Source organism: Pseudomonas sp. DWP3-1-2 (assembly GCF_049896285.1).
Classification (GTDB): domain Bacteria; phylum Pseudomonadota; class Gammaproteobacteria; order Pseudomonadales; family Pseudomonadaceae; genus Aquipseudomonas.
Genome location: NZ_JAFCTZ010000008.1, coordinates 1 through 215,084 on the forward strand (window position 1 = coordinate 1; position 215,084 = coordinate 215,084).

Consider the following 215,084-nt stretch of genomic DNA (forward strand, 5'->3'; position numbering starts at 1 on the left):
GCACGGCGAAGAACACCACCTCACCCACGGTGCGCGCAAGACCCAGGTCCTGGCGGACGATTCATTGACCGTTGCAGGCAACCAGCACATCAGCGCGGCGAATCATCTGGTGAGTGCGGTGGGGCAGGTCCACCTGTGCGCGAAAATGCACGTCGTCATTGATGCTGGCCTGACCGCGACCCTCAAGGCGGGCGGGCAGTGGATCAGCATCACCCCGGCCGGAATTTTCAGCAGCGTGCCAATCCTGCCGGGTGGCATGCCCACGCCGGGTATGCCTGCGGTGCCGGGGTTGCCCATGGCTTTGGTGCAACAAACACCGTCTTCCGGCTTCGCCTCTTCACCGCTCATTGCTGAAGGCAGCAGCGAGGCCTTGCCTGCGTTGCTGGTGGGGGACGTTCCGGTTGTCGAGCTATGCCAGAAACCCCCAGGCAAGACGCCCATGGAGTGCCCGTTGCAAAACTGTCCCTGCGCACGCGCATTGGGTGCGGGAGGTGGCGAATGAGTGCGTGGATATTGCTGGAGCGTACAGGCGTTTTACTGCCCAATCTTTATCGTCACATTGAACTTCCCGAAATAGCACGGCTGTTCGATTCGACCCGGCTTGCAGCCTTTGACGAGCAGAGCCCTTTGTTGGTCAAGCACGCTGGCTCAAAGCTTGTATCCGCAATTCAGCAGGCTCCGCTGCAGTGGCCGGGAGTCATTTTGCACAGCGAGCATGGCCGGGCAGCGGTACTGGCTCATCTACGCCAGATCCTGTTCGTCAACTTCGAGCAGACCCGTCAAGGCGTGCTGCGTTATTCCAATACCTCCACCGCGAGTTATTTCTTCCCGGCCTGTTCAGCCACCGAACTGAAGTTCTGGTTGGGGCCGCTGAATCACCTGAGTTGGTATGGCGGCACCTGGCGGGATAAGGCAACCGGACAACTGCGCTGGCACGAGATCGAAAACGCAGCCGCCAACGATTGGGCTGAGCCGACATTCGCCCACCTGCCAACGCTGAGCAGCACTCAGCAACAAGCGCTGGAGCGCCAGCAAAAGGAACATTTCCTTTATCAATGGTGGCTCAAACACCCGCAGGTGGAGTTCGCCCACGGCTGGGACTGGCTGAGCGAGGGCATGGACTTGCACTTCACCCAGCCCGCGACCCTGAACGGCTATCTGGCGTTGCGTTCGCGCTATCCAACACACCCTCTCCCGGGTTCCTTGCCGCAAGGCACCGAGGCGCAGCGCCTTGAGCAGTTGCAATCGCACCTGCAACAACTTTCCACCGGACAGGAGTCCTGACATGCCCTCTACCGTAGGTGCCCTGAGCCGTGGGCCGTGCTGCGAAGTCAATAAACTCATCGTCCAGGTGGTGGGCACGGATCACCCCCCGACGCAGCGGTTGGCGTTCTACGACAAACACAGCAACAGGCGACAGGACACCGCGACCGCTCAGGGATGCCCCGAAACCGTGACCGCCTTCATGTGTGCGCCCAGCACACTGCACGTATGGGACTGGACCGGCGAGCCTGAGCATCGCCTCATGCTGGAGGTGGAGGCAGAGCAGGGCAGGCCGATTCTGTTGCCGCTGCCCGAGACTCGCATCACACCACGACAACTGGATCAGCAGTGGGATCAGATCGTTCCGGTGCTGCCCTTTGTCGCGCTGCCCGGCGTGAATAGCGCTCACGATCACGGCACGCCCGTCCTGTGCCGTGCCGGTTTCATCTATGTCTTTATCGACGGTCAGTTGTGGCGCGAACTGGAGGTCCGGGTGACCGATGCACGGACCACCTATCACGACATAGAACTGGAGAGGTTTCGGGTCGGCAAGGCGTACGCCGAAGAGTCGCGCCTCCCTACCGGCAAGGCGCTGGACGATATCTGGCTGCCATCCAGCTGGAATGACCGGCCGGTAGACGTTCAGATCTGCTTTAGTGAAGTTCAGCTGAACGCCCCTCGCTTACAGCGTCTGGAAAGCGATGCGGCCATGCGCCGTCAACGGTGTCAAAACCCGGACCTGCGGGTGTCTGTCGAACGCTCCAAAAAGACCTTTGCCAACAAACCCGATGGCATGGCCATGCTCGAGGCCTTCAGTGCTTTCGACATGTATGACTCACACAACCCGATGGACGCCACCAGGGCCCATGTCACCTGGTTGAATCTCGGCAAAGCTGCTTTCCCGCTGTCGGTACCGGCACCGCAACGGGCCCGGCAACCCGGTTTTGAATGGATGCTTGATCAGCCGGCAGGTTACTTGTGTGATCTGGGCGGGGAGTTTCTGGCGAACGCTTTCGCCGCTGCAAAGGCTCATGTTCGCAAGTGCGAAACAGGCACTGCACCTTATGTTGTGGCGCGTCTGGAAACGGGAGCCTGGGCGCAGTGCCTTGAATACGTTGTTGATCCAGACAATCAAAGCGAGCCGCGGCTGTGGGAGTCTCAACCGCCTGCTGCTGATGTGCTGGAAATCGCCCGGTCACGCTCACTTTACGGCGTGATGCTGCACGATACCCAGTACCGCTTGCGGCATCTCAATACCCGAATTCAGGAACAACGCTACCTGCTGGAACTGTGCGGCCAGCGGGCGCAACGCTACCCCCATCACGGCAGTGCCTTGCTGGTGCAGCAGTTTATCGTTCCGCAAACCATTGGCGGCAAGACAAACCCGATGCATCAAAAGCTCGACGTGCTGACCGAGAAAGGTCGGCTGGACATCAATCGCTTCACTGCCAGCAGCGAGTGCGCCCAGCTGTGGCGACAGATGGAAATGAGCCAGTCATTGCTCAGCGAATGCCTGCAACTGCGCCACACCGAGCAATGCCTGGTCGATCACCTGAGTCTGGATGAGTTCAAATACGCGGCGGCTTTCCATTTCCTCAGTCAACTGTTCACCACCCTGGTGCAGGGGCCGGCAACCTGCGACCCTTTGGCCGCCAGTGGCGACATCTCCGACGCCATGACGAGCCTGAGCCTTTACAGCCCCGAGGCCAGCGTCGGTCAGCAGTGGTTCTCCAGGGTCGTCAATGATCCGCAGCATCCGCTACATCGCATGCTCTGGCCGGATACGGAGCAACAGGATCTGGACGCGCCTTATCAACCGCCAGCCAGCCCCGATGTTAACGAAGGAGATGGCCTGTTCCGGGCGACGGAGCTGGCCAGGACCGAACAGGACGCCGTTTTTCCTGCCGCTGCCTATTCCACGATTGATGCGGTGTTTCTGGCAAGTTTGCTCGAAAAGGGGGCCCTGACAAGTACGCTGACAATCGGCGGGAAGGCGGGCACGGCGGCCATGGTCGCCGCCAATGAAAACCTGCAAGGCGCCATTGAGGCCGCTGAGCGGGCCGTGCATGGCGCGCAGCATATTGCGCTTCAAGGACCCACCGCGAAAGCGTGGCGTTTGAGCGAAGCACTGCAACGTCGCAGTCTCGCCCAACTGCGCGCCATACTGCCGCAGACGTTTGGCGACATGCACTTTCTGTCTCGAGCCGATGCCCAGAAAAAGAACTACTACGTGTTCGGTCTGGACGACATGCCCCGGCACGTCGGGCGTTCAGCTCAGGTCTACGGGGTGTATCGCGATCGACACGGCGTCATGAAAACCCCCGCTGAATCCTATGGCTACACCCGCCCACCCCCGGACTTACCGCCTGAGCGAATCGTCCTCGGCATCCCCCGAAACCACCGTACTGTCATGGCGGTCAGTCGGGTCAACCAACGGTTCAATGAGGCCTGGCATCAAGAAGTGGCCATGCGTGCGGCGGACAGCACTGAAAAGCTCACTGGATTGGAAAACGCAATCAAGCTGCGGGACTCATTGCGAGACAGTAAGGTTTTTTGGGGGCTGGATTCGGTGCCGATTGCCGGAATTATTGTGGCGTTGGAGGTTATTAATCTGTTGAACGAGTTGGAGAACTCGGGACAGTACACGCGAGAAAAATCTAAGGATAGAGTAGAGGCAGGTTTGTATGGAGCGGGCCTCGATTTAGTAATCGCGATGGAAGCGCTAACGGTCAAGATTGCGGGCACTAAATCGATTTTGGCTGCTGGTCGCAAAACGATATTTACCATTCCCGAAGCATTCGCAGAGCGAACGCTAGGTCCAATTAGTGAGCATTTTATTAAGGAGTACAGCACTCGATTATTCGGCCAGATTATCGCTGGTTCGACCTTCGTTGGGCTAAACCTCTACGACGCTTGGTATACCTACAAATGGAGCGATGACGCTTATATCGGTCATTTGATAATGGCATCCGGGGGCTTGGTTGGTACCTTGAGCAGTTTTACTATTAGTGGCGGCAGTACATTTCTAGGGTTGGGGCCTGCTGGCTGGGCCTCGCTGCTTCTGATAGTCACTGGCGCTGGAGTGGCGTATTGGCTAAGCAGCAAACCCATCGAGGACTGGTTAAAAAAGGGGCCGTTTGGAGATGATCCACACAATGCCGCGCCACACCTGCAAGAGCCAGAAATTGCCTTCTACTACTTGGTCAGCCAGTTCGCAAATATCCGTATTGGCATTGATCGCAATCCGGAATATGTGCCAGACGGCATGCTCGATTTTCGCGCTACAGTGCCTTTTGAGGTGCGTGATGCCAATACCCGGATTCGAATTGAAAGCAATATACCCGGGTTAGTGAGAACCTTTGTGGGTGTATCTGTATCTTTCGTCCTGAACAGAACGGAGAGTTTTTACGACGGCTATAGCGGGCAAACGCATGAGAGTACTTCTCTAACGCCTGTTCAACCCATCGCTCATCGAGTGTGGCCGAACGTATTGGAGTTGTTTCTTAAAACGCCGCCCTCTTACGATTCTGAACCGGCAGCAAATCTCCCGGCCATCTATTACCACTGGCAGGTTCGCGCTCAGCTTTCGCTGTATGACGGTCATCGCACCTGGGTCTTTCCGGCACCTCCACCCAAGGATCCGACACCGTTTGGACCGACCTATGCCAAACCGGATTTCAAAAACATCGGGAATTTGTTCTGGGCCGATGAAGACAAGAACGGTATGAGCAATACGAAATGAACGCTGAAAAGGAGGTTTACTATGCAGCCACATCTTATCGCTCGGACCGCATTCCCAATCAGTTGCCTTCCACTGAGCGTTCCTGGCTAAAGCGTTTTGGTAAAAAACGCTTGCCGTGGGGGCAGCCGCAAAACGTTGCACCGGATGATTTTTTGCGTGAGCGTGCACCGGAGAAATTGCGTTTTCAGGAGGGGATGCGAGTAGAACGTGAGGGTAAACTTGCGTTAGGGACGTACGTCCCCGCACCTTACGAACATGTAGATTTTCATGATCGCCATGACCATGAACGGTTCAGGTTTTCACTATGGTCAACTCGATCACAATTTTGGATTTATCTCACCATGTTTGGCAAAGGATTCTTTCTGGTCGGAATACTTCCCGCGCTATTTACCTGGTTTGCACGATTATATAGGTCTGATAAGTCATGGGCGTACGAAACTGTTGATATTTTCCAAGGTTTTTTTTCATGGATATTGGGTATACCTCTTATCTGTTGGGCAATAGGTTCCCTCGTCATCCACAAATTCCCCAAACTCTGGGTCAAACCCTCCCGAGGCCCCATCTGGGAATTCAATCGCCGCACCGGTCTGGTCACGCTGTTCGATTACAACAACAACGGTGAATACAAAAAGAACGGCACCATCGGTGAATTGACTGCGCCGTTCTATGAATTTGATGCCTATCTCGAATCAGGGCCGGACAGGCAGGGTTCGATGAATCATGTGTTGTGCCTTGCCCATCGTTATCGGGACATCGTGATCAATTTCTCGTCGTTGGTAAACGTCGACACCCGTTGGCAGATGCCTTGCGCGTTGTGGGACTTCCTGCAGAACTACATGGACACCAGCCGGCCGCTGCCGGATTTGCCGCGCTATGAAGAGTTCCGGCACCTCGATCCCACCACCGCCGCCCACGACCTGAAAACCGGCCGTAATCCGCGCTTCTGGATCGACATGGACGACGAAACCTACAAACAGCAACTGAGCCAGTTGCTGGATAACATCGACAACATCGACACCTTCCAGCGCCCGCACCTGATGGCGCGGCATGTGCGGTATGTGGATTGAAATGATGAGTTTTAACGACAGCAGCACGCCTTATTACACAACCACATCTTATCGCCCGGATCGCATTCCCAATCAGTTGCCTTCCACTGAGCGTTCCTGGCTAAAGCGTTTTGGTAAAAAACGCTTGCCGTGGGGCAGAGCAAAAGAAGTTGCACCTGACGCGTTTATGCGGCGACGCTCGCCAAGTAACCTGCGGTTTCGCGAGCAAATGCGAAAAGAGCGTGAGGAAAAAAAAGCGGATGGAACCTTTGTTCCGGCGCCTTATGAACATGTAGATTTTCATGGTCGTCATGACCATGAACGGTTCAGGTTTTCACTATGGTCAACTCGATCACAATTTTGGATTTACCTCGCCATGTTTGGCAAAGGATCCTTTCTGGTCGGAATACTTCCAGCGTTATTTACCTGGTTTGCGCGATTATATAGGTCTGATAAGTCATGGGCGTACGAAACTATTGATATTTTTCAAGGTTTTTTCTCATGGATATTGGGTATACCTCTTATCTGTTGGGCAATAGGTTCCCTCGTCATCCACAAATTCCCCAAACTCTGGGTCAAACCCTCCCGAGGCCCCATCTGGGAACTCAATCGTCGCACCGGTCTGGTCACGCTGTTCGATTACAACAACGGTGAATACAAAAAGAACGGCACCATCGGAGAGCTAACTGCGCCGTTCTATGAATTTGATGCCTATCTCGAATCCGGGCCGGACAGGCAGGGTTCGATGAATCATGTGTTGTGCATTGCCCATCGTTATCGGGACATCGTGATCAATTTCTCGTCGTTGGTAAACGTCGACACCCGTTGGCAGATGCCCTGCGCGTTGTGGGATTTCCTGCAGAACTACATGGACACCAGCCGCCCGCTGCCAGATTTGCCGCGCTATGAAGAGTTTCGCCATCTAGACCCGACCACCGCGGCCCACGACCTGAAAACCGGGCGTAACCCGCGTTACTGGATCGACATGGACGACGAAACCTACAAACAGCAGCTAAACCAGTTGCTGGATAACATCGACAATATCGACACCTTCCAGCGCCCGAACCTGATGGCGCGGCATGTGCGATATGTGGATTGAAATGATGAGTCTAAGAAATCTTCGCTTAATTGAACGATGGGGGCGGTTTGAAGATATTCACAGTTCTGTGGGTCTATTTTTGCTATTTATCGCTATCAGCGCAGTGTTTTTCTGGGTTGCGGGTGAGCCTTGTCAAGGCGCTTTCTATTAGGGTCAGCTAGAACTGGAAGCGGCGAGTTACGATATTCGGGCTTTACCCAATCCCCGAATTTAAATGTAGGTCTGATGCGACTGCTGCGCGCCGAGCAAAACGGTGCTCCCCTCCAGAACCAATCCCCATGCGTTGAAAGGCAAGGCAGCGGGGCGCCCGTGGATGATCAGCCATTGAAAAATGCAGCGGGCGCGCAAGGCTAAATGCGACGTCTTGGCCCCGCGCCTCTCATGACAATCGACGTCAGGTCGTGGGTGCCTGTATTGGCACGCGGCCATAGATATCGGTGAACCGTACGATGTCGTCTTCGCCCAGGTATTCGCCGCTTTGCACTTCGATCATCACCAGGTCGATCACGCCCGGGTTGACCAGACGATGGGTATGGCCTGGTTTTATGAAGGTCGATTCATTGGTGTCGAGCATGAACTCGGCGTCGTTATTGGTGACCTTGGCCATGCCGCTGACGACAATCCAGTGCTCGCTGCGATGGTGATGCATCTGCAAGGACAGTGAAGCTTGCGGGCGAACCACGATGCGTTTGATTTTGAAGCGTTTGCCTTCTTCAAGGACGGTGTAGGTGCCCCACGGACGGGTGACGGTGCGATGCAGACGATAGGCGTCGTGGCCCTGACGCTTGAGCTCCTGAGCAATGATTTTCACTTCCTGGCTGCGCTTGCCGTCGGCGATCAGCAGCGCATCCGGGGTGTCAATGACGATCAAATCATCCAGCCCGATCCCCCCCACCAGACGGGTGGGTGAGTCGATGTAACAGTTGGTCACGTCATGCAGCACCGTCTGACCGTTGCACTGGTTACCCAGCCGGTCGGCCGGCGTGAGTTCGCGCAACGCCTGCCAGGACCCGATATCGCTCCACCCCAATTGGCAGGGAATGACTGCAACCTTGTCAGAGCGCTCCATCAGCGCGTAGTCGATGGAAATGTCCGGCGCAAGGGCAAAGGTAGAGCTGTCCAGCTCCAGTTGCAGCTCATTGTTGCCTTCTTTGCTGGAACTCTGCTCCAGACAGGCTGCGACTGCGGCCAGTACCTGCGGTGCATGTTCTTCGAGTTCCCGCAGCAGTGTGTCGGCGCGCATGCAGAACATGCCGGCGTTCCATAAATGCAGGCCGCCGTCCAGATAGTGCTGGGCCGTGGCGGCATCCGGTTTTTCAACAAAACGGGCGACCTGATAGCCGTGGTCATTCAACGCCTGGCCTTTTTCGATGTAACCAAAGCCGGTTTCGACCTTGTCCGGCAAGATGCCGAAGGTCACCAGCCAGCCTTGATCGGCCAGTTCTCGTGCCCGCTGGACCGCTGCGGAAAAGGCCGCTACATCGGCAATCAAGTGATCGGCCGGCAGAATCAACAGTTGGGCGTCTGCGCCGTACAGTCGGGCGACATGCAACGCCGCGGCAGCCACCGCCGGTGCCGTATTGCGCCCGAAGGGTTCAAGAACGAAGTCCAGCTTGACGCGGTTTTTGTTCAGTTGCCGATAGTCATCCACCGTTCGGAAATACACTTCTCGATTGGTGACGGTCAGCAATCGATCGACATCCGGCAGCCCGACGGCCCGCATGAAGGTTTTTTGAAGCAGGCTTTCGCCATCCGGAAGACGCATGAACGGCTTGGGCATGGCCTCCCGGGAGACCGGCCAGAGCCGGGTGCCGGCGCCGCCGGCGATGATGCAAGGGATGAGGGTGCTCATCAATAGGCCTCACAAGTGAACGCATTGCAGGGACAGTGCGCGATAAAGGTTAATGTGGAGCCCGGCAGACCCGTTTTTATCAGGCTCAACAAAGAATTCCGTGCGCTGATGTATTCAGTAACGTTGGTGCGTCAATAAAGTGTTCAAATTATGGATATCAAAAAATATAGTCAGCTTTTTGGCTTTTGCGCGTTATGGGCGGTAGCCATTTGTCGGATTCAGACGCCGTCTGCGGTTGCCTCTGTATCAATGAAATACCAGGGGGATTGGGGTAATGGCGCTGGAGTGGCAGACAGAAATGTTCTGCAATCGGCAAAATATCCAAAGAAGAAAAGGTCTTTCTTCGTCGAACGAGGTCAACATCTTGCGCATTGGACCCAGAGGGGAGGGAGCATTAATGACAGGTCACAGAGCAATTTTAATCCTGCATGGCAAGCAGGCACTCAACGAAGACGTGCGCTCGGCCGTTGCGCAAAAGCGTGACGAGGGTTGGCAGATTGATGTGCGCCTCACCTGGGAAGGCGGCGACGCGCAACGGTTGGTCACTGAGGCATTGGCTGCAGGACACACTCAAGTCATTGCTGGCGGCGGTGACGGCACATTGCGGGACATTGCCGAGGCGCTGGCATTGGCTGAAACCGACGCCGAACTCACGATCATGCCGCTGGGCACCGCCAACGATTTTGCGCGGGCGGCGGGTGTGCCACTGGAGCCCAAGGAGGCGCTTGATCTATTGGACGTGCCTGCACGCCCGATTGATTTGGGGGAGGTCGATGGCAGAGTGTTTCTCAATATGGCGACCGGCGGTTTCGGCAGCCAGGTGACGGCCAACACGTCAGAAGACTTGAAGAAAGTCCTGGGCGGTGCGGCTTATCTGTTCACGGGCCTGACGCGCTTCAGTGAGTTGAGTACCGCTTATGGCGAGTTGAATGGTCCGGATTTTCATTGGCGTGGCGACTTGCTGGCACTGGGCATTGGCAATGGCCGACAAGCCGGTGGCGGGCATTTGCTGTGTCCGACCGCCTTCGCGGATGACGGCTTGCTCGACATCAGCATCCTGCCTGCGCCCCAGGAACTGGTCAGTACGCTCAGAGGGCTGCTGGAAGGCGGTTTGGGTATCGACAATATGTTCATCCGGGCGCGCTTGCCCTGGGTGGAGCTGAAGTCGGCGCAAGGGCTGGATATCAATCTGGACGGTGAGCCTCTGAAAGGGGAAAACCTGCGATTTTCGGCGCGTCCCGGAGCGCTCCATGTGCATCTACCCGCTCACTCGGAGCTGTTCACGGCAAACCACACAATCAGTCGTCCTGACTGATTTCCTGCTTGAACAGAGGCCAACGCACGTTAATGGCTAATGCTGCGTTCGCCACTGTTGGCTGGCCTTGAAGGTTGGCCTCCATTGGCCAGGGTGCCGACTCCCATGGCAGAGGCGAAATCTTCTACTAATGTGCGCTGCTCGCTATCGTCGAGCAATAGCAGTCCATTGCTCGGATCTATCAACTCAAGTTGCCAGGCAAGCAACGCGAAGCAGTCTTGAAGGACCTGCAAAGAGTTGCCGGGCAAAAGCGTATCGCGCAAGGCCGTGTCCAGGACCGCGAGCAATTGCCGGGTAAAATTCGCGATGCATTCCACCGAAGCGGTGTCGGCGAGATTGCCCAGTTTGTGCAAGCTGTCCATCAGGCATTCAACGGCGTCCTGATCGTTGTCGATCAATCCCAGGTGTGACAGGCATTCTTGCGAACGGCTCAGGAGCGCCTGGGATTCGCTGAAAAAATCGGGATGTCGGTCTTTCCATTCAAGGCCGTTCAGCATACTGGCTCTCCACGTTTCATGGCTGGCGACTGTCTCTCGCTTTCGGCGTGAGGCTGCCAGTTAAAGTGGATTTTGAATGGAAGTCTGTAGGCTTATTCTGAAAATTTCAAAATGCGGGGCAGGCAAGGGGGCTGCTTTCTTCAGGGCGCGAAAAACCGCTATCGGATAGTGCTAATGTGACATCATGCTACTGGCATGTCATTGCGATTAAGGTCTTGCTCACCTCCGCCGATAACAGGTTTAGCGGACTCACTGTGACCCACGCTTCTGGAGCTATACATGGCTGGCATTCTCGACTCGGTAGATCAACGCACACAGCTGGTGGGCGAGAACCGCCTGGAAATTCTCATGTTTCGCCTGGCGGGCCGACAGTTATTCGCCATTAACGTGTTCAAGGTCCAGGAAGTGTTGCAGTTGCCCAAGCTGACCCTGATGCCTCAGCGCCATGCGTTCGTCTGTGGCGTGGTCAACCTGCGCGGCCAGACATTGCCGGTGATCGATCTTTCCCAGGCCATCGGCATGCGTCCGTTGGTACCGGGGCCCGCCAGCACGATCATCGTCACTGAATACAATCGCTCGGTTCAGGCATTTCTGGTCGGTGGCGTAGACCGCATCGTCAACATGAACTGGGAGGCCATCCTGCCGCCGCCGACCAGCGCCGGACGCCAGCATTACCTCACGGCGATCAGCAAGGTCGATGACCAGCTGGTGGAAATCATCGACGTCGAAAAAGTCCTGGCCGAGATCGTGCCTTACAACGCGAAAGTGTCCCGGGAGAAGCTCGAAGATCCGATTCTTGAGCGCGCCCGTGGCCGGGAAATTCTGCTGGTCGATGACTCCAAGGTGGCGCTCAGTCAACTGCGCGACACCCTGTCCCAACTGGGCGTGAAGCTGCATGTGGCCAGCGACGGCCTCAAAGCGTTGAACATGCTCAAGGCTTGGGCCGACAGCGGCGAGGTGATGACCGACAAACTGCTGATGATCTTTACCGATGCCGAGATGCCGGAAATGGACGGCTATCGTCTGACCACTGAGATTCGCAATGACCCTCGACTGCGCGAGTTGTATGTCGTGCTGCACACGTCCCTTTCGGGCAGCTTCAACGAATCCATGGTGAAAAAGGTCGGCTGTGACAATTTCCTGTCCAAGTTTCAGCCGGACAAGCTGGTGGATGTCGTGCGCGAACGACTGACCATGCTCCACGGCTGATTCTGGTCTGCCTGAGTCTGGGTCGAGAAAGATCCACGCAGGCCGTTTTAAGATGCCGGGTCTCTTGCAGGTCGTATAAGCTGGTGGCTTCGAGAGCCTTCGCTTATCACCTGCCAGACAAGGATCAAGTCATGCTGCATCTCAGCGCCCTTTATCAATTCCCCCTCAAATCCTGCAAGGCCCAGGTGCTGCGGCAAGCGTCGTTTGACGAACTGGGGATGGCGGGGGATCGACGCTGGATGCTGGTGGAAGAGAGCAGCGGTCGCTTTCTGACCCAGCGCGCCTTGCCCCACATGTCGCAGCTTTCAGTGCTCTGGAACGCCAGCGGCGGCGTCACCTTGTCGGCGCCTGGTTATGCCCCCCTCGATGTCCCGCTGCCCGAAAATACTGAGGCCGTTTTGCGCGGTGTCACGCTTTGGCGCGATACCTTGCGCGTGCCGGACGCAGGTGACGAGGCGGCTCGGTGGGTCAGCGAGTTCATCGGTAAAGCGGTCCGAATGGTGTATGTGCCTGCCGATCGCGCCCGGTGGCTGCCCAGCGGCTACGGCACGATCGATGACAAAGTCGGCTTTGCCGACGGCTTTCCACTGCTGTTGATTGGCCAGGCGTCTCTGGACGATTTGTCCGCCCGAATCGGCCGCCCGCAAGAGATGCTGCGATTTCGCCCGAACCTTGTTATCGAGGGCGCTGAAGCCTTTGCGGAAGATGGCTGGAAACGCATTCGAATCGGCGACATCGAATTCCGCCTGCTCAAAGGCTGCACCCGGTGCATTCTCACCACCATCGACCCGGCCACCGGAGAACGCAACGCCGACCGCGAACCCTTGACCACGCTCAAAACGTATCGCGAGCGTGAAGGGGACGTGTGGTTTGGTCAGAACATGGTCAGCGATGGGCGTGGGGTGATTGAGGTGGGTATGCCAGTGGAAGTGTTGGAGTGACAGGCTCAGTCCCCGATTTCTGAATGGAGAAAGGGCCCGTTGGAGCGAGGTTTGCCTGCGAATCAGGCGCCTCGGTGTGCCAGTCCTACCGCGTTATCCTTCTTCGTGGGCAAGCTTCCAACAGGGTCGTTCACTCACAAGTCATCGAAAAACCGTTCGTGCCAATCCACTAGCGGCTGTGGCGAATTGAGTTTTTGTCCGTAGATCACCGAATAAGACAACACGTTCTGCACATACTGACGGGTTTCATCGAACGGGATACTCTCTACCCATACGTCGAAGGCCAGATGGTTGGCACCCTTGAGCCACTGACGAACGCGGCCGGCACCTGCGTTGTACGCCGCCGAAGCCAGCACTCGATTACCGTTGAACTGGCTGTGCACCTGGCTCAGGTACGCCGCGCCCAGCTGAATGTTGGTGTCCGGGTCCAGCACTTGCTGTGGCGAAGCCAGCGGAATACTGAATTTGCGCGCCGTTTCCTTCGCTGTGGCAGGCATCAGTTGCATCAGGCCACTGGCGCCGACGCCTGAACGTGCGTCATCCATGAACGCGCTTTCCTGGCGCGTAATGGCGAACACCCAGCTCGAATGCAGTCCGCGAACCTGGGCCTCGCGCACCAGTGTCTCGCGGTGGGCCATGGGGAAGCGGATATCAAGGTCGTCCCAATACTTGGCCTGACTGATCGTGCGAATGGCCGGGAAATACCACTTCAGGTCGTAAGCCAGTTTTGCCTGAGCAACCATTTCATCACGGTCGAACGAGCGGCTGACGTGATACCACTCACGACGACCGTCGACAATTTGCCCGCGGGCATGAAACTCCAGCGCCCTGCGTACGCCGGGTGTGTTACGCACTTTGGTGATGAGCGCCTGGCTGAGCAGCAGTGGCTTGTTATTGAGATGGTAGGCGCTCTGCGTCCGGTCAGCCGCAAGGAAACCGTAGAAATCGCGCTCTTTCGACACGCCTTTGTAAAGTCCGGCAATCAACGGGCTGCCAGGCTGGGCGAGCTCCAGAGAGCGGGCTTCCCAATAACGCCAGCGATTGGTATCAGCCAGATCCTTGGGAAGACGGCGGGTCAGCTCGTAGGCGTCTTCCCAGCGGCCAAGACGCAGCAGCAAGCGCAGACGCCATTCAGTCACGGTGTTGTCACGCAGCTCAGGGTCGTATTTGGTCATGACCTCCAGCGCGCGGCCGTCATAACGGCGGGCAAGGGTCAAGCCGATTGCCTTGGCAATCTCCACTTGCTCTTCACGGGAGAAGTGCATGGTGGTGGCGTAGCCGTCGAGCATTTCCAGGGCTTGCTGCGGGTCTTTTTTCGCGAGCCGCCGCAGCCCCAGTCCGACCACATCGGACATGGCCTCATCGACCGGTGCGAACTGGCCTGGGTTGTTGAGCATTTCCGGCTTGTTGGCAACGGCGAGCAGCAATTTGCCTTGGGGGGCAAGGCTGTTGAGGCTGTTGACCAGCGTGGTGGCCAGACTGGTATTGCCTGCGGTCGCCGCCAGTTTGGCGCGTTGCCAGCGTTTCTGTTCCGGCAACTGACCGTCAGCCGCCCATTGCGCGAAGAAGCCGTCGCAGGCTTGCGGCAGGGTCTTGCCGGTCATCCACAGTTTTTCAGCGTTGGCATAACCCTCTGCTTTTTTGCCGTGGCCCAGCAAATACTGGCCATACAGGCAGTCGAGCTCGACGAAGTTCATCTTCGGGTCGTAGTACTTGACGAAGGGCTGCCAGTCGCCACGCTCGGCCAGCCAGCGCAGCCACTTCAATTTCATCCAGTTGGCCTGGGGCAAATCGCCGTGCTCGGCCAGAAATTTTTCGATTTCCGGGTTACTGGCCGTTTTGAGACGGGCGGTCAGCTCGTCATAAGCCAGATACGGTTCCAGCGGATAGTCGGCCAGGGCAGAGGCATACATCCGGTAAGGCCCCGTGTCGCCCTTGGCCAATGCGCGCTTGGCCTCATCGTAATATTGGCGTTGCTGACCAAGATCTGCGGCGTAAGCGTTCTGGGCCACTGTGGCCGAGAGGATGAGGCAGGAAAAAAGACCAAACAAGCGACTGCGCATGAGACTTCCGAGCAGATGAATCGTGAAAAGTGACACTAGCTTAGCCTTTTGCCAGCTCCGGGTGAAAGCACTCCCGATGCGCCTGTCGCACTTGGACATAAATGAACGCTATATAAGAAGGCGCTGACTTGGACGGTCCCCGGCGGGTCGTCACTGAAAGCCGACATAGGCCCGTTATCTCAGGTAGAATGCGCCCCCAGTTTTTGGAGAAGCTCATGACCCTGCTCAAATTCACCGATGTGTCCCTTGCTTTCGGCGCCATGCCGTTGTTGGACAAGGTGTCCTGGCAAATTGCCCGTGGTGAGCGGGTGTGCATCATCGGCCGAAACGGTACCGGCAAATCCAGCATGCTCAAGCTGGTCAAAGGCGTGCAGAAGCCCGATGACGGTGCTGTCTGGCGTGCGCCGGGCCTCAAGATAGGCGAACTGCCCCAGGAATTGCCGGTGGCCGACGAGCGGACTGTGTTCGACGTTGTTGCCGAAGGCCTGGATGGCGTGGGCGCCTTGCTTGCCCAATACCATCATCTGGCACAGAACTGCGTGACCGAGGAAGACCTCGACAAGCTGATGCACGTGCAGCAAGACCTCGAAGCCCGTGACGGCTGGCGTCTGCAGCAGTTGGTGGACAGCACCTTGAGCCGCTTGCAGTTGCCGGCCGACAAGACCCTGGCCGAGTTGTCCGGCGGCTGGCGTCGCCGTGTGCTGCTGGCTCAGGCTCTGGTTTCCGAGCCGGACCTGCTGCTGCTCGACGAGCCCACCAACCACCTGGATATCGGTGCCATCGCCTGGCTCGAAGAAGCCCTGATGGGTTTTCAAGGCGCAGTGCTGTTTATCACGCACGACCGTTCTTTCCTGCAGAATCTGGCGACCCGTATTCTCGAACTGGATCGCGGCGGCCTGATCGACTGGAACGGCGATTACGCCAGCTTCCTGGTCCACAAGGAAGCCATGCTGGCGGCGGAAGAAACCGCCAATGCGCTGTTCGACAAGCGTCTGGCCCAGGAAGAAGTCTGGATTCGCCAGGGCATCAAAGCCCGTCGCACCCGTAACGAAGGTCGTGTGCGTGCCCTTAAAGAGTTGCGCGTAGAGCGCAGCGAGCGCCGTGAACGCACCGGCAAGGCCAACATCCAGCTTGATACGGCCGACAAATCCGGTAAGCAGGTCATGGTCCTGGATAACGTCAGCTTCGCTCACCCGGGCGGCCCGATGCTCATCAAGGATTTCTCCATGGTGCTGCAGCGCGAAGACCGTATCGGTCTGTTGGGCGCCAACGGTACCGGCAAGACCACCTTGCTCAAGCTGATGCTGGATAACCTGCAACCGACCAACGGTTCGGTGGAGGTGGGTACACGCCTGGACGTGGCCTACTTCGATCAGTTGCGTCATCAGCTGGATCTGGAAAAAACCGTTATCGACAACGTCGCCGAGGGGCGCGATTTCATCGATATCGACGGTCAGAGCCGTCACGTGTTGAGTTACCTGGGCGATTTCCTCTTCAGCCCGCAGCGTGCCCGCACGCCAGTCAAGGCATTGTCCGGCGGTGAGCGAGCGCGTCTGTTGCTGGCCAAGCTGTTCAGCAAACCCGCCAACCTGCTGGTGCTCGATGAGCCAACCAACGATCTGGACGTCGAAACCCTTGAACTGTTGGAAGAAGTGCTGCTGACGTTCAAAGGCACGGTACTGATGGTCAGTCACGACCGGGCATTCCTCGACAACGTCGTCACCAGCACCCTGGTGTTCGAAGGCGAAGGCAAGGTCCGTGAGTACGTCGGTGGCTATCAGGACTGGTTGCGCCAGGGCGGGTCCCCGCGTCTGCTGGGCGTGACGGATACCAAGTCCGGCAAGGCTGAACTGGCCACTGCTGTAGTCGAGGCCGCTCCGGTTGCCGCCAAAGAGATGCCGGTGGCCAAGAAGAAGCTCAGCTACAAGTTGCAACGTGAGCTGGAAGCGCTGCCTCAGCAAATCGACGAAGTTGAAGCGCAAATGGCTGCCTTGAGCGCCGAAATGGCCGAGCCGGGTTTCTATCAGCGTCCTGCCGAGCAGACCGCTGCAGTGATGGCCCAGCTGGAAAACCATCAGGCTCAACTGGACGGTTTACTGGAACGTTGGGCTGAACTGGACGCCTGATTGCGTTTGGCGATGAAAAAAGCCCGGATCAGTGATCCGGGCTTTTTGCTGACGGTCGTTGGCGTGGAGCTGGCAATTATTCCGGTTTTTTCAGCCGTACTGCCAGCACGTCGCAGGGCGCGCCGTGCAGCACATCATTGGCGGTAGAGCCCAGCAGCAGCGCCAGGCCATGGCGGCCGTGGCTGCCGATGACGATCAGGTCGCACTTTTCCTTGGTGGCCAGTTGGTGAATTTCCTGGCGCGGTTGCCCGTATACAAGATGGGCGTCGCCAAAACGCGTGGCGGGATACTGTGCCCTGAGTGCTGCCAGTTTTTCTTTGGCCTGGTCGAACTGCTGTTGCTGGAGCTGGGAAAGATCCATTGGAACGTCGCCGCCGAAGGCCATGGCCATAGGCTCTACGATGTGAACCAGCGAAAATGTTGCGCCGTTACGATCCGCAATTTCACGCGCGCGGTCCATGACCGCGTTGCATTCCTCGGTCAGATCGACGGCTGCCAGTACGTGTTTATATTCATGACTCATGCGGGAATCCTCCAGAGGTTTGCGATGGCATCAGTATGGCGGGTTAATGTCTCGCTGGGCAGACCCTTGTTTTTAACTGCAGTGCGAATCAAAAGGCAGCAAGAAATATGACGGTCTGGATAATCCTGTCAATCGTTGGCGTGATGCTCAGCCCGCTGGTCTGGCTGCGGCCTTCGCGTCAGCAAAGCGGCAAGATGGCGCTGCGCATGGAGGCGCGACGCATGGGGCTGGGTATGCAGCTGGCACCTCAGGAATGGCCGCACTGGCTGCCCAAGGAGCCACCCAGCCCTTGCGCGCAGTATCACCGCCCGCGTCGGCTGGAGAACGCAGCGACCTGGGTCTATTGGCAGACCGAAGCGGGGGTCTGGCTCAATCGCTGGCGCGAGCCGTGCGAGGATGAACGGCTTTTGACGCAGTTCAACACGCTTCCTGCGGATGTATTCAAGGTCGAGGCCGATCAGCAGATGATCGCCCTGTATTGGGCCGAGCGGGGCGAAGCAGAAGTATTGCAGCGTATTGCCGCGGTGCTCAAGGCTCTGGCGTGATGCACCTGAGGTAAGTTCCGGGCATTAAAAAGCCCGACAACAACATCGGGCTGGGGTTGGCCAGGCAGGCCGATAATCTGTAGCGCTTACGGTGCAATGCCGAAAGTCGCGAGTCAAAGCGCCTGGCTCAATCTGAAAGATCCAGCGCCTCATGGGGTGCGCTGAATGTAGACCCTCTGCTCTGTTTTGTCGCGATTTCTTCGCTTTTTTTTCACCTGTGATCATCTACGGTGCAAAAAGTCGTCCAGGGTTTGTGGCGGTTTATGCGCGATAAACAGAATGAATGCCCAGCCATCATGCCTGCCTGCCGGGGCAGGCACCCGGCGAAGGTACCGATCATTTCCCGCGTTTATGGGCATTTAGCCGAATTGACAATCATACGGATTTGGCAGATGGTAGGCGCACCCAAATCAAACGGGCGTATGAATTGAGCGTTTGGTCGTCAGATCGCTCTTACAAAATCCCGGTTACTACACCGGCGGGTGTGCCTGGTGATTTGGCGCTTCATCGACGGCGACGTCGTAGTCACGCCAGAACCAGCGTCCGGTGTGTATTGTTCAGCTTCCATATCGTGGAGATCAGTTGATGATTTACGAAGGTAAAGCCATCACGGTTAAGGCTCTTGAGAGTGGCATCGTCGAATTGAATTTCGATCTCAAGGGTGAGTCCGTCAACAAGTTCAACCGTCTCACCCTCAACGACCTGCGTCAGGCCGTAGACACCATCAAGGCTGATGGGTCGATCAAGGGCGTGATCGTCACCAGCGGCAAAGACGTGTTCATCGTCGGCGCTGACATCACCGAATTCGTCGACAATTTCAAGTTGCCGGACGCCGAGCTTCTGGCGGGCAATCTTGAAGCCAACCGGATTTTCAGCGATTTCGAAGATCTCGGGGTTCCGACTGTAGCGGTCATCAATGGCATCGCGTTGGGCGGTGGCCTGGAAATGTGCCTGGCGGCTGACTATCGCGTCATGTCCGCTGACGCAAAAATCGGCCTGCCCGAAGTCAAGCTCGGCCTTTACCCTGGTTTCGGCGGCACTGTTCGTCTGCCGCGCATCATCGGTGCCGATAACGCCATCGAGTGGATTGCTTCCGGTAAAGAGAACCGTGCTGAAGACGCGCTGAAAGTAGGCGCTGTCGACGCTGTGGTCGCTCCGGAAAAACTGCGTGACGCCGCCCTGGATCTGATCGCTCGCGTCATTGCCGGCGAATTCGATTACAAAGCCAAGCGCCAGCCGAAGCTGGACAAGCTCAAGCTCAACGCCATTGAGCAGATGATGGCATTCGAAACCGCCAAAGGTTTTGTCGCCGGTCAAGCGGGCCCGAACTATCCGGCGCCGGTTGAAGCCATCAAGACCATCCAGAAGGCCGCGAACTTCGGTCGTGACAAGGCCCTGGAAATCGAAGCCGCCGGTTTCGTGAAAATGGCCAAGACCTCTGCCGCGCAGAGCCTGATTGGTCTGTTCCTGAACGATCAGGAACTGAAAAAGAAAGCCAAGATCTACGACGAAGTTGCCAAGGAAGTGAAGCAGGCCGCCGTGTTGGGCGCCGGTATCATGGGCGGTGGCATCGCGTATCAGTCGGCGGTCAAAGGCACGCCGATCCTGATGAAAGACATTCGCGAAGACGCCATTCAACTGGGTCTGAACGAAGCGTCCAAACTGCTGGGCAACCGCGTCGAGAAAGGCCGTCTGACGGCGCCGAAAATGGCTGAAGCGCTCAATGCGATTCGCCCTACGCTGTCGTATGGCGATTTCGGTACCGTGGATCTGGTGGTTGAAGCGGTCGTCGAGAACCCCAAGGTCAAGCAAGCGGTATTGGCCGAAGTCGAGTCCCAAGTGGGCGAAGACACCATTCTGGCGTCCAACACCTCGACGATTTCCATCAGCCTGTTGGCCAAGGCCCTCAAGCGTCCGGAAAACTTCGTGGGCATGCACTTCTTCAACCCCGTGCACATGATGCCGCTGGTTGAAGTGATTCGTGGCGAGAAGTCCAGCGAAGCGGCCATCGCGACCACCGTCGCCTACGCCAAGAAAATGGGCAAGAACCCGATTGTGGTCAACGACTGCCCGGGCTTTCTGGTCAACCGCGTGCTGTTCCCGTACTTCGGCGGTTTCGCCAAGCTGGTGAGCGCTGGCGTGGACTTCGTGCGTATCGACAAGGTCATGGAAAAGTTCGGTTGGCCAATGGGCCCTGCGTACTTGATGGACGTAGTGGGTATCGACACGGGCCACCACGGTCGTGACGTCATGGCCGAAGGCTTCCCTGATCGCATGAAAGACGACCGTCGCTCTGCCGTGGACGCGCTTTATGAGGCCAAACGCCTGGGCCAGAAGAACGGCAAAGGTTTCTACGCCTACGAGATGGACAAGAAGGGCAAGCCGAAGAAAGTCACCGATGCGGCTGTGCTTGAAGTCCTCAAGCCGGTTATCTACGAACAGCGCGAAGTGTCTGACGAGGACATCATCAACTGGATGATGATCCCGCTGTGCCTGGAAACCGTGCGTTGCCTGGAAGACGGCATCGTCGATACCGCCGCTGAAGCCGATATGGGCTTGATCTACGGCATCGGCTTCCCTCCGTTCCGTGGCGGTGCGTTGCGTTATATCGACTCGATCGGCGTCGCTGAATTCGTCGCCCTGGCTGACCAATATGCTGACTTGGGCGCCTTGTACCACCCGACTGCGAAGCTGCGTGAGATGGCCAAAAACGGCCAGAGCTTCTTCGGTTAAGCGCCTTTGAGGAGTGAATGTATGAGTTTGAATCCAAGAGACGTCGTGATTGTCGACTTCGGTCGCACCCCGATGGGCCGTTCCAAGGGCGGCATGCACCGCAACACCCGCGCTGAAGACATGTCGGCGCACTTGATCAGCAAGCTGCTGGAACGCAACAGCAAGGTTGACCCGGCTGAAGTCGAAGACGTCATCTGGGGCTGCGTGAACCAGACCCTGGAGCAGGGCTGGAACATCGCCCGCATGGCGTCGTTGCTGACCCAGATCCCGCACACGTCGGCGGCGCAAACCGTGAGCCGCCTGTGCGGATCGTCCATGAGCGCGCTGCACACTGCCGCGCAGGCGATCATGACCGGTAACGGCGATGTATTTGTCGTGGGCGGTGTTGAACACATGGGCCACGTCAGCATGATGCACGGCGTCGATCCTAACCCGCACATGTCTCTTTATGCCGCCAAGGCATCGGGCATGATGGGCCTGACAGCGGAAATGCTGGGCAAGATGCACGGCATTACCCGTGAACAGCAGGATGCGTTTGGCGTGCGTTCGCACCAGTTGGCCCACAAGGCAACGCTGGAAGGGAAATTCAAGGACGAAATCATCCCGATGCAAGGGTATGACGAGAACGGTTTCCTGAAGGTCTTCGACTACGACGAGACTATTCGTCCAGAGACGACCCTGGAAAGCCTCGCGGCCTTGAAGCCGGCTTTCAACCCAAAAGGCGGAACTGTGACGGCGGGCACATCCTCGCAGATCACTGATGGCGCATCATGCATGATCGTCATGTCTGCCCAACGTGCCCAGGATCTTGGTATCCAGCCGATGGCAGTCATTCGCTCCATGGCGGTGGCCGGCGTTGACCCGGCAATCATGGGCTACGGGCCGGTGCCGGCCACCCAGAAAGCCTTGAAGCGTGCGGGCCTTGGCATCTCCGATATCGACTTCTTCGAGCTCAACGAAGCTTTCGCCGCACAGGCCCTGCCAGTGCTGAAAGATTTGAAAGTGCTCGACAAGATGAACGAGAAGGTTAACCTGCACGGCGGTGCTATCGCTCTGGGTCACCCATTCGGGTGCTCCGGTGCGCGTATCTCCGGCACTTTGCTCAACGTCATGAAGCAGAATGGCGGCAGCCTCGGCGTTGCTACCATGTGCATCGGGCTGGGGCAGGGTATTGCTACGGTCTTCGAGCGCGTCTGATTCGTCAGGGTGACTCAAGCCGGGGCCTGGTGCCCCGGCTTTTGTATTTTGGCAAAAGCGGTTTTATAGAATTGTTTTCCAATGTGTCTTGTGAGGACGGCAACATGAAGTTACAGCCAGGGCTCTACCGCCACTACAAAGGCCCCGAGTACCGCGTTTTCAGTGTTGCCAGGCACTCCGAGACCGAGGAAGAAGTGGTGTTTTACCAAGCGTTGTACGGCGATTACGGTCTGTGGGTACGGCCTCTGGATATGTTTCTGGAGTCCGTCGAGGTTGACGGTGAACAGGTGCCGCGCTTTGCTTTGGTTCAGGCCGAACCGAGCCTCTTTACCCGGCCGTGAATCGTGACTGAGCACAACCCCGTGCTTGACCTCGTGTTGTAGCCACTATATATAGCGGGGCCTCGACAGGTTCCGACCGTCTTTCATTTTCAGTATTCAGGAATTTTCTGATCCATGGGCAAATCGCTGGTCATCGTGGAATCCCCGGCTAAGGCCAAGACCATCAACAAGTATTTGGGCAACCAGTACGTGGTGAAGTCGAGTATCGGCCATATCCGAGACCTGCCCACCAGTGGTTCGGCTAGCGCCAGCAAAGACCCGGCTGCCAAGCGCGGCAAGGCCGCCGCAGGTGACGGGCCGGTGCTGACGCCCAAGGAAAAGGCCAAGCGTCAATTGGTCTCGCGCATGGGCGTCGACCCGGACCATGGCTGGAAAGCCAAGTACGAAATCCTTCCTGGTAAGGAGAAGGTGATCGAAGAGCTGCGTCGGCTCGCCAAAGATGCTGACACTATCTATCTCGCAACCGACTTGGACCGCGAGGGGGAAGCCATTGCCTGGCACCTGCGCGAAGCCATTGGTGGGGATGACAGCCGCTACAAGCGCGTGGTGTTCAACGAAATCACCAAGAAAGCGATCCAGGAAGCATTCTCCAAGCCGGGCGAACTCGATATTGATCGAGTGAACGCGCAACAGGCGCGGCGCTTTCTCGACCGGGTCGTGGGCTACATGGTATCGCCACTGCTCTGGCAGAAGGTCGCCCGTGGTCTGTCTGCCGGACGCGTGCAATCGGTTGCCGTGAAACTGGTCGTCGAACGCGAACGCGAGATTCGGGCGTTCAACCCCGAAGAGTACTGGGAAATCCACGCTGACCTGGGAACCGCTAAAGGCGCCAACGTGCGCTTCGAGGTGGCCCGGGAGAACGGCGAAGCCTTCAAGCCGCTGAACGAAGCTCAGGCCATGGCCGCGCTGGAGAAGCTCAAGGCGTCGGCCTACAGCATCGTCAAGCGTGAAGACAAGCCGACCAGCAGCAAACCTTCAGCGCCTTTCATTACCTCGACGCTGCAACAGGCGGCCAGTAACCGTCTGGGCTTTGGCGTGAAGAAAACCATGATGATGGCGCAGCGCTTGTATGAAGCGGGCCACATCACTTACATGCGTACTGACTCCACCAACTTGTCCGCTGATGCGGTGAGCATGGCGCGTGATTACATCGAAACCGAGTTCGGCAAGAAGTATCTGCCGGAATCGCCGAACGTCTACAGCAGTAAAGAGGGCGCTCAGGAGGCTCACGAAGCGATTCGTCCTTCTGACGTGAATACCCACCCGAGCAAGCTGACGGGCATGGAGCGCGACGCTGAGCGCCTGTACGAGCTGATCTGGCGTCAGTTCGTGGCGTGCCAGATGCCGCCTGCGCAATACCTGTCCACCACCGTCAGTGTTGCGGCCGGTACTTTCGAGTTGCGCGCCAAGGGCCGCATTCTGAAGTTCGACGGTTACACGCGTGTTCTGCCGCAAATGACCAAGCCGGGTGACGACGACGTGTTGCCGGACATGGCTCAGGGCGACAGCCTGAAGCTGGTCAAGCTCGACCCGACTCAGCATTTCACCAAGCCGCCTGCGCGTTACTCGGAAGCGAGCCTGGTTAAAGAGATGGAAAAACGGGGTATCGGCCGTCCTTCGACCTATGCCGCGATCATCTCGACCATTCAGGACCGTGGGTATGTCGCGCTGCATAACCGTCGTTTCTACTCGGAAAAGATGGGCGATATCGTCACCGAGCGTTTGTCCGAAAGCTTCTCGAATCTGATGGACTACGGCTTCACGGCCGGTATGGAAGAAAATCTCGATGACGTCGCTCAGGGTGAGCGCGACTGGAAGAACGTGCTCGACGAGTTCTATGGCGATTTCAGGAAAAAACTGGAAGTCGCTGAAGCACCTGACGGCGGCATGCGCTCCAACGAACCCGTAATGACCGACATTCCCTGCAAGGTGTGTGGGCGTCCGATGCAGATTCGTACAGCGTCTACAGGTGTGTTTCTCGGTTGCTCCGGCTACAGCCTGCCGCCGAAAGAGCGCTGCAAGGCTACCGTCAACCTGACGCCGGGCGATGAAATCGCCGACGACGACGAAGGTGAGTCGGAGTCTCGCGTATTGCGCGGCAAGCACCGTTGCCATATCTGTAACACAGCGATGGATGCTTATCTGCTGGACGAGAAGCACAAGCTGCACATCTGCGGCAATAACCCGGATTGCACAGGCTTTGAGGTGGAAGAGGGGACTTATCGCATCAAGGGCTATGAAGGTCCGAGCCTGGAATGCGACAAGTGTGGCAGCGAGATGCAGCTCAAGACCGGCCGCTTCGGCAAGTTCTTCGGTTGCACCAACGCCGAGTGCAAGAACACCCGCAAGCTGCTTAAAAGCGGTGATGCTGCGCCGCCGAAGATGGACCCGGTGAAGATGCCGGAGCTCAAGTGCGATAAGGTCGACGATACCTATATCCTGCGTGACGGGGCTTCCGGCTTGTTTCTGGCGGCCAGTCAGTTCCCGAAAAACCGCGAAACCCGTGCACCCCTGGTCATGGAGATCGCGCCGCACAAGGACGAAATCGATCCGAAGTACCACTTCCTGTGTGAAGCACCGAAGAAAGATCCGGACGGGCGTCCTGCCGTGATTCGTTACAGCCGCAAAACCAAAGAGCAATATGTACAGACCGAAGTGGAAGGCAAGCCTACGGGCTGGCGCGCGTTCTACGATGGCAAGGCCTGGAAAGTCGAAGACAAGCGTTGATGCATTGACAGGAGTTGCTCTCTTGAGCAACTCGCGTTAACGAACGCGAACCCTCGCTGTGCTGGCCGCAGCGAGGGTTTTTTGCAATTCGACAGTGCCCGTTCTATTCAATTGTCAGGGAGGGTGCCGCCATGGCCCATGAACTCTATACCCGCACCAATCAGAAGATCTATTTCGCTGGCCTTGCACTTGAAGCTATGAGCAAGGCGCAGGAAGGTCGGGCGATGAATTCCCAGGCGCTGGTGCAGGCCGAGCGCGAATCCGCACTGTTCCATCTGTATGGCGCGCTGCTGGGTTTGTGTCATGAGATTGCAGGCTTCTACCGCTTGCCACAGGCCAATGTACCCCGGGCCGAGATGCTGTTGACTGAGCAAGTGCTGGATGCGATCGCAATTCCTGAGCTGGCGGAGTTGATTGAACTGGCTCAGCATCGGGAAACCTGGCTGGCCCAGTTGCTGGCTGCCTACAACGCGCTGTTTCAGCCGCCTAAAGCTCCCAAGAAATTGAAAGGTGATGTAACGCAGCCACTCATCGTTGCGGTCAATCTGGACGACGAACCGGTGCAGGAGCTGGGCCGCGAAGAGCTAGAGAGCTGGCGTCAACAGCTCAAGGGTTTGGCCATTCGCTTTCGGGAAGGGCTTAGCGAGTGCTAATGCGCAGTGATAGATGGGCTAGGGCCTGAGTCGACTGGCTGCTACAATGTCGGCCTTTCGTGGAGTATTGCTTGATGCCTACATCTTTTTTGGAAATTGTCGAACTGCCTGACGGTCGTATCGAGCTTCGTCGCGCAGAAGACGAGGGTTCATTAGTGACCCTGAACTTCTCCGAGGATGCCAAGGCGTTCCTGCAGGGCCAACATGTTGAAGTCGCCAAGGCGATGCTGAGCGTAGGTGTGCAAATGGCCGGGCGCATGGCAGAAGGCGAGCTGGAAAAAGACGCCGGTCCACGCGTCCTCCATTAAACCCGCTTCAGCCAAGGCGAATATTCAAGCTTTGCGCATCTCCAGTCCTTGCCGCGCCTATCAGTTGCTGACGCGCCGCTGCATTGATCGGATTGATCCAGCTTACGACCGTGTGGCTACGCCCTAGGCGCAGGGCCTCTCGCGTCAATTCAAGTGCACTTTGTGTGCCTCGTGGTTGCAGCAACAAAATACGTTCGCGATTGAGCCCGGCATCCCGTAGCCACGTTTGCGTCAGGCTGGCGGGCGGTGCAATCAGCGTCAACCAGCGGGCGTCCTTGTCCTCGCTGAGTTCACGAAGAATCGGGGCCAGAAGACTCAGGCAGTTCCCGGCAGCGCCGCGCAATGACAATTCGCTAAAGACTTCTGGCTCAATGTTCCAGGTTGTTTCTACCGGAACCTTGAGCATCGGGGCGATAGGCTGCGCCATGAACGCCTCGAACAGAGGCAGTTGCGCATGCGGTGTTTGGGTGGACTGCATAATGTCTCCTTAACGGCGGATCACGCCGACGCTTAAGCCTTCGATAACCAGATCCTGATCTTTGAGGTTCACTTCGATCGGCGCGAAATCCGGGTTTTCAGCGATCAACCAGACCTTGCTGCCGTCACGCTTGAACCGTTTTACGGTCACTTCATCGCCGATCCGAGCCACGACGATCTGGCCATTGCGGGCTTCGCGCGTCGTATGCACGGCGATCAGATCGCCATCGAGAATGCCGACGTCTTTCATGCTCATGCCGTGCACCCTCAACAGGTAATCGGCACTGGGATGGAAAAACGCAGGGTTGATGTTGCAGGATTCTTCAATGTGCTGCTGGGCCAGGATCGGCGCGCCGGCCGCGACCCGGCCGATGATCGGCAGGCTGCTTTCGTCGGTTTTTGCCTCGAACCCGGGAATACGTATCCCTCGGGAGGCGCCGGGTGTCATTTCAATCGCACCTTTACGAGCAAGGGCCTTTAGATGTTCTTCCGCGGCATTGGGTGACTTGAAGCCCAATTCCTGGGCGATTTCCGCACGGGTAGGCGGATAACCGTTGTCTTCAAGACATCGTTTGATGAAACCCAGGATCTCTGCCTGGCGTGGCGTCAGCTTAATCATGTTGAGCGCTCTGTCTTTTTATACAGTGACTGGGATTATATACAGTGATTGCGTCTTGGCAATCTTCCTTTTTGTTTTCTCTGCCGGACGGCGAGCGGCAGGGCTGCTCCGGGTTCGCCGACCAGTGTCAGCAAATGGCTACAGAAGCCGTCTTGTATGATTAAATACGTGACCGGCCAGCCAGAAAACGAACGGTCAGACTTGACAAGTAACCCGTATGATACGTATGTTTCAAACAAGTGTTTGTCAGGCAGGAAACCATGGCCCAGTCGGAAACAGTTGAACGCATTCTGGATGCTGCCGAGCAGTTATTCGCGGAAAAAGGTTTTGCCGAAACCTCGTTACGGCTCATCACCAGCAAGGCCTCGGTCAATCTGGCTGCGGTGAATTATCACTTTGGCTCCAAGAAAGCGCTGATCCAGGCTGTTTTCTCGCGCTTTTTAGGGCCCTTCTGCATCAGCCTCGACCGTGAGCTTGAGCGCCGTCAGGCCAAACCGGACAGCAAGCCCACCCTTGAAGAGCTGCTGGAAATTCTCGTCGAGCAGGCGCTTGTCGTTCAACCGCGCAGCGGTAATGATCTGTCGATTTTCATGCGGCTGCTGGGCCTGGCTTTCAGTCAGAGCCAGGGCCACCTGCGGCGTTATCTGGAAGACATGTACGGCAAGGTGTTCCGCCGCTACATGACACTGGTGAATGAAGCCGCGCCGCGTATTCCGCCCATCGAATTGTTCTGGCGCGTGCACTTCATGCTGGGGGCTGCGGCGTTCAGCATGTCCGGTATCAAGGCGCTGCGAGCCATAGCCGAAACCGACTTCGGGGTGAATACCTCTATCGAACAGGTCATGCGCCTCATGGTGCCGTTTCTGGCGGCTGGCATGCGTGCCGAAACCGGTGTAAGCGACCCTGCCATGATCTCGGCGCAGCTCAAGCCCCGCGTCAAAAGCAGCGTCAGCGCTCCTGTGGCCGCCAAAGCCTGACCGCTCGCGCATTGCGCCCGACCCGATGATCAAGCACCATTGCCCGGATTGGATATAGGCAATGGTGTTTTCATATGAGTTATGGCCTGCAAGGCTCTTTGATGGTGGACGTCGCCGGTACCTGGTTGACCGCTGAAGACCGCCAGTTCCTGCGCCAGCCCGAAGTGGGCGGCCTGATCATTTTTGCCCGCAACATTGAGCACCCCCGTCAGGTTCGGGAGCTGAGCGCGGCGATCCGCGCTGTTCGCCCGGATCTGTTGTTGGCCGTGGATCAAGAAGGTGGGCGCGTTCAGCGTTTGCGCCAGGGTTTTGTGCGCCTGCCAGCCATGCGTGCGATTGCCGATAACCCGAACGCAGAAGTCCTTGCCGAGCACTGCGGCTGGTTAATGGCCACTGAGGTGTTGGCTGTGGGCCTGGACCTCAGCTTTGCGCCGGTACTGGATCTGGATTATCAGCGCAGTGCAGTGGTGGGCAGTCGTGCGTTCGAAGGTGATCCAGAACGTGCAGCGCTGCTGGCCGGGGCCTTCATTCGGGGTATGAATGCGGCGGGCATGGCAGCTACCGGCAAGCATTTTCCCGGTCACGGCTGGGCCGAGGCCGATTCCCATGTGGCCATCCCTACCGACGAGCGCAGCCTCGAACAGATCCGCGCCAATGACCTGGTGCCATTTGCACGCTTGAGCAAGCAATTGGCGGCGGTGATGCCGGCGCATGTGATTTACCCGCACGTCGATCCGCAGCCCGCAGGGTTTTCCCGGCGCTGGTTGCAGGACATTCTGCGCGGTGAGCTGCAATTTGACGGGGTGATCTTCAGCGACGACTTGTCCATGGCCGGTGCCCATGTGGTCGGTGATGCGGCCAGTCGTATCGAAGCGGCATTGAGTGCTGGCTGCGATATGGGACTGGTCTGCAACGACCGGGCTGCCGCCGAGCTGGCGTTGACGGCGGCACAGCGCCTCAAGGTCAAACCGTCATCGCGTATTGCCCGGATGCGAGGCCAGGCTTACGCCAGCACCGAATACCGCCAACACCCGCGCTGGCTGACGGCGCTCGAGGCGCTGCGAGCGGCGCAACTGATCGACTAAGGATGACTCATGACTGTTTACGCAATTATCGGCGGCACTGGCCTCACGCAATTGGAGGGGCTGAACATTCGTCAGTCTCTGCCCATGAACACACCTTACGGTGCACCTTCCGGCGATATTCAGATCGGTGACTATGCCGGTCGGGAAGTGATGTTTCTGGCGCGTCACGGGCATCCGCACCGTTTGCCGCCCCATCAGGTGAATTACCGGGCCAATATCTGGGCGCTGAAACAGGCGGGCGCGCAGGCGATATTGGCGGTCAATGCAGTGGGCGGGATTCATCCTGCCATGGGCACTGGGCACTTCTGTGTGCCTCATGATCTGGTGGACTACACCAGTGGTCGCCAGCACACCTATTTCGCTGACGACCTGGAGCAGGTCACTCACATCGATTTCAGCTACCCGTACAGCGAAGCCCTGCGGGCACGGTTGATTGCCGCGCTGGAGGCCGAAGGGTGCGAGTTCAGTGGGCGAGGGGTTTATGCCTGCACTCAAGGGCCACGCCTGGAAACAGTGGCCGAGATTGTGCGACTGGAACGTGATGGCTGCGATATCGTGGGGATGACCGGGATGCCGGAAGCGGCGCTGGCCCGTGAGCTGGAGCTGGAATACGCCTGTCTGGCGTTGGTGGTGAACCCGGCCGCCGGCAAGTCTTCGGCGGTGATTACCATGGCCGAGATCGAACAGGCATTGCATGACGGCATGGGTAAAGTGAAAGCGACGCTGGCCCGGGTTTTGGGGGCGGTTTGATACGAGACGCCTGGCGCGAGGTTTGGCCCCGAGCCGGTATCCAGCCCGACTCGGGTATCGCCTGACCTGACGCCTTCGCGGGCAAGCCTCGCTCCAACGCACTGTCATCGGCAGCGTTTGAAGCGCAGAGGCCCTACGGCTAGACGTCAATCTCAGTGGGAGCGAGGCTTGCCCGCGAATAGGCCGGTACATTCACCGGTTTCTTCGGACCTGAACATTGCCTTCGCGGCCGAGCCTCCAACAGCGTATACGCGCGGGCGAGGCTTGCTCAGCGCTTGACCTTTTTCGCCGGTAACGGCAGCGGTGCAAACAGCGCAGCGATGTCTTCGCTTTGCAGCTTCCAGTCGCCGGTCATGCGACCATCGAGAACGCCTGCCGCCAGGGCTGATTTTTCCTGTTGCAGGCGCTGGATTTTCTCTTCGACGGTGCCTCGGGCAATCATTTTGTAGACGAACACCGGCTTGTCCTGACCAATGCGATAGGCGCGGTCGGTGGCCTGGTTTTCGGCTGCAGGGTTCCACCATGGGTCGTAATGGATCACGGTATCAGCCGCCGTCAGGTTCAGACCTGTGCCGCCCGCTTTGAGGCTGATCAGGAAAATCGGCAATTTGCCGGCCTGGAAGGCTTGTACGGGGGTGCGTCGGTCTCGGGTCGCGCCCGTGAGCAACGCATATTCGATGCCTCGGTGTTTGAGCTCGGCTTCGATCAGCGTCAGCATCGAGGTGAATTGTGAGAACAGCAAAATCTTGCGGCCTTCAGCCAGCAGCTCTTCGAACATTTCCATCAAGCTGTGTAACTTGGCAGAACTGCTCTGACGGGTGCTCGCTTGCTCGCTGTTGACCAGACGCAGGTCGCAACACACCTGGCGCAATTTGAGCAGTGCTTCGAGGATGATGATCTGGCTGCGCGCCACGCCCTTGCGGGTGATTTCGTCGCGCACTTTCTTGTCCATGGCCAGGCGCACGGTTTCGTACACGTCCCGCTGGGCGTCGTTGAGTTCGACCCAATGGATGATTTCGGTCTTAGGCGGCAGTTCGGTAGCCACTTGCTCTTTGGTGCGTCGCAGCAGGAACGGTTTGATTCGTGCGTTCAAATGCTGCAGGCGGTCCATGTTGCCGTGTTTCTCGATGGGGTTGCGGTAGTTGCTGTTGAATTCCTTGCTGCTGCCCAGCCAGCCCGGCATCAGAAAGTGGAACAGCGACCACAGCTCGCCCAAGTGGTTTTCCAGTGGCGTGCCGCTCAGGCACAGACGCTGCCGGGCGTTCAGTTCCCGGGCGGCCTGGGCGGCTTTGCTGTTGGGGTTCTTGATGTACTGCGCTTCATCAAGGATCAACGTATGCAGCGGCTGTTTGGCGAGTACTTCTACGTCCCGTGGCAGCAGGGCGTAGGTAGTCAGGATCAGGTCGTAATCCTGTAGATTGGCAAAGTCCTGCGAACGGTTGGCGCCGTACAACGCCAGCACTTTAAGCTGCGGGGTGAAGTTTTCGGCTTCGTCCATCCAGTTAGGGATCAGGCTGGTGGGCATCACCGCCAGCGCCGGACGGTCCAGGCGACCCGCCTGTTTCTCCATCAGCAAGTGGGCGAGGGTTTGCAGGGTTTTGCCCAGGCCCATGTCGTCGGCCAGCACGCCACCGACTTCCAGTTCCCGCAGCGATTGCATCCAGCTCAGGCCTTCGAGCTGATAGGGGCGTAAGGTCGCGTTCAGGCCGTCGGGCAGTACGACCGGTGCGTCCTTGATATTGGCCAGACGGTCGGCGAACCGACGCAGACGATCGCCACCTTGCCAGCTCAACGGCAAGTCTTCGAGTTCGCCAAGGCGTGTGGCATCGGCGTTGTTCATGCGCAGCGCATTGTTACCTTCGTCGCGCCAGTAGAAGTCGCCGAGGGTCGCCAACACCGGTTTGAGTCGGCCATAAGGCAAGGCGATCTGGATCGGGCCGCCGCCACGCTGGGTGAAATGGTTGATCTGCACCAGCAACTGCTCATCGTCGGCGCGTTTGGCGATGCCCGCTGCGCTCATCAATTCCGGATGGGTACGGATCAGATTGATCAGGATCGGCAACAGGCTCAAGCGCTCGCCATTGACGATGATGCCCAGCTCCAGATCGAACCAGTCGCGTTCGGCTTCTTCTTCGATGACCGCGTACCAGTCATCGACGGGGGTTACGTCGAAGGCGAATTCATCGGTGATCTCGATATCCCAGCCCTGCTCCTCAAGGCGGGGCAGGTCCTTGAGCACGAAATTCAGCCAGGCCTTGTCGTTGGGCAGTTCGAACATGTCTCCGGCCGTCTCCGGCAGCGCCTTGCTTTGTCGGGTGGCGACCCGAAAGCCCATGTCCTGCAAGACCTGACGCTGTTGACGCTCCAGCTCGCCCTGGCGTCGGATGCGCAGGGTTTCAGTTTCATGGTGTTCAAGGATGTCGCTTTTCTGGTTAACCAGATCGCTACCCAATGAGCTGACCAGAATGCTGACATTCGCTGTACCCGTGGCGAAATGCTTGCCATAGCCGAACGCCAGGGCGGCGCGGTGCTGGATGTGGCGTTGCATGCGGCCGTTACGGGGTTCGTAGGCGCTGAACTCGATACTGGCCAGAATCAGTCTTGGCTTGGGCTTGAGGGTGTCGATCAGGCGTTCCGGCAGCGCTGGCTTCGTCTCGACCCGAGGTGGAGTCTCCCGTCGGGATTCATTCAGTACCGCCAGAATCGATGGCTGATTCTTCGGGTTTTCGAGGTAATACAAGGCCGCAGCGCAGTGTTTGCAGTTTTCCCGTACCGGGCAGGTGCATTTACAGATCAGTGTGTTTTTGAATCGGCCCGGATCCTTGAACATCAGCGTCTGGTGATAGACCTCCAGCCCGGAGCCGCGGCATGTGGTGCGCACCAGATCAGGGTTGAGTTCCTCAAGCGTGATGCGTTGTTGCAGGGCATAGCTCAGCCCCCGCTCAAGAGTCTTGTCGGTAAAGTTGTCTGCCCACGCCAAAGCGAGGACTTTTTCGAGATTGGACGACACAGTTCAGGACAGCCTACGCCGCAGCGATGCTCAAAAGGGCAAGGAACGCGGCTCGCGCTCCTTGATGGTTACAGGGGTGCAATCTTGATCAGCATGGCCAGACTTCCGTAATCCATGTAGATCAATTCTCCATTTTTTACCCGGGTTGTCTGTTTCATGCGCTCACTGCTGATCAGCACGCCATGGGTGTCGAGCTGGTTGACCCAGAAGTCCGCAGCAATGTCGGTAAAGCGCGCAATCGCGATGCTGAGGGTGCCTTCGATAGGAAAGTGCCCGAGCTGTTCCTTCCCGCTGCTGATCGCCATTTTGCCGGGTTCGGCGCTGATATCCTGACTCCATGCACGATGCAGCAGGACCTCATACGTGCCACTGGCTTGCAACTTGGCGGCCAGATCGTTCAGGGCGACGCTGCGCTCGTTCTGCGCATCGATCTTCTGTGCGCCCGCTGCCCAACCCTCGGGTGCCAACTGACGCGTTGCGGCGGGTTCGCCCAACTGACGAAACAGGATCATCTCGACCTGATGACTGCCATCGGCAAAGGCGGTTGGAGCAACCAGCGCCAGCAGCAGGAGGAGTGAGCGAAACACACGCATGGATGAATCCTTCAAACAGTTTTCGGGGTCAGGCGCTCGAACAGCGCTTCTATTGTGTTGAAACGCTCTTCCGGGCGTTCCATGGGCACCATGAATTTGAACAGTGTGGCGCCTTCGAATTTGTAACGGTTGGGTTGCCCCTGAATCAGCTTGATCAACGTCAGCGGGTCCACGGGTGTGTCGGCCGCGAACTCGATGCGTCCGCCTTGCGGCCCGCCATCGACTTTCTTGATGCCCAGTTGCTCGGCCTGCAATTTGAGCAGGGTGATGCGCACCAGGTTCTTGGTTGGCTCAGGCAACAGGCCGAAGCGGTCGATCATTTCCACTTGCAGGTCCTTGAGACTGTCCTCGTCGGCGGCATTGGCGATGCGCTTGTAGAGGATCAGTCGCGTATGGACGTCCGGCAGATAGGCTTCGGGTATCAACGCCGGCAGACGCAGGTTGATTTCCGGGCCGCCACCCAGTGGCTGGTCCAGGTTCGGCTGCTCACCCTTGCGGATCGACTTGACTGCGCGTTCGAGCATTTCCATGTACAGCGTGAAACCGACGGCCTGAATCTGGCCGCTCTGGCCGTCGCCCAGCAGTTCACCCGCGCCGCGGATTTCAAGGTCGTTGGTGGCCAGCACGAAACCGGCCCCCAGGTCCTGGGTGTTGGCGATGGCTTCCAGGCGCTTTTCGGCGTCCGGGGTGATCTGTTTGCGCGGCGGCGTCAGCAGGTAAGCATACGCCTGGTGGTGGCTACGACCTACGCGGCCACGCAACTGATGCAGCTGTGCCAGACCGAATTTGTCGGCGCGTTCAATGATGATGGTGTTGGCGCTGGGAACGTCGATGCCGGTTTCGATGATGGTCGAGGCAATCAGCACGTTGAAACGCTTGTGATAGAAGTCGCTCATCACTTGTTCAAGATCGCGTTCGCGCATCTGGCCGTGGCCGATGCCGATACGGGCTTCCGGCACCAGCTCAGCGAGGTCGGCGGCGCACTTTTCGATGGTTTTCACATCGTTGTGCAGGTAATAGACCTGACCGCCACGCAGCAACTCACGCAGCAAGGCTTCCTTGACCGTGGGCTTGTTCTGCTCCATGACAAAGGTGCGCACTGACAGGCGTCGCGCCGGTGGCGTGGCGATGATCGACAGGTCACGCATGCCCGAGACCGCCATGTTCAGCGTGCGCGGAATAGGGGTCGCGGTCAGCGTCAGGATATCCACTTCGCTGCGCAGAGCCTTGAGCTGTTCCTTCTGGCGCACCCCGAAGCGGTGTTCTTCGTCGATGATCACCAGGCCGAGGTTCTTGATCTTGACGTCGTCCTGGAGCAGCTTGTGGGTGCCGATGACGATATCGATCTTGCCTTCGGCCAGGTCGGCCACGGCGGCGTTGACCTCTTTGGTCGATTTGAAGCGGCTCATGACCTCCACGGTCACCGGCCAGTCGGCGAAGCGGTCGCGGAAGCTGTTGTAGTGCTGTTGGGCGAGGAGGGTGGTCGGCACCAGGATGGCGACCTGACGTCCACCGTGAACGGCAATGAACGCTGCGCGCATCGCCACTTCGGTCTTGCCGAAACCCACGTCGCCGCAGACCAGACGATCCATGGGTTTGGGCGCGAGCATGTCGGCGCGTACCGCATCAATGGTGGTTTGCTGGTCGGGCGTTTCTTCGAAGGGGAAGCCGGCGCTGAAGGTCGCGTAGTCGGCTTTCGGGTCCTCGAACGCATAACCTTCGCGCGCTGCACGGCGGGCATAGATGTCGAGCAACTCGGCGGCCACGTCGCGAACCTGTTCCGCAGCCTTGCGCTTGGCCTTCTGCCAGGTTTCCGAACCCAGACGGTGCAGCGGCGCCAAGGCGTCATCGTTGCCGGTGTAACGGGCAATCAAGTGCAGGTTGGCCACCGGGACGTACAGCTTGGCGTCCTCGGCATAAGCCAGCATCAGAAATTCCGCGACCTGATTTTCAACTTCCAGCGTGGCCAGCCCAAGGTAGCGTCCGACGCCGTGGTCGATATGCACCACCGGCGCGCCTTCGCGCAGCTCGGTCAGGTTTTTGATGACCGCATCGTTGTTGCCGCCGTCGTTACGCTTCTCCCGGCGGCGACGCTGCATGACGCGCTGACCGAACAACGGGCTTTCGGCGATCAGCGCCAGGGCCGGTTGTTCGAGCATCAGGCCCTCGTCCAGCGGCGCAATGGTGATCGACAGGCGTTCCTTGCTCTGGACGAAGTCATTCCAGCTGTCCACGGTTTTCGGGCGCAGCTTCAGACGTTCCAGCAGCTCCAGCAAGACTTCCCGGCGTCCGGCGGATTCGGCGGTAAACAGCACCCGGCCGGGGAATTCCTCAAGAAAGTTCGACAGCGCTGCCAATGGCTGGTTGGCCTTGGCTTCGATGGCCAGGTCGGGCAATACCTGCGCCGGGAATCGCTCGCGACCGGCACCGGCATCGACATCCTGTTGGCTCGCCACCACTCGCGGCCAGTTTTTAAGACGGGCGAAGCAGTCTTCCACCGGCAGAAACAATTCCGCTGGCGGCAATAAAGGACGTTCCGGGTCGACACGCCGCTCTTCATAGCGGCCGCGGACGTCGTTCCAGAAATTTTCCGCCGCCTGCTCAATACCCGGCAGCGAGAACACTTGAGTGTCTTGGGGCAAGTAGTCGAACAGGGTCGAGGTTTCTTCAAAGAACAGCGGCAGGTAGTACTCGATACCGGCTGGCGTGATGCCGCTGCTCAAGTCCTGGAAGATCGGGCAGCGTCGGAAATCCACGTCGAAGCGTTCGCGAAAGCGCGCCTTGAAGCGTGTGACTTCCTCTTTTTGCAGCGGGAATTCCCGGGCGGGAAGCAGGCGAACCGACTCCACCTTGTCGATGGAGCGCTGATTTTCCGGGTCGAAGGTACGCAGCGTCTCGATTTCGTCGTCGAACAGGTCGATCCGGTACGGCAGTTTGCTGCCCATCGGGAACAAGTCGATGAGGTTGCCGCGCACGGTGAATTCGCCGTGCTCGTACACCGTATCTACATAGCGGTAGCCGCTGGCCTCAAGCCGCGTACGCATGACTTCGATATCGAGCTTTTGGCCGATGTCCAGCACCAGGCTGCTGCCCAGCAGGAATTTGGTGGGTGCCAGGCGATGTAGGGCCGTGGTGATAGGCACTACCAAAACGCCATGTTCCAGCTCAGGCAAACGATAGAGACTGGCAATACGCTGGGAAATGATGTCCTGGTGCGGCGAGAACAAATCGTAGGGCAGCGTCTCCCAATCCGGAAAGTGCAGGACCGGAAGGCTCGGCGCGAAGAACTTCAGCTCCTGCTCCAGCCGCTCGGCGCTCTGGCTGTCGGCGGTCAAAAGCAGGGTGAAGCGCTTGGCGGCGCTGGCGGCCTCGGCAATGGCCAGGCTCAGGGCGGCACCGGGAAGATTGCCCCAGTGTTGTTTGCCTGCAACGGCAGGAAGATGCGGTAGGCGCAGAACGGGCACGGAAGATAGAGCTCCAAGCGTTGCGACGGGGCGGCGATTGTAACTAACGCAGGTAGCGGTTGTCTGTTTTACGCGCGCCGGAAAAATGTAGTGCCGTGCAATCTGATCGCCGTGCATTGCTCATAAACAAAGGCGGCGGCATAATGTAGCCCCTTTTTTCAGCCCCTACATGTGGAAGGTTCCCGTGACTCAGAAGCCCGACCAGTGTCTTGGTGAATGGATTGATCGTGAAGCCCTGGCAGAAGCGATGATCCCGCTAATCGGACAGCTATACCGCAATAACAACGTGGTGAGCTCGATCTATGGCCGCAGTCTGATCAACCGTTCAGTGATCGCGATACTCAAAGCCCATCGCTTTGCCCGTCATCGCCAGTCCGATGCGAGTGAGTTGTCCGTACACGAGACTTTCCCGCTCATCAAGGCGATGAGCGAGCTTAAACTGGGTGCCGCTTCGGTGGATCTGGGCAAGCTGGCCGTGAAGTTCAAAACCGAAGGCAACGGCCGAACGGCCGAGCAGTTCGTGCGTGAAGAGTTGGCCGATGTGGTGGGTCAGCAGAACTCGAACCCGCGCAAAGGCACTGATGTCGTGCTGTACGGTTTTGGTCGGATCGGTCGCCTGCTGGCGCGGATCCTGATCGAGAAGACCGGTGGTGGCGACGGCTTGCGCCTGCGTGCAATCGTCGTGCGCAAAGGTGCCGACAACGATCTGGTCAAGCGTGCCAGCCTGTTGCGTCGCGACTCGGTGCACGGTCCGTTCGATGGCACCATCACCATCGACGAAGCCAACAACACCATTACGGCCAACGGCAACCTGATCCAGGTTATCTACGCCAAGAACCCGACCGAGGTGGATTACACCCAGTACGGCATCCATAACGCGTTGCTGGTGGACAACACCGGTGTATGGCGTGATGCCGAAGGTCTGGGGCAGCACCTTTCCTGCTCTGGCGTCGATCGTGTGGTTCTGACTGCGCCGGGCAAAGGCAAGCTGAAGAACATCGTGCATGGCATCAACCACGGCGAAATCACGGCTGATGACAAGATTGTCTCCGCGGCTTCCTGCACCACGAACGCCATCGTGCCGGTGCTGAAAGCCGTGAACGACAAGTTCGGCATCGTCAACGGTCACGTCGAAACGGTTCACTCGTACACCAACGACCAGAACCTGATCGACAACTTCCACAAAGGCGATCGCCGTGGTCGTAGCGCTGCATTGAACATGGTCATCACCGAAACCGGTGCCGCCACCGCTGCCGCCAAGGCGCTGCCTGAACTGGCCGGCAAGCTGACCGGCAACGCGATTCGTGTCCCCACGCCGAACGTGTCCATGGCCATTCTCAACCTCAACCTTGAGAAGCCCACGACCCGCGAAGAAATCAACGAGTACCTGCGCTACATGGCGCTGCATTCGGACCTGCACAAGCAGATCGACTTCGTCAATTCCCAGGAAGTGGTTTCCACCGACTTCGTGGGCTCGCGCCACGCCGGTGTTGTGGATGCTGAAGCGACCATCGCCAACGATAACCGTGTTGTCCTGTACGTCTGGTACGACAACGAGTTCGGTTACAGCTGTCAGGTGGTTCGTGTGATGGAAGACATGGCGGGCGTCAACCCACCGGCTTTTCCGAAGTAAGACGTAGAACGGTTTTAGCCGGGAGACTGTTTTCCGGCTAACAATCGCTCCTGCAAAAAAAACGCCCCGACCGGGTTTCTGGTCGGGGCGTTTTTTTTGGACTCAAGCAAACCTTGGGGCAAGACCTGTGGGAGCGAATTTATTCGCGAAGGCTTTGTTCCAGGCACCGACTTTGTATCGGCTGTACTGGCCTCTTCGCGGATAAATCCGCTCCCACGTAAAACCTCTCCGTCAGATTATCCCGCCACCGCGCCCACCGGCGCCTCCAGCTTCTGCCCACCCTTGCGGAACAACACCAGGGTTGCTGTCAGGCCAAGGATTGCCGCACCGGTCAACCAGATACCCGGTGCCGCCTTGTTATCCAGAACATGAATCAGGTACGTACAAGCGGCCGGGGTGAAGCCGCCGAAGGTGGCTGTCGCCAGGCTGTAGGCCAGGGAGAAGCCAGTGGTGCGCACGGCGACCGGCATGATTTCGGTCAGCGCCACGACCATCGCGCCGTTGTACGAGCCATAAAGGAATGACAGCCACAACTCGACCATCAGCAGATTGCCGAAGCTTGGGTTTGCCACCAGCCACGACAGGGCAGGGTAGGCCGTGGCAATCGCCAGAACCGTTGCGCTGATCAACAGTGGCTTGCGGCCAATGCGGTCAGAGAATGCACCCATCACGGGAAGCCAGATGAAGTTCGAGATCCCGACACACACGGTGACCAGCAAGCTGTCCAGGTCGGACAGCTGCAGTTCGTTCTTGCCGAACGTCGGGGTGTAGGCCGTGATCAGGTAGAACGAAACGGTGGTCATGACCACCAGTGCCATGCCGCCGATGACCAACCCGAAATTCTGCCCGATGGAGCGCACCACTTCGCTCAGGCTAGGGTGATGAGTGCGGGCCTGGAATTCCGGGGTTTCTTCCATCGAGCGACGGATCACGAAAATGACCGGCACAATCAGGCAGCCGATCAGGAACGGCACACGCCAGCCCCATTCGCCCATTTGCTCAGGATTGAGCCAATGATTCAGGCCCACGCCCAGCAATCCGGCGAATACCACGGCGGCCTGTTGGCTGGCGGACTGCCAACTGACGAAAAAGCCCTTGCGGCCGGGGGTTGAAATTTCCGCCAGGTAGACAGAAACACCGCCCAATTCCACGCCGGCGGAAAAGCCCTGCAGCAAACGACCAAGCAGAACCAGCAGCGGCGCCGCGACGCCCAGGGTTGCATAACCCGGCACACAGGCAATCAGCACAGTGCCCATCGCCATCATTGCCAGGGTGACGACCAGCCCTTTTTTGCGGCCGTGACGGTCGATATAGGCGCCGAGGAAGATGGCGCCCAGCGGACGCATGAGAAAGCCGGCACCAAAGGTGGCCAGGGATAACATCAGGGATGCGAAGGCGCTGTCGGCCGGGAAGAAGGTCTTGGCAATGGCCGTGGCGTAAAAGCCGTAGACCATGAAGTCGAACATTTCAAGAAAGTTGCCGCTGACAACGCGAAAAATCGCCTTGCCTTTGGAGGTAGTGGAGGCCATTGGAATTACTCGCTTAGGCTTTTAATCTAGGGGATCCGTTATATTTATGTCCTGTTTGCACCGGCCAAGCCTCCTGCCTGCACGCGAAGCATTTTGTAACAATATGTGTAAAGTCGACCAATGACAACCTTAGGGCCTTGGTCATCGTCGTCAATGGTCGCGTTGAGCGGGTCTTAAGCAGTGTCGGACAGCAGCTTAAAATGCACGCTGTTGACGCTTGATCCCCCTATCGTTTTATTGAACAGGACTGTCTTTTGAATCCGACAAGGCTGGGTTGGCTACGGGTATGTGTCTTCTTGCTTTTATCCGGGGGCATCGCTGGCTGTGATTCAGGCCCAACGCTGGAAACGTTTGGCGGGCCGACCATGGGCAGCAGCTATTCGGTCAGTTATGTGCGCCGGGCGGATCAACCGGGTGTGCAAGGGGTGCAGCCTGAAGTGGAGGCGATACTGGCTGAAGTGGATCAGCAGATGTCCACCTGGCGCAGCGACTCCGACATCGAACGCTTCAATGCCTTGCCTGCCCATAGTTGCCGGGTGATGCCGGAACCGGTTCTGCAACTGGTCCGCGTGGGCGAACAGTTGTTCCGGGCCAGCGAAGGGCGTTACGACCTGACGGTCGAGCCCTTGCTGAACCTGTGGGGGTTTGGTCCCCAGTCCCGTGTGGAGCACGTGCCAAGCGCTGATCAACTGGCTCGGGCGCGGCTCCTTGTCGGCCAACAGCATTTACGCATCGAGGGGCAGCGCTTGTGCAAGGATGCAGCGGTGCAGATCGACTTCAGCAGCATCGCTGCCGGTTACGCCGTCGAACGGATCGGCGCTCGGCTGCAGGCCTTGGGTATTGACGATTATCTCGTCCAGGCGACGGGCGAACTCAAAGCCGTGGGCAAGAAAGCCGACGGCTCTCCATGGCGCATTGCCCTTGAAGAACCCCGGGACGATCAGCAGGTCGCGCAGCGCGTTATCGCCCTGAATGGCTACGGGGTTTCCACCTCCGGGGACTACCGCAATTACTACCTTCGCGAGGGGCATCGTTATTCCCATACTCTGGATGCGTTGACCGGGGCGCCTGTGGAGCACGCCCTGGCATCGGTCACCGTTATTCATCCATCAACGCTTATGGCCGATGGCCTCTCGACGGTGTTGCTGATTCTCGGCCCGGAACGGGGCTGGGATTACGCCGAACAGCACGATATCGCCGCTTTTTTTGTGATTCGTGACGGCAAGCGTTTTATCATTCGCAGCAATCGCGCATTCGAAGGGCTGTCTGGAGATTGATGTAGTGCTGACAAAATTGGCTTACGACGCGACCAAGGGTTAATGTTCCCCGCTTCGGCACAGGTTTAGACTGCGCCCCGAGTTTCGATCCTTCATGTCGCTGGCCGCGATGTGATTTAGCCGGAGTTGCCAGAGTGGCAGCTCGGCCTGTTCTAAGGAGTACGCATGGCTGTCTACAACTACGACGTAGTGGTACTGGGTTCCGGCCCTGCTGGAGAAGGCGCGGCGATGAACGCCGCCAAGGCGGGGCGCAAGGTTGCGATGGTCGATAGCCGTCGGCAGGTCGGCGGCAATTGCACTCACCTGGGCACCATCCCGTCCAAGGCATTGCGTCACTCGGTCAAGCAAATCATCCACTTCAACACCAACCCGATGTTCCGGGCCATTGGCGAGCCGCGCTGGTTTTCGTTTCCTGATGTGTTGAAAAACGCAGAAATCGTCATTGCCAAGCAAGTGTCCTCGCGTACCGGTTACTACGCACGTAACCGGGTGGATGTGTTCTTCGGGACGGGGAGTTTTGCTGACGAACGCAGCGTCGATGTGGTGTGTCCCAATGGCGTGGTTGAAAAACTGGTCGCCAATCAGATCATCATCGCCACTGGCTCGCGGCCTTATCGCCCGGCGGATATCGACTTTTCCCACAAGCGTATCTACGACAGCGACACCATCCTCAGTCTGGGTCATACCCCACGCAAGCTGATCATCTACGGTGCCGGTGTTATTGGCTGCGAATACGCCTCGATTTTCAGCGGTCTCGGCGTGCTGGTTGAACTGGTGGATAACCGCGATCAACTGCTGAGTTTCCTGGATTCGGAAATTTCCCAGGCGTTGAGTTATCACTTCAGCAACAACAACGTCATGGTTCGCCACAACGAAGAGTATGAAAAGGTCGAAGGCCTGGACAACGGCGTGATCCTGCACCTTAAATCCGGCAAAAAAATCAAGGCCGACGCTTTGCTGTGGTGTAACGGCCGTACCGGCAATACCGACAAGCTGGGCCTGGAAAACGTGGGCATCAAAGCCAACGGCCGTGGTCAGATTGAGGTGGATGAAAACTATCGCACCAGCGTGCAGAACATTTATGGTGCGGGCGACGTCATCGGCTGGCCGAGCCTGGCCAGTGCCGCTTACGATCAGGGCCGTTCAGCCGCTGGCAGCGTGGTGGATAATGGCAGTTGGCGTTATGTGAATGATGTTCCCACCGGGATCTACACCATCCCGGAGATCAGCTCCATCGGCAAGAACGAACAGGAGCTGACCCAGGCCAAGGTGCCTTACGAGGTGGGCAAGGCATTCTTCAAAGGCATGGCCCGGGCGCAGATTTCCGGCGAGCGGGTGGGCATGCTGAAAATTCTGTTCCACCGCGAAACACTCGAGGTGCTGGGCGTACATTGCTTCGGTGACCAGGCGTCCGAGATCGTGCACATTGGCCAGGCCATCATGAACCAGCCCGGCGAAGCCAACACCATGAAGTACTTCGTCAACACCACGTTCAACTACCCGACCATGGCCGAAGCCTATCGGGTCGCTGCTTACGATGGCCTCAACCGGCTTTTTTAAGCGACTCCGGCCGGTGGCCTGAGCCGGCCGGGGAGACCGATTTCAGTAATTCCCGAGCGTGGCGCTGGCCAAACCGGGAAAGTCTGTAATCAGGCTGTCTACGCCGAAGTCCGCGAGCCTGCGCATCAGCGCGGGTTCGTTGACTGTCCAGACCGACACGTGCAAACCCTGATTCTGGGCTTTCTTCAGCCGTTCGGGAGTGCACAACGTCCAGTTCAACGCCAGAATCTCGCAGCCGTAGCTTTGCGCGACCTTCAACGGGTCCAGCCAGGCATATTCGGCCACCAGCCCGCGAGCGATATCCGGCGTCAAATCCATTGCCGCACGCAGCACTTCCCTTGAGCTCGACGTGATGGTGATCCTGTCCAGCAAGCCATGCTGTTGCGCAAGCTCGCGAATCGCCAGCACGGTGGTGGCGGCGCGGGTGCGCGACGCGCTTTTGACTTCCAGCTGCCAGTGTTCGAAGTCGCACTTTTCGAACAGCTCTTCCAGTCGCGGAATCGGGCAGGCATTGACCCAGCCGGGGCCGCCTTTGCGTGCGTCGTAGGTGATCAGGTCGGCGGCCAGATGTTCGTTGACCTTGCCTCGCCGGTCCGTGGTGCGTTTGAGGGTGGGGTCATGGATAACCATCAACTCCCCGTCGCGGGACAAATGCAGGTCCAGTTCGCAACGACGGACGCCATGCTTGAGGCACTCCTGGAAACTGGTCAGGGTGTTTTCCGGTGCTTCGCCTTTGGCGCCGCGGTGGCCATAAATAAGGGTCACGTTTACTCCTGGTGGCCTTCAAGGCGTCGTTCGGGGTGTGCATTGGAAGCTTGTCATTGTTCATCGTTGGCCGGGCGGCGCCCGTGAGCGGCAAAAAAAAAATGTGCAGTCGCTCACGGATACCCCTGGCAACGAAAAGGCGTTCCTTATTCAGGCGCTTGCTTCTCCAGTGCCTGGCGTCTCTGCTGGGCTTGTCGTTGCAAAATGTATCGCGCCAACAGTTGTCGTTGTGAGTCGGGCAGCTCGACAAACTCGGTGCCGATGTCGAACTGACCATCTGCCAAGGTATCGCAGTGGGTGACTTTGGCCAGCATCATCAGCGCCGAAGCCTGCGGCATGAGCACCATTTTGATCGACAGGTGTGCATCCAGGGCATACGCCTGGGGCGAATGAAACTGCACGCCGCCCTCGGAAATGATCACGTGCTGCGGCGCGCCCAGCTTGCCCAGCGCAGTCTGGGCAACCACTTGCCCCAGCAGATCGATACGCTTGCTCAAGGACTTGAGCAAGCTGCTCAGGACCCGATCACGCTCGTCCAGCTGGCGCAGCAAGTGCTGGGATTCAAACTCGTTGATATGCAGTTCGCTGAGCAGCTCGAACAGTACCGAGGTCTCGCGCATGGCATTGCGTTCAGTCGTATCGGTGCTGGACAGCAGGTTAATTTCCAGTGCGACGCTGTCTTCGATACGGTAGTATTCGCGGCGTTCTTCTTCATCTAATGTCGACATGGCGAATCCATGGTAGCTGCGGTTGTCAGAGTCAATGCTCAGAGTGTTTCGAGTGTAAGGCTGCACGCCAAGACCCGCCACAAGGACGTTCCCATTCCTCCGAACAAGTCCCTAAATGTTCAGACCTCTTTTTGTATTCATCGGCACGCGTTATACCCGTGCAAAACGCCGTAACCATTTCGTCTCCTTCATTTCGCTGACTTCCATGATCGGGCTCGCCCTGGGCGTCGTGGTGATGATAGTCGTGTTATCGGTCATGAATGGTTTCGATCATGAGATGCGCACCCGCGTGCTGGGGATGGTGCCTCACGCCACCATCGAGTCCGGCGAGCCCATCAGTGACTGGAAGTCGCTGGCCGACAAGGTCAAGCGTAACCCGCAGGTGCTGGCCGTTGCGCCCTTCACCCAGATGCAGGGGCTGCTGACCCACAACGGCAACGTGCAGAAAGTCCTGCTCAATGCCATCGATCCGGCCCAGGAACGCAACGTTTCGATCATTGACAAGTTCATGACGCAGGGCAAGCTCGACGATTTGTCTCCCGGCAGCTTCGGCATCGTCATCGGTGACAAGGCGGCGACCAAGCTGGGGGCGAAAATGGGCGACAAGCTGACGTTCGTTGCCCCTGAGGTCACCGTGACGCCGGCCGGTATGTTTCCGCGCATGAAACGCTTCACGGTCGTCGGCATTTTCCATGTCGGTGCCGGCGAGCTGGACGGTTACCTGGGCCTCACCAATCTTGACGATATTGCCCGGCTGCATCGCTGGAAACCGGATCAGGTGCAGGGTCTGCGCTTGAAGTTCGATGACCTGTTCCAGGCTCCGCGCACCTCTTACCAAATCGCTCAAGCCCTTGGCGAGCAGACGTATTACGCCCGCGACTGGACCCGCACCCACGGCAATCTGTATCAGGCGATCCGTATGGAAAAAGCCATGATCGGCCTGCTGCTGTTGCTGATCGTCGCGGTCGCGGCGTTCAACATCATTTCCACGCTGGTCATGGTGGTCAATGACAAACGAGGCGATATCGCCATTCTGCGCACCCTGGGCTCCACGCCGGGGCAGATCATGGCGATTTTCATGGTGCAGGGCACGGTGATCGGGGTGGTCGGGACCTTTATTGGCGCCGTGGTCGGCATCATCGCCGCGCTGAATGTCAGCGCTGCTGTCTCCGGCCTCGAAAGCCTGATCGGCCACAAGTTTCTCAGTGCCGACGTGTACTTCATTGACTATCTGCCATCACAGCTGATGGTTGAAGATGTGGTGCTGGTCTGCGGCGCCGCATTGATCCTGAGTTTTCTCGCCACCCTGTATCCGGCCTGGCGCGCAGCGCGTACCCAGCCGGCGGAGGCGTTACGTTATGAGTGAGTCGGGCATGAGTGATAAAGCAGTATTGAGTTGCCGTAACCTGGGCAAATCCTATGAGGAAGGCCCGGAATCGGTGGTGGTTCTGGCCAACCTTCAGCTTGAGCTGTTTCCGGGCGAGCGCGTGGCGATCGTGGGCAGTTCGGGTTCGGGCAAGAGCACCTTGCTGAACCTGCTGGGCGGGCTGGACACGCCGTCCCAGGGCAGTGTATGGCTGGCTGGTGAAGAGCTGTCGGCGCTGGGCGAAAAAGCCCGCGGCCTGCTGCGCAATCGCTCTCTGGGTTTTGTGTATCAGTTTCACCACCTGTTGCCGGAGTTCACCGCCCTGGAAAACGTCTGCATGCCGCTCCTGATCGGCAAGACGGCGATCCCGGAAGCGCGCCAACGCGCCACGGCGCTGCTGGAGCGTGTGGGGCTGGGGCACCGCTTGCAGCACAAACCGTCGGAGTTGTCCGGTGGCGAGCGCCAGCGTGTCGCGATTGCCCGTGCGCTGGTCAATCAGCCTGGGCTGGTGATGCTCGACGAGCCCACCGGCAACCTGGATCATCACACCGCACAAGGCATTCAGGATCTGATGCTCGAACTGAGCACGTCCTCGCGCACCGCGTTCCTGGTGGTCACCCACGACATGAGCCTGGCTCGACAGATGGATCGGGTGCTGCGTCTGGAAAACGGCCATTTGGTAGCCGCCTGATTGCACAACCCGGCGCAGGTGATCGCGCAGGGATCGTCTTTTTCTGCGGTATTTTCACGGTGTTATTCAAATGTTCCGACCGTTATCGATTTTCATAGGCGCGCGCTACACCCGTGCCAAACGCCGCAACCACTTTATCTCGTTCATTTCCATGACCTCGATGATCGGGCTGGCGCTGGGCGTGCTGGCCATGATCGTCGTGCTGTCGGTGATGAACGGCTTCCAGCGGGAAATGAGCTCGCGGATTCTCGGCATGGTGCCCCATGCGGTTATCGCGGGCGTGACGCCGCTGGATGACTGGAAACCCGCCGCCGCCGCCGCCCTGAAGAACCCTGAAGTGACGGCGGCCGTCCCCTTCACCGAAATGGACGGCATGCTGTCCTATAAAGGCTCGATGCAGCCCATCCAGATCAGCGGCGTTGATCCTGCGCTAGAGCATGAAGTCTCGATCGTTGCCCAGCACATCGTGCAGGGCAAACTTGAAGACCTGAAAGCCGGGGAATTCGGTGTGGTGCTCGGCGAACTCACGGCGCGGCGTTTTCGCCTGAATGTCGGCGATAAATTGACCCTGATCGTGCCGGAAGTCAGCAGCGCGCCCGGCGGCATTACCCCGCGCCTGCAACGCCTGACCGTGGTGGGTGTATTCAAGGTGGGGGCCGAGCTTGATGGCTCCATGGCGCTGATCAACGTTGCCGACGCGGCGCAAATACAACACTGGCAGCCCAATCAGGTGCAAGGCGTGCGTCTGGCCCTCAAAGACCTGTACGCCGCGCCACACGTCTCGACTCAGATCGCCACCAGTCTGGGCAGCGATTACCGGGCCGATGACTGGACGCACACCCAGGGCAGCCTGTTCAGCGCGATGAAGATGGAAAAAACCATGATCGGTCTGCTGTTGCTGATGATCGTGGCCGTGGCCGCCTTCAACATCATCGCCACGCTGATCATGGTGGTGAACGACAAGGGCGCGGACATCGCGATCCTGCGTACCATCGGCGCTACGCCGCGGCAGATCATGGCGATCTTCGTGGTGCAGGGCACGGTGATCGGTATTGTCGGCACGTTGATCGGCGGTGTGCTGGGCGTCATCGCCGCCATTAATGTCAGCAGTCTGGTGGGCTGGCTGGAGCGGGTCAGCGGCCAGCATATCTTCAGTTCCGATGTGTACTTCATCAACAGCCTGCCTTCTGAGCTGCAAGGTGGCGATGTCCTGCTGATTTGCAGTGCCGGTTTCATCCTCAGCTTCCTGGCGACGGTTTACCCGGCCTGGCGTGCGGCGCAGATCCAGCCGGCCCATGCGTTGCGCTATGAGTGATCTGCGGGGCTAGACACGTCTACTTTTTGTAGGCGCGAATTGTGGGAGCGAATGTATTCGCGAATGCGGTTATTCAGTCGATGACGATGTCGGCCGTGCCAACCTCTTCGCGGATAAATCCGCTCCCACACTGGTTTTACACGGTGTATTGATTCGGCAGCTCAATGACAAACCGTGTCAAACCTTCCCCGGATTCGCAGCGAATCGTTCCGCCATGGGCCTGGATGATCGAGCGTGTGATCGCCAGGCCTAGCCCGGCATGTTCGTGGCTCTCCCGGCGAGCCGGGTCGGCGCGGTAGAACCGGTCGAACAGCCGGGGCAGGATTTCGGGGGCGATGGTCGCGCCGCTGTTTTCGATGCTGATCGTGACCTTGTGTTGCCTACTGCCCAAGCTCACCGTTACCTCGCCACCTGCGGGGGTGAAGCGCAGGGCGTTATCCAGCAGATTGGAGAAAACCCGGCGCAACATCGTGCGGTCGCCGTCGAGGCCGGCCTGGCCTTCACAACGCAGATTGACTTGGGCGTCTTCGGCCAGCGGTGCGAAGAATTCCAGCACCGTGTCGGCTTCCTCTCGCAGGTCCAGGCGTTCTCGTACCGGGGTGATCAGGCCATGTTCTGCCTTGGCCAGATAGAGCATGTCGTTGACCATCTGCGCCATGCCTTGCAACTCTTCCAGATTACCCAGCAACGCCTCGCGATAATCTTCCCGCGAGCGCTCCCGGGTCAGTATGACCTGGGTGTGCGTCAGGAGATTGGACAGCGGCGTGCGCAGCTCATGGGCGATGTCGGCGGAAAAAGCCGAGAGTCGCTGGAAAGCGTCATCGAGCCTTTCAAGCATGGCGTTGAAGGCTTGCGTCAGGTCTGCCAGTTCGCTGGGCATTTGCGCTTCGGGCAGGCGGGTGGTGAGGGAGCTGGCCGATACGCTGGCGGCGATTTGGCTCATCTGGCGAAGTGGGCGCAGTCCACTCCGCGCAGCCCAGGCTCCCAACAGCGCTGTGGCCAACGCAGACAGCCCAATGGTCAGCCAGATCAGTCGCTGCATGCGCTGCAGGAAGTGCTGGTGGTGAGTGATGTCCAGCATCAGCGTCAGTTGTGCAGACTCAGTCGAGTGTTCGACCAGAGGAGCGTGATAAAGGCGATAGGCCGTCCGGGTATCACTCTGGGTATGCAATGTCTCATGGCCTTCGGATTGCGCTGGCGGCAGGCTTGAGTTATCGAACCAGACTGCTCCATCGGAACCACTGACCCGCAAGGCGAGATCGGGCTGGCGGCTCAGTTCAAGGCGCAGTTCACCTTCGCGAGCGAGTAATGCTTCACGAGTTGAAACACCCTGCAATACGTTGCGCAGTGGCGGCAGTTTGCTGTCGAGGAGTTGCTGGTCCAGTTCCATGAAGTGGGTTTCACTGGCACGATTAAATAGCACGCCAGCGGTCAGGGAGACGACGGTGGTGCAGGCCGCAAACAACAAGGCCAGACGGCTGGCCAGCGAGATTCGTCGAATCACGACGGGCGCTCTTCCAGCACGTAGCCCATGCCTCGCACCGTATGGATCAACTTGTCGGGAAAGTCGTCATCGACCTTCAGTCGCAAGCGACGTATCGCCACTTCGATCACATTGGTGTCGCTGTCAAAATTCATGTCCCATACTTGGGATGCAATCAGTGATTTGGGCAGCACTTCGCCTTGCCGGCGCATCAGCAATTCCAGCAAGGCAAACTCCTTGGCTGTCAGGTCAATGCGCTTACCGTCCCGCTCCACCCGTCGGCGCAGCAGGTCCAGGCGCAGGTCGGCCAGTTGCAGACAGGTTTCCTGAGCCGCGTTACCGCCACGTCGCAGCAGGGTTCGAACCCTGGCCAGCAGCTCGGAGAAGGCAAACGGCTTGATCAGATAGTCGTCTGCACCCAGTTCCAGGCCTTTGACCCGATCTTCTACCGCATCGCGCGCGGTCAGGAACAGCACCGGCGTTTCCAGACCGGCACTGCGCATGGCCTGGAGAATCTGCCAGCCGCTGCGGCCCGGCAGCATCACATCGAGAATCAACAGCGCGTAATCGCCGGTCAACGCCAGGTGCTGGCCAGTGGTGCCGTCAGCCACCAGTTCAGTGCTGAAGCCCGCTTCGCTCAAGCCTTGGCGCAGGTAATGACCGGTTTTCGGTTGATCTTCGACGATCAGTAGTTTCATGAGTGACTCACAAGCGTGACGAGGCTGCTTTATAGCGCGGGTGGGCGGCATGAGCGTCAACCTGACAGATTTGTAATCTTGTTGTCAGCTCGCCGCCAGCGCCCGGCTTTTAATGTGTGACCATCGATTGTCGCTTATTTGGAGACACCTATGCGTTCCCTCGCTCGCCTCACGCTGGTGGTTGTACTGTTGAGTGCCAGTCAGCCATTGCTTGCATCGCCAGCGTCTTCTGTTGACTTCGGACACGCTGCGCCGAAGGCCAGCGCCACCCGTACCGTAGAGCTGACGTTGGGCGATATGTTTTTCGAGCCCAAAAACGTGCAGGTCAAGGCGGGCGAGACGGTGCGTTTCGTGCTGGTGAACAAAGGGCAATTGCTGCATGAGTTCAATTTAGGTGATGCGGCGATGCACGCGCATCATCAGCAGGACATGCTCAAGATGCAGGAAAGCGGTCTGTTGATGCCCACTGGCATGAACCATGGCGGGATGGCCCATGGCATGGACCACGGCAAGATGGCGATGCGGCATGATGACCCCAACAGTGTGCTTATCGGGCCGGGTAAAACCGCCGAATTGACCTGGACGTTCACCAAGGCTCGTGATCTTGAGTTTGCGTGCAATATCCCCGGCCACTATCAGGCCGGGATGGTCGGTAAGCTGACGATTACCGAGTAGGCGCTGAAAACCGGGCGCAAAGTCTATAAACTGCCCGGTCTAATCCGTCCGCTACATGTGATTCAGGTACCGCCATGCATCCCGCCGCCGAACACTCCCCGCTGGGCAAGTCCAGTGAATACATCGCCACCTATACGCCGTCTCTGTTGTTTCCTATTCCTCGCGCTGCGAAATGGGCCGAGCTGGGGCTGACCGCGCAGACGTTGCCGTATCAGGGTGTCGACTTCTGGAACTGCTACGAATTGTCCTGGCTGCTGCCTTCCGGCAAGCCGGTGGTGGCGATTGCCGAGTTCAGTATTCCGGCCGATTCACCCAATATCATTGAGTCCAAGTCCTTCAAGTTGTACCTGAACTCGCTGAATCAGACGCCGTTTGCGGATCGCGCCGCGCTGGTGGCGACCCTTGAAAAGGATCTGTCGGCCGCAGCGGGCAAGCCGGTGGGCGTGCGCATTCGCAGCCTGGCCGATATCGAGGGTGAAGGCGTTGCCGTGATGCCGGGCAGTTGCATCGATGAACTGGACGTGACGATTCACAGCTACGACCGACCGCAACCTGAGCTGTTGCGCTGCGACGATTCGCGGGTGGTGGAGGAGGCGGTGCACAGTCACTTGCTCAAATCCAATTGCCCCGTCACCAGCCAGCCGGACTGGGGCAGTGTCGCGGTTCACTACCGGGGTGCGGCGCTGGATCACGCAAGCCTGTTGGCTTACATCGTCAGCTTCAGGCAGCACTCGGATTTTCATGAGCAGTGTGTCGAGAGGATCTTTCTTGATCTTCAGCGCTTGCTCAAGCCAGAAAAACTGACCGTCTATGCGCGTTACGTGCGCCGTGGCGGGCTGGATATCAACCCCTATCGCAGCACCGAAGCCGTCAGCTTCGAGAATGGCCGCCTCGCTCGGCAATAGATCATCGGTCGAGCGGGCCGCGGCTCGCTGACTGTCCAGCATCCTGTGGGCGCGAGCTGATTCCCACAGGATCGCGTCCTGTCAGATCCCGATATTGCCCAATGTCACCACGATGTTGCGCAAGGTGCCAGCGATGCCGGGGTGTTCGAGCTCGAAACGCTCTACGGCGAGGTTGACGCCATCCGCAAGACTGGAATCCTGAGTGACCGTTTCCAGTTCAATCTGCGATTCGATCTGCTGCATCAGAAGGTGCAGGTTTTCGCGTTCGCTCTCGGACAGCGGCGGGTTCTGCTCCAGTTGCTCGCGCAGGGTATTGAGTTGTTCTTGCAGTTCGCGGGCAGGCATGACGTGCTCCTTCATTGATAAGTCTGTCCCATGGACCTCGTCGCCGGGCGAAAGGTCCTCGATGACTATAAGACTAATCCACTACGGTGCAGTCTGCATGATGTTGATCAAGCCAATGCGCAGCCGCTCAGGGCTTTTCGCCTTTGCTGCGGCGCAATGCGATGTCGGCTAGGCAGGATTCGAGCTCTCCCAGGTGATCGATCACAGAATGCACGCCCAGCGCGTACAGTTGCAGCGTCGCCTGGCCACGGCGGTACTCGCGCTCGGCATTGTTCAGGGCTTGCCACTGCGCCTGTGACAACCCGCACAGGGAGCCACAGGACGCGAGGCCGATGGTCCATAGCCCCGCGTTGAGGCCCGATTGCAGCAGTTTGGGTTCGCCGCTGACCACTACGCTGCCTTCGAGTTGACTGACCCCCAGTGCCATGAGTGCCTGCCAGCAGGCGTGCGGCGCCGGCCAGGGTGTCGATGCCCTCGGGGCGGGAACGATCAATGAAGGCAGCGAGCGGGCAAGCAACAGGCTGATGGACTCGGGCAACTCATCCAGCCAGGCGCAGGGCACACCTTGCGTGTTCAGGCTTTGCAGAGCGGGCAGAGCACCTGCTGTGGCCTGACCCTGCTCGCTGTCGATCAACTTTTTTGACGCTTGCGCGCCGAAATCCACCAGGCAGCCGCTGAGGCCAAACAACACGGCCGTGAAGGCGGGCAGGGGAGTATTGACCGGCGCAAGCATGGTGATCTCTCTGAAATACCGAGAAACGCTACTGGCCTTTTGTGACAGCTAGATGAACGTCTGATGATGGTGTTTAAAAACTTTTGCCGCTCTGACGGCTTTGCCTGTCAGTGACCCTGCCTTATTTAGTCGATATGGCTTTATACTGCCCGCCTTGATGATGTGGGGGCGTAGCGCCCGCTTGATTACTTTACTAGGAGTGTCAGCTATGCCCGTGACCGGTGCAGGCTTTTTTGATCGTCTGGCTCAGTTGTGTATTTGCGCCGGTGTTGCACTGGTTCCGATGGCCGCCCAGGCTGCCGACGATGACCCGTGGGAAAGCGTCAACCGTGTGGTCTTCCGCTTCAACGACACGATTGATACCTATGCCTTGAAGCCGATTGCACAAGGTTATCAATACATAACCCCGCAGTTTGTCGAAGATGGCGTGCATAACTTCTTCAACAATATCGGCGACGTGCGCAACCTGGCCAACAACGTCCTGCAGGCCAAACCTGCTCATGCCGGCGTTGACACGGCTCGACTGATTTTCAATACCACGTTCGGCCTGCTGGGTTTCATTGATGTCGGTACGAAAATGGGCCTGCAGCGCAGCGATGAAGACTTCGGTCAGACACTCGGCTACTGGGGTGTAGGAAGCGGCCCGTATGTGATGCTGCCGTTACTCGGCCCAAGCACTGTGCGCGACACTGTCGCCATGTACCCGGACACTTACACTTCCGCTTACCACTACGTGGATCACGTGCCGACCCGCAACACGGCCCGGGCCGTGAACATCGTCGATGCCCGCGCGAGCCTGTTGTCGGCCGAGCGCATGATCACGGGCGACAAGTACACCTTTATCCGCAATGCGTATTTGCAAAATCGCGAGTTCAAGGTGAAGGACGGCCAGGTCAAAGACGATTTCTGATTGCCCTGATGTGATCGAACAGGTTTGATTGAACAAAGGCGACCGAGGTCGCCTTTTTCTTTTCAAAATGTGAGTCAGTTCCGCTGAAGATCAGCTCATGGAGATGATAGTCAGTCCCAGTTTCTGACCGCCGTCTTCCATGTCTGTCAGCCAGACCACTTCTGTTTCCGCCTCAAGCCCCTTGAGCGCGGTATGTTCGGAATCAATCCTTACGCTGAGCTTGTCACCGACCTGAAAGGTGCGCGGGGCCTGCACCTGCATGCCGGAGCTAGACAAATCAATGCACACTGCTGGAATGATCTGGCCGGCATACAGCAAGCTGATGTCGGTATCTACACGCATGCGGATGTAATCACGCTTTTCGTCGTAGTCTCGACCATTTGTAGTCATGGTTTGTCCTTCACTTTCGTTGCTTATTTGCCTGTTCTTATAACTCTGCGCGATTTGCGATGTAAAGACGCAATGCGACCGCTGACGCACGCTTGAAACGCCCGGCGGATGGGAGTACCGTCTGCGCCTTGAAGGGCACCTCTGAAACGCCAAGCCAGGGCCAAAAGTCGCGGCGCGCTGTCAGAGAGGCTAGAAGCGAATCCAGTAAGCTGACCCGTACACCCGGTCGTTTACGCCAACCTAATCTGGCGCCGTTTGCCCACATGCAAAAAACCAGTGCCACGCTGCTGATAATCGATGACGACGAAGTGGTGCGAGCCAGTCTGGCTGCCTATCTTGAGGACAGTGGCTTCAGCGTTCTGCAAGCCGGCAATGGCTTGCAGGGCATCGAACTGTTCGAGAAGGAAACGCCTGATCTGGTGATCTGCGACTTGCGCATGCCTCAGATGGGCGGGCTCGAACTGATTCGCCAGGTAACCAGCCTTTCTCCCGAAACGCCGGTCATCGTCGTTTCCGGCGCCGGTGTCATGAATGACGCGGTCGAAGCGCTGCGCCTGGGTGCCGCCGATTATCTGATCAAGCCGCTGCAAGACCTCGCCGTGCTGGAGCACTCGGTACGGCGCGCCCTTGACCGTGCTCGTTTGCTGCAGGAAAACCAGGTCTATCGGCAACAGCTGGAAACGGCCAATCGCGAGCTGGAAGCCAGCCTTCATCTGTTGCAGGAAGACCAGGATGCCGGTCGTCAGGTGCAGATGAACATGTTGCCGATCAGTCCCTGGGCCATTGATGAATTCAAGTTTGCCCACGAAATCATTCCGTCGCTGTATCTGTCGGGAGATTTCGTCGATTACTTTCGCGTCGATGAGCGTCGGGTTGCGTTCTATCTGGCGGACGTTTCCGGGCATGGCGCTTCTTCGGCGTTCATTACCGTGCTGTTGAAGTTCATGACCACGCGCCTGTTGTTCGAGTCCAAACGCGGCGGCACCCTGCCAGAGTTCAAGCCTTCGGACGTGTTGGGTCATATCAACCGGGGTTTGATCAGCTGCAAGCTGGGCAAGCATGTCACCATGGTGGGCGGCGTGATCAACGAGGACACCGGGAAGCTGACCTATGCCGTGGGCGGCCATTTGCCACTGCCTGTGCTGTATTCGCCGGGTGAGGCGCGGTACTTGGGCGGGCGTGGTTTGCCGGTAGGTCTGTTCAATGAAGCGACTTATCAGGACCATGAAGTGGACCTGCCGGATTCCTTCAGCCTGACCCTGCTGTCAGATGGCATTCTGGACCTCTTGCCGGGTGATACACTCAAAGAGAAAGAAGCCGCGCTACCCGAAATGGTAAAAGCGGCGGGCGGCAGCCTGGATGGTCTGCGTCAGATTTTTGGATTGGCCACGCTAGGGGAGATGCCGGATGATATCGCCTTGTTAGTGCTGAGCAGGAACCTTGAATGAGTACCGGTAGAATCCAGTTCGCCGAGCAGGACGGCACCTTTGTCCTGAAGTTCGTTGGGGAAGTACGTCTGACCCTGTGTTCGGCGTTGGATGCGACGATTGAAAGAATCTTCACGGCGCTGAATTTTTCGGCAGTCGTCATTGATTTGACCGAAACCCGCAGCATCGACAGTACAACCCTTGGCTTGTTGGCCAAGTTGTCCATCTTGTCTCGTCAGAAAGTCGGCTTGTTGCCAACGGTGGTGACCACCCACGAAGACATCACCCGGCTTTTGCAGTCGATGGGTTTCGATCAGGTGTTCAATATTGTCGACCGTCCGATTCCGCGGCCTGAATGCCTGACGGACTTGCCCTCTCAGGATCAGTGCGAAGAGGTGGTCAAGGCCAAGGTGCTGGAAGCGCACAAGATCCTCATGGGTCTCAACGATTCCAATCGTGAAGCGTTCCACGACCTGGTCAACGCGCTGGAGCGTCACTAGCCACCCACAACGGGTAGGCAGCAAAAAGGGCGACACCCGTGAGGGTGTCGCCCTTTTGTGTTTTCAGACCTTGGCTGAGAGCAGCTTTTCGAGCTTCTCCTGGTCGCGAGCGAACTGACGAATACCTTCAGCCAGTTTCTCCGTGGCCATGGCATCTTCGTTGGAGGCCCAGCGGAACTGGCTTTCAGTCAGGGTTTGACGCGGCTCTCCGGCATTGCCCGGTGACAGCTTGCGTGCCAGGGAGCCATTGTCTTCTGCCAGTTTTTGCAGGAGTTCAGTACTGATGGTCAGGCGGTCGCAACCTGCCAACTCTTCGATCTGGCTGATATTCCGGAAGCTGGCACCCATGACCACGGTTTTGTAATCGTTGGATTTGTAATAGTTGTAGATGCGGGTTACCGACTGTACACCCGGATCCTCGGCACCCACGTAGTCCCGGCCTTCAGCTTTCTTGTACCAGTCGTAGATACGGCCCACGAATGGGGAAATCAGGAACACGCCAGCGTCGGCGCAGGCCTGGGCCTGGGCGAAGGAGAACAGCAGCGTCAGGTTGCACTGAATGCCTTTCTTCTCCAGCACTTCGGCAGCACGGATGCCTTCCCAGGTTGATGCCAGCTTGATCAGGATACGATCGGTGCCAATGCCGGCCTTGTCGTACAGGCTCACCAGATGTTCGGCGCGTTCGATACAGGCTTTGGTGTCGAAGGACAGGCGGGCATCGACTTCAGTGGAGACGCGCCCCGGCACAACCTTGAGAATTTCCTGGCCGATGGCGACGGAGAAGCGGTCGCTCGCTACGTTGATATCGCCGTTGCTGCCGCTGAACGCTTCTTTCAGGCGGGCTGCGTTGCTGTCGCTTGAGGCGGCCTTGAGCAGTAGGGAAGGGTTGGTCGTGGCATCGACCGGCTTGAGCTTTTCAATGGCACCGAAATCGCCGGTGTCGGCAACAACCGTGGTGAACGCTTTGAGTTGATCCAGCTTGGAAGTCATGAGTGTGCTCTGTCCTGTGCGGTTGGATGACATTACCCGAGCATCGGCGACCCCTCAAGCGAGCTGTGCGAAAACGGCTGCGCTCCATAGGCGGCGTCACCGCTGCTGCGGGCCCTTGTTGAGAGCAAGACGTCAATGCGCGAGAGTTCGACGAGTCGATTCTGCTGGTTTTGAGCCCCGGCGGGGCTGCTTGTTCCCGGTGATTTGCGAAACCCGGACTGCTGGCGTCAGGTGGTTCCCCCGGCCAGGGGCTTCTCTTGATAGACTTGCAGCCTTTCGCCACGCCGACTCGAGACACGTAGAGCTAATGTCCCACACAATCGCTGTTCAAAAGAATTCCGCCTCTACGCTATCCCGTCGCTTTTCTGTTGCCCCGATGATGGACTGGACTGACCGCCACTGCCGGTTTTTCCTGCGTCTGTTGTCGAAACATGCCTTGTTGTACACCGAAATGGTGACCACCGGTGCGTTGCTCAACGGCGATCACGAGCGTTTTTTGCGTCATGACGAGGCCGAGCATCCCTTGGCCCTGCAGTTGGGCGGCAGCGTTCCCGCCGATCTGGCCGCCTGTGCCTGCCTGGCCGAGGACGCCGGTTACGACGAGGTGAACCTGAACGTGGGTTGCCCCAGTGACCGGGTACAGAACAACATGATCGGCGCCTGTCTGATGGCTCACCCGCAGTTGGTGGCCGATTGCGTGAAGGCCATGCAGGACAGGGTTTCGATACCGGTCACGGTCAAGCACCGCATTGGTATCAACGGCCGGGACAGTTATGCGCAGTTGTGCGACTTTGTCGGGACCGTCCGGGACGCTGGATGCGAAAGCTTTACCGTGCATGCGCGGATCGCGATTCTGGAAGGGCTTTCGCCAAAGGAAAATCGCGATATTCCGCCGTTGCGGTATGACGTCGTCGCGCAGTTGAAAGCCGACTTTCCCGAGCTGGAAATCGTACTCAACGGCGGTATCAAGACTCTTGAGGACTGTCAGGAGCACTTGCAGATTTTCGATGGCGTGATGCTGGGGCGCGAGGCGTATCACAACCCCTATATTCTGGCTCAAGTCGATCAGCAGCTATTCGGCAGCCAGGCACCGGTGATTTCCCGGGCTGAAGCGTTGGCGGCCTTACGCCCCTACATCGCGGCGCATATCGCCAGCGGTGGGTCGATGCATCACATCACCCGGCATGTGCTGGGGTTGGGGCAGGGCTTCCCCGGCGCCCGGCGCTTTCGCCAGTTGCTGTCGGTGGATATTCACAAGGCCGAACACCCGTTGGCGCTATTGGATCAGGCGGCACAGCTGTTGGAAGGTCGATAGTGTTTTGGCGCCTGAGCCGTTCAGGTGTAGACGCCATCCGCCACTCAAGTCATTCCGTTGGGTCCGTCCAGCACCTGGCGCACCTTGCGCGCCAACGCCAGGGGCATACAGGGCTTGGCAATGACGTCGAATTCCGATCCGCCGATGTCCGTCCTTTCAATCGAGTTTTCCGCGTAACCCGTGGTCAGCAGCACCTTGATTTTGGGCAGGCGTCTTCTCACCTCTCTGGCCAACATTACGCCATTCATGCCGCCGGGCATGATCAGGTCAGTGAACAGCAAATCGTAAGATGAGCCGGCGTCGAACTTTCTCAGCGCCTCCCGAGCATTGAGGGCGATGTCGGTGGCATAGCCCAAATCCTCAAGCACCATTTTCGACAGCTCAGCCACGTCCGGGCGGTCTTCGACGATGAGAATGCGCTCATAGCCCGTGCGACCTTGAGGCCGGTGCGGTGCGTCGGTCGGGGTGATACCGGCTTCGTCCATGGGGAAGTGCAGCTTGATCGTAGTGCCTATGCCTTCTTCGGTGTAAATGTGCGCGGCGCCACCGGATTGCCTGGCGAACCCATAAACCATGGATAACCCCAGCCCTGAGCCTTCCTCCTTGGTCGTGAAGAAAGGATCCATGGCGCGGTCGCGAATGCCAAGAGGCATGCCAATGCCGTTGTCGGTCACCGAAATGCGCACATAGCAGCCCGGCAATAACCCGTCGTGAGGCATAACCGCAACGTCGTCAATTCTGACATTGCGCGTTTCGATGAGGATTCGAGGGTTCTCCCGTCCCGCCAACGCATCTTTGGCATTGATGACAATATTCAGCAGCGCCATCTCGGCCTGGGTGGGATCGATTCGGCAGTTTTTCAGGTCTGGATCCAGATCCATTTCAATCTGCACTTCTGACCCAAAGGGGGGCTCAGCCAGGATATGGCTGTGGGTGACCAACGTGTTGAGGTTCAGGACCCGGCCATCCAGCTTCTGCTTTCTGGAGAAGGCCAGCAGTTGCTTGGTCAGCGTGCTGGCTTTCTCTACGGCGGCCTTGGTGTGGTGGATACTGCGATTCACGCGATTGCGATCAATCTCGGGCTTTTCCACGGCCGAGCCAATCAGGTCGATGTAGCCGCCCATGACTTGCAACAGGTTGTTGAAGTCGTGAGCGATGCCTCCGGTCAATTGGCCGAGCGCTTCCATCTTTTGTGCCTGACGCAGGGCTTCTTCTGCATCACGTCGACGGCTGATATCCAGTTGTGAGGCAAAGAAGTACACCAGTTCGCCATCGTCGTTGTAGATAGGCGAAATAAACAGGGCATTCCAGAATGAAGAGCCGTCCTTGCGGTAGTTGAGGATTTCGGTGGACAGGTCGGTGCGCTCGGCAATCGCTGTCTTGATCGCGTCGACCGTCGCGCGATCCGTTTCAGGACCTTGCAGGAGTCGGCAGTTGGAGCCGATGATTTCGGCGGCGGTGTAGCCGGTCATTTGCAGAAAGGCGCTGTTGGCAAAAATGATCGGATTATCGGAGCTGTGGGGATCCGTCACGATCATCGGCATGCGTGTGGTTTCCACCGCAGCGAAGAAAATGTTCTTGCCAGGGGGGGAAATGTCACCAGAGGAAGCGTTATCGACGCGAGATGGTCTGTCCGGCACTGCGCTGTCTCCGGTCTGATTGAATAGATCCCGATACCCTGACGGGACGAGGCGGTGTCTTAATGAGTGTTTTTAAGCCATGGATTGTCTCGTTCGAATGGTTTTGTGGATTGAAGTTCCGTGCAGTTGATTGAGTCCGATGCCAATGGTGTGCATGATCCTGTTCTGCTTTTTGACATGGGTTCGACAGGAGTCCGTTTGCCATGAATACCCACCCCAATTCCCTCGTTCGTCATCTGCATCCCGCCAGCATCACGGAGCCTTGGGCGCGGGAGTTCGCCGAGGCCATTGAAGTGCCGGTGAACGCCCGCCAACTGGTGCTTAGCGGTGTCGGCCCGCAGGTCATCGATTCAACCGCCCCGGCCGGCTCTGTGCAGGCGTACGGTGACACGGCGGCTCAGACCCTGAGCGTTATCCGGCAGATCGAAGCAACCCTGGCCCGCCATGGTTACGAGTTGGGTGACATTGTCAGCATGCAGGCGTTGCTTGTGGCGGATCCGTTATCGGACGGCGTTGCGGATTTCGAAGGGTTTTCTGGCGTCTACAATCAGTATTTCGGTACGCCTGCGCAGCCGAATGTGCCCGCGAGGACGCGGGCGCAGGTTATCCGACTGGTTCCGCCGGGGTGGCTGGTGGAAATAACGGTGACGGCCACGAAGGTCGACCGTCCTGTGATCTAGGCTCTGTAGGAAAAGTGGCTGCGCTCGGTGATGCTGCGTTAAAAACAGGCTCGGAATGCTCATTTACAGCCAGTAGACTCCGCTTCCTCACCTGTTTTTGCCTTGCCTGACCTTCGCTCGCCGACTTTTCGTACTAGAGCCTCGGGTTTCACCTCGGCGCTTGCGCCGCAGAGCAACCGACCGGCAACACAAAGCAAACATGCAGGCTGGCCCGGTTATCCGTGCCTGCCGGTTTTGACAAAAATCAGCTATTTGCATTTCTCCCGGTCACACTTTTTTAATCAGGAAGCAGCACGCTCTTCGCTGCGATGGGCGTGCTTTTCGAAGTGTGGAGGTGGCTTCTGTCCGGTTCAGGGCGGTTAATGCTCATTGCATCTCCTTTCTGGCGGCGGACGAACTGGCGCGCCAGTGCGGTGCCACGCTGGATCTGGTGCACGCTTACGATCTTTCCTACGTCTACTCCACAGAAGGCGGCATGGGTTACGCCACCAGGCTGGGTGATGAATTATATCGGGCCGAGCAGCAGGCTTTTAACGCGTTGGCAGACAGTTTCGGGGTTGCCGAAAAGCATCGCCATTTCATCTCGGGAACACCGTCCAAAGTGATCAACGACTTTGCCGTCGCCGAGCATGTTGATGTGATCGTCATGGGCAGGGTCAACCGACATGGCTTGAACAAGTTGCTGGGCAGTACGACTGAACAGGTGATCGATCACATGCCCAGCAGTGTGCTGGTGATCAAGTCCGAGGCGCCGTAAAGGGCTTGATAAACCCTGATGCTCAGGCCAGCAGCAGGTGATTTTCAACCCGCGTGACACCGGCTGCCGACCAGGCCGTGCGCTCCGCTGCCTTGCGCTCGGCCCACGAATGCACATGCCCCTTAAGTGTTACCGTTCTGTCATCGACAGTGACGCAGATGTGGGTGGCGTCGACTTCAACGTTGCGCACCAGAGCGCTTTCAATCAGGGTTTGCGTGTCATCGGGATTGATGCGGGGTTTGATGTCCAGAAAGTTATTGATCCCCGTGACACCGGTCAGCTTGCGGATCGCGCCCTGTGCCGCTTCTTTCTGATATTGCCAGTCCACCTCGCCTTCCAGCGTCACCCAGCCACTCTGCACTTTGACCTGTATGCGATCTGCGGGGAGTGACTCATTCCATTGGATGAGTTCCAGGCAGCGTGAAGCGATGACGTCGTCATCCAGGCAGATCGTCCCGGGGAGGCGCACCTGAAGCTCTTCGGCCACGCCCCGCACACCTTTGACGCTCTTGACTGCTCTTTCGGCGGCTATTTTTTCCGCGTAGCTGCGAACATGGCCAGTCAAGGTGGCGACGCCGTTTTCAACCGCTACACCAATGGCGGCTGCATCGATATGAGGTCGAAATTCCAGCTCATCGAGAATGTCCCGGCGCAGGGTCAAATCGCTCATGTTCATCAATCTCCATCGGTTGTGCCTGCCCAAGAGGCAAACGAGACGTCACAGCGCCAGTAGACACCGTTGGGCCGAGGAGAGTATTGAGTTTTATCAAGGGACCGGCCTTGAGGATGGCGACCCGGTGCGTTTGGTCCCGACCATTGGTCTGGTAAGGGGCACTCTGCCGGGGGGCGGGCTTCCCATGATCATGGCCCAGACGTCTCTGGGCGTTTGACCTGAGGTGCCCATGACTACGCAGCAGCATGATCCTGAAAATGATCCGGGCTTCGATCCTGATTCGCCCGACCTTGGCGACCCGCAAATTGACCCGATAGGCCCGGCCAAGGCGCCCGATGACGGGCAGGACGTGGATTCGCAAAAGCGCGTGGACGATGATCAATACCCGCCCTACGACGATAAATAAGCCGCCATCAGCTGACTCAGACTACGGCTTCACGTGCGTAACTTGATCGCGCTGTCACTGTTCAGGCGCTTGATTTGTTCCCCCGACATTGGACGGCAGAAGAAGAAACCCTGCGCCTCATCGCAGCCGTAACTTCTGACCATGTCCATGCATTGGAAAGTTTCGATGCCCTCGGCGACAGTGCGATACCCCAGCTCATGGGCCAGCTTGAAAATGGATTGGGCAATAATGCGATTGCGCGGCTTGTTCTCCAGGTCAGTGATGATGGACTTGTCCAGCTTGATGACATTGGCCGGGATTTCATGCAGGTAGGCAAAATTGCTGTAGCCGGTGCCGAAGTCGTCGATGGCGACATCGACACCCAAGGCGCGAATGTCTGACAACTGGACCAGCACGTGGCTGCTCGCGCGTATCCATTCGCCTTCGGTGATTTCTACCTCGACCCTCTGGGGGGCGATGGAATGCTGTTCGCAACTGGCTCGCAGCGCGCCTGCAATGTCGATGGATTGAAAGTCCAGTGCCGACAGATTCAGCGAGACTTTTGCTTCTTTGTCTTCCCATTCGGCCGCAGCCGCCAGCGCATGCTCAATCACCCAGCGGGTAACGGTGCTGATTTGTCCTGAACGCTCGATCAACGGGATGAATTCGGTGGGTGAGACCGGGCCCAGGGTGCTGTGATTCCAGCGCAGCAGTGCTTCTGCGCTCACCTGGCGGCCATCCTCCAGGCGAAAACGGGGTTGATACACCAGATAGAACTCGCCATTGGACAATGCAGCGGCTACATCGCCGCTCAACATATGCGCGCGCCGGTTGGCGCAGTCCTCGGTTTCGTCCCAGACCGCCCAGCCTTTGTCGTTCCGCTCTGCGGCTTCAACGGCGAGACGTGCGTTGCGCAGCAGGTCGCCAATGGACTGGCTGCCTTCCTGGCAGCAGGCAATGCCCAGGCGCGTGGCCGGCAATGCGGAAATCGAATCCTCGGCGCAGGGCTCACAGATCAGCGTGATCAGCGTCTGAATCAACGCGCACCTTTGCGCCGGGTTCGCAGACAGCAGCACGCAGCAGTGACGTTCGCTGATGTGATAAACCGTCACCGGGGTTTGCAGCGCATGTTCCAGACGGCCGGCGATGTCTTGGGCGCGCATTTGCAAGGGGTTTGCGGCGCTGAGTGAGTCCGGTTCTGTCTCGTACTGGCTGTCGACGATTTCGATCAGCGCCAGCAGGCGCGCCGGGAACTGCGCATTGCACCACGATTGCTGATGGTCGGCGAGAAACTGACGCAGGTTCGGCAATCCCGAGACCGGATTGCGGGTGAGTACCATCTGCCGTTGTTCAATCTGGGAAATAACCATCTCTGCCAGATCCTTCAACACCTGGATTTCAGCGTGGTTCAGTTGATGGGGCAACTTATCGATGATGCACAGGCTACCCAATCCAATGCCTTCGCGGGTCAACAAGGGAGCGCCGGCGTAAAAGCGAATGCCGTCCTGAGCGGTCACCAGTTCGTTCGTGGCAAAGCGCACATCTTCGCAGGCATTGACGACTTGCATGACGCCTTGCTGGCGCAGCGTGTGTGCGCAAAAGGATTGGCTGATGGGCGTTTCACTGGGCGCGAACCCAACACGGGCGGGGAACCATTGCCGATCTTCCTCCACCAGGGAAACCAGCACTGTCGGGACATCGAAATACGCGGAGGCAAGGCGGCAGATGCGATCAAAATTCTCGTTATTGGCCGTCTCCAGCCACTGCAGGGCCCGTACCGCGGCCAGGCGTTGTTGCTCCTTTTCTAGGGTTTGGTGCATGGGGTATCTCGGCGGACGGTCAGAGGTCATTCGGGTGAGGCAATATGCCATCATTTCGAGAGTGACATACAACACCGATAGGTTTTGTGACCACGATCAGTCCCTGCTGATTGTATCGTCGCTGCCATCCATTACTTTAGGCGGTATCGGCCGGCCCCGATTCAGGTGGCCGGCCGCAGTGCTTTTTCTCCCGTTGTCGGAGGTAGCCCTAACCCCCGTCCGTATCAATGTCTGCATCCTTGCCTTGGGTGGGTTGCGGGTTGCGTTGATCAGCCGGTTTTTCCTCTGGCTCGTAGTCTGGAGTAAAGGTGTTACCGCCCGATTCCTGGGTTTGTTCCAGTTGCGTATCGGGTTGTCCCACGGGCTGTTCTTGAGTCTGTGAACCCGTGTTCGGGTATTGCTCACCCTGGCCCGGTTCGTTGTCAGGGTTTTGCGGGTCGATGGCGGGGTCGTTGCGGTCAACGGGTGTCTGGCTTTGATCGGTCATCGTCGTGTCCTCTCTATTCTCAGGCTATCAATTTCCAGCCTTTCAAGAATTCGAGGGTGACGGGGCACGGTCGTTCGATGAGTTTTGAGACCGACCGTCCGTTGCGGGAGGTGAATCAGCGGTCACGGTGTGCGCCGTTGACCGGCATACGGCTACCCAGGCGGTAGCGTGAGGAGGGATGGGTCAGGCGGACGAATGTCACGATCTTGCCGTTGCTCCAGGTGCGTCGCATCAAGACCAGGCAAGGTTCCAGGCTGTCGATCTGCATGTAGCGGCTTTCGTCAGCGCTGGGATGGCTGGCTTCGACGATGTGTTCCATTTCATCCGGACGGATGGCTTGCAACAGATAGCGGGCAGGCTGGAGTTGCTCACCGAATGACTGCTTGAGGAAGTCCGGAACCAGCTCCGGATTAACGTAACGGTCTTCCAGTTGCACCGGCACGCCTTCTTCGCAATGCACGCAGAGCAGATGAAACACTGAGGTGCCGGTTGCCAGCGACAGGGCTGCCGCAGTGGACATCGATGCGGCTTCCCGACCCAGATGCAGCACCTCACAGCTATAGCGATGCCCGCGGGCGATGATTTCGTCAGCGATGTTGGTGATGCGCAGAAGGTTCGATTGCGGCTTGCTTTGGGCCACGAACGTGCCGACCCCGGAGACCCGCACCAGTTGGCCTTCTTCCGCTAGTTCACGCAGTGCACGGTTGACCGTCATGCGCGACATGCCGAGTGTCTGCACAAGCTGGTTTTCCGAAGGAATCAAGTCACCGGGTTTCCATTCGCCACCGCTGAGCTTGCCCTGGACGTAGTCCTTGGCGCGCTGATAAAGGGCTTGAGGGGCCGGGGGGCTCATCACAGGCTCACGAGGGTCATACGCGGCAGACCTCTTCGGTGTTGCGCGGTGGTCGGCGGGCTGAAAGTCCGCCGACCACGTGGCACTCAAGCGTACAGGCGTTCAAATGGCAGCCAGCGGGTGAATGCACCGTTTTCGACCCAGGCGCGTGCGGCGGCGATGTCCGGAGCGAAGTAACGGTCTTCATCGTAATGGGCGACTTCACTGCGGATCATGGCCAGCACTTCACTGAGTTTTTCCGACGTGCGCAGCGGCGCATGCAGGTCAACACCTTGAGCTGCGCCGAGCAATTCGATGCCCACCACTGCGCTGCTGTTGCCGGCCATGTCCAGCAAACGGCGCGCCGCAAACGTGGCCATGGACACGTGATCCTCCTGATTGGCGGAAGTGGGCAGGCTGTCCACAGACGCCGGGTGGGCGAGGGTCTTGTTTTCCGACGCCAGTGCCGCAGCGGTCACCTGAGCAATCATGAAGCCGGAATTCAAGCCGCCTTCCTTGACCAGAAACGCCGGCAAGCCGGAGAGGGCAGGGTCCACCAGTTGTGCGATGCGGCGCTCGGACAGCGCGCCGATTTCCGAAATGGCCAGGGCTAGCACGTCAGAGGCCATGGCCACCGGTTCAGCGTGGAAATTACCGCCCGACAGCACGTCGCCGTCGGCGCTGAATACCAGGGGGTTGTCCGACACGGCGTTGGCTTCGCGCAGGAACACGCCAGCGGCGAACCGCATGTGATCCAGGCAAGCGCCCATCACCTGTGGCTGGCAACGCAGGGAGTAAGGGTCCTGCACGCGGCCGCAATCGACGTGGGAGTCACGAATCTCGCTTTTCGCCAGCAATTCACGGTACAGCGCCGCCACGTCGATTTGCCCCGGCTGGCCGCGAACAGCCTGGATGCGAGGGTCAAAGGGCACGTCCGAGCCCTTGAGGGCGTCAACGCTGAGGCTGCCGGCAACCACGGCAGCGGTGAACAGCTTCTCGGTGGCGAACAGACCACGCAAGGCCAGGGCGGTGGACACCTGCGTGCCGTTGATCAGCGCCAGACCTTCTTTCGGGCCGAGGACCATGGGTTCCAGGCCCGCCAGCGCCAGGCCTTCCACCGCGTCCATTTCACGGCCTTGATGACGCACGCGACCTACGCCGATCAGCACCGCTGACATGTGCGCCAGTGGTGCCAGGTCGCCGGATGCGCCCACCGAACCCTGGGACGGAATGCAGGGATAAACCCTGGCGGCGTACAACGCACTGATGGCCTCGATCACCTCCCAGCGAATCCCGGAAAAGCCCCGTGCCAGGGAGCCGACCTTGAGGGCCATGATCAAGGCGACGCTGGCGTCGTCCAGCAACGGGCCGGTTCCGGTGCAGTGCGAAAGCAGCAAATTGCGCTGCAGCCTGGCCAGAGAATCGGTAGGGATCGAGGTGCGGGCCAGCAGGCCGAAACCGGTATTGATGCCGTACACCGTACGGTTATTGGCAATGATTTCGTTGACGGTGCGGGTGCTGGCATCGACCACTTCCCGGGCATCAGGGTCCAGCTCGAACGGCGCTTGCTGCTGGTAGATGGCACGCAGCTGATCGAGATTGAATTGGCCGGGCTTGAGAAGAAGAGGTGCTGGCATGGCGAGTGTTCCTGCTTTTGATTATTCGGGTGGATGCTGACGACTGCGAGTTGATCCTGACAGTTCGCTGTAGGTCACATCATCCTGTATATACAGGTAAGGCAAAAGCCGGGCCAGTTCGACTCGCTCCCCGGAATTCATGGCCTTGGCGACAACGCAGCCGCCAGGATGGTCAGGCGGTGTCACCGAAAGTTGCACCATCCGTGCGCCTCATGCCCAGTGGTGGGGCGCCTGGAAACGCCGAATAGCCGTGGGGATTTCGACAATAATCCCGCCTTTTTCAACCCGAGACGATGCTCGCTGAATCGCCAGCATCGTGGTCGCAAGCGGCATTTTCACCTGTATATACCGCCAACGGCTTTCTCAGGCGTCATGACCCGGACCTGTCTGCCCCGGCCCGAATTCATTACGGCGTGGCGCCACTACAGCGCGGTGGTCGATCCCTGCGACCTGGGGGTGGAGCCGACCATCAGCCTGTATCCGCCCGTGGCGGCGGGAGATGACATCCTCAAGCGGATCGATGATTCGATGGCGTATCGGAAGAAGGGGTAGAAAGCAGTGGGACGCAGGGGCTGCGGGCGCGAGCAAGCGCGCTTACAGCCCCCGGGATGACGCGGGTCAGCGTCTCCAGAACGAATGCATTCAGATCACCTGAATGATCGCCTTGCAGACGGTGTCAATGTTGTTCTGGTTCAGTGCTGCCACGCAGATGCGTCCGGTGTCCAGCGCATAGATGCCGAACTCGTTACGCAGACGGTGTACCTGTTCGGTGGTCAGGCCGGAGTAGGAGAACATGCCGCTCTGGCGACTGACGAAACTGAAGTCCTGACCTGCCGGGTTGTTCGCCAGACGCTCGACCATCGCCACACGCATGCCGCGAATACGCAGGCGCATCTCGGCCAGTTCTTCTTCCCACATCGCCCGCAATTCCGGGCTGTTGAGTACGGCGGCAACGATGATCGCGCCGTGAGTCGGCGGGTTGGAGTAGTTGGTGCGGATCACGCGCTTGACCTGGGACAGAACCCGGGACGTTTCTTCCTTGGACTCGGTGATGATCGACAGCGCGCCAACGCGTTCGCCATACAGCGAGAATGATTTGGAGAACGAACTGGACGCAAAGAACGTCAGGCCCGAGTCAGCGAACAGGCGTACCGCCACGGCGTCTTCATCGATGCCTTGACCGAAACCCTGGTAAGCCATGTCGAGGAACGGTACGTGGCCCTTGGCCTTGACCACTTTCAGGACGTTTTTCCAGTCTTCTGGCGTCAGTTCAACGCCGGTCGGGTTATGGCAGCAGGCGTGCAGCACCACGATCGACCCGGACGGCAGCTTCTCGAGGTCTTCGAGCATGCCGGAACGGTTCACGTCGTGGCTGGTCGCATCGTAGTAGCGATAGGTTTGAACCGGGAAACCGGCGGTCTCGAACAGCGCCCGATGGTTCTCCCAGCTTGGATCGCTGATGGCCACCACTGCGTTGGGCAGCAATTGCTTGAGGAAGTCCGCGCCGATTTTCAGCGCGCCGGTGCCGCCAACCGCCTGGGTGGTCAGCACCCGACCGGAAGCGATCAATGGCGAATCCGCGCCAAACAGCAGCTTCTGCACCGCCAGATCGTAGGCGGCGATGCCGTCGATTGGCAGGTAACCCCGGGGTGCGTGCTGAGCCACGCGAATATTCTCGGCTTCGGCAACGGCGCGCAGAAGGGGAATTCGACCTTCTTCGTTGCAATAAACGCCCACGCCAAGGTTGACCTTGGTGGTGCGGGTGTCGGCGTTGAATGCTTCGTTGAGGCCCAGGATAGGATCGCGTGGTGCCATTTCGACAGCGGAGAACAGGCTCATTTTTGCGGCGGCTCTGAGTGGGAAGTGAGGGGATGCCGCTCTGGCCCGAATGCGCCAGAGCGGTGCACAAACGGGGAGCTAGTATAGAGGCCATCGCTGGCCGGGGCGACAGCCGAGGCGGCGTTTTTTCAGGGTTTTTACAGTTATTTTAAAACCGCTGGTCAAATCGCCAGCAACCGGAAGGCTTATGAAGGGTGGGGCGGGTTGAAAGGTGGCACTGTCGACTCCACTTGTAGTCCCACTACTTATTATTTTGTACGACTGATCCTCTGAAGGATCAGCCGTGGCGGTTCTTTCGTTTTTGCAGGTCGCTTTGCAGGAACGCTCACAGAGGTGCGTTATGTCCGAGTTTCAGCTCGTCACCCGTTTTGAGCCTGCTGGGGATCAGCCGGAAGCCATTCGCCTGATGGTCGAAGGGATCGAAGCCGGGCTGGCGCACCAGACATTGCTGGGCGTGACCGGCTCGGGCAAGACGTTCAGCATTGCCAACGTCATCGCTCAGGTGCAGCGCCCGACACTGGTGCTGGCGCCGAACAAGACCCTGGCCGCCCAGTTGTACGGGGAGTTCAAGGCGTTCTTTCCCAACAACGCCGTGGAGTATTTCGTCTCTTATTACGATTACTACCAGCCCGAAGCCTATGTGCCGTCCTCGGACACCTTTATCGAGAAGGACGCCTCGATCAACGATCACATCGAACAGATGCGGCTGTCGGCAACCAAGGCCCTGCTTGAGCGCAAGGACGCCATTATCGTGACCACGGTTTCCTGCATTTACGGCCTGGGCAGCCCGGAAACCTACCTGCGCATGGTGCTGCATGTGGACCGGGGCGACAAACTCGATCAGCGTGCCTTGCTGCGTCGGCTGGCGGACCTGCAGTACACCCGCAACGACATGGACTTTGCCCGCGCGACCTTTCGGGTGCGCGGCGATGTCATTGATATCTACCCGGCAGAATCAGACCTGGAAGCGATCCGCATCGAATTGTTTGACGATGAGGTCGAGAGCCTGTCGGCGTTCGATCCGCTGACCGGCGAAGTGATCCGCAAGTTGCCGCGCTTTACCTTCTACCCGAAGAGCCACTACGTCACACCTCGGGAAACCCTGGTGGACGCGATGGAGGGCATCAAGGTCGAGTTGCAGGAGCGGCTGGAATACCTGCGCAGCCAAAACAAGCTGGTGGAAGCCCAGCGCCTGGAGCAGCGCACCCGTTTCGATCTGGAGATGATCCTCGAGTTGGGCTACTGCAACGGCATCGAAAACTACTCCCGCTACCTGTCGGGTCGCCCATCCGGCGCGCCGCCGCCAACGCTTTATGATTATTTGCCGGCCGACGCCTTGCTGGTGATCGACGAGTCCCACGTCAGCGTGCCCCAGGTGGGCGCCATGTATAAAGGCGATCGCTCGCGCAAAGAAACACTGGTGGAATACGGCTTCCGCCTGCCATCGGCGCTGGATAACCGCCCCATGCGTTTCGATGAGTGGGAAGCCGTCAGCCCGCAGACCATTTTTGTGTCCGCGACCCCCGGCAATTACGAAGCGGAGCACGCGGGTCGAATCATCGAGCAGGTGGTGCGCCCCACGGGTCTGGTGGACCCCCAGATTGAAATCCGCCCGGCGCTGACCCAAGTGGACGACTTGCTGTCCGAGATCGGCAAACGCGTGGCGCTGGAGGAGCGAGTGCTGGTCACGACGCTGACCAAGCGCATGTCCGAGGACTTGACGGACTACTTGGCTGACCATGGCGTGCGGGTGCGTTATTTGCACTCGGACATCGACACGGTAGAGCGGGTGGAGATCATTCGGGATTTGCGTCTGGGCACCTTCGATGTGCTGGTGGGGATCAACCTGCTGCGCGAAGGTCTGGATATGCCTGAAGTCTCGCTGGTGGCGATTCTTGATGCCGACAAAGAGGGCTTCCTGCGCTCTGAGCGCTCCCTGATCCAGACCATCGGCCGGGCGGCGCGTAACCTCAATGGTCGAGCGATTCTGTATGCCGACCGCATCACCGGCTCCATGGAGCGGGCCATCGGCGAAACCGAACGCCGTCGCGACAAGCAGATTGCCTACAACCTTGAGCACGGCATTACGCCCAAGGGCGTGTTCAAGGACGTGGCCGATATCATGGAAGGCGCTACCGTGCCCGGTTCGCGCAGCAAAAAGCGCAAAGGCATGGCCAAGGCCGCCGAAGAAAACGCCAAATACGAAAACGAACTGCGGTCACCCAGCGAGATCACCAAGCGCATTCGTCAGTTGGAAGAGAAGATGTACCAACTGGCCCGAGACCTGGAGTTCGAGGCGGCGGCACAAATGCGCGATGAGATCGGCAAGCTCAGGGAGCGACTGCTCACGGTTTGAGGGCTGGATTTGCGCAAACCTGTTGGAGCGAGGCTTGCCCGCGAAGAACGATAACGCAATGGGTCTGGCCCACCGAGTGGCCTGATTCGCGGGCAAGTCGGAACACCGCCCGCTCGCTCCAACGGAGTTAACGCCGCTGGAGCCCAAACCCCCGCGCCTGTTAACATTCGCCGCTTGATTGACCTATCGGGATTTTCCATGACCACCGTTCGTACCCGCATCGCGCCATCGCCCACCGGCGACCCCCACGTTGGCACGGCTTACATCGCGCTGTTCAACTATTGCTTCGCCAAGCAGCACGGTGGCGAATTCATCCTGCGTATCGAAGACACCGATCAGTTGCGTTCGACCCGCGAGTCCGAACAGCAGATCTTCGACGCCTTGCGCTGGCTGGGTATCGAATGGAGCGAAGGTCCTGATGTCGGCGGCCCTCATGGTCCCTATCGCCAGAGCGAGCGGGGCGAGATCTACCAGAAGTACGCTCAGCAACTGGTTGAACTGGGTCATGCCTTCCCGTGCTTCTGCACCGCCGAAGAACTGGACCAGATGCGCGCCGAGCAAATGGCCAAGGGCGAAACCCCGCGTTATGACGGTCGTGCGTTGCTGCTTTCCAAAGAAGAAGTCGCCCGTCGTCTGGCGGCTGGCGAACCCCACGTCATCCGCATGAAAGTGCCAAGCGAAGGCGTCTGCGTGGTGCCGGACATGCTGCGTGGCGAAGTGGAGATCCCGTGGGATCGCATGGACATGCAAGTGCTGATGAAGACCGACGGCCTGCCGACCTACTTTCTGGCCAACGTCGTTGACGATCATCTGATGGGCATCACCCACGTGCTGCGTGGTGAAGAATGGCTGCCATCGGCACCCAAGCTGATTCTGCTTTACGAATACTTCGGCTGGGAAAAGCCGCAACTGTGCTACATGCCGCTGCTGCGTAACCCGGACAAGAGCAAGCTCTCCAAGCGCAAGAACCCGACCTCGGTGACGTTCTACGAACGCATGGGCTTCATGCCGGAGGCGATGCTCAACTATCTGGGTCGCATGGGCTGGTCGATGCCGGACGAGCGCGAGAAATTCTCGTTGCAGGAAATGGTCGAGCATTTCGATCTGTCCCGGGTTTCCCTGGGCGGTCCGATCTTCGATATCGAAAAACTGTCGTGGCTCAACGGCCAGTGGCTGCGCGAATTACCGGTGGAAGCGTTCGCCAGCCGCGTGCAGAACTGGGCGCTGAATCCTGCGTACATGATGAAAATCGCGCCTCACGTGCAGGGCAGGGTAGAGACCTTCAGCCAGATCGCGCCATTGGCTGGCTTCTTCTTCGCCGGTGGCGTGACCCCGGATGCGAAACTCTTTGAGCACAAGAAGCTGTCCAGTGATCAGGTGCGTCAGGTCATGCAACTGATCCTCTGGAAGCTCGAATCCTTGCGTCAGTGGGAGAAGGAACCGATCACTGCCTGTATTCAAGCCGTGGTGGAGCATCTGGAGCTCAAATTGCGCGATGCCATGCCGTTGATGTTCGCGGCAATCACGGGGCAGGCCAACTCGGTGTCCGTGACCGATGCGATGGAAATCCTCGGCCCTGATCTGACGCGCTTCCGCTTGCGCCAGGCCATCGACCTGCTGGGTGGCGTGTCCAAGAAAGAAAACAAGGAATGGGAAAAGCTGCTGGGCACCATTGCCTGAGCATCGGCGTAGCGATGGCCATTGCGTGAACCCGCTGGGTTGCGCGGTGGCCTCAAGCCTCCCGGTTTCATGGGGGGCAATGGTAAGTGGTTGTAATGCCGACAGAAAATATTGGAAATTGTTGAAAATAAGTTTGACAGCCTCCCGTCCCACGCTTAATATGCGCCCCGTCCACAACGTGGGGCTTTAGCTCAGCTGGGAGAGCGCCTGCATGGCATGCAGGAGGTCAGCGGTTCGATCCCGCTAAGCTCCACCAATTTAGAGTTTCAAGGCGCAGCTTCACTGCCTTGAAGCAAGGTACGATTTCCGGTTCCAGCACCGGTCATGTACTGAAGGTTTTGTCCCCTTCGTCTAGTGGCCTAGGACACCGCCCTTTCACGGCGGTAACAGGGGTTCGAGTCCCCTAGGGGACGCCATTTTCAAGAAGCACGCCGCAAGGTTTGCTCCGCCGCGAGGCGATAAATCCGGGGCTTTAGCTCAGCTGGGAGAGCGCCTGCATGGCATGCAGGAGGTCAGCGGTTCGATCCCGCTAAGCTCCACCAATTTACAAGGTTCAAGGTTCAGCCACACTGACCTTGAGTCGATCAAGTCTGACTTGATCACTTGCAGAAGGTTTTGCGTCCCCTTCGTCTAGTGGCCTAGGACACCGCCCTTTCACGGCGGTAACAGGGGTTCGAGTCCCCTAGGGGACGCCACGATTTCTCGCTCTGCGAGACCAAGGGTCATTCGATTATTGAATGGCCCTTTTGTTTTTCTGCTGCTTTATTTTCTTTCCTGTGATCAATCGCCCTCGTCAAGCCTCCCAAGCCTCAGTTCGTGCCCTGCTGGTCGTCGCGTCCTCTGTGACCTGACGCATGGGGTGAATCTCGTCCGACTTTGGTTACACTGGCGCGCTGATGAAGGTTATCGACAGCCGCCGGAAAAGGGAGGGAGCATGGTTTGGGATAGGGCGACACCGTTTGTCATCGACCTCAATGTATCGAACGAGGATATCGATGGTCTGGGCCACGCCAATAACGCGGTCTATGTCACCTGGCTGGAACGCTGCGCCTGGCGCCACTCGCAACAGTTAGGGCTGGACCTGACCGAGTATCGGCGTCTTGACCGGGCCATGGCTGTGGTCCGCCATGAAATCGACTACCTGGCCAGCGCCTATGAAGATGATGAGCTTGAGCTGGCCACCTGGATCGTCGACTGGGATCGCCGTCTGAAAATGACTCGCCGTTTCCAGTTACGACGCCCTGGCGACGGACTGACACTGCTGCGGGCCCAGACCACCTTTGTCTGTATCGAACTGTCCAGTGGCAAGCCCAAGCGCATGCCTGCAGAATTCATCGAAGGTTATGGTCCGGCGCTGGTTTCCAACACCGTCGACGCGCCGTAAACTGCCTGACTTTTTTCGAGTGTGACCCATGCAAATTGCCCTGGCACCCATGGAGGGATTGGTTGACGACATCCTGCGCGACGCGCTGACGAAGGTCGGCGGTATCGACTGGTGCGTCACCGAATTCATACGGGTGTCCGAGCGTTTGATGCCAGCCCATTACTTCTACAAATACGCCTCCGAATTTCACAAGGGCGCAAAGACTGACGCCGGAACGCCGCTGCGTTTACAACTGCTGGGTTCCGACCCGGTCTGCCTGGCTGAAAACGCAGCCTTTGCCTGCGAGCTCGGTGCGCCGGTGATCGACCTCAACTTTGGCTGCCCGGCCAAGACCGTGAACCGTTCACGGGGCGGGGCGGTGCTGCTCAAGGAACCGGAGCTGCTGCACGCGATTCTCGAACACGTGCGCCGCGCGGTGCCCAAGGCCACACCGGTCACCGCCAAGATGCGCCTGGGCTTCGACAGCACGGACCTGGCGCTGGACTGCGCTCGTGCTCTGGCCGATGGTGGGGCCGAGCAAATCGTTGTTCATGCGCGCACCAAGGTCGATGGCTACAAGCCCCCGGCCCATTGGGAGTGGATCGCGCGGATTCAGGATGTGGTCAAGATTCCCGTGGTCGCCAACGGTGAAATCTGGACCGTGGACGACTGGCGACGTTGCCGTGAAATCTGTGGCGCGCGGGACATCATGATTGGTCGCGGGTTGGTGGCGCGTCCCGATCTGGCCCGGCAGATCGCCGCCGCGCAGGCGGGGGAAGAAGTCGTGCCCATGACGTGGGATGAGCTGCAACCCATGTTGCGGGTGTTCTGGCAGCACTGCGTGAAGAAAATGACCCTCATCCAGGCGCCGGGTCGGCTGAAACAATGGCTGGCGTTGCTGACCAAAAGCTACCCCGAAGCGACGGTGCTGTTCGATGCTCTGCGGCGTGAAACGGATTGCGAGCGCATCGGGCGCTTGCTTGGCGCGGAAGCCGACGAACGGTCAGAAAAAATCTGAAAATACCCTCTTGAAAAGCGAATGGCCGACTCTAGTTTGGGGATTACGCGATGCCGGATTCGGGTCGCGGATTTACCACTCGCTGATAACAGGAGAATGATCATGACGACAGCATTTTCTTTAGCACCACTGTTCCGCAGTTCCGTGGGCTTTGATCGTTTCAACGATCTGTTTGAGTCGGCTGCCCGTAACGACAGCGCCAGCGGCTACCCACCTTACAACGTCGAGAAGCTGGCCGAAGACAACTACCGCATCGTCATCGCGGTGGCTGGGTTCCAGGAAGCAGAACTCGACCTTCAGGTGGAAAAAGGCGTGCTGACCGTTGCTGGCGCAAAGCGCGACAACGGTGCGCAAAAGCAGGAACAGAGCAACGTGACGTATCTGCATCAAGGCATCGCAGAGCGTGCGTTCAAACTGTCCTTCCGTCTGGCCGATCACATCGAGGTTCGCAACGCAGGGCTGGCTAACGGCCTGCTGACCATCGACCTGCTGCGGCAGATTCCTGAAGAAGCCAAGGCCAAACGCATTCCCATTAATGGGCAGCAAGTCTTGGAAAACCAGGATGGACAAGCTAAGTAGTTAATGATGCTGCAACCGGGAAGGCGCCTTATGGGCGCCTTTCCTGTTTCTCAGTCATGAGATTATGAAGCCTGCCCATCCAGCAACCCCATGAACGCCCGGGCCGCATTCGACAGCGTGCGTTCAGTGTGCAGGATGTAGCCTAACTGGCGGCTGAGCTGGATGCCGGGCAGGGGAATGCGCGCCACCTGTTCGTCCAGCATGGTTCGTGGCAGCACGCTCCAGGCCAGCCCAATGGACACCATCATTTTGATCGTCTCCAGGTAGTTGGTGCTCATGGCGATATCGGGTTTGAGCCCCTGGGCCTCGCAAAGTCCGCTGACGATGTGGTGGGTGAACGTGTTGTTGCCGGGGAATACCGCCGGGTAGCGAACAATGTTTTCCAGGGTCATCGGGCCGCTGTTGGTCAGCGGGTGCTCCGGGGCTGCGACAAAGTCCAGCGGGTCGTCCCAGACCGGCACGGCCTTGATCAGGTGGTGAGGCTCAGGCGCGAGCGTGATAACGGCCAGTTCGGCGCGACCATGGAGAATTTCTTCATAGGCCACTTCCGAGTCGAGGAACTGAATGTCCAGCGCAACCTGTGGGTATAGACGCGTGAACTCTCTCAGCAACGTTGGAAGTCGATGCAGGCCAATGTGATGGCTGGTCGCAAGTGTCAGGCGCCCGGTGACCTCGCCGGTCAGATTGGTCAGCGCCCGGCGCGTGTCTTCCAGTACATCAAGAATCTGATAAGCCCTGGGCAGCAAAGCTCTTCCCGCTTCTGTCAAGCTGACTTCACGGCCCAAGCGATCAAACAGGCGCACCTTCAGTTGCTGCTCCAGACCTGCGATGCGCTTGCTGATGGCTGGCTGGGTCAAGTGCAACCGATCCCCTGCACCCGAAAAGCTACCGGTTTCGGCGATGGCAATAAACGCGTTGAGGTTGGCCAGATCCATTGTCAGATTCCAGTTGGTTATCCAAAGCATGAAAAATATGAATTGGAGTTATTTAAGCATATTCCATAGCATGTCCGCACAAGCTAAAGGGTCATCGAGTCGATTGCCCAAAGCATAGAAATAAGCTGATGAGGAACCATTGATGGCCGGTAGAACGCTGTACGACAAGCTCTGGGAAGCCCACGAAGTCAAAAGAAGGGACGATGGATCGTCGTTGATTTACATCGACCGTCACATCATCCACGAAGTGACCTCGCCGCAGGCCTTCGAGGGGTTGCGTCTGGCCGGTCGCAAGCCGTGGCGTATTGATGCCAACATTGCCACCCCGGACCATAACGTTCCGACGACGCCTGAGCGCAAGGGTGGCATCGACGCCATTGCCGATCAGGTGTCCCGTCTGCAGGTTCAGACCCTGGACGACAACTGCGATGAATACGGCATCACCGAATTCAAGATGAACGACGTGCGTCAGGGCATCGTTCACGTGATCGGCCCGGAGCAGGGTGCGACGTTGCCGGGCATGACCGTGGTGTGTGGTGACTCCCACACCTCGACCCATGGCGCATTTGGCGCGCTGGCCCATGGCATCGGCACCTCGGAGGTTGAGCACGTGCTCGCCACCCAGTGCCTGGTCGCCAAGAAAATGAAAAACATGCGGGTGTCGGTAGAAGGCAAGCTGCCGTTTGGCGTGACGGCCAAAGACATCGTGCTGGCGGTGATCGGCAAGATCGGCACAGCGGGCGGCAATGGCCATGCCATGGAGTTCGCTGGCAGCGCGATTCGCGATCTGTCGGTAGAAGGCCGCATGACCATCTGCAACATGTCCATCGAAGCCGGTGCGCGGGTTGGCCTTGTGGCGACCGACGAAAAAACCATCGCTTACGTCAAGGGCCGTCCTTTCGCCCCTAAAGGCGAGCAGTGGGACATGGCGGTCGAAGCCTGGAAGGATCTGGTGTCCGACGCCGACGCGCATTTCGATACTGTCGTGACCCTCGATGCGGCGCAGATCAAACCGCAAGTCAGCTGGGGCACTTCCCCGGAAATGGTGCTTGCCGTCGATCAGAACGTGCCGGACCCGGCCAAGGAAGCGGATCTGGTCAAGCGCGACTCCATTGAGCGCGCCCTGAAGTACATGGGCCTCAAGGCCAATCAGGCAATCACGGATATCCAGCTGGATCGGGTGTTTATCGGTTCCTGCACCAACTCGCGTATCGAAGACTTGCGCGCTGCGGCGGACATCGCCAAAGGCCGTAAAGTCGCTTCGACCATCAAGCAGGCGATCGTGGTGCCGGGCTCCGGTCTGGTCAAGGCTCAGGCCGAGAAGGAAGGTCTGGACAAGATTTTCATCGAGGCCGGTTTTGAATGGCGCGAACCTGGCTGCTCCATGTGTCTGGCCATGAACCCGGATCGACTGGAAAGCGGTGAGCACTGTGCGTCCACCTCGAATCGCAACTTCGAAGGTCGTCAGGGGGCCGGTGGACGTACTCACCTGGTCAGCCCTGCGATGGCTGCTGCGGCTGCCGTGAACGGTCGTTTCGTTGATGTTCGTGACTTGATCCAGCACTAAGGAGCCCAGTATGAAAGCCTTTACTCAGCACACCGGCCTGGTCGCTCCTCTGGATCGTGCCAACGTCGATACCGACCAGATCATCCCCAAGCAGTTTTTGAAGTCCATCAAGCGTACCGGCTTCGGCCCGAACCTGTTCGATGAATGGCGTTACCTGGATGTCGGGCAGCCGTATCAGGACAACTCCAGGCGTCCGCTTAACCCGGATTTCGTGCTCAACGACGCCCGTTATCAAGGCGCCAGCGTATTGCTGGCCCGGGAAAACTTCGGCTGCGGTTCCAGCCGTGAACACGCGCCGTGGGCGCTGGAAGAGTATGGCTTCTGCGCCATCATCGCGCCGAGCTTTGCTGACATTTTCTTCAACAACAGCTTCAAGAACGGCCTGTTGCCGATCATCCTCGACGAAGCCGATGTGGACGCGTTGTTCCAGCAGGTGGAAGCCAAGCCTGGCTATCAGTTGAGCATTGACCTGGCCTCGCAGACCGTGACCCGCCCGGATGGCAAGGTCTTGAGCTTCGAGATCGATGCATTCCGCAAGCATTGCCTGCTGGAAGGGCTGGATGATATCGGGCTGACGCTCAAGGACGGGGACGCAATCGCCACGTTCGAGAGCAAGCACCGCGCCAGCCAGCCGTGGTTGTTTCGCGGCTGATAAAGCGACATAACCGTTGGAGCGAGTGGGCGACATTCCGACTTGCCCGCGAATTGATCGATCAGGCGATATCATCCTCTCCTGATCCATTGCCTTCGCGGGCAAGCCTCCCTCCAACAGGGATTATTCAGATGTTCCTTGGAGAACGCCTCATGACCAGCACCGCACACACTCAAGTCGTACAACGTCAATTCGGTGAACAGGCCGCCGCCTATCTGAGCAGTGCCGTGCACGCTCGGGGCGCTGAATTTGCGCTGCTACAGGCCGAAGTAGCGGGCCACAGCGCAGCCCGGGTGCTGGATCTGGGTTGCGGTGCCGGGCATGTGAGCTTTCATGTCGCCCCGGCGGTTGGTGAAGTGGTAGCGTATGACCTTTCGCAGCAGATGCTGGATGTGGTGGCCGCTGCGGCGCAGGATCGCGGTTTGCACAATTTACGCACCGTTTGCGGTGCGGCCGAGCGCCTGCCCTTTGAGGACGGTGAGTTCGATTTCGTGTTCAGTCGGTACTCAGCGCACCACTGGAGCGATCTGGGGTTGGCGTTGCGGGAAGTGCGTCGCGTACTGAAGCCGGGCGGAGTGGCGGCGTTTATCGATGTCATGTCGCCGGGCAGTCCGCTGCTGGACACCTACCTGCAAAGTGTCGAAGTGCTGCGCGATACCAGTCACGTGCGCGATTACTCGGCTGGCGAATGGTTGCGTCAGGTCAGCGAGGCCGGTTTGTTCACCCGCAGTCACAGTCGCCAGCGCCTGCATCTGGAATACAGCTCGTGGGTCGAGCGCATGCGCACCCCGCAAGCCCTTTGCGTGGCGATCAAGGCCCTGCAGCAGGCCATGGGTGACGAAGTGCGCGAGTATTTCGAGATTACGGCTGACGGCTCGTTCAGCACCGATGTGTTGGTGTTGTGGGCAGAACGCTAGTTTTCATAGCGGTGCTGATGTGCAGCGCCGTCACAAAAAAAGTTTGAGGGTGTTATGAGCAAGCAGATTCTGATTCTCCCAGGTGATGGCATCGGCCCGGAAATCATGACCGAAGCGGTCAAGGTGCTGGAGCTGGCCAACGACAAGTATCAACTGGGCTTCGAACTCAGCCACGACGTCATCGGTGGCGCGGCCATCGACAAGCATGGTGTGCCGCTGGCCGACGAGACGCTGGCGCGGGCCCGTGCTGCGGATGCTGTACTCCTCGGCGCGGTGGGCGGCCCGAAATGGGACACCATCGAGCGTGACATCCGCCCGGAGCGCGGTCTGCTGAAGATCCGTGCTCAGTTGGGCCTGTTCGGCAACCTGCGTCCGGCCATCCTCTATCCGCAACTGGCTGAGGCGTCCAGCCTCAAGGCTGAAATCGTTGCCGGTCTGGATATTCTGATCGTCCGGGAATTGACCGGCGGGATCTATTTTGGCGCGCCACGGGGCACTCGCGAGTTGGAAAACGGCGAGCGTCAGGCCTATGACACGCTGCCGTACAGCGAAAGCGAAATCCGTCGGATCGCCCGCGTCGGTTTCGACATGGCCCGTGTGCGCGGCAAGAAGCTGTGCTCGGTGGACAAGGCCAACGTATTGGCTTCCAGCCAGTTGTGGCGCGAAGTGGTGGAGCAGGTGGCCAAGGATTATCCGGACGTCGAGCTGAGCCACATGTATGTGGACAACGCCGCCATGCAACTGGTGCGCGCGCCGAAGCAGTTCGACGTGATCGTCACCGACAATATGTTCGGCGATATCCTGTCCGATGAAGCCTCGATGCTCACCGGCTCCATTGGCATGTTGCCGTCGGCCTCTCTGGACGCCAACAACAAGGGCATGTACGAGCCGTGTCACGGGTCTGCCCCGGACATCGCCGGGCAGGGTATTGCCAACCCGTTGGCGACTATTCTGTCGGTTTCCATGATGCTGCGTTACAGCTTCAATCAGACCGTTGCCGCCGATGCCATCGAGAAGGCCGTGAGTGTGGTGCTGGATCAAGGCCTGCGCACCGGCGACATCTGGTCGGCGGGTAATGCCAAAGTCGGTACGCAGGAAATGGGCGACGCCGTAGTCGCCGCGCTGCGCAATCTGTAATATCTCGGGCCCGCTGCCACTTTCACATGAAAGCAGCGGCCCACTTTTTGTAAAAGGTGTAGTTGCGATGAAACGTGTAGGTCTGATCGGATGGCGCGGGATGGTCGGTTCCGTGCTCATGCAGCGCATGCTGGAAGAGCAGGATTTTGATCTGATCGAGCCAGTGTTCTTCACCACCTCCAATGTCGGTGGCCAAGGCCCTGCCGTGGGCAAGGATGTTGCGCCGCTCAAGGATGCCTACAGCATCGATGAGCTGAAAACCCTTGACGTGATTCTGACCTGCCAGGGCGGCGACTACACCAATGAGGTGTTCCCCAAGCTGCGCGAGGCCGGTTGGCAGGGCTACTGGATCGACGCTGCCTCCAGCCTGCGCATGCAGGACGACGCCGTCATCGTACTGGACCCGGTGAACCGCAAGGTTATCGACCAGCAGCTCGACGCGGGCACCAGGAATTACATTGGCGGCAACTGCACGGTCAGCCTGATGCTGATGGGCCTGGGTGGCCTGTTCGAAGCCGGTCTGGTGGAGTGGATGAACGCCATGACGTATCAGGCCGCTTCCGGGGCCGGTGCGCAGAACATGCGTGAGCTGATCAAGCAGATGGGCGCTACTCACGCGGCAGTCGCCGATGAGTTGGCCAACCCGGCCAGCGCCATTCTGGACATTGATCGCAAGGTGGCTGACGCCATGCGCGGCGATGCCTTCCCGACGGAAAACTTCGGCGTGCCATTGGCTGGCAGTCTGATTCCCTGGATCGACAAGGAATTGCCGAACGGTCAGAGCCGTGAAGAGTGGAAGGGGCAGGCGGAGACCAACAAGATTCTGGGTCGTTTCAAAAGCCCGATTCCGGTCGATGGCATCTGCGTGCGTATCGGCTCCATGCGCTGCCACAGCCAGGCGCTGACCATCAAACTGAACAAAGATGTGCCCATCGCCGACATCGAAGGTCTGATCAGCCAGCACAACCCTTGGGTCAAGCTGGTGCCAAACCATCGTGAGGCCAGCATCCAGGAACTCAGCCCTACGGCCGTGACCGGCACCATGAGCATTCCGGTAGGTCGTTTGCGCAAGCTGAACATGGGTTCGCAATACCTGGGCGCGTTCACAGTGGGCGACCAGTTGCTGTGGGGCGCGGCTGAGCCGTTGCGTCGCATGCTGCGGATCCTGCTTGAGCGTTGATCCGCGCATAACACCAAAAAAACCCCTCGCTTGAGGGGTTTTTTTTTGCCCGTGCGTCAGGACGCCGTCTCCCGAGGCTTCGGCGGGGCGTCGTGATCGCGGGTCGCCTTGCGGCCCCAGAGCTTGCCCAGTTCGATACCGGGTAATTCGATGTAGCGATAGGTCAGTACAGAAACCGCCAGCACCATGATCAGCTCGATGACAATGAGCGCATTGTCCAGTGCGACGCTGCCGGTAGCGATGTACCGCACCAGTTCGCCAGCTTCCCGTCCGGGCAGATCGATCAGCAGCGGCTGGCCGGTCACTTTCCCCAGCAGCATCAGGCTCATCAGCAACACCAGAATGACGAATGTATGGGTCATGTAGATCGAGAACGACAGCATGCCCGCCCATTTGAACAGTGACGTGCGCAGCAACAGTGAAAGCCAGCCGGCCTCGAATGAAAACACCGCAATGACCGCGCAAAACAGCAAGCTCAGGGAGATGTTCTGGGACGCACCGCTGTAGGTGACCGCCAGATACACCGTCAACAGGCTGACGACCTCAAGCCCGGTGGCGAGCGGGAGACTGATGTGCAAATCCCTGAACCTTGCGTAAAGCCGGTATGTCAATGCACCGGTAAAGAAACAACTCAGCCCGACCAGGGCACCCTCGGGAAACAACACATTATTGAAATACAGCGCGAGAAACGCCAGCGCCGCAATGGCTGCGAACGCCGTGCGCTGGATCCCAGGCAATGCTGCGACCACCAGCGCGAAAATCAGATAGAGGTAAAACTCGACACTGATACTCCATGACGGGAAGTTGAACGACATCTGGTTAAAGCCCGACCACCAGGATTGCAGCAGCAGCAGATTAGGCAGGATTTCTTCCGGAGCCTTCGCGCCCGTGAAGCTGCCGACGCCAAAGCTGATGCCTTTGTTTTCGGCCACCCGCTTCAAGCATTCCAAGCCCAGGGCGATCAGCAGCATGGCCAGATGCAAAGGGTAAAGCCGGCAGATCCGCGCAATTACGAAGCGCTTGAGCTGCGCCAAGTTGTCCAGCCGGTCGGCGTAGATGTGGTAAAGCACAAACCCGCTGAGCACGAAGAAAAAATTAACCAGGTAATTGGCGTGCTTGAAGAACGCCAGTTCGGTGAAGCTTCGCAGGGCGTGGGAGTGATGCAGCACCACAGCGAGGGCGCACAGCCCGCGAAAGCTGTCGAGCACGAGAAATCGCTTCATAGCACGGATGTCCTTGAAGAGGAGGAGGGCGAACGGCAATGGGCAGCGGAGGCGAGGGCGCGAAAAAGCGTAGGCTCAGCAGATCTTCAACGGACCTTATAGTCAGATGACAGGCACGTTACCACTCTCGACACGGGCGTCGACGGCGTGATGGCATTTGGCTGAATGGCCATCAGTATGCGACATCCTTCCAATCTAACGCCAGCCTGAATTGCGCTTAATTCATCCCTAAATATGGGACGTGAAATTACATATTGAGATTTGTTGGGTGATCGGCTTATAGTCGCAGCGCACTCACTGCTCAAAAAATAATAGGTGAAGCGATGCAGGCGCAATTGATCGCGCTCGATTGGGGGACCACCTCACTTCGTGCTTATCGACTCGGCGAACACGGTCGGGTTCTGGAACAGCGCTCCTTGAGCGCGGGCATCATGCAATTGCCCGGCACGCCGCGATTGATCGCGGGCGTGATGTGCAGCAATGGTTTTGAACTGGCTTTTGATGAGGCGTGCGGCGACTGGCTTGATGCGCAGCCGGAGCTGCCGGTGATTGCCTGCGGCATGGTCGGCAGCGCCCAGGGCTGGCGCGAGGCGGCTTATCAGGAAACGCCTGCCAGTGTCGTCGCCCTCAGCTCGGCGCTGCAAAGCGTGCGCAGTCAGCGCGGCGTGCTCATCCATATCATTCCGGGCGTTCTGCAGCGTTCGACATTGCCCAATGTCATGCGTGGCGAAGAGACCCAGGTGCTCGGCGTTCTCTCGGCACTTCCCGCAGCAGAAGCCCGCCAGCCGTTGCTGATCGGCTTGCCCGGCAGTCACTCGAAATGGGTTCAGGCTGTTGACGGCTGCATCGTTCATTTCGACACCTTCATGACCGGTGAGGTCTTCGCCGCATTGAGCGCACACACGATTCTCGGCCGCACCATGCAGCGTAGCGAGGGCTTCGATGAGGCCGCGTTCGATCGGGGTGTGGCCGTGGCGCGTTCTGCTGACGGCGCGGCGGGGCCGCTGTCGACCATCTTCAGTTGCCGCACCCTCGGCTTGACCGGGCAGCTCACCCCGACGGCACAGTCCGATTACCTGTCCGGCCTGTTGATCGGTCATGAACTGGGGACCCTGGCCACCTTGCAACGCAGCCTTCATGACGCGTTACCGCCCGTCATCCTGATCGGTAGCGAACCGTTGTGCATGCGGTATGGCCGTGGGCTGGCGGCCAGTGGATTTCATCACGTGACGGTCGCCGAACAGGCCACCGAGCGCGGTTTATGGCAAGTGGCGGTCAAGGCCGGCTTGCTTGTTCCTACTCAAGCAGAGGTTTGAAATGCTCAAGCAAGCGTTGGTCCAGAATGGTCTGATCGCCATCCTTCGCGGTTTGCGTCCCGAGGAAGCGCCGGCCATTGGCGATGTGTTGTACCTGGCCGGTTTCCGGGTGATCGAAGTGCCGCTCAACTCGCCACAGCCGTACGACAGCATCCGCTTGTTGCGTCAAAGCCTGCCTGCTGATTGTTTGATCGGCGCTGGCACGGTGTTGACGCCCGAGCAGGTCGAGCTGGTCAAGGAGGCGGGCGGCCAGGTGATCGTCATGCCTCACAGCGATCCCAAAGTCTTGCGCGCGGCCAAAGCCGCCGGGCTGTTCCTGTCGCCGGGTGTTGCGACGCCCACCGAAGCCTTTGCGGCGCTGGCCGAAGGTGCGGACGTGCTCAAGTTGTTTCCTGCCGAGCAGATGAGTCCGGCAGTGGTCAAGGCATGGCTCGCGGTGCTTCCGGCCGGTACGGCGCTGATCCCGGTAGGAGGCATTACGCCTGACAACATGAAAGTGTTCCTCGATGCCGGCGTAAAAGGCTTCGGACTGGGCTCAGGCTTGTTCAAGCCAGGCATGAGCGCATCGGATGTGGCCGAGCGTGCGAAGGCTTACGTCACGGCCTGGACGCAACTGACTGCCGCCCGTTAAGCGCAGCGTCCATTGAACTGATTGGCGCAGCAGACGCCACTTCAAAACAAGAGAAATCGCACCCATGAAAATCACCAAACTCACGACTTTTATCGTTCCACCACGCTGGTGTTTCCTGAAAATCGAAACCGATCAGGGTATTACCGGTTGGGGTGAACCTGTAGTGGAAGGCCGCGCCCACACCGTCGCGGCGGCTGTGGAAGAACTCTCGGATTATCTGATCGGCAAAGACCCACGCAACATCGAAGACATCTGGACGGTGCTGTACCGCGGCGGCTTTTATCGTGGCGGCGCGGTGCACATGAGCGCGTTGGCGGGTATTGATCAGGCGCTCTGGGACATCAAGGGCAAGCATCTGGGTGTGTCGGTCAGCGATCTGTTGGGCGGTCAGGTGCGGGACAAGATTCGCGTCTATTCATGGATCGGTGGCGATCGGCCTGCCGATACCGCCCGTGCAGCGAAAGAAGCCGTCGAGCGCGGCTTCACCGCAGTGAAGATGAATGGCACCGAAGAGCTGCAGTTTCTCGACACGTTCGACAAGGTCGATCTGGCCCTGGCGAATGTCGCCGCCGTGCGCGATGCGGTCGGCCCGAACGTCGGTATTGGTGTGGATTTCCATGGCCGTGTGCACAAGCCCATGGCCAAGGTGCTGATGAAAGAGCTGGACCCGTACAAGCTGATGTTCATTGAAGAACCGGTGCTCAGTGAAAACTACGAAGCCCTCAAAGAGCTGGCCCCCTTGACCAGCACCCCGATTGCTCTCGGCGAGCGGCTGTTCTCCCGCTGGGACTTCAAGCGTGTGCTCAGCGAAGGGTATGTCGACATCATTCAGCCCGATGCGTCCCACGCCGGGGGCATCACTGAAACCCGCAAGATTGCCAATATGGCCGAAGCCTACGACGTGGCTCTGGCGCTGCATTGCCCTCTGGGCCCGATTGCCCTGGCGGCGTGCCTGCAACTGGATGCGGTTTGCTACAACGCGTTCATTCAGGAGCAAAGCCTCGGGATTCACTACAACGAAAGCAACGACCTGCTGGATTACATCAAGAATCCCGAGGTGTTCGACTACGACAAAGGCATGGTGAAGATCCCCAACGGCCCCGGGCTAGGCATCGAGATCAATGAGGAATACGTCAAGGAACGCGCCGCCATCGGTCACCGCTGGCGCAACCCGATCTGGCGTCATGCCGACGGCAGTTTTGCGGAGTGGTGATCGCTGACTAGTCGTTGGAGCGAGCGGGCGGCGTTCCGACTTGCCCGCGAACCGATTTCAGGCAAAAGCTTTACTACCTGATCCGACGCCTTCGCGGGCAAGCCTCCAACAGAATTCCCTACCGACCTCAATAAACATAAAAAGAGGCACTTCCATGCAAACCCGAATCCTTGAAGGAGCGGCTTCGCTAGCTACGCCGAGCCGCAAACGCTACTTCATCATGGTGCTGCTGTTCATCACCGTGGTGATCAACTATCTGGACCGCAGTAACCTGTCGATTGCCGCGCCAGCCCTGACCAGCGAACTGGGCATTGATCCGATTCATGTCGGGCTGATTTTCTCGGCGTTCGGCTGGACTTATGCCGCCATGCAGCTACCCGGTGGCTGGCTGGTCGACCGGGTTCCGCCGCGTATTTTGTACACCGTGGCACTGCTGCTCTGGTCCATTGCGACCATCATGCTGGGCTTCGCCGCCAGCTTCATCGCGCTGTTCGTGCTGCGCATGGCGGTCGGCGCGCTGGAAGCCCCGGCGTACCCTATCAACAGTCGCGTGGTCACCACCTGGTTCCCGGAGCGTGAGCGCGCCACGGCGATTGGCTTCTACACGTCGGGGCAATTTGTCGGGCTGGCGTTTTTGACGCCGGTGCTGGCCTGGCTGCAAGCCACCTACGGCTGGCACATGGTGTTCGTCAGCACGGGCGCTGTGGGCGTGGTCTGGGCGGCGATCTGGTATCTAGTGTATCGCGAGCCGCGAGACTTCAAAGGCGTCAACGAGGCAGAAATTCAGCTGATTCGCGACGGTGGCGGGCTGGTGGATATTCAGGCCGACACCGAGAAGAACAAGCGCGGTTTCAGTTGGCTGGACCTGGGGATCGTGCTCAGCAAGCGCAAGCTGTGGGGCATTTACCTGGGGCAGTTTTGTCTTAACTCGACGTTGTGGTTCTTCCTGACGTGGTTCCCGACTTACCTCGTGAAATACCGCGGCATGGATTTCATCAAGTCCGGCCTGCTGGCCTCGCTGCCGTTTCTCGCCGCGTTCGTGGGCGTGCTCTGCTCCGGGTTCTTCTCCGACTGGCTGATCCGCCGGGGTCATACGGTAGGGTTTGCGCGCAAACTGCCGATCATTGCCGGTTTGTTGATTTCCACCTCGATTATCGGTGCCAATTTCGTTGATTCGACACCGCTGGTGATCGCGTTCCTGGCGTTGGCGTTTTTCGGCAACGGGTTGGCCTCCATCACTTGGTCACTGGTCTCGACCCTGGCTCCGGCGCGGCTGCTGGGGTTGACCGGCGGGACATTCAACTTCATCGGTAACCTGTCGGCCATTGCCACACCCATCGTGATCGGTTTTCTGGTGTCCGGAGATTCCTTCGCACCGGCAATCACCTATATCGCTGTGCTGGCACTGATCGGGGCTTTGTCGTACATCCTGCTGGTGGGCAAGGTCGAACGCATCGAGATTTGATCACTGGCATGCACAAGGGCTGGCGACGATAATGCCGCCAGCTCTTTGATTCTATAAGGCCTGACATGCAGCCCGTTTCCGACAATTCTGCAAACAACAGCGCCATAAAAGACCCGGCGCCCACCGGCACCCAAACCCTGTTGCGTGGGTTGGGCGTTGTGCAGGCCGTGGCGGGTGGCGCTCGTGATCTCAAGGAAATCGCCCGCCAGATCGGCACCACCCGCAGCACAACCCATCGTTTGGTGAGTTGTCTGGTGGAGGAACGCTACCTGCGGGTGTTGCCACAAGTGGGCTATCTGCTGGGCCCCAAGCTGATTGAACTGGGTTTCCAGGCCCGAGAAGAAGTGCCGCTGGCCATGCTGGCGCGGCCTTATCTGGATGAGCTTTCAGAATTGACGGGTGACACCGTGCACCTGGCGGTTCGCGATGACGACGAAGTCCTGTACCTGCACAAGAATCCGGGACGCAACGGCCCTGAAATGCGCTCGCGGGTGGGCCACCGGATGCCGTTGTTTCGCACCGGCGTCGGCAAGGCATTATTGCTGGACAGCCCTGAATCGGAATGGCAACGCCTGTATGACGTCAGCCTGCCAGTGGGTGGCAAGAATCCACTCTGGCCGACCCATCAGGAGCAGTCATGGGAGGAGTTGCGTCAGCGTATGCATGAGTACGTGCGAGGTGGTTACGCGTTCGACCTGGAAGACAACGAACCCTCCATCCGCTGCGTGGCTGCACCGATCCGTGACGCCAGCAAGCAGATCATCGCGGGGATCAGCATTGCCAGCACCGTGCCTTACATGCCGTTGGAAAAAATGGCCGAGTTGATTCCGCTGATCAAGGGCGTGGCCGCGAGGCTTTCGGCTGAGCTGGGCGGTTGAACAGGTAAGCGCGCTTGCCCGCGATGGCGTTTGACGTCATCGCAGGCCAGCAGGCTCCTGCGCCGGGTGCTGTTTAAGCTTTCAGCGTGGCCATATCAATCACGAAGCGATACTTCACATCGCCTTTGACGACGCGCTCGAATGCCGCGTTGATGTTCTGGATATCCAGCATTTCGATGTCACAGGTGATGCCGTGTTCAGCGCAGAAATCCAGGACTTCCTGAGTTTCAGCCATGCCGCCAATCATCGAACCTGCCAGAACCCGACGCTTCATGACCAGATTGACCCCATGCACGGGAGGATTGATCGGCTCGATCAGGCCCACCAGGATATGCACGCCGTCAAAGCGCAGGGTTTCGAGGTAGGGGTTCAGGTCGTGCTGCACGGGAATGGTGTCCAGCAAGAAGTCAAAGTGACCCGCTGCAGCCTTCATCTGTGCATCGTCAGTGGACACGATCACATGATCGGCACCCTGGCGGCGACCTTCCTCGGCCTTGCTGGCCGAGCGCGTGAAAAGGGTGACTTCAGCGCCCATGGCCTTGGCGAACTTGATCCCCATATGGCCCAGGCCGCCCATGCCCAGTACGCCGACTTTATGCCCAGCCTTGACGCCGAAATGCTTGAGCGGCGAATAGGTGGTGATGCCCGCGCACAGAATGGGTGCTGCGCTGGCCAGGTCGAGTTTTTCAGGGATGCTGACGACAAAACGGTCGCTGACCACGATGCTGTTGGAGTAGCCACCCATGGTCAGGGAGCCGTCGATGCGATCCTTGGAGGCGTAAGTCTGGGTCGGGCCTTCCAGGCAATACTGCTCCAGATCGGCTTTACAGGCTTCACAGGTGCGGCACGAATCCACCATGCAGCCAACACCGACCATCTGGCCAACCTTGAACGTGCTGACGTCAGAGCCTACAGCGGTGACTTTGCCGACAATCTCGTGGCCGGGCATCAGCGGGTAGGACGCGAAGCCCCATTCGTTGCGTGCCTGGTGGATGTCGGAGTGACAAACGCCGCAGTAGAGAATTTCAATCGCGACGTCATCAGGACGAGGGCTGCGACGTTCGAAATTCATGGGGGCGAGCGGAGCGGTGGCCGATTGGGCGGCATAGCCGATGGCTTTGATCATGGATGAACCTCACAAAATGTTAGCGGGTAGGTATGGAACCATTGTCCAGCTGTGCAGCCCTGCCGGCCATGGTCATTCCTGCGCGATTCATGCCTATTACTCCGGAAGTTGCCCGGCTCTCATCTGTTAAGGATAGATATCTGCGATGATGCAGGTGTCTAATCCTCTGTCCGGTGTCTCATGTCATTGCCCCACCATTCCGATGCCAATGCCGTCCTTGTCGCGCTGATCAAGCCGTTGGCGACGCGCCCTGGCTTTGTGCCGACGCTATTGCCGGAGGTAAAAGTGGTCTCGATGCACAGCTATGTTGCCAGCAGCCCGCAAATCTACGAACCGAGCCTGATGATCATTGCTCAAGGGGGCAAACTGGCCAGCCTGGGTTCGCGCACGCTTGACTATGGGGCCGGGCATTATCTGGTGCAGGCCCTTTCCGTGCCGTTCATGTGCGAAACCTTTGCGACACCCCAGGCGCCGTTGTTCGGCGTATCGGTGGCGATAGATCGGGTCATGTTGAGCGAGCTGGTGCAAGCCATGGGCACGACGCCCGACCTGGTTGTCGAGGCCCAGACGCCGGAGTCCATGACATCTGCGGTTCTGGATGCGTCCATGCGCGAAAGCGTGGAGCGGCTGTTGCGCTGCCTGCATGACCCGCAGGATTGTCAGGTGCTGGGCCAGTCACGACTGCGTGAAGTGTTGTATGCCGCGTTGCGTGGCCCTCAGGCCGGTGTGCTGCGGGCATTGGTGGCCCAGCAGAGCCATTTCGCCCGAGTCGCCGCCTCCCTGGCGTATCTGCACAGTCATTACGACGAGCCGCTGAACGTCGACACGCTGGCGCGTCAGGCGAACATGAGCGCTTCCACGTTTCACGAGTACTTCAAGCGCAGTACGTTGCTGTCGCCGGTGCAGTATCTCAAGCGCCTGCGTTTGCTCAAGGCCCAACAGATGCTGATCACGGAAGGCCTGGGTGTCGCACAGGTCGCCCACCGGGTCGGTTATCAAAGCACGTCGCAGTTCAGTCGCGAATACAAACGCTACTTTAATCGTAGCCCGGGCGAAGAGGGCATCACCCTGCGGATTCCTGCCTGAAGCTCACAAAAAAGCCCCCGAAGGGGCTTTTATACAGCAACTGATGTGTTTACATATTGGGGTAAGTCGGGCCGCCGCTGCCTTCAGGTGCTACCCAGGTGATGTTCTGGGAAGGGTCCTTGATGTCGCAGGTTTTGCAGTGCACGCAGTTCTGGGCGTTGATCTGGAAACGCTTCTCGCCGTCCTCCTGGGTGACCACCTCGTAGACGCCCGCCGGGCAATAACGCTGGGCCGGCTCGTCGTACAAAGGCAGGTTGGTGCCAATCGGGATGCTCGGATCGGTCAGCTTCAAGTGGCAGGGTTGTTCTTCTTCATGGTTGGTACCGGAGATGAACACCGAGCTGAGCTTGTCGAAACTGAGCTTGCCGTCGGGTTTCGGGTAATCGATTTTCTTCGAGTCCGCCGCCAGCTTCAGGCAGGCGAAATCCGGTTTGGTGTCGTGCAGTGTGAACGGCAGCTTGCCAGCGAAGAGGTTTTGATCAACGAAATTGAACGCACCACCCATGATCGTGCCGTACTTGTGCAAAGCAGGGCCAAAATTGCGGCTGGCGAACAGTTCTTCATACAGCCAGCTGGACTTGAACGACGCTACGTAGGCGTGCAGCTCGTCGCCACCTTCCTTGCCCGCCAGCAGCGCTTCGGCCACCGAATCAGCGGCGAGCATGCCGGATTTCATGGCGGTATGACTGCCCTTGATCTTGGCGAAGTTCAACGTGCCCAGATCACAGCCAATCAGTGCGCCGCCCGGGAACACCATCTTCGGCAGCGAATTCAGGCCGCCTTTGCAGATGGCACGTGCGCCGTAGCTGACGCGCTTGCCGCCTTCCAGGTACTGCTTGATTACCGGGTGATGCTTGTAGCGCTGGAATTCGTCGAACGGCGACAGGTACGGGTTGTTGTAGGACAGGTCGATAATCAGACCCACAACCACCTGATTGTTCTCCAGGTGATAAAGGAAGGAACCGCCCATGTTATCGTCATCCAGCGGCCAGCCAGCGGTGTGCACCACCAGACCTTGCTCGTGCTTTGCCGGATCGACTTCCCAGATTTCCTTGAGGCCAATGCCGTAATGCTGGGCATCGGCTTCGGTGTCGAGGTTGAAGCGCTTGATCAACTGCTTGCCGATATGACCACGGCAGCCTTCGGCGAACAGCGTGTATTTACCGCGCAGTTCCATGCCGGGGGTGAAGTAGCCTTCCTTGGGATGGCCTTCACGGTCCACGCCCAGATCACCGGTGATGATCCCGCGGACGACGCCGTTCTCGTCAAAGAGTGCTTCCTGAGCGGCGAAGCCCGGATAGATTTCCACGCCCAGGTTTTCAGCCTGCTGAGCCAGCCAGCGGCACAGGTTGCCCAGGGAAATAATGTAGTTGCCACTGTTGTGCATGGTCTTGGGCACAAAGAAATCCGGGACCTTCACCGAGTTTTCCGCACTGCGCAGGACATAGATGTCATCGCGCTTGACCGGAGTGTTCAGCGGTGCACCCAGTTCCTTCCAGTCGGGGAAGAGTTCGTTCAGCGCACGGGGTTCGAAAACCGCGCCTGAAAGGATGTGTGCGCCAACCTCGGAGCCTTTTTCGACCACGCAGACGCTGATTTCCTGGCCCGCTTCGGCGGCCTTCTGCTTCAGACGGCATGCGGCAGAAAGCCCGGCCGGGCCGGCGCCGACGATGACTACGTCGAATTCCATAAATTCGCGTTCCACAGGCTATCTCCTACTCAAGGCTCATCAGTATTTTTTTATAGACAGCGTACAAACCGACGTGCGGAGGCATTCACTGCCTGCCCGTCTTCAAATGCGGCGCATTATATCTACACCACCCGGCAGGTCCAATACAAACGTTTGTTTGAATTATCCGCAAGCCAGATAAATCATGGTCGCGCGGCTCATCACTGGCAGTTTTGTCGTATTGACCGGAAAACACGTTGCGGTCAAGATACGGGCGGTTTGCACGTGTCGTGGTCGAATCCACCGCTTGCCTTCGCCGCCAGGAGGCGCTGCGAGCAAGGCGGGGGCGGTCATTGCGCGGTGCGCAGTTTACACACCCCTAAGCGCCAGAAGTACGGCGAGGGGCGTTTATCCCTGATTTCGGTGGTTTTGGTTTGTGAACCCACCCTTCGGTCTTTACGAATAGCGCTGCATCCCGGCGCATTCGAGAATGCTTTTGCTGCCAGTCCCAGGCTTGCCCTGGCGACTTTCTTTTCACCGGAGAGAAACGAGGAATCCATGAAGGTTCTTGTAGCTGTCAAACGAGTGGTCGACTACAACGTCAAGGTTCGCGTCAAAGCGGACAACTCCGGCGTCGATCTCGCGAACGTCAAAATGTCGATGAACCCCTTCTGCGAAATTGCAGTGGAAGAGGCTGTACGCCTGAAGGAAAAAGGTGTCGCGACCGAGATCGTCGTCGTTTCCATCGGCCCGACCACCGCTCAGGAGCAACTGCGTACCGCTTTGGCACTGGGTGCCGATCGCGCCATCCTCGTTGAATGCGCTGACGAACTGAACTCCCTGGCCGTCGCCAAGCTGCTCAACGCAGTGGTCGCCAAGGAACAGCCACAGTTGGTGATCCTGGGCAAGCAAGCCATCGACAGCGATAACAACCAGACCGGCCAGATGCTGGCTGCGTTGAGCGGTTATGGTCAGGGCACCTTCGCTTCGAAAGTCGAAGTCAGTGGCGACAAGGTTGCGGTCACCCGTGAAATCGACGGCGGCGCGCAGACTGTTTCCCTGAACCTGCCAGCCATCGTGACCACTGACCTGCGTCTGAACGAGCCGCGTTATGCGTCGCTGCCCAACATCATGAAGGCCAAGAAGAAACCACTGGAGGTCCTGACTCCGGACGCTCTGGGTGTTTCCACGGCTTCCACGACCAAAATCCTCAAGGTTGAAGCACCGGCTGCACGCAGCGCGGGCATCAAGGTCAAGTCGGTGGCTGAACTGGTCGAGAAACTGAAAAACGAAGCGAAGGTAATCTAAACATGACTATCTTGGTAATCGCGGAGCACGACAATGCGACGCTGGCTCCGGCCACGTTGAACACCGTCGCTGCCGCGCAGAAAATCGGCGGCGACATCCATGTACTGGTTGCTGGCGCAAGCGTCGGTGCGGTAGCTGAAGCCGTCGCCAAGGTGGCCGGTGTGGCAAAAGTGCTGGTCGCGGACAACGCGGCCTATGCCCACCAGTTGCCGGAAAACGTCGCGCCGCTGGTGGCGGAGCTGGGTGCGGGTTACAGCCACATTCTTGCGGCGGCCACTTCCAATGGCAAAAACATCCTCCCGCGTGTTGCTGCGCAACTGGATGTTGACCAGATTTCCGAGATCATCTCGGTGGAATCCGCTGACACCTTCAAGCGTCCGATCTATGCCGGTAACGCTATTGCGACGGTTCAGTCTTCTGCCAGCGTGAAGGTCATCACCGTTCGCGCCACCGGTTTCGACCCGGTCGCGGCTGATGGCGGCTCGGCTGCCATTGAGGCGGTTTCGGCTGCTCACGATGCAGGCATTTCGAGCTTTGTCGGCGAAGAGCTGGCCAAGTCCGATCGTCCTGAGCTGACTGCGGCGAAAATCGTCGTTTCCGGTGGTCGCGGCATGCAGAATGGCGAGAACTTCAAGCACCTGTACGCGCTGGCGGACAAGCTGGGCGCAGCTGTCGGCGCTTCGCGTGCAGCCGTGGACGCCGGTTTTGTGCCGAACGACATGCAGGTCGGTCAAACCGGCAAGATCGTCGCGCCTCAGCTGTACATCGCCGTGGGTATCTCTGGCGCGATCCAGCATCTGGCCGGCATGAAAGACTCCAAAGTGATCGTTGCGATCAACAAGGACGAAGAAGCGCCGATCTTCCAGGTGGCCGATTACGGTCTGGTGGCGGATCTGTTCGAAGCGATCCCTGAGCTGGAGAAGCTGGTTTAATCCAGTCGGTTCACTTATAAAGAGACCCGTTTGTTTCGGGCTGTACGGCACGTAGGCTTATTGGCTGGGTGCTGACAGTCCGATCAGACGGGTTTTTTATTGAATTTTGAAAAGGACGTTCCCATGGGTCGGCCCAAGCGCGTGTTTTCTTCGCTTTTACTGGGGCTGCTGCTTGGCCCGAGCCTGACCTTCGCCGCAGGAAAATGTGAGCGTCTGATTGCCACCGGCAGCCCGGATGCGCCGCCGTTCCTCTGGCGAGACCCACAGGACCCGAAACATTTGATTGGGGCAAATGCGGATCTGCTGAAGCATGCCGCCACCGAGTTGGGTTTGAAGGTGGAGTTGCTGTATGCCGGCAGACGCAGCCAGGCTTTAGAGGAAGTGCGCAGTGGACGCATGGACTTGCTGGTGGACGCGCCATTGAGCGTGGCAGAGCTGGAGTCGCTGGACTACGTGCACCCGCCGGTCACCTATAACGACATCATGATCTGGAATCGACGCGATCAGGCGCAGCCGTTCAACGCCCTGGCCGACCTCGTTGGGCATCAGGGCGCGGTTTCGGAGCGCATACGGCTGACCTCGCCATTCAATTTGGCCGTCAAGGAACGCTTGGGTGTCGAGCGACTGCCCGGTCTTACCGAGGCGTTTCAAAAACTGATGCTGGGGCAGGTGGATTACGTCCTGGCCGGTCACTATGCGGGGATGGCCATGGTTCAGACCCTGGGCTTGTCTCAGGATCTGATTGCCCAGCCGACGCCCGTGGACAAGCCGGGCTTGTACCTTGCGCTTTCTTTCAATTCGGCCTGCAACGATTCATGGCTGCGCGGACAGCTGGCGAAAAAGATGACAGAATCAGCCGCCTCCGGCCTGTCGAGCGAAGCAGTGGTGCGCAATCAGGAACTCTGGAAAGCGCAATTGCTGCAGCCGGCCAGCGTCAGCGCCCCAAACAAGTAGGAATGGTTTTGTGAGTATTCGCCCATTATTTGCCGCTGTGGTGTTCGTCGCCCTGGCTGGCTGCGCCAGCGATCCGGCGCCCATTGAACAAGTGAAACTGACTGAAAAAGCGGTTGAGCAAGCCAGAGACGTCGGGGCTACCGACGAGCAGCCTGAGCTGCAAATGGCGGAAAAAAAGCTCGCGCAAGTCCGTATCGACATGGCCAATCAGTCCTACAAGCAGGCACGCATGCAGGCCGAGCAATCGGAGCTGGATGCGCGCCTGGCCGAGGCCAGGGTTCTGACAGCCAAGAGCCAGGAGCAGATCAACCAATTGAACACTCGCCTCAATCGTTTGCGTAAGCAGTTGGGAGAGAGTCAATGAGCCGTCTGTCACGTGCAGTGAGTCTTGGTGTGTTGTTGGGCGCGGCGGGGCTTTACGGTTGCGCGGGTCACTCGGACAGTGGGCAGGCGCTGCAGCAAGCCAACGCCGATTACCAGAAGGTTCGCGAAGACACCGATGTGTTGCGCAGCGCCCCCAAGGATGTGATCCGGGCGGGTGAGCTACTGGGACGTGCCGAACGGCTTTCCAGTTATGTGGGCAGCGGTGATGACGTGGCGCACTATGCTTACCTCAGCAGCCGCTACAGCGAAATCGCCCGTGAACACAGCACGCTGCTGCTGAATCAGGAGCGTCTGGCCAAGATGGAGATGGATCGCCAGCGCCTGCAATTGGCGTTGCGTGAAGCCAAACTCGCCAGTGCGCAACAGCAGGGCAAATGGCTCGAGGACCAGATCGTCAGCCTCGCCACGACCCAGACCGAGAGAGGGCTGGTGATGACGCTGGGCGACGTGCTGTTCGATACCGGGCATGCGGAGCTGAAAAGCTCGGCCAATCGGACAGTGCTCAAAGTCGTGCAATTCCTCTTGCTCAATCCGCAGCGGGTTGTGCGTATCGAAGGGTATGCCGATAACACCGGTGACGAGCAGTCCAATCTACAGCTCTCCAAGGACCGCGCTCAGGCGGTTGCGGATGTGCTGACGGACCTGGGCGTTGATGAAAAGCGCATTGAAGTCCAGGGTTACGGCGATCAATATCCCGTCGAAGTGAATGCCTCCGAGCGGGGCAGGGCACTTAACCGTCGTGTAGAAATCGTTTTTTCGGATGCAAACGGCCGTCTAGGCGCAGCTCGCTAAAAAATAAACCCAGGCCTCATGCCGATGCCTGGGTTTCTTGTCCTGATAGGCGTTTTGATTGGCCGGTATAGCCGGTCATTTTTTTAATCAATCACCATAGGGCTGGCGGATCAGCGAACTGTCCCAGTACACTTCCAAACTGTTCTGGTGACTCACCGATTTATTACCCTGGATAACATACGTCGCCGGCAGTATCGAGGCCGCTTGATGACCAATCTTCTGCTTTACCAAAGAATCGCTCAGCAGTTGGCCGAGGACATTCGTCGGGGTGTCTATCAGCCCGGCGAGCGTGTTCCATCGGTGCGCAAAATGAGCTCGCAGCTCAATGTCAGTCATGCGACTGTGCTGCAAGCCTATGCGAATCTGGAAGATCAGGGGTTGATTCGTGCGCGGCCGCAGTCGGGCTATTACGTTCACCAGACGCCCGCGCTAACCGCTCCAACGCCCGACATCGCCCGCGTAGAGCGACCGGGCCTGGTGACGCGCAGCAGCATTATTCAGCAGGTATTGGTGGAGTCGCGTCGCGAAGGCGTGTTTCCCCTGGGTGCCGCCGTGCCGCACGTCGACTATTTGCCGGTCCGCGCCCTGCACCAACAGATCGCGAAGGTCACTCGCTTTCATAGCCCGCGGGCCTTCAGTTACATGTTCAGCCCCGGGTTCGAGCCGTTGCGCCGACAGGTAGCCATTCGCATGCGGGATGCGGGTGTTGTGGTCGATCCATCGGAAGTGGTCATTACCCACGGTTGTGTCGATGCGCTGCAGATGTCCTTGCGGGTGCTGACGCGGCCGGGTGATCTGATTGCCGCCGAGTCACCCACTTATTATGGGTTGTTGCAGCTGGCTGATCTTCTGGGCCTCAAAGTGATTGAAATCCCCAGCGATCCAGCCACGGGAATCAGTCTGGAAGCCTTGCAACTGGCGGCCAATCAGTGGTCCATCAAAGCGTTGGTCCTGACCTCGCGTTTGAGCAACCCCTTGGGCGGGACCATCCCTGAAGATCGACAAAAGCATCTGCTGCGCCTGGCGTCGGATTTCGATATTCAGATTGTCGAAGACGATATTTATGGCGAGCTGATGTTCGAGCAGGGCCGGACCAAGTCCCTGAAAGCGTTTGATCGGTTGGGGCGGGTCATTTACTGCTCCAGCTTCTCCAAGACGCTGTCGCCGGGGGTGCGTATTGGCTGGATGATTGCTGGCAAATATCAGTCTGAAATTCAACGTCTTCAGACCTTCAGCACTCATTCGGCGTGCAGTGTCACGCAAATGGGGGTTGCTGCGTACCTTGAAAATGGCGGTTATGACCGTCATCTACGATTTATTCGTCTTGAATACCGCAAAAATCTCAGCGCCTTTCAGCTTGCGGTGCAGCAGTTTTTCCCCGAAGGCACGCAAATGAGTCGTCCAACCGGTGGATTTATCCTCTGGGTCAGCCTGCCTGGGCGAGTGAATACTCAGGACTTGCATGTGCGGGCGCTGGAGCAGGGAATCAGCATCGCGCCAGGGCTGATCTTCAGCAATACAGAGCAGTTCAATCACTGCATACGCCTGAACTGTGGTGTTCCGTGGAATCGAGAGGCGGAGCGCGCGTTGATGACGTTAGGCATGTTGGCAAAACAACTGTGTCAGGAAGCTGTCGAACCCTATTGACGCGGTAGACAAGGCTAAAGCCTGCGCCGGCGTCTGTGATAATGGCTATTCGAATCTCTGGTGTGTGAGCAGCATGCCAGAGGCCAGCATATGATTTTTCTACCTTGGCTGTTTCTGCCTATGAAAGTTTTTCGCTGTGCCGGATTGATGATCATTTTTCTGCTAAGCGCCTGCGACGCTCAGGATGCGGCGGCGCCGAAGCCGAAAGTCTCTGCCGAAGTAAGCGCCCCGGTTCCGACCGTCGCTCCAGTTGTCGTGGCTAAACCCCCGACGAGCGCCTCGGTCACGGCGACCGTTTCGCCGACGGATCCATCCCGGCCACCTGTTCATGAGCTGGTGCCCAATGTGCCGGTTGTGCCGGTGGTTGTCAGCAAAGGCGGCCTGTCTACTTCCGTCAAAAAGTCTGGGAATGCGGACTCTGGGCTGCCCAAGGACGACAATGCCAAGGCACCGGCGTCCAAAACGCCGATCCTGAAGACCAAAGCCGAATCCACGCTGACGATCAAGCGCGAGGGGGCGGGCAAGAAAACGGTGGCGCAGAAAAAAGAAGTCACCAGGGACACCAAGCTGAATTCACCCAAGCTGGATCTGAGTCTCCCTCCTGAGCTGGTCAAGCAAATGACGCCCCCGAAAAACGTGATCACGGCGACCCGCAAACCGGTCCTGCCACAAATGTTTGGCGACAAGGATGGGGCTTCAGGTGGCGGGCCCTTCGAGCTTAACGGACGTCTGCTGAGCAATGAAATGCAGTTGCAGATGCGTAATGACAACCGCCGTGACGTAGAGGGCGCGGCGCTGGACTTCAAATTCAAGCAGTAATGGTGACCCAAGTGGCGGCGGGGAATGCCTGACGCGTAGCCATTTCAAACAGTTGTTTCAGCGGTTACTATCTGCTCGTCAACTTTGCAAAGTGTAAGAGTCATGGAATGCCGTTCTGGTTGTGGTGCCTGCTGTATCGCTCCGTCCATTAGTTCTCCCATTCCGGGCATGCCGAACGGCAAGCCCGCCGGGGAACGCTGCCTGCATTTATCGATCGAATCGCTTTGTGGGTTGTTCGGCAAGCCAGAGCGACCTGCAGTGTGCGGCCAGTTCAAGGCTCAGGCGGATGTCTGTGGTGTAGACCAGGCTGACGCCATCCGCATCATCACGTGGTGGGAGCAGGCCACAGCAGTTGCTTGAAATACCCGTTTCGAAAAAATTGATTTATCGAATGTCCGACAATAAGGAATACAACATGGCTTCGCTGCACCGCATGGCGTTCATCTTTGGGTTTACGGTCCTGATATCAGTCGCTGCTCAGGCTGAAGACTGGCAAGTCGCCAAAGATGAAAACGGGATCAAGATCTCTTTGAGTGAGGTGGCTGGCTCCAAATACAAGGCTTATCGCGGCGAAACCGTGATCAATGCCAGTATTGCGAAGCTGCGCAGTCTGCAGGAAGACGTTGTTGGCGCCTGCGCGTGGGTTCATGAATGCAAGTCGCAGAAGTTGCTCAAGCATGAGGGCAACAAGGCCTGGACCTACACTCAATTCAATACGCCCTGGCCGGTCACTGCCCGGGATTCTGTGCTTGAAGTGACCACGGAGCAGGGCGCTGATGGCAGCCTGACGCGCAAGCTTGAAGGGCAGCCCAAGTACATACCCGAGGAGAACGGTTTTGTACGTGTCACCCAGGTCGAAGGCTTTTGGAAGTTCGTGCCGCTGAGTGCTGACCGGACGCAGGTTACCTATCAGGTTCACACCGAGCCTGGCGGAAGCGTGCCGTCCTGGCTGGCTAACAAGTTCGTGGTGGATGCGCCGTTCAATACCTTGATGGCTCTGAAGGCACGGGCGGAAAAGTAAAGTCCGGTTCGATTCGCTGTAATGCAAAAAGGGCTGCCAATGGCAGCCCTTTTTTACGTGCGATATAAGCTTACTCGCGTTCTTCGAGAGGCACGATGTCGCGGGAAACATGACCGGTGTACAGCTGGCGTGGACGGCCGATTTTGTACGGGCTCGACAGCATCTCTTTCCAGTGTGAAATCCAGCCGACGGTCCGCGCCAGAGCGAAGATCACGGTGAACATGCTGGTGGGAATGCCAATCGCCTTGAGGATGATGCCCGAATAGAAATCGACGTTCGGATACAGCGAGCGCTCGATGAAGTACGGATCGGTCAGGGCAATCTCTTCCAGACGCATCGCCAGTTCAAGCTGCGGGTCATTGGTAATGCCCAGTTCCTTGAGGACTTCGTCGCAGGTCTGTTTCATTACGGTGGCGCGAGGGTCGCGGTTCTTGTAAACGCGGTGACCAAAGCCCATCAGCTTGAACGGATCGTTCTTGTCCTTGGCCTTGGCGATGAATTTGTCGATGTTCGAGACATCGCCAATCTCGTCGAGCATGGCCAGCACTGCTTCGTTGGCGCCGCCATGCGCAGGACCCCAGAGCGCTGCGATACCTGCTGCGATGCAGGCAAACGGGTTTGCGCCAGAAGAGCCTGCCATCCGAACGGTGGACGTCGAGGCGTTCTGCTCATGATCGGCGTGCAGGATGAAAATCTTATCCATCGCCTTGGCCAGTACCGGGCTGATCGGTTTGATCTCGCACGGGGTGTTGAACATCATGTGCAGGAAGTTTTCCGCGTAGCTCAGGTCATTGCGCGGGTACATCATGGGCTGGCCCATGGAGTACTTGTAAACCATGGCTGCCAGGGTAGGCATTTTCGCAATCAGCCGGATGGCCGAAATTTCACGGTGCTGTGGATTATTGATATCCAGAGAGTCGTGATAGAACGCCGAGAGGGCGCCGACTACGCCGCACATGACGGCCATAGGGTGGGCGTCGCGCCGGAAGCCGTTGAAGAATGTCTTCAACTGCTCGTGAACCATGGTGTGGTTTTTCACGATAACAACGAACTGGGCCTTCTGCTCGGCGGTTGGCATTTCGCCATTGAGCAACAGGTAGCAGGTTTCCAGGTAGTCGGACTGCTCGGCAAGCTGCTCGATCGGATAGCCCCGATGCAGCAGGATGCCGTTGTCACCATCGATATAGGTGATTTTCGACTCGCAAGAGGCGGTCGACATGAAACCAGGGTCAAATGTGAAGCGGCCGGTGGCGGTTAGACCGCGTACGTCGATTACATCGGGACCTACGGTGCCGGTCAGAATGGGCAGCTCGACGGGGGCTGCGCCCTCGATGATCAACTGCGCTTTTTTGTCAGCCATGTGGCCTCCTATTTATGCTTCAAATCATCAGACAGACCCCCCACGCAGGGCCCGCACCACTATAGTGAGATAAATTCTAAAGTCAATTTGCCTAAAGTCGTGTTCCAGAAGGCTTACAGCCGCACTTTTCCTCGAAAATGTCTGCCGTTTACGCCTTTTATCCTGCTAAAGCAATCCGCTATTAGGGGTAGGTCTTCGCGTTGTCATTAGCGCCCTAACTGTCTATACTCGGCGTCCGACCGCCAGGGGTTTTAGGGCCTGTTTGCTGGGGGTCGTCACTTCCTGGGTAGTGGGTACCTGACCAGTGCACTTCCCAACAACTTGCCCTGATTGTTAGGGGCTCTTCAGTGTGAAAAAAGCCGTGAATAGCCAACGACCTGTAAACCTAGATCTAAGGACCATCAAACTCCCAGTCACTGCTTACACGTCCATTCTTCACCGTGTCTCGGGTGTCATCCTCTTCGTGGGTATTGCCATCATGCTTTATGCATTGGGCAAATCCCTGGGTTCCGAGGAAGGCTTCGAGCAGGTAAAGGCGTGTATGAACAGCGTGCTAGCCAAGCTAGTGGTCTGGGGCCTGCTCTCCGCTCTGCTGTATCACCTGGTGGCGGGTGTTCGTCACCTGGTCATGGACATGGGTGTCGGTGAGACGCTGGAAGGCGGCAAGCTGGGCTCGAAAATCGTTATCGCCGTGTCTGCGGTGCTGATCGTTCTGGCGGGAGTTTGGATATGGTAACCAACGTCACTAACCTGTCGCGTTCGGGCCTCTATGACTGGATGGCGCAGCGCGTATCTGCGGTCGTGCTCGCGGCTTATTTCATTTTCCTGATCGGATACATCGTGCTGCACCCCGGTCTGGGCTATGCCGACTGGCATGGTCTGTTCTCGCATAACGGAATGCGTATCTTCAGTCTGCTGGCTCTCGTTGCCCTGGGCGCTCACGCCTGGGTCGGCATGTGGACCATTGCGACCGACTACCTGACGCCAATGGCGTTCGGCAAGTCCTCGACTGCGATTCGTTTCCTTTTCCAGGCGGTCTGCGGCGTTGCGATGTTCGCTTACTTCGTCTGGGGTGTGCAGATTCTTTGGGGTATCTGATCCATGGCTAACATTAATACGCTTTCTTTTGACGCCATCATCATTGGTGGCGGCGGTGCTGGCATGCGTGCGGCATTGCAGCTGGCACAAGGTGGTCACAAGACCGCCGTGGTCACCAAGGTTTTCCCGACTCGTTCCCACACCGTTTCTGCCCAGGGTGGCATCACCTGCGCAATCGCCTCGGCAGATCCGAACGATGACTGGCGCTGGCACATGTACGATACCGTCAAGGGTTCCGACTACATCGGTGACCAGGACGCGATCGAATACATGTGTTCTGTCGGCCCTGAAGCTGTTTTCGAACTCGAGCACATGGGGCTTCCTTTCTCCCGTACCGAACAGGGCCGCATTTACCAGCGTCCGTTTGGTGGCCAGTCCAAGGACTTCGGCAAGGGCGGGCAGGCTGCACGTACGTGCGCGGCGGCTGACCGTACCGGTCACGCGCTGCTGCACACCCTGTATCAGGCCAACCTGAAAGCCGGCACCGTATTCCTCAACGAATACTATGCCGTGGATCTGGTGAAGAATCAGGACGGCGTGTTCGTCGGCATCATCGCCATCTGCATCGAAACTGGCGAAACCTCCTACATTCGTGCCAACGCAACGGTACTGGCAACCGGTGGCGCCGGCCGCATCTACTCCTCCACCACCAACGCCCTGATCAACACCGGCGACGGCGTTGGCATGGCATTGCGTGCAGGTGTACCGGTTCAGGACATCGAAATGTGGCAGTTCCACCCGACCGGTATTGCCGGTGCAGGTGTATTGGTCACTGAAGGTTGCCGTGGCGAAGGCGGATACCTGATCAACAAGCACGGCGAGCGTTTCATGGAGCGTTATGCTCCGAACGCCAAGGACCTTGCAGGTCGTGACGTCGTTGCGCGTTCCATGGTCAAGGAAATCATTGCCGGCAACGGCTGTGGCCCTGATGGCGACCACGTCATGCTCAAGCTTGATCACCTGGGCGAAGAAGTGCTGCACAGCCGTCTGCCAGGGATCATGGAACTGTCCAAGACCTTCGCACACGTCGATCCGGCCGTTGCGCCGATCCCGGTTGTGCCGACCTGCCACTACATGATGGGCGGCGTTGCCACCAACATTCATGGTCAGGCGATCACTCAGGACGCCACCGGCGCCGATCAGATCATTCCGGGTCTGTTCGCTGTCGGCGAAGTGGCTTGCGTATCGGTTCACGGTGCCAACCGTCTGGGCGGCAACTCGCTGCTCGATCTGGTTGTGTTCGGTCGCGCTGCCGGTATCCATCTGGAACAGAGCCTGCGTGAAGGCGTTGATTACCGTCGTGCTACTGAAACCGACGTTGACGTCGCCCTTCAGCGTCTGGCCAGCCTCAATGCCCGCGAAACCGGCGAAGACGTGGCTTCCCTGCGCAAAGAGCTGCAAAGCTGCATGCAGAACTACTTCGGTGTATTCCGTACCGGCGAATACATGCAGAAGGGCATCGCCCAGCTGTCGGACCTGCGTGAACGTATCTCCAAGGTCAAGATCAACGACAAGAGCCAGGCGTTCAACACGGCCCGAATCGAAGCGCTTGAGCTGCAAAACCTGCTGGAAGTGGCCGAAGCAACGGCGATTGCCGCCGAAGTTCGTAAAGAGTCCCGCGGTGCTCACGCCCGTGAAGACTTCGAAGATCGCGACGATCAGAACTGGCTGTGCCACACCCTGTACTTCCCGGGTGAAAAACGCGTAGCCAAACGTGCCGTGAACTTCTCGCCGAAGACTGTTCCGACTTTTGAACCCATGATTCGGACTTACTAAGGGTGGCTGATATGTTGCAAGTCAGTGTTTATCGCTACAACCCGGATCAGGACGCCGCGCCGTTCATGCAGGAATTCCAGGTCGATACCCATGGTAAAGACATCATGGTCCTGGACGTGCTGGCCCTGATCAAAGAGCAGGACGAAGGCTTTTCCTATCGCCGCTCCTGCCGCGAAGGCGTCTGCGGTTCCGATGGCATGAATATCAACGGCAAGAACGGCCTGGCATGCATCACGCCGCTGTCCGCCGTGGTCAAGAACAACAAGCTGGTGGTGCGTCCACTGCCGGGCTTGCCTGTGATTCGTGACCTGGTCGTCGATATGAGCATCTTCTACAAGCAGTACGAGAAGGTTAAGCCTTATCTGCTCAACGACACTCCGGCTCCGGCCATCGAGCGTCTGCAGTCCCCGGAAGAGCGTGAGAAGCTGGACGGTCTGTACGAGTGCATCCTGTGCGCTTGCTGCTCCACTTCCTGCCCGTCCTTCTGGTGGAACCCTGACAAGTTCCTCGGTCCGGCCGCATTGCTGCAAGCCTATCGTTTCCTGGCTGACAGCCGTGACAACCAGACTGCCGAGCGTCTGGCGGCACTGGACGATCCGTTCAGCGTGTTCCGCTGCCGCGGGATCATGAACTGCGTCAACGTTTGTCCGAAGGGCCTTAACCCAACCAAGGCTATCGGTCACGTGCGCAACATGCTTCTGCAGAACGGTGTCTGATTCGATTGCTGTACCGTAAACCGCTGTAAAACGTTTGACCCAGATTGGCTGCGGCGCAGGCTTCAACCGGCGCCGTAGTTTTAACCTGAGCAGTAGCTTATAAGGCTGCGGCTCTTATTTTGAAGAAATGAGACCAGCAGGGGCATCCGGGCTGGTACCCGGACTATCTGCGTGATCCTTAGTGACTTGATACAGTCGCTGCACATGACTATCTCAGGTTTGCTGTGGTGTCTTCGCCGGTGGTGTCCCCTTACCGAGGGTGACCAAGCATGCAAGAAAGCGTGATGCAGCGCATGTGGAACAGTGCCCACCTATCCGGTGGTAACGCTGCCTATGTGGAAGAGCTCTATGAGCTCTACCTGCACGACCCGAACGCTGTGCCAGAAGAGTGGCGCACCTACTTTCAGAAGTTGCCCGCTGACGGCAGCACTGCCACCGATGTATCGCATTCGACGATCCGCGATCATTTTGTGTTGCTGGCCAAAAACCAGCGCCGCGCTCAGCCGGTTTCCGCCGCAAGCGTGAGCAGCGAACATGAAAAGAAGCAGGTCGAAGTACTGCGACTTATCCAGGCTTACCGTATGCGTGGCCATCAGGCAGCCCAGCTCGATCCGCTGGGCCTGTGGCAACGTCCTGCGCCAGCCGATCTGTCGATCAATCATTACGGCCTGACCAACGCTGATCTGGATACCACTTTCCGTGCCGGTGACTTGTTCATTGGCAAAGAGGAAGCGAGCCTACGCGAAATTCACGAGACGTTGCAGCAGACATATTGCCGCACCATCGGTTCTGAATTCACGCACATCGTGGATTCCGAGCAGCGCAACTGGTTCATGCAGCGTCTGGAGAGTGTTCGCGGCCGTCCCGAGTTTTCCGCCGACATCAAGAGCCACCTGCTTGAGCGCGTGACCGCTGCTGAAGGTCTGGAAAAGTACCTGGGCACCAAATACCCGGGCACCAAGCGTTTCGGCCTTGAGGGTGGCGAAAGCCTGATCCCGATGCTGGACGAGCTGATCCAGCGTTCCGGCTCCTATGGCACCAAGGAAATCGTGATCGGCATGGCCCACCGTGGCCGTCTGAACGTCCTGGTCAACACCTTCGGCAAGAACCCGCGCGACCTGTTCGACGAGTTCGAAGGCAAGAAAAAAGTCGAGCTGGGTTCCGGTGACGTTAAATATCACCAGGGCTTCTCGTCGAACGTCATGACCGCCGGTGGCGAAGTTCACCTGGCCATGGCGTTCAACCCGTCCCACCTGGAGATCGTTTCCCCGGTGGTCGAGGGTTCGGTACGTGCCCGCCAGGATCGTCGTAATGATCCACACGGTGACAAGGTTCTGCCCATTTCCCTCCACGGTGATGCTGCTTTTGCAGGGCAGGGCGTGGTCATGGAAACCTTCCAGATGTCGCAGACTCGCGGCTTCAAGACGGGCGGCACCATCCACATCGTCATCAACAACCAGGTGGGTTTTACCATCAGCAACCCGTTGGACTCGCGCTCCACCGAGTACGCGACTGACGTTGCCAAGATGATTCAGGCACCGATTCTCCATGTAAATGGTGATGACCCTGAAGCCGTGGTGTTCGTGACCCAACTGGCGATCGACTATCGCATGCAGTTCAAGCGTGACGTGGTGATCGACCTGGTCTGCTACCGTCGTCGCGGTCACAACGAAGCGGATGAGCCTAGCGGCACCCAGCCGTTGATGTACCAGCAAATCGCCAAACAGCGCACGACCCGTGAGTTGTATGCCGAAAGCCTGATCAAGGCCGGTGTACTCGATGACGCCCGTGTACAGGCGAAGATCGATGACTACCGTAATGCGCTGGACAACGGTCTGCATGTTGTAAAAAGCCTGGTCAAAGAGCCGAACAAAGAGTTGTTCGTGGACTGGCGTCCCTACCTGGGCCATGCCTGGACTGCGCGTCATGACACCCGCTTTGATCTGAAAACCCTGCAGGAGCTGTCTGCCAAGCTCATGGAGCTGCCGGAAGGCTTCGTGGTTCAGCGTCAGGTGCAGAAGATCTACGAAGACCGTCAGAAGATGCAAGCCGGCGGCCTGCCGATCAACTGGGGTTACGCCGAAACCATGGCGTACGCGACCCTGGCGTTCGAAGGTCACCCGATTCGCATGACCGGTCAGGACATCGGCCGCGGTACGTTCTCGCACCGTCATGCCGTGCTGCATAACCAGAAAGACTCGTCGACCTATATCCCGCTGCAGAACCTGTACGCCGGTCAGCCGCGTTTCGATCTGTATGACTCTTTCCTGTCGGAAGAAGCCGTACTTGCCTTTGAATATGGCTACTCGACGACCGAGCCTAATGCTCTGGTCATCTGGGAAGCCCAGTTCGGCGACTTCGCCAACGGTGCGCAGGTTGTTGTTGACCAGTTCATCACCAGCGGCGAGCACAAATGGGGTCGTCTGTGCGGTCTGACCATGCTGCTGCCTCACGGCTACGAAGGCCAGGGGCCGGAGCACTCCTCTGCGCGCCTTGAGCGTTACCTGCAATTGTGCGCCGAGCACAATATTCAGGTTTGCGTACCGACTACTCCAGCTCAGATCTACCACTTGCTGCGCCGTCAGGTGATTCGTCCACTGCGCAAGCCGCTGGTCGTACTGACTCCAAAGTCGTTGCTGCGCCACAAGCTGGCCGTGTCGACCCTGGAAGATCTGGCCGAAGGCTCGTTCCAGACCGTTATCCCGGAAATCGATACCCTCGATGCCGCCAAGGTGACGCGTCTGATCATGTGCAGCGGCAAGGTTTATTACGACCTGCTTGAAAAGCGTCGTGCCGAAGGGCGCGAAGACACCGTTATCGTGCGTCTCGAGCAGCTGTATCCGTTCCCTGAAGACGACCTGATGGAAACGCTCGCGCCTTACACCAATCTGCAGAATGCAGTGTGGTGTCAGGAAGAGCCGATGAATCAGGGCGCCTGGTACAGCAGCCAGCATCATCTGCGCCGCAGCGTGGGCAATCACAAACGCAGCCTCGTGCTCGAGTATGCCGGTCGTGATGCCTCTGCAGCGCCAGCTTGCGGCTACGCTTCGATGCACGCTGAGCAGCAGGAAAAACTGCTCAAAGATGCCTTCACTGTTTAACGCCTTCGCGCATTAGAAACCGAATTAAGGAATTACAGATAATGGCTATCGAGATCAAAGCCCCCTCTTTCCCGGAATCCGTTGCCGACGGCACCATTTCCAAATGGCACAAGCAACCGGGCGAGGCGGTAAAACGTGACGAGCTGCTGGTCGACATCGAGACCGACAAGGTCGTGCTCGAAGTGTTGGCCGAAGCCGACGGCGTGCTGGCATCGATCGTGAAAGGCGAGGGTGACACTGTCCTGTCCAACGAACTGATCGCAACGCTGGATGCTGGCGGTACTGCGTCGGCCGCCCCGGCAGCTGCCGCTGCACCGGCTGCAGCACCCGCCCAGTCTGCCGCTCCGGCGGCGGGTGGTGACGAAGATTCCATCGCTGCACCGGCCGCCCGCAAGCTGGCCGAAGAAAACGCCATCAACCTGGCCAGCGTCAAGGGCACAGGCAAAGACGGTCGCATCACCAAGGAAGACGTGGTTGCCGCAGTAGAAGCGAAGAAATCCGCACCTGCTGCTGCACCGGCTGCCAAGCCTGCCGCCGCAGTTGCTGCTCCTGTGCTCGCCACTGGCGACCGCGTCGAGAAGCGTGTGCCGATGACCCGCGTTCGTGCCACCGTGGCCAAGCGTCTGGTTGAAGCCCAGTCCAACATGGCGATGCTGACGACGTTCAACGAAGTCGACATGACCGAAGTCATGGCGCTGCGTTCGAAGTACAAGGATCTGTTCGAGAAGTCCCACAACGGCGTACGCCTGGGCTTCATGTCGTTCTTCGTCAAGGCTGCCACCGAAGCGCTGAAACGCTTCCCGGCTGTCAACGCTTCCATTGACGGTTCCGACATTGTGTATCACGGCTATGCCGACGTGGGCGTTGCTGTTTCCAGCGACCGTGGTCTGGTGGTTCCTGTCCTGCGTAACGCAGAACAGATGAGCCTGGCCGAAATCGAAGGCGGCATAGCTGCTTTCGGTAAAAAAGCCCGTGACGGCAAGCTGTCCATGGAAGAGATGATTGGTGGTACCTTCACCATCACCAACGGTGGTACTTTCGGTTCGATGATGTCGACCCCGATCGTTAACCCGCCGCAAGCAGCTATCCTGGGCATGCACAACATTCTGCAACGTCCAATGGCAATCAACGGTCAGGTAGTCATCCGTCCGATGATGTATCTGGCGCTGTCCTACGATCACCGTTTGATCGATGGTAAAGAAGCCGTGACGTTCCTGGTGACCATCAAGAACCTGCTGGAAGATCCGGCTCGTCTGCTGCTGGATATTTGATGAAGCAGCCCCGAGCCGCATGCCAGACGCTGCAAGGCAGTCTGGCGGGCAGCTCGGGTTTTGCAATCTCCATCTAATTAACAGGCTGCACGCTTTTCTGTAATACATCGCAGATCAGCATGCAGCGTGTGGCTTGAAGCTCGCAGCTAAAGAGGAACTCTTTTTTATGTCCCAGAAATTCGACGTGGTAGTGATTGGCGCTGGCCCTGGCGGTTATGTTGCCGCTATCAAGGCCGCGCAACTTGGTCTCAAGACTGCCTGCATCGAGAAATATCAGGACAAGGAGGGCAAACTGGCCCTCGGCGGTACTTGCCTGAACGTAGGGTGCATTCCGTCCAAGGCGCTGCTGGATAGCTCCTGGAAGTTCTACGAAGCCAAGAATGGCTTCGCTGTCCACGGCATCTCGACCTCCGAAGTGTCCATGGACGTTCCAGCCATGGTGGGTCGCAAGTCGACCATCGTCAAAGGCCTGACGGGCGGCGTTGCCAGCCTGTTCAAAGCCAACGGCGTGACCACGCTGCAAGGCCACGGCAAACTGCTGGCCGGCAAGAAAGTCGAGCTGACCGGCGCTGACGGCACCGTTGAAATCATCGAAGCGGATCACGTGATCCTGGCTTCGGGCTCGCGTCCGATCGACATCCCGCCAGCTCCGGTTGACCACAAAGTCATCGTTGACTCCACGGGCGCCCTGGAATTCCAGGCTGTCCCTGAGCGTCTGTGCGTGATTGGTGCCGGTGTGATCGGCCTGGAACTGGGTTCGGTGTGGGCCCGTCTGGGTGCCAAGGTTACCGTTCTGGAAGCACTGGACAAGTTCCTGCCTGCCGCTGATGAAGCGGTTTCCAAAGAAGCGATGAAGACCTTCACCAAGCAGGGTCTGGACATCAAGCTGGGCGCTCGCGTTACCGGTTCCAAGGTCAATGGCGACGAAGCTGTCGTGACCTACACCGATGCTGCTGGCGAACAGAACATCACGTTTGATCGCGTGATTGTGGCTGTCGGCCGTCGTCCGGTCACCACCGATCTGCTGGCCGCGGACAGCGGCGTGGACCTGGATGAGCGCGGTTTCATCTACGTTGACGACTTCTGCACTACCAGCGTTCCAGGTGTTTATGCCATCGGTGACGTGGTTCGTGGTCTGATGTTGGCCCACAAAGCGTCGGAAGAAGGCATCATGGTTGTCGAGCGCATCAAGGGCCACAAGGCTCAGATGAACTACAATCTGATTCCTTCGGTTATCTACACGCACCCGGAAATCGCCTGGGTGGGCAAAACCGAGCAGACCTTGAAGGCTGAAGGCGTTGAAGTTAACGTCGGCACGTTCCCGTTCGCAGCCAGTGGCCGCGCAATGGCAGCCAATGATACGGGCGGTTTTGTGAAGGTTATCGCTGATGCCAAGACTGATCGCGTAGTCGGCGTTCATGTCATTGGTCCAGGTGCTGCCGAACTGGTACAGCAGGGCGCGATCGCGATGGAATTCGGCAGCAGTGCTGAAGACATCGGCATGATGGTCTTCTCCCATCCGACGCTGTCCGAAGCATTGCATGAAGCAGCTCTGGCCGTGAATGGCGGTGCCATCCACATCCAGAACCGCAAAAAACGCTAAGACAATAAGAGAAACCACGACGGACTGCCCGTCGTGAGCCTTGCGAGCAAGACTCACCGCGGAATGTCCGCCGGACTCGACCTCTGAGGTGTCCCCGGATACACATCGAACCCCAACCGGTTCGAGGTGTTCAACGGGCCCGGGAGTAGCGGTCACAGGTGGTGCGGCACGCCAGACGTGCAGCACCGAATGCGCAGTACCTAACGAAGACGGTAATAAGCATGAATCTTCACGAGTATCAGGGTAAGCAGCTGTTCGCTGAATACGGCCTGCCAGTATCCAAAGGTTACGCAGTAGACACCCCGGAAGCAGCAGCAGAAGCTTGCGATAAAATTGGCGGCACTGAATGGGTTGTCAAAGCCCAGGTTCACGCCGGTGGTCGCGGTAAAGCGGGCGGCGTGAAGCTGGTTCGCAGCAAAGAAGACGCGGCAGCGTTCGCACAGCAATGGCTGGGCAAGCGTCTGGTGACTTACCAGACCGACGCCAACGGTCAGCCAGTGACCAAGATCCTGGTTGAGTCCTGCACCGACATCGCTAAAGAGCTGTATCTCGGCGCTGTAGTGGATCGTTCGAGCCGTCGCATCGTGTTCATGGCTTCCACCGAAGGTGGCGTGGACATCGAGAAGATCGCTCACGACACTCCTGAGAAGATTCTTAAAGCCACTATCGATCCACTGGTTGGCGCTCAGCCATTCCAGGGTCGCGAGCTGGCATTCCAGTTGGGTCTGGAAGGCAAGCAGGTTACTCAGTTCGCCAAGATCTTCACCGGTCTGGCCAAGCTGTTCCAGGACCACGACCTGGCCCTGCTGGAAGTGAACCCGCTGGTTATCAAGGCTGACGGCGATCTGCACTGCCTGGACGCCAAGATCAACATCGACGCCAACGCCATGTACCGTCAGCCAAAGCTGAAGGCTTTCCACGATCCATCGCAAGATGATCCACGTGAAGCCCACGCTGCCAAGTTCGAACTGAACTACGTGGCGCTGGAAGGTAACATCGGTTGCATGGTCAACGGTGCTGGCCTGGCCATGGGTACCATGGACATCGTCAACCTGCATGGCGGCAAACCTGCCAACTTCCTCGACGTTGGCGGCGGCGCAACCAAAGAGCGCGTGACAGAAGCGTTCAAGATCATTCTGTCGGACAGCAATGTCGCGGCCGTACTGGTCAACATCTTCGGCGGCATCGTTCGTTGCGACATGATTGCCGAAGGCATCATCGGTGCAGTGAAAGAAGTCGGCGTGAAAATCCCGGTTGTTGTTCGCCTTGAAGGCAACAACGCTGAACTGGGCGCTAAAGTACTGGCAGAAAGCGGTTTGAACATCATCGCTGCTACCAGCCTGACCGACGCTGCTCAACAAGTTGTCAAAGCTGCGGAGGGCAAGTAATGAGCGTCCTGATCAATAAAGACACCAAGGTAATCTGCCAGGGCTTCACCGGTTCGCAGGGTACTTTCCACTCCGAACAAGCCATTGCCTACGGCACCAAAATGGTTGGCGGCGTGACTCCAGGCAAAGGCGGCACCACGCACCTGAACCTGCCAGTGTTCAACACTGTGAAAGAAGCGGTAGAAACCACTGGCGCCACCGCCAGCGTTATCTACGTTCCGGCTCCTTTCTGCAAGGATTCCATCCTTGAAGCAGCATTCGCCGGCATCAAACTGATCGTGTGCATCACCGAAGGCATTCCTACCCTGGACATGCTCGATGCCAAGGTCAAGTGCGACGAGTTGGGCGTGGTCCTGATCGGGCCTAACTGCCCAGGCGTGATCACTCCGGGCGAGTGCAAGATCGGCATCATGCCAGGTCACATTCACTTGCCAGGCAAGGTAGGCATCGTGTCGCGTTCCGGCACCCTGACTTACGAAGCTGTTAAGCAGACCACTGACGCCGGTTTCGGTCAGTCGACTTGCGTCGGCATCGGTGGTGACCCGATTCCTGGTTCCAACTTCATCGATATCCTGAAGTTGTTCCAGGAAGACCCGAAGACCGAAGCGATCGTCATGATTGGTGAGATCGGCGGTTCGGCTGAAGAAGAAGCGGCTGCCTACATCAAGGCACACGTGACCAAGCCGGTTGTTTCCTACATCGCTGGTGTGACTGCCCCTGCGGGCAAGCGCATGGGCCATGCGGGCGCAATCATCTCCGGCGGCAAAGGTACTGCAGACGAGAAGTTCGCAGCACTGGAAGACGCTGGCGTGAAAACCGTGCGTTCCCTGGCAGACATCGGCAAGGCTTTGGCTGAGCTGACTGGCTGGGCGATCAAATAAGCCTTTGCTTATCTGATTGAGTCATCCACAAAGGCCACCTTCGGGTGGCCTTTGTGCGTCTGGGCAACAGCGCCCATCGATAACGTGTTGGAGCGAGGCTGGCCCGCGAAGGCGTTCGGTCGGTCGATGCTAATGCCCGCAGAGAAACCGATTCGCCGGCAAGCTCCGTTCCAGCGGATGGACTTACGTCCTTAAAAGGTGCGTTCATCGCTCAATTCGCCCTCTATCAGTGCAAAAGACGCGCAAATTCGTTAGGCTAGCCGCCATTTTGTGCCCGGTGGCTCTCACAAGGAGCCGGGGCGCAGTCAGGGTCGGTCTTAAAAGGGCTGGCAGCATTTCCCCTATCCGTCGGGAAATCCCTCTATCAATTCCGATTCTGTAGTGTGGTTTCCTAATGAAAGTGTTGAAAGGTCAGGACATCCTGGCGCTCGGTTTTATGACGTTCGCCCTGTTCGTCGGGGCTGGCAATATCATCTTTCCTCCTATCGTCGGTTTGCAGGCCGGTCCCCATGTGTGGATGGCGGCTTTGGGTTTCCTGGTCACCGCAGTAGGTCTGCCGGTGGTCACGGTCATCGCTCTGGCGAAGGTCGGAGGTGCCATGGATGCATTGAGCAGTCCGATTGGCAAGGTGGCGGGCGGCATACTCGCTGCGGTGTGCTATCTGGCGGTGGGGCCATTGTTTGCGACCCCGCGCACGGCGACGGTCTCGTTTGAAGTCGGTCTGGCTCCGCTGACAGGGGACAGCGCCACGGCCTTGTTCCTGTACAGCCTGGTGTACTTCGCGGTCGTATTCTGGGTTTCGCTGTATCCGGGGCGTCTGCTGGATACCGTAGGGCGCTTTCTTGCGCCGCTGAAAATCATCGCTCTGGCAGTACTGGGCATTGCGGCTTTTGTATTACCCGTTGGCGATATCGGGGTTGCCGAGCCTGCGTATGCCGCAGCGCCGTTTTCCCAAGGCTTTATCAACGGCTATTTGACCATGGACACGCTGGGTGCGCTGGTCTTCGGCATCGTGATCGTCAACGCCATTCGGTCTCGTGGTGTCGAGTCACCGGCCTTGATTACCCGTTACGCGATCATTGCCGGTCTGATTGCCGGAGTGGGGTTGGCGCTGGTCTACATCAGTCTGTTCCGGCTGGGTTCCGGGAGTCATGCGGTGGCGGCGGGGGCGAGTAACGGTGCGGCCGTGCTGCATGCCTATGTGCAACACACCTTCGGCTCGCTGGGCAGTGGTTTCCTGGCTGTGCTTATTTCTCTGGCGTGTCTGGTTACGGCCGTGGGCCTGACCTGCGCGTGCGCCGAGTACTTCAGTCAGGTGTTGTCGTTGTCCTACAAGACGCTGGTATTGTTGTTGGCGCTGTTCTCGTTGCTGGTCTCGAACCTGGGCTTGACCAAGCTGATTCTGTTCTCGATCCCGGTGCTCACGGCGATTTACCCGCCGTGCATCGTGCTCGTGGCGTTGAGTTTCTGCAAAGACTTCTGGCACTCCCACAGCCGTATCGTGGCACCGGTCATGCTGGTGGCGGCGGTGTTCGGCGTCATTGATGCCATAAAAGGTGCAGGTTTCACGAGCAGCATGCCCCACGTGCTGGCTGACCTGCCGCTGAGTGATCAGGGACTGGCCTGGCTGGTGCCGTCTTTGATAATGCTGGTAATTGCGTTCGTCATTGACCGAGCGCTTGGCAAACGCAGCGAGGCGCTGGCCTGACAGACGCCTTGAACGCCGAGGGTGCTTCAGATAGCGATGTGATTGCTGTCAGCCAAAACGAATAAAGCCCGCAATTGCGGGCTTTATTGTCTGAAAACGTCTCAGCTTTACTTGGTCGTGGTGGGCGCCGGGGCCTGACCATTGGCTTCTTGCGCGCGCTGTTGAGCGGCTTCTGCATTTTTCTGTGCAGCTTCCTGGCTTTCTTTGGCTGCGTCGTTCACTTTGTCCTGAGCCTTTTCCATCGACTCCTGGGATTCCTGTGCAGCTTTGTTGGCATCTTGCTGGGTGTCTTCGGATTTCTTGTCACAGGCTGCAAGGCCCAAAGTGGCAGAAAGCATCAGGGCATAGGCTAAAGATTTACGCATGGGGTGTTTCTCCTTATTGAATATCTACGAGCCTTCGAGCGTCGGCCTTTTCATTAAGTTCCGGTGGCGACCCAGATAGATTGTGTTTGTGTATCAAGGGCTTCGCGGTGGAGGTTGCGCGATCCCAGGCGATTTGCAGCAGCGGCCCGGAAAAATGAAACCCCGAGGGCAGCAAAACCGGCGTTTTTGAGCCTGCCAAACGTTTTCTTGCAGATCATGCTGAATGCCTCGCCTCTGGGTGGTGCTTCGTCAGAGTCGACACAAATGGCATGACGCAGACACGGCCTTATTCCGAGAAAATCATTGGCGATCCGCACCGTCGGACCCTTCAGGGCGTACCGCAGAGGTCGCGGGGGCGTGATGCCTCGATCCTGACCGCGGTCTTGGGGGCATTTCAAGATCGAAGAATCATCGAACCTGTATTCAAGCCCTTGAAATCTCTGACCCAGCCCCCACTTTGATGACTACCCGCCGCCCGACACTGACGCAAATCGTGTCTGGCAGCTTCGCCATCTGATTGGAGTTTGATGACCATGAGTGTGGAAACTCAAAAGGAAACCCTGGGCTTCCAGACCGAGGTGAAGCAACTGCTGCACCTCATGATCCATTCGCTGTATTCCAACAAGGAAATTTTCCTTCGCGAATTGATCTCGAACGCCTCTGACGCCGTAGATAAACTTCGCTTCGAAGCCCTGTCCCAGCCGGACCTGCTTGAAGGCGGCGCGGAGCTGAAAATCCGTGTGAGCTTCGACAAGGACGCGAAAACCGTCACGCTTGAAGACAACGGTATCGGCATGAGCCGGGAAGATGTGATCACCCATTTGGGTACCATCGCCAAATCCGGCACTGCAGACTTCATGAAGAATCTTTCTGGCGATCAGAAAAAGGATTCACACCTGATCGGTCAGTTCGGCGTGGGCTTCTACTCGGCCTTCATCGTGGCTGATCACGTTGAAGTGTTCAGCCGCCGTGCAGGTCTGCCAGCCAGCGAAGGCGTGCATTGGGCTTCGAAGGGTGAAGGCGAGTTTGAAGTGGCCACCGTCGAAAAAGCCGAGCGTGGCACGCGTATCGTCCTGCACCTGAAAAACGGTGAAGACGAGTTCGCTGACGGCTACCGTCTGCGCAACATCATCAAGAAATACTCCGACCACATTGCCTTGCCGATCGAGCTGCCTAAAGAGCAGGCCGCGGCCGAAGGTGAAGAAGCACCGGCCGTTGAATGGGAAACCGTCAACCGTGCCAGCGCGCTCTGGACCCGTCCGCGTACCGAAGTCAAGGACGAGGAGTATCAGGAGTTCTACAAGCATGTCGCCCATGACTTCGAGAACCCCCTGAGCTGGAGCCACAACAAGGTCGAAGGCAAGCTGGAATACACTTCGCTGCTTTACGTGCCGGCCCGCGCTCCGTTCGACCTGTATCAGCGCGAAGCGCCACGTGGTCTGAAACTGTATGTGCAGCGCGTATTCGTCATGGATCAGGCCGAGTCGTTCCTGCCCCTGTACATGCGCTTCATCAAGGGTGTGGTCGATTCCAATGACCTGTCCCTGAACGTGTCCCGGGAAATCCTGCAGAAAGACCCGATCATCGACTCGATGAAATCGGCTCTGACCAAGCGCGTACTGGACATGCTGGAAAAGCTGGCGAAAAACGAGCCTGAGCAATACAAGGGTTTCTGGAAGAACTTCGGTCAGGTCATGAAAGAAGGCCCGGCAGAAGATTTCGCCAACAAAGAGAAGATCGCTGGCCTGCTGCGTTTTGCCTCGACTCACGAAGATGGCGGCGAGCAGATCGTTTCCCTGGCCGAATACCTGGCTCGCGCCAAGGAAGGTCAGGACAAGATTTACTACCTGACCGGCGAAACCTACGCACAAGTCAAAAACAGCCCGCACCTGGAAGTCTTCCGCAAGAAAGGCATCGAAGTGCTGCTGCTGACAGACCGCATCGATGAGTGGCTGATGAGCTACCTCAGCGATTTCGACGGCAAGGGTTTTGTCGACGTGGCACGTGGCGATCTGGATCTGGGCAAGCTTGATTCCGAAGAAGACAAGAAAGCTCAGGAAGAAATCGCCAAGGATAAGGAAGGTCTTATCGAGCGTCTCAAAGCTGCGCTGGGTGAGTCTGTCAGTGAAGTGCGGGTCTCCCACCGTCTGACCGATTCGCCAGCCATCCTGGCCATTGGCGAGGCGGATCTGGGGCTGCAGATGCGGCAGATCCTGGAAGCGAGCGGTCAGAAGGTTCCGGATTCGAAGCCGATTTTCGAATTCAACCCGGCCCACCCGCTGATCGGTAAGCTGGACGCCGAGCAGAGCGAAGAGCGCTTTGGCGATTTGTCGCACATTTTGTTCGATCAGGCTGCACTGGCCGCAGGCGACAGCCTGAAAGATCCGGCTGCTTATGTGCGCAGGCTGAACAAGCTGTTGGTTGAGCTGTCGGTTTAATTCGACGTGTTACAGAAACCCGCTTCGGCGGGTTTTCTGATTGTGGTCCTTGCGTTTTCTTTCAATGATTGAGGAGTCAGCGATGAGCAGCAACGTTACTGTCAGTCCCGTGGTCTATCAGATCGACGGTCAGCCCTACGAAAGCCGTCTGGTATTCGACTCCGGCGACGCGTCGTCGCGTCCGGGTCTGCTGATGGCGCCTAACTGGATGGGTGTCAGTGAAGGGGCCGAAAAAATTGCCCAGTCCGTGGCTGAGCAAGGTTATGTGGTGCTGCTGGTGGACCTGTACGGGCAGGGCACGCGTCCACAAAACAACGATGAAGCGGGTGCCGCGATGATGCCCCTCAAGAATGATCGTGCCGAGTTGCGCAAGCGCATGCAGGCCGCTCTGGAGCAACTGCTGAGCCAGACAGACGCGCCGGTGGATGCTGACAGAGTCGCCACCTTCGGTTTTTGCTTTGGCGGCTGCTGCTCACTGGAACTGGCTCGTACCGGCGCTAACCTCAAAGCCGCTGTGTCGTTCCACGGCACACTGGACACGCCTGACCCGGCTGATGCGAAGCATATCAAGGGCTCTGTGCTGGTCCTGCACGGTGCGTCCGATCCTTTGGTGCCCAAAGAGCAGTTGCCAGCATTCGAGGACGAGATGAATGCCGCAGGCGTGGATTGGCAGTTGACCAGCTACGGCGGCGCGGTGCATTCGTTTACCGATCCCCTTGCTCAGACTCCCGGCATGATGATGTACGACGCCAAGACGGCTAAGCGTGCGTTCGCGTCGATGCACAACCTGTTGGATGAAGTGTTCAAGGAGTGATCGGCTTCGCCTTGGCGCCGCAGTGCCGTTGACGAATCGGTAGTGCGGCTTCGAGGAGGATCGGTAGGAGCCAATCCTTCTCAGGGCAACTCGATTCTCCCGATTTCCCCTGGCACCGTCGGCCAGTCTCCAGCCGCCCAGCGTGTGCGTGCCTGTTCGATCAATGCCGGATCGCTGGCGACGAAGTTCCAGTTCATGCGGCGTGGCGCGTCCAGTGGCGCGCCGCCGATCAGCACGGCATGGCATTCACCTTCGGCACACAGATTCACTTCCTGACCTGACTCCGGCACCACCAGCGTGCGGGGTTCTACCGTTTCGCCATCGACAGAGGCCTCTCCACTGATCACGTACAGCGCACGCTCCGCATGTTCCGTGGGTATCAGCAGCGTTGTGGCCGTCTGCATGTGCAGTTCGGCGTAAAGCGTGGGTGACAGCACCGGTACCGGTGAGGTCAGGCAAAACCCATTGCCTGCAATCATGCAGATACGCACGCCCATTTCGTCGCTGACCGGCAGGCTGTCTGCCAGGTGATGGCTGTAATGCCCGTCGCCCGATTCGAAGGCTTTGGGCGAAGCCAGCCAGACTTGCAGGCCATGCATCCTTGAGCCTTTCGCCATCAGGTCGTCCGGTGTGCGCTCGATGTGAGCGATGGCGGCACCTGAGGTCATCCAGCTGACCTCGCCCGGGCTTACATGCTGGACGCTCCCCAGGCTGTCCTTATGCAACAGACGCCCTTCGAACAGGTAGGTGAGGGTCGACAGGCCAATGTGCGGGTGCTGGCGGATGTCCATGCCGGTTCCCGGCCCATAGTCAGTCTCCAGCATGTGATCGAAAAACACGAAAGGGCCGACACTGCGGCATTTGGCGGATGGCAGCGGGCGCAAAATGGGCTGGCCTTCAACGTCTTCGGCGCGGGGTTTGATCGTGAGCATCGGGGGTTCGTCTCTGCGGTCAGGTGGTCAGGCCAGGGTGGTTTCGATACTGATTTCGGCGCGGGTCATCAACTTGTGAACCGGGCAACGGTCGGCGATGCGATGCAGCAGCGTACGCTGTTCGTCGCTGAGCGCGCCCTCAAGGGTCATTTGAACGTTCAGGTGGTACTTGCCTTGTCTTTCCTCGCTGTCGTCGTGTGAGACGTCAACGCTGATCCCGGTCAGGGGTATGTTGTGCTGTTGCGCGTAGAGCTTGAGGGTCAGCGTCTTGCACGCCGCCAGCGCAGCGTCGAAATAATCATGGGGGGAGGGTGCGGAGTCTTCACCACCCAGGTCGGTGGGTAGGTCAGTGAACAGTTCGTGTCGTTCGTTGATAGCGATTTTGTGACGAAATCCGTCTGGAGCGAGGGAACTGACAATGACAGACATGGAAACCTCGTGCAGTGGGAAAAGAAAATATCCTACCTGCCTGGGCTCAAGACAGTCATAAAAAAAGCGCCTCGAGAGGCGCCTTTATGACAGCTGCGAATCAGGGCAGATTACTTGCCCGTCCAGCGCTTCATGACCAGCGTAGCGTTCGTGCCGCCAAAGCCGAAGCTGTTGCTCATGACCTGGTCGATCTTGGTATCTTCCCGGGTCTTGAGCAGGATCGGCATGTCGGCTACGACCGGATCCAGTTCGTCGATGTTGGCGGAACCGGCAATGAAGTTGCCTTCCATCATCAGCATGCAGTAGATCGCCTCGTGGACACCGGCGGCGCCCAGGGAGTGACCGGACAGGCTTTTGGTCGAGCTGATGGCGGGGGCATTGGAACCGAATACTTCACGAACGCCTTCCATCTCTTTCGCGTCACCGACCGGGGTCGATGTGCCGTGAGTGTTGATGTAGTCGATCGGGCCTTCAACGGTGGACAGCGCCATCTGCATGCAGCGGATGGCACCTTCGCCGCTTGGAGCAACCATGTCATAGCCGTCTGAAGTCGCACCGTAACCCACGATTTCAGCGTAGATCCTGGCGCCACGGGCCAGGGCGTGTTCCAGTTCTTCGACCACGACCATGCCGCCGCCGCCAGCGATAACAAAACCGTCACGGTTCTTGTCATAGGCGCGGGAGGCTTTTTCCGGAGTCTCGTTGTACTGGCTGGACAGCGCGCCCATGGCGTCGAACAGGAACGACTGGCTCCAGTGTTCTTCTTCGCCACCGCCGGCAAAAACGATGTCCTGCTTGCCCATCTGGATCTGTTCCATGGCGTTGCCGATGCAGTGAGCACTGGTGGCGCAGGCAGATGCGATGGAATAGTTCAGGCCCTTGATCTTGAATGGAGTCGCCAGGCAGGCCGAAACCGTGCTGCTCATGGTCCGGGTCACGCGGTACGGGCCCACGCGCTTGACGCCTTTTTCGCGCAGGATATCCAGCGCTTCCATCTGATTGAGCGTAGAGGCACCACCACTGCCGGCGATCAGGCCGGTGCGTGGATTGGAGACTTGCTCTTCGGTCAGGCCAGAATCGGTGATGGCGTCTTTCATTGCCAGGTAGGCATAAGCTGCCGCGTGGCCGACGAAACGATAGATCTTGCGATCGATCAGTTCTTCGAGGTTGAGGTCAATGGAGCCGGAAACCTGGCTACGCAGACCCATTTCGGCATATTCCGGATTGAAACGGATGCCAGGGCGGCTTGCACGCAGGTTGGCGGAGACGGTCTCTTTGTCATTGCCCAAGCACGAAACGATGCCCAGACCAGTGATAACGACGCGGCGCATGCGGATAACCCTTAGAAGTTGTCAGTGGAGGTGAAAACGCCGACCCGAAGGCCTTCGGCGGTGTAGATCTCGCGACCGTCGACAGTGACCGAACCATCAGCGATGGCCAGGTTCAGCTTGCCTTTGAGGACACGTTTGATCTGGATGTTATAGGTGACTGTCTTTGCGGTTGGCAGAACCTGGCCGAAGAACTTCACTTCGCCCGAGCCCAGTGCGCGGCCACGGCCTGGCAGACCCTGCCAGCCCAGGAAGAAGCCGACGAGCTGCCACATGGCATCAAGGCCCAGGCAGCCCGGCATTACCGGGTCGCCTTCGAAGTGGCACGCGAAGAACCACAGATCCGGATTGATATCCAGCTCGGCGACCAACTCACCTTTGCCGTACTTGCCACCACCTTCGCTGATGTGGGTGATGCGATCAACCATCAGCATATTGGGGGCGGGCAGTTGCGCATTACCTGGGCCGAACAGCTCGCCGCGACTGCAGCGCAGCAGGTCTTCCCGGGTGAAGGCGTTTTGTTTGGTCATGCGAGCTCCTCAATAATCTTGTGCGGCAGGGGGGGGCGCCATTTGCCCCAGAATCAAGTCCTGGCCGGCTGACTCGCCAGTACTCTGCCGGCAGCCTACTCATAGACTATTGCGTTGTAGTGAAAGTCACAGCACAAGGGAAATGAAAGCACACTTGTGCACTGAAATGTATAAGCCGACCGACATGCAGGGTCGATACGGGCACCAAGACTGCCGCAATTTAGCATTTATCGCCAGTCACAGATGTCCGAAACGACAGCCAGCGCTGCAAAACCTGCTGTAAATCAGTACGTTTGAACGGCTTGGCGAGGTAATCGTTCATTCCCGCTTGCAAACAAGCGTCACGATCACCCTGCAACGCGTTGGCCGTCAGGGCGATGATGGGGACATTTTCCAGTCCTGGAAGCTGACGAATGTGCCGGGTTGCTTCATAACCGTCCATGACCGGCAGTCGGCAATCCATGAAAATCGCCGCGTATTTGCTGCTGCCGGCCATGCTGACGGCCTGGGCACCATCGGTGGCGACATTCACTTGCAGACCGAGGCTGTGCAGCATGGCCTGCACCACCGTGCAATTGACCTCGTTGTCCTCCACCAGCAACACGCAACGGTCCTGGCCGTCGTCGTCTTCCAGACCCTCCAGGGCGCCGACTGGAGCGGCAATGTCGGCCGGCACCCGTGTCAACGCCAGTTCAAGCGTGAATGTCGAGCCTAGCCCTTCCTCACTCCGGGCGCTGAGCACGCCGCCCATGCGCTCGGCCAGTGTTCGCGCAATCGGCAGGCCCAGGCCGGTGCCGCCGTAACGCCTGGAGATCGTGCTGTCGGCTTGCTGGAACGCATCGAACATGGATTCCAGGCGATCTGCCGAAATGCCAATGCCACTGTCACTGACGACGCAAGTGAACTGAATCCGGTGCTCATCCGGCTCCGTATACGTGGCGCGTATACACACACCGCCGCTTTCAGTGAATTTCAAGGCGTTGCCAATCAGATTGACCAGGATCTGGCGCAGACGTGTCGGGTCGCCGGACACCGTGCAGGCTTGCAGCCCGTCTTGCAGTTCAAGTTCCAGCGCCAGCCCTCGTTGCTGGGCATTGTGCTGAAACGCGTGGGTCGAAGACGTCAGGACCTCGGCAAGATTGAACGCGATGTTCTCCATCTGCAGGGCATTACGTTCAATGCGCGAGAAGTCGAGGATGTCATTGATGACCTTGAGCAAGTGCTCGGTGGACTCGGTGGCCAGCGCGGAGTATTCGGCCTGCTCCTCGGTCATGTGTGTGGTTTCAAGCAACTGCAACATGCCCAGCACCCCATTCATGGGGGTGCGCAGCTCATGGCTCATCATCGCCAGAAAGTCGGATTTGGCCCGGTTGGCACGCTCGGCTTCTTCCCTTGCCTGAATCAGTTGGTCGATGGATTGCTGTTGCTCCTGGCTGGCTTTCTCCAGATTGAAGGCAAGGTTGTTGATGTGCCGCGCCAGATCACCCAGCTCCGCGTCGTCGGGCACCGGCAGTGGGGTTTTGTAGTCCCCTTGTTGAATGGCCTTGACCGCGTCGCCCATGTCACTGATGGGTTGCGACAGGTTGGACGCGAGGCGGCGCGCGAGCAGGAAGGTGAAGAGCAGGGCGAACAGCGCCAGCACTCCCGCCTTGAGGAGGATTTCCTGCTGGCGCTGGCTGAACGCATCATTGGACATGCCTACCAGCACGCGGCCCAGATAATCTTCCACAGGCTTGGCGGCCTCGACCCGTGCCCCGAGAAAATCATTGCCCAGCTTGATCCGCTGGGAGCGAATCGGCGCCTGGAAAATTTCCACCTGCTTGGGGTTTCCGCCATTTCTACCGGGCTGCTCCACAAAGACCAGCACGTTGTTCGCGCTGTCCTGTACTTCGACAAAACGTACATGAGGCGTGGACAACGTGGCCTGCATCAGACCTCTGAGCACGTCGTCGTTGCCGACAATAACGCCGTATTCCGAGGCCGGGGCCAGTTGGTTGGCGATCAACTGACCGGTGTGGTTGACCTCTTGACGAAGGTCCTGGATGCGCACGAATGTGAAGAAGCTGATCAACAGAAGGGTCAACAACAGGGCTGGCCCCAGGGCGATCATCTGGGTGCGGGTATTGATGTCCCATTGGCGCGGCTTGTTCATGGCCATTGTTCCGCATCATTCAGACTCGCCGTCACTGCTGAGTCATTGATCGGGGCTATGCCGAGCGAGCGCGCCACCTGGGCGTTGCTCACCACCTTGAAGTGCCGTGGATACAGTGCCCGTGGCCAACTGTCGGGCGGTGTATCCAGCAGTGCGTCAAGGGTGTTGAGCCAGTCGAGCTGATCGCTATAGGTGCTGGCCAGGCTGCCAGCCTTGACGAAACCGGCGTTAGGGCCGAGCAGCGCCAGTTGACGTGCAAAGCTGCTGAGCAGCAGGTTTTTCGCTGTCCTGGCGTTATACAACTCCACATCATCAAGGCCCAGCAACACATCGCTGCGGTTCAATAATGAATGCAGGGGGCGGTGATCGGCAGCGGGGCGCCAGGGCTGAGACACGATTTTCAAGCCCAGGGGCGCGGCGGCGTGGCGCAGTTCCTTGAGCAGGAACTGGCTGTCGCTGTCAAAAAGCACGCCTACTTCTCTGGCTTGCGGCAGTAGTTGCCTGATCAGCTTGAGTTGCCGCGAGACGGGTGGGTCGCTCCAGAGCAGGCTCAGGTTGGGCGGGCGTTTTTCAGCCAGACGCCGGTGAGCCTGGATGCGGCTGATGCGCAGTACCAGGGTGGCCGGGCCCTGGCTGTCCAGCAGGCGCCAATCCAGGCTGCCCGCGTCGAGCAGGATCAGCCGTGTAGCTTCCGGGATTCTTCCGGGTTCGGTCAGTTGGCCGGTAAGGATGAAGCGCACGCTGTCGTCGGGCCGACGTCGCGCCAGATCGCTGACGAAGGCCTGGACCACAGGACTGTCTTCGGTAGCCGTCAGCAGGATGTCGGCTGCGCCCGCCGTGCTTGCCAACAGCAAGCCTGTGACAAGGCTGACCAATCGTCTGAAAGCCAGGTTCAACGCTGTTTCCATACTCATCACGCCCGGTGATCCCTATCTGTCAGCGAAGTGTTTCAGTCGCTCGTCGTTGCCATGATTTCACTGATAGTCGCGCATGGTACCCGAGAAGTGCCTTATTTCCATGGGGCGTGCGCCCGGTTGATGAACGGGCGAGGCAATCAGTGCCGGGATCAAGTGGTGCCATGGCGTCGTTTGCCGCTGGCCGACATCGCCACGCTCCGTATAATGCCGACATCGCCAAATCAGATGGCTCTAGATGGATGCTTTTATGACCACACAGCAACCAGTCGCGGTTCTTGGTGGCGGCAGTTTCGGTACGGCCATTGCCAACCTGTTGGCAGAAAACGGCCGTCAGGTCCGGCAATGGATGCGCGATCCCGAGCAGGCCGAGGCGATTCGTGTCAACCGTGAGAACCCTCGCTATCTCAAGGGCATCAAGGTTCGCCCTGAAGTCGAACCGACCACAGACCTGGCTGCCACGCTTGAGGGCAGCGAACTGGTTTTCGTGGCGCTGCCTTCCAGCGCCTTGCGTTCGGTGCTGGTGCCGCATGTGCAGCGGCTGGACGGCAAAATGCTGGTCAGTCTGACCAAGGGCATCGAGGCGCATACCTTCAAACTGATGAGCCAGATACTCGAGGAAATCGCGCCGCTAGCTCGTATCGGCGTGCTTTCCGGGCCGAATCTGGCGCGGGAAATCGCCGAGCATGCCCTCACTGCCACGGTCGTGGCCAGTGAAGATGAGGCGCTCTGCCAGCAGGTGCAAGCGGCATTGCACGGCCGCACATTTCGGGTGTATGCCAGCGCTGATCGCTTTGGCGTAGAGTTGGGCGGTGCGCTCAAGAATGTCTATGCGATTATCTCCGGCATGGCCGTTGCGCTGGAGATGGGTGAAAACACCAAGAGCATGCTGATTACCCGAGCGCTGGCGGAAATGACCCGTTTCGCGGTCAATCAGGGTGCCAACCCCATGACGTTCCTGGGGCTTGCGGGCGTCGGGGATTTGATCGTGACGTGCTCATCGCCCAAGAGCCGCAACTACCAGGTCGGTTTCGCCCTGGGGCAGGGGTTGAGTCTCGATGAAGCGGTCAACCGCCTTGGCGAAGTGGCCGAAGGGGTCAACACCCTCAAGGTGCTCAAGGCCAAGGCAGACGAGTTGCAGGTCTATATGCCGCTGGTTGCGGGACTTCACGCTATCCTTTTCGAGGGTCGCACCCTGAAACAGGTGATTGAGCAACTGATGCGCGCCGAGCCCAAGACCGATGTCGACTTCATTTCCACGACGGGCTTCAATTGAATACCTAATTTTGCGGGGAAAATGTCTTGAACGATTCGAAACTTCAGCAACGTGAGTCGATTTTGCTGCGCATCCTCTGGATGGTGCTGTTCGTGCTGGTCTGGCAGGTCGCCGAGTTGGTTCTGGCAGGCGTGGTGCTGGTGCAGTTGTGCTACCGGCTAATATACGGCGCACCCAGTGGCAGCCTGATGAACTTCGGCGACAGCCTGAGCCAGTATCTGGCCCAGATCGGGCGCTTCGGCACGTTCCACAGCGATCAGAAGCCTTGGCCGTTTACCGATTGGCCCACCCCTCGCGCGCCAGAAGGTGAAGCACCCCACAGCGTTCCTCCCGCTGCGCATCCGGTGCGGGACGAGGAACCGAAGTTATGAAGGTCTGGATCCTGCGCCACGGTGAAGCACAGGCGCAGGCGCGCAGCGATGCCGAACGTGAATTGACCCGTCATGGCCGCGAACAAGTGCTGCAAAGCGCAGCGCACCTGATGGGTAAACCTGTGCTGCGTATCCTTGCCAGCCCTTATGTGCGGACCCGGCAGACCGCCGAGCTGGTCAGGGAGGCCCTGGGTTTGACTGAGCCGGTAGTCCTCACGCCGTGGCTTACGCCAGACAGCGATCCCCGCCAGGTGTTGACTCACCTTATGCAAGACCATGCCGACGGCGATGTCCTGCTGGTCAGCCACCAACCCCTGGTGGGCACGTTGATCGGGCTGGCCGTTCACGGCAACACTCAACATGCCCAGCCCATGAACACGGCAAGTCTGGCGCAACTGTCCGGGGATTTCCCGCTGGCCGGGGCCATGGCGCTGGACAGCGTTCAGCATGTCTGACGCGGCTATATCGTATCGATACCTGCCAGACACCGCCAAACGCGCGTCGGGAGGCTGGACGCAGCCTCTGGACGTTGGGTTTTTCCCGAAAATCTGACGTTTCCCGCAGCCTGTCACTGACCCGCACCGTTCCTCCGTTTTATTGACACGCCCCATCAGGCGAATGCCTGGTCGACTACGCTTGCTCAATAAAAATAAGGAACAGGACCCATGACGACTGCAATCAGTCTGCCCTTGAGCCGTTTCTACGATCGTGAGGATCGTCATCCTGACAAATGTTTTCTGGTCCAGCCTATGGCCGGAGGGCAGGTCGAGAAACTGAGCTGGTCCGAAGTCGGTGATCAGGCCCGTCGCGTCGCGCACTGGTTGCGTCGTCAAGGCCTTCGCCGTGGAAGCGCCATCGCGATTATTTCCGACAATTGCGCCCATTGGATGATGACCGACCTGGCGATCTGGATGGCCGGACACGTTTCGGTGCCGCTGTCTCCCGACCTGGGTGCTGACGCGGTCGCCCGAGTGCTGAAGCATTCAGAGGTGGCGCTGGTGTTCGTCGGTAAACTGGACGATTGGGCCAGGATGAGTGTCGGTGTCAGCCCCGGGGTGCCGACAGTGGCGATGCCCTTGCACCCTGAGGGGACGTTCGATTTTTGCTGGAACGAGCTGCAAGCCTGGTCACCCATCAAGGACAATCCCATCGGGCACCATGATCAACTGGCGACGATTATCTACACTTCGGGTACCACCGGGCTGCCCAAGGGTGTCATGCACAGTTTTGGCTCCCTGGCATTCGCGGCCACCCACGGCGCTGCCGTCCTGGGGCTGGGAGAGCGGGACCGGCTGCTGTCCTGCCTGCCGCTTTGTTGCATGGCCGAGCGCATGTTCGTGCAGATAATGTCGATCTATACGGGGCAGACGGTATTTTTCGCTGACAGCCCGCAGACCTTCATGGTCGACCTGAGGCGGGTGCGTCCTACGGCGCTGTTGGGTGTGCCACGGATCTGGAGCCAGTTGCAGGCGGTTGTCTACACGAAGATTCCCACCGCGCGGCTTGAGAGGTTTCTGCGTTTCCCACTGCTGAGCGCGCTGGTCGGGTACAGGATCCGCAGGCAGCTTGGGCTGGATGCTCTGCGGGTGGCGCTGTGTGGCGCTGCGCCGATCCCGGACAGCCTGCTGGACTGGTACCGGCAGGTGGGGGTCGACATCTTGCCGGTGTACGGCTTGACCGAAAACGGCGGCTATTCGCACATCGGTCGAGCGGGCCAGCGAAAAGGCGGGTGGATCGGCCAGCCTTGCCCGCAGGTGGACGTGCGAATCGCTGAAGACGGCGAAGTGCTGCTGCGCAGTGGGGCGACCATGGCGGGCTACTTCAACGACCCGCTCAAGACTGCCGAAGCCTTGACCGTCGATGGCTTTCTGCATACGGGGGATAAGGGGGAACAGGATGAGCACGGCAATCTGCGTCTGACCGGGCGACTGACGGACATCACCCAACCCGGCAACGACCAACGTGTCGCGCCGCTGCCTGTTGAGCACCTGACGGCGGCCTCGGCCCGTGTCGAACAGGTCTGTGTGCGGGGGGCCCGCTACCGGTCATTCCACTCAGGATGAAGGTGCTCGCATCACGTTGACCGAGAGCCCGGACGCCCTGTCCGAACGGGGCGGATAAACAGCAGCGCTTGCGCAAGCGGGCCGTGGTGAAAGATAGTTGCGGCGTCGAGAACGGCTTGCTGGTCCCTGTATTGGAGATCAAGTGCGCTGTGGTCCAAGGGGTCTGCGGTAACCGCTTCCAGGAATAGAGCGAGTCTTTGCAAGCTGTGTTGTGGCAAGAATGATTGAACGAATTCCGGCGTTCGTCCCCACGAGCGCTCAATAAAAAGGATTGAACATGAGTCTGTGGCGCGAAACACCGAATATCGAAAAACTCAATGCCATGAACAAAAACACCATTCTCGAAGGGCTGGATATACGTTTCGAGTCCTTCACCGACGACTCTTTGACCGCCAGCATGGTGGTTGACCATCGCACCCATCAACCTTATGGCTTGCTGCACGGCGGCGCCTCGGTGGTACTGGCGGAGTCCGTCGGCTCGACGGCCAGCTATTTGTGCATCGACACTCGCCAGTATTTTTGTGTGGGCCTGGAAGTCAACGCCAACCATTTGCGTGGCCTGCGCAGCGGGCGGGTAACGGCCGTGGCGCGTGCGGTCCATATCGGGCGCACGACGCACGTGTGGGACATCCGCCTGACCAGTGACGAAGGCAAGACCAGTTGCATCTCCCGCCTGACCATTGCCGTTGTGCCGCTGGGACAGGAACCGCCCGGCCGTTAATCAATCCGATGCCGTGGGTATGCCGCGTCATGGCCGGAGTGTCATCTTCGATGGCGCTTCCAGTCATTGCGGTAGATTTTCAGTCATGCCCACAATTGCATCCTGATTCAGCCTTCGGGATGCGCCCCATGTCGCAACAGGTATTTTTCGCCCACGCCAACGGGTTCCCTTCGGCCACTTACGGCAAACTGTTTGCCGCGCTGGCGCCGGATTTTGCCGTCACCCACCTGGAACAGCATGCCCATGACCCGCGTTTTCCCGTGGACGACAACTGGCTGAATCTGGTCGACGAACTGATCCATCACCTGCGCGAACAGCCCGAGCCGGTCTGGGGTGTCGGGCATTCTCTGGGCGGTGTGCTGCACTTTCATGCGGCGTTGCGCTGTCCCGAGTTGTATCGCGGTGTGGTCATGCTGGATTCGCCGGTATTGACGCTGGCCGATCAGTGGATGATTCGTGCGGCCAAACGCTTTGGTTTCATTGACCGCATTACCCCGGCCGGCCGCACGCTGGGCCGTCGCGAAGCTTTTGCCGATCTGGAAGCGGCCCGACGCTATTTTGCAGGCAAGACGCTGTTCCAGCGGTTTGATCCGGAGTGCTTCGACGCTTACCTGCAACACGGGTTGCAGGTCGACGGCGAGCAACTGCGCCTGCGCTTTGACCCCGCGACGGAGATCAGCATTTACCGCAGCGTTCCCCATACCAGCCCCGGTCGCTCCCGTCAGCTCAAGGTGCCGTTGGCGATGGTGCGCGGCGAGCACAGTCGAGTAGTGATGCGTCACCATGCGAGTTCGGTGCGACGCATCCCCCAAGGTGAATACCTGTCCATGCCCGGTGGCCATATGTTCCCCCTGGAACAGCCTGAGGCCACCGCGAAACTGCTCAAGACCCTGTTTGCGCGCTGGGCGGCGCGGGATAAGGAGCGGGCCAGCGCATGAACCTGCCGGTAGAAGAAGTCCGCTTGAGCCTGCCGCATATCGAACTGGCCGCGCACCTGTTCGGTCCCGAAGATGGCCAGCCGGTTATCGCCTTGCACGGCTGGCTGGACAACGCCAACAGCTTCGCCCGGTTGGCGCCCAGGCTCGAAGGCTTGCGCATCCTTGCCCTGGATATGGCCGGTCACGGCCACTCCGATCATCGCCCGCCGGGCGCCGGCTATTCATTGCCCGACTATGCCCATGATGTGGTGCAGGTTGCAGAGCAACTGGGGTGGCAGCGGTTCTCGCTGTTGGGGCATTCATTGGGGGCGATCGTTTCCGTGTTTCTGGCCGCAGCGCTGCCCGAGCGGGTCAGTCGTCTGGCCCTTGTCGATGGCCTGATCCCGCCCACCGGCGACGTTGAAAATGCCCCGGCGCAGTTGGGCAAATCACTGCTCGCGCAACTGAAACTGAGCGCCAAGCGCAAACCGGTCTATCCCGATCTGGAACACGCGATACGTGCGCGTATGAAAGGCGTCGTTGCTGTCAGTCATGGGGCGGCCGAGCTGCTGGCCCAGCGTGGCCTGATGCCGGTGCCGGGCGGATACACCTGGCGCAGTGACAACCGTCTGACCCTGCCCTCGGCCGTGCGCATCACCCGTGAACAGGCGTTGGCGTTCGTCGCCGCCATCCGCTGCCCGACGCACTTGATCGTTGCGCAGGAGGGCATACTGGCGCAGAGCAAGGCGCTGCTGGCGTCGTTGCCTTTTCAAGTGACGAACCTGCCGGGTGGCCATCATCTGCACTTGAATGACGACGCGGGTGCCGCTCTTGTAGCAGACTGTTTCAATAGGTTCTTCACCGCTCCTTGACTTGCGCCAGGCAACTGTCGAGGCTGGGCGTGTTGAAACAGGAGCTAAATCAATGGATGTCCGCACCGTTTTACCGGATCGCTTGTCTGGCAAACCTGCCCGTTTCCGTCAATTGCCCTTGCCTCAATGAGGGCTGTCATGAGGTTTGCCCGTGCGCTCGGATTCGCTTTTTATGGGTCGGCATTCAGTCTGAGCGTTTGGGCCGCTGATGTGCCGGGCAGTCGTGATCTTGAACTCGTGCCGCGTCTTACGGACGCCGAAATTGTCGATTACCGTCCCGTCTCCGAGCTCGAGCGGATCTATCCCATGGGCTCGATCCGCAAAATCAGCGGTCAGCTGCGTTTCGACGGCCAGGTCAGCGCCCGGGGCAATGTCACAGGTGTGACTTACCAGATGCCCGCCGAACGCACGTCAGACGAAGCCTTTACGGCCGCTCGTGAAGCCCTGCAAGCCCAGGGCGCAGAGCTGCTGTTCTGGTGCCAGGCGCGTGATTGCGGTGAAAGCAGCCTGTGGGCCAATGAAGTGTTCGGCAATGCAAAGCTCTACGGGGCCGATGAGCAGCAGGCCTATCTGCTGTTGCGTCTGCCGGAGCCGAAAAGTGACACGCTGGTGGCCTTGTACAGCATCACCCGAGGCAATCGACGCGCTTACCTGCATGTCGAGCAATTTGATGCCGCCGCCCCCTTGGGCGAACTGTTGCCGACCTCGGCGACGCTGCTGCGCCAACTCAAGAGTACCGGGAAACTGGCCCTGCCACGGCTGGTCGGCGCGCCAACAGACGTTTGGGTGACGCTGGTATCAAGAGGGTTGAACCTGGACAGCTCGCTGCGGGTGACCCTTGCCGGCACCGATGCTGAAGCCTGGCGTCAGGCATTGATCGCCAAGGGCGTGCGCGCAGCGCGTCTGGAAGCCGCCGGTGGCGATAAAGCGGGCTTGTTCATCGACGTCATTCGCTGATGAAACAGCTAAAACACGCACTGAACAGGCTTTAATACACGGCGAACGCTGACGCGTTCAGCGTTCGCCGTTATGCTCTGCGTCTCTGACCTTCTTTTACTGGATAAACCATGTTCAATAACGATCGCCTGCTGGTGCAGATTCTGCTCCTGGCGCTGCTCGGTGCCTGCGTCTGGGTGATGGCACCGTTTTGGTCGGCGTTGTTCTGGGGGGCGGTATTGGCATTTGCCAGTTGGCCACTGATGCGTTTGATGACCCGCTGGTTCAAGGGGCGTGAATCACTCGCAGCAGCGGTCCTGACCTTGGGCTGGATACTGCTGGTGGCAGCGCCGCTGGTGTGGCTGGGCTTCAATCTGGCGGATCACGTGCGTGACGCCACGGGTCTTATCAAGGATCTTCAGGTGGACGGTTTGCCAAACCCTCCCGCCTGGCTGGCCGGGGTTCCGTTCGTAGGGGAGCGGCTGGTAGCGTTCTGGAACACCATCGACCAGCAGGGCGCGGCGATGATCACCACGCTGCGGCCTTATCTGGGGCAGGTGGGCAACTGGTTGCTGGCGCGCAGCGCGCAGATCGGCGGCGGGATTCTGGAGTTGATCCTGAGCCTGGTCTTTGTGTTTTTCTTTTATCGCGACGGGCCTCGGTTGGCCGCGTTTGTGCTCAGCCTGCTGGAGCGCCTGATTGGCGAACGTGCCGAGTATTACCTGGAACTGGTGGCCGGCACGGTGCAGCGCGTGGTTAACGGTGTGATCGGGACCGCCGCGGCGCAGGCAGTACTGGCGCTGATCGGCTTCCTGATTGCGGGGGTGCCGGGGGCGCTGGTACTGGGCGTCATGACGTTCATGTTCAGCCTGATCCCCATGGGGCCGCCGTTGATCTGGATTCCGGCCACCGCATGGCTGGCATGGAATGGCGACTACGGGATGGCTATTTTTCTCGGCGTCTGGGGCACGTTCATCATCAGTGGCGTGGACAACGTGCTCAAGCCTTACTTGATCAGCCGCGGCGGCAATCTGCCTTTGGTGGTCGTGCTGCTGGGGGTCTTCGGGGGCTTGCTGGCGTTTGGTTTTATCGGCCTGTTCATCGGTCCGACGTTGCTGGCGGTGGCTTACAGTCTGGTGACTGACTGGGTACGGGGCGATCCGACGATCAAGCGCTAGGTGTCTTTTTGGCGCTGAGCTTACTGAGTTGCCAGGCTGTGGCATAAGCTCAGTCAGCCGTTGCATAAGCCTGGAAATCGAATCGCGAGCGGGGGGGATTGCCACTCCGGTGGTTCTGGTCTCTACGGCTGCTTCTAAAACAAAGGGCTACTTTGTCATGGCAAAGCAGGCCCGTTTGGCTCTTTCGCTTTTATTGCGATTTCGCAGACGCCGCTGAACGCGCGTCGGGAGGCTGAGCGCAGGTGTCGTGGGGTGGGGCGACCGGCATGGATGCCGGTCGAGCGCCGTTGGGCCATGGATGGCCCGTCGGCGCGTACCCACACCACGGCACCGGAGCGAAGGAACCCCTGCGAAGCAGGGGCCGGACGTCAGCGCAAACGGTTTTCGTCTATTTTGCCACGACAAAATGGACCCGGCCGTCAGGACGGAACCTCAAGACGCAGCAATGAAAATGTTGTTGTTGCCATGCGACTCCAAGCGCGCCACCCATATGGATCGTCGCCTCGGCGATGCCTACTGCAGCTATAAAATCGCGGTTGCCCGCCAATGTGTCAGGAGGGACGATGCAGCCTCAACGCATACGAGGCTGCAATCACGTCACATCACGCCGCGACGTTGAGGTATTTGCCGACCGGCTTGCTACCCTCGGTGTCATAACGCTCGCTCAACGCCGCGACCATCCTGCTCAACGCCTGATCTGCTGCGGTGTTGTTCGTGTTGTCTGTCTGGCTGTTGTCGTTGGGCGACAGGGCGGCCATCAGTTCATCCACGCTGACACTGTCGTCACTGTCTGAATCCAGCGCACTGAATAACGAGCTGGCGTTGGTCGCGCTGGTGCCTGTGGTACTGGCGTCGCTCGACGTGCCGCGGGCCGCATCCAGTGCACTGGTCAGTTCGGTGGCGCTGATGCCGCCATTGCCGTCTGTATCCAGTGCGCTCATCAGTTGGGCGCTGGTGTCTTCTGCTGACGGAGGCGGTGGTGGCTGCTGGGTTTGCAGGCTGGCGGTCAGTTCGTCGAGGCTGACGGTGCCGTCTTCGTTGGTGTCCAGTGCGTCGAACACCTGGGAGCTGTCAGCGCTGCTGCCGGAACTGGTCAGGCCGGTAGTCAGCTCCTCGCTGCTGATCGTGCCGTCTTCATCACTGTCCAGAGCGCTCAGCAAACTTTCAGCAACGTCGGTGGCCGGCTCGCTCGGAGGCGATGGGGGTGCCATCGCCGCCAGTTCGTCCGCATCAAGGCTGTCATCGTCATTGCTGTCCAGCTCGCTGAAGGCCTTGCTCAGACTGACGGTAATCCCGTCCTTGCTGTCTGAGGACGAGGCGGATGAACTCAACTCGTCTTTGCTGATACTCCCGTCGCCGTCGGTATCAAGCTTGGCCAGTAGCTGCTCCTGGAATTTCTTGCTGCTCGCGCTCGAGGTTGCACTCGTGCTGGTATAGCTCGAATAACTATTACTGACGCCACTGATCATCGGACGAACTCCCATCAGGTTGGTTTGGGCCGATGGCGGTGCACCGGCTTATGCAGACTCATGGGAGCTATTGTCGAAGGTATGTAAACTTTGTATCGCCATGGATACACGGATCGGGTCAGAGGCGCGGCAGCTTCAGGATCACGGTCAAGCCGCCGCCGGGGGTTTCTCCAAGGGTCAGATCGCCCCCCATACGCCGAGCCGCATCCCGGGCGATGGTCATGCCCATGCCGACGCCCCCGGAGTTGCGGTTGCGGGAGCCTTCCAGGCGAAAGAAGGGTTCGAATACCGCTTCATAGTGTTCTACCGCAATGCCCGGTCCGCTATCGCTTACGGCAATAAGCACGTGATCGTTCAGGTCCTGAATGTCGACTCGGGCGTGCCCGGCATAGCGCAAGGCATTGTCGATCAGGTTATTGATGCAGGAGCGCACGGCCATAGGCTGGATTTTCAGCGGACTGCAGGCGCCGGTGCACTGCACGTCGTCGCCGTTGTCCTGGGCGTTCTCCGTGAGGGATTCAATCAGCGCGTGAAGGTCGAACAGTTGCAGGTCCTCGCTGTTGCGCTGCTCGTTGAGGTAGGTCAGGGTGGCGTCGAGCATGCCGATCATGTCATTGAGGTCCTGGCTCATTTGTGCATGGAGTTTGGGCTCATCGATCTGCTCGACCCGAAGTTTCAGCCGTGACAGCGGCGTGCGCAGATCGTGGGAAACGGCCGCCAGCATGCGTCCGCGCTGCTGCACCTGCTCCCGGATGCGCGCCTGCATCAAATTGAATGTTTGCGCTGCCTGACGAGCCTCCAGCGGCCCGCAGATTTCCACCGGCGGGCTGTCGAGGTTTTCGCTGAGGCGCTCGGCGGCCTCGCTCAGTCGCTGGATCGGACGACTCAACGCCTTGGCGCCATACCACGCGGCGATGACCAGCGTGATCATCTGAAAAAACAGTGGCACGACAGGGCCGCCAAAGAGTGAGCGTTTTGGTGGTGGCGTGTGTGGGGCAGGTCGCTCACCTGCCGCGCCAGGGCCGTGTTCCTGAGCGCTGGTTGCACCGGGTGGGGGCGGGGGAGGTGCACCCGGGAAGCCGTACATCGCGAACCATATGATCGCCAGCAAGTGTGCCAACAGAATAGCCACCAGCGCCCCGCTGAACAGGCGAGCGAACAGGGTATCGGCAGAGCGGATCAACCTATATCCCTGGCGTCGAACAGATAACCTTCGCCGCGCACTGTTTTGATCAATTGCGGGTTCTTGGGATCGTCGCCCAGCTTCTGACGCAGGCGTGACACGAGCAAGTCGATGCTGCGATCAAAGGCTTCGATGGAGCGCCCCCTGGCGGCGTCGAGCAATTGCTCACGGCTCAGCACCCGGCGCGGACGCTCCAGAAACACCCTCAGCAAGCGAAATTCGGCATTGGACAGCGGCACCACCAGCCCATCGGCGGCGGTCAACTGGCGTAGCACGCTGTTCAAGCGCCAGGCGTCGAAGCGCACGGTGGAGTGCTGATCGTTGCGGTCGTCGCGCACCCGGCGCAGCACGGTTTGAATGCGCGCCACCAGTTCCCGGGGTTCGAAGGGTTTGGCCATGTAATCGTCCGCGCCCAGCTCCAGGCCGATAATCCGGTCGGTGGGTTCGCAGCGAGCGGTGAGCATCAGGATCGGGATGTCCGAAGTGCCGCGCAGCCAGCGGCACAGCGACAGGCCATCTTCGCCCGGCAGCATCAGGTCCAGCACGATCACGTCGAAGGTCTCTTCTTCCAGCGCCTGACGCATCTCGTTGCCATCGGTCACACCCCGGCACTGGATGTTGAAGCGCGCCAGGTAGTCGCACAACAGCTCACGAATCGGTACATCGTCGTCGACGATCAGGGCGCGGGTGTTCCAGCGCTGATCCGAAACCGTGGCATTGTCTACAGGAGTGTCAGAGGTTGATTGCATGTGCGACTGCCGCCTGGTGATGCCGCCATCACTGGCCGCTATTGAAGATCAACGCCCCCATGCTACTTCGCCGGGAGGCGCGGCGGAAGGGTGGCGTGAGTGGGTGTCGGGGGAATGTCGTGAATGTATCGTGGTTGGTACACAGGCTCATGTCAGATTGTTATTACAACAAAATAACCCTTTGCTCAATGGCCTTCATCAAAGCGGCTCTGAGGGAGTTAACCCCGAATTTGCGGCGGATGTTACACATGTGAAAGTTGACCGTTGCTTCCGAGCGGCCCTGGATGCGGGATATCTCCCAAGCGGATTTACCTCGGGCAGCCCATTCCAGCACCTCGTGCTCCTTGGCTGTCAGCTGGACCATCAAGGTATCGCTTCTCGGTCCCGGCTGCCACGACGTCTCCTCTATACGGTCATATTTGCGATTGGCCTGGTTCATCCCGAACTCCTTGTTCTGTAGAGGCACTCCGTTACGTTAATCCTTCTTGGTTGTGACGAAACCTGTCAGAAATGACAGCAGGCCAAGTGCTAGCTCTTTTTTTACGCCTTCTTTACGCCCCGCATCCTCCCTCGATCTCGTTCCTTTACACCCTTGCTGCCGACAATGGCTCACACGCGGCAATCGCCGCAGCGACGGAGTATTTCAATGAGCGTTCTGGACGGGATATCACTGCTGTTGGCGGCAGGGCTGTTCATTTTCTTGTTGGTTGCGCTGTTACGCGCAGGCCGGAATTAGGAGCAAGCATGCACAGTTATGACTATCTATTGATCCTGGCCTTCCTGGCGCTGGTGCTGCTGCCCGCGCCGTTGCTGGGGCGTTTCTACTATCGGGTGGCTGAAGGCGAACGAACCTGGCTGACGCCCGTGCTGCGACCGGTGGAAAACCTCTGCTATCGCCTTTCAGGTGTCGATCCAGCAGTGGAGCAGAGCTGGAAGACTTACCTGCTGGCGCTACTGGCCTTCAACCTGATGGGGTTCATCCTGTTGTTCGCCTTGTTGCTGGGGCAGGGCGCGCTTCCCCTCAATCCGCAACATTTGCCGGGGATGGAATGGTCGCTGGCCTTCAATACGGCCATGAGTTTCGTCACCAACACCAACTGGCAAAGCTACAGCGGCGAAGCGTCGTTGAGCTATCTGAGCCAGATGGCAGGGCTGACGGTGCAGAACTTTGTCAGTGCCGCCACGGGGATTGCCGTGTTGCTGGCGTTCTGTCGCGGCATCAGTCGGCGTTCGACGCACAACCTCGGTAATTTCTGGGCTGACATGACCCGCGTCACCCTCTACGGCCTGCTACCGCTGTGCATCGTGCTGGCGTTGTTCCTGGTCTGGCAGGGCGTACCACAGAGTTTCTCCCATTACATCGATGCGGTAACCCTGCAAGGCACCGATCAAAGCCTGCCCATGGGGCCGGCGGCCAGCCAGATTGCCATCAAGCAATTGGGCACCAACGGCGGTGGCTTCTTCGGGGTCAACTCGGCGCACCCGTTCGAGAACCCGACGGCGTGGAGCAACCTGTTCGAGCTGGTGTCGATTCTGCTGATTCCGGCGGCGCTGGTGTTCACCTTCGGCCATTACGTCAAAGACTTGCGCCAGAGCCGGGCCATCGTGGCCTGCATGTTGGTCCTGCTGTTGATCGGCGGCGCGGTGTCACTGTGGGCCGAGTACCAGCCGAATCCGGCCCTGAACGTCGCGAACGTGGAACAGACTGCGCCCATGGAAGGTAAGGAAAGTCGCTTTGGCACCACCGCGACCGTGCTATGGGCAACCGCCACCACCGCAGCGTCCAACGGCTCGGTGAACGGCATGCACGACAGCCTTAACCCGCTGAGCGGCATGGTTGCCCTGGCCAACATGATGGTCGGCGAAGTGATCTTCGGTGGCGTCGGCGTGGGCTTGAACGGCATGTTGCTCAATGTGTTGATCGCAGTGTTCCTCGCGGGTCTGATGATCGGCCGCACGCCGGAATACCTGGGCAAAAAGTTGCAGGCCGTTGAGGTCAAGCTGTTGGTCGCCACGCTGCTGGTCATGCCGGTCGGCGTGCTGGTGCTGGGCGCAGTGGCGGCCAGTCTGCCGGGGCCGCTGGCGTCGGTGAGCAATCCTGGCCCCCATGGGTTCAGTCAGTTGCTGTACGCCTACACCTCGGCAACGGCCAACAACGGTTCGGCGTTTGGGGGCTTCGGCGCCAATACGGTCTTCCATAACCTGATGCTCGGCCTGGCGATGTTCATTGGCCGCTTCGGCTACATCCTCCCGGTCATGGCCCTGGCTGGCAGCCTGGCCATGAAGAAAACCGCCCCCTTGAGCGTGAACAGCTTTCCGACCCATGGGCCGCTGTTTGTCACCTTGCTGACCGTGACCATTCTGCTGGTCGGTGGCCTGACCTTTCTGCCGACCCTGGCCTTGGGGCCGATTGCTGAACACTTGAGTTCAGGCTTCTGAGGAATTGACGATGAATATGCACACTCGCGCAGCAAAAACCGCTGAACCCCAGGTGGCCAAGGAACCGGCCAAGACCCACGTTTCGGCACTGTGGCGTCCCGCCCTGATACAGGCCTTCGTAAAACTCGACCCACGCCAGTTGGTGCGCTCCCCGGTAATGCTGGTGGTGGAACTCACGGCCATCCTGACCACGGTGCTGTGCGTCATCCCGGATCCGGCGGTGCCGACGTCCGTCGCGGTGCAAATTGCCCTGTGGCTGTGGTTCACCGTGTTGTTCGCCAACTTCGCCGAAGCCTTGGCCGAAGGTCGTGGCAAGGCCCGGGCCGACAGCCTCAAGGCGGGCAGCGAAGGGCTGAAGGCCCGACGTCGTGACGAGGCGGGCGCGTTCAGCATGGTCAACGCCAGCACCCTGCGCAAAGGCGATGTGGTGCGCGTCGAAGCCGGGGAAATGATCCCTGGTGATGGCGAGGTCATCGAGGGTATCGCCGCCGTCAACGAGGCGGCGATTACCGGGGAATCCGCGCCAGTGATTCGCGAGTCCGGTGGTGACCGTTCGGCGGTGACCGGTAACACGCGGCTGGTTTCCGACTGGCTGCTGATACGCATCAGCGCCAACCCCGGCGAATCGACCCTGGACCGGATGATCGCGCTGGTGGAAGGTGCCAAACGCCAGAAAACCCCCAACGAAGTCGCCCTGGATATCCTGCTCATCGGCCTGACCCTGATCTTCCTGCTGGTGGTGGTCACGTTGCAGCCGTTCGCCCACTTTGCCGGTGGCAGCCTGCCGCTGGTGTTTCTGGTGGCGCTGCTGGTGACGTTGATCCCCACCACCATTGGCGGGCTGCTCTCGGCTATCGGTATTGCCGGCATGGATCGCCTGGTGCGCCTGAACGTGATCGCCAAATCCGGTCGTGCCGTGGAAGCCGCAGGCGATGTGCATGTGCTGTTGCTGGACAAGACCGGCACCATCACCTTTGGCAACCGTCGTTGCACCGCGTTGCATGCCGCCCCCGGTGTTACCGCCAAAGAACTGGGTGAGGGCGCGTTGCTGGCGTCGCTGGCGGACGATACGGCTGAAGGCAAATCCATTGTCGAATACCTGCGCAACCAGCTCCCGATACAAGAGCCACAGCCTGCCGACCTGACCGCCGTGCCGTTCAGCGCCGAGACACGCTTGTCCGGGGTGGACTATCAGGCGCGGCTGTATCGCAAAGGTGCGGTGGATTCACTGCTGGCGTTCGTCGACATGCAGCGCAACGACGTGCCCACAGCGCTGGCGCGGGAAATCGAAGCGATTGCCAAGACCGGTGGCACGCCGCTGCTGGTGTGCGTTGACAAGAAACTGTTGGGCGTCATTCACCTCAAGGACGTGGTCAAGCCGGGTATCCGCGAGCGTTTCGCCGAACTGCGCAAGCTGGGCATTCGTACCGTCATGGTCACTGGCGACAACCCGTTGACCGCTGCGGCCATTGCCGCCGAAGCAGGCGTCGATGACGTGCTGGCCGAGGCCACGCCGGAGAAAAAGCTGGAGCGCATTCGGGCGGAGCAGAACGACGGTCGGCTGGTTGCCATGTGCGGCGACGGTGCCAACGATGCGCCAGCCCTGGCTCAGGCCGACGTGGGCATGGCGATGAACGACGGCACGCAGGCGGCGCGGGAGGCGGCCAATATGGTCGACCTGGACAGCGACCCCACCAAGCTACTGGACGTGGTGCAGATCGGCAAGGAATTGCTGGTCACTCGCGGCGCGTTGACCACGTTCTCCATCGCCAACGATATCGCCAAATATTTTGCGATTCTGCCTGCGCTGTTCGCGGCGATTTACCCGCAACTCGGGGTGCTGAACATCATGCGTCTGGCCAGTCCGCAGAGCGCGATCCTGTCGGCCATCGTGTTCAACGCACTGATCATCGTCGTGCTCATCCCCCTGGCCCTGCGCGGTGTGCGCGTCCAGGCCGCCAGCGCCGCACAACTGCTGCGTCGGAACCTGCTGATCTATGGGCTGGGCGGGATTGTGGTGCCGTTCGTGGGGATCAAGCTGATCGATATGTTGCTGGTGGGATTGGGGCTGGTTTGATGCCCTTAACGTTCTTTCTGTAGGAGCGAGCTTGCTCGCGATCCGGTCGGTCAGTCGACGAAAACATTGCCTGGCGTGACGCTGTCGTGAGCCTGGCGGGTCGTCGCCAAGGTCGCTCCTTCAGAACCTTTTATCCAGATTTGAGTTATGAGGAATGCATCATGTCCACATTTTTGCGCCCGGCCCTGAGCCTGATCGTTCTAATGACCGTTATCACCGGCGTCGCTTATCCATTGGCGGTGACGGGCATTGCCCAGGTCGCCTTCCCCGATCAGGCCAACGGCAGCCTGATTTACGATGCCGCCGGCAAGGTGCGAGGTTCGCAGTTGATTGCCCAGGCGTTTACCGGGGATGAGTGGTTCCATTCCCGTCCATCGGCCGGGGCGTTCGCCACCGTGGCCAGTGGCGCGAGTAACCTGGCGCCCAGCAACCCGGCGCTGGCGGCCAGAGTGACCGAGGACGCTGGCAAGGAGGCTGTGCAAGGGCAAGGCCCGGTGCCCTTGGCGCTGTTGACCACCTCCGGCAGCGGCCTTGATCCGCATCTGCCGCCCTCGGCCGTGGCTTATCAAGTCGCCCGAGTCGCCGCCGCCCGGCAGTTGCCGGTGGAAAAAGTGCAGGGCCTGATCGAAGCCAACACCTACCGGCCACTGATCGGCCCGCCGGTGGTGAACGTATTGAGCTTGAATCAGGCCTTGAATGAGTTACCGTCTGCGCAACGAAATGCCCAGCTTTGAGTGAGCAACCGCCCCATGAGTGATGCCAGTCGTGCCGACGCGCTATTAGCCGATATGCCCAGCAATGGGCGTGGGCGGCTCAAAGTGTTCCTGGGGGCCGCGCCGGGGGTGGGCAAAACCTACGCCATGCTGCAGGCCGCCCATACCCAGATGCGTCAGGGCGTGAATGTGCTGGCAGGTGTCGTGGAAACCCACGGCCGGAGTGAAACCGAAGCGTTGCTGAGCGGATTGCCGCAACAGCCGCCACTGCGTGTGCAATACCGTGGCGTGACACTGGAAGAAATGGACCTTGATGGCGTGCTTGCCCTCAAGCCCAAACTGGTGCTGGTGGATGAGCTGGCCCACAGCAATGCTCCTGGCAGTCGCCACGCCAAACGCTGGCAGGACATTCAGGAGCTGCTCGCGGCTGGCATCGACGTGTACACCACGGTCAATGTTCAGCACATGGAAAGCCTCAACGATCAGGTACGGGGCATCACCGGCGTGCAGGTCCGCGAGACGCTGCCGGACTGGGTCTTGCAGGAAGCCTACGAGCTGGTGCTGATCGACTTGCCACCCCGGGAGCTGCTTGAGCGTCTGCGTGACGGCAAGGTGTACGTGCCCGAGCAGGCGCGTGCGGCCATTGACGCGTTTTTCACTCAGACCAACCTGACGGCGTTGCGTGAGCTGGCGATGCAGACTGCGGCCGCGCAGGTCGACAACGACCTGACTCAGGGGTATCGGCAAATGGGGCAGGACGCCCCGGCCGTGCGGGGGCGGTTGTTGGTGGGGATAGACGGCGGGGTGCATGCCGAGCGTCTGGTGCGTCACGCCAGTCGCGTTGCTCAGCGACGCCATCTGCCTTGGAGTCTGGTGCACGTGGATGAAGGTCGACCTCTGGACGAACAGGCCCGCACGCGCTTGCAAAGTGCTCAGCAACTGGCCGAACGTCTGGGGGGCGAAGTGGTGGTGTTGCGCGCCGGTGAAGTGGCCAGAACCCTGATCCAGCATGCCGCCGAACGCCGCGCCAGCCTGATCCTGGTGGGGCAGTCCCGGCCCCGTTTGCGACGCCGATTGTTCGGCGGTGGCGTGGCGGCGCGGCTGCTGCGCGAGGCCCATGGGCTGGAAATCAGCGTGCTCGACAGCGAGCCGTTGCCGGATCAGCCCCGGACACGCTCCTGGGCACCGATCATCTGGTTCGACTACGGCCTGGCGTTGCTGGCCACGCTGCTGGCCACGACCCTGGCCTGGGCGGTGGCCGGTGTGTTGGCGTTGCCCAATATCTCGCTGGTGTTCCTCGCGGCGGTATTGCTGGTGGCGGTGCGCAGCAGCTTGGGCCCCGCGCTGGCGTGCGCGGCGTTGTCGTTTCTGGCCTACGATTTTCTGTTCATCCCGCCACATTTTTCCCTGAGTATCCAGCGCGAAGAAGACGTGCTGACCCTGCTGTTCTTTCTGTTAATGTCGGCCCTGACCGGCAACCTCGCCGCTCGCCAGCGTCGACAGTTGCAGGCCCTGCGCGATACGCAGGAGGAAACCAGCGAACTGCTGGAACTGTCGCGCAAACTGACGGCGGCCACGGATCGCCAGGCGGTGATCAGTGCCGCCAACCAGCACCTCAATGGCTGGCGTGAGCTGCAGGTCTGCCTGATCGAGCGCGATGATCAAGGCCACTGGAAAATGACCAGCGACACGCACCTACAATTGTCCGCGCCCGAGCGTGCAGCGGCGGACTGGGCCTGGCAGCACGATCAAGCCGCAGGCCACGGCACTGGCACCCTGCCTTCAAGCCGCTGGTGGTGGTGGCCGTTGTCCGGGGAGCAGGGGCCGTTGGCGTTGCTGGGTGTTTGCCCTCGTGAGGGGCAGCCGTTCACGGCCCAGCGCCGTCGTTTGCTGACCGCCCTCAGCCAGCCGCTGGCTCAGGCCCTGGCGCGGGCGCAATTGGCACAAGACCTGGAAGCGGCGCGTTTGCACGGCGAAACCGAGCAACTGCGCAGCGCCTTGCTGGCATCCGTTTCCCACGATCTGCGCACACCCCTGACGGCCATGCGCGGCAGCATCGACAGCCTGTTGTCGTTGGGTGAAGCCATTCCTCTGGCCGATCGCCGGGAATTGCTGGAGGGCACGCGGGACGAAGCCGAGCGACTGGATCGCTATATCCAGAATCTGCTGGACATGACCCGCCTCGGACACGGCGCGCTGAAGCTGGCGCGTGATTGGGTGTCCCCCGGCGATATCGTCGGCAGCGCGCTCAATCGCCTGCGTGTCGTACTCGCGCCCCTGCAAGTCAGCACCCAGGTGCCCGCTGACCTGCCGTTGCTCTACGTGCACGGCGCGTTGATCGAACAGGCGCTGGTCAATGTGCTGGAAAATGCCGCACGCTTCTCGCCCGTCAACGGGCGATTGCAACTGGCGGCGGGTGTCTGCGGCAGTGAGCTGTTTTTCTCGGTCAGTGATGAAGGCCCGGGGATCCCGGAAGACGAGCGTGCGAAGATTTTCGACATGTTCTATACCGCCGCCCGTGGTGATCGCGGCGGGCAGGGCACTGGCCTGGGTCTGGCGATCTGCCAAGGCATGGTGGGCGCCCATGGCGGGCGGATCAGTGTCGGGGAGGGTATCGAGGGTCATGGCACGTGCATCACCTTGCACTTGCCGCTTCAGGCGCAACCGGAGGCGGAAATGGAGTCGCCGTCTGGTAGTCTTGTCACCATTGCGCCCATCGAATAGCCAAGGCACTCATGAGTCAGACCGCAACCATTCTGGTAATCGACGACGAACCGCAGATTCGCAAATTCCTGCGCATCAGCCTGGCGTCACAGGGCTATAAAGTCATCGAGGCAGGTACCGGTGCCGACGGATTGAGCCAGGCCGCCTTGTGCAAACCGGATTTGCTGGTTCTGGATCTCGGTTTGCCGGACATGGACGGGCAGCAGGTGCTGCGCGAGTTCCGCGAGTGGTCCGTCGCGCCGGTGTTGGTGCTCTCGGTGCGCGCCAGCGAGGCGCAGAAAGTCGAAGCGCTGGACGGCGGCGCCAATGACTACGTGACCAAACCGTTCGGTATTCAGGAATTTCTCGCCCGCATCCGCGCCTTGCTGCGTCAGGCGCCCAGCGGTGAGCCACAGACTGCCGCGCTGGTGTTCGGGCCGTTGACCGTGGACCTGGCCTATCGCCGGGTGTTGCTCGATGGCGTGGAGGTGGGCCTGACGCGCAAGGAGTACGCTGTGCTGGCGCAACTGGCGCGGCATCCGGGACGTGTCATCACCCAGCAGCAATTGCTCAAGGATATCTGGGGCCCGACGCACACTGAAAACACCCATTACCTGCGTATTGTCGTGGGCCATCTGCGCCAGAAACTGGGCGATGATCCCACCGCGCCGAGGTTTATCGTGACCGAGGCGGGGGTCGGGTATCGGTTGCGGGAGGTTTGAGCGAGCCCGAACGCCGCTCGCTCCACCCACGTATACACGCGGGCGTGTCTTGGGCGGATAACTGACGGCGGGATGATAATCCGTTGGAGCGTGGCTTGCCCGCGAAGGCGATATCTCTGACGCAAGATCTGTTCACGGGCCCGACGCTTTCGCGGGCAAGTCGGAACGCCGCTCGCCCGCTCCAACAACTGCAGTTATTTTTTATGCTGCGCCTCATACCGGTCCAGCGTATCGCTGGCGATCTCCCGGCCCAGGGCGATCAGTTCCGGTGCCTTGTAGAACTCGAAAAACCGGCACACCCGCTTGGGCACATTGATCAGAATGTCCGGGGGGTAGCCGGCGATCTTGTATTGGGCCAGTGAAGTCTGCATCACTTCAAAACTCTGGTTGATGAGGTCCAGCAGCGAGGCTGGCCCGACGTTATCGACGATCACCGAGCCGGTCGCGGATTTCGGTGCGCTCTCGCTTTGCGGGGCCGCCGCCGGTTGTTGACCTTGGGGGTCGGCAGAGCTTTCGCCCAGCCACGGATTGCCGATGTGTGCCGCGCGGGGTTTGAGGCTGTCTTGCTCCAGACGCAACACGTCGCCGCCCGTGGTATCCAGCTTGCGACGGAAGGGCAGGTGCGAGCCCAACGAGTTGATCAGGCTGTCGAAACGCTTTTTTACCGCCGGGGGGCGCTCGATGACCGGCAACTGGTAGTTCCCCTGATTGGTGGAGTTCAGGTTCACGGCGACGATCAGATCACAGTGGCTGGACACCACCGGCACAATGGGCAGTGGGTTGAGCAAGCCGCCATCCACCAGCATGCGCCCGCCCTGCATGACTGGCGTGAACAGGCTGGGAATGGCCGCCGAAGCCCGCATCGCCTGATGCAGGCAACCTTCCTGAAACCAGATTTCCTGCTGATTGGTCAGGTCAGTGGCCACGGCCGTATAGGGAATGCGCAGGTCTTCGATATTGATTTCACCGACGATTTCCCGGATCTGGCCAAACACCTTCTCGCCACGGATGGCCCCGAGCCGGAAACTGACGTCCACCAGGCGCAACACATCCAGGTAATCCAGGCTCTCGATCCAGTCGCGGTACTGTGGCAGCTTGCCTGCCGCGTAAATCCCGCCGACCACCGAGCCCATGGAGCAGCCGGCGATGCAGGCGATGTCATAACCGCGGCGCTCCAGTTCTTCGATGACGCCAATGTGTGCGTAACCGCGTGCTCCCCCTGAGCCGAGTACCAAAGCGATGCGTTTTTTCATGGGGCGGGCTCCTGAGAATGGCACACGATACGCGCAAACCCACATGATCCTGCTTCACAGGCGCCCTGTGAAGACGTGTCGGATGCAAAAAACAGTTACTCTTGCCGCCCGGTCACGGCACTTTTAAATGCCAGGACCGTCCAAGTCGCACATTCGAATCTTATTTGCCGAGGTAACACCGATGAAAGCCTGGATCTGCCTGCCATTATTAGCTCTGGTTTTAACAGGTTGCGCCGGCAAGACCGGCTATCGCGACAGCTGCGCCACGCAGCTGGATTCAGCCTGGCACGAACTGGACCTGGCCAAGGCCGAAGGTTTTGCGGGTACTGTCAGCTACTCCAAAGCCCTGTCGTTGCTGACCGGCGCGAAGACCCAGCAACAGTTTGAAGCCTTCGAAGGCTGCACCAGCAAAGCCGAGAAAGCGCGCTTCTACATTCGTGAGTCCCGCGCCGGGCGATAAACCCCGTCAACCCCATCGCTGCCTCGCGTTGCTCGTGAGCGTCTACAACTCTTCGCCAATCAGGTGCCTGTGTAGGAGCGCTCGGAGGTCACGACGGCCGCGAAGCGGTGTCTCTGTCGAACCGCTATCGCTGCCTCGCGTTGCTCGTGAGCTCCTACAGCTCTTCGCCAATCAGGTGTTGGTGTAGGAGCGCTCGGAGGTTACGACGGCCGCGAAGCGGTGTCTCTGTCGAACCGCTATCGCTGCCTCGCGTTGCTCGTGAGCGCCTACAACTCTTCGCCAATCAGGTGTTGGTGTAGGAACGCTCGGAGGTTACGACGGCCGCGAAGCGGTGTCTCTGTCGAACCGCTATCGCTGCCTCGCGTTGCTCGCGAGGCAGCGATAGTTGACTTTCCTGCTTCCCCCCTCCAGCCTTTTACCTCCCCGCTCTGGCGAAACAACCTACGCTGACCTTAAAGTGGCTGTATGCCTTGCGTGTGCGAGCCAATGGGTCAGAGGCAGTCGCCTGGAGAGTGTTTTCTATGGGCAGGAAACTTGATGAATGCCTCAACGCCATCAATGAGGTGGTGCTGGGCAAGGAACCGCAAGTTCGATTGGCCATGACGTGCCTGCTGGCCGGTGGTCATCTGTTGATCGAGGATTTGCCCGGCATGGGCAAGACCACGCTCAGTCACACGCTGGCCAAAGTCCTGGGCTTGAGCTTTCAGCGTATTCAGTTCACCTCCGACCTGTTGCCCGGCGATATCCTCGGCACCTCGGTATTTGATCGCGACACCGGGCAGTTCACCTTTCATCCGGGGCCGATTTTCGCGGAGCTGGTGCTGGCGGACGAGATCAATCGCGCCACCCCCAAAAGTCAAAGCGCCTTGCTCGAAGCCATGGAAGAGGGGCAGGTGACCATTGAAGGCGCCACGCGGCTATTGCCCGATCCATTCTTCGTGATTGCTACCCAGAACCCTTTCAGTCAGGGTGGCACCTTTGCGTTGCCTGAATCGCAACTGGATCGTTTCCTGATGCGTCTTTCCCTGGGCTATCCCGCCAAATCGGCAGAGAAAGCCTTACTCATGGGTGAGTCACGACGGGATCTGCTGCCGCGTCTGCAACCGCTTCTCAACCATGCCGAACTGGCGTTGCTGCAAGCCCAGGTCAGGCAAGTGCGGGCCAGTGATGCGTTGGTGGATTATGTCTTGCGTCTGGTGGACGCTACCCGCAGCCAGCCGCAATTCGCTTATGGGCTTTCTCCCCGAGCCAGTCTGGCGATTCTCTCGGCGGCCCGGGCCTGGGCGCTGTTGGCCGGGCGCGACTATGTCATTCCTGAAGACGTGCAGGCGATTCTGCCCGGCGTTGTCGGCCACCGACTGCGCGAGCGAGCCGAACCTGCCGGGCATGGCAGTGGGGCATTGGTTCAGTGGCTATTGCGCGAGGTGCCGGTGCTTTGATCGAACAGCTCACCTCGATCTGGCAACGCTGGCTGTCCCGGCGAATTCCTCCGGCGCCCCGCGTCACCCTTGATCACCGCCGCATTTTCATCATGCCGACGCGCACGGGGGCCACCTTTGCGCTGGTGTTGGTATTGATGCTGCTGGTCGCGATCAATTACCAGAACAGCCTGGCTTATGGCCTCACGTTTCTGCTGATGTCCGTGGGCGTGCTGGGGATTTTGCACACCTATCGCAACGTCAGTGGGCTGATGCTCAGCGCCGGTGTGGCGCGTTCGGTGTTTGTCGGTGAGGCGGTGCCGTTGCGGTTGCGCCTGGACAGCGCTGGACGCCCCCGCCAGGCCATTGCCGTGGGTTGGGACGTCAGTCAGTTGCAGCAGGTGGATGTCACGGCTGACGGCCGTATAGAGATGGATCTGACGTTACCCGCTGAGCATCGGGGCTGGTTGCGGGCGCCGCGTTTGCGGGTCCAGAGCGTATTCCCGTTGAGCCTGCTGCGGGCCTGGAGTTGGCTGGACCTTGAGCAGACCGCGTTGATTTACCCCCGGCCCGTTGCCGGTGCAATACCGCTGCTCAAAGGAACTCACCCGCAGGTCGACGACGAGGGCGAGGCGACCCAGCGGCCAGGGGTGGACGACTATCATGGCCTGCGGCCTTATCAACCCGGCGACAACCGACGCCGCATGCACTGGAAGGCCTGGTCCCGTGGGCAAGGGCTGTTGATCAAGGACTTCAGCGACCTGAGCGGCCACGACCTGTGTCTGGATTTCATGGCAATGGGCGGTGATATCGAGGATCGCCTGTCGCGTCTGTGCTACTGGGTCGTGCTCCTGTCCCAGCGGCAGCAACCCTTTGCCCTGCGGTTGCCGGGTTTCCTCGCGGCGATGGACAGCGGTGAGGTGCATCGCGAAACCTGCCTGCGCGCTCTGGCCCTTTACGGTAACCGCCCATGAGCGCCGATCCGGCCCTCAGCCAACCCATCCCTCGGGGCAGCCTGACATGGCTGATGGTGGCTCAGGCCCTGGTGATCGTCCCGTTCATCACCCATGTGCCCTGGTCGATCCTGGTTCTCTGGCTGGTATGCACCCTGTGGCGCATTCAGATTTCCCGCATGCGCGTGCGCATTCCCGGCACCTGGATCAAGTCTGGCTTGCTGGTGGGCACGGCGGGCGGGGTGTATCTGGCCCGGGGCAGTCTGGTGGGGCTGGACGCTGGCGCGGCGCTGCTGATTGCCGCCTTCGTCCTGAAAATGCTGGAAATGCAAACCCGCCGCGATGCACTGGTGCTGATTTTTCTGGGGTTTTTCTGTGTCGTGGTGGGCTATTTATTTGAAGACAATCTGCTCTGGGCAGCGTTTACCCTGCTGCCGGTGAGCACGCTGTTGGCAGCCTTGATAGGTTTGCAGCAGACCGATACGCCGGCCAAGCCTGCCGGCAGCTTCAAGCTGGCCCTCGCGTTATTGCTGCAGGCCGTGCCGTTGATGCTGGTGCTGTTTTTGTTTTTCCCTCGACTGGAGCCGCTGTGGTCGTTGCCGCAACCCGGTAACAAGGCGTTGACCGGGCTGTCCGACAGCATGGCACCCGGGGATATCGCGCAACTGAGCAAGTCGGCGGCGCTGGTGTTTCGCGCCAGTTTCGAAGGCGCGATACCGGCGCGCAATCAACTGTACTGGCGATCATTGACCCTTGAACAGTTCGACGGTCGGCGCTGGTCCCAGGCAGCGCGGGCGCAGACGGTGCAACTGGCGCAGTGGCAGAAACAGGGTGACGCGCTGCGCTACAGCATCGTCATGGAGCCCAGCGGACGCCCGTGGCTGTCGACCCTGGACGTGGGCCAGACCGACCTGCCGGATGTGCGGCAGATGAGTGATTTCCGTCTGCAACGTCGTCGGCCGGTGGAACAGTCGCTCTTGTACAGCGTCAGTTCCTGGCCGGAAGCGATCCGGGACGGGCAGTTCAGCGAAAACATCCAGCGTCAGGACGTGCAACTCCCGCCCAAGGGCAACCCCCAGGCTCGGCAGTGGGCCAATGACCTGCTGCGTAACCATCCACGACCTGATGCGCTGGTAGACGCCGTGCTGGCTTACTTTCGAACCGAATCTTTTCACTACACCCTCAAGCCGCCCACTCTGGGGCCGGAAAACATCGACAGTTTCCTGTTCGACAGTCGCCGTGGGTTTTGCGCCCATTACGCCGGGGCCATGACGTTCGTGCTGCGCGCAGCGGGCATTCCCGCACGGGTGGTGGCCGGTTATCAGGGCGGCGAGCTGAACCCGGAAGGCAATTACCTGACAGTGCGCCAGTTCGACGCTCACGCGTGGGTGGAATACTGGCAACCGGGGAGTGGCTGGCGCAGCGTCGACCCAACCGCCGCGGTGGCGCCGCAACGTATCGAGCAGGGCCTTGAACAGGCGCTGGCGGCCGACGAGGTCTTTCTCGATGACTCGCCGATGTCAGCGCTGCGCTATCGCAATGTGCCCTGGATCAACGCCCTGCGCCTGAGCTGGGATAATTTGAACTACGGCTGGCAACGTTGGGTCCTTGGTTATCAGGGGCAACAACAGTTGCAAGTGCTCGACCGCTGGTTTTCGGGCCTGCAGGCCCCTGCGTTTATCGGCGCTGCGGGGGCCGCGCTGGTGGTGATCGCATTGTGGATATTCAAACCCTGGCAGCGCGAAAGCGATTCACAATTGCGGGTGTTCAATGCCTTTGAGCGCCTGCTGGCGCGTCGCGGCCTGCGCCGCCTGCCCGGCGAAGGGGTGGAGGCGTTTGCACGTCGTGCCGGGCTGTTTTTCCCTGAGCAAGCCGAGTGGATCGACGCCTTTACCGAGGAGTTTCAGGCGCAACGCTACGCGGGCCGTCGGGCTTCATCCGCACAATTGCGCCGACGATTGAAGCAACTGCGACGTCGTTTGCCCTGGCGCCTTTCGGCCGCCAAAGGCATCAATCAGTAATCAAAAAGGATCACGACATGTCATCGATGGTTAATCATCTGGTCGCGGAGATACTGACCCTCGACATCAAGCTGCTTGCCAGCCATGCGCGACTCTCGGCAGCCACCGACAGCGAAGCATTGCACGACCTGCGCACCACGGTGCGTCGATTGCGCAGCTTGCTGCGTCCGTTGCGCGGGCTGTCGGGTGTCGAGCAGTTGGAAGAAGCGGCCAAGGCGGTAGGCCAGTTGACCACGCCCCTGCGGGACATGGAGGTGCTGGCCGCGTACCTGACGGAACACGGCATGACCGAAGCGGCGCGCTGGCGCACCGAGGAGGTCAGCCGGGCTTATGGGCAGGTGGCGCAATCTGCGGAACTCAATCGATTGTTTGGCATGCTGGATCAGTTTCCGGGTTTTATCCGCGTTCAGCAGCGTCAGCATCTGTTGCGCGGGCTGCGCCAAAGCATCGAAAAAACCATGGACAAGCAATGGAAGAAACTCAGCAAAGCCATGGCCGATCCGGCCCATGATCGCCATCAACTGCGCTTGCTGATCAAACGGGTCCGCTACGCCGCCGAAGCCTACCCGCAACTGAGCCATCAATCGGCCAGGACCCAGGCCCGTCTGAAGGCCGCTCAAGGCGCATTGGGCGACTGGCATGACCATCTGCAATGGCTCACTCAGGCCGGGCAGCAACAGGATCTGGCGCCGTGCATCGCCGGTTGGCATCTGGGCATCGTGCGTGCCGAGAAAAAAGCCGACGAGGCGCTAAAACGGTTAGGCAAGGCGTGCTTTGCCCTTTGAGCCTGAGCGTCTGGACATCACGTTCGGCAATCTGGCCGCTGAAATGGCGGATATAAACCCTGCGGGTTGATCTTCTGCTGGTTAAGATCGTCGCAGGTTTCCAGATATTTCACAGTGGCGGTGTGCATGAACTTTTCCGAATTGCTCCATGCGGTCAACGATAATCCGCTCTCGGTCACGATTCCGGCTGAATGGGCGCAAGGGCGGGCGTGTTTTGGCGGGTTGATGGCCGCGTTGCAATATGAAGCCATGCGCGCCCAGGTCCCGGATCACAGGCCGGTGCGTTCTTTGGCGATCACCTTCGTGGGGCCACCGGAGCCGGGTGTGCCGATTGCCTTCGAGGTGCAAGTCCTGCGCGAAGGCAAGGCTGTCAGCCAGGTACTGGGGCGCGCCATGCAAAACGGTCAGGTCATGACCTTGATGCAAGGCAGCTTCGGTGCCCCCCGGGAGTCCAGCATTTCAGTCCAGGCCGATCCGGCACCCGAGTTCAAACCCCTTGAAGCCTGCGTGCAGTTTCCTTTTATCAGCGGCCTTATGCCTGAGTACCTGCGCTTCATGGATTTGCGCTGGGGGTTGGGCGGTATGCCCTACAGCAATACCCCTTCGCCCGCCATCGGGGGTTATGTGCGCTTTCGCGAGATAGAAGAGGGGAGGCTTACCGAGGCTCATCTGCTGGCACTGGTCGACACGTGGCCGCCTGCGTTGCTGCCGCACTTGAGCAAGCCCGCGCCGGGCAGTTCGCTGACCTGGACCATCGAGTTCGTCCAGCCCATGCCGGAACTGAGCACCCACGACTGGTGCCTGTATCGGGCCGTGATCGAACACGCCCGGGATGGATACGGTCACACCGCCGCCATGCTCTGGTCGCCTGCCGGGGAACTGGTGGCGATCAGTCGCCAGACGGTGACGGTGTTCGGTTAAGCCGCCCCGCGACGGCAGTCAGCGCGCGGGGCAGATACCGTTGCGGTGCATTATCGGCGATGCCGTTCTTTCCAGGCTCGCCACCAGCCGCCGCTCAGGACGAAACGCGGAAAGGTGATCAATTGCTCCACCAGCAAGCGTTGGATGGCATCCGCACGGTCGCTGAAGGGTTCAGGTTGCAGGGCTTCCAGTGAATGCCCGTGGCGCTGGATCCCCAGGGCTGCAATCAGGCCGATCACGCCGATCGCCAAGGCAGAAAAGCTAAGGGAGAACAGGCCGTTGAGGATCAGCAGCGCAGCGAGGACAAACAACGGCACTGCGATCAGATGCAGAACAAGGTTGGTCGGATGACGGTGGTTGTCGGCGTAGCCGCGCCATTGCCATGTCGGGAGATTGGGAAGTCGCTTGCCCATCACTGCTGTCCTCTTCACTGCATCAATTCGATACATCAAGAGTAGGCCTGACTCGCCATGGCAGCGAATCAAGCCTGACTATCAGTGCCATAGCGCCGCTTGCCTTCAGAGCTTGAGCTGACCGATAGCCTTGTTCAACTCACCGGCCAGCGTCGCCAGCTCGCCGCTGGTGGTGGCCGAATCCACGGTCTGATTGACCGTGCGTTCGGTCACGTCACGGATGCTCACCACGGCCCGGTTCATCTCTTCAGCCACCTGGCTCTGTTGTTGGGCTGCGACCGCGATCTGGGTGTTGCTCTCGCGCATTTGTGCGACAGCGCCCGCAATGGCGGCCAGGGCGTCACCGGCTTCCTGAGCCTGTTGCACGCACTCGTCGGCCTTGAACGAGCTGTCCTGCATGAAATCCACCGCATCCCGAGTACCGGCCTGCAAAGCGGAAACCATGGTGGTGATTTCATCGGTGGACGTCTGTACGCGCTTGGCCAGATTGCGCACTTCATCGGCGACCACCGCGAAGCCGCGACCCATTTCACCGGCCCGAGCGGCCTCGATGGCGGCGTTGAGGGCCAGCAGGTTGGTCTGCTCGGCAATACTGTGAATCACGCTGACCACACCATTGATTTTCTGGCTGTCTTCGGCAAGCCGCTGGATCATCTCGGCCGTTTGCGCCACGCCCGTGGACAATCCGGCGATGGACTGCTGCACGCGATCGACAACCGCCTTGCCGCCGCCCGCCAGTGTGTCGGCGGTCTGCGACTGGTCGCGGGTGGTCCCGGCGTGTTGAGCAATGTGGAACACCGTCGCGGACATTTCGTTGATTGCCGTGGCAACCTGATCGGTTTCACTCTGTTGACCGAGCATGCCGTGGCGCACGTCATTCATGCCGGCGGCCAGATGCGCAGCGCCCTTGTCCAGGCGTGCTGCCGTCTGGGCAACGGTGGTCACCACGCGCTGATACCCGCCTTGCATCGCATTGAAGGCCTTGGCCATCTGGCCCACTTCATCCTCGCCAACAAGGGGCACGCGGGCAGACAGATCGCCGCTTTTCTCCACATGGAGCATGACGTCCTTGAGGGTATTGAGCTGGCTGAGCAGAAAGCGGATCAGCAATTGGGAGGCGCACAGCATGGCCAGCATCAGGATAAATACAGCGACGGCGTAATTGACGAAGCGAGCTTCGAACACTTGAATCACGCTGGGGGCGAAGGCCAGTACCGCCACGCGCTGCCCGTCGGGGCGAGCGATGACCTGGGCGCCGATCAGGGTGTTTTCATCCGTGGACGGGGTCAGGCTCAGTTCGACCCAGCCGTTGCCGCTGGCCAGTTGCGGTAGCGACTGGTCCTTGTATTTCGGTGTTTGACCCTGGGGGAAGACCAATACATCGGAAGCGGCGGGGATGGATTGTGCTCCCGGCCACGCGCCTAACAGTCGGGCCTGTGCCTGGGCGGACTGGCGTGCGCCGTCCACGCGAGCCTCTTGTTCCAGTTGCAAGGCATACACGACCAACAACAGGGTGGTAATGAAGGCGACCGCATTGACGGCCCAGAACTTGTACTTCAGCGAAAGATTGCTAAGCCAGGTGCCCATAAGAGGTCTTCTTTTGTTAATCGTGGGTAGACGTGCGGCAAGGTGCCACCATGATGAATCCAATCATTAAAGAATACGTTGATGTGGGTCAAGCAAACATTCGGGGTCATTGCTTTAAAGTTCGGGCAAGTTGAAGAATGCCTGCGCGCAACGACGCGTGTGCGCCGCCAGATCTTCGTGAGTCTCGCCCCGATGCAGCGCCACTTCGCGTAGCACTTCGGGCAGATACGCCGGCTCATTACGGCCGTTCTTCGGTTTGGGGCGCAAGGTGCGCGGCAGCAGGTACGGCGCATCACTTTCAAGCATCAAACGGCCCCGAGGTATGTCGCGCACCAAAGGATGCAGATGCGTGCCCCGGCGTTCGTCGCAGATCCAGCCCGTGATGCCAATGTGCAAGTCCAGATCAAGGTAGCTGAACAAGGCGCGCTGCTCACCGGTAAAACAGTGCACGACAGCTGCGGGCAGGCGATCGCGGTAGTCACGCAGAATCTCCAGCAGACGCTGGTTCGCGTCACGTTCGTGGAGAAACACCGGCATTTGCAACTCCACCGCCAGCGCCAGATGCGCCTCCAGCACCTTTTCCTGTTGCGGGCGCGGGGAGAAATCGCGGTTGAAGTCCAGTCCGCATTCGCCTACGGCCCGGACCCGTTTTTCGTTGAGCAGGGCACGCAACTGTTGTTCGGTATCGCCGGTCCAATCGCTGGCTGAATGGGGGTGGATACCCGCAGTGCTGAACAAGTGCAGGGCCTTTTCATCCAGCTCATGACACAACTGCAAAGCCTGTTCGCTGCCTTCTACGCTGGTGCCGGTGACCACCAGTTGGCGCACACCTGCCTCGTAGGCACGGTCGAGAACCGCCTGTCGTTGCGAGGCGAAGCTGGAATTTGTCAGATTGACGCCGATGTCGATGAGCTGCATGGTGCTACCTCAAGCCGAAGACCGCTGAGGATATCAGAGCTTGGGTGCCAATAAGAAAACCTCAAAAATTCAACGAGTTGAGCGCCATATTTCAGCTTGACGAGTCAATACCCCGTCAGGCGTGCGTGACCCGCGCCTGGCACTGTGCTGTTTTTTTCCTGCTTTTAGACCGGCATTTCCCTGGAGAGTGAATGATCCGAGCCCTGATGGTCCCCGTCGCTTTTCTGGTGGCACTGATGCCGATGGCGGCCAACGCTCGTCAGGCCGGTCCGCAGGTGGTGCAACACAACACCCAGGTCCGGGATCTGCCTGCGATACGCAGCAGCAAGGTCCTGCGGGTGTTGGTCAATCAAAGCCGCAACAGTTCGGGTGACGTGCAGGGCGAAGAGATCGGTGTCGAATATCATCGGCTCCAGGCATTCGAGAACTACCTCAACGGTCACGCTCGTGACGCTCAGCATGTGACCTTCAAAATCATCCCCAAAGCCAAGAACCAATTACTCAGCGCGTTGCGACGGGGCGAAGGCGATCTGGTGGCGCCCGGCGAGTTACTCGATGCCACCGGCGTCGAGGGTGTTCAGGCCAGTGCCCCCATTGTCAGCCAGGTACCGTTGCTGTTGATCGGCGTCAAAGGGGAGCGGGCCTTCAAACACGTCGAGCAACTGTCCGGCCGCACGTTGAGCCTTCCTGCAGGCAGTGCCGCCGATGAAGCGGTGCATCAACTGAATCAGCGTCTGGCCTTGCGCAAGCTGCCACCGGTCAAGATCGAATGGGTTGATCCGAGCCTGGCGGTGGAGGATGTCCTGGAGATGGTCCAGGCAGGCATTTTTCACCTGACCGTGGTAGAGAAACCGATTGCCGAGCGCTGGGATCGGGTCATGCCTAAATTACGGGTCGACCGGGCATTGGCCTTGAGCACCGGCAGCGATATGCACTGGTATGTGCGTCAGGACGCGTCTGCATTGCGCGCCAGCATTGACCAATTCCTCACGACCTATCGCGCGCCGGTCGATCAGGATGTCGTGTTACAGAAGGCCTATAAAGGCCTCTACCGTGTGCACAACCCCTTGGCTCGCGCGGATCGCAAGCGTCTGGAACAGCTGCGCCCGATGCTGCAACGTCACGCCGACGCTCAAGGCATCGACTGGCTGAGTCTGGCGGCCCTGGCTTTCAAGGAATCGGCCCTCGATCCACTTGCCCAAGGCAGTGGCGGCGCGACCGGCTTGCTGCAGATTACGCCGTCAGCGGCGCAACGGGTCGGCGTCGGCAATATTCAGACGGCCGACAATAATGTCCAGGCCGGGGCCAGATACCTGGCGTTGATCCGCCGAAAGTTTTTCTCCGGCCCCCGGTTCAATGAACGTGAACGCATGGCGTTTACCCTGGCCGCCTACAACCTGGGCCCCGAGCGCGTCCAACGTATGCGCGCCGAAGCCCGGCGTCGCGGCTTGAACCCGAACCAGTGGTTTTTCCAGACTGAACGCGTGGCGATGGAGCAGGTGGGGATGGGCGTGGTGAGCTATGTTAATAGCGTGAATAAGTATTATCTGGCGTTTGATCGCGCACGAGATTCCCTGGAAGGTCCCGCTCCGCTCATACTCAAAGCGCGCTAATATCGAATTTACTGATAATTATGTGGCGTTTTTTGCGGTGTTCACATGAATTAATTTGATTATCATGGCGCAACACCTCACTTAATGGAATCCACGGCATGACCCCTCTGATCAAATCGATTTTCACAACCCGGGCCGGCTATGGCTTGACCGTCTTGCGTATTCTGGTCGGCATCATTTTTGTTGCCCACGGCAGCCAGAAGTTGTTTGGTGCATTTGGCGGTTATGGTCTGGAAGGCACAGGGCAATACATGGCCAGCCTTGGGCTTAGCCCGGGTTACCTGATGGCACTGCTTTCGGGCAGTGCGGAGTTCTTTGGCGGTCTGGCACTGGTGATCGGTCTGCTGGCGCGTCCCGCGGCGGTCGTGCTGGCCCTGACACTGGTCGTGGCGATTTTCTCGGTGCACATCAGCCACGGTCTGTTCATGGCCAACAACGGTTATGAGTTTGCCTTGGCGTTGCTGGGTGGCGTCATTGCGGTGTTGATCGAGGGGGCTGGCAAGCTGTCCGTGGATCGCACCCTCGGCAACTGATCGCGAGGCATTTTGAAAGCCCGCCGTACCTCAAGTGCGTGCGGGCTTTTTGCGTTTAGTTTCCTACAACAGTGTTTCTCTTGATGGCATTTGACAATTAGCTGGCAGCTTCTCTACGATGCTGCTCATGCGCCGATTTAAACAACTACTTGCGGGGCGCCAGGCAAGCATGACGCTTGCCGATAGAAGCCCAAGGGCTTCGAAATACCGCTAAAGCGTTGGTTCGGTGTTGCCTCTCACCGCTGCCCAGCGGATCTTTCGAGGCTGAGACAAGACATCATGAGTCAATTACATCCCGTTGTTCGCATTTCTCCGATAGCCACTCAGTTTGCCCGTCGTAATCCCAAGATTCTTCTCGGGGGTTCTCATCAGCCTACCTTGCTGCGTTATCTGGACGGCTGGCCTCGACGTAATGGCGGGCCCCACGCGTTTCTCATACAGTTTGTCGACACCCTGCAATCGTTGGAGCAGTTCAAGGACGATCAGTTCGACCTGGCTGTACTGCAGGCACCGGATGCCGACCAGGCTGAAGAGGTTATCCGCCATCTGACGCGCATCGCCCGGCAAGGGCTGATTGCCCGCTGTTAAATGTGCGTGCGGCTTGTCCGCTGTCAGGAATCTGCGCGTAATGCGGCCTTGATTTCATTGGCGTGCATACAGTTGCTTACGATCTTGCTGCGCAGCGACCAGTCGGTGTTGATGATCCTGAATTTCTGGATGTAGCTGTTCTGATCTCTGGATTCAAACCACTCATTGATCTTGTTGCTGAAGTCATCCGGAACATGTAAAGGCAATACATACTTGGCGCACTGTATGGCTTCAAGGCTGTAGTCAGGCTTGGCACTGTCAGCGACCTTGTCCATGAAGACTTTAAGTTCGCGAGTGGTATTCAGGTTGCTGCCGCTCCACCGTTGATCGACGCCCTCCCAGAATGTCGCGGCTCTCTCCCAGGCGTTGTAGGCGACAACGACATTTTTGCCCGGATGTTGTTCCCAAAGCTCGTTAACGGTGAGGCGGTGCAGATTGTGAGGGATCATGCGATCGGCCAGCGTTTGCGTTACCGCTTCACAGAGTTGCTGGTGAGCCTGCGCAGTGAAGTTCTTGAATTGATGGAAGTCCAGAATGATGATTTCACGCGCGTTGCCTGCACGCTGTTCCAGCTCTTTGTAGAAGCGCTGGATGGGCGCCAGAATGTCTCCGGCGATGTTTCTTCCGGAGCTGGTTCCATGAAAAAGCTGAAATCGCCTTGCATCTGAAACCGCGTATTTGTCGTAGAACGAAACCCTTAGATCCAGCACGCGAATCCCGGATTTGATCTGGTCTTCCGGTGCCACGTCCTGGGTGACCTCCTGCGGGTAGTTGAAGTTGGGGGAGTTCTTGTCCATGCCTGAGTTGTGGGTTCCAGGCAGTATGAGTTCATCAATGCGCAGACGGCCCAGGTTCGGTGTCGTGGCCATCCAGTCGTACGGGGATCTGTTCATATCGTCATCCTTGACGTAAAGAGTGTGTGCTTTTACAAGCGTCGCAGGCCTGCTTCGCTGCCAGCTGCGACTGATGAGCAGTCTGGCAGCCCGCTGTGAATTTTCAAAAAAAACGGTGGTTACAGCTGTTGCGTCATGTACCAGGCAGGATCGGTCACGGCTATTCAATTGAGGCGCATACGTAGCGACGGCTGGGGGGAATGGGTTGGTACACCAGGTTGGACGAGCGCAGCATCCCGTTTACGTCGGGATCGTCTCGACAATTGCCTGATCGGACTGGCCGTGGTCAACGTCGTGCAGCCGGACGCTGGTATGCATATCGTCCGGCCACGGTTGATGCGTCGGGGATCGCTGCATACGCCGCCACGGGAGAAAAACGCAGCCAGTCGCCAGCAGATTCCGTGGTCATCAGTTTTTTGTAAGCCGCGAGGGGCGAGCGAACGTGACGTTCGCAGGACCTCGCGGCTGACCTCGGTTGCTTTCAGAAACGCGTTGAACGAACCACTCTAATAGCGGTGAGCTCCAAGGGTGGCGCTCATCACTCAGAAGCGAGCGCGGCGTCACCGCTCACGGGTTGGGTACCATCGGCCGTCTGGCGACCTACCTTGAACCATGCTGCGTACAACGCCGGGACGAAGAAGATCGTCAGTAGCGTCGCCACGGTCAGGCCGCCCATGATCGCAATGGCCATCGGTCCCCAGAACACACTGCGCGTTAGCGGGACCATTGCAAGCACGGTGGCCAGCGCCGTCAGCATCACCGGACGGGCCCGATGAATGGCAGCATCCAGCACCGCATTCCAGGGATCTCGCCCTTCGGCAATTTCGGTTTGCACCTGGTCGATCAAAATCACCGAGTTGCGCATGATCATGCCACCCAGGGCGATGATGCCCAGGATCGCGACGAAGCCCAGCGGGGACCGGAACACCAATAGCGCCGGCACCACGCCGATCAAGCCCAGCGGCGCAGTCAGCACCACCATCCACATGCGAGAGAAGCTCTGCAGCTGCAACATGAGCAGCAGCAGGATGCTGATCAGCATCAGCGGGGCCACCGCCAACAACGCCTTGTTGGCCTTATCACTTTCCTCCACCGCGCCGCCTACGTCGATGCGGTAACCCGACGGCATCTTCGCCTCGATGGCCTTGAGCAACGGCTGGATCTCCTGCGTCACTGATACACCTTGCTCACCATCGTTCACATCGGCGCGAACGGTGATCGCCATGTCGCGGTTGCGCCGCCACAGCACGGGTTCTTCCAGCTCGTTGCTCACCTGGGCGACCTGCGACAGCGGCACCACCGTACCTTGACGCGTGTAGAGATTGATGTCCTTCAGCGTGTCGAGGCTTAGACGCTCCCCGGGGACAGCACGCGCCACAATGTCGATCAGATCTTCGCGCTCACGCAGTTGCGACAGGGTCGCGCCATTCATGACGGTCTGTGTCACCAGTGACACGTCGGTCGGCGTGAGTCCCAGCAGGTTCGCCTTGTCGTGGTCAAGCTTGACCCTCAGCGTGCGCACCGGGTCATTCCAGTCGAGCTGGACGTCGCGCACTTTTGGACTGGACGCGACCACCTGTTCCACCTGGCGGGCGATATGGCGCACCATCTGGGTATCGGGGCCCACGATGCGGAATTGCACCGGGTAACCGACAGGTGGCCCCAACTCCAGCCGCGTCACGCGTATCCACGTCTGTGGAAACTGTTGATCGGCCGAGGACATCAGCCGCGCACGTACCCGCTCGCGTGCATCCAGGTCCTTGGTCATCACAACGAACTGGGCATATCCAGGATTCGGCAGCTCGGGGTTGAGCGAGAGATAAAAGCGTGGTGCGCCGGCGCCGGTGTAGGCGGTAAAGAAACGCACGTCCTCGTCTTTGGCCAGGATGGCCTCCATGTGCTTGACCTGCTCGGTGGTCGCGGCGAACGAGGCACCTTCCTTGACGCGCAGGTCAATGACCAGTTCAGGACGCGAACTGTTGGGGAAGAATTGCTGCGGCACAAACTTGATACACGCCAGTGCAAGCGCCAGGCCGCCAAACGTTGCGCCGATGACCACCCAACGGCGCTCGATGGCGGTGTCAATCAGGCGGCGTAGGGTGCGGTAGAACTTTGTGTCGTACAGACCAGTTTCATGCTGGTGTTTGCCCAAGTCGGCAGGCAGCATCTTGACCGCCAGGTATGGCGTGAAAATACCTGAGCAGATCCACGAGAACAGTACCGCGGCACCGACGATCCAGAAGATGCCGCCCGCGTACTCACCAGTGGTCGACTTCGAGAGGCCGATCGGCAGGAAGCCCACGACCGTGATCAGCGCGCCGGTCAGGCGCGGCATGGCGGTGGACTGATAGGAAAACGCGGCGGCCTTCACGCGGTCCATGCCGGTTTCCATCTTCGCTACCATCATTTCGATGGCGATGATGGCGTCATCCACCAACAGTCCCAACGCGATAATCAGCGAGCCAAGCGAGATGCGTTCAAGGTTCCAGCCCATCGCCAGCATCACCAGTGCCACGCCGCCCAGCACCAGCGGCACCGTGGTCGCGACCACGAGGCCGGCGCGCCAGCCCAGGCTGGCCAGGCTCACCACGATCACGATGATCAGCGCCTCGGCCAGCGCGCGCCCGAAGTCCAGGATCGCGTCCTTTACCGTGGTGGGCTGGTCGGCCACGAGTTCCAGTTCCACACCATGGGGAAGTTCTGACTGGATCTTGGCCACTGCCGTGTCCATCGCCTTGCCAAGGTCGACGATGTTGCCGTCGCTGGTCATTGTAATGGCGAGCATCAGCACGGGCTGACCGTTGTGGCGCACGGTGTAGGTCGGTGGATCCTCGAAGCCACGCGTAACGGTCGCAAAGTCGCCGAGTTTGATCTGCCGGCCGCCTGCGGAGATGGGCAGATCACGGATGGCGCTTACGCTCTCGAACGGGCCATTCACGCGCACCATGACGCGGTCGCCATGGGTATCGATCTGGCCTGCGGGCAGCATCGCGTTCTGGCTCTTGAGGCTCTCGGCGATGGTCAGTGGGGTGATGCCCAGCGCTGCCAGGCGCTCTTGCGAGAACTCGACATAGATGCGCTTGGCCTGCTTGCCGACGATGTCGATCTTTTTGACCATGGGCACTTTCAGCATGCGGCGCTTGATGTCTTCGGCCGCATCGGACAGCTCGGCGTGACCGATGCCGTCGCTTTTGACGGCATACATCAGTCCGTATACATCGCCGTATTCGTCGTTGACGATTGGACCGATCACGCCCTCGGGCATCTCGAGGCTGAGGTCGTTGAGTTTCTTGCGTGCCTGGTACCAGGCCTCGGCCTGGTCGGATTTGGAGGTGCCACCGCGCACGGTCAGCGTCATGCCCGCGTAGCCTTGGCGAGCGTAGGTGACCACCTTCTCGAAGTTGTCGATCTGCTCGAACTTCTTCTCCATGCGGTTGAGCACCTGGTCCTGCAATTGCTGGGCTGTGGCACCCGGCCAGATAACGAGGGCAGTCATTGAGGGCACAGAGAAATTCGGGTCCTCGAGTTGACCGAGCCTGGTGAAGCTGAAAGCGCCGGCCAGTGCGACGACGATGAGCATGAACAGCACGATGGCGCGATGACGCAACGCCCAGTCGGTGAGATTGAAGTTGTTCATTGGGCGGCCTCCTGAATGGAGTTCGCGTCAACGATCGCTGTGCCAGGAAGCGCGACCTTCATCCCGGGCGCCATTTTCTGCACCCCGGCGGTGACAACCAATGCGCCGGCCTTCGGCCCGAAGATGAGTACCTCGTCGTTGCGGAAACCCCACACTTCCACGTGTTTCAGTTCGGCGATGCCAACCGGATCCTTGCCTATGGGCGTAACTACCCACAGCGCTGGCTGTCCGCCGCTTTGCGTCAGTGCCGTGGCCGGCACGGCCGCCACCGAGATGTTCGCCGTCACGCGCTCGGCTATTACTGTAGTGGTAGCGCCCAGCGGCAGCGGCCGTGCGTTCACCAGCTTCAATCGCGCGCGGTAAGTGCGTGTCTGCGCTGCAGCCTGCGGCGACAGCTCGCGCAATGCGACGTTGAAAGTCTCGTTCGGCGCACTGGCCAGCGAGGCCTTGAAACTCGCCCCGTTGAAGGTAGCAAGTTGATCCTCGGGCACGTCGACGACGATTTCGGGCTCACCCGGATTCGCGATCGAGACAACCGATTGGCCTTGCGCTACAACCTGTCCGGCTTCAAAACGCACAGCCGTGATGACGCCGCTACGCGAGGCGCGCAGCACCGTGTACTTGAGCTGGTTGCGCGCGAGCTCGAGCTTTCGCGCCTCTGCCTCGGCGGTCGCACGTGCGGTCTGAGCATTTGTGCGCGCGCGCTCGTCGTCGGCCGCACTGACCGAGCCGTCAGTCTTCAGCGCGGTCAGGCGCTGGCGGTCCGATTCGGCCTGGCGCGTCTGCTCGACGGCCACTGTCCATTGCTGCCGCGACACCTCCTCGGCAAGGCGGTAGTCACTGTCATCCAGTACAGCGAGGATGTCGCCCTCGCTTACCAGCTGGCCTACATCGACTTTGCGCTGGGCCACTTTGCCGCCTACGCGGAATGCCTGATCGACTTCATGCCGTGACTGTACGGTGCCCACATATCGATTTGTTTCACGAGCATTTCCATAGCTGATTTCAACGGTGCGTACAGGCCTTGGAGCCTGTTCGGTTGGCGCTTGCGGGCTGCACGCGCAAAGCAGGACGGCGACGGCCATCGCGCCGGCCGCAGTTAGGGAGTTCTTCAAGACGGTTCCTCTTTGGAAAACGACAGATTCTCAGGAAAGTGGTGGACGGTCGGCATCGGTGGCGGCGGTGGGGGTGGCCGGTTGTTCGAAGACTTGCCAACCCCCGCCCAGAGCTTTGTAAAGCTGCACGCTGTCGAGCAGCAGGCGGGTGTTGCTTTCGTTGGCATTCAGGCGTGCCGCCAGGCGCGCTCGCTGCGAATCCAGCAGCGGTAACAGATCGATCTGCCCGCGGTTATAGAGCGATTGGGCGCGGTTCTGCGCAGCCTCTGCGGACGCGGCGGCCAATTGCAGCGACCCCGAGCGACGGCGTTCCTGCGCCAGCGTGACGAGGGCGTTCTCCACATCCTCGAGTGCCCGCACGATGCCGTCTTCGGCGCGTAGCAGGGCCTCTTGTTGAGCACTTTCGGCAGCCTCGTTGATCGCTTGCGTGCGCCCGGCGTTGAAGATCGGCATCGCCAGCAGGCCCGCCACGTTAGTGAAGCGCGCAGCGCCGAGATCGATGCCGTTCAGGTCCAGGCCCTGGCGGCCGAAGGATGCACCGAGGAAGAGCCGCGGAAACCACTCGGCTGCGGCCTGCTGGCGGCGCGCATTGGCTGCGTCAAGTTGCGCCATCAGCGCGAGTACGTCAGGTCGGCGTTTCAGCAGGGCGGCGGGCTGACCGGGCCTGGCCTCGGGCACCGCCGCCACATCGCCACTCGCGGGCCGGATGTTCGCGGTATTGAAGGACGGATCGGCGACCAGCACGGCGATACGATGGCGCGATACAGCCACCAGCGTTTCCAGCGGAGGAATCTGCGCCCGTGCCGACAAGGCGTCGGTCTGCGCGCGCTCGACGTCGAAGGGGGAAGCCAGTCCCACCTGCTGGCGAGCGGCGACCAGACGCAGCGTCTCGTCCTGCATCGCGGATATGGCGCGTAGCGTCTCAACCTGGCGCTGCGCGCCGAGCAGTGTGAAGTAGTTGCTGACGACATCGCTCATCACCAGCAGACGTACGCCGCGCATGCTGTGCTCCGATGCCAGCGTGTCGGCCTCGGCCGCTGCTGCGCCGGCACGCAGGCGGCCGCTGAGGTCGAGCTCCCACGAGACATCCAGTCCCACACTGGTGGTCTTGGTATCCGGATAACCCTGTTTCGTGGCCGAGCTGTAACCACTGCTGCGATCGCTGCCAGAGGCGGATGCGCCGAGGCTCGGGAACAGCCAGGAACGGCTGACCGTTTCGCCGGCACGCGCGGCGCGCAGGCGCTCGGCAGCAATCTTGACATCGCGGTTCTCGCGGGCTGCCCGGCGCACCAGATCCGCCAGCACCGGGTCGTGGTAGACCTCCCACCATGCGGCCTCGGGCTCCATCTCGGAGGCTGTGCTCGCGGCGAAGTTGCCAGGCAGGTCGACCGACGGCTTGACTTCCGGCGTGGAGCAACCGGTCAGGGCGAAGGTGATCGAAGTGGCGAGGGCGACCGCAACGGCGAGCCTTGCCAGGCGCCTGGCCGGTTGCAAGGTCGTCCGAGTGGCGTGGAGGGGCAGTGGAAAGGAGACTGGAAGTCGCGGCATCAATTTGGACTCGTGCAGATTCGAGGTTGCATCAGCGTAAGGGCCGGTGTGCGCGAAGTCGTCAGCGAAGCGTCGCCTTTCGGTCGCCATATCGAGCGCTCATTCGTGTTGGAAACGTCACTCACCGTCGGCATCTGCCGTGTGTTTACCGGCCGCGGACGCGAGGTCCGAGGCAATCGATTCCAGCAGTTCTTCGGCGGACGAAAACTCGCGCTGTCGTCCGGTGACCAGATTTTCGAGGCGGCCCACGAGGGCCCCCGGTGCGGCATCGCTACGCAGCTTCACTACGTAAGAGCGGCGGCTCGGGTATTTGGATTCAGGGTTCAGGATCATCGCAGACCAGGGGGGCGAGAAAGTTCGCCGACAGCGTAAACCGCCCCCTTGCGCCGAGTCGTAAGCGAAAGGTCAGAGTTCGGTCGGGACAGCCCCCGGCCATGACGGGGGTGGGCTACTTGCTGCGAGCCGAAGGGGCAGGGTGAATCAGCGAGCGTGCACGTTTCGCCAACTCGGTTCCGTCGGTTTCCGGTGACTGGTCAACCAGCGTCGTCAATGCCAGATAGTCCTCGGCCTCGGCGTCGTGGTGCTCGCACAGCTCGACCAGCGCGAGCAGTTCCAGCCACGGCGCTTGCTGGTTACGAGCTTCCGCAACCGCGCGCTGCACCGCATGTCTGCTGGCGTCGGGCCGCCCCTGTGCTCGGGAGATCGCTGCCTCCAACAGCAGCAGTTGCGGCAGGTAGACGCGCTCACCCAACGCATCCCCCACCTGTAGCGCTTGCTCCAGTTCGACTTGCGCTGCGTTGCAATCACCCGCCAGCAGCAGCGCCTCGGCGGCGTAGCCGAGTACCTCGCTGGCACCGGAATGAATGCCAAGTCGGGTGTGTTCTTCGTAGGCCTCGCGAATGCGGCGATAGCCGTCGAGCGGTGCGCCGCTGCGCGCGGCAGCCCACCCGTGCCACCAGCGACACGCCGTTCGCCCCAGCGCGAGCGAATACTCATCGACCAGCGTCTGCATGTCGTCAGCCAACTCGGCCACACGCACGTGGTTGCCCATTCGCACCTCGACCAACACCTCCTGCCAGGCCGCGACCAGCCAGGTCATTGGCTGGCGAAGGGCCTGCGCGCGGCTGCGGGCCTGCCGTATGTGCGTCCGGCCTTGCTCAACCAGGCCAGAACGCACGAGTTCAATGGCCAGCATCCCGTGCAGCATGACTTGGGGATCAGTCGCAAAGACCTCGTTCGCTCCGATGTCCAGCGGCTCGGCGATTGCCAGGGCGCGCTCCAGCCAAAGGCGGGCCGTCTGCGTGCGCCCCTGGAGATGATGCACCTCGCCCTGCACGATGCACGCCGCCAGCATGAGCTCTGGGTCGTTCGATGCCGACGAGAGGGCTTCGGCACGTTCAGCCACCTCCAGCGCCAGCGCATAGTCGCCGCGCAGACCGAGCAGATAGCCAAATCCGTGCAGCAGTCGCCCGCGCATTGGATGCTGGGGGGCATCCGCCAGCAGCGTGTACGCGCGTTCAAACGCATTCCTGGCTTCGCTGCCGACACCGAGCGTGTGGAACGCCGACACGCCGTGCAGCGTGGACAAGGTGATGTCCAGCGCATTGCGCTTCGTCCCTTCGGGGGCCTGCGCCAGCACGATAAACGCGCGCTCAGTGAGGCCCATGCACAAGACCGGGCTGAAGTGCAGCAGCGCGGCCTCGGCGGCCTCGGCGTAATATCGCAGCGCAATCATCGGCTGCCGAGCACGGTCGAAGTGCATTGCCAGCTCGGAGGCCGCGACCGGCACACCGGCCGCGCGCTCGCGTTCAAGGGCCGCCCCAACCTGCCGGTGGAGGTGGACGCGCAATGAACGCGGCGTTCGGTCGTACAGCACTTGGCGAAAGAGAGCATGGCGGAATGAGTGAGGCAGCTCGACCGTTTCTTCAACTTCTGTCGCTCGTGATCGGATGAGCCAAATCTGCTCGCGTATCAGCGCCTCGCAGGCGTGAGCCACCGAAGCAAGGTCGCGCTCCAGGGCCAGCGAAACCGTCTCAACCCGGAATTCGACCCCGCACACTGCCGCAGCCGAGAGCAGCGCGCGCTGATCCGGGTCAAGCCTGGAAATGTAGTGTTCAATGATGGCCGCAAGGTTTTCGGGAACCTCCACACCTGCAAGCCGAGCCTCGATGGTGGCGTCGTCGTCCGCAGGGTCCATCACTTCATTCATGATTGACGATACGAACAATGGAACACCGTCCGTGCGCCCGTGCAGGCCACGCACGAAGGCTTCATCACGCGCCAGCGAGGCCGAACTCAGCGCAATATAGTCAGCAACCTCGGCTTCCGAAAACGGATCGAGCACCACCTCCTCGCACAGACGTTGCAGGCGAAGTTCGTGGCGTAGCGAGTTGAGTGGATGCTCGAGCGCCACAACCTCCGCAAGGCGGAAGCTGGACAGCCACATAAGCCGCGTGCGGCCCCGTCGCCGCGCCACATAGTCGATAAGCTGAACCGTCGCTCGATCACCCCAATGCAAGTCTTCGGTCACCAGCATCAGAGGGCGCTGCTCTGTGTAGCGGTCCAGCAGTTCGCCCATTTCCCGCAGCATGCGGTCTGGACCAATGCCGGCAAGCTCGCGCCGTAACGCGTCTCGCTCTTGCGCGGTACTCAGCCAGGGCAGTTGCAGCAGCCAGGTCGGCGCTACATCGCGCAGCAGCGCTGGCAGCGCCGGGTCGCTGCGGCAAAGATCGGCCAACGCTTCGAGCACCGGCAAGTACGGCTCGCCGGTGCCGTAGTGCTCTACGCAATGTCCACGTGCGCAGGCGATGTCGCCAAGGCCAGCGAGGAAATGTTCGATCAACGTCGTCTTGCCGATCCCCGGTTCTCCTGCGAGCCAGACCACTGCGCGCTGGCCGTCATACGCCCGCTGCCAGGCCCGTTGCAGCCTGGAGAGCTCGTCAGTGCGACCGACGAATGGCGGTGCCAGCTGTGTGCCGGTCGCCGTTGCCGGCGTGGATGCAGGCGGCATCGAAAGTGCGGAGGAGAGCGGGGCGATGAAGCGATAGCCGCGTCGCGACACGGTCTCGATGAAGCGGGGATGCCGGGGGTCGTCGCCCAGCACCTTGCGAAGATCGCTGATGGCCGTCTTCAGGACCGAATCGCTGACGAACCGGTGCCCCCACACGGTATCAAGCAAGGCATCCTTGGTCACCAGCGATCCCGGCTGACGTGCCAGCACGCATAACAACGTGAAAGGAGTCGGTGCCACGGCCACGGCTTCCCCATTACGCAACAAACAGGCGTTGGACTCGTCGAGCTCGAATTCGATGAAGCAGAGCACGACTGGGTTCGGATGGGGCTGCGGACGTACCACGGTTGATTCCTAAAGACTAAAACAGGGTTGTGTGCCGCGAAGCTTCGCAGGGGGTTCGATGCTGAAATCGGTGTGCCCGGCTTCCCGGGTTTATCGACCAGCCTGTTGAATCAACTGCATTTCAGCCTCGGCAGTCTTGGGCCGTTGACCCAATGACAACGCTGATCGGCGCTGAAGCCAAGCGTCGCCGGTCGGAAACCCGTACACGTGCGAACTCAGTTCACGCCGCACACATCGGCTTGCCCCTTGGTCTCATCGCGGATTGGCATGATCCCAAAAAAATAATGACAAGAACATCAATATTGAAATATCTCTCAATTTTGCATACCTTCACCTTGCCTGACGATGAGACCTCGCGTCTCACGACTTCAATCACAACAAGGGCTCGAGATGAACAACAACAAGAAAGTTTCCGAATTCCCTCCTGCCGCCGTCGACGTGCTGGTCATCGGTAACGGTCCGGTAGGTGCGACAATCGCGGCGCTGCTAGGCCGCTATGGGGTCATGACCCTGGTATTGGACAAGGTCCATGACGTCATGCTGATGCCGCGTGCCATTGCGCTGGACAACGAGGCGCTACGCATCCTGCAACTCGCCGGTTTGTCGGAAGACGCTTTCGAGAAAATCGTTATTCCTGAAGTGAGGATGCACTCCCCGGTACTCGGGCAATTCGGTCGGGCCAACACTGGAGGGTGTGTCGACGGCCATCCCAAGCTTGTGACGTTCTATCAACCCGACCTCGAACGAGCGATGCGCGACCAGGTTTCCCGCCTGAAGTCCGTAACCAGCCTGGGTGGCTTCGAGCTAGAGAGTCTGGTCGAGGTGTCGGATGGCGTCATCGCTTCGGTACGGGATCAAAATGGGCACTCGCATTCCGTTCGCGCCCGGTACCTGATCGGTGCGGATGGCGCAGGGTCCAGGGTCAGAGCACTGATTGGCCAGGAGTTCGAAGGGCAGACCTATGCGGAGGACTGGCTGATTGTCGATGTCATGAACCGGCATAAGTCAGCGATTGATCACGTTGAGTTTCTCTGTGACCCGCGGCGCCCGACGCCGCACATGCCTGCACCTGGCGGCAGGGAGCGTTGGGAGTTCATGCTACTCCCCGGCGAATCCCGAGAAGAGCTGGAATGTCCGGAAAGCATAGCCCGTCTGATCGCGCCATGGATCGACCCGCAGGCGCTGGAAATCGAGCGCAAGGCGGTGTATCGATTCCACGCACGGTGCTGCAACAAATTCAGCCAGGGACGCGTTTTTCTCGCTGGCGACGCAGCGCACATCACGCCTCCTTTTGTCGGGCAAGGTCTCGTGGCGGGCCTTCGAGATGGCGCTAACCTGGCCTGGAAACTGGCGTGGGTTCTTCGCGGTCAGGCAGCGCCCGCCATACTCGATACCTATGACGTAGAGCGCCGCCCCCATGCCCAGGCGATGATCAATCTGGCGAAACTCATGGGCCGCCTGGTGATGCCCAAGAACAGGATCACGGCATTCTTCATTCACGGCCTGATGCGTATGCTGGCGTTGACGCCCGCCACCCGAAGGTACTTTGAACAGTTGGACATAAAGCCGAAGAACGTCTTCAAACACGGCCTGTTCGTGCCGCATCGTCGAGGCGACAAGCTGGTACGTGGCAGCCTGTTTCCCCAGGGCTGGATTCGCAACATGCAAAAGCAGATCAAACTGAGCGACGATGCGCTTGGAGATAACCTGACCCTGGTTGGATTCGGTATTGACCCGTTGTCACTGCTAACCACTGATCAGATCGCTTCCTGGGGAAAAATGGGGGGCCACTTCCTGGAAGTCAGAACACGCGGGCAACGATCCGGCGGCAGCTGTGACTTCATCGAAGACGTTAACCATGACATCCTGCCGCTGGCGGTTAAAGGAACGCTCGTCGTGGTTCGTCCCGACCGTATCATCATGCATCACGCTCCTGGCGCAGAGGCCAGTCGTCTCCTTCGAGACTGCGGGGACCTGCTGGCGAGCGAAGACGCCACTGCCGAGAGCGTTTCCATTACTATCAACGAGCCCCCTCGATTGAGAGCTTGATAATGCATTTCCCCACTCTTCCTTTAGATGCTGCCACGCCCACGCCTCTCACGCGAGGTCACAAGAAGCGTGAGCGCACCCGTCGTGGCCTGGTGGACGCGGCATTGCGTCTTATCGCACGTAAGGAGGTGGGGGAGATCGCGCTGCTCGAGGTCGCTGCGGAAGCAGCGGTTTCCAACGGTACCATCTACAACTATTTTCGAACTCGCGACGAAGTGCTGGAGGCGGTGGGCATCGCCATGGCCACCGAGTTCTCCGATGCCATTTCCACCATGAGTGCGGACGTGCACTGTGGCGCGCAGCGGCTTTCGATAGGGGTGCGCATGTTTGTGTGCCGGGCCGCCGCTGACCAGCAATGGGCGAATGCGCTGCTGCGCATCATCCATTTTGACCAGGCCGTGCGCTCGCGTTTGGCTGGCCATGTCCTTGGCGATCTGCGTGAGGGGCTGCGTGCAGGTACTTTTGCTTACGAGGACGAAGGGGTCGCCCTGGATATAGTCTTATCGTGCACGACCGGAGCAATGCGCTCGGTTGTCGATGGGCGTGCAGTGGCGGAGCACGATCTGCGCGTCGCCGAAATGATTCTCCAGGCTCTGGGCGTGACACTTGCCAGAGCCAGGAAAATCGCCGGCAAGCCGCTACCGGCCTGAGCTGATGTCATCCTTGATCTGCCGGGTTTGATCAATCCATTGCCGATAGCGCTTCGCCTGGCGACGAGACTTCAGTTGATTGCCGATCAACGCCATGAGTGGTGACGTCCGGGGTTTTGTGCGTTTTCCTTGACTCAACAAGCCGAGCTGCTTCTTGATCACCGACGCCACCGCAAGCGATGCCAGCGCCTTGTTTTTCCAGCGGACGACGATGGGCTCCACTTCGGTGTCCTGACCCGCCATCCACTGGCGGGGTAGGGTCGGCTCGATTGCCAGCGCAGTGGCAAGTCCCACCATCGACACCGAGCCGCTGACCACTCGCTCGGCGACCTCCTTTCTACGGACGCCGCCGGTGACCATCAGCGGCATGCGCGCTATTTCTCCTATTCTCTCCGCGAACTCGAGAAAATAGGCTTCTCGAGCCAGTTGGCTGCCATCGCGGGTCTGTCCCTGCATTGCCGGGCTTTCGTAACTGCCGCCCGACAACTCGACCAGGTCGACCGCCTTGGCGTTGAGCATTTGCACCACGCGAGCCGCATCCTCGGCATCGAAACCGCCGCGCTGAAAGTCTGCGGAATTGAGCTTCACTGCGACGCAAAAGCTCGGTGTCACTCGCTGACGTATTGCGTCGATAGTTTGCAGGAGAATGTGCGCACGATTTTCCAGGCTGCCACCCCAGCGATCGCTACGCCGATTGGTCAAGGGCGAAAGGAATTGGCTGAACAGGTAGCCATGTGCTGCATGAATCTCCACGCCGGTGAATCCCGCGCGTTCGGCCAGCGCTGCAGCATGGGTATAACGCCCGATCAGCTCTTCGATCTCCTGCTCATTCAAGGCCCTGGGCCGCACAAAAGCGTTTGATAGTCCGGGAATGTCGACAGCAACCGCAGAGGGCCCCCGTGCCGGCTGCCCCATCGATGCCAATAGCTGCCGCCCGGGATGATTGATTTGCATCCAGGCCTGGGCTCCATGGCTGCGGCAAGCATCGGCCCATCGCCTGAATTTGCCCAGGTTCCGATCATCCTCAAGCACTACGCCAGCGGGTCCGGTCAAAGCGTGGCGGTCAACCATGACGTTGCCCGTGATGATCAGGCCGGCACCACCCTTTGCCCAGTGCCCATAGAGCTTAATCAGCGCGTCCCCTGGAGCGTGTTCCTCATCTGCAAGGTTCTCTTCCATGGCAGCCTTGGCGATTCGGTTCTGAATCACCGTGCCGTTAGGCAAACGAAGCGGTATGAAGAGCTTTGAGCCGGTCATGTTCTGTCCTTCAGCTAATGAAAAGTCGGCCAGCCATCGCTGAGGGTCATACCGTCTGCACAGTGCTTGCTCGGGTTGTTGAGGTCCTGGTTTTCATCGATGGGCAGGCTTGACGGCTTACCGGGAAGGCGAGCCAGTAACGCCATAGAGCTGAACACGCGTGTCAATTTGTGTCAATTGGAGACTCTTGGTTTTGCTCGCCGCTGTAGATCAGTTTGTCGATTTTATTTGGGTTTACGCGCGTATTTCATCGGGGAGAGTGTGCTTGCTCATAAAAATTGTTGACGCAAATAGAACGCGCGTGTTCAATTGGGTCATGAGGTAATTCTGGAGAAAGAACCGTGGAATCCCTGAATCCAACACAGCGCCGCATTCATCAAGCCGCCTTTCGCCTGTTCGCCGAAAAAGGCACCTCGCAAGTGAATATCCTCGACCTTGCGCAAGAGGCGGGAGTGGCGCGCGGGACGGTCTATAGCAACATCGACAACATGGAAAGCCTGTTCGAGGCGGTTGCCAGCCACCTTGCGAGGGAGATGCATGAGCGCGTCAACAAGAGCTTCACTTCAATCTCCGATCCGGCACAACGCCTTGCCAATGGTATTCGTCTGTTCATTCGTCGAGCCCACGAGGACTCTCAGTGGGGGGCGTTCATACACAAGTTCGCCATGAGCAATTCTGCGTTGCGCGAAATGTTCAGCAGCCAGGCGACCACGGATCTTCTCGGTGGGCTTTCCAATGGAAGGTACAGGTTTCGGCAGGAGCAATTGCTCTCGGTACTGACGCTGATATCGAGCAGTGTTCTCGGCTCGATTTTCCTCGTACTGGAAGGTCACAGCACCTGGCGCGAGTCTGGCTCGGACACTGCTGAGCTGATTCTGCGGGCATTGGGTGTGCCGTCAGAGGAGGCGCGTGCGTTGGCGACCATAGCGTTGCCGGCGCTTCCGCCTCTCGACTGAGCCCGTCACTGACCCAACTGGACAAACCCCTGGTTTCTCAGGGGGGCGGGACCGCTTTGCCCTAAAAAACCGGAAAACAAGAACAATGATCAACAAAAATGAATTGCACCGGTTGGCGACACAACAACCTGCCCGGCATCCGCAGCCAACGGTGAAGGCCCAGGCGCTGACTCACCTGATCTTCCAACGGCCTGACTTGAATAGGGCGGCGCGTTTCCTGACCGATTTCGGCCTGACGGTAAGTCATCAGAGCGCCGATACGCTCTACCTGCGCGCCACCGAGCCCACTTCATACTGTTACCGTATCCATTTTGCAGAACAGGCACGTTTTATCGGATTCGGGCTGGCGGTGCAGTCTCGTGAGGATCTGGAAAAACTCACCCGAATCCCGGGTGCGTCACCGATAGCGAAATCGGATCATCCGGGTGGCGGGTACTGCGTCAGCCTGACCGATCCTTCCGGTTTCACGGTGGAAGCTGTCTGCGACCAGACCCCGGTTAAAACGCTGGCACACCGGGCACCGCTTGCCTGGAATCTGACGCAGGAACAACCACGAATCAACGCTACGCAGCGACCGCCGATTGTTCCGTCTGAAGTGCTCAGACTGGGTCACATCGTGATGGAAGTGGCTGATTATCAGGCGACCTGTGCCTGGTATACGCAACATTTCGGGTTTATTCCCAGCGATGTGCAGGTACTTCCCGACGGCACGCCTATCGTCTCTTTCATGCGCCTGGATCTGGGTGACATACCCGCGGCTCACCATACGCTCGCGATCGCGCAAGGGTTCATGGCTACCTACAGCCATAGTGCCTACGAGGTGGTGGATGCGGACGCCGTGGGTATGGGGCAGCGCGTCTTGCGGGAACGGGGTTGGGCGCACTCATGGGGCATAGGCCGACACATTCTTGGCAGTCAGATCTTCGATTACTGGCAAGACCCATGGGGCGATAAGCACGAGCATTATTGCGACGGGGATATTTTCACAGCCTCTCGGCCAATGGGCATTCATCCGGTGAGTCCCGAGGCAATGGCCCAGTGGGGGCAACGCATGCCCAAGAGTTTCACAAAACCCAAAATGAGCTTGGCCAATCTGCTTCTGCTGATCCGCAACCTGCGACGCAGCCCGGACCTGACCCTTCGAAAATTGGTAACACTCATGCGGATGTTCGGGTAGAGCTGCCGCCATGTCGGGAGATTCAACCTTGTATGGCCGGCGAGACGTGCTTAAAGCCGGCGCTTTGATTGCTGGCGGCTCGCTGGTCTACACCGTGGTCAGCCCCCCTTTAGAACAACACCACCGTTCTCGCGCCACCGAACGCGAGACAAACGCCGCTTCAGGAGTACCTTCAATGTCTGCTTTACACGTAGTCCGCTTTGAGTTTCAGAACGGTATCCACTGGGGCGTGCTTCGCCAGGGCCGTATCACTATTGTCCCCGGTACTTTTGAAACCACCGGTGACTTCATTCGCCAGAACAGTATCGACGACCTCGCTCAACTGAAAGGTCCGGAACTGGCCGAGGGCGAAGTAAAACTGCTGTCGCCGGTAACCCGTAACCAGCAATTCGTCTGCCAGGGTGCCAATTACCGTGAGCACATGATCGAGTCAGGCATGGACCCGGACGCGAAGAAATTCAACATGATCTTCACCAAGGCGACGAGTTGTCTGGTGGCGGCTGACAGCGACCTGATCAAGCCGCGCACCGTGCGCTTCCTCGACTACGAAATTGAGCTGGGGCTTGTGATGAAACGTGCGATCACCGACTCCGTTTCTGTCACCGACGCCAATCTGCATGAGTTCATCGCTGGCGTCGTCATTGTCAACGACTACTCGGCCCGCGACATTCAGATCCCCCAGATGCAGTTCTACAAGGGCAAGAGCTTTCGCACTTTCGGCCCGGTCGGTCCCTACCTCTGCCTGCTGGATGCCAAGGACATGCATTACCTCAAAGCATTGCAGTTACGTCTGACGGTCAACGACCAGGTGCGACAGAGCGACAGCACGGCCAACCTGGTTTACGGTCCGGCCGAAACCCTTACCGAACTCTCTGCAGTGCAAGATCTCGCGATTGGAGACCTGATCGCTACCGGCACTCCTGCGGGCTGTGCGCTAACGATCCCTTCACCTGCCAAACAGCGCATTGCGGCCCTGATGCCAGAAGCCACCAAGTGGAAACTCTTCCTCAAGGCGCAAGAGAGCCGGACGCAGTATCTCAAGTCGGGTGACGTGGTCGAGGCGCGCATTCGCAGCGCCGATGGTGTGATCGATCTCGGCGTGCAGCGCAACCGAGTCGTGGAGCAAGCCTGATGGTTGTGCAGACCCTGAGCGACATCGAACGTCTCGAACGAGTCCCCTTGTCGGAGCGTGGCCTGGCGTCCAGTACTTATGAAGCGCTGCGAAAGGCGGCCGAATGCACGCCCCACGCGCCGGCGCTGAGTTTCTTCGCCGATGCCGCCGATTTCAAACGCACCTGCGAGTGGAACTACTCCCGGCTCTTTGCGGATATCACCCGCGCGGCAAATGCCTTTCATGACCTGGGCATACAACCGGGCGAGGTGCTTGCCTTTATCCTGCCCAACCTGCCGGAAACCCACTTCACCCTGTGGGGCGGGGAGGCGGCGGGCATTGTCATGGCGATCAATCCTCTGCTCGAGGCTAAGCAGATGGCGGGCTTGCTGAATGCTGCGAAGGCATCCGTGGTGATCACGCTGGCACCGGCGGCGGGCGGTGATTTGTGGTTCAAACTGGCTTCGCAACTGGATCAGATACCCACGGTGAGGTCTGTTGTCTGGGTCAGCATGGAAGCCTATGTGGCGGAACCTGAGCCTGGCGCCTTGAAAGCCATGGCGCTGAAGGAACGAGACCTGCACAGCGGCATCGCGATCCACGATTGGCAATCGCTGATGAGTACCCAGCCGCACACGTACCTGAAGAGTGGTCGGCAAATCCGCCAGGATGAGTGTTCCTCCTACATCTGTACGGGCGGTACCACCGGGCTGCCCAAGATCGCCGCGCGTACCCATGGCTCGGAAGTATTCAATGCATGGGCCATGGCCTCTCACTTGCAGCCACGCAGCAGTGGCCAGGTTATCTTTTGTGGCCTCCCGCTATTTCATGTCAATGGACAACTGGTTACCGGACTGATGCCTTGGACTCAAGGCGACCATGTGATCCTCGGGACTCCTCACGGGTATCGTGGCGAGGGGGTGATCCCACGATTCTGGGAGATGGTCGAGCACTACGGCATCAACTTCTTTTCCGGCGTGCCAACGGTCTATGCAGCACTTCTGCAAAATGAATGGCAGGGCCGCGACCTGTCCAGCCTTCGCTATGCAATGTGCGGCGCGGCACCTATGCCGGCTGAGCTTTTCCGGGAGTTCGAGCGCCGGACCGGGGTAAAGATCCTTGAAGGTTACGGTCTTACTGAGGGCGCCTGCGTCTCTTCTGTCAATCCGCCCCATGGCGAGCGCCGCATCGGCTCCATCGGGATACGGATTGCCTATCAGAATATGCGTGCGGTCTTGCTCAATGATTCTGGAGAGTACCTGCGAGATTGCGACGTGGATGAGATCGGCGTCATCACGATCAGTGGGCCGAACCTCTTCAATGGCTATCTGGAGGAGCGTCACAACCAGGGCCTCTGGATCGATATCGACGGTCAGCGCTGGTTGAATACGGGCGACTTGGGTCGTCAGGATGCGCAAGGTTACTTCTGGCTGACCGGCCGCAAGAAAGAGTTGATCATTCGCGGGGGCCACAACATTGATCCCAAGCAGATCGAAGAGGCGCTGCAGTCGCATCCCGCCGTCGCCTTGGCCGCTGCAATCGGCAGCCCCGATGCCTATTCGGGCGAGGTGCCGGTCGCCTATGTTCAACTGCGACCGGGGCAAGCCTGCAATGCCGAAGAGCTTGAAGCATTCGCGCATCTCAACATCAGCGAGCGGGCAGCCGTTCCCAAGCGCATTGAAATCCTCGAAGTGTTGCCACTGACTGCCGTGGGCAAGATATTCAAGCCCGCTTTGCAGCAGCGGGAGATTGCCAAAGTAGTCCAGCAGGAGGTGGAGCGTCTGGGGCTTTCGGATATAGCGGTCGAGGTCGTTCAGGATAATCGGCGAGGGCATGTCGCCCGCATCAGGGCCGGGATTGGTCAGGAAGTACTGGCGCCGTTATTGGGACGCTATAGCTTTCAAATCGAATGGCTTAATTAAGTTCCTGATTCACATCTGTCAGTCCAGCGTCACGCCCTGGCACTGGTAAATCAGGGGCTTTTGTCCAACTTGGATCAACTCCAGCGAGCACTGAAAGGTGCACGGATGGCGAAGCTTTGCCTGCGTGAAATTAACAAAAAAAATAAAAAACAGGTGGAAAAATGAAGCGAAATAACCGTGTGATCCCGTGTGTGTCTATTGAGCGAAAGTGTACCGTCTGGATTAAACTCAGCAGTGCCATGGCTTTACTCAGCGTCTCAACGCTTGCAAGTGCCAATGGCATTGCCTTGAACGAACAAAGTGCAAGCAGTGCGGGAACTGCCTATGCGGGAAGGTCGTCTTCCGCGCTGGATGCCAGCACCATCTTTGGGAATCCTGCAGGCTTGACCAAGTTGAAGCGCACTGAGATTTCCGGCGGGGCGGCCGTCATTTCGGTGAGCGACGACATCAGTGATGCGCAGAGCAATGTCGCAGGAACGAATAAGGGGGATTCTGTACCTTTGGGGGTCGTGCCTTTCGCTTATATGTCGACGCCCCTTGATGATCGTCTTTCGGTTGGTCTGGGCCTCTATGCTCCGAGTGGTCTGATCAATGATTACGAGGGCACTTTTCAGGGCCGCTACCATGGTTCCTATAGCACGACGAAGGAGATAACCCTTCAGCCCACCATTGCCTATCGGATCAACGATTACGTGTCCATTGGTGGCGGACCGACCCTGAACCGTTTTAATGCAGAACTTCAGAATTACATGGCAACCGGTGCCCTGAATAATGGCCAGGACACATTGGTCACCATGAAAGGTGATGACACTGCCATTGGCTACAACGTCGGCCTCCTGGTTGACTTTAATGAGGCAACTCGTTGGGGAATGACCTATCACTCGAAGGTGAGCTATCACCTGAAAGGGCACACTCAGGTTTCCGGCTCCCCGAGCTTCCTCTCGCTGGATGGAAATTATGACAACAAGATAGATCTTGATATGCCCGAATCCGTGGATACCTCCATCACCCATCGATTCAATAGCCGTTGGACCGGATATCTGGGGACCACCTGGACACGTTGGAGTCGGCTCGAGAAGATCGAGGCAGTCAACAGCGGTGTTTCCGCAATGGGCCAAATGGCGGGTCTGGGGCGTATGGGCGAACCATTGAACTGGCACGACACGTGGTCCACCGCGGTAGGCGCCTCCTATCAGTTAACCCCGCAATGGCTGCTCCGCGCAGGCTATGCCTATGATCCCACGCCTGTGAGCAGTGCCGAGCGCAGTGTGCGTATTCCGGTGGGTGACCGCCAGGCCGTGACCTTGGGTGGCGCTTATTCGCCGAATTCCGATCTGACGATTGACTTTGCTTACGGGTATCTGTGGGACTCCAAAGTCGCGGTAAAGCAATCGAATAAGTCCGGTCTTCAACCGGAATACAGCGCTCACTACGAAAATAGCGCGAATGGGTTTTCAGTGCAGGCAACTTACAGGTACTGACTTGAGCAATAGCAGGTTGATCCAGGACAACCCGGTTGTCCTGGAAAGGCCGCGTGCGGCACATACAATCTTAAGACTGGGTCTCGGCCTATCGGGGGGACATCCTGGAGGAGCACTTGATGCATTCAAGCATCTTTTTCGCATGGGGGCTGGCGGCCATTACCGTGGTCTTGCATGCAGTCGGTCTGGCCTTGATGCTCAGGTTTCTGGACTACCGGGGAAACGTTCTAATGACGCAACTCGGGGCCATTAGCACGCGGTTGGTATGGGTCGCCTGCTATATGTTACTGCTGCATTTGACGGCGATCTCGATATGGGGGGCGTTCTATGTATGGCAGGGGTGTCTGCCGGATTTCGAAACGGCGTTTTACTTCTCTGGCGTGACGTATGCGACGATTGGTTACGGTGACGTGGTGCTGGAGAAACCCTGGCGTTTGTTCGGGTTGATGGAGGGGTTGACCGGCATCCTCATGTGCGGTTTATCCACCGGTGTCTTCTTCGCTGTGGTCAATCATATTTATCAGTTTTTCGTCACGAACAACGACCATCACAAGTCCTGATGACGTTGTTCGGCCATCACAGAAGCACACAATGAAAACCTGATCCGGCTGCTCTGTGCCGCCGCAGTGTCTTCAAAGTCCTGCCAGCCAATGCGGCCGATCGCTGCGCCGCAATTGACTGAGACCGTCTGCACGCGGCTCGCGTCAAGCGGGAAATGCCCGCTTGACACCTGAGCTACTGCGCAGCGCCCACCAGGGCAAGTTGTTGTGCTTGATAGCGCTCGATCGCTGCATGGGCGGTGAAAAACATTCGCTCGCTCCCGAGTTTCTTGTCGAACCCGGCACGTCGCACCATCTCAAGTACGCCGGTATTCAACCCCGCCAGCCAGAGACAGGTGCCTATCTCGGCCAGGTTTTTCTCGCCCTCTATCAGCGCCTGCAGTGCCGAGTATTCGATGTCGGGCACCGCACTCATGTCCCAGACAACCACACGCGGCTGATACTGTCTCTCCAGCTCGATAATCTGTTCCTTCACATAATCAGCGTTGAGAAAAAACAGGCGTCCCTCCGGTCGCAGGATCAGCAGTCCCTCAAAAGTCTCGTCACTAGGGTGGCCCTCTGACAAGGGGCGCAGCACGTCGGTGCCACACTTGCGGCCGAGGACATACACGTGCGGGCGGGCAGTCTGGTAGGCCAGACTGATCAGAGAAACGATGATTGCCACAGCGATCCCCTGAAGTGTGCCAAACAAAAGGACGCCCACCGTGGCTACGAGCGCCCAGTGGAACTCCATTGGACGCACCTTGCGAATAGCGAGGAACTCTCGCGGCTGAATCAGCCCCACCGAGTAGTAGATGACAATAGCGGCCAGTGTGGCATGAGGTAGATAGCCGAGGGCCCCGGAGAGCAGCAGCATAGTGGCAAAAGCCACGCCAGCAGTGACCAGCGAGACCACTTGAGACTGTCCTCCGGTGGCACGTACAACGGCCGTCTGTGAGGTGCCGCCACCGGCCGGCATCGCGCCGAGCAGAGCACCCCCGAGGTTACCGAGACCGGTGGCGATCAACTCGCGGTTCGCATTGATGGAGGGATCGCCTGGCCGGACAAAAGCACGCCCCGCCGCAATCGTTTCGGTATAGCTCATCAGCGCGATCCCGAGTGCTCCCGGTATCATCTGCTCGATTAACGTGAGATCGGGCAACGTAAATGATGGTAACCCTTGTGGAATCACGCCAACCGTCGAAGCTCCCAGCGCTTGCAGGCCGAAGTACCATGAGGCGGCGATGCTGCCCCCGACCACCAACAATGGCGCAGGCGAATGTGCCCAGAAGTGATCCATCGCGATGAGTATGAGGAAGGCCGCTGCCGCTACTGCGAGCGTGATCAGGGATATCTCCGACAGGTGATGCACGATGTTGAGGAAGTCGACAAAAAAACTGTCTTTTTCGATGTGGATACCCAGGAGTTTTGGTATCTGGTCCAGCACGATGACTAGACCGACCCCCGCTTTGAAGCCGCTCAACACCGGGGAGGAAATGAAGTTCGCGAGAAATCCCAGGCGTATCAGTCGTGCCAGAAGCAGCATCGTGCCAACCAGCGCGGTTAGCGTTGCAGTCGCCGCGATCTGCAGGCTCGGCTCGCCGCCCGGTACGGCCAAGCCGATCTGCGCACCGGCCAGGATCGCCAGCGTGGCCGTGGAGCTGACACTGAGTACTCGTGACGTCCCCAGCAGTGCGTAGATCAACATCGGGACGAGGGCCGTATACAGACCGACGGCAACAGGTAGACCCGCGACAGTCGCGTAGGCCATTGCTTTGGGTAGTACGACTGCGGCAGCCGTGAGCCCCGAGACTACGTCGAGGCGATTTGGAGCGGTGTCGGAGTGCGATGCCTTCGACGTCTTCAGATGCGGTTCCACACGTTCTCTCTCGGCGGGTTCGTCTGCCGTAAATACCGGCTGATTCACTTTCCCTTTTGCGCTTGAGTGCATCCTCCGCGTTCGGTACTTGTAATAAGATATTACTCAAACGGAAACTCATCTGCAGTATCTGTGCAAGGCGTATTTCAATCTTCTTATCCTCCTGACCCCGTTTTGCCTCCGCAGCTTGTTCGAGTGGTTGTGATTGGCGAGCGGGAACACTGCGCATCATGAGGGCCATGCAAGGCGGTCTATCCCGAAGACGCAACGTAAGGCATCGGTCGAGCGAGGCCGGAACAATCTTGGCGCTGGCTCGGTTAATTCGAAGGTTCAATCCGCTATTCGCTGGCAGCTTTGGATAGCTTGTAGAAAAGGTTTGGCTCGCTGACGACGTAAAGGTTGCCGTCGCGATCCATGGTGATGCCCTCTGGCTGAGGCGCACTGTGGCGAAGACCGGAGATCCCGCCGAGCAGTGAACGGAAACTTACGAAGCGTCCATCGCGATCCAGTTCGGTGATTGAGCGCGACTGGTCGCTGAGGAGCAGCAGGTTGCCGGTTCGTGGATCGTAGTAGCCATCGGACAGGTCTCGAGCAAACACGTTGTGCTCGACCCAGTCGATACGGTCGGTAATCCTGATCTGCAGCCGCCCCTGATCAATGGAGCGCATCACACCCGAGACCTCGAATAGCTGGCGCGGATTGCGTTCCTTGATGGCAAAAAGGCGGTCGTGAACAGGGTCGTAGGTCACGCCTTCGAAGCCCTTGTTGTTGGAATCGGGATTGATCAACAACGCGATGAACTCTGCTTCCTCAGCCAGGATCGGGCGAGGTTGCGTCGGCAAGGTGATGATGTCCAATTGCTGAAGCTCGTCATCGCACAGGGCCACTCGGCCATTGCCGAGGTAGGCCAGCCCTTCAGTGTCATCGAAACCGATCAACGGGTAGCGCCCCGATATTGTGCCATTCTTATCCATGGTCAGCAGCTGCATCGGTCCCTTATTGGTTACCGCCAGCAAGCGATCATTGTCGTAGTCGTACGTTACCCCAGAGAGATTGGTGAGGTCCGGGTCTATCGGCTTGGCATCAATCACTACATGAAAGTCTGGCAGCCAGATGTTCTCTCCTCGTGCAGCGTTACCTTCCAGCCAGTTACGGCCGTACTGATAGAGTTGCTGATGAACGTAGAAATGCGTCGACAGCGAATAGCACAGGACCAATGCCCCTAGAACGCCCACGCCTGACAGCGCTCGGGAGCGTGATATCCGTTGACGGCGAATGCTCCCCCATGTTGAACGCGCCGCTTTCACAGTTTGATGAATCATTGCTTGAGGCGCTCCATGTCCGATTGGCAGGCACAAGTGATCGTCAACGTGCGTTCAGACTCCAGACGAAGCGGTAGACAGTCGGTGCGGGTTCCGGTTGACAGGTGTGGTTGTCGGCACTGGCGCCGACGACGAACCAGTCAGCACGGGATGTCTGCCCCAGAGGGTAGGCCTTGTCCTGAGTAAAGCAGCGCGCCAGTTGGGCCCCGGGAACCAGAGCAAACGCACCGGGGTGCTCTCGCAACCAGCCGACAGCCTGCTCAACCGACAACGAGTGGGCGAACCCGAAATGCACCAGAGGCTGACGCGCATAAAGCCAGTGGCCTTCGCGCCAGTTGACCAGGACCAGATCGGCTCCGTGAGTCTGTTCGGCGGCCTGCTCCATCAGGCGCCGATGGGGATTGTCGCCGTCAATGAGCGGTTCGATGAACCCGCGAGCAAACCACAGAGAGAACCAGGCCACTGTGGCTCCCACGAAAACGCGCCGGGCCCACAGGCGTTCGCTGAACCAGCGCCGCAGGAGCCAGGGCACCAGTGGCGCGGCAACCAGTACCAGGCCGGGCAGGGCCGGATAGATATAAATCTTGCGCTTGCCGCTGGAGAGACTGAAGAACAGCAGCACCAGCAACACCCAGCCGAGCAGTACCAGCACCCGACCGTCTCGCTTGCATAACTGCCGACGCCAGGCCGGGATCAACCAGGGCAACGCCAGCACCAGCGGCAGCCAGTATTGGGGGATGACCTTGACGAAGAAGTACCAGAACGGCTCGCGGTGGTCCCAGGCGCTGGCATAGCGATTGGCGGTCTGGTGCAAGAGGATTTCGCGAAGATAGGCGAAGCCTTCAGGCCCGCCGTCGCGCCAGACGGAGATGACCATCGGCACCAGCCAAAGGCAGCAGGCCAACAGGACGACCAGCACGCCAAGCGCCCAGCGCCCAGCCTGTCCTGGCATGGCGACCACGCCGTGCCACCCTTTGCGTACCGCATAAGCATAGGGAATCAGGAGTAACGCAGGCACGAAACCCACGCCCTTGGTGATAATGCCCAGGCCCATGGCGGCGCAACCCAGGTAAAACCAGCCCCAGGCGGGCCCCAGCAACACATGGCGAACCAGTCCATAGAAGCCCGACACGATCCACAGGCACAGAAAGCTATCGATCTGCCCGACGCGCAGAATACTGTAGGTCTGATAGGTGGCCAGAAACAGCAGGGCTGCGTACCTTCCGGTCTGCCTGTTCCATAGACGATTGCCCAGGTCGTAGAGCACGGCGGTGGCCGTCGCTGCAGACAGTAACCCCGGCAGGTACAGAGCGATTTCCGGGCGGCCGGTCAGCCAGATAAAAAACGCGACGGCCCACATGAACAGCGGCGGTTTGTCGGCGTAAATCTCAGCCGCCCTGTGTGGCACGAACCAGGAGCCGCTTTGCAGCATTTCCAGAACCACGCCCAGAAAGCGTTCTTCATCCACATTCTGCGGCTGACGCAAGCCAAGTCCTGCACCGACCAGCAGCACCGCAAGTCCGATCAGCAGCCAGCCTTCGACGCGGATTGAAAAGGTAAATCGCACCGTTAAGACTCCTTGACTGACTTGGCTTGCTGCCTGATCAACTGAAGATTGCGCAGGTACACCACCATGCCGAAGGATTGGCCAGCGATGAATACCGGGTCTTCTCGATAAATGGCGTAGACGAGCAAAATAGCGCTGCCCAGCATGCTCAGATACCAGAACGCCACCGGGATCACGCTGCGCTTCTGGAACTCGCTGTACAGCCATTGCAGGACGAAGCGGCCGGTGAACACTGCCTGCCCGGTAAAGCCCAGAATCAGCCAGAGCGTTTCGCTGGCGAGTTTCATGGATTCAGCTCCTGTGGCTGGCCGTGCAGGCGGGTGCGGCGGATCAGCCACCAGACGCCGAACAGGTCAAGAATGCCCACAAGTGCACGGTCCAGATTGCCGTACTTGGACACCCCGGCCTGGCGATGACGGTGGTTGACCGGATGGATCAACATGCGGCCGTTGTGCCGCTGGATCAGTGCCGGGATAAACCGGTGCATATGGTCGAAATACGGCAGGCGCAGGAACGCCTCGCGCTCAATCAATTTGAGACCGCAACCGGTATCCGGTGTGGCGTCCTTGAGAAGGCGACTGCGCAGGCCATTGGCGAATCGCGAGGCCCAACGTTTGCTCGCGGTGTCGCGACGGTTCACCCGGTGCCCGGCCACCAGTTGGATGGCATCGTGATGCCCGGCCCGAGCACGCACCAGTTCCAGCATGCCGGGGATGTCTGCGGGATCGTTCTGGCCGTCGCCGTCGAGGGTCGCCAGCCAATTGCCACGGGCAGCCTGCGCCGCGCTGTAAATCGAGGTGCTTTGACCCAGCGAGCGCTCGTTTCGCAGGACCCGAAGCTCCGGGAATCCGCTGGCCATCAATTCACGCAGGATCCGCAAGGTGTCGTCGGTGCTGCCGTCGTCAACCACCAGCACTTCGTAGTGCTCCCCGGATAACGCGGTGCGGACCTCCTCCAGCAAGGCAGGCAGGTTGTCGGCTTCGTTCTTGGCGGGAATCACTACGGAAAGAAAAATCGGCACAGTCATTGATATTCCTGTTGTGAAGATGGCAAACGGGCCTGGACCTGATAGTGCTCGCAGTACCAGGCGACGAAGGCGCGAACGCCGGTGTCGACCGACACCTGCGGTTGAAAGTCGATCCATCGCGCCAAAGCGCTGACGTCGGCCCAGGTTTTCAGCACGTCGCCCGCCTGCAACGGCAGGTCGCGACGTTTGGCGCGCAAACCCAGCGCCGCCTCCAGGCAGTCGACGAACTCCAGCAGCGAGACCGGCTGACCCCGGCCAATATTGAAAAGTTGATGGGGGGGCATGCCGTCCGAAGCGACGGGCGGGCGCAGACGCAAACGCAGAATGCTTTCGACAATGTCATCTATATAGGTGAAGTCCCGCGCCATCCGCCCGTGGTTGTAGAGCTCGATCGCCTCGCCAGCGAGCATCGCCCGGGTAAATTTGAACAGCGCCATGTCCGGACGACCCCAGGGGCCGTACACGGTGAAAAAGCGCAGGCCGCTGGCTGGCAGGCCGTAGAGGTGCGAGTAGCTGTATGCGGTGAGCTCGTTGGAACGTTTGCTGGCGGCATACAGTGACAGCGGTCGGTCGGCGGCATCCTCGATCTGAAACGGCATGCGCTCGCTGGCGCCGTAGACCGAGCTGCTCGAGGCGTAGATCAAATGCGCGGGGCGGTGGTGCCGGCAGGCCTCAAGTACATTGATAAAACCCACCAGGTTGGACTGGACGTACGCGTTGGGGTCCTCCAGCGAATAACGCACACCGGCCTGGGCCGCCAAGTGAATGACCTGCTCGAAACCGTGACGCTCGAACAGGGCAGACAGCCCGGCGAAATCGGTGATATCAAGGCGCTGGAAAGTAAAACCTGGCAGGCACTTAAGCCTGACCAGTCGTGCTTGCTTGAGCTCGACGCTGTAGTAAGGGTTGAGGTTGTCAATGCCGACCACTTCAATCCCTTGCTCACACAAACGTTTTGCAACGTGAAATCCGATAAATCCGGCGGCACCGGTGACCAGCACCGTCATGATTGGGCCACCTGACCACGACCAATGCCGTAATAGGTCAATCCTGCGTCACGCAATTGCACCGGATCGAACACGTTACGGCCATCGAACACGACCCGGTCACGCAGCTGTTTGCTTAACCGATCCAGATCCAGCACCCGGTAATCCTGCCATTCGGTCACCACCACCAGCGCGTCCGCGCCCTCAAGTGCATATTCCTTGCATTGCACCAGTTTCAGATCGCTGCGTGCGCCATATTGCCGTTGCATGGCCGGCATTGCCTGGGGATCGTGGGCCTGAACCCTGGCGCCGGCGGCCCAGAGCGCTTCGAGCAAGGCATGGCTGGAAGCCTCGCGGATATCGTCCGTATTGGGCTTGAAAGCCAGGCCCCAGACAGCGAAGACCTTACCCTCCAGCGAACCCTGAAAGTGAGCATGGATTTTTTCAAACAGGCGGAACTTCTGGCGACGGTTGACCTGCTCCACAGCCTCAAGCAGGGAAGCCTGCATGCCGTGTTCTTCAGCCGTCATGAGCAGAGCGTGCAAATCCTTGGGGAAGCATGAGCCGCCGAAGCCACATCCGGGGTAGATAAAGTCGTAGCCAATACGCGGGTCGGCGCCGATACCCAGCCGCACCTGTTCGATATCTGCGTCGAGCCGTTCGGCCAGGTTGGCCATCTCATTGATGAAAGAGATCTTGGTCGCCAGCAGGCAGTTGGCCGCGTACTTGGTCAGCTCGGCGCTCCGGGCGTCCATGACCACAAACTTTTCGCGGTTGCGGCTGAACGGCTGGTAAAGCTCGCGCAACCGCTCCAGCGCTGCCGGGCTGGCACCGCCAACGATGATGCGATCCGGACGCAGGCAATCGTTGACGGCTGAACCTTCCTTGAGGAACTCCGGGTTGCTGATCACTTCGAAACCTTCATCGCGCCTCGGGCTCGTTGCGATCTCAAGGCGCAGGCGATCAACGGTACCCACCGGCGAGGTGGACTTGTTGACGATGATCCGCGCTCCATCGGCGTGTCTGAGCAGCGAACTCAGCACGGTGAACACCTGTCTCAGGTCGGCGTGGCCGTCGGCTTGCAAGGGCGTTCCGACCGCGATAAAGACCAGTTCTGCAAAGCGACTGGCTTCGGCTTCATCCGTGGTGAAGTGAAGCCGTTTGCAATTGAGCCCGTTGCGCAACAGTTGCGCGAGACCCGGCTCGAAAATCGGACAAATCCCCTGGCGCAGGGCGTCAATACGCTCCACGTCGACATCCACGCAGCACACCGTGTGCCCCACTTCGGCAAGGCAGGCAGCCTGGGTGAGCCCCACATAGCCCGTTCCGAACACTGTTACTTTCATCTGTCCGCTTCCCTTTGATCCAAAGAACTTCGTATGTTTTTCGGGCTTCTGGCGGGTGCCTGACCAAGCTCTGCAAGATGAATGTCATAAATGTGTTAAGAAACGATGAACGTCGTGATCGGATTGAGCATCAGTCACGCGGAATGTGGGCGGGCACCTTCGAGGAGTCAGCGCCGGGGTTGCTGCCGACGAATTGCTCAAAGCGTTCTACCTGAGCCGTTCATGCTGACGTTATGATGCGCGCCGCGCTGGGCTGTTCGACCCGTTCCAGCCTTGCTGGAGCTAAATCGTTAGTGAGATCCCCCACTTGAGTACCAACATCATCACAAAGGAAGGTCATGAGGCCTTGAAGCAAGAACTCGATTTCCTTTGGCGAGAAAAGCGTCCCGACACAACCCGGAAGGTGACCTGGGCGGCTTCGCTGGGTGACCGCAGTGAAAATGCCGATTATCAATACAACAAGAAGCTGCTTCGGGAAATCGATCGAAGAGTCCGATACCTCCGTAAGCGGCTTGAGGATGTGCGGGTAGTCGATTACTCGCCTGAGCAGGAGGGGAAGGTCTTTTTCGGGGCGTGGGTCGAGATTGAAAACGAGGCAGGTGACATCAAGAAATTCAGGGTTGTCGGGTATGACGAAATCTACGGTCGCAACGATTACATTTCCATCGACTCGCCCATGGCGCGTGCGCTTTTGAAGAAAGAGGTAGGCGACGAGGCCGTCGTGCAGACGCCGAATGGAGAAATGTTGTGGTGGATCAACGAGATTGTGTACCGCAAGTAGGCTGACCCTTACTGCATGCGTGCTGACGGCGAATTGCTGATTTTCGGCGCTTGCTGATCAATCCCTCAGGGCCGCCGCTTCACTGACTGAGTGAAGCCTGCCCTCCGCCGCGCTTCACCTTGGAGGTGATCAGCGCGGCGGGGAGGGTGGTCACGACTCATCGGCGGCGTGCGGGTCTATCAACCTTCACGCAGCACTGTCAGCGGGCTGACATTCAGCGCTCGGCGCGTGCCGAACACACCTGCACCCCCCACCAATAGCGCGCCGATCACCGGCAGTAACAGCAGCCATGGGTGCGGGTACCAGACCAGATCAAACGCATAGCGATACAGCGCGAAGCTCACCAGTTCGCAACCCAGCGCCGCCAGCAGGCCGCTCACCGCGCCGAGCAAGCCGAACTCGATGCGTCGTGCCTTGATCAACAGCGCGCGTTCGGCGCCTAACGCACGTACCAGTGCGCCTTGGCGAATACGCTCGTCGAGGGTGGCCTGCAAACCCGAGAACAGCACGGCAATGCCGGCGGCCAGGACGAACAGCAGGACAAACTGCACCGCCAGGGTCACCTGATCGAGGATGCTGCGTACTTGTGCCAGCAACGCTTCGACGCCCAGCAGGCTGATGGACGGGAACGCACGCGACAGGTCGACGACTTGCTGGTCCTTGCCTGGAGGCAGGTAAAAACTGGTCATGTAGGTGGTGGGCAAATCCTGCAGAGTGCCGGGTTCGAAAATGACGAAGAAGTTAGGCTGGAACGTGTCCCAGTTGATGCTCCGCAAACTGGTGACCACTGCTTCACGGGCCAGGCCGCCGACGTTGAAGCTCAGACGATCCCCCAGCTTGATGCTCAGGCTGTTGGCCAGGTCGGTTTCCACCGAAACCCCCGGTGTCGTGGCCGTGGATGCGTCAGCCGGCGCTTGCCACCAGTCCCCGGCCGTCACCAGGTTGCCCTCCGGTAAATCGGCTGCCCAGGTCAGGTTCAGGTCCCGGCGCGTCGCATTCTCCCCTCGGGAGTCCTTGGTGACAAAGTCGCTGACCGGTTTGTCGTTGATGCTGATCAGCCGCCCGGGCACCACGGGATACAGCGGCGCGGCGTGAGAAGAAATTCCCTTCAACTGTTGGCTGAAGCGGTCCTTGTCATCGGGCAGCACGTTGAGCACAAAGTAATTGGGCGCGTCCTTGGGCAACTGGTTTTGCCAGGTATCGAGCAGTTCGCCGCGCAGCAGGGCGATCAAGCCCATGGACAGCAGGATGAGACCGAACGCCAGGGATTGTCCCGCCGCGGCCAGGGGGTAGCGCAATAACTGGCCCAGGCCAAGACGCCAGGGCAGCGACGCGCCCGCCAGCAAGCGGCGCAGGCTTTTCAGCGCCAACAACAGCAAGCCGCCGAGCACCACGGCGGCAATCACGCCGCCACCGAGCAGGGCGAACGTCAGGACCAGGTCCAGGCTCAGGCGCCACATGATCAGGCCCAGTGCCAGTAATGCAGCGCCGTACACGAACCAGCTACTGGCCGGGATCGGCAACATGTCCCGGCGCAACACGCGCAGCGGAGGCACACGGCCCAAGGCCGCCAGCGGAGGCAGTGCGAAGCCGGCCAGTGCCACCAGTCCGGTGCCAATGCCGGCGATGGCGGGCATCAGGCCGCCCGCTGGAAGGGCAGCCGGCAGCAAGTTATGCAGCAGGGCAAACAGCGCTTGCTGCGCGACCCAGCCCAACAGGGCACCGCACAGTGCTGCCAACAGGCCGAGAATGGCCAGTTGCAGGCTGAACAGCAGCAACGCTTCGCTACGCGACAGACCGAGACAGCGCATCAACGCGCTGGCGTCGAAACGCCGCACAGCGAATCGGGAAGCCGACAGCGCGACGGCGACCCCGGCCAGCAACACCGCCACCAGACTGGCCATATTCAAATAGCGTTCGGCTTTGCCCAGCGCGCCGCCGATTTGTTGGCTGCCATCGCGGGCGTCTTTGATTTCCTGATAGGGCTCCATGCCCGGCTCGATGGCTTTGCGATAAGCCGCAAGCGCTTCGGGCGGGCCGCTCCACATTTCCCGATAGCTGACCCGGCTCCCCGGTTGCACCACGCCGGTGGCCTGCAAGTCAGCCAGATTGATCATGACGCGCGGGGTCAGGCTGTAGAAATTGCCGGCCCGATCCGGTTCATAGGTCAGCACTCGGGTCAGCTTCAGGGTTTTAGCGCCGACGTCGATGTCGTCACCGATTTTCAGGTCGACGGCCGGAAAGATCCGCGACTCAGCCCAGGCTTCTCCTGGTTTTGGACCCTGGCTGACTTGCTCGGGTTGATAAAGATCGGCTGCGCTTTTCAGTTCTCCGCGCAGCGGGTAAGCCGTGTCCACCGCCTTGACGCTGGACAGCTGGATGCCGGCGTCGGTGGCAATGACACTGGAGAAAATCACCACCTGGGAATGCGCCAGTTTGAGCGCCTGACCCGCCTCGATCTGTTCCGGCCTGGCAGGGCTGGACCCCTCAAGCACGAGGTCGGCACCCAGAAACTCAGTGGCGCGCATCAGCATCGCGCCGTTGAGGCGGGCACCAAAATAGCCAATGGCGGTGCTCGCCGCGACGGCCACCAGCAGGGCGAAAAACAGCACCCGCAATTCGCCTGCGCGGGCATCGCGCAGCAGTTGGCGGACAGCGAGGTTCAGCAGGCGAACAAAGGGCAAGCGTGCCATCAAGGCTCCAGTGGGGCGACCAGACGGCCACCTTCGAGACGGATCAGGCGTCGGCAGCGGTGTGCCAGACGTTCGTCGTGCGTGACCAGTACCAGAGTCGTGCCGCGCTCCTTGTTCAGTTCGAACAGCAGGTCGCTGATCCGTTCACCGGTATGGCTGTCCAGATTACCGGTGGGTTCATCGGCGAACAGAACGTCAGGATCGGCCGCGAAGGCTCGGGCGATGGCGACCCGCTGTTGTTCGCCCCCGGAAAGCTGACGGGGCGTATGGGTCAGGCGTTTGCCGAGCCCGACGCGCTCCAGCAGGCCGCGCGCCTGCTCCCGTGCGTCCTTGCGGCCCTCAAGCTCCATGGGCAGCATGACGTTTTCCAGGGCATTGAGGCTGTCCAGCAACTGGAAGGACTGAAACACGAAGCCAACGTGTTCGGCGCGTACCCGTGCGCGCTGGTCTTCGTCCAGTTCGCTGAGGTTGCGCCCGGCGAGAACCACCGCTCCGGCGCTGGGCAGGTCCAGGCCCGCGAGCAAACCCAGCAACGTGGATTTGCCGGAACCCGAGGCACCGACGATGGCCAGACTGTCGCCCTTGTTTAGTTCCAGAGAGAGTTCGTGCAGGATGGTCAGGTCACCTTCGGTGCTGGGGACCACTTTACTGAGGCTCAGAGCACTGAGAATACTTTCACTCATGGAGAATCCGATGCGTGCGTGGTTTTTAAGTGCTGGCCTGGGGTTGCTGTTGCTGTCACAAGGAGCAGCGGCGGGCACAGTGTTGATCGTTGGAGATAGTATCAGCGCGGCTTTCGGCCTGGATACCCGCGTCGGGTGGGTATCGTTGCTGGAGCAACGTATGAAACAGGAAGGTTTCACCGACAAGGTGGTCAACGCCTCCATCAGTGGCGACACCAGTGCCGGAGGCCAGGCGCGGCTGCCTGCGCTGCTTGCAGAGCATAAGCCGGAGCTGGTGATTCTCGAATTGGGCGGCAACGATGGCCTGCGTGGCCAGCAGCCAGCTTCTTTGCAACAAAATCTTGCGGCCATGATCGACAAGTCCCGAGAAGCAGGTGCCAAGGTGCTGTTGCTGGGGATGCAGATTCCGCCGAATTACGGGCCGCGTTACACCGACGCGTTCAAGGCGGTCTACAGCAATCTGGCCGAGGAAAAGAAAGTGCCTTGGGTGCCGTTTTTCCTGGAAGGGGTGGGCGGCGTTCCCGAGCTGATGCAGGCCGATGGGCTGCACCCGGCGGCGGCCGCTCAAGGCAAGTTGCTGGAAAATGTCTGGCCGACGCTGAAACCGCTGCTTTGAGGCTTTTCTAGCGGGGGGCTTTGGGCTAAGGTGGCGCCCCCCGATCTGGAGCCCTCCATGCCCCGTCCTGCCTGGTCACTGTATGCCTATCAACTGATCGAGCCTGACGAACAGCTCGACCTGTTCGCGTGCCAGGAGGTCAAGGTGCACCTTGTCGCCCGGCAACTGGAGTTGGGCGGCACGATTGACCGCACGCTGTGTGGCACCTTGCTGCCCGCCCAGCCGCGCTGGTCGGCTGTCGACAGGGCTGTGTTTCGCGACGAGCGTCTGTGTTCGCTGTGCCGTGCCATCGTCGAGGCGCAGAAGCGCGGAACACGGCCGATCTGGCCCGAGTTGCGCTTCAACGAGTAGTAGCACGCCGCCTCCCGGATGTTTGAAGGGGGGTGTACAATCGGTTCTTTCTCTTCGCCGTCGTTACCAAGGACTCCCCGGATGTTGTCGCGCATTCCAGCCATTACCCGCTGTCTGTCGCTTGCTGCACTGTGTGCGGCGGGCTCCGTTTCCGCTCTGGAATTTCCCCTGCCGCCTCCCGGCGAAGACATTGTCGGCCAGGTGCAAACCGTCACGGCTCGATACGAAGACACCTTCGCCGATCTGGGAACCCGCTACGACCTGGGCTACCTGGAAATGATCGCGGCCAACCCCGGGATTGATCCCTGGTTGCCGGGTGCAGGCAGGCAGATTGTGTTGCCGACTCGCTTCGTGCTGCCGCCGGGTCCAAGGGAAGGCATCGTTATCAACCTGGCTGAATACCGGCTTTACTATTACCCCAAGGGCCAGAACGTCGTTTATACCTATCCGCTGGGTATCGGCCGCGAGGGTTGGGGTTCCCCGATTGCACAGACCAAAATCACGGCCAAGACGCCTAACCCGACCTGGACACCGCCCGCGTCGATCCGGGCCGAGCACGCAGCCGACGGCGATCCGTTGCCAGGCGTGGTGCCTGCCGGACCGGATAACCCGTTGGGGCCATTCAAATTCGGCCTGGCCTTGCCCGGTTACCTGATTCACGGCTCGAACAAAAAATTCGGGATCGGCATGCGCACCAGCCACGGCTGTTTCCGCATGTACAACAACAACGTTCTGGAATTGGCGGGAATGGCGCCCGTCGGTACGCCGGTTCGTATTATCAGTGAGCCTTACAAATTCGGCATCAGTGGCGGCAAGGTGTATCTGGAAGCGCACACACCGCTGGATGAAAGTGGTAATCCTTCAATAGTGGATAAGCACACGGCAGTGATTAACGCCTTGCTCAAGCGTAATGACTTGTCCAACAACCTGCGCATGAACTGGGATCTGGTGCGCGACGTAGTTGCCGCAGAAGATGGTATGCCGGTGGAAATCGCGGAGCCCGGTTCGGCTGTGGCTGCCAGCAATACTTTGCCGCTGCAGTAAATCTGCGCGAGTGAGTCGTATTGCCCGGCGCATGCCTATGTAACAGGCAAACGCCGGACAACAAAAAGCCGACCCGAAATCGGGTCGGCTTATTAATAACCCCGAAGGATTATTACTTGCGGCTAGCTTTGTCCAACATACGCAGAGCGCGCTCGTTGGCTTCGTCAGCAGTTTGCTGAGCTTTTTGAGCAGCAGCCAGAGCTTCATCAGCCTTGCGATAGGCTTCATCAGCGCGAGCTTGCGAACGAGCTGCTGCGTCTTCGGTAGCTGTCAGACGAGCTTCGGTTTCTTTGGATACGCTGCTGCAACCGGTGGCCAGAACAGCAGCCAGAGCCAGAGCAGAGAATTTCAGAACGTTGTTCATCGTGTTCCCCTTCAAGGACTTTTTCAATTTGGTCACCTCTCGAAAGTGAGAAAATGACCGGCGTACATACTACCCATTGTTTGTAGTAAGTAAACTGACCAAGCGCAAGAAGCCGATAAATTTCTTGGCTTTGAAAGTGTTCGGTGTAACTTTCCGTGGTTTTTGTCTAAAAAACATCCAGACCCGCCCTGGCGGGCCTCGGTGCGCGAGCAGGCACATGAATGACCGGATGTTAGCCCTCGCGATGTCGCTGCAGTTCACCGTAGTCAAAGAAGGTCGATCTTTCCATTCTCCGCCGTGGTTAACGTCGGGTATTTACGAACCTCTTCGTGACTTTCAATTCGCCGGACCGTCTCAATCGACAAGATTCGGTGAGGAGCGGTGCAACTGTCCGAGTGATCGGATGTTCAATCGCGATTTTTGCGATGGACACGCTTGAGCATATTCCTGAATGACGCCTACTATTTGCAGGTGCTCTTTTGTTGGGATCAGCAAAGCTCTTCTCGGTGTCCAAGAACAGGCACGGGGTGGCGTAGATGTTCCTTCGCCGGAAAAACATCGGTAAGGTAGGGGTCAAATTCCAAGACCCGCGAGGAGTAGTGATGAGCGAGGCGTTGTCCATCCACCATGACCAGACCGGTCACCAGTTCGAAATCAATATAGACGGTCACCGTGCCTACCTGACCTATATGGACCTGGGTAAGCAGACGCTGGATATTTACCGGACCTTTGTACCCAATGCCCTGCGTGGTCGAGGCATTGCTGCGGCACTGACCGAGCAGGCGCTCGATTACGCCGACAAAATGGGGTACACCGTTATTCCGTCATGTTCTTATGTCGAACGTTATATGGAACGTACCCAGCGTCAGGCCGCCAAGATCTGAAGGCGTCTGCGGCCGATCGAACAACGAAAAACGCCGAGCATCAGCTCGGCGTTTTGTTTTTCGTGAAGGCTTAGCCCCGTTGGCGCTTGGGCAATACATCCTTGAGTTTGGCGTGCATGCTGCGCAGGGTTTTCTCGGTGGCATCCCAGTCGATGCAGGCATCGGTGACGGACACGCCGTATTGCAATTCGGACAGATCCTTGGGAATCGCCTGACAACCCCAGTTCAGATGACTTTCAACCATCAGGCCGATAATCGACTGGTTGCCTTCCAGAATCTGATTGGCAACGTTCTCCATGACCAGCGGCTGCAAGGCCGGGTCCTTGTTGGAGTTGGCGTGGCTGCAATCGACCATGATGTTTGGCTTGATGTTGGCCTTGGTGAGCGCTTGCTCGCAGAGTGCAACGCTTACCGAATCATAGTTGGGTTTGCCGTTACCGCCGCGCAGCACCACGTGACCGTAGGCGTTGCCCTTGGTCGTCACGATGGACACGCCACCTTCCTGGTTGATGCCCAGGAACCGGTGCGGGCTGGAGACCGATTGCAGCGCATTGATAGCAACCGTCAGGCCGCCGTCGGTGCCATTCTTGAAGCCGACCGCCGAGGACAGGCCTGAAGCCATTTCCCGGTGGGTCTGGGATTCGGTGGTGCGGGCGCCGATGGCCGACCAGCTGATCAGGTCCTGCAGATATTGCGGGGAGATCGGGTCCAGCGCTTCGGTTGCCGTTGGCAGGCCCATTTCGGCCAGGTCCAGCAGCAACTGACGGCCAATGTGCAGGCCATCCTGAATCTTGAATGAGTCGTCCAGGTACGGATCGTTGATCAGGCCTTTCCAGCCCACGGTGGTGCGCGGCTTCTCGAAGTAGACGCGCATGACCAGATAGAGGGTGTCAGACACTTCTGCAGCGAGGGCCTTGAGGCGTTCGGCGTATTCGTGGGCAGCCTTGATGTCATGAATCGAGCACGGCCCGATCACGACGAACAGGCGATGGTCCTTGCCGTCCAGGATGTTGCGGATAACTTCGCGGCCCTGGCTCACTGTGCGCAAGGCAGCATCGGTGAACGGGATTTCACGCTTGAGCTGATCCGGCGTGATCAGAGTCTCGTTGGAAGAAACGTTGAGGTCGTCAATCGGTAGATCAGCCATCGTGTTCTCATCAGGTCACGGTGCTGGCCGCCAACGTAGCCCGTGCGGCGAAGCCAGCATGATTGGAGCGCAGCGGGGAGCGGAACCTTAGCGCGTTAGGCCGTTGTTCGACAATGGGTAAACACGGCTTTATCCCGTTGCAAGGCTGGATGGTCAGCCCTGAAACAGTTTTTCCACGGTCATGGGCGTTATAAGGATATTTGCAAGCGCCATCAGGGGAACCGATAGTGTGCTCCCTGACTGGAGGCGTTTTCTTGGATCAGCTTGAACTGAGTGACTTCGATATTGACCAACAACTGCTGCAATTGGCCGGCACGTCCTTGGTGATCTTTACCGGTGCAGGTTGCGCCAGCTGTCGTTTTGCGCGCCAGCAACTGCCCAGGCTGGATCTGCCCGTGCAGCGTCTGTGCTGGGTCGATGCAGAGGAAAATGGCGGAGCGGTGGAGCGTTATGAAGTGTTTCATCTGCCGGCATTGTTCATCGTGCGGGACGGTCGGTTCTTCGGCGGGTTGCGAGCACCGCTGAAGGACAGCGACATTCGTGACGCCTTGACCCTGGGCTTGACCCGCGAACCAGACGAGTTGCCATGATTGCGGCACACATCAAGCAAGGAGATCGGCATGAGCCATGATGCAGGGCGGCCACGAATCGGAATCATCGGAACCGGAGCGATTGGCGGCTTCTATGGCGTGATGCTCGCGCGCGCCGGTTTCGACGTGCATTTTCTGCTGCGCAGCGAATTTGCCGTCGTGACCCAGCGAGGGTTGCGGGTCGACAGCGCCCTCGTTGGCGAGCTGACCCTTGACTCTGTGCAGGCTTACGCTGTGGCAGAAGACATGCCGCAGTGCGACTGGTTGCTGGTGGGCGCCAAGGCCACCCGCAACGCCGAACTGGCTCCCGCCATTGCCCGTGCGGCGGCGCCGGGTGCCAGGGTGTTGGTCTTGCAGAATGGCCTGGGCGTCGAAGACAGTCTGCGCAGTCGCCTGCCGGATTCCCTGCATCTGCTGGGTGGCCTGTGTTTTGTCTGCGTGCACCGCACCGCGCCCGGCAGGGTAGCGCATCAGGCATTCGGTGCCGTAAGCCTGGGTTATCACAGTGGTCCGGCCAACGAGGTCGATCGCCTTGGATGGGTCGAGGAGGGCGCAGGCCTGTTCCGGGCTGCGGGTCTGGAAGCGCACGCCATGCCCGATCTGCAGCAGGCGCGCTGGCAGAAGCTGGTCTGGAATATCCCTTACAACGGCCTTTCGGCGTTGCTGCAGGCCAGTACCGCGCCGTTGATGGCTGACCCGCAAAGCCGGGAGCTGATCCAGGCCCTGATGGACGAGGTGGTGCAGGGCGCCCTGGCGTGTGGCTTCAGATTGCCGGAAGGTTTTGCCCGGCATCTTTTCGCTGTGACGCAAACGATGCCGGACTATCGCCCCAGCATGTATCACGATTATCAGCAGAAGCGGCCCATGGAGCTGGAAGCGATCTATGCCGTACCCCTGGCTGCTGCATTGCAGTCCGGCTGCGATATGCCGCGTGTGCGCATGCTGTATCAGGCGTTGGCTTTTATTGATGCACAAAACAGCTGATCAGGCTGCAAGGTGGAACCATGGCACAGGAACAAGGCAACAAACTGGTATTGGCGATCTCTTCTCGCGCCCTGTTCGATCTGCGCGACAGTCATGGGGTTTACACGGCGGACGGCGTCGAGGCGTACCGCAAATACCAGATCGCTCATGAAGACGAAATCCTCGAGCCCGGGGATGCGTTTTTGCTGGTGCAAAAACTCCTGAGCCTCAACGCGAGCATGAGCAAGGCCCGGGTCGAAGTCATTCTGGTGTCCCGTAACAGCGCCGATACCGGCTTGCGGGTGTTCAATTCGATCCAGCATTACGGCCTGGACATTACCCGCGCGGCATTCGTTGGCGGGCGCAGCCCTTACCCTTATCTGGCGGCTTTTGGCTGTCATCTCTTTCTCTCGACCCATGCCGAGGACGTGCGCAGTGCACTGGATGCCGGTTTCGCGGCGGCGACTATTCTTTCCGGGGGTGCACGGCGTGCGGCCAGCGCCGAGCTGCGCATCGCCTTCGATGGCGATGCCGTGTTGTTCTCCGACGAATCGGAGCGTGTTTATCAAGCGGACGGTCTCGAAGCCTTTCAGGCCAGTGAGCGGCAGTCGGCACGTGAGCCTTTGCGCGGAGGGCCCTTCAAGCCGTTCCTGGCGGCTCTGAATCTGCTGCAGCGAGAATTTCCCGAGGAAAGCTGCCCGATTCGCACCGCATTGGTCACGGCGCGCTCGGCACCCGCTCATGAACGGGTGATACGCACGTTGCGCGAGTGGGACATCCGTCTGGACGAGTCGCTGTTTCTGGGCGGGCTGCAAAAGTCGGCATTCCTTGAGGCATTTGCAGCGGACGTGTTCTTCGACGATCAACCCGGCCATTGTGAAAAAGCCCGTGACGTGGTTGCCACTGGCCACGTTCCCCACGGCATCAGCAATGAAATAAAGCTGTAAAAGCCCGGTCAGTCCGGACGGTAATCATCGTCGCATTTTTTGGCGCGCTGCTAAGCTGAATCCATCTCCGCCATTCTGGCTGTTCGGGAGGACGTATGATTCGTTCGATGCTGTATGCCACAGACTTGGGTCTGTATGCGCCCTACGTCATGCAACACGCGTTGGCACTGGCTCGAACCTTCAACGCCGAGCTGTACGTGATCCATGTGGTGGAGCCGATGGGGCTATTTGCCGAATCCGTTCTGCAAAGCTATCTGGGTGAGGATGCACTCAAGGATCTGCATCGGCAGGGCGTCAATACGGTGCTGGAGGGTATCGAACAGCGGGTGCTGGACGGTTTCCGGGAGGAGTTGGGGGAAGGGCATCAAGACCTGGCTTTGATCCGGACTGTCCGGGTTGTACAAGGCGATCCGTGCAAGGTCATTCTGGCCCAGGCGCAGCAGTTGGAAGTCGACCTTTTGATCGTGGGCAGTCACAGTCATGGCGCAGAAGCTGCTGCACCGATTGGCCGGACGGCGGCCAGAGTTTTACAGCTGTCTCAGGTTCCGGTCTATATGGTTCCCGGCTGGAGAAAAGGGGCTCGTCGGCGAGAAGGGAATCAGGTGTGAAATCGAGCGTGCCATTGGCGCTTAAAAGTGATAAAAAGTTCTAGATTTCATATTCCTACCATTAATCCAGTTATATAGCGTCGCTGATGCCTTGGGCGTCTTCCTGCTTTGAGGGACACATATGAAGCTTCAACAATTGCGCTACATCTGGGAAGTGGCGCACCACGACCTCAACGTTTCAGCGACGGCTCAGAGTCTGTATACCTCTCAGCCCGGTATCAGCAAGCAGATTCGCCTGCTGGAGGACGAGTTGGGTGTCGAAGTATTCGCCCGTAGCGGCAAGCACCTGACCCGGGTCACGCCGGCTGGCGAGCGCATCATTACCACGGCCGGCGAAATCCTGCGCAAGGTCGAGAGCATCAAGCAGATCGCCCAGGAGTTCTCCAACGAGAAGAAAGGCACCCTGTCCATCGCCACCACGCACACCCAGGCGCGCTATGTGCTGCCGCCGGTGATCAGCAATTTCATCAAGCAATACCCTGACGTAGCGCTGCACATGCATCAGGGCTCGCCGATGCAGATCGCGGAGATGGCTGCCGATGGTACGGTGGATTTCGCCATTGCCACCGAGGCACTGGAGCTGTTTGGCGATCTGGTGATGATGCCGTGCTATCGCTGGAACCGCTGTGTGGTCGTGCCCCAGGGCCACCCGCTGGCCAAGGTGCCGAAGCTGACGCTGGAGGTGCTGGCTGAATACCCGATCGTGACGTACGTGTTCGGTTTCACCGGTCGCTCCAAGCTCGATGAGGCGTTCAGCCATCGGGGCTTGTCCCCGAAAGTCGTGTTCACTGCCGCCGACGCGGACGTCATCAAGACTTACGTGCGCCTGGGGCTGGGGGTGGGCATCGTTGCGAAAATGGCCGTGGATGCCAAGCTCGACAGCGATCTGGTGATGCTCGATGCCAGCGACTTGTTCGAGTCCAGCATCACGCGCATCGGCTTCCGTCGTGGCACTTTCCTGCGTGGCTTCATGTGCGACTTCATCGAAAAATTCGCCCCGCACCTGACTCGGGATGTGATGGCCAAGGCGATTGCATGCCACAACAGGCAAGAGCTGGAAGAGTTGTTCGACGGCGTGGAATTGCCGGTGCATTGAGTGACTTACCCGTTGGAGCGAGGGGGGCTCCAACGGGGCCGGTGGCACTTACACCTTGGCGATCAAATTCCCCGAGTGCAGGCCACATTCCTTCTGCGTGGCTTCTTCCCACCACCAGCGACCTTCGCGCTCGTGTTGATTCGGCAGCACCGGGCGCGTGCACGGCTCGCAACCGATGCTGATGAAACCGCGCTCATGCAGGCTGTTGTAAGGCAGCTCCAGCATGCGGATGTAGCCCCAGACTTCCTCGCTGGTCATCTGCGCCAGCGGGTTGAATTTGTACAGCGTGCGCTCCGGCGTCGAAAACGCGGTGTCGATTTCCAGTGCTGCCACGTGGCTGCGCGTGCCGGGGCTCTGGTCACGACGTTGCCCGGTGGCCCAGGCTGTTACTCCCGCCAGCTTGCGGCGTAACGGTTCGATCTTGCGAATACCGCAGCACTCGCCATGACCGTCGCGATAGAAGCTGAACAGGCCCTTTTCCTTGACGAAGGGTTCGAGCTTCTGCTGATCCGGGGTCATGATTTCGATGTCGATCTTGTAGTGCTCACGCACTTGTTCGATGAAACGATAGGTTTCGGGATGCAGGCGGCCGGTGTCCAGGCTGAACACCTTCACGTTCTTGTTCAGCTTCCAGGCCATGTCCACCAGCACCACGTCTTCAGCACCGCTGAAGGAAATCCACAGGTCATCACCAAAGTGCTCGAAGGCCAGCTTCAGGATGTCTTGCGGGGACTTGGTGGCGTAAGTCGCGGCGAGACCGACGACGTCGAAGGGTTGGCTCATCAGGCGGTTTCCTAAATATGGCGCTTAGGCGCTCGTAATGACGCGGATGTTAACAAAATCTATCGCTGAGTTGGCCGGTTTGCTGTTGTTGCGCTCAAACGGCAACAGCCCCTAAAGTGCCGTTTCTTTTTTGACGATGAAGTTCCCTCAAGGAGTGTCCTGTGGAAATTGCCTGTCTGGACCTGGAAGGTGTGCTGGTCCCGGAAATCTGGATCGCCTTTGCCGAGAAAACCGGTATCGAGTCGTTGCGAGCTACCACCCGTGACATTCCCGACTACGACGTCCTGATGAAACAGCGCCTGCGCATTCTCGATGAGCACGGCCTGAAGCTGTCGGACATCCAGGAAGTCATCGGCACCCTGAAGCCGCTGGACGGTGCCGCTGAGTTCGTCGACTGGCTGCGCGAACGGTTTCAGGTGGTGATTCTGTCGGACACGTTTTATGAGTTTTCCCAGCCTTTGATGCGCCAACTGGGTTTTCCGACGTTGCTGTGCCATCGTCTGATCACCGACGAGACGGATCGGGTCGTCAGCTATCAACTGCGTCAGAAAGATCCAAAGCGTCAGTCGGTCCTGGCCTTTAAAACGTTGTATTACCGGGTGATCGCGGCCGGTGATTCCTACAACGACACCACGATGCTGGGCGAAGCCGATGCGGGCATTCTGTTCCATGCCCCGGAAAACGTGATCCGTGAATTCCCGCAATTCCCGGCGGTGCACACCTTTGAAGACCTGAAAAAGGAATTCATCAAGGCGTCGAATCGGGATTTGAGTCTATAAGCAGCACCCGTTGCACTGCACCCAACGTCTGGATAGGCGTCCAACTTTTGGGGTGCAGTTCACCCCGTGGGACCGGCTTCAGCCGGGAAGAGGTAGGTACATTCGCTGGATCCGGTCGGCAGGAATGCAGCCTTCCCGGCTAAAGCCGGTCCCACGTGCAAGTGCGTACAGAACCCAGCCGCCGCGCTGCCTGCCGAGACCTTCCCGCTTTTGGGGGCCGTTCAGGCGTATCAAAGCGACTCCAGCGTCTCCAGCAACACCCGCACCTTGGTAAACGATTCCTGATATTCAGCCTCGCACTGCGAGTCGGCCACGATCCCGCCGCCGCCCCAGCAGGAAATCGTGCCGTCCTTTACCAGCAGGCTGCGGATGGCGATGGAACTGTCCATTTCTCCGCGCACGTCCAGATACATCAACGACCCGCAGTACAAGGCACGCCGCGTGGGCTCCAGTTCGTCGATGATCTGCATGGCACGGATCTTCGGCGCGCCGGTGATCGATCCACCCGGAAAACTCCCTGCGATCAGGTCCAGCGCGTCGTGCTCGTCCGCCAGTTCGCCGGTCACGCTGCTCACCAGATGGTGCACGTTGGGATAGCTTTCCAGGCTGAACAGCTCGGGGACTTTCACCGAGCCAATCCGGCAACTGCGCCCCAGGTCGTTGCGCAGCAGGTCGACGATCATCAGGTTTTCCGCGCGGTCCTTGGTGCTCGCCAGCAGCTCGTCGGCATACGCCTTGTCTTGGGCCGCGTCACCGCTGCGCGGGCGCGTGCCTTTGATGGGCCGGGTTTCCACCTGTCGCTTGCTGACCCTGACGAAGCGCTCCGGGGACAGGCTCAGGATCGCGTGGCCATCGGGCAATGAGATATAGCCGGAAAAAGGGGTAGGGCAGGCGGCCCGTAACGCGCAATAGGCCGCCCAGGGATCGCCTTCACATTCGGCCTGAAACCGCTGCGCGAAGTTCACCTGATAACAATCGCCGGCCTGGATGTAGGCCTGGATACGCGCGAACGCCGCGCGGTAGTCGTCGGCGCTCAGGTCGGCCCTGAACGGGGTTTTCAGCCTGAAGTCAGCTGAGTCCGTGTCGGCCGGTTGCCTGAACAACCCCAGCAAACGCTGCTGCTCGCTCTGCGCCAGGGAGGGGTGGCACATCAGTTGGGTCGTTCGCGCCTGGTGGTCAGTGATGACCGCCCAGGCGTACAGCCCAAAACGGGCGTCGGGCAATTGCAGGTCATCAACGGCTTGATCGGGTTGCGGCTCCAGGCGACGTCCGAAGTCATAACCCAGGTAACCCAGCAATCCGCCCGCGAAGGGTAATTCAATGCCCGCAGGCAGTTGCGCGCGGCCGAGTCGTGCAAGGCTGGCGCGCAGACGCTGAAAAAATGCCTCACCCGTTTCCTCGGACTCACTCACCACGTGCTCCAGCGGCCAGGCGCTCAACACATCGAATCGGCCTCGCTCGGCACTCGGGCGGCCGCTGTCCAGCAGGATCGCGCCAGGGGCGTGGCGGATTCTGGCGAAGTCGCTCGCTGAGTTTGCTGAGTAAGGCAATGGGTGGAGCGAGCAGGTCGGCATTCGCGCAGGTCAGTCACAGTGTGAGGTCGGCGATTGTAGTCCTGCGGGCCGCAGCCTCCTAGGGCGTTTTTGCCGGGAATCGTGGAAATCGCAACGGTTCCGGCAGGCCAGGTCTCAAGCCATGAATCAACTTCGAAATAATAAAAAACAATTTTAGTTGCTAAGGTTTTAACTAAGGTTTAGCAATTGTTTACTCATGTTTCTGCTTACATGTTGACTGGTATTTATTCTGGATCGCGATATAAAAACTTCTTATTCTTTCGAATTGATTGGTCTGGCGCCGTAATCACGATTTGTCGGTGTCAGTCAGATACTACAATTTCCTAGGAATCTTCCTACATAACTCTAGGTTTTATATTGCTAGTCTTCGGCACCTTTCGTACAGGTCGTACGAATCTGCCTTAAAGAATATTTTAATCATCGGGAATCAGAATGAATCTTTCTCACAGGTACTTGTTAACTCCGTTGGCGAAGGCGTTGAGGTTGTTGACCTTTGCACCCCTCATGCTGGTTTGTCATCAAGCTCAAGCGGCGTTTGAGCAAACTGTCATCGGTGAAACAAGAAATATCGATGGATCAACAGTGCCCGACAACTGGGCGGTATCGGAAGGCGGTACGTTGAACGCGACGGGGGCCCGCACCGGCTATATAGATGTGAGCAGAAGTAACCTGAATCTAACGAACACTACGGTTAGTGGTGTCAACGGCTCGGGTGTTGGAATATCCCTGCTGTTCAGTGATTCCACGATTGTTGGCAGCAGTATCACGGGGGGAGAGACCGGAATGCGCATAGCCGGCGGAACAGTCGTGATAACAGGAAGTCAAGTCAACGGCAGTGATTTCGGTATTGATCTCCGCACGGGTACAAGTGCGGGCTCTAACGCCGACCTGACACTGGTGGGGAGCCAAGTCAACGGAACCGGCCCGGCAGGCGTCGGCCTTCACATGTTCGGCGGTATTGTAAGGGCGACCGAGGGTTCGGTTATCCAGGGTACACAAAATGGCATTACTGTCCGTCAAGGTCTTTTTGGTGAAACGCCGACGATTGAGCTCGACAACAGTCGGGTAGAGGGGCAGACCGGATCTGCAATTGTGGTGAATGCTCCGATTGGGGAAAACAACTTCACCCAGATTAACGTGAGTAACGGTTCGACCCTGGTGGGAGGCAACGGCACTTTGCTTGAGGTCAACGGTGCCAATGGAAAAATGAATGTGAGTAACAGCGCACTCACGGGCAACATTCAGGTGCGTGACAGCGGCGCGATGGACCTTGGTTTCAATCAAAGTCAGTTAACGGGTGATATCAGCGCCGAGGCTGGTAGCACGGTCAACGTGGCGCTGAATAACCAATCGGTCTTTACCGGTCGCCTGGACAACGTCAACAGCCTGGCCGTAAACAGCGCCGCGCAGTGGGTGATGGTTGAGGATTCCTCGGTCGCCAATCTGAGTATGGATGGCGGCGCGATCAAGCTGGGTGCGCCGGACGCTTTTTATACCCTGTCGGTGGAGAACCTGTCGGGCAGCGGCACCTTTGTCATGGATGCCGATTTCGCCCAGGGCAAGGTTGATTTTCTCGATGTCACCGGGACGGCGACAGGCAATCATTCGTTGCTGGTGGGCGCGACCGGCGCAGACCCGGTTGCCGATTCAAGCCTGCACGTTGTGCACACCGCCGCCGGCGACGCGCAGTTCTCCTTACTGAACGGGCCGGTGGATATGGGCACCTACAGCTACGAGCTCAGTCAGCAAAATGGCAATGACTGGTACCTGGTCAATACCGGCAAAGTCAGCGCAGGCACCAGTGCGGTGCTGGCGCTGTTCAATACCGCGCCGACTGTCTGGTATGGCGAGCTGTCGACCTTGCGCAGCCGCATGGGTGAATTGCGCATCAACGGTGCACAACCGGGCGGCTGGATCCGTACCTACGGCAACAGGTTTGATGCCAAGGCCGCGTCCGGTGTCGGTTATCAACAGACTCAACAGGGCATCTCCTTCGGTGCCGACGCACCTCTGCCGATGGGCGACGGCCAGTGGTTGGTAGGTTTGCTGGGCGGCTACAGCAAGTCGGACCTTGATCTGGACCGCGGCACTTCCGGCAACGTGAACAGTTACTACCTGGGCGCTTACACAACCTGGCTGGATCGGGACAGCGGCTACTACTTCGACGGTGTGTTGAAGTTCAACCGGTTCCGTAATGAAGCCGACGTCAGCTTGAGTGACGGTACTGAATCCAAGGGCGACTACGACAACAGTGGTGTCGGTGCTTCGCTGGAATTCGGCAAGCACATCAAGCTGGATAACGATTACTTCCTGGAACCTTACACACAGGTATCCGCGGTGGTGATCCAGGGCAAGGATTACGACCTGGATAACGGCATGCAGGCCGAAGGCGACCGCACCCGTTCACTGCTGGGGAAACTGGGCACAACGGCGGGGCGCAATTTTGATCTGGGTGAAGGCAAGGTGGTGCAGCCCTATGTGCGGGCCGCCTACGTACATGAATTCGCCAAGAATAACGATGTGGAGGTCAATAACAACGTTTTCAATAACGACTTGTCCGGGTCGCGCGGCGAGCTAGGCGCGGGCATCGCGATGTCCATGTCCGATCGGCTGCAACTGCATGCCGACTTTGAATACAGCAATGGCGACAAGATTGAACAACCCTGGGGCGCCAATGTGGGATTGCGTTATAGCTGGTGATAAGCAGTCATTAAGGTTAAGGGAGGCGAAAGCCTGTCTTTTTTGGCTATATGAAAACGTTGCGTAAGTAATATGGCAAGTTGCTACCTGTCAGGTATGACAGTATACGCAGATTATGATAAACGCTAAATTATTCAGGAGTCGCGGTATGTTCGGTTGTGGCTCTTTGGGTGGTTTCTGATTGCCGGACTTTTTTATGGAACCAGCCGATCAACTATCATGGAGTTTCAGGAATGAATAACGTCGAAAAAATCAAGGAAGGTGTTGAGCGCCGTCGTGAATATCTTCGCTCAAAGGCAGATGTGGTTCGTGCGAGGGGTGGATTGCAGGATTCCAAGCTCAAGCCGGTTGAGCTGGAGGTTCTTCCTGGCTTGCCGTTAGGGCTGTTGCACGTATCCAAGCTGGAGGCGGATCTGGATGTAAAAATCCCTTTTTGGGATTTCCTCATTCCGGCAAATTTTTACGCTGATGTCACTATGAGGATAAAAAACACCAACGGGGACATTGTCTATTCCGATAAAAAACGCAATCCCGGGCCTCTTGGTCCTGGTGATTTTCCGTTGCCGCAGAATATTCCACAAGCCAGTGTTCCCCACGAGGGTACTTACACCATTGACTACTCGGTCGAAAGCAGTACGGGAAACACCAATGAGTCTGAGCCTTTTACAATAACCATTGACAGGACCGCGCCCTATTACAACTCTGACCCATCGCTCGCTTTCCCTGCCGCGCTGGAAGTACCGGCAACAGTCATTACCGACGCAACGTTCGGGGGAGGTGAAACCGAGTTTATCTGCGTGTTGCCTGATTACCCCGGACGAACAGACGAGGACATGATTATCGTATTCTGGGGCCCCGGCCTACCTGATGATATAACGGCCCCGAACCCTGCTTTCGGTCCCGTTGCTGTTCCTGCGGGCCTGGAGATCCCTATACCCAAAACCATCATTGAAACCCGACCCAATGGTCCGACCTTCGCGGTGTACTGGTTGACCGACAAGGCCGGCAATGTCAGCAGTGTTTCCAAACCTGCAGAGGTGGATGTGCAGTTGGGTGCCTTGCCTGCCGACCTGAAAGACCCTGAAGTTCCATTGGGACCGTTGGTTGATCTGGCTGACGCCCATCTGGGTGTCGAGGTAAAAATACCGGCATACACCAACCCGAAAGGTTCCACGATTCAAGCCTGGTGGGGAGCAACCGCTCTAGGTCCGAGGGATCCGGGATCAAATCCAGTCGACGTGTTTATCGCTGTCCCCTGGTCCGTTCTGAAATCGGAATATGCAGGCGGCCCTGGCGAACAGCCTGTTCAGGCGAGTTATCAGGTCAAGCGCGGTTCGCTGAGTTTTCCTGACACACCGCTGTTTGTAGACGTCAATGTTGATTTTTCCATAATTGGTCCGCCAAATCCGGATGAGCCTGATCCCGTTAATCCGAACCTGCCACTGGTACACCTCGTCGGCGCCGATGGCCAACAGGACAAACTCACTCCTGCAGATAACGGCAAGGATATTACGGCGACGGTGGAGCTTTATAGTCCCGTCGCGGCGGGTGAAGTTCTGCAGTTGTATTGGGGCGTACAGGAAGCCCCCGTCGACGATTACACAATCGTCGCCGAATCGGCTGGCGAAACGATCAGTTTCACCATTCCCTGGACCGCCATTGAAGCCCAAGGCAATAACCCTGCCTTGCCGATGTACTACACCATCAACAGCGCCACCGGGAATAACCCTCAACAGTCCAAGGATACTCCCGTTGAGGTGGCTGTTATCGTCGCGGGCTTTGATCCGGTCAGCTTCCCTGATCTTTTCGAGGATGATGTCGGCAATAAGTTTCTGTCTTGCGCGTCTTTATATTCTGAAGACTATGACAATCCAGCGGCAAAATTCGGCTTCAGGGTGCAGGTGCCCGGTGATACAGATCTCAAGGTCGGCGATACCCTGGTGGCTGTGTGGCAGGGATATGAATTTGGCGGTACGACGGAGATTCCCGCAACGCGATTTACCTATAATCACGGCGCTCTGACCGCGGACGAAGTGGCGAATGGGCTTACATTCCTGGTCGAGCCCTACCTCGATCATATTTTGCCTATCAAGCAAGGCTATGCAGACGTGACCTATACCGTTACACCGGCGGGTGGAGGAACTCCCATACCGGCGGATCCGTTACCGGCAAAACAGTACGTCGATTTAGTGCGTCCAGGCGGTGACACTTGTGTAGTTCCGCCTCCAAAACCTTGAGGTGATTACAGCCCGGATAACCAGGCTGTTTTCTCGGTCCCTGAGAAGCAGCCTGAGCAGGATTCGGCCTTTTGGCGTCGATGATAAAAAGGATTTTGATATGGACAGCGAAATAAACCAGGATGATCCGCTCCTGGATCCCGATGTACCTGAAACTCTCGACGATATCCCCGGCGGCGACGTTAATCTGCTGCCGAAGTCGGCGCTGCAATCCGACCTGAAAGTGATCTTTCCTCTATGGGAAGGAAGCAGTCCGTTGCCCGGCTTTACTGACACCGTGGTGTTGATGTGGGACAACCGTGAGGTTGCCCGCAAAGCGTTACCCACACCGATTGATGTAAAGGATTTGTTTGCCCATGTTCCTATGGCGGAACTGACAGAGGGTTCGCACAGGGTGTTTTATAAGGTCATGTTTTCCAGCGGCAATGAAAATACTTCGAATCCACCGATTACCGTCACCATCGATAAAACCGCCCCCGTGCTGGCCGGTACCAAAGACCCGCTGATCTTTCCGTCCGATCTGGTCGGTAACAAGGTCACGGCTCGTTACCTCGAAGATCACGGCAATAAACTGCCTGCCACCGTTCCCACTTACGACCAGCCCAAGCCCGGTGACACACTTTTTTTGTACTGGGAAACGTCGCCGGTGGGTTCTCTGCTGGCGAGCGAGAAAACCCTGACCCAGGCAGATATGAGCCTGGACGTCGAATTCGATGGCGACATGATCGTAAACAGAGGCGATGGTTCGCGCTATGCAACGTACGAGGTGCAGGATCGCGCCGGAAATCTCAGCGTGTTGTCCCGTGCGGCGGAACTCGTTGTTGACGCCCAACCCATTCCGCTCACGCTGCCCTCGGTCGAACGATCGGTGCCGTCAGGTGGTGGAGCGGGAACCCTTGATCCGTTATTGGTCACCGCAGGCGCGGTGGTGATAGTGCCTGAGGAGATCGAGCCGCAGCCCACTGACAGTGTGACCGTTTACTGGAAGGGCGTGGTTCCCAGCGCCAGCTACCAGACCACGACACCCATCGTCGCGGGCGAGTTGAAATACGCGATACCCGCCAGCGCAATACCCGGCAATATCGGCAAGGATAAAGTGGTCGAGGTGTATTACACCGTCACCAGGGCTGGGGGGCAGGTCGAGACCTCCGATCCCTACAGGCTCACTGTGCTGGTCATCCCTGACGATAGATTTCCCAGGCTGGAATGCAAACAGGCTACGGGTACCAACCCGGCGACGCTGCGGTTGTCCGCTGTTCCCGGCGGGGCCGATTTCAGCATCTCGCCCTGGGTGTTTATCAAGGCCGGGCAAAAAATGCACATGTGGGCCGAAGGGGTAAACAAGAACACCGGGGGCGATTTGTATTTCGATGTGTTTGTTGATCGGTCAGTGACGGCTGCAGAGGAAACGGTCGGGGTCAGCGCATTGTTACCCCGGTCATTTCTGGATCAACTCAAACTGAATGAGATGTTCTGGGTGGATCTCGAGGTCAGTTTTGATGAAGGGGCAAGTTATCTTGCGTTTCGGCAGCAGAATGTTTTGTTGGTGGTGTGAGCTAGAGAGCCCTGCCAATCTCAGGGCTCTTCCGCCAACTCATCCGGCTCATTCTCAGAAAAAAGACTCCGCGCCGGGTACTTTCGGTTTTTCTCCGATTAAAGACTTCTGCTGAGCACGGATTGTTCTGGTGCTTTTCAATATATCGCGCACTATGGTTGTATTGTCGGACGCAACGCCCGTTATGCCGGTGAGATCCATATTGCCTGAGAAAAATGCTGCTATTTCGCCCTGTGGATCTGTGGGCTGGCCGGAGGAAGCAATCGAAGCCTTTTTAAGTGTTACTCCACGTTTAATTTCCTGGAGGAACGGGTTGACAGGCCGCTGTGGTACGACTTGCGAAATAGATGCAGCGCTTTGTTTAAGTTGATCTGTTTGCGTTGATTGTGTAGCGAACGTTTTCCCAAGATCGGCTGCGGCATCTGTCTGACTTGACGTTGAGATCCCCCCGGCTTTTTGAACCTGCGAGGACGTGGGCGTGAGTTTAGCCCTCGGAATATAACCTTTACGGTAGTCATCAAGGGCGACTGGAGTCATCAAATCATCATCTCCTGCCACCGTATTTGCCCCCTTGCCCAGCCACTTGGACGTTCCTGTCGCCAACGTCGCCGCCCCAGCCAGAAACGAAACAATCCCCAGCGCCGTACTCACCCCACCCAATACCTTCTTGGCCTGAAGGTCCGGCGTGTAAGCGCCGATACTACCGGTCACCACCGCTGCAACCCCAGCCGTCTGGGCCGTTGCAAACAGCGCGAACTGCGCACTCAATGCCGGTGCCACCAATCCTCCGGTGGCAGCCGTGCCGATAATGCCCAGTACCAGCCCGGCAATGTTCAACCCAAGAAACAGACCCCGCGACATATGCCCGGTCGGATCCACCATCCCGATCGGATCGCCCAGGCAATACACATAGGGATTGAGTCCACCTGCCCCGAACGGGCTGAGGCTGTCCGGACTGTGAAAGCGCATCAACGTCGGGTTGTAGGCGCGATAGCCGCGTCCCAACAGGTACCAGCCGCTGATTTCATCTCGTACCTCGCCGTTGAAACCCAGCTGGCTGCGAAGGGTGCTGTCCGGGCTGCGTTCGCCATAGGCGCTGTACACGGCCGTGCGCAGATCGGCTTGCTGGCTTTCGCCGAGGATGCTCTGCTTGGCGTCGCTCATGAATAGCGTGGTCTGCCCGTCTTCGCCGACGGTCTGTTGTCCCAAAGGTTGCGCGCCGTCATACAGGAAGCTGACGGTTTCGCTGCCCTGGACAAGTGTGGCTAGCCGGTCGCCTTGATAGAACCGCAACGTTTCGGTCTGCTCTGCCTGTTGTACCGCGACCAGATGGTTATGGGCGTCATAACGGTATTGTCCGGCCAGCGTGTTATCGACCGTTGTGACGCTGAGCAAACGGCTTTGGCTATCGTAGATCAACTGCTGAGCGTTTTCGTCACGCATCAGATTACCTTCTGCGTCGTAGTCCAGGCTGATGCTGGCGGGGTAATCCTCGTGGGTGTGATTAATCGTCACCAGCTGCGCAGGATCATCCGGCGCAAACTCGAACGTGGCCTGATCGGAACTGCCGTCGGCAAAGGTGCTGAGAACCTGGGTGATGTTGTCCAGCGCATCAAAATCGAAACGTTGTTCGCTGATCGGGTTGCCATAGCTATCCTGCGGCAGGCGTTCACCGGTGCAGGTATGCACTTTCAGCCGACCACGCGGGTCGTATTCAAAGCGTTCCTCAAGCAGCGACCGGTCTTCGATCTGGAGGTGTCGGGTCAGCAGCTTGCCGTCCGCGCGCCAGCTCTGAGTAATGCGGTGAGTGTCGTGACCCGTAAGCGCGAGCACTCGTTCGGTCTCCCGGCCTTGATCATCGTAGGTCAGGGTTGTCTGCAGTGTGTGGCCATTGCTCAGGTCTGTGGTGATGGTCTGGTGCAACTCCCCGAGGCTGGAATATTCGAAGTCGGCCTGCAACTGACCCTGTCGCACGGACTTGACCCGTCCTTGTGGGTCGTATTCATAAGCGGTATTCAAGCCACTGGCATCCAGCCGGCTGAGCTGTCGGCCGCCAGGCGAGGTGATGAAACGCGTTTCCCAGGTCTTGTCGTTTTCAATCCGGCGTTCGCTTTTGAGTTGACCGTTCACGTCATAGTCGAACTCGCTACGACTGTGGCTGTTTTGAGAGCTCGTCATCAGTGCGGTGTCGAAGTCGTAGGTGAAGTCCGCCTGTTCGTCGTCGGCGATGGTGCGCACGGGCTGGTCGGTCAGGCCCAGACGGTACTCGTAATGGATAGAACGGTTGCCGGGGGTGATGCATTGATCGATCTGCAGCTGCCCGCCCTGATAGGTGTACTGCGTGGTTCGCGGGCCGACCCTGATTCGGGTTTGGCGGTCCAGCCCGTCAAAGCTTTGCTCTCCAAGCAGGGTCGCAACGGGTGCATCCGCGGCCTTGACCCGGATGCTGGTGGGCAGGGCGTCGCCACTGTGCTCCGCGTAGGCTTTCTCAACCTCGGTAAGGTCGGGCAGGGTGGTTTTTATGAGCCGCCCCCACGCATCGTAGATGAACAGCGTGCTGCGCCGCATCGCGTCAACTTCCTGAGTACAACGACCGAGCCCGTCGTAGGTGTAATCCCTCTGGCTGAGGGCATTGCCTGCCGCGTCCAGTGTTTTGTTCCACTCAGGCTTGCCGAAGCGATTGGTTTTGGTTTCGCTCATGCCGGTAATGAGCGGTGTCGCCTCCGCGCTTTGCAGCCAACTGCGCACGGTTTTGCGGATGGGGTTGTTTTCAACGACCTGCGTCACGCCATCCGGCCCGGTTACACTGCGCTGCTCGCCCCAGTCATCGTATTGGTAGGTGCTGGTCAGCGGCAGTTCCTGCAGGGTTCCGGCCATCGGCAGCCAGTCGGACGCCGTGTCCTCAATCAGCAGGCCACGGCTGTCGTACCGGGCGCGGTAGGTGTGTCGGTATGCCTCGGGCTGGTTTTCGTCGGCACCCTGGCGCTGTTCCTCGATCACCCGATTGGCGCCGTCCATCAGCGTGCGGGTCTTGATGCCCTTGACGTTGGTGACGGTCTGTTCGGCCTGCTGGTCGTCGCGGGCGCTGAGCACGTAGGCGTAATGGCGAGTGGCGCTGAACTGCGGATCGTTGGGGGCCACGGTTTCTTCGGTGACCCGGCCTAGCGCGTCGTAGCGGTAGGCGATTTCCACGTCGTTGTCGTCGCGGTTGAGCAGCGGCTGGCCGTT

General features: G+C 59.0%; 184 protein-coding genes, 4 tRNA genes and 2 pseudogenes. 122 read left to right on the forward strand and 68 right to left on the reverse strand.

From position 1 onward, the window contains the following. From ACP7B0_RS17035 to ACP7B0_RS17055, 5 genes and pseudogenes are all read left to right on the forward strand, one after another. Positions 1-502: pseudogene (locus ACP7B0_RS17035) on the forward strand (type VI secretion system tip protein VgrG); the annotation flags it as partial. Continuing rightward, positions 499-1,284 (forward strand): DUF4123 domain-containing protein, encoded by a 786-nt coding sequence (locus tag ACP7B0_RS17040; RefSeq protein ID WP_426142623.1) that lies wholly within the window; start codon positions 499-501, stop codon positions 1,282-1,284. The pseudogene ACP7B0_RS17035 and the gene ACP7B0_RS17040, both read left to right, overlap by 4 nt. Before the next feature lie 241 nt (positions 1,285-1,525). Beyond that, a complete protein-coding gene (locus ACP7B0_RS17045) occupies positions 1,526-5,005 on the forward strand; it encodes a hypothetical protein (RefSeq protein ID WP_426142624.1) in 3,480 nt (1,159 codons plus the stop codon). Then, positions 5,002-6,072, forward strand: coding sequence for a hypothetical protein (locus tag ACP7B0_RS17050; protein WP_426142626.1), 1,071 nt, complete (start codon positions 5,002-5,004; stop codon positions 6,070-6,072). Before ACP7B0_RS17045 ends, ACP7B0_RS17050 begins: the two co-directional genes overlap by 4 nt. A gap of 4 nt (positions 6,073-6,076) precedes the next feature. Further along, entirely contained in the window at positions 6,077-7,150 is a 1,074-nt protein-coding gene (locus tag ACP7B0_RS17055; protein WP_426142627.1) for a hypothetical protein, read from the forward strand. 394 nt (positions 7,151-7,544) lie between these two features. On the opposite strand, the gene ACP7B0_RS17060 is transcribed toward ACP7B0_RS17055, so the two are convergent. Next, positions 7,545-9,002: a mannose-1-phosphate guanylyltransferase/mannose-6-phosphate isomerase gene (locus tag ACP7B0_RS17060; protein ID WP_426142628.1), complete on the reverse strand. Its 1,458-nt coding sequence runs from the start codon at positions 9,000-9,002 to the stop codon at positions 7,545-7,547. 397 nt (positions 9,003-9,399) lie between these two features. Between ACP7B0_RS17060 and yegS the strand changes: the two genes are divergently transcribed. After that, a complete protein-coding gene (gene yegS / locus ACP7B0_RS17065; RefSeq protein ID WP_426142629.1) occupies positions 9,400-10,317 on the forward strand; it encodes a lipid kinase YegS in 918 nt (305 codons plus the stop codon). Positions 10,318-10,346: 29 nt separating this feature from the next. Here yegS and ACP7B0_RS17070 read toward each other — a convergent pair whose 3' ends face one another. Further along, positions 10,347-10,814: a hypothetical protein gene (locus ACP7B0_RS17070; RefSeq protein WP_426142631.1), complete on the reverse strand. Its 468-nt coding sequence runs from the start codon at positions 10,812-10,814 to the stop codon at positions 10,347-10,349. 279 nt (positions 10,815-11,093) lie between these two features. Between ACP7B0_RS17070 and ACP7B0_RS17075 the strand changes: the two genes are divergently transcribed. Continuing rightward, positions 11,094-12,023 (forward strand): chemotaxis protein CheV, encoded by a 930-nt coding sequence (locus ACP7B0_RS17075; RefSeq protein ID WP_426142632.1) that lies wholly within the window; start codon positions 11,094-11,096, stop codon positions 12,021-12,023. 131 nt (positions 12,024-12,154) lie between these two features. After that, positions 12,155-12,964, forward strand: coding sequence for an MOSC domain-containing protein (locus ACP7B0_RS17080; RefSeq protein WP_426142633.1), 810 nt, complete (start codon positions 12,155-12,157; stop codon positions 12,962-12,964). A gap of 134 nt (positions 12,965-13,098) precedes the next feature. On the opposite strand, the gene ACP7B0_RS17085 is transcribed toward ACP7B0_RS17080, so the two are convergent. Continuing rightward, on the reverse strand, positions 13,099-15,027 hold the full coding sequence (locus tag ACP7B0_RS17085; RefSeq protein WP_426142634.1) for a transglycosylase SLT domain-containing protein: 1,929 nt from the start codon (positions 15,025-15,027) through the stop codon (positions 13,099-13,101). 215 nt (positions 15,028-15,242) lie between these two features. On the opposite strand from ACP7B0_RS17085, the gene ACP7B0_RS17090 reads away from it, so the two are divergent. Beyond that, a complete protein-coding gene (locus tag ACP7B0_RS17090) occupies positions 15,243-17,153 on the forward strand; it encodes an ATP-binding cassette domain-containing protein (RefSeq protein WP_426142636.1) in 1,911 nt (636 codons plus the stop codon). Positions 17,154-17,229: 76 nt separating this feature from the next. Here the strand turns inward: ACP7B0_RS17090 and ACP7B0_RS17095 are convergent, their stop codons facing one another. After that, a complete protein-coding gene (locus ACP7B0_RS17095) occupies positions 17,230-17,676 on the reverse strand; it encodes a universal stress protein (RefSeq protein WP_426142637.1) in 447 nt (148 codons plus the stop codon). A gap of 107 nt (positions 17,677-17,783) precedes the next feature. Between ACP7B0_RS17095 and ACP7B0_RS17100 the strand changes: the two genes are divergently transcribed. From ACP7B0_RS17100 to ACP7B0_RS17130, 7 genes are all read left to right on the forward strand, one after another. Next, positions 17,784-18,221, forward strand: coding sequence for a hypothetical protein (locus ACP7B0_RS17100; protein ID WP_426142638.1), 438 nt, complete (start codon positions 17,784-17,786; stop codon positions 18,219-18,221). A 585-nt stretch (positions 18,222-18,806) separates the two neighbouring features. Then, a complete protein-coding gene (gene fadB / locus ACP7B0_RS17105; protein WP_426142639.1) occupies positions 18,807-20,954 on the forward strand; it encodes a fatty acid oxidation complex subunit alpha FadB in 2,148 nt (715 codons plus the stop codon). Positions 20,955-20,975: 21 nt separating this feature from the next. Then, entirely contained in the window at positions 20,976-22,151 is a 1,176-nt protein-coding gene (fadA, locus tag ACP7B0_RS17110) for an acetyl-CoA C-acyltransferase FadA (RefSeq protein ID WP_426142640.1), read from the forward strand. 104 nt (positions 22,152-22,255) lie between these two features. Then, positions 22,256-22,492, forward strand: coding sequence for a DUF1653 domain-containing protein (locus ACP7B0_RS17115; protein ID WP_426142641.1), 237 nt, complete (start codon positions 22,256-22,258; stop codon positions 22,490-22,492). A 114-nt stretch (positions 22,493-22,606) separates the two neighbouring features. Further along, positions 22,607-25,219: a type I DNA topoisomerase gene (topA, locus tag ACP7B0_RS17120; RefSeq protein WP_426142642.1), complete on the forward strand. Its 2,613-nt coding sequence runs from the start codon at positions 22,607-22,609 to the stop codon at positions 25,217-25,219. Between the two features lie 131 nt (positions 25,220-25,350). Further along, positions 25,351-25,872: a DUF6586 family protein gene (locus ACP7B0_RS17125; protein ID WP_426142643.1), complete on the forward strand. Its 522-nt coding sequence runs from the start codon at positions 25,351-25,353 to the stop codon at positions 25,870-25,872. Positions 25,873-25,946: 74 nt separating this feature from the next. Next, positions 25,947-26,180 (forward strand): hypothetical protein, encoded by a 234-nt coding sequence (locus ACP7B0_RS17130; protein WP_020294128.1) that lies wholly within the window; start codon positions 25,947-25,949, stop codon positions 26,178-26,180. A 7-nt stretch (positions 26,181-26,187) separates the two neighbouring features. Here the strand turns inward: ACP7B0_RS17130 and sulA are convergent, their stop codons facing one another. Together sulA and lexA are read right to left on the reverse strand one after the other, a co-directional pair. Continuing rightward, on the reverse strand, positions 26,188-26,658 hold the full coding sequence (gene sulA / locus ACP7B0_RS17135) for an SOS-induced cell division inhibitor SulA (RefSeq protein WP_426142644.1): 471 nt from the start codon (positions 26,656-26,658) through the stop codon (positions 26,188-26,190). Positions 26,659-26,667: 9 nt separating this feature from the next. Then, positions 26,668-27,276 carry a transcriptional repressor LexA gene (gene lexA / locus ACP7B0_RS17140; protein ID WP_426142646.1) on the reverse strand — a complete coding sequence of 203 codons (609 nt, stop codon included), beginning with the start codon at positions 27,274-27,276 and terminating at the stop codon, positions 26,668-26,670. A 260-nt stretch (positions 27,277-27,536) separates the two neighbouring features. Between lexA and psrA the strand changes: the two genes are divergently transcribed. The 3 genes from psrA to ACP7B0_RS17155 all read left to right on the forward strand — a co-directional run bounded on the left by psrA (position 27,537) and on the right by ACP7B0_RS17155 (position 30,088). Beyond that, on the forward strand, positions 27,537-28,253 hold the full coding sequence (gene psrA, locus ACP7B0_RS17145; protein ID WP_426142647.1) for a transcriptional regulator PsrA: 717 nt from the start codon (positions 27,537-27,539) through the stop codon (positions 28,251-28,253). An 86-nt stretch (positions 28,254-28,339) separates the two neighbouring features. Continuing rightward, positions 28,340-29,338: a beta-N-acetylhexosaminidase gene (gene nagZ / locus ACP7B0_RS17150; protein ID WP_426142847.1), complete on the forward strand. Its 999-nt coding sequence runs from the start codon at positions 28,340-28,342 to the stop codon at positions 29,336-29,338. Positions 29,339-29,347: 9 nt separating this feature from the next. Beyond that, positions 29,348-30,088 carry an S-methyl-5'-thioinosine phosphorylase gene (locus tag ACP7B0_RS17155; RefSeq protein ID WP_426142649.1) on the forward strand — a complete coding sequence of 247 codons (741 nt, stop codon included), beginning with the start codon at positions 29,348-29,350 and terminating at the stop codon, positions 30,086-30,088. A gap of 268 nt (positions 30,089-30,356) precedes the next feature. Here the strand turns inward: ACP7B0_RS17155 and ACP7B0_RS17160 are convergent, their stop codons facing one another. The 3 genes from ACP7B0_RS17160 to mfd form a co-directional block, all read right to left on the reverse strand. Then, positions 30,357-33,098: a DEAD/DEAH box helicase gene (locus ACP7B0_RS17160; RefSeq protein WP_426142650.1), complete on the reverse strand. Its 2,742-nt coding sequence runs from the start codon at positions 33,096-33,098 to the stop codon at positions 30,357-30,359. Positions 33,099-33,166: 68 nt separating this feature from the next. After that, positions 33,167-33,691 (reverse strand): CsiV family protein, encoded by a 525-nt coding sequence (locus ACP7B0_RS17165; protein WP_426142651.1) that lies wholly within the window; start codon positions 33,689-33,691, stop codon positions 33,167-33,169. An 11-nt stretch (positions 33,692-33,702) separates the two neighbouring features. After that, positions 33,703-37,155, reverse strand: a complete 3,453-nt coding sequence (gene mfd / locus ACP7B0_RS17170; protein ID WP_426142652.1) for a transcription-repair coupling factor — start codon at positions 37,153-37,155, stop codon at positions 33,703-33,705. A 169-nt stretch (positions 37,156-37,324) separates the two neighbouring features. Here mfd and ACP7B0_RS17175 point away from each other — a divergent pair, with 169 nt between their 5' ends. Next, complete coding sequence (locus ACP7B0_RS17175) at positions 37,325-38,788, forward strand: glyceraldehyde-3-phosphate dehydrogenase (RefSeq protein WP_426142653.1); 1,464 nt, start codon at positions 37,325-37,327, stop codon at positions 38,786-38,788. A gap of 236 nt (positions 38,789-39,024) precedes the next feature. On the opposite strand, the gene ACP7B0_RS17180 is transcribed toward ACP7B0_RS17175, so the two are convergent. Beyond that, the gene (locus ACP7B0_RS17180) at positions 39,025-40,317 is read right to left on the reverse strand and encodes an MFS transporter (protein WP_426142654.1); all 1,293 of its coding nucleotides are present in this window, start codon (positions 40,315-40,317) and stop codon (positions 39,025-39,027) included. A gap of 365 nt (positions 40,318-40,682) precedes the next feature. Between ACP7B0_RS17180 and ACP7B0_RS17185 the strand changes: the two genes are divergently transcribed. Both ACP7B0_RS17185 and sthA read left to right on the forward strand, forming a co-directional pair. Continuing rightward, complete coding sequence (locus ACP7B0_RS17185; RefSeq protein WP_426142655.1) at positions 40,683-41,594, forward strand: FAD:protein FMN transferase; 912 nt, start codon at positions 40,683-40,685, stop codon at positions 41,592-41,594. Between the two features lie 165 nt (positions 41,595-41,759). Then, the gene (gene sthA, locus ACP7B0_RS17190; protein WP_426142656.1) at positions 41,760-43,154 is read left to right on the forward strand and encodes a Si-specific NAD(P)(+) transhydrogenase; all 1,395 of its coding nucleotides are present in this window, start codon (positions 41,760-41,762) and stop codon (positions 43,152-43,154) included. 42 nt (positions 43,155-43,196) lie between these two features. Here the strand turns inward: sthA and ACP7B0_RS17195 are convergent, their stop codons facing one another. Next, on the reverse strand, positions 43,197-43,919 hold the full coding sequence (locus ACP7B0_RS17195; protein WP_426142657.1) for a glycerophosphodiester phosphodiesterase: 723 nt from the start codon (positions 43,917-43,919) through the stop codon (positions 43,197-43,199). A 146-nt stretch (positions 43,920-44,065) separates the two neighbouring features. Beyond that, on the reverse strand, positions 44,066-44,647 hold the full coding sequence (locus ACP7B0_RS17200) for a PilZ domain-containing protein (RefSeq protein WP_426142658.1): 582 nt from the start codon (positions 44,645-44,647) through the stop codon (positions 44,066-44,068). Between the two features lie 115 nt (positions 44,648-44,762). On the opposite strand from ACP7B0_RS17200, the gene ACP7B0_RS17205 reads away from it, so the two are divergent. The 3 genes from ACP7B0_RS17205 to ACP7B0_RS17215 all read left to right on the forward strand — a co-directional run bounded on the left by ACP7B0_RS17205 (position 44,763) and on the right by ACP7B0_RS17215 (position 48,019). Beyond that, positions 44,763-46,013 (forward strand): lipoprotein-releasing ABC transporter permease subunit, encoded by a 1,251-nt coding sequence (locus ACP7B0_RS17205; protein ID WP_426142659.1) that lies wholly within the window; start codon positions 44,763-44,765, stop codon positions 46,011-46,013. Positions 46,014-46,020: 7 nt separating this feature from the next. Continuing rightward, positions 46,021-46,704 (forward strand): lipoprotein-releasing ABC transporter ATP-binding protein LolD, encoded by a 684-nt coding sequence (gene lolD / locus ACP7B0_RS17210; protein ID WP_426142660.1) that lies wholly within the window; start codon positions 46,021-46,023, stop codon positions 46,702-46,704. Positions 46,705-46,774: 70 nt separating this feature from the next. Beyond that, a complete protein-coding gene (locus tag ACP7B0_RS17215) occupies positions 46,775-48,019 on the forward strand; it encodes a lipoprotein-releasing ABC transporter permease subunit (RefSeq protein WP_426142661.1) in 1,245 nt (414 codons plus the stop codon). A gap of 136 nt (positions 48,020-48,155) precedes the next feature. Here the strand turns inward: ACP7B0_RS17215 and ACP7B0_RS17220 are convergent, their stop codons facing one another. Both ACP7B0_RS17220 and ACP7B0_RS17225 read right to left on the reverse strand, forming a co-directional pair. After that, positions 48,156-49,520 (reverse strand): heavy metal sensor histidine kinase, encoded by a 1,365-nt coding sequence (locus ACP7B0_RS17220; RefSeq protein ID WP_426142850.1) that lies wholly within the window; start codon positions 49,518-49,520, stop codon positions 48,156-48,158. Then, positions 49,520-50,200 carry a heavy metal response regulator transcription factor gene (locus ACP7B0_RS17225; protein ID WP_426142662.1) on the reverse strand — a complete coding sequence of 227 codons (681 nt, stop codon included), beginning with the start codon at positions 50,198-50,200 and terminating at the stop codon, positions 49,520-49,522. The genes ACP7B0_RS17220 and ACP7B0_RS17225 overlap by 1 nt, the downstream gene beginning before the upstream one ends. Before the next feature lie 150 nt (positions 50,201-50,350). Here ACP7B0_RS17225 and ACP7B0_RS17230 point away from each other — a divergent pair, with 150 nt between their 5' ends. Further along, positions 50,351-50,875, forward strand: coding sequence for a cupredoxin domain-containing protein (locus tag ACP7B0_RS17230; protein WP_426142663.1), 525 nt, complete (start codon positions 50,351-50,353; stop codon positions 50,873-50,875). Between the two features lie 74 nt (positions 50,876-50,949). After that, a complete protein-coding gene (gene queF / locus ACP7B0_RS17235) occupies positions 50,950-51,780 on the forward strand; it encodes an NADPH-dependent 7-cyano-7-deazaguanine reductase QueF (protein WP_426142664.1) in 831 nt (276 codons plus the stop codon). Between the two features lie 81 nt (positions 51,781-51,861). On the opposite strand, the gene ACP7B0_RS17240 is transcribed toward queF, so the two are convergent. Continuing rightward, a complete protein-coding gene (locus ACP7B0_RS17240; protein WP_426142665.1) occupies positions 51,862-52,125 on the reverse strand; it encodes a DUF4404 family protein in 264 nt (87 codons plus the stop codon). 127 nt (positions 52,126-52,252) lie between these two features. Beyond that, complete coding sequence (locus ACP7B0_RS17245) at positions 52,253-52,858, reverse strand: HAD family phosphatase (protein WP_426142666.1); 606 nt, start codon at positions 52,856-52,858, stop codon at positions 52,253-52,255. 208 nt (positions 52,859-53,066) lie between these two features. Between ACP7B0_RS17245 and ACP7B0_RS17250 the strand changes: the two genes are divergently transcribed. Further along, the gene (locus tag ACP7B0_RS17250; protein WP_426142667.1) at positions 53,067-53,768 is read left to right on the forward strand and encodes an MlaA family lipoprotein; all 702 of its coding nucleotides are present in this window, start codon (positions 53,067-53,069) and stop codon (positions 53,766-53,768) included. Between the two features lie 90 nt (positions 53,769-53,858). On the opposite strand, the gene ACP7B0_RS17255 is transcribed toward ACP7B0_RS17250, so the two are convergent. Further along, the gene (locus tag ACP7B0_RS17255; protein ID WP_426142668.1) at positions 53,859-54,158 is read right to left on the reverse strand and encodes a PilZ domain-containing protein; all 300 of its coding nucleotides are present in this window, start codon (positions 54,156-54,158) and stop codon (positions 53,859-53,861) included. Positions 54,159-54,421: 263 nt separating this feature from the next. Here ACP7B0_RS17255 and rssB point away from each other — a divergent pair, with 263 nt between their 5' ends. Both rssB and rssC read left to right on the forward strand, forming a co-directional pair. After that, positions 54,422-55,606, forward strand: a complete 1,185-nt coding sequence (rssB, locus tag ACP7B0_RS17260) for a two-component system response regulator RssB (protein WP_426142670.1) — start codon at positions 54,422-54,424, stop codon at positions 55,604-55,606. Beyond that, positions 55,603-56,085, forward strand: coding sequence for an anti-sigma factor antagonist RssC (gene rssC / locus ACP7B0_RS17265; protein WP_020294101.1), 483 nt, complete (start codon positions 55,603-55,605; stop codon positions 56,083-56,085). Before rssB ends, rssC begins: the two co-directional genes overlap by 4 nt. 63 nt (positions 56,086-56,148) lie before the next feature. Here the strand turns inward: rssC and tal are convergent, their stop codons facing one another. After that, complete coding sequence (gene tal / locus ACP7B0_RS17270; RefSeq protein WP_426142671.1) at positions 56,149-57,075, reverse strand: transaldolase; 927 nt, start codon at positions 57,073-57,075, stop codon at positions 56,149-56,151. A gap of 307 nt (positions 57,076-57,382) precedes the next feature. Here tal and dusA point away from each other — a divergent pair, with 307 nt between their 5' ends. Then, positions 57,383-58,390 carry a tRNA dihydrouridine(20/20a) synthase DusA gene (gene dusA / locus ACP7B0_RS17275; protein WP_426142672.1) on the forward strand — a complete coding sequence of 336 codons (1,008 nt, stop codon included), beginning with the start codon at positions 57,383-57,385 and terminating at the stop codon, positions 58,388-58,390. A 44-nt stretch (positions 58,391-58,434) separates the two neighbouring features. On the opposite strand, the gene ACP7B0_RS17280 is transcribed toward dusA, so the two are convergent. Further along, complete coding sequence (locus ACP7B0_RS17280) at positions 58,435-60,030, reverse strand: histidine kinase famiy protein (RefSeq protein ID WP_426142673.1); 1,596 nt, start codon at positions 60,028-60,030, stop codon at positions 58,435-58,437. 203 nt (positions 60,031-60,233) lie between these two features. Between ACP7B0_RS17280 and ACP7B0_RS17285 the strand changes: the two genes are divergently transcribed. Beyond that, positions 60,234-60,710: a RidA family protein gene (locus ACP7B0_RS17285; RefSeq protein WP_426142674.1), complete on the forward strand. Its 477-nt coding sequence runs from the start codon at positions 60,234-60,236 to the stop codon at positions 60,708-60,710. 334 nt (positions 60,711-61,044) lie between these two features. After that, the gene (locus ACP7B0_RS17290; RefSeq protein WP_426142675.1) at positions 61,045-61,467 is read left to right on the forward strand and encodes a universal stress protein; all 423 of its coding nucleotides are present in this window, start codon (positions 61,045-61,047) and stop codon (positions 61,465-61,467) included. Positions 61,468-61,489: 22 nt separating this feature from the next. On the opposite strand, the gene ACP7B0_RS17295 is transcribed toward ACP7B0_RS17290, so the two are convergent. Continuing rightward, the gene (locus ACP7B0_RS17295; RefSeq protein WP_426142676.1) at positions 61,490-62,137 is read right to left on the reverse strand and encodes a BON domain-containing protein; all 648 of its coding nucleotides are present in this window, start codon (positions 62,135-62,137) and stop codon (positions 61,490-61,492) included. Positions 62,138-62,369: 232 nt separating this feature from the next. Here ACP7B0_RS17295 and ACP7B0_RS17300 point away from each other — a divergent pair, with 232 nt between their 5' ends. Further along, positions 62,370-62,546, forward strand: coding sequence for a DUF6021 family protein (locus tag ACP7B0_RS17300; RefSeq protein ID WP_426142677.1), 177 nt, complete (start codon positions 62,370-62,372; stop codon positions 62,544-62,546). A 29-nt stretch (positions 62,547-62,575) separates the two neighbouring features. Here the strand turns inward: ACP7B0_RS17300 and ACP7B0_RS17305 are convergent, their stop codons facing one another. The 5 genes from ACP7B0_RS17305 to ACP7B0_RS17325 all read right to left on the reverse strand — a co-directional run bounded on the left by ACP7B0_RS17305 (position 62,576) and on the right by ACP7B0_RS17325 (position 67,502). Beyond that, positions 62,576-64,345, reverse strand: a complete 1,770-nt coding sequence (locus tag ACP7B0_RS17305) for a bifunctional diguanylate cyclase/phosphodiesterase (RefSeq protein WP_426142678.1) — start codon at positions 64,343-64,345, stop codon at positions 62,576-62,578. Between the two features lie 208 nt (positions 64,346-64,553). Further along, positions 64,554-64,832: a hypothetical protein gene (locus ACP7B0_RS17310; RefSeq protein ID WP_426142679.1), complete on the reverse strand. Its 279-nt coding sequence runs from the start codon at positions 64,830-64,832 to the stop codon at positions 64,554-64,556. 115 nt (positions 64,833-64,947) lie between these two features. Next, the gene (gene hutC / locus ACP7B0_RS17315; protein WP_426142681.1) at positions 64,948-65,685 is read right to left on the reverse strand and encodes a histidine utilization repressor; all 738 of its coding nucleotides are present in this window, start codon (positions 65,683-65,685) and stop codon (positions 64,948-64,950) included. A gap of 86 nt (positions 65,686-65,771) precedes the next feature. Beyond that, a complete protein-coding gene (gene hutH / locus ACP7B0_RS17320; protein WP_426142682.1) occupies positions 65,772-67,301 on the reverse strand; it encodes a histidine ammonia-lyase in 1,530 nt (509 codons plus the stop codon). A 21-nt stretch (positions 67,302-67,322) separates the two neighbouring features. Next, positions 67,323-67,502: a hypothetical protein gene (locus tag ACP7B0_RS17325; protein WP_426142683.1), complete on the reverse strand. Its 180-nt coding sequence runs from the start codon at positions 67,500-67,502 to the stop codon at positions 67,323-67,325. A 171-nt stretch (positions 67,503-67,673) separates the two neighbouring features. Between ACP7B0_RS17325 and ACP7B0_RS17330 the strand changes: the two genes are divergently transcribed. Further along, a complete protein-coding gene (locus tag ACP7B0_RS17330) occupies positions 67,674-67,853 on the forward strand; it encodes a hypothetical protein (protein WP_426142684.1) in 180 nt (59 codons plus the stop codon). Positions 67,854-67,943: 90 nt separating this feature from the next. On the opposite strand, the gene ACP7B0_RS17335 is transcribed toward ACP7B0_RS17330, so the two are convergent. Beyond that, positions 67,944-69,140 (reverse strand): amino acid aminotransferase, encoded by a 1,197-nt coding sequence (locus ACP7B0_RS17335; protein ID WP_426142686.1) that lies wholly within the window; start codon positions 69,138-69,140, stop codon positions 67,944-67,946. A gap of 340 nt (positions 69,141-69,480) precedes the next feature. Between ACP7B0_RS17335 and uvrB the strand changes: the two genes are divergently transcribed. The 9 genes from uvrB to ACP7B0_RS17380 all read left to right on the forward strand — a co-directional run bounded on the left by uvrB (position 69,481) and on the right by ACP7B0_RS17380 (position 76,136). Continuing rightward, the gene (uvrB, locus tag ACP7B0_RS17340) at positions 69,481-71,496 is read left to right on the forward strand and encodes an excinuclease ABC subunit UvrB (RefSeq protein WP_426142687.1); all 2,016 of its coding nucleotides are present in this window, start codon (positions 69,481-69,483) and stop codon (positions 71,494-71,496) included. A gap of 198 nt (positions 71,497-71,694) precedes the next feature. After that, on the forward strand, positions 71,695-73,176 hold the full coding sequence (gene gltX, locus ACP7B0_RS17345) for a glutamate--tRNA ligase (protein WP_426142688.1): 1,482 nt from the start codon (positions 71,695-71,697) through the stop codon (positions 73,174-73,176). Positions 73,177-73,356: 180 nt separating this feature from the next. Continuing rightward, positions 73,357-73,432 (forward strand) — tRNA-Ala (locus ACP7B0_RS17350). Positions 73,433-73,516: 84 nt separating this feature from the next. After that, positions 73,517-73,592 (forward strand) — tRNA-Glu (locus ACP7B0_RS17355). A gap of 50 nt (positions 73,593-73,642) precedes the next feature. Further along, positions 73,643-73,718 (forward strand) — tRNA-Ala (locus ACP7B0_RS17360). A gap of 77 nt (positions 73,719-73,795) precedes the next feature. Beyond that, positions 73,796-73,871 (forward strand) — tRNA-Glu (locus tag ACP7B0_RS17365). 239 nt (positions 73,872-74,110) lie between these two features. Then, a complete protein-coding gene (locus tag ACP7B0_RS17370; protein ID WP_426142689.1) occupies positions 74,111-74,560 on the forward strand; it encodes an acyl-CoA thioesterase in 450 nt (149 codons plus the stop codon). A gap of 28 nt (positions 74,561-74,588) precedes the next feature. Further along, complete coding sequence (locus tag ACP7B0_RS17375; protein WP_426142690.1) at positions 74,589-75,557, forward strand: tRNA dihydrouridine synthase; 969 nt, start codon at positions 74,589-74,591, stop codon at positions 75,555-75,557. A gap of 102 nt (positions 75,558-75,659) precedes the next feature. Next, the gene (locus tag ACP7B0_RS17380; protein WP_426142691.1) at positions 75,660-76,136 is read left to right on the forward strand and encodes an Hsp20 family protein; all 477 of its coding nucleotides are present in this window, start codon (positions 75,660-75,662) and stop codon (positions 76,134-76,136) included. 62 nt (positions 76,137-76,198) lie between these two features. Here the strand turns inward: ACP7B0_RS17380 and ACP7B0_RS17385 are convergent, their stop codons facing one another. After that, positions 76,199-77,071 (reverse strand): LysR family transcriptional regulator, encoded by an 873-nt coding sequence (locus ACP7B0_RS17385; protein WP_426142692.1) that lies wholly within the window; start codon positions 77,069-77,071, stop codon positions 76,199-76,201. Positions 77,072-77,213: 142 nt separating this feature from the next. Here ACP7B0_RS17385 and leuC point away from each other — a divergent pair, with 142 nt between their 5' ends. From leuC to asd, 5 genes are all read left to right on the forward strand, one after another. Then, on the forward strand, positions 77,214-78,638 hold the full coding sequence (gene leuC, locus ACP7B0_RS17390) for a 3-isopropylmalate dehydratase large subunit (protein WP_426142694.1): 1,425 nt from the start codon (positions 77,214-77,216) through the stop codon (positions 78,636-78,638). A gap of 10 nt (positions 78,639-78,648) precedes the next feature. Beyond that, positions 78,649-79,290 carry a 3-isopropylmalate dehydratase small subunit gene (gene leuD / locus ACP7B0_RS17395; protein ID WP_426142695.1) on the forward strand — a complete coding sequence of 214 codons (642 nt, stop codon included), beginning with the start codon at positions 78,649-78,651 and terminating at the stop codon, positions 79,288-79,290. A gap of 152 nt (positions 79,291-79,442) precedes the next feature. After that, positions 79,443-80,207 carry a class I SAM-dependent methyltransferase gene (locus tag ACP7B0_RS17400; protein WP_426142697.1) on the forward strand — a complete coding sequence of 255 codons (765 nt, stop codon included), beginning with the start codon at positions 79,443-79,445 and terminating at the stop codon, positions 80,205-80,207. A gap of 54 nt (positions 80,208-80,261) precedes the next feature. After that, positions 80,262-81,344: a 3-isopropylmalate dehydrogenase gene (gene leuB / locus ACP7B0_RS17405; protein ID WP_426142698.1), complete on the forward strand. Its 1,083-nt coding sequence runs from the start codon at positions 80,262-80,264 to the stop codon at positions 81,342-81,344. 67 nt (positions 81,345-81,411) lie between these two features. After that, positions 81,412-82,524, forward strand: a complete 1,113-nt coding sequence (gene asd / locus ACP7B0_RS17410; protein ID WP_426142699.1) for an aspartate-semialdehyde dehydrogenase — start codon at positions 81,412-81,414, stop codon at positions 82,522-82,524. 56 nt (positions 82,525-82,580) lie between these two features. On the opposite strand, the gene ACP7B0_RS17415 is transcribed toward asd, so the two are convergent. Next, positions 82,581-83,747, reverse strand: a complete 1,167-nt coding sequence (locus ACP7B0_RS17415) for an acyltransferase family protein (protein ID WP_426142701.1) — start codon at positions 83,745-83,747, stop codon at positions 82,581-82,583. A gap of 323 nt (positions 83,748-84,070) precedes the next feature. On the opposite strand from ACP7B0_RS17415, the gene ACP7B0_RS17420 reads away from it, so the two are divergent. The 5 genes from ACP7B0_RS17420 to ACP7B0_RS17440 all read left to right on the forward strand — a co-directional run bounded on the left by ACP7B0_RS17420 (position 84,071) and on the right by ACP7B0_RS17440 (position 89,250). Continuing rightward, positions 84,071-85,063: a 2-dehydro-3-deoxygalactonokinase gene (locus ACP7B0_RS17420; protein ID WP_426142702.1), complete on the forward strand. Its 993-nt coding sequence runs from the start codon at positions 84,071-84,073 to the stop codon at positions 85,061-85,063. A gap of 1 nt (position 85,064) precedes the next feature. Continuing rightward, positions 85,065-85,694, forward strand: coding sequence for a 2-dehydro-3-deoxy-6-phosphogalactonate aldolase (locus ACP7B0_RS17425; protein WP_426142703.1), 630 nt, complete (start codon positions 85,065-85,067; stop codon positions 85,692-85,694). A 64-nt stretch (positions 85,695-85,758) separates the two neighbouring features. Continuing rightward, positions 85,759-86,907 carry a galactonate dehydratase gene (gene dgoD, locus ACP7B0_RS17430; protein ID WP_020290348.1) on the forward strand — a complete coding sequence of 383 codons (1,149 nt, stop codon included), beginning with the start codon at positions 85,759-85,761 and terminating at the stop codon, positions 86,905-86,907. A 154-nt stretch (positions 86,908-87,061) separates the two neighbouring features. Continuing rightward, entirely contained in the window at positions 87,062-88,372 is a 1,311-nt protein-coding gene (locus tag ACP7B0_RS17435) for an MFS transporter (protein WP_426142704.1), read from the forward strand. Positions 88,373-88,437: 65 nt separating this feature from the next. After that, entirely contained in the window at positions 88,438-89,250 is an 813-nt protein-coding gene (locus ACP7B0_RS17440) for an IclR family transcriptional regulator (RefSeq protein WP_426142705.1), read from the forward strand. Between the two features lie 73 nt (positions 89,251-89,323). Here the strand turns inward: ACP7B0_RS17440 and ACP7B0_RS17445 are convergent, their stop codons facing one another. Next, positions 89,324-90,376, reverse strand: a complete 1,053-nt coding sequence (locus ACP7B0_RS17445) for an NAD(P)-dependent alcohol dehydrogenase (protein WP_426142706.1) — start codon at positions 90,374-90,376, stop codon at positions 89,324-89,326. A 180-nt stretch (positions 90,377-90,556) separates the two neighbouring features. Between ACP7B0_RS17445 and ACP7B0_RS17450 the strand changes: the two genes are divergently transcribed. Further along, positions 90,557-91,462 (forward strand): AraC family transcriptional regulator N-terminal domain-containing protein, encoded by a 906-nt coding sequence (locus ACP7B0_RS17450; RefSeq protein ID WP_426142707.1) that lies wholly within the window; start codon positions 90,557-90,559, stop codon positions 91,460-91,462. Between the two features lie 49 nt (positions 91,463-91,511). On the opposite strand, the gene ACP7B0_RS17455 is transcribed toward ACP7B0_RS17450, so the two are convergent. Both ACP7B0_RS17455 and ACP7B0_RS17460 read right to left on the reverse strand, forming a co-directional pair. Next, positions 91,512-93,167 (reverse strand): electron transfer flavoprotein-ubiquinone oxidoreductase, encoded by a 1,656-nt coding sequence (locus ACP7B0_RS17455; protein ID WP_426142708.1) that lies wholly within the window; start codon positions 93,165-93,167, stop codon positions 91,512-91,514. 314 nt (positions 93,168-93,481) lie between these two features. After that, complete coding sequence (locus ACP7B0_RS17460) at positions 93,482-93,691, reverse strand: hypothetical protein (RefSeq protein ID WP_426142709.1); 210 nt, start codon at positions 93,689-93,691, stop codon at positions 93,482-93,484. On the opposite strand from ACP7B0_RS17460, the gene ACP7B0_RS17465 reads away from it, so the two are divergent. From ACP7B0_RS17465 to ACP7B0_RS17505, 9 genes are all read left to right on the forward strand, one after another. Then, the gene (locus ACP7B0_RS17465) at positions 93,690-94,439 is read left to right on the forward strand and encodes an electron transfer flavoprotein subunit beta/FixA family protein (protein WP_426142710.1); all 750 of its coding nucleotides are present in this window, start codon (positions 93,690-93,692) and stop codon (positions 94,437-94,439) included. The two genes, ACP7B0_RS17460 and ACP7B0_RS17465, sit on opposite strands and share 2 nt — an antisense overlap. Before the next feature lie 2 nt (positions 94,440-94,441). Next, the gene (locus tag ACP7B0_RS17470; protein ID WP_426142712.1) at positions 94,442-95,371 is read left to right on the forward strand and encodes an electron transfer flavoprotein subunit alpha/FixB family protein; all 930 of its coding nucleotides are present in this window, start codon (positions 94,442-94,444) and stop codon (positions 95,369-95,371) included. 123 nt (positions 95,372-95,494) lie between these two features. Continuing rightward, positions 95,495-96,325 carry a substrate-binding periplasmic protein gene (locus ACP7B0_RS17475; protein WP_426142713.1) on the forward strand — a complete coding sequence of 277 codons (831 nt, stop codon included), beginning with the start codon at positions 95,495-95,497 and terminating at the stop codon, positions 96,323-96,325. Between the two features lie 10 nt (positions 96,326-96,335). Beyond that, the gene (locus ACP7B0_RS17480; RefSeq protein ID WP_426142714.1) at positions 96,336-96,689 is read left to right on the forward strand and encodes a DUF4398 domain-containing protein; all 354 of its coding nucleotides are present in this window, start codon (positions 96,336-96,338) and stop codon (positions 96,687-96,689) included. Further along, positions 96,686-97,501, forward strand: a complete 816-nt coding sequence (locus ACP7B0_RS17485) for an OmpA family protein (RefSeq protein WP_426142715.1) — start codon at positions 96,686-96,688, stop codon at positions 97,499-97,501. The genes ACP7B0_RS17480 and ACP7B0_RS17485 overlap by 4 nt, the downstream gene beginning before the upstream one ends. A gap of 207 nt (positions 97,502-97,708) precedes the next feature. Then, positions 97,709-99,148: a PLP-dependent aminotransferase family protein gene (locus tag ACP7B0_RS17490; RefSeq protein WP_426142716.1), complete on the forward strand. Its 1,440-nt coding sequence runs from the start codon at positions 97,709-97,711 to the stop codon at positions 99,146-99,148. A gap of 120 nt (positions 99,149-99,268) precedes the next feature. After that, the gene (locus tag ACP7B0_RS17495) at positions 99,269-99,967 is read left to right on the forward strand and encodes a translation initiation factor 2 (protein ID WP_426142717.1); all 699 of its coding nucleotides are present in this window, start codon (positions 99,269-99,271) and stop codon (positions 99,965-99,967) included. Positions 99,968-100,069: 102 nt separating this feature from the next. Next, a complete protein-coding gene (locus ACP7B0_RS17500; RefSeq protein WP_426142718.1) occupies positions 100,070-100,327 on the forward strand; it encodes a YkgJ family cysteine cluster protein in 258 nt (85 codons plus the stop codon). Between the two features lie 55 nt (positions 100,328-100,382). Beyond that, positions 100,383-100,988, forward strand: a complete 606-nt coding sequence (locus ACP7B0_RS17505) for an START domain-containing protein (RefSeq protein ID WP_426142851.1) — start codon at positions 100,383-100,385, stop codon at positions 100,986-100,988. A gap of 70 nt (positions 100,989-101,058) precedes the next feature. Here the strand turns inward: ACP7B0_RS17505 and gltA are convergent, their stop codons facing one another. Next, positions 101,059-102,348, reverse strand: a complete 1,290-nt coding sequence (gene gltA / locus ACP7B0_RS17510) for a citrate synthase (RefSeq protein WP_426142719.1) — start codon at positions 102,346-102,348, stop codon at positions 101,059-101,061. A gap of 349 nt (positions 102,349-102,697) precedes the next feature. Between gltA and sdhC the strand changes: the two genes are divergently transcribed. The 10 genes from sdhC to brnQ all read left to right on the forward strand — a co-directional run bounded on the left by sdhC (position 102,698) and on the right by brnQ (position 115,890). Continuing rightward, positions 102,698-103,084: a succinate dehydrogenase, cytochrome b556 subunit gene (gene sdhC / locus ACP7B0_RS17515; RefSeq protein WP_426142720.1), complete on the forward strand. Its 387-nt coding sequence runs from the start codon at positions 102,698-102,700 to the stop codon at positions 103,082-103,084. Continuing rightward, complete coding sequence (gene sdhD, locus ACP7B0_RS17520) at positions 103,078-103,446, forward strand: succinate dehydrogenase, hydrophobic membrane anchor protein (protein ID WP_426142721.1); 369 nt, start codon at positions 103,078-103,080, stop codon at positions 103,444-103,446. Before sdhC ends, sdhD begins: the two co-directional genes overlap by 7 nt. Before the next feature lie 3 nt (positions 103,447-103,449). Continuing rightward, entirely contained in the window at positions 103,450-105,222 is a 1,773-nt protein-coding gene (gene sdhA / locus ACP7B0_RS17525; protein WP_426142723.1) for a succinate dehydrogenase flavoprotein subunit, read from the forward strand. Positions 105,223-105,233: 11 nt separating this feature from the next. Further along, the gene (locus ACP7B0_RS17530) at positions 105,234-105,938 is read left to right on the forward strand and encodes a succinate dehydrogenase iron-sulfur subunit (protein WP_426142724.1); all 705 of its coding nucleotides are present in this window, start codon (positions 105,234-105,236) and stop codon (positions 105,936-105,938) included. A 269-nt stretch (positions 105,939-106,207) separates the two neighbouring features. Next, complete coding sequence (locus ACP7B0_RS17535) at positions 106,208-109,039, forward strand: 2-oxoglutarate dehydrogenase E1 component (protein ID WP_426142726.1); 2,832 nt, start codon at positions 106,208-106,210, stop codon at positions 109,037-109,039. 41 nt (positions 109,040-109,080) lie between these two features. Further along, on the forward strand, positions 109,081-110,310 hold the full coding sequence (gene odhB, locus ACP7B0_RS17540; RefSeq protein ID WP_426142727.1) for a 2-oxoglutarate dehydrogenase complex dihydrolipoyllysine-residue succinyltransferase: 1,230 nt from the start codon (positions 109,081-109,083) through the stop codon (positions 110,308-110,310). A gap of 166 nt (positions 110,311-110,476) precedes the next feature. Continuing rightward, positions 110,477-111,913 (forward strand): dihydrolipoyl dehydrogenase, encoded by a 1,437-nt coding sequence (gene lpdA / locus ACP7B0_RS17545; protein ID WP_426142728.1) that lies wholly within the window; start codon positions 110,477-110,479, stop codon positions 111,911-111,913. Between the two features lie 221 nt (positions 111,914-112,134). After that, positions 112,135-113,301, forward strand: coding sequence for an ADP-forming succinate--CoA ligase subunit beta (sucC, locus tag ACP7B0_RS17550; RefSeq protein ID WP_426142729.1), 1,167 nt, complete (start codon positions 112,135-112,137; stop codon positions 113,299-113,301). Then, positions 113,301-114,182: a succinate--CoA ligase subunit alpha gene (gene sucD, locus ACP7B0_RS17555; RefSeq protein WP_426142731.1), complete on the forward strand. Its 882-nt coding sequence runs from the start codon at positions 113,301-113,303 to the stop codon at positions 114,180-114,182. Before sucC ends, sucD begins: the two co-directional genes overlap by 1 nt. A 394-nt stretch (positions 114,183-114,576) precedes the next feature. Continuing rightward, positions 114,577-115,890, forward strand: coding sequence for a branched-chain amino acid transport system II carrier protein (gene brnQ / locus ACP7B0_RS17560; RefSeq protein WP_426142733.1), 1,314 nt, complete (start codon positions 114,577-114,579; stop codon positions 115,888-115,890). Positions 115,891-115,997: 107 nt separating this feature from the next. Here brnQ and ACP7B0_RS17565 read toward each other — a convergent pair whose 3' ends face one another. Continuing rightward, positions 115,998-116,255 (reverse strand): hypothetical protein, encoded by a 258-nt coding sequence (locus tag ACP7B0_RS17565; RefSeq protein ID WP_426142735.1) that lies wholly within the window; start codon positions 116,253-116,255, stop codon positions 115,998-116,000. 533 nt (positions 116,256-116,788) lie between these two features. Here ACP7B0_RS17565 and htpG point away from each other — a divergent pair. After that, on the forward strand, positions 116,789-118,693 hold the full coding sequence (htpG, locus tag ACP7B0_RS17570; protein WP_426142737.1) for a molecular chaperone HtpG: 1,905 nt from the start codon (positions 116,789-116,791) through the stop codon (positions 118,691-118,693). 82 nt (positions 118,694-118,775) lie between these two features. After that, positions 118,776-119,507, forward strand: coding sequence for a dienelactone hydrolase family protein (locus ACP7B0_RS17575; RefSeq protein ID WP_426142738.1), 732 nt, complete (start codon positions 118,776-118,778; stop codon positions 119,505-119,507). Positions 119,508-119,587: 80 nt separating this feature from the next. Here ACP7B0_RS17575 and ACP7B0_RS17580 read toward each other — a convergent pair whose 3' ends face one another. The 6 genes from ACP7B0_RS17580 to ACP7B0_RS17605 all read right to left on the reverse strand — a co-directional run bounded on the left by ACP7B0_RS17580 (position 119,588) and on the right by ACP7B0_RS17605 (position 125,792). Beyond that, positions 119,588-120,439, reverse strand: coding sequence for a pirin family protein (locus ACP7B0_RS17580; protein WP_426142739.1), 852 nt, complete (start codon positions 120,437-120,439; stop codon positions 119,588-119,590). A gap of 27 nt (positions 120,440-120,466) precedes the next feature. Beyond that, positions 120,467-120,868 carry an OsmC family protein gene (locus ACP7B0_RS17585; RefSeq protein ID WP_426142741.1) on the reverse strand — a complete coding sequence of 134 codons (402 nt, stop codon included), beginning with the start codon at positions 120,866-120,868 and terminating at the stop codon, positions 120,467-120,469. Positions 120,869-120,978: 110 nt separating this feature from the next. Continuing rightward, positions 120,979-122,199: a beta-ketoacyl-ACP synthase I gene (gene fabB, locus ACP7B0_RS17590; RefSeq protein WP_426142743.1), complete on the reverse strand. Its 1,221-nt coding sequence runs from the start codon at positions 122,197-122,199 to the stop codon at positions 120,979-120,981. A gap of 11 nt (positions 122,200-122,210) precedes the next feature. Continuing rightward, positions 122,211-122,726, reverse strand: coding sequence for a 3-hydroxyacyl-[acyl-carrier-protein] dehydratase FabA (gene fabA / locus ACP7B0_RS17595; RefSeq protein ID WP_426142745.1), 516 nt, complete (start codon positions 122,724-122,726; stop codon positions 122,211-122,213). 220 nt (positions 122,727-122,946) lie between these two features. Beyond that, entirely contained in the window at positions 122,947-124,878 is a 1,932-nt protein-coding gene (locus ACP7B0_RS17600; protein WP_426142747.1) for a response regulator, read from the reverse strand. Next, positions 124,875-125,792 carry an ABC transporter substrate-binding protein gene (locus ACP7B0_RS17605; protein WP_426142749.1) on the reverse strand — a complete coding sequence of 306 codons (918 nt, stop codon included), beginning with the start codon at positions 125,790-125,792 and terminating at the stop codon, positions 124,875-124,877. The genes ACP7B0_RS17600 and ACP7B0_RS17605 overlap by 4 nt, the downstream gene beginning before the upstream one ends. A gap of 250 nt (positions 125,793-126,042) precedes the next feature. On the opposite strand from ACP7B0_RS17605, the gene ACP7B0_RS17610 reads away from it, so the two are divergent. The 9 genes and pseudogenes from ACP7B0_RS17610 (at position 126,043) to ACP7B0_RS17650 (ending at position 134,126) form a co-directional block, all read left to right on the forward strand. Further along, positions 126,043-127,068, forward strand: a complete 1,026-nt coding sequence (locus ACP7B0_RS17610; RefSeq protein WP_426142750.1) for an NAD(P)H-dependent glycerol-3-phosphate dehydrogenase — start codon at positions 126,043-126,045, stop codon at positions 127,066-127,068. An 80-nt stretch (positions 127,069-127,148) separates the two neighbouring features. Then, positions 127,149-127,439: a DUF4389 domain-containing protein gene (locus ACP7B0_RS17615; protein ID WP_426142853.1), complete on the forward strand. Its 291-nt coding sequence runs from the start codon at positions 127,149-127,151 to the stop codon at positions 127,437-127,439. After that, positions 127,436-127,894, forward strand: a complete 459-nt coding sequence (gene sixA, locus ACP7B0_RS17620; protein WP_426142752.1) for a phosphohistidine phosphatase SixA — start codon at positions 127,436-127,438, stop codon at positions 127,892-127,894. Before ACP7B0_RS17615 ends, sixA begins: the two co-directional genes overlap by 4 nt. A gap of 210 nt (positions 127,895-128,104) precedes the next feature. Continuing rightward, a pseudogene (locus ACP7B0_RS17625) lies at positions 128,105-129,690 on the forward strand (AMP-binding protein). 89 nt (positions 129,691-129,779) lie between these two features. Further along, positions 129,780-130,223 (forward strand): hotdog fold thioesterase, encoded by a 444-nt coding sequence (locus tag ACP7B0_RS17630; protein ID WP_426142754.1) that lies wholly within the window; start codon positions 129,780-129,782, stop codon positions 130,221-130,223. Between the two features lie 128 nt (positions 130,224-130,351). Further along, positions 130,352-131,161, forward strand: a complete 810-nt coding sequence (locus tag ACP7B0_RS17635; RefSeq protein WP_426142755.1) for an alpha/beta fold hydrolase — start codon at positions 130,352-130,354, stop codon at positions 131,159-131,161. Then, positions 131,158-132,012, forward strand: a complete 855-nt coding sequence (locus ACP7B0_RS17640; RefSeq protein ID WP_426142757.1) for an alpha/beta fold hydrolase — start codon at positions 131,158-131,160, stop codon at positions 132,010-132,012. Before ACP7B0_RS17635 ends, ACP7B0_RS17640 begins: the two co-directional genes overlap by 4 nt. A 138-nt stretch (positions 132,013-132,150) precedes the next feature. Next, positions 132,151-132,969, forward strand: a complete 819-nt coding sequence (locus ACP7B0_RS17645; RefSeq protein WP_426142759.1) for a DUF4892 domain-containing protein — start codon at positions 132,151-132,153, stop codon at positions 132,967-132,969. Positions 132,970-133,079: 110 nt separating this feature from the next. After that, entirely contained in the window at positions 133,080-134,126 is a 1,047-nt protein-coding gene (locus ACP7B0_RS17650; RefSeq protein WP_426142761.1) for an AI-2E family transporter, read from the forward strand. 602 nt (positions 134,127-134,728) lie between these two features. Here ACP7B0_RS17650 and xopAW read toward each other — a convergent pair. The 4 genes from xopAW to ACP7B0_RS17670 form a co-directional block, all read right to left on the reverse strand. Then, positions 134,729-135,595, reverse strand: a complete 867-nt coding sequence (gene xopAW / locus ACP7B0_RS17655; RefSeq protein WP_426142763.1) for a XopAW family type III secretion system calcium-binding effector — start codon at positions 135,593-135,595, stop codon at positions 134,729-134,731. Between the two features lie 118 nt (positions 135,596-135,713). Further along, positions 135,714-136,778, reverse strand: a complete 1,065-nt coding sequence (locus ACP7B0_RS17660; protein WP_426142765.1) for a sensor histidine kinase — start codon at positions 136,776-136,778, stop codon at positions 135,714-135,716. Further along, positions 136,775-137,527 (reverse strand): response regulator, encoded by a 753-nt coding sequence (locus ACP7B0_RS17665; RefSeq protein WP_426142767.1) that lies wholly within the window; start codon positions 137,525-137,527, stop codon positions 136,775-136,777. Before ACP7B0_RS17665 ends, ACP7B0_RS17660 begins: the two co-directional genes overlap by 4 nt. A 163-nt stretch (positions 137,528-137,690) precedes the next feature. Continuing rightward, positions 137,691-137,891: a helix-turn-helix domain-containing protein gene (locus ACP7B0_RS17670; protein ID WP_426142855.1), complete on the reverse strand. Its 201-nt coding sequence runs from the start codon at positions 137,889-137,891 to the stop codon at positions 137,691-137,693. A gap of 282 nt (positions 137,892-138,173) precedes the next feature. On the opposite strand from ACP7B0_RS17670, the gene kdpF reads away from it, so the two are divergent. The 6 genes from kdpF to ACP7B0_RS17700 all read left to right on the forward strand — a co-directional run bounded on the left by kdpF (position 138,174) and on the right by ACP7B0_RS17700 (position 146,181). Then, complete coding sequence (gene kdpF, locus ACP7B0_RS17675; protein WP_426142768.1) at positions 138,174-138,263, forward strand: K(+)-transporting ATPase subunit F; 90 nt, start codon at positions 138,174-138,176, stop codon at positions 138,261-138,263. An 8-nt stretch (positions 138,264-138,271) separates the two neighbouring features. After that, complete coding sequence (gene kdpA / locus ACP7B0_RS17680) at positions 138,272-139,966, forward strand: potassium-transporting ATPase subunit KdpA (RefSeq protein ID WP_426142770.1); 1,695 nt, start codon at positions 138,272-138,274, stop codon at positions 139,964-139,966. A 10-nt stretch (positions 139,967-139,976) separates the two neighbouring features. After that, complete coding sequence (gene kdpB / locus ACP7B0_RS17685) at positions 139,977-142,043, forward strand: potassium-transporting ATPase subunit KdpB (protein ID WP_426142772.1); 2,067 nt, start codon at positions 139,977-139,979, stop codon at positions 142,041-142,043. A 161-nt stretch (positions 142,044-142,204) separates the two neighbouring features. Next, entirely contained in the window at positions 142,205-142,777 is a 573-nt protein-coding gene (gene kdpC, locus ACP7B0_RS17690; protein ID WP_426142774.1) for a potassium-transporting ATPase subunit KdpC, read from the forward strand. A 15-nt stretch (positions 142,778-142,792) separates the two neighbouring features. Further along, positions 142,793-145,480 carry a DUF4118 domain-containing protein gene (locus ACP7B0_RS17695; protein WP_426142775.1) on the forward strand — a complete coding sequence of 896 codons (2,688 nt, stop codon included), beginning with the start codon at positions 142,793-142,795 and terminating at the stop codon, positions 145,478-145,480. Positions 145,481-145,491: 11 nt separating this feature from the next. Beyond that, the gene (locus ACP7B0_RS17700; RefSeq protein ID WP_426142777.1) at positions 145,492-146,181 is read left to right on the forward strand and encodes a response regulator; all 690 of its coding nucleotides are present in this window, start codon (positions 145,492-145,494) and stop codon (positions 146,179-146,181) included. A 194-nt stretch (positions 146,182-146,375) separates the two neighbouring features. Here ACP7B0_RS17700 and ACP7B0_RS17705 read toward each other — a convergent pair whose 3' ends face one another. Next, a complete protein-coding gene (locus ACP7B0_RS17705; RefSeq protein WP_426142779.1) occupies positions 146,376-147,434 on the reverse strand; it encodes a patatin-like phospholipase family protein in 1,059 nt (352 codons plus the stop codon). Between the two features lie 181 nt (positions 147,435-147,615). Here ACP7B0_RS17705 and ACP7B0_RS17710 point away from each other — a divergent pair, with 181 nt between their 5' ends. From ACP7B0_RS17710 to ACP7B0_RS17735, 6 genes are all read left to right on the forward strand, one after another. Beyond that, the gene (locus tag ACP7B0_RS17710; protein ID WP_020289290.1) at positions 147,616-147,894 is read left to right on the forward strand and encodes a hypothetical protein; all 279 of its coding nucleotides are present in this window, start codon (positions 147,616-147,618) and stop codon (positions 147,892-147,894) included. Positions 147,895-148,415: 521 nt separating this feature from the next. Beyond that, entirely contained in the window at positions 148,416-149,333 is a 918-nt protein-coding gene (locus tag ACP7B0_RS17715; RefSeq protein ID WP_426142781.1) for an AAA family ATPase, read from the forward strand. Further along, on the forward strand, positions 149,303-150,286 hold the full coding sequence (locus ACP7B0_RS17720; protein WP_426142782.1) for a DUF58 domain-containing protein: 984 nt from the start codon (positions 149,303-149,305) through the stop codon (positions 150,284-150,286). The genes ACP7B0_RS17715 and ACP7B0_RS17720 overlap by 31 nt, the downstream gene beginning before the upstream one ends. Then, the gene (locus ACP7B0_RS17725) at positions 150,283-152,286 is read left to right on the forward strand and encodes a transglutaminaseTgpA domain-containing protein (protein ID WP_426142784.1); all 2,004 of its coding nucleotides are present in this window, start codon (positions 150,283-150,285) and stop codon (positions 152,284-152,286) included. The genes ACP7B0_RS17720 and ACP7B0_RS17725 overlap by 4 nt, the downstream gene beginning before the upstream one ends. A 17-nt stretch (positions 152,287-152,303) precedes the next feature. Continuing rightward, positions 152,304-153,071: a CHAD domain-containing protein gene (locus tag ACP7B0_RS17730; protein ID WP_426142786.1), complete on the forward strand. Its 768-nt coding sequence runs from the start codon at positions 152,304-152,306 to the stop codon at positions 153,069-153,071. Positions 153,072-153,197: 126 nt separating this feature from the next. Continuing rightward, positions 153,198-153,992: an acyl-CoA thioesterase gene (locus tag ACP7B0_RS17735; protein WP_426142788.1), complete on the forward strand. Its 795-nt coding sequence runs from the start codon at positions 153,198-153,200 to the stop codon at positions 153,990-153,992. 50 nt (positions 153,993-154,042) lie between these two features. Here ACP7B0_RS17735 and ACP7B0_RS17740 read toward each other — a convergent pair whose 3' ends face one another. The 3 genes from ACP7B0_RS17740 to ACP7B0_RS17750 all read right to left on the reverse strand — a co-directional run bounded on the left by ACP7B0_RS17740 (position 154,043) and on the right by ACP7B0_RS17750 (position 156,910). After that, complete coding sequence (locus tag ACP7B0_RS17740) at positions 154,043-154,405, reverse strand: terminase (RefSeq protein WP_426142790.1); 363 nt, start codon at positions 154,403-154,405, stop codon at positions 154,043-154,045. A gap of 105 nt (positions 154,406-154,510) precedes the next feature. Continuing rightward, positions 154,511-155,992 carry a methyl-accepting chemotaxis protein gene (locus ACP7B0_RS17745; protein ID WP_426142792.1) on the reverse strand — a complete coding sequence of 494 codons (1,482 nt, stop codon included), beginning with the start codon at positions 155,990-155,992 and terminating at the stop codon, positions 154,511-154,513. Between the two features lie 114 nt (positions 155,993-156,106). Then, positions 156,107-156,910 carry a TatD family hydrolase gene (locus ACP7B0_RS17750; RefSeq protein ID WP_426142794.1) on the reverse strand — a complete coding sequence of 268 codons (804 nt, stop codon included), beginning with the start codon at positions 156,908-156,910 and terminating at the stop codon, positions 156,107-156,109. A 191-nt stretch (positions 156,911-157,101) separates the two neighbouring features. On the opposite strand from ACP7B0_RS17750, the gene ACP7B0_RS17755 reads away from it, so the two are divergent. The 3 genes from ACP7B0_RS17755 to ACP7B0_RS17765 all read left to right on the forward strand — a co-directional run bounded on the left by ACP7B0_RS17755 (position 157,102) and on the right by ACP7B0_RS17765 (position 159,644). Next, positions 157,102-158,523 (forward strand): transglycosylase SLT domain-containing protein, encoded by a 1,422-nt coding sequence (locus tag ACP7B0_RS17755; RefSeq protein ID WP_426142796.1) that lies wholly within the window; start codon positions 157,102-157,104, stop codon positions 158,521-158,523. A 98-nt stretch (positions 158,524-158,621) separates the two neighbouring features. Then, complete coding sequence (locus tag ACP7B0_RS17760) at positions 158,622-159,056, forward strand: DoxX family protein (protein WP_426142798.1); 435 nt, start codon at positions 158,622-158,624, stop codon at positions 159,054-159,056. 279 nt (positions 159,057-159,335) lie between these two features. After that, a complete protein-coding gene (locus ACP7B0_RS17765) occupies positions 159,336-159,644 on the forward strand; it encodes a class I SAM-dependent methyltransferase (RefSeq protein ID WP_426142800.1) in 309 nt (102 codons plus the stop codon). Between the two features lie 23 nt (positions 159,645-159,667). Here the strand turns inward: ACP7B0_RS17765 and ACP7B0_RS17770 are convergent, their stop codons facing one another. The 6 genes from ACP7B0_RS17770 to ACP7B0_RS17795 form a co-directional block, all read right to left on the reverse strand. Then, the gene (locus tag ACP7B0_RS17770; RefSeq protein WP_426142802.1) at positions 159,668-160,705 is read right to left on the reverse strand and encodes a hypothetical protein; all 1,038 of its coding nucleotides are present in this window, start codon (positions 160,703-160,705) and stop codon (positions 159,668-159,670) included. 370 nt (positions 160,706-161,075) lie between these two features. Next, positions 161,076-164,174, reverse strand: coding sequence for an efflux RND transporter permease subunit (locus tag ACP7B0_RS17775; protein ID WP_426142803.1), 3,099 nt, complete (start codon positions 164,172-164,174; stop codon positions 161,076-161,078). Next, positions 164,171-165,289: an efflux RND transporter periplasmic adaptor subunit gene (locus ACP7B0_RS17780; protein WP_426142804.1), complete on the reverse strand. Its 1,119-nt coding sequence runs from the start codon at positions 165,287-165,289 to the stop codon at positions 164,171-164,173. Before ACP7B0_RS17780 ends, ACP7B0_RS17775 begins: the two co-directional genes overlap by 4 nt. Before the next feature lie 30 nt (positions 165,290-165,319). Continuing rightward, on the reverse strand, positions 165,320-166,837 hold the full coding sequence (locus ACP7B0_RS17785; RefSeq protein WP_426142857.1) for an efflux transporter outer membrane subunit: 1,518 nt from the start codon (positions 166,835-166,837) through the stop codon (positions 165,320-165,322). A gap of 117 nt (positions 166,838-166,954) precedes the next feature. Beyond that, positions 166,955-167,170: a hypothetical protein gene (locus tag ACP7B0_RS17790; RefSeq protein WP_426142806.1), complete on the reverse strand. Its 216-nt coding sequence runs from the start codon at positions 167,168-167,170 to the stop codon at positions 166,955-166,957. Positions 167,171-167,285: 115 nt separating this feature from the next. Further along, positions 167,286-170,192 carry an AAA family ATPase gene (locus ACP7B0_RS17795; protein ID WP_426142807.1) on the reverse strand — a complete coding sequence of 969 codons (2,907 nt, stop codon included), beginning with the start codon at positions 170,190-170,192 and terminating at the stop codon, positions 167,286-167,288. A 390-nt stretch (positions 170,193-170,582) separates the two neighbouring features. Between ACP7B0_RS17795 and ACP7B0_RS17800 the strand changes: the two genes are divergently transcribed. After that, the gene (locus ACP7B0_RS17800; RefSeq protein WP_426142808.1) at positions 170,583-172,241 is read left to right on the forward strand and encodes a bifunctional 3-(3-hydroxy-phenyl)propionate/3-hydroxycinnamic acid hydroxylase; all 1,659 of its coding nucleotides are present in this window, start codon (positions 170,583-170,585) and stop codon (positions 172,239-172,241) included. A gap of 2 nt (positions 172,242-172,243) precedes the next feature. Beyond that, a complete protein-coding gene (locus tag ACP7B0_RS17805; protein ID WP_426142809.1) occupies positions 172,244-172,891 on the forward strand; it encodes a TetR/AcrR family transcriptional regulator in 648 nt (215 codons plus the stop codon). Here ACP7B0_RS17805 and ACP7B0_RS17810 read toward each other — a convergent pair. Next, positions 172,880-174,148: an NADH:flavin oxidoreductase/NADH oxidase family protein gene (locus ACP7B0_RS17810; RefSeq protein WP_426142810.1), complete on the reverse strand. Its 1,269-nt coding sequence runs from the start codon at positions 174,146-174,148 to the stop codon at positions 172,880-172,882. The two genes, ACP7B0_RS17805 and ACP7B0_RS17810, sit on opposite strands and share 12 nt — an antisense overlap. A gap of 341 nt (positions 174,149-174,489) precedes the next feature. Between ACP7B0_RS17810 and ACP7B0_RS17815 the strand changes: the two genes are divergently transcribed. From ACP7B0_RS17815 to ACP7B0_RS17840, 6 genes are all read left to right on the forward strand, one after another. Next, entirely contained in the window at positions 174,490-175,104 is a 615-nt protein-coding gene (locus ACP7B0_RS17815) for a TetR/AcrR family transcriptional regulator (RefSeq protein ID WP_426142811.1), read from the forward strand. Between the two features lie 85 nt (positions 175,105-175,189). Then, positions 175,190-176,281 (forward strand): VOC family protein, encoded by a 1,092-nt coding sequence (locus ACP7B0_RS17820; RefSeq protein WP_426142812.1) that lies wholly within the window; start codon positions 175,190-175,192, stop codon positions 176,279-176,281. A 175-nt stretch (positions 176,282-176,456) separates the two neighbouring features. Continuing rightward, entirely contained in the window at positions 176,457-177,413 is a 957-nt protein-coding gene (locus ACP7B0_RS17825) for a fumarylacetoacetate hydrolase family protein (RefSeq protein ID WP_426142813.1), read from the forward strand. Further along, complete coding sequence (locus ACP7B0_RS17830; RefSeq protein ID WP_426142814.1) at positions 177,413-179,314, forward strand: acyl-CoA synthetase; 1,902 nt, start codon at positions 177,413-177,415, stop codon at positions 179,312-179,314. The genes ACP7B0_RS17825 and ACP7B0_RS17830 overlap by 1 nt, the downstream gene beginning before the upstream one ends. Positions 179,315-179,475: 161 nt before the next feature. Further along, positions 179,476-180,795: an outer membrane protein transport protein gene (locus ACP7B0_RS17835; RefSeq protein WP_426142815.1), complete on the forward strand. Its 1,320-nt coding sequence runs from the start codon at positions 179,476-179,478 to the stop codon at positions 180,793-180,795. A gap of 119 nt (positions 180,796-180,914) precedes the next feature. Next, positions 180,915-181,355, forward strand: coding sequence for a potassium channel family protein (locus ACP7B0_RS17840; protein ID WP_426142816.1), 441 nt, complete (start codon positions 180,915-180,917; stop codon positions 181,353-181,355). Between the two features lie 175 nt (positions 181,356-181,530). Here ACP7B0_RS17840 and ACP7B0_RS17845 read toward each other — a convergent pair whose 3' ends face one another. The 7 genes from ACP7B0_RS17845 to ACP7B0_RS17875 form a co-directional block, all read right to left on the reverse strand. Continuing rightward, positions 181,531-183,285, reverse strand: a complete 1,755-nt coding sequence (locus ACP7B0_RS17845) for a SulP family inorganic anion transporter (protein ID WP_426142817.1) — start codon at positions 183,283-183,285, stop codon at positions 181,531-181,533. Positions 183,286-183,551: 266 nt separating this feature from the next. Next, a complete protein-coding gene (locus ACP7B0_RS17850) occupies positions 183,552-184,535 on the reverse strand; it encodes an SdiA-regulated domain-containing protein (protein WP_426142818.1) in 984 nt (327 codons plus the stop codon). A gap of 43 nt (positions 184,536-184,578) precedes the next feature. Further along, positions 184,579-186,102 carry an ArnT family glycosyltransferase gene (locus tag ACP7B0_RS17855; protein ID WP_426142819.1) on the reverse strand — a complete coding sequence of 508 codons (1,524 nt, stop codon included), beginning with the start codon at positions 186,100-186,102 and terminating at the stop codon, positions 184,579-184,581. Between the two features lie 2 nt (positions 186,103-186,104). Next, positions 186,105-186,389, reverse strand: coding sequence for a lipid-A-disaccharide synthase N-terminal domain-containing protein (locus tag ACP7B0_RS17860; RefSeq protein ID WP_426142820.1), 285 nt, complete (start codon positions 186,387-186,389; stop codon positions 186,105-186,107). Next, entirely contained in the window at positions 186,386-187,129 is a 744-nt protein-coding gene (locus ACP7B0_RS17865) for a glycosyltransferase family 2 protein (RefSeq protein ID WP_426142821.1), read from the reverse strand. Before ACP7B0_RS17865 ends, ACP7B0_RS17860 begins: the two co-directional genes overlap by 4 nt. Then, complete coding sequence (locus tag ACP7B0_RS17870; protein ID WP_426142822.1) at positions 187,126-188,136, reverse strand: SDR family NAD(P)-dependent oxidoreductase; 1,011 nt, start codon at positions 188,134-188,136, stop codon at positions 187,126-187,128. Before ACP7B0_RS17870 ends, ACP7B0_RS17865 begins: the two co-directional genes overlap by 4 nt. Next, positions 188,133-189,461 (reverse strand): UDP-glucose dehydrogenase family protein, encoded by a 1,329-nt coding sequence (locus ACP7B0_RS17875; protein ID WP_426142824.1) that lies wholly within the window; start codon positions 189,459-189,461, stop codon positions 188,133-188,135. The genes ACP7B0_RS17870 and ACP7B0_RS17875 overlap by 4 nt, the downstream gene beginning before the upstream one ends. 307 nt (positions 189,462-189,768) lie before the next feature. Here ACP7B0_RS17875 and greB point away from each other — a divergent pair, with 307 nt between their 5' ends. Further along, positions 189,769-190,242, forward strand: a complete 474-nt coding sequence (gene greB / locus ACP7B0_RS17880; protein WP_426142825.1) for a transcription elongation factor GreB — start codon at positions 189,769-189,771, stop codon at positions 190,240-190,242. Between the two features lie 179 nt (positions 190,243-190,421). Here greB and ACP7B0_RS17885 read toward each other — a convergent pair whose 3' ends face one another. After that, positions 190,422-192,935, reverse strand: a complete 2,514-nt coding sequence (locus ACP7B0_RS17885) for an ABC transporter permease (RefSeq protein WP_426142826.1) — start codon at positions 192,933-192,935, stop codon at positions 190,422-190,424. Beyond that, positions 192,935-193,618: an ABC transporter ATP-binding protein gene (locus ACP7B0_RS17890; protein WP_426142828.1), complete on the reverse strand. Its 684-nt coding sequence runs from the start codon at positions 193,616-193,618 to the stop codon at positions 192,935-192,937. Before ACP7B0_RS17890 ends, ACP7B0_RS17885 begins: the two co-directional genes overlap by 1 nt. Before the next feature lie 10 nt (positions 193,619-193,628). Between ACP7B0_RS17890 and ACP7B0_RS17895 the strand changes: the two genes are divergently transcribed. The 3 genes from ACP7B0_RS17895 to ACP7B0_RS17905 all read left to right on the forward strand — a co-directional run bounded on the left by ACP7B0_RS17895 (position 193,629) and on the right by ACP7B0_RS17905 (position 195,629). Then, on the forward strand, positions 193,629-194,234 hold the full coding sequence (locus tag ACP7B0_RS17895; protein WP_426142829.1) for an arylesterase: 606 nt from the start codon (positions 193,629-193,631) through the stop codon (positions 194,232-194,234). 57 nt (positions 194,235-194,291) lie between these two features. Beyond that, positions 194,292-194,585: a hypothetical protein gene (locus tag ACP7B0_RS17900; RefSeq protein ID WP_426142830.1), complete on the forward strand. Its 294-nt coding sequence runs from the start codon at positions 194,292-194,294 to the stop codon at positions 194,583-194,585. Positions 194,586-194,666: 81 nt separating this feature from the next. Continuing rightward, entirely contained in the window at positions 194,667-195,629 is a 963-nt protein-coding gene (locus ACP7B0_RS17905) for a L,D-transpeptidase family protein (RefSeq protein ID WP_426142831.1), read from the forward strand. Between the two features lie 112 nt (positions 195,630-195,741). Here the strand turns inward: ACP7B0_RS17905 and oprI are convergent, their stop codons facing one another. Further along, positions 195,742-195,993, reverse strand: a complete 252-nt coding sequence (gene oprI / locus ACP7B0_RS17910; protein ID WP_002553018.1) for an outer membrane lipoprotei OprI — start codon at positions 195,991-195,993, stop codon at positions 195,742-195,744. Between the two features lie 602 nt (positions 195,994-196,595). Between oprI and ACP7B0_RS17915 the strand changes: the two genes are divergently transcribed. Further along, complete coding sequence (locus ACP7B0_RS17915; RefSeq protein WP_426142832.1) at positions 196,596-196,877, forward strand: GNAT family N-acetyltransferase; 282 nt, start codon at positions 196,596-196,598, stop codon at positions 196,875-196,877. Positions 196,878-196,947: 70 nt separating this feature from the next. On the opposite strand, the gene ACP7B0_RS17920 is transcribed toward ACP7B0_RS17915, so the two are convergent. Further along, entirely contained in the window at positions 196,948-198,024 is a 1,077-nt protein-coding gene (locus ACP7B0_RS17920; RefSeq protein ID WP_426142833.1) for a 3-deoxy-7-phosphoheptulonate synthase, read from the reverse strand. A 254-nt stretch (positions 198,025-198,278) separates the two neighbouring features. Here ACP7B0_RS17920 and ACP7B0_RS17925 point away from each other — a divergent pair, with 254 nt between their 5' ends. From ACP7B0_RS17925 to cysB, 5 genes are all read left to right on the forward strand, one after another. After that, entirely contained in the window at positions 198,279-198,614 is a 336-nt protein-coding gene (locus tag ACP7B0_RS17925; RefSeq protein ID WP_426142834.1) for a thioredoxin family protein, read from the forward strand. A gap of 30 nt (positions 198,615-198,644) precedes the next feature. Further along, positions 198,645-199,598 (forward strand): putative 2-dehydropantoate 2-reductase, encoded by a 954-nt coding sequence (locus ACP7B0_RS17930; protein ID WP_426142835.1) that lies wholly within the window; start codon positions 198,645-198,647, stop codon positions 199,596-199,598. Between the two features lie 20 nt (positions 199,599-199,618). After that, a complete protein-coding gene (locus ACP7B0_RS17935; protein WP_426142837.1) occupies positions 199,619-200,524 on the forward strand; it encodes a 5'-nucleotidase in 906 nt (301 codons plus the stop codon). Positions 200,525-200,619: 95 nt separating this feature from the next. Beyond that, positions 200,620-201,132, forward strand: a complete 513-nt coding sequence (locus ACP7B0_RS17940; RefSeq protein WP_426142838.1) for a universal stress protein — start codon at positions 200,620-200,622, stop codon at positions 201,130-201,132. Between the two features lie 121 nt (positions 201,133-201,253). Beyond that, positions 201,254-202,228, forward strand: coding sequence for an HTH-type transcriptional regulator CysB (gene cysB, locus ACP7B0_RS17945; protein ID WP_426142839.1), 975 nt, complete (start codon positions 201,254-201,256; stop codon positions 202,226-202,228). Between the two features lie 48 nt (positions 202,229-202,276). On the opposite strand, the gene ACP7B0_RS17950 is transcribed toward cysB, so the two are convergent. Further along, on the reverse strand, positions 202,277-203,011 hold the full coding sequence (locus ACP7B0_RS17950) for a phosphoadenylyl-sulfate reductase (protein ID WP_426142840.1): 735 nt from the start codon (positions 203,009-203,011) through the stop codon (positions 202,277-202,279). Between the two features lie 161 nt (positions 203,012-203,172). On the opposite strand from ACP7B0_RS17950, the gene thrH reads away from it, so the two are divergent. Then, positions 203,173-203,790: a bifunctional phosphoserine phosphatase/homoserine phosphotransferase ThrH gene (gene thrH / locus ACP7B0_RS17955; RefSeq protein WP_426142841.1), complete on the forward strand. Its 618-nt coding sequence runs from the start codon at positions 203,173-203,175 to the stop codon at positions 203,788-203,790. 230 nt (positions 203,791-204,020) lie between these two features. On the opposite strand, the gene pabB is transcribed toward thrH, so the two are convergent. Continuing rightward, complete coding sequence (gene pabB, locus ACP7B0_RS17960; RefSeq protein WP_426142842.1) at positions 204,021-205,364, reverse strand: aminodeoxychorismate synthase component I; 1,344 nt, start codon at positions 205,362-205,364, stop codon at positions 204,021-204,023. A gap of 432 nt (positions 205,365-205,796) precedes the next feature. Between pabB and ACP7B0_RS17965 the strand changes: the two genes are divergently transcribed. From ACP7B0_RS17965 to ACP7B0_RS17975, 3 genes are all read left to right on the forward strand, one after another. Next, positions 205,797-208,064 carry an autotransporter outer membrane beta-barrel domain-containing protein gene (locus tag ACP7B0_RS17965; RefSeq protein WP_426142843.1) on the forward strand — a complete coding sequence of 756 codons (2,268 nt, stop codon included), beginning with the start codon at positions 205,797-205,799 and terminating at the stop codon, positions 208,062-208,064. 233 nt (positions 208,065-208,297) lie between these two features. Beyond that, entirely contained in the window at positions 208,298-210,301 is a 2,004-nt protein-coding gene (locus ACP7B0_RS17970; protein WP_426142844.1) for a hypothetical protein, read from the forward strand. A gap of 100 nt (positions 210,302-210,401) precedes the next feature. Next, entirely contained in the window at positions 210,402-211,856 is a 1,455-nt protein-coding gene (locus tag ACP7B0_RS17975; RefSeq protein WP_426142845.1) for a hypothetical protein, read from the forward strand. A gap of 54 nt (positions 211,857-211,910) precedes the next feature. Here the strand turns inward: ACP7B0_RS17975 and ACP7B0_RS17980 are convergent. Continuing rightward, a partial coding sequence (locus tag ACP7B0_RS17980; protein WP_426142846.1) for an RHS repeat-associated core domain-containing protein occupies positions 211,911-215,084 on the reverse strand: 3,174 nt, incomplete at its 5' end.

What these genes read in the sequence shown, in the direction of transcription:
- ACP7B0_RS17610 (WP_426142750.1), top strand. Translation starts at nt 126,043, where the DNA reads ATGACCACACAGCAACCAGTCGCGGTTCTTGGTGGCGGCAGTTTCGGT.
- ACP7B0_RS17650 (WP_426142761.1), top strand. Translation starts at nt 133,080, where the DNA reads ATGTTCAATAACGATCGCCTGCTGGTGCAGATTCTGCTCCTGGCGCTG.
- ACP7B0_RS17490 (WP_426142716.1), top strand. Translation starts at nt 97,709, where the DNA reads ATGACCAATCTTCTGCTTTACCAAAGAATCGCTCAGCAGTTGGCCGAG.
- ACP7B0_RS17060 (WP_426142628.1), bottom strand. Translation starts at nt 9,002, where the DNA reads ATGAGCACCCTCATCCCTTGCATCATCGCCGGCGGCGCCGGCACCCGG.
- sucC (WP_426142729.1), top strand. Translation starts at nt 112,135, where the DNA reads ATGAATCTTCACGAGTATCAGGGTAAGCAGCTGTTCGCTGAATACGGC.
- ACP7B0_RS17835 (WP_426142815.1), top strand. Translation starts at nt 179,476, where the DNA reads ATGAAGCGAAATAACCGTGTGATCCCGTGTGTGTCTATTGAGCGAAAG.
- ACP7B0_RS17605 (WP_426142749.1), bottom strand. Translation starts at nt 125,792, where the DNA reads ATGAGTATGGAAACAGCGTTGAACCTGGCTTTCAGACGATTGGTCAGC.
- tal (WP_426142671.1), bottom strand. Translation starts at nt 57,075, where the DNA reads ATGACTTCCAAGCTGGATCAACTCAAAGCGTTCACCACGGTTGTTGCC.
- ACP7B0_RS17920 (WP_426142833.1), bottom strand. Translation starts at nt 198,024, where the DNA reads ATGGCTGATCTACCGATTGACGACCTCAACGTTTCTTCCAACGAGACT.
- ACP7B0_RS17245 (WP_426142666.1), bottom strand. Translation starts at nt 52,858, where the DNA reads ATGCTTGCGCCGGTCAATACTCCCCTGCCCGCCTTCACGGCCGTGTTG.
- sixA (WP_426142752.1), top strand. Translation starts at nt 127,436, where the DNA reads ATGAAGGTCTGGATCCTGCGCCACGGTGAAGCACAGGCGCAGGCGCGC.
- ACP7B0_RS17240 (WP_426142665.1), bottom strand. Translation starts at nt 52,125, where the DNA reads ATGCCTGCCCGCGAACTGCAAGAACAACTCAATACCCTGCGCGAGCAA.
- ACP7B0_RS17230 (WP_426142663.1), top strand. Translation starts at nt 50,351, where the DNA reads ATGCGTTCCCTCGCTCGCCTCACGCTGGTGGTTGTACTGTTGAGTGCC.
- ACP7B0_RS17440 (WP_426142705.1), top strand. Translation starts at nt 88,438, where the DNA reads ATGCAGCCCGTTTCCGACAATTCTGCAAACAACAGCGCCATAAAAGAC.
- ACP7B0_RS17950 (WP_426142840.1), bottom strand. Translation starts at nt 203,011, where the DNA reads ATGAGCCAACCCTTCGACGTCGTCGGTCTCGCCGCGACTTACGCCACC.
- ACP7B0_RS17790 (WP_426142806.1), bottom strand. Translation starts at nt 167,170, where the DNA reads ATGATCCTGAACCCTGAATCCAAATACCCGAGCCGCCGCTCTTACGTA.
- ACP7B0_RS17695 (WP_426142775.1), top strand. Translation starts at nt 142,793, where the DNA reads ATGAGTGATGCCAGTCGTGCCGACGCGCTATTAGCCGATATGCCCAGC.
- ACP7B0_RS17730 (WP_426142786.1), top strand. Translation starts at nt 152,304, where the DNA reads ATGTCATCGATGGTTAATCATCTGGTCGCGGAGATACTGACCCTCGAC.
- ACP7B0_RS17765 (WP_426142800.1), top strand. Translation starts at nt 159,336, where the DNA reads ATGAGTCAATTACATCCCGTTGTTCGCATTTCTCCGATAGCCACTCAG.
- ACP7B0_RS17050 (WP_426142626.1), top strand. Translation starts at nt 5,002, where the DNA reads ATGAACGCTGAAAAGGAGGTTTACTATGCAGCCACATCTTATCGCTCG.
- ACP7B0_RS17450 (WP_426142707.1), top strand. Translation starts at nt 90,557, where the DNA reads ATGTCATTGCCCCACCATTCCGATGCCAATGCCGTCCTTGTCGCGCTG.
- ACP7B0_RS17565 (WP_426142735.1), bottom strand. Translation starts at nt 116,255, where the DNA reads ATGCGTAAATCTTTAGCCTATGCCCTGATGCTTTCTGCCACTTTGGGC.
- uvrB (WP_426142687.1), top strand. Translation starts at nt 69,481, where the DNA reads ATGTCCGAGTTTCAGCTCGTCACCCGTTTTGAGCCTGCTGGGGATCAG.
- hutC (WP_426142681.1), bottom strand. Translation starts at nt 65,685, where the DNA reads ATGAGCCCCCCGGCCCCTCAAGCCCTTTATCAGCGCGCCAAGGACTAC.
- ACP7B0_RS17425 (WP_426142703.1), top strand. Translation starts at nt 85,065, where the DNA reads ATGCTCAAGCAAGCGTTGGTCCAGAATGGTCTGATCGCCATCCTTCGC.
- ACP7B0_RS17420 (WP_426142702.1), top strand. Translation starts at nt 84,071, where the DNA reads ATGCAGGCGCAATTGATCGCGCTCGATTGGGGGACCACCTCACTTCGT.
- ACP7B0_RS17615 (WP_426142853.1), top strand. Translation starts at nt 127,149, where the DNA reads ATGGTGCTGTTCGTGCTGGTCTGGCAGGTCGCCGAGTTGGTTCTGGCA.
- ACP7B0_RS17825 (WP_426142813.1), top strand. Translation starts at nt 176,457, where the DNA reads ATGTCTGCTTTACACGTAGTCCGCTTTGAGTTTCAGAACGGTATCCAC.
- ACP7B0_RS17200 (WP_426142658.1), bottom strand. Translation starts at nt 44,647, where the DNA reads ATGTCGACATTAGATGAAGAAGAACGCCGCGAATACTACCGTATCGAA.
- ACP7B0_RS17330 (WP_426142684.1), top strand. Translation starts at nt 67,674, where the DNA reads ATGACCCGGACCTGTCTGCCCCGGCCCGAATTCATTACGGCGTGGCGC.
- kdpC (WP_426142774.1), top strand. Translation starts at nt 142,205, where the DNA reads ATGTCCACATTTTTGCGCCCGGCCCTGAGCCTGATCGTTCTAATGACC.
- htpG (WP_426142737.1), top strand. Translation starts at nt 116,789, where the DNA reads ATGAGTGTGGAAACTCAAAAGGAAACCCTGGGCTTCCAGACCGAGGTG.
- ACP7B0_RS17070 (WP_426142631.1), bottom strand. Translation starts at nt 10,814, where the DNA reads ATGCTGAACGGCCTTGAATGGAAAGACCGACATCCCGATTTTTTCAGC.
- ACP7B0_RS17445 (WP_426142706.1), bottom strand. Translation starts at nt 90,376, where the DNA reads ATGATCAAAGCCATCGGCTATGCCGCCCAATCGGCCACCGCTCCGCTC.
- oprI (WP_002553018.1), bottom strand. Translation starts at nt 195,993, where the DNA reads ATGAACAACGTTCTGAAATTCTCTGCTCTGGCTCTGGCTGCTGTTCTG.
- ACP7B0_RS17645 (WP_426142759.1), top strand. Translation starts at nt 132,151, where the DNA reads ATGAGGTTTGCCCGTGCGCTCGGATTCGCTTTTTATGGGTCGGCATTC.
- ACP7B0_RS17095 (WP_426142637.1), bottom strand. Translation starts at nt 17,676, where the DNA reads ATGAGTCATGAATATAAACACGTACTGGCAGCCGTCGATCTGACCGAG.
- kdpA (WP_426142770.1), top strand. Translation starts at nt 138,272, where the DNA reads ATGCACAGTTATGACTATCTATTGATCCTGGCCTTCCTGGCGCTGGTG.
- ACP7B0_RS17905 (WP_426142831.1), top strand. Translation starts at nt 194,667, where the DNA reads ATGTTGTCGCGCATTCCAGCCATTACCCGCTGTCTGTCGCTTGCTGCA.
- ACP7B0_RS17575 (WP_426142738.1), top strand. Translation starts at nt 118,776, where the DNA reads ATGAGCAGCAACGTTACTGTCAGTCCCGTGGTCTATCAGATCGACGGT.
- sdhA (WP_426142723.1), top strand. Translation starts at nt 103,450, where the DNA reads ATGGCTAACATTAATACGCTTTCTTTTGACGCCATCATCATTGGTGGC.
- ACP7B0_RS17400 (WP_426142697.1), top strand. Translation starts at nt 79,443, where the DNA reads ATGACCAGCACCGCACACACTCAAGTCGTACAACGTCAATTCGGTGAA.
- asd (WP_426142699.1), top strand. Translation starts at nt 81,412, where the DNA reads ATGAAACGTGTAGGTCTGATCGGATGGCGCGGGATGGTCGGTTCCGTG.
- gltA (WP_426142719.1), bottom strand. Translation starts at nt 102,348, where the DNA reads ATGGCTGACAAAAAAGCGCAGTTGATCATCGAGGGCGCAGCCCCCGTC.
- ACP7B0_RS17380 (WP_426142691.1), top strand. Translation starts at nt 75,660, where the DNA reads ATGACGACAGCATTTTCTTTAGCACCACTGTTCCGCAGTTCCGTGGGC.
- ACP7B0_RS17630 (WP_426142754.1), top strand. Translation starts at nt 129,780, where the DNA reads ATGAGTCTGTGGCGCGAAACACCGAATATCGAAAAACTCAATGCCATG.
- lolD (WP_426142660.1), top strand. Translation starts at nt 46,021, where the DNA reads ATGAGTGATAAAGCAGTATTGAGTTGCCGTAACCTGGGCAAATCCTAT.
- ACP7B0_RS17885 (WP_426142826.1), bottom strand. Translation starts at nt 192,935, where the DNA reads ATGGCACGCTTGCCCTTTGTTCGCCTGCTGAACCTCGCTGTCCGCCAA.
- ACP7B0_RS17775 (WP_426142803.1), bottom strand. Translation starts at nt 164,174, where the DNA reads ATGAACAACTTCAATCTCACCGACTGGGCGTTGCGTCATCGCGCCATC.
- ACP7B0_RS17635 (WP_426142755.1), top strand. Translation starts at nt 130,352, where the DNA reads ATGTCGCAACAGGTATTTTTCGCCCACGCCAACGGGTTCCCTTCGGCC.
- ACP7B0_RS17820 (WP_426142812.1), top strand. Translation starts at nt 175,190, where the DNA reads ATGATCAACAAAAATGAATTGCACCGGTTGGCGACACAACAACCTGCC.
- ACP7B0_RS17225 (WP_426142662.1), bottom strand. Translation starts at nt 50,200, where the DNA reads ATGAAACTACTGATCGTCGAAGATCAACCGAAAACCGGTCATTACCTG.
- ACP7B0_RS17760 (WP_426142798.1), top strand. Translation starts at nt 158,622, where the DNA reads ATGACCCCTCTGATCAAATCGATTTTCACAACCCGGGCCGGCTATGGC.
- ACP7B0_RS17915 (WP_426142832.1), top strand. Translation starts at nt 196,596, where the DNA reads ATGAGCGAGGCGTTGTCCATCCACCATGACCAGACCGGTCACCAGTTC.
- cysB (WP_426142839.1), top strand. Translation starts at nt 201,254, where the DNA reads ATGAAGCTTCAACAATTGCGCTACATCTGGGAAGTGGCGCACCACGAC.
- ACP7B0_RS17300 (WP_426142677.1), top strand. Translation starts at nt 62,370, where the DNA reads ATGACTACGCAGCAGCATGATCCTGAAAATGATCCGGGCTTCGATCCT.
- ACP7B0_RS17055 (WP_426142627.1), top strand. Translation starts at nt 6,077, where the DNA reads ATGAGTTTTAACGACAGCAGCACGCCTTATTACACAACCACATCTTAT.
- ACP7B0_RS17845 (WP_426142817.1), bottom strand. Translation starts at nt 183,285, where the DNA reads ATGCACTCAAGCGCAAAAGGGAAAGTGAATCAGCCGGTATTTACGGCA.
- ACP7B0_RS17075 (WP_426142632.1), top strand. Translation starts at nt 11,094, where the DNA reads ATGGCTGGCATTCTCGACTCGGTAGATCAACGCACACAGCTGGTGGGC.
- sulA (WP_426142644.1), bottom strand. Translation starts at nt 26,658, where the DNA reads ATGCAGTCCACCCAAACACCGCATGCGCAACTGCCTCTGTTCGAGGCG.
- ACP7B0_RS17895 (WP_426142829.1), top strand. Translation starts at nt 193,629, where the DNA reads ATGCGTGCGTGGTTTTTAAGTGCTGGCCTGGGGTTGCTGTTGCTGTCA.
- ACP7B0_RS17435 (WP_426142704.1), top strand. Translation starts at nt 87,062, where the DNA reads ATGCAAACCCGAATCCTTGAAGGAGCGGCTTCGCTAGCTACGCCGAGC.
- topA (WP_426142642.1), top strand. Translation starts at nt 22,607, where the DNA reads ATGGGCAAATCGCTGGTCATCGTGGAATCCCCGGCTAAGGCCAAGACC.
- sthA (WP_426142656.1), top strand. Translation starts at nt 41,760, where the DNA reads ATGGCTGTCTACAACTACGACGTAGTGGTACTGGGTTCCGGCCCTGCT.
- ACP7B0_RS17255 (WP_426142668.1), bottom strand. Translation starts at nt 54,158, where the DNA reads ATGACTACAAATGGTCGAGACTACGACGAAAAGCGTGATTACATCCGC.
- ACP7B0_RS17100 (WP_426142638.1), top strand. Translation starts at nt 17,784, where the DNA reads ATGACGGTCTGGATAATCCTGTCAATCGTTGGCGTGATGCTCAGCCCG.
- ACP7B0_RS17900 (WP_426142830.1), top strand. Translation starts at nt 194,292, where the DNA reads ATGCCCCGTCCTGCCTGGTCACTGTATGCCTATCAACTGATCGAGCCT.
- ACP7B0_RS17370 (WP_426142689.1), top strand. Translation starts at nt 74,111, where the DNA reads ATGGTTTGGGATAGGGCGACACCGTTTGTCATCGACCTCAATGTATCG.
- ACP7B0_RS17670 (WP_426142855.1), bottom strand. Translation starts at nt 137,891, where the DNA reads ATGGTCCAGCTGACAGCCAAGGAGCACGAGGTGCTGGAATGGGCTGCC.
- leuC (WP_426142694.1), top strand. Translation starts at nt 77,214, where the DNA reads ATGGCCGGTAGAACGCTGTACGACAAGCTCTGGGAAGCCCACGAAGTC.
- dusA (WP_426142672.1), top strand. Translation starts at nt 57,383, where the DNA reads ATGTCCCACACAATCGCTGTTCAAAAGAATTCCGCCTCTACGCTATCC.
- ACP7B0_RS17970 (WP_426142844.1), top strand. Translation starts at nt 208,298, where the DNA reads ATGAATAACGTCGAAAAAATCAAGGAAGGTGTTGAGCGCCGTCGTGAA.
- ACP7B0_RS17800 (WP_426142808.1), top strand. Translation starts at nt 170,583, where the DNA reads ATGAACAACAACAAGAAAGTTTCCGAATTCCCTCCTGCCGCCGTCGAC.
- ACP7B0_RS17865 (WP_426142821.1), bottom strand. Translation starts at nt 187,129, where the DNA reads ATGACTGTGCCGATTTTTCTTTCCGTAGTGATTCCCGCCAAGAACGAA.
- ACP7B0_RS17840 (WP_426142816.1), top strand. Translation starts at nt 180,915, where the DNA reads ATGCATTCAAGCATCTTTTTCGCATGGGGGCTGGCGGCCATTACCGTG.
- ACP7B0_RS17665 (WP_426142767.1), bottom strand. Translation starts at nt 137,527, where the DNA reads ATGCAATCAACCTCTGACACTCCTGTAGACAATGCCACGGTTTCGGAT.
- ACP7B0_RS17295 (WP_426142676.1), bottom strand. Translation starts at nt 62,137, where the DNA reads ATGAGCGATTTGACCCTGCGCCGGGACATTCTCGATGAGCTGGAATTT.
- xopAW (WP_426142763.1), bottom strand. Translation starts at nt 135,595, where the DNA reads ATGATCAGTGGCGTCAGTAATAGTTATTCGAGCTATACCAGCACGAGT.
- ACP7B0_RS17805 (WP_426142809.1), top strand. Translation starts at nt 172,244, where the DNA reads ATGCATTTCCCCACTCTTCCTTTAGATGCTGCCACGCCCACGCCTCTC.
- ACP7B0_RS17080 (WP_426142633.1), top strand. Translation starts at nt 12,155, where the DNA reads ATGCTGCATCTCAGCGCCCTTTATCAATTCCCCCTCAAATCCTGCAAG.
- ACP7B0_RS17740 (WP_426142790.1), bottom strand. Translation starts at nt 154,405, where the DNA reads ATGGGCAAGCGACTTCCCAATCTCCCGACATGGCAATGGCGCGGCTAC.
- ACP7B0_RS17535 (WP_426142726.1), top strand. Translation starts at nt 106,208, where the DNA reads ATGCAAGAAAGCGTGATGCAGCGCATGTGGAACAGTGCCCACCTATCC.
- ACP7B0_RS17860 (WP_426142820.1), bottom strand. Translation starts at nt 186,389, where the DNA reads ATGAAACTCGCCAGCGAAACGCTCTGGCTGATTCTGGGCTTTACCGGG.
- ACP7B0_RS17040 (WP_426142623.1), top strand. Translation starts at nt 499, where the DNA reads ATGAGTGCGTGGATATTGCTGGAGCGTACAGGCGTTTTACTGCCCAAT.
- ACP7B0_RS17890 (WP_426142828.1), bottom strand. Translation starts at nt 193,618, where the DNA reads ATGAGTGAAAGTATTCTCAGTGCTCTGAGCCTCAGTAAAGTGGTCCCC.
- ACP7B0_RS17460 (WP_426142709.1), bottom strand. Translation starts at nt 93,691, where the DNA reads ATGGATTCCTCGTTTCTCTCCGGTGAAAAGAAAGTCGCCAGGGCAAGC.
- ACP7B0_RS17470 (WP_426142712.1), top strand. Translation starts at nt 94,442, where the DNA reads ATGACTATCTTGGTAATCGCGGAGCACGACAATGCGACGCTGGCTCCG.
- yegS (WP_426142629.1), top strand. Translation starts at nt 9,400, where the DNA reads ATGACAGGTCACAGAGCAATTTTAATCCTGCATGGCAAGCAGGCACTC.
- ACP7B0_RS17130 (WP_020294128.1), top strand. Translation starts at nt 25,947, where the DNA reads ATGCCTACATCTTTTTTGGAAATTGTCGAACTGCCTGACGGTCGTATC.
- ACP7B0_RS17585 (WP_426142741.1), bottom strand. Translation starts at nt 120,868, where the DNA reads ATGTCTGTCATTGTCAGTTCCCTCGCTCCAGACGGATTTCGTCACAAA.
- ACP7B0_RS17465 (WP_426142710.1), top strand. Translation starts at nt 93,690, where the DNA reads ATGAAGGTTCTTGTAGCTGTCAAACGAGTGGTCGACTACAACGTCAAG.
- ACP7B0_RS17755 (WP_426142796.1), top strand. Translation starts at nt 157,102, where the DNA reads ATGATCCGAGCCCTGATGGTCCCCGTCGCTTTTCTGGTGGCACTGATG.
- odhB (WP_426142727.1), top strand. Translation starts at nt 109,081, where the DNA reads ATGGCTATCGAGATCAAAGCCCCCTCTTTCCCGGAATCCGTTGCCGAC.
- ACP7B0_RS17155 (WP_426142649.1), top strand. Translation starts at nt 29,348, where the DNA reads ATGACTGTTTACGCAATTATCGGCGGCACTGGCCTCACGCAATTGGAG.
- fabB (WP_426142743.1), bottom strand. Translation starts at nt 122,199, where the DNA reads ATGCGCCGCGTCGTTATCACTGGTCTGGGCATCGTTTCGTGCTTGGGC.
- ACP7B0_RS17975 (WP_426142845.1), top strand. Translation starts at nt 210,402, where the DNA reads ATGGACAGCGAAATAAACCAGGATGATCCGCTCCTGGATCCCGATGTA.
- ACP7B0_RS17965 (WP_426142843.1), top strand. Translation starts at nt 205,797, where the DNA reads ATGAATCTTTCTCACAGGTACTTGTTAACTCCGTTGGCGAAGGCGTTG.
- lexA (WP_426142646.1), bottom strand. Translation starts at nt 27,276, where the DNA reads ATGATTAAGCTGACGCCACGCCAGGCAGAGATCCTGGGTTTCATCAAA.
- ACP7B0_RS17180 (WP_426142654.1), bottom strand. Translation starts at nt 40,317, where the DNA reads ATGGCCTCCACTACCTCCAAAGGCAAGGCGATTTTTCGCGTTGTCAGC.
- ACP7B0_RS17930 (WP_426142835.1), top strand. Translation starts at nt 198,645, where the DNA reads ATGAGCCATGATGCAGGGCGGCCACGAATCGGAATCATCGGAACCGGA.
- ACP7B0_RS17485 (WP_426142715.1), top strand. Translation starts at nt 96,686, where the DNA reads ATGAGCCGTCTGTCACGTGCAGTGAGTCTTGGTGTGTTGTTGGGCGCG.
- ACP7B0_RS17165 (WP_426142651.1), bottom strand. Translation starts at nt 33,691, where the DNA reads ATGCGTGTGTTTCGCTCACTCCTCCTGCTGCTGGCGCTGGTTGCTCCA.
- ACP7B0_RS17495 (WP_426142717.1), top strand. Translation starts at nt 99,269, where the DNA reads ATGAAAGTTTTTCGCTGTGCCGGATTGATGATCATTTTTCTGCTAAGC.
- sucD (WP_426142731.1), top strand. Translation starts at nt 113,301, where the DNA reads ATGAGCGTCCTGATCAATAAAGACACCAAGGTAATCTGCCAGGGCTTC.
- ACP7B0_RS17700 (WP_426142777.1), top strand. Translation starts at nt 145,492, where the DNA reads ATGAGTCAGACCGCAACCATTCTGGTAATCGACGACGAACCGCAGATT.
- ACP7B0_RS17735 (WP_426142788.1), top strand. Translation starts at nt 153,198, where the DNA reads ATGAACTTTTCCGAATTGCTCCATGCGGTCAACGATAATCCGCTCTCG.
- brnQ (WP_426142733.1), top strand. Translation starts at nt 114,577, where the DNA reads ATGAAAGTGTTGAAAGGTCAGGACATCCTGGCGCTCGGTTTTATGACG.
- ACP7B0_RS17475 (WP_426142713.1), top strand. Translation starts at nt 95,495, where the DNA reads ATGGGTCGGCCCAAGCGCGTGTTTTCTTCGCTTTTACTGGGGCTGCTG.
- ACP7B0_RS17505 (WP_426142851.1), top strand. Translation starts at nt 100,383, where the DNA reads ATGGCTTCGCTGCACCGCATGGCGTTCATCTTTGGGTTTACGGTCCTG.
- ACP7B0_RS17215 (WP_426142661.1), top strand. Translation starts at nt 46,775, where the DNA reads ATGTTCCGACCGTTATCGATTTTCATAGGCGCGCGCTACACCCGTGCC.
- ACP7B0_RS17085 (WP_426142634.1), bottom strand. Translation starts at nt 15,027, where the DNA reads ATGCGCAGTCGCTTGTTTGGTCTTTTTTCCTGCCTCATCCTCTCGGCC.
- ACP7B0_RS17640 (WP_426142757.1), top strand. Translation starts at nt 131,158, where the DNA reads ATGAACCTGCCGGTAGAAGAAGTCCGCTTGAGCCTGCCGCATATCGAA.
- ACP7B0_RS17385 (WP_426142692.1), bottom strand. Translation starts at nt 77,071, where the DNA reads ATGGATCTGGCCAACCTCAACGCGTTTATTGCCATCGCCGAAACCGGT.
- ACP7B0_RS17335 (WP_426142686.1), bottom strand. Translation starts at nt 69,140, where the DNA reads ATGAGCCTGTTCTCCGCTGTCGAAATGGCACCACGCGATCCTATCCTG.
- ACP7B0_RS17375 (WP_426142690.1), top strand. Translation starts at nt 74,589, where the DNA reads ATGCAAATTGCCCTGGCACCCATGGAGGGATTGGTTGACGACATCCTG.
- ACP7B0_RS17705 (WP_426142779.1), bottom strand. Translation starts at nt 147,434, where the DNA reads ATGAAAAAACGCATCGCTTTGGTACTCGGCTCAGGGGGAGCACGCGGT.
- ACP7B0_RS17710 (WP_020289290.1), top strand. Translation starts at nt 147,616, where the DNA reads ATGAAAGCCTGGATCTGCCTGCCATTATTAGCTCTGGTTTTAACAGGT.
- ACP7B0_RS17175 (WP_426142653.1), top strand. Translation starts at nt 37,325, where the DNA reads ATGTGGAAGGTTCCCGTGACTCAGAAGCCCGACCAGTGTCTTGGTGAA.
- ACP7B0_RS17750 (WP_426142794.1), bottom strand. Translation starts at nt 156,910, where the DNA reads ATGCAGCTCATCGACATCGGCGTCAATCTGACAAATTCCAGCTTCGCC.
- rssB (WP_426142670.1), top strand. Translation starts at nt 54,422, where the DNA reads ATGCAAAAAACCAGTGCCACGCTGCTGATAATCGATGACGACGAAGTG.
- leuD (WP_426142695.1), top strand. Translation starts at nt 78,649, where the DNA reads ATGAAAGCCTTTACTCAGCACACCGGCCTGGTCGCTCCTCTGGATCGT.
- ACP7B0_RS17715 (WP_426142781.1), top strand. Translation starts at nt 148,416, where the DNA reads ATGGGCAGGAAACTTGATGAATGCCTCAACGCCATCAATGAGGTGGTG.
- ACP7B0_RS17785 (WP_426142857.1), bottom strand. Translation starts at nt 166,837, where the DNA reads ATGCCGCGACTTCCAGTCTCCTTTCCACTGCCCCTCCACGCCACTCGG.
- ACP7B0_RS17850 (WP_426142818.1), bottom strand. Translation starts at nt 184,535, where the DNA reads ATGATTCATCAAACTGTGAAAGCGGCGCGTTCAACATGGGGGAGCATT.
- queF (WP_426142664.1), top strand. Translation starts at nt 50,950, where the DNA reads ATGCATCCCGCCGCCGAACACTCCCCGCTGGGCAAGTCCAGTGAATAC.
- ACP7B0_RS17935 (WP_426142837.1), top strand. Translation starts at nt 199,619, where the DNA reads ATGGCACAGGAACAAGGCAACAAACTGGTATTGGCGATCTCTTCTCGC.
- psrA (WP_426142647.1), top strand. Translation starts at nt 27,537, where the DNA reads ATGGCCCAGTCGGAAACAGTTGAACGCATTCTGGATGCTGCCGAGCAG.
- dgoD (WP_020290348.1), top strand. Translation starts at nt 85,759, where the DNA reads ATGAAAATCACCAAACTCACGACTTTTATCGTTCCACCACGCTGGTGT.
- ACP7B0_RS17875 (WP_426142824.1), bottom strand. Translation starts at nt 189,461, where the DNA reads ATGAAAGTAACAGTGTTCGGAACGGGCTATGTGGGGCTCACCCAGGCT.
- sdhD (WP_426142721.1), top strand. Translation starts at nt 103,078, where the DNA reads ATGGTAACCAACGTCACTAACCTGTCGCGTTCGGGCCTCTATGACTGG.
- ACP7B0_RS17125 (WP_426142643.1), top strand. Translation starts at nt 25,351, where the DNA reads ATGGCCCATGAACTCTATACCCGCACCAATCAGAAGATCTATTTCGCT.
- ACP7B0_RS17305 (WP_426142678.1), bottom strand. Translation starts at nt 64,345, where the DNA reads ATGCACCAAACCCTAGAAAAGGAGCAACAACGCCTGGCCGCGGTACGG.
- leuB (WP_426142698.1), top strand. Translation starts at nt 80,262, where the DNA reads ATGAGCAAGCAGATTCTGATTCTCCCAGGTGATGGCATCGGCCCGGAA.
- hutH (WP_426142682.1), bottom strand. Translation starts at nt 67,301, where the DNA reads ATGCCAGCACCTCTTCTTCTCAAGCCCGGCCAATTCAATCTCGATCAG.
- ACP7B0_RS17285 (WP_426142674.1), top strand. Translation starts at nt 60,234, where the DNA reads ATGAATACCCACCCCAATTCCCTCGTTCGTCATCTGCATCCCGCCAGC.
- kdpB (WP_426142772.1), top strand. Translation starts at nt 139,977, where the DNA reads ATGAATATGCACACTCGCGCAGCAAAAACCGCTGAACCCCAGGTGGCC.
- ACP7B0_RS17090 (WP_426142636.1), top strand. Translation starts at nt 15,243, where the DNA reads ATGACCCTGCTCAAATTCACCGATGTGTCCCTTGCTTTCGGCGCCATG.
- ACP7B0_RS17415 (WP_426142701.1), bottom strand. Translation starts at nt 83,747, where the DNA reads ATGAAGCGATTTCTCGTGCTCGACAGCTTTCGCGGGCTGTGCGCCCTC.
- ACP7B0_RS17310 (WP_426142679.1), bottom strand. Translation starts at nt 64,832, where the DNA reads ATGACCGATCAAAGCCAGACACCCGTTGACCGCAACGACCCCGCCATC.
- ACP7B0_RS17870 (WP_426142822.1), bottom strand. Translation starts at nt 188,136, where the DNA reads ATGACGGTGCTGGTCACCGGTGCCGCCGGATTTATCGGATTTCACGTT.
- fadA (WP_426142640.1), top strand. Translation starts at nt 20,976, where the DNA reads ATGAGTTTGAATCCAAGAGACGTCGTGATTGTCGACTTCGGTCGCACC.
- ACP7B0_RS17600 (WP_426142747.1), bottom strand. Translation starts at nt 124,878, where the DNA reads ATGAACAAGCCGCGCCAATGGGACATCAATACCCGCACCCAGATGATC.
- kdpF (WP_426142768.1), top strand. Translation starts at nt 138,174, where the DNA reads ATGAGCGTTCTGGACGGGATATCACTGCTGTTGGCGGCAGGGCTGTTC.
- ACP7B0_RS17830 (WP_426142814.1), top strand. Translation starts at nt 177,413, where the DNA reads ATGGTTGTGCAGACCCTGAGCGACATCGAACGTCTCGAACGAGTCCCC.
- pabB (WP_426142842.1), bottom strand. Translation starts at nt 205,364, where the DNA reads ATGCCGACCTGCTCGCTCCACCCATTGCCTTACTCAGCAAACTCAGCG.
- ACP7B0_RS17250 (WP_426142667.1), top strand. Translation starts at nt 53,067, where the DNA reads ATGCCCGTGACCGGTGCAGGCTTTTTTGATCGTCTGGCTCAGTTGTGT.
- ACP7B0_RS17580 (WP_426142739.1), bottom strand. Translation starts at nt 120,439, where the DNA reads ATGCTCACGATCAAACCCCGCGCCGAAGACGTTGAAGGCCAGCCCATT.
- rssC (WP_020294101.1), top strand. Translation starts at nt 55,603, where the DNA reads ATGAGTACCGGTAGAATCCAGTTCGCCGAGCAGGACGGCACCTTTGTC.
- ACP7B0_RS17530 (WP_426142724.1), top strand. Translation starts at nt 105,234, where the DNA reads ATGTTGCAAGTCAGTGTTTATCGCTACAACCCGGATCAGGACGCCGCG.
- ACP7B0_RS17045 (WP_426142624.1), top strand. Translation starts at nt 1,526, where the DNA reads ATGCTGGAGGTGGAGGCAGAGCAGGGCAGGCCGATTCTGTTGCCGCTG.
- ACP7B0_RS17745 (WP_426142792.1), bottom strand. Translation starts at nt 155,992, where the DNA reads ATGGGCACCTGGCTTAGCAATCTTTCGCTGAAGTACAAGTTCTGGGCC.
- ACP7B0_RS17940 (WP_426142838.1), top strand. Translation starts at nt 200,620, where the DNA reads ATGATTCGTTCGATGCTGTATGCCACAGACTTGGGTCTGTATGCGCCC.
- lpdA (WP_426142728.1), top strand. Translation starts at nt 110,477, where the DNA reads ATGTCCCAGAAATTCGACGTGGTAGTGATTGGCGCTGGCCCTGGCGGT.
- ACP7B0_RS17115 (WP_426142641.1), top strand. Translation starts at nt 22,256, where the DNA reads ATGAAGTTACAGCCAGGGCTCTACCGCCACTACAAAGGCCCCGAGTAC.
- ACP7B0_RS17810 (WP_426142810.1), bottom strand. Translation starts at nt 174,148, where the DNA reads ATGACCGGCTCAAAGCTCTTCATACCGCTTCGTTTGCCTAACGGCACG.
- ACP7B0_RS17500 (WP_426142718.1), top strand. Translation starts at nt 100,070, where the DNA reads ATGGAATGCCGTTCTGGTTGTGGTGCCTGCTGTATCGCTCCGTCCATT.
- ACP7B0_RS17185 (WP_426142655.1), top strand. Translation starts at nt 40,683, where the DNA reads ATGGGCAGCAGCTATTCGGTCAGTTATGTGCGCCGGGCGGATCAACCG.
- fabA (WP_426142745.1), bottom strand. Translation starts at nt 122,726, where the DNA reads ATGACCAAACAAAACGCCTTCACCCGGGAAGACCTGCTGCGCTGCAGT.
- ACP7B0_RS17725 (WP_426142784.1), top strand. Translation starts at nt 150,283, where the DNA reads ATGAGCGCCGATCCGGCCCTCAGCCAACCCATCCCTCGGGGCAGCCTG.
- ACP7B0_RS17325 (WP_426142683.1), bottom strand. Translation starts at nt 67,502, where the DNA reads ATGGTGCAACTTTCGGTGACACCGCCTGACCATCCTGGCGGCTGCGTT.
- ACP7B0_RS17205 (WP_426142659.1), top strand. Translation starts at nt 44,763, where the DNA reads ATGTTCAGACCTCTTTTTGTATTCATCGGCACGCGTTATACCCGTGCA.
- fadB (WP_426142639.1), top strand. Translation starts at nt 18,807, where the DNA reads ATGATTTACGAAGGTAAAGCCATCACGGTTAAGGCTCTTGAGAGTGGC.
- gltX (WP_426142688.1), top strand. Translation starts at nt 71,695, where the DNA reads ATGACCACCGTTCGTACCCGCATCGCGCCATCGCCCACCGGCGACCCC.